General features: G+C 65.4%; 200 protein-coding genes, 2 tRNA genes and 2 pseudogenes (1 of these 204 only partly in view). 102 read left to right on the forward strand and 102 right to left on the reverse strand.

The window, feature by feature from the left end; all coding sequences use genetic code 11:
- The first annotated feature begins 130 nt into the window (after nt 1-130).
- Nucleotides 131-484, forward strand: a complete 354-nt coding sequence (locus ABFA30_RS05080; protein WP_253090663.1) for a YkgJ family cysteine cluster protein — start codon at nt 131-133, stop codon at nt 482-484.
- Nucleotides 485-487: 3 nt separating this feature from the next.
- Here ABFA30_RS05080 and dadR read toward each other — a convergent pair whose 3' ends face one another.
- Complete coding sequence (dadR, locus tag ABFA30_RS05085) at nt 488-976, reverse strand: transcriptional regulator DadR (RefSeq protein WP_003258963.1); 489 nt, start codon at nt 974-976, stop codon at nt 488-490.
- 155 nt (nt 977-1,131) lie between these two features.
- On the opposite strand from dadR, the gene dadA reads away from it, so the two are divergent.
- The 6 genes from dadA (at nt 1,132) to ABFA30_RS05115 (ending at nt 7,264) form a co-directional block, all read left to right on the forward strand.
- A complete protein-coding gene (dadA, locus tag ABFA30_RS05090) occupies nt 1,132-2,433 on the forward strand; it encodes a D-amino acid dehydrogenase (protein ID WP_225786744.1) in 1,302 nt (433 codons plus the stop codon).
- On the forward strand, nt 2,405-2,758 hold the full coding sequence (locus ABFA30_RS05095) for a RidA family protein (RefSeq protein ID WP_225786743.1): 354 nt from the start codon (nt 2,405-2,407) through the stop codon (nt 2,756-2,758). The genes dadA and ABFA30_RS05095 overlap by 29 nt, the downstream gene beginning before the upstream one ends.
- Before the next feature lie 91 nt (nt 2,759-2,849).
- Nucleotides 2,850-3,923 (forward strand): alanine racemase, encoded by a 1,074-nt coding sequence (gene alr / locus ABFA30_RS05100; RefSeq protein WP_410045198.1) that lies wholly within the window; start codon nt 2,850-2,852, stop codon nt 3,921-3,923.
- Between the two features lie 110 nt (nt 3,924-4,033).
- Nucleotides 4,034-4,582 (forward strand): cupin domain-containing protein, encoded by a 549-nt coding sequence (locus ABFA30_RS05105; RefSeq protein ID WP_225786741.1) that lies wholly within the window; start codon nt 4,034-4,036, stop codon nt 4,580-4,582.
- A gap of 158 nt (nt 4,583-4,740) precedes the next feature.
- Nucleotides 4,741-5,145, forward strand: coding sequence for a c-type cytochrome (locus ABFA30_RS05110; RefSeq protein ID WP_225786866.1), 405 nt, complete (start codon nt 4,741-4,743; stop codon nt 5,143-5,145).
- A 256-nt stretch (nt 5,146-5,401) separates the two neighbouring features.
- Complete coding sequence (locus ABFA30_RS05115) at nt 5,402-7,264, forward strand: acetyl-CoA hydrolase/transferase C-terminal domain-containing protein (RefSeq protein ID WP_253080643.1); 1,863 nt, start codon at nt 5,402-5,404, stop codon at nt 7,262-7,264.
- Nucleotides 7,265-7,342: 78 nt separating this feature from the next.
- Here the strand turns inward: ABFA30_RS05115 and xpt are convergent, their stop codons facing one another.
- The gene (xpt, locus tag ABFA30_RS05120) at nt 7,343-7,915 is read right to left on the reverse strand and encodes a xanthine phosphoribosyltransferase (RefSeq protein WP_225786739.1); all 573 of its coding nucleotides are present in this window, start codon (nt 7,913-7,915) and stop codon (nt 7,343-7,345) included.
- A gap of 71 nt (nt 7,916-7,986) precedes the next feature.
- On the reverse strand, nt 7,987-9,996 hold the full coding sequence (rep, locus tag ABFA30_RS05125) for a DNA helicase Rep (protein ID WP_225786738.1): 2,010 nt from the start codon (nt 9,994-9,996) through the stop codon (nt 7,987-7,989).
- Nucleotides 9,997-10,243: 247 nt separating this feature from the next.
- On the opposite strand from rep, the gene ABFA30_RS05130 reads away from it, so the two are divergent.
- A complete protein-coding gene (locus tag ABFA30_RS05130) occupies nt 10,244-11,911 on the forward strand; it encodes a putative bifunctional diguanylate cyclase/phosphodiesterase (protein ID WP_253080642.1) in 1,668 nt (555 codons plus the stop codon).
- A gap of 54 nt (nt 11,912-11,965) precedes the next feature.
- Here the strand turns inward: ABFA30_RS05130 and ABFA30_RS05135 are convergent, their stop codons facing one another.
- Entirely contained in the window at nt 11,966-13,354 is a 1,389-nt protein-coding gene (locus tag ABFA30_RS05135; protein WP_225786736.1) for a NorM family multidrug efflux MATE transporter, read from the reverse strand.
- A 156-nt stretch (nt 13,355-13,510) separates the two neighbouring features.
- On the opposite strand from ABFA30_RS05135, the gene ABFA30_RS05140 reads away from it, so the two are divergent.
- The gene (locus tag ABFA30_RS05140; protein WP_253101290.1) at nt 13,511-14,452 is read left to right on the forward strand and encodes a LysR substrate-binding domain-containing protein; all 942 of its coding nucleotides are present in this window, start codon (nt 13,511-13,513) and stop codon (nt 14,450-14,452) included.
- A gap of 45 nt (nt 14,453-14,497) precedes the next feature.
- Here the strand turns inward: ABFA30_RS05140 and ABFA30_RS05145 are convergent, their stop codons facing one another.
- The gene (locus tag ABFA30_RS05145; RefSeq protein WP_225786734.1) at nt 14,498-15,883 is read right to left on the reverse strand and encodes a VOC family protein; all 1,386 of its coding nucleotides are present in this window, start codon (nt 15,881-15,883) and stop codon (nt 14,498-14,500) included.
- 119 nt (nt 15,884-16,002) lie between these two features.
- Complete coding sequence (locus tag ABFA30_RS05150; protein WP_253080639.1) at nt 16,003-16,893, reverse strand: LysR family transcriptional regulator; 891 nt, start codon at nt 16,891-16,893, stop codon at nt 16,003-16,005.
- A gap of 136 nt (nt 16,894-17,029) precedes the next feature.
- On the opposite strand from ABFA30_RS05150, the gene ABFA30_RS05155 reads away from it, so the two are divergent.
- Both ABFA30_RS05155 and ABFA30_RS05160 read left to right on the forward strand, forming a co-directional pair.
- Nucleotides 17,030-18,520 (forward strand): aldehyde dehydrogenase family protein, encoded by a 1,491-nt coding sequence (locus ABFA30_RS05155; protein ID WP_317235043.1) that lies wholly within the window; start codon nt 17,030-17,032, stop codon nt 18,518-18,520.
- A 104-nt stretch (nt 18,521-18,624) separates the two neighbouring features.
- Complete coding sequence (locus ABFA30_RS05160; protein ID WP_225786732.1) at nt 18,625-19,911, forward strand: NAD(P)/FAD-dependent oxidoreductase; 1,287 nt, start codon at nt 18,625-18,627, stop codon at nt 19,909-19,911.
- Between the two features lie 27 nt (nt 19,912-19,938).
- On the opposite strand, the gene ABFA30_RS05165 is transcribed toward ABFA30_RS05160, so the two are convergent.
- From ABFA30_RS05165 to ABFA30_RS05195, 7 genes and pseudogenes are all read right to left on the reverse strand, one after another.
- A complete protein-coding gene (locus ABFA30_RS05165) occupies nt 19,939-21,366 on the reverse strand; it encodes a mechanosensitive ion channel domain-containing protein (protein WP_410045199.1) in 1,428 nt (475 codons plus the stop codon).
- A gap of 116 nt (nt 21,367-21,482) precedes the next feature.
- Nucleotides 21,483-22,394, reverse strand: coding sequence for a LysR substrate-binding domain-containing protein (locus ABFA30_RS05170; RefSeq protein WP_410045200.1), 912 nt, complete (start codon nt 22,392-22,394; stop codon nt 21,483-21,485).
- Nucleotides 22,395-22,626: 232 nt separating this feature from the next.
- Nucleotides 22,627-22,726 (reverse strand): annotated as a pseudogene (locus ABFA30_RS05175) (MarR family transcriptional regulator); the annotation flags it as partial.
- Between the two features lie 140 nt (nt 22,727-22,866).
- Nucleotides 22,867-23,889: an alpha/beta hydrolase gene (locus tag ABFA30_RS05180; protein ID WP_253080637.1), complete on the reverse strand. Its 1,023-nt coding sequence runs from the start codon at nt 23,887-23,889 to the stop codon at nt 22,867-22,869.
- Between the two features lie 136 nt (nt 23,890-24,025).
- A complete protein-coding gene (locus ABFA30_RS05185; protein WP_225786729.1) occupies nt 24,026-25,513 on the reverse strand; it encodes a YifB family Mg chelatase-like AAA ATPase in 1,488 nt (495 codons plus the stop codon).
- Between the two features lie 202 nt (nt 25,514-25,715).
- Nucleotides 25,716-26,144, reverse strand: coding sequence for a molybdopterin-binding protein (locus ABFA30_RS05190; RefSeq protein WP_225786728.1), 429 nt, complete (start codon nt 26,142-26,144; stop codon nt 25,716-25,718).
- A gap of 24 nt (nt 26,145-26,168) precedes the next feature.
- Nucleotides 26,169-26,432 carry an accessory factor UbiK family protein gene (locus ABFA30_RS05195; protein ID WP_225786727.1) on the reverse strand — a complete coding sequence of 88 codons (264 nt, stop codon included), beginning with the start codon at nt 26,430-26,432 and terminating at the stop codon, nt 26,169-26,171.
- A gap of 409 nt (nt 26,433-26,841) precedes the next feature.
- On the opposite strand from ABFA30_RS05195, the gene glnK reads away from it, so the two are divergent.
- The 3 genes from glnK (at nt 26,842) to sutA (ending at nt 29,329) form a co-directional block, all read left to right on the forward strand.
- Nucleotides 26,842-27,180 (forward strand): P-II family nitrogen regulator, encoded by a 339-nt coding sequence (gene glnK, locus ABFA30_RS05200; protein ID WP_002555808.1) that lies wholly within the window; start codon nt 26,842-26,844, stop codon nt 27,178-27,180.
- Nucleotides 27,181-27,221: 41 nt separating this feature from the next.
- Nucleotides 27,222-28,544 (forward strand): ammonium transporter, encoded by a 1,323-nt coding sequence (locus ABFA30_RS05205; RefSeq protein WP_225786726.1) that lies wholly within the window; start codon nt 27,222-27,224, stop codon nt 28,542-28,544.
- Between the two features lie 455 nt (nt 28,545-28,999).
- Nucleotides 29,000-29,329, forward strand: a complete 330-nt coding sequence (gene sutA, locus ABFA30_RS05210; protein WP_225786725.1) for a transcriptional regulator SutA — start codon at nt 29,000-29,002, stop codon at nt 29,327-29,329.
- Between the two features lie 122 nt (nt 29,330-29,451).
- Here the strand turns inward: sutA and ABFA30_RS05215 are convergent, their stop codons facing one another.
- Genes ABFA30_RS05215 through lptM form a run of 6 tightly spaced genes read right to left on the reverse strand, consistent with a single transcriptional unit; the run spans nt 29,452 to nt 34,059 of the window.
- Nucleotides 29,452-30,147, reverse strand: coding sequence for an HAD family hydrolase (locus tag ABFA30_RS05215; protein ID WP_225786724.1), 696 nt, complete (start codon nt 30,145-30,147; stop codon nt 29,452-29,454).
- Nucleotides 30,144-31,043, reverse strand: coding sequence for a tyrosine recombinase XerC (gene xerC / locus ABFA30_RS05220; protein ID WP_253080633.1), 900 nt, complete (start codon nt 31,041-31,043; stop codon nt 30,144-30,146). The genes ABFA30_RS05215 and xerC (ABFA30_RS05220) overlap by 4 nt, the downstream gene beginning before the upstream one ends.
- On the reverse strand, nt 31,043-31,753 hold the full coding sequence (locus ABFA30_RS05225; RefSeq protein ID WP_253090667.1) for a DUF484 family protein: 711 nt from the start codon (nt 31,751-31,753) through the stop codon (nt 31,043-31,045). Before ABFA30_RS05225 ends, xerC (ABFA30_RS05220) begins: the two co-directional genes overlap by 1 nt.
- A gap of 13 nt (nt 31,754-31,766) precedes the next feature.
- On the reverse strand, nt 31,767-32,597 hold the full coding sequence (gene dapF, locus ABFA30_RS05230; protein WP_225786721.1) for a diaminopimelate epimerase: 831 nt from the start codon (nt 32,595-32,597) through the stop codon (nt 31,767-31,769).
- A gap of 4 nt (nt 32,598-32,601) precedes the next feature.
- Nucleotides 32,602-33,849 carry a diaminopimelate decarboxylase gene (gene lysA, locus ABFA30_RS05235; RefSeq protein ID WP_253080632.1) on the reverse strand — a complete coding sequence of 416 codons (1,248 nt, stop codon included), beginning with the start codon at nt 33,847-33,849 and terminating at the stop codon, nt 32,602-32,604.
- A 9-nt stretch (nt 33,850-33,858) separates the two neighbouring features.
- The gene (gene lptM / locus ABFA30_RS05240; protein WP_225786719.1) at nt 33,859-34,059 is read right to left on the reverse strand and encodes an LPS translocon maturation chaperone LptM; all 201 of its coding nucleotides are present in this window, start codon (nt 34,057-34,059) and stop codon (nt 33,859-33,861) included.
- Between the two features lie 260 nt (nt 34,060-34,319).
- Here lptM and cyaY point away from each other — a divergent pair, with 260 nt between their 5' ends.
- The 3 genes from cyaY (at nt 34,320) to rnk (ending at nt 35,419) form a co-directional block, all read left to right on the forward strand.
- Nucleotides 34,320-34,652: an iron donor protein CyaY gene (gene cyaY / locus ABFA30_RS05245; RefSeq protein WP_225786718.1), complete on the forward strand. Its 333-nt coding sequence runs from the start codon at nt 34,320-34,322 to the stop codon at nt 34,650-34,652.
- 1 nt (nt 34,653) lies between these two features.
- Nucleotides 34,654-34,875 (forward strand): DUF1289 domain-containing protein, encoded by a 222-nt coding sequence (locus ABFA30_RS05250; RefSeq protein WP_253080631.1) that lies wholly within the window; start codon nt 34,654-34,656, stop codon nt 34,873-34,875.
- Between the two features lie 133 nt (nt 34,876-35,008).
- Nucleotides 35,009-35,419 (forward strand): nucleoside diphosphate kinase regulator, encoded by a 411-nt coding sequence (gene rnk / locus ABFA30_RS05255; RefSeq protein WP_253080630.1) that lies wholly within the window; start codon nt 35,009-35,011, stop codon nt 35,417-35,419.
- Between the two features lie 72 nt (nt 35,420-35,491).
- On the opposite strand, the gene ABFA30_RS05260 is transcribed toward rnk, so the two are convergent.
- From ABFA30_RS05260 to ABFA30_RS05270, 3 genes are all read right to left on the reverse strand, one after another.
- A complete protein-coding gene (locus tag ABFA30_RS05260; protein WP_410045201.1) occupies nt 35,492-38,356 on the reverse strand; it encodes a class I adenylate cyclase in 2,865 nt (954 codons plus the stop codon).
- Nucleotides 38,357-38,570: 214 nt separating this feature from the next.
- On the reverse strand, nt 38,571-38,816 hold the full coding sequence (locus ABFA30_RS05265; RefSeq protein ID WP_225786714.1) for a TIGR02647 family protein: 246 nt from the start codon (nt 38,814-38,816) through the stop codon (nt 38,571-38,573).
- A gap of 65 nt (nt 38,817-38,881) precedes the next feature.
- Nucleotides 38,882-39,190, reverse strand: a complete 309-nt coding sequence (locus tag ABFA30_RS05270; RefSeq protein WP_225786713.1) for a hypothetical protein — start codon at nt 39,188-39,190, stop codon at nt 38,882-38,884.
- 145 nt (nt 39,191-39,335) lie between these two features.
- On the opposite strand from ABFA30_RS05270, the gene ABFA30_RS05275 reads away from it, so the two are divergent.
- Nucleotides 39,336-39,995 (forward strand): glutathione S-transferase, encoded by a 660-nt coding sequence (locus ABFA30_RS05275; protein ID WP_225786712.1) that lies wholly within the window; start codon nt 39,336-39,338, stop codon nt 39,993-39,995.
- A 46-nt stretch (nt 39,996-40,041) separates the two neighbouring features.
- On the opposite strand, the gene argH is transcribed toward ABFA30_RS05275, so the two are convergent.
- Nucleotides 40,042-41,436, reverse strand: coding sequence for an argininosuccinate lyase (argH, locus tag ABFA30_RS05280; protein ID WP_253090669.1), 1,395 nt, complete (start codon nt 41,434-41,436; stop codon nt 40,042-40,044).
- Nucleotides 41,437-41,745: 309 nt separating this feature from the next.
- On the opposite strand from argH, the gene ABFA30_RS05285 reads away from it, so the two are divergent.
- From ABFA30_RS05285 to rsd, 7 genes are all read left to right on the forward strand, one after another.
- On the forward strand, nt 41,746-42,489 hold the full coding sequence (locus ABFA30_RS05285; protein ID WP_225786710.1) for a LytR/AlgR family response regulator transcription factor: 744 nt from the start codon (nt 41,746-41,748) through the stop codon (nt 42,487-42,489).
- A 228-nt stretch (nt 42,490-42,717) separates the two neighbouring features.
- Nucleotides 42,718-43,659, forward strand: coding sequence for a hydroxymethylbilane synthase (gene hemC, locus ABFA30_RS05290; RefSeq protein WP_225786709.1), 942 nt, complete (start codon nt 42,718-42,720; stop codon nt 43,657-43,659).
- The gene (locus ABFA30_RS05295; protein WP_225786708.1) at nt 43,656-44,426 is read left to right on the forward strand and encodes a uroporphyrinogen-III synthase; all 771 of its coding nucleotides are present in this window, start codon (nt 43,656-43,658) and stop codon (nt 44,424-44,426) included. The genes hemC and ABFA30_RS05295 overlap by 4 nt, the downstream gene beginning before the upstream one ends.
- Before the next feature lie 45 nt (nt 44,427-44,471).
- A complete protein-coding gene (locus tag ABFA30_RS05300) occupies nt 44,472-45,572 on the forward strand; it encodes a uroporphyrinogen-III C-methyltransferase (protein WP_225786707.1) in 1,101 nt (366 codons plus the stop codon).
- On the forward strand, nt 45,569-46,807 hold the full coding sequence (locus tag ABFA30_RS05305) for a heme biosynthesis protein HemY (protein WP_225786706.1): 1,239 nt from the start codon (nt 45,569-45,571) through the stop codon (nt 46,805-46,807). Before ABFA30_RS05300 ends, ABFA30_RS05305 begins: the two co-directional genes overlap by 4 nt.
- Nucleotides 46,808-47,027: 220 nt before the next feature.
- Nucleotides 47,028-47,534: a disulfide bond formation protein B gene (locus ABFA30_RS05310; protein ID WP_225786705.1), complete on the forward strand. Its 507-nt coding sequence runs from the start codon at nt 47,028-47,030 to the stop codon at nt 47,532-47,534.
- A 231-nt stretch (nt 47,535-47,765) separates the two neighbouring features.
- Nucleotides 47,766-48,236, forward strand: a complete 471-nt coding sequence (rsd, locus tag ABFA30_RS05315; protein WP_225786704.1) for a sigma D regulator — start codon at nt 47,766-47,768, stop codon at nt 48,234-48,236.
- A gap of 9 nt (nt 48,237-48,245) precedes the next feature.
- Here rsd and ABFA30_RS05320 read toward each other — a convergent pair whose 3' ends face one another.
- Nucleotides 48,246-48,911 carry an FKBP-type peptidyl-prolyl cis-trans isomerase gene (locus ABFA30_RS05320; protein ID WP_225786703.1) on the reverse strand — a complete coding sequence of 222 codons (666 nt, stop codon included), beginning with the start codon at nt 48,909-48,911 and terminating at the stop codon, nt 48,246-48,248.
- Nucleotides 48,912-49,135: 224 nt separating this feature from the next.
- On the opposite strand from ABFA30_RS05320, the gene ABFA30_RS05325 reads away from it, so the two are divergent.
- On the forward strand, nt 49,136-50,197 hold the full coding sequence (locus tag ABFA30_RS05325; RefSeq protein ID WP_225786702.1) for an AlgP family protein: 1,062 nt from the start codon (nt 49,136-49,138) through the stop codon (nt 50,195-50,197).
- Here the strand turns inward: ABFA30_RS05325 and ABFA30_RS05330 are convergent.
- Nucleotides 50,173-50,655 (reverse strand): TIGR02444 family protein, encoded by a 483-nt coding sequence (locus ABFA30_RS05330; RefSeq protein WP_225786701.1) that lies wholly within the window; start codon nt 50,653-50,655, stop codon nt 50,173-50,175. The genes ABFA30_RS05325 and ABFA30_RS05330 overlap by 25 nt on opposite strands.
- 69 nt (nt 50,656-50,724) lie before the next feature.
- On the opposite strand from ABFA30_RS05330, the gene ABFA30_RS05335 reads away from it, so the two are divergent.
- The 3 genes from ABFA30_RS05335 (at nt 50,725) to ABFA30_RS05345 (ending at nt 53,936) form a co-directional block, all read left to right on the forward strand.
- Complete coding sequence (locus ABFA30_RS05335; protein ID WP_225786700.1) at nt 50,725-52,635, forward strand: ATP-binding cassette domain-containing protein; 1,911 nt, start codon at nt 50,725-50,727, stop codon at nt 52,633-52,635.
- The gene (locus tag ABFA30_RS05340) at nt 52,635-53,222 is read left to right on the forward strand and encodes a mechanosensitive ion channel family protein (RefSeq protein WP_225786699.1); all 588 of its coding nucleotides are present in this window, start codon (nt 52,635-52,637) and stop codon (nt 53,220-53,222) included. Before ABFA30_RS05335 ends, ABFA30_RS05340 begins: the two co-directional genes overlap by 1 nt.
- Before the next feature lie 81 nt (nt 53,223-53,303).
- The gene (locus ABFA30_RS05345) at nt 53,304-53,936 is read left to right on the forward strand and encodes a LysE family transporter (RefSeq protein ID WP_225786698.1); all 633 of its coding nucleotides are present in this window, start codon (nt 53,304-53,306) and stop codon (nt 53,934-53,936) included.
- 21 nt (nt 53,937-53,957) lie between these two features.
- Here ABFA30_RS05345 and ABFA30_RS05350 read toward each other — a convergent pair whose 3' ends face one another.
- Together ABFA30_RS05350 and ABFA30_RS05355 are read right to left on the reverse strand one after the other, a co-directional pair.
- Nucleotides 53,958-54,710 (reverse strand): slipin family protein, encoded by a 753-nt coding sequence (locus tag ABFA30_RS05350; RefSeq protein WP_225786697.1) that lies wholly within the window; start codon nt 54,708-54,710, stop codon nt 53,958-53,960.
- A gap of 2 nt (nt 54,711-54,712) precedes the next feature.
- Complete coding sequence (locus ABFA30_RS05355; RefSeq protein WP_225786696.1) at nt 54,713-56,083, reverse strand: NfeD family protein; 1,371 nt, start codon at nt 56,081-56,083, stop codon at nt 54,713-54,715.
- A gap of 95 nt (nt 56,084-56,178) precedes the next feature.
- Here ABFA30_RS05355 and ABFA30_RS05360 point away from each other — a divergent pair, with 95 nt between their 5' ends.
- From ABFA30_RS05360 to ABFA30_RS05370, 3 genes are all read left to right on the forward strand, one after another.
- Nucleotides 56,179-56,637, forward strand: coding sequence for an aminoacyl-tRNA deacylase (locus tag ABFA30_RS05360; protein ID WP_225786695.1), 459 nt, complete (start codon nt 56,179-56,181; stop codon nt 56,635-56,637).
- 61 nt (nt 56,638-56,698) lie between these two features.
- Nucleotides 56,699-56,941, forward strand: coding sequence for a DUF2789 domain-containing protein (locus tag ABFA30_RS05365; protein WP_225786694.1), 243 nt, complete (start codon nt 56,699-56,701; stop codon nt 56,939-56,941).
- Between the two features lie 71 nt (nt 56,942-57,012).
- Nucleotides 57,013-57,651, forward strand: a complete 639-nt coding sequence (locus ABFA30_RS05370) for an NADH:ubiquinone oxidoreductase subunit N (RefSeq protein ID WP_225786693.1) — start codon at nt 57,013-57,015, stop codon at nt 57,649-57,651.
- On the opposite strand, the gene ABFA30_RS05375 is transcribed toward ABFA30_RS05370, so the two are convergent.
- The 4 genes from ABFA30_RS05375 to ABFA30_RS05390 all read right to left on the reverse strand — a co-directional run bounded on the left by ABFA30_RS05375 (nt 57,652) and on the right by ABFA30_RS05390 (nt 61,410).
- Complete coding sequence (locus tag ABFA30_RS05375; RefSeq protein WP_225786692.1) at nt 57,652-58,089, reverse strand: CBS domain-containing protein; 438 nt, start codon at nt 58,087-58,089, stop codon at nt 57,652-57,654.
- A gap of 194 nt (nt 58,090-58,283) precedes the next feature.
- Nucleotides 58,284-60,017, reverse strand: coding sequence for a dipeptidase (locus tag ABFA30_RS05380; protein ID WP_253101300.1), 1,734 nt, complete (start codon nt 60,015-60,017; stop codon nt 58,284-58,286).
- 197 nt (nt 60,018-60,214) lie between these two features.
- On the reverse strand, nt 60,215-61,246 hold the full coding sequence (locus ABFA30_RS05385) for a virulence RhuM family protein (RefSeq protein WP_410045202.1): 1,032 nt from the start codon (nt 61,244-61,246) through the stop codon (nt 60,215-60,217).
- A gap of 87 nt (nt 61,247-61,333) precedes the next feature.
- A tRNA-Arg gene (locus tag ABFA30_RS05390) sits at nt 61,334-61,410 on the reverse strand.
- A gap of 211 nt (nt 61,411-61,621) precedes the next feature.
- Between ABFA30_RS05390 and ABFA30_RS05395 the strand changes: the two genes are divergently transcribed.
- From ABFA30_RS05395 to ABFA30_RS05435, 9 genes are all read left to right on the forward strand, one after another.
- Nucleotides 61,622-62,371, forward strand: a complete 750-nt coding sequence (locus tag ABFA30_RS05395; RefSeq protein ID WP_225786688.1) for a GntR family transcriptional regulator — start codon at nt 61,622-61,624, stop codon at nt 62,369-62,371.
- Complete coding sequence (locus tag ABFA30_RS05400) at nt 62,368-64,092, forward strand: fumarate reductase/succinate dehydrogenase flavoprotein subunit (protein ID WP_253080623.1); 1,725 nt, start codon at nt 62,368-62,370, stop codon at nt 64,090-64,092. Before ABFA30_RS05395 ends, ABFA30_RS05400 begins: the two co-directional genes overlap by 4 nt.
- Before the next feature lie 195 nt (nt 64,093-64,287).
- Nucleotides 64,288-64,533: a ferredoxin family protein gene (locus tag ABFA30_RS05405; RefSeq protein ID WP_225786686.1), complete on the forward strand. Its 246-nt coding sequence runs from the start codon at nt 64,288-64,290 to the stop codon at nt 64,531-64,533.
- Nucleotides 64,534-64,664: 131 nt separating this feature from the next.
- Entirely contained in the window at nt 64,665-66,071 is a 1,407-nt protein-coding gene (locus ABFA30_RS05410) for an ABC transporter substrate-binding protein (RefSeq protein WP_225786685.1), read from the forward strand.
- A gap of 15 nt (nt 66,072-66,086) precedes the next feature.
- Nucleotides 66,087-66,869 carry an ABC transporter permease gene (locus ABFA30_RS05415; protein ID WP_225786684.1) on the forward strand — a complete coding sequence of 261 codons (783 nt, stop codon included), beginning with the start codon at nt 66,087-66,089 and terminating at the stop codon, nt 66,867-66,869.
- Complete coding sequence (locus ABFA30_RS05420) at nt 66,869-67,726, forward strand: ABC transporter ATP-binding protein (protein WP_225786865.1); 858 nt, start codon at nt 66,869-66,871, stop codon at nt 67,724-67,726. Before ABFA30_RS05415 ends, ABFA30_RS05420 begins: the two co-directional genes overlap by 1 nt.
- Complete coding sequence (locus ABFA30_RS05425) at nt 67,723-68,688, forward strand: HEAT repeat domain-containing protein (RefSeq protein ID WP_225786683.1); 966 nt, start codon at nt 67,723-67,725, stop codon at nt 68,686-68,688. Before ABFA30_RS05420 ends, ABFA30_RS05425 begins: the two co-directional genes overlap by 4 nt.
- Nucleotides 68,688-68,999 carry a DUF971 domain-containing protein gene (locus tag ABFA30_RS05430; protein ID WP_253167624.1) on the forward strand — a complete coding sequence of 104 codons (312 nt, stop codon included), beginning with the start codon at nt 68,688-68,690 and terminating at the stop codon, nt 68,997-68,999. Before ABFA30_RS05425 ends, ABFA30_RS05430 begins: the two co-directional genes overlap by 1 nt.
- A 71-nt stretch (nt 69,000-69,070) precedes the next feature.
- Nucleotides 69,071-71,593: a dermonecrotic toxin domain-containing protein gene (locus ABFA30_RS05435; RefSeq protein WP_410045203.1), complete on the forward strand. Its 2,523-nt coding sequence runs from the start codon at nt 69,071-69,073 to the stop codon at nt 71,591-71,593.
- Nucleotides 71,594-71,596: 3 nt separating this feature from the next.
- Here the strand turns inward: ABFA30_RS05435 and ABFA30_RS05440 are convergent, their stop codons facing one another.
- Nucleotides 71,597-72,460: an ABC transporter ATP-binding protein gene (locus ABFA30_RS05440; protein ID WP_225786681.1), complete on the reverse strand. Its 864-nt coding sequence runs from the start codon at nt 72,458-72,460 to the stop codon at nt 71,597-71,599.
- Entirely contained in the window at nt 72,457-74,037 is a 1,581-nt protein-coding gene (locus ABFA30_RS05445; RefSeq protein WP_225786680.1) for an ABC transporter permease, read from the reverse strand. Before ABFA30_RS05445 ends, ABFA30_RS05440 begins: the two co-directional genes overlap by 4 nt.
- 297 nt (nt 74,038-74,334) lie before the next feature.
- On the opposite strand from ABFA30_RS05445, the gene ABFA30_RS05450 reads away from it, so the two are divergent.
- Nucleotides 74,335-75,378 carry an ABC transporter substrate-binding protein gene (locus tag ABFA30_RS05450; protein ID WP_410045204.1) on the forward strand — a complete coding sequence of 348 codons (1,044 nt, stop codon included), beginning with the start codon at nt 74,335-74,337 and terminating at the stop codon, nt 75,376-75,378.
- A gap of 36 nt (nt 75,379-75,414) precedes the next feature.
- Nucleotides 75,415-76,320: a TauD/TfdA dioxygenase family protein gene (locus ABFA30_RS05455; RefSeq protein WP_225786678.1), complete on the forward strand. Its 906-nt coding sequence runs from the start codon at nt 75,415-75,417 to the stop codon at nt 76,318-76,320.
- Nucleotides 76,321-76,365: 45 nt separating this feature from the next.
- Here ABFA30_RS05455 and ABFA30_RS05460 read toward each other — a convergent pair whose 3' ends face one another.
- Nucleotides 76,366-77,280, reverse strand: a complete 915-nt coding sequence (locus tag ABFA30_RS05460) for a LysR family transcriptional regulator (RefSeq protein ID WP_225786677.1) — start codon at nt 77,278-77,280, stop codon at nt 76,366-76,368.
- A 192-nt stretch (nt 77,281-77,472) separates the two neighbouring features.
- Between ABFA30_RS05460 and ABFA30_RS05465 the strand changes: the two genes are divergently transcribed.
- From ABFA30_RS05465 to ABFA30_RS05485, 5 genes are all read left to right on the forward strand, one after another.
- Nucleotides 77,473-79,812: a TonB-dependent receptor gene (locus ABFA30_RS05465; protein WP_410045205.1), complete on the forward strand. Its 2,340-nt coding sequence runs from the start codon at nt 77,473-77,475 to the stop codon at nt 79,810-79,812.
- A gap of 17 nt (nt 79,813-79,829) precedes the next feature.
- Nucleotides 79,830-81,506: an aryl-sulfate sulfotransferase gene (locus ABFA30_RS05470; RefSeq protein ID WP_225786675.1), complete on the forward strand. Its 1,677-nt coding sequence runs from the start codon at nt 79,830-79,832 to the stop codon at nt 81,504-81,506.
- Between the two features lie 398 nt (nt 81,507-81,904).
- Complete coding sequence (gene gabD / locus ABFA30_RS05475; RefSeq protein ID WP_225786674.1) at nt 81,905-83,347, forward strand: NADP-dependent succinate-semialdehyde dehydrogenase; 1,443 nt, start codon at nt 81,905-81,907, stop codon at nt 83,345-83,347.
- Nucleotides 83,348-83,531: 184 nt separating this feature from the next.
- Nucleotides 83,532-84,809 (forward strand): 4-aminobutyrate--2-oxoglutarate transaminase, encoded by a 1,278-nt coding sequence (gene gabT / locus ABFA30_RS05480; protein WP_225786673.1) that lies wholly within the window; start codon nt 83,532-83,534, stop codon nt 84,807-84,809.
- Nucleotides 84,810-84,949: 140 nt separating this feature from the next.
- On the forward strand, nt 84,950-86,191 hold the full coding sequence (locus ABFA30_RS05485) for a response regulator (protein ID WP_253090674.1): 1,242 nt from the start codon (nt 84,950-84,952) through the stop codon (nt 86,189-86,191).
- Between the two features lie 153 nt (nt 86,192-86,344).
- Here ABFA30_RS05485 and ABFA30_RS05490 read toward each other — a convergent pair whose 3' ends face one another.
- From ABFA30_RS05490 to desA, 3 genes are all read right to left on the reverse strand, one after another.
- The gene (locus ABFA30_RS05490; RefSeq protein WP_225786671.1) at nt 86,345-86,800 is read right to left on the reverse strand and encodes a type II toxin-antitoxin system PemK/MazF family toxin; all 456 of its coding nucleotides are present in this window, start codon (nt 86,798-86,800) and stop codon (nt 86,345-86,347) included.
- Nucleotides 86,801-86,986: 186 nt separating this feature from the next.
- Nucleotides 86,987-88,018: a GGDEF domain-containing protein gene (locus ABFA30_RS05495; protein WP_410046028.1), complete on the reverse strand. Its 1,032-nt coding sequence runs from the start codon at nt 88,016-88,018 to the stop codon at nt 86,987-86,989.
- Between the two features lie 100 nt (nt 88,019-88,118).
- Complete coding sequence (desA, locus tag ABFA30_RS05500; protein ID WP_253090675.1) at nt 88,119-89,303, reverse strand: delta-9 fatty acid desaturase DesA; 1,185 nt, start codon at nt 89,301-89,303, stop codon at nt 88,119-88,121.
- Between the two features lie 268 nt (nt 89,304-89,571).
- Here desA and dibA point away from each other — a divergent pair, with 268 nt between their 5' ends.
- A complete protein-coding gene (gene dibA / locus ABFA30_RS05505; protein ID WP_410045206.1) occupies nt 89,572-91,467 on the forward strand; it encodes a phosphodiesterase DibA in 1,896 nt (631 codons plus the stop codon).
- A 61-nt stretch (nt 91,468-91,528) separates the two neighbouring features.
- On the opposite strand, the gene ABFA30_RS05510 is transcribed toward dibA, so the two are convergent.
- From ABFA30_RS05510 to tcyJ, 9 genes are all read right to left on the reverse strand, one after another.
- The gene (locus ABFA30_RS05510) at nt 91,529-92,173 is read right to left on the reverse strand and encodes a methionine ABC transporter permease (RefSeq protein WP_225786668.1); all 645 of its coding nucleotides are present in this window, start codon (nt 92,171-92,173) and stop codon (nt 91,529-91,531) included.
- Entirely contained in the window at nt 92,163-93,272 is a 1,110-nt protein-coding gene (locus ABFA30_RS05515; RefSeq protein ID WP_225786667.1) for a methionine ABC transporter ATP-binding protein, read from the reverse strand. Before ABFA30_RS05515 ends, ABFA30_RS05510 begins: the two co-directional genes overlap by 11 nt.
- A 1-nt stretch (nt 93,273) precedes the next feature.
- Nucleotides 93,274-94,074, reverse strand: a complete 801-nt coding sequence (locus tag ABFA30_RS05520) for a MetQ/NlpA family ABC transporter substrate-binding protein (RefSeq protein WP_225786666.1) — start codon at nt 94,072-94,074, stop codon at nt 93,274-93,276.
- Entirely contained in the window at nt 94,067-95,455 is a 1,389-nt protein-coding gene (locus ABFA30_RS05525; protein WP_253080302.1) for an LLM class flavin-dependent oxidoreductase, read from the reverse strand. Before ABFA30_RS05525 ends, ABFA30_RS05520 begins: the two co-directional genes overlap by 8 nt.
- Nucleotides 95,455-96,636 (reverse strand): SfnB family sulfur acquisition oxidoreductase, encoded by a 1,182-nt coding sequence (locus ABFA30_RS05530; protein ID WP_225786664.1) that lies wholly within the window; start codon nt 96,634-96,636, stop codon nt 95,455-95,457. The genes ABFA30_RS05525 and ABFA30_RS05530 overlap by 1 nt, the downstream gene beginning before the upstream one ends.
- A 132-nt stretch (nt 96,637-96,768) precedes the next feature.
- Nucleotides 96,769-98,010, reverse strand: coding sequence for an SfnB family sulfur acquisition oxidoreductase (locus tag ABFA30_RS05535; protein ID WP_225786663.1), 1,242 nt, complete (start codon nt 98,008-98,010; stop codon nt 96,769-96,771).
- Nucleotides 98,011-98,284: 274 nt separating this feature from the next.
- Entirely contained in the window at nt 98,285-99,046 is a 762-nt protein-coding gene (tcyN, locus tag ABFA30_RS05540) for an L-cystine ABC transporter ATP-binding protein TcyN (protein ID WP_225786662.1), read from the reverse strand.
- Nucleotides 99,047-99,048: 2 nt separating this feature from the next.
- A complete protein-coding gene (gene tcyL / locus ABFA30_RS05545; protein ID WP_225786661.1) occupies nt 99,049-99,717 on the reverse strand; it encodes a cystine ABC transporter permease in 669 nt (222 codons plus the stop codon).
- Nucleotides 99,714-100,508 (reverse strand): cystine ABC transporter substrate-binding protein, encoded by a 795-nt coding sequence (gene tcyJ / locus ABFA30_RS05550; RefSeq protein WP_225786660.1) that lies wholly within the window; start codon nt 100,506-100,508, stop codon nt 99,714-99,716. The genes tcyL and tcyJ overlap by 4 nt, the downstream gene beginning before the upstream one ends.
- Nucleotides 100,509-100,794: 286 nt before the next feature.
- Here tcyJ and epsC point away from each other — a divergent pair, with 286 nt between their 5' ends.
- Complete coding sequence (gene epsC, locus ABFA30_RS05555; RefSeq protein WP_225786659.1) at nt 100,795-101,727, forward strand: serine O-acetyltransferase EpsC; 933 nt, start codon at nt 100,795-100,797, stop codon at nt 101,725-101,727.
- A gap of 310 nt (nt 101,728-102,037) precedes the next feature.
- Complete coding sequence (gene betT, locus ABFA30_RS05560) at nt 102,038-103,999, forward strand: choline transporter BetT (RefSeq protein ID WP_410046029.1); 1,962 nt, start codon at nt 102,038-102,040, stop codon at nt 103,997-103,999.
- Nucleotides 104,000-104,042: 43 nt separating this feature from the next.
- Here betT and tauD read toward each other — a convergent pair whose 3' ends face one another.
- Genes tauD through tauA form a run of 4 tightly spaced genes read right to left on the reverse strand, consistent with a single transcriptional unit; the run spans nt 104,043 to nt 107,546 of the window.
- A complete protein-coding gene (gene tauD / locus ABFA30_RS05565) occupies nt 104,043-104,876 on the reverse strand; it encodes a taurine dioxygenase (protein ID WP_225786658.1) in 834 nt (277 codons plus the stop codon).
- A 54-nt stretch (nt 104,877-104,930) separates the two neighbouring features.
- Nucleotides 104,931-105,770, reverse strand: a complete 840-nt coding sequence (gene tauC / locus ABFA30_RS05570) for a taurine ABC transporter permease TauC (protein WP_253080298.1) — start codon at nt 105,768-105,770, stop codon at nt 104,931-104,933.
- Nucleotides 105,767-106,561, reverse strand: coding sequence for a taurine ABC transporter ATP-binding subunit (gene tauB / locus ABFA30_RS05575; protein WP_225786656.1), 795 nt, complete (start codon nt 106,559-106,561; stop codon nt 105,767-105,769). Before tauB ends, tauC begins: the two co-directional genes overlap by 4 nt.
- A gap of 13 nt (nt 106,562-106,574) precedes the next feature.
- A complete protein-coding gene (gene tauA / locus ABFA30_RS05580; RefSeq protein WP_253080297.1) occupies nt 106,575-107,546 on the reverse strand; it encodes a taurine ABC transporter substrate-binding protein in 972 nt (323 codons plus the stop codon).
- Nucleotides 107,547-108,056: 510 nt separating this feature from the next.
- On the opposite strand from tauA, the gene ABFA30_RS05585 reads away from it, so the two are divergent.
- From ABFA30_RS05585 to ABFA30_RS05625, 9 genes are all read left to right on the forward strand, one after another.
- Nucleotides 108,057-109,388 carry an OprD family porin gene (locus ABFA30_RS05585; protein WP_225786654.1) on the forward strand — a complete coding sequence of 444 codons (1,332 nt, stop codon included), beginning with the start codon at nt 108,057-108,059 and terminating at the stop codon, nt 109,386-109,388.
- A gap of 156 nt (nt 109,389-109,544) precedes the next feature.
- Complete coding sequence (locus ABFA30_RS05590; RefSeq protein WP_225786653.1) at nt 109,545-110,183, forward strand: peroxiredoxin; 639 nt, start codon at nt 109,545-109,547, stop codon at nt 110,181-110,183.
- 543 nt (nt 110,184-110,726) lie between these two features.
- The gene (locus ABFA30_RS05595) at nt 110,727-110,972 is read left to right on the forward strand and encodes a DUF3077 domain-containing protein (RefSeq protein WP_253080296.1); all 246 of its coding nucleotides are present in this window, start codon (nt 110,727-110,729) and stop codon (nt 110,970-110,972) included.
- A 167-nt stretch (nt 110,973-111,139) separates the two neighbouring features.
- Nucleotides 111,140-111,733 carry an NADPH-dependent FMN reductase gene (gene ssuE / locus ABFA30_RS05600; RefSeq protein ID WP_225786651.1) on the forward strand — a complete coding sequence of 198 codons (594 nt, stop codon included), beginning with the start codon at nt 111,140-111,142 and terminating at the stop codon, nt 111,731-111,733.
- Between the two features lie 92 nt (nt 111,734-111,825).
- Nucleotides 111,826-112,791, forward strand: coding sequence for a sulfonate ABC transporter substrate-binding protein (locus tag ABFA30_RS05605; protein ID WP_253080295.1), 966 nt, complete (start codon nt 111,826-111,828; stop codon nt 112,789-112,791).
- A 57-nt stretch (nt 112,792-112,848) separates the two neighbouring features.
- Complete coding sequence (ssuD, locus tag ABFA30_RS05610; protein WP_253080294.1) at nt 112,849-113,997, forward strand: FMNH2-dependent alkanesulfonate monooxygenase; 1,149 nt, start codon at nt 112,849-112,851, stop codon at nt 113,995-113,997.
- Nucleotides 113,998-114,007: 10 nt separating this feature from the next.
- The gene (gene ssuC, locus ABFA30_RS05615) at nt 114,008-114,805 is read left to right on the forward strand and encodes an aliphatic sulfonate ABC transporter permease SsuC (RefSeq protein WP_253090677.1); all 798 of its coding nucleotides are present in this window, start codon (nt 114,008-114,010) and stop codon (nt 114,803-114,805) included.
- The gene (gene ssuB, locus ABFA30_RS05620; protein WP_410045207.1) at nt 114,802-115,614 is read left to right on the forward strand and encodes an aliphatic sulfonates ABC transporter ATP-binding protein; all 813 of its coding nucleotides are present in this window, start codon (nt 114,802-114,804) and stop codon (nt 115,612-115,614) included. Before ssuC ends, ssuB begins: the two co-directional genes overlap by 4 nt.
- Nucleotides 115,615-115,646: 32 nt before the next feature.
- The gene (locus tag ABFA30_RS05625) at nt 115,647-115,862 is read left to right on the forward strand and encodes a molybdopterin-binding protein (protein ID WP_003255829.1); all 216 of its coding nucleotides are present in this window, start codon (nt 115,647-115,649) and stop codon (nt 115,860-115,862) included.
- Nucleotides 115,863-115,976: 114 nt separating this feature from the next.
- On the opposite strand, the gene ABFA30_RS05630 is transcribed toward ABFA30_RS05625, so the two are convergent.
- The 4 genes from ABFA30_RS05630 to ABFA30_RS05645 all read right to left on the reverse strand — a co-directional run bounded on the left by ABFA30_RS05630 (nt 115,977) and on the right by ABFA30_RS05645 (nt 121,041).
- Nucleotides 115,977-116,609, reverse strand: coding sequence for a TetR/AcrR family transcriptional regulator (locus ABFA30_RS05630; protein WP_368815491.1), 633 nt, complete (start codon nt 116,607-116,609; stop codon nt 115,977-115,979).
- Nucleotides 116,609-118,186 (reverse strand): glutamate--cysteine ligase, encoded by a 1,578-nt coding sequence (gene gshA, locus ABFA30_RS05635; RefSeq protein ID WP_368815490.1) that lies wholly within the window; start codon nt 118,184-118,186, stop codon nt 116,609-116,611. The genes ABFA30_RS05630 and gshA overlap by 1 nt, the downstream gene beginning before the upstream one ends.
- A 153-nt stretch (nt 118,187-118,339) precedes the next feature.
- Nucleotides 118,340-118,723, reverse strand: a complete 384-nt coding sequence (locus ABFA30_RS05640) for a PaaI family thioesterase (protein ID WP_410045208.1) — start codon at nt 118,721-118,723, stop codon at nt 118,340-118,342.
- On the reverse strand, nt 118,723-121,041 hold the full coding sequence (locus ABFA30_RS05645; protein WP_410045209.1) for a Tex family protein: 2,319 nt from the start codon (nt 121,039-121,041) through the stop codon (nt 118,723-118,725). The genes ABFA30_RS05640 and ABFA30_RS05645 overlap by 1 nt, the downstream gene beginning before the upstream one ends.
- A gap of 231 nt (nt 121,042-121,272) precedes the next feature.
- Here ABFA30_RS05645 and ompR point away from each other — a divergent pair, with 231 nt between their 5' ends.
- Together ompR and ABFA30_RS05655 are read left to right on the forward strand one after the other, a co-directional pair.
- The gene (ompR, locus tag ABFA30_RS05650; protein ID WP_225786641.1) at nt 121,273-122,013 is read left to right on the forward strand and encodes a two-component system response regulator OmpR; all 741 of its coding nucleotides are present in this window, start codon (nt 121,273-121,275) and stop codon (nt 122,011-122,013) included.
- A gap of 118 nt (nt 122,014-122,131) precedes the next feature.
- Nucleotides 122,132-123,445 (forward strand): ATP-binding protein, encoded by a 1,314-nt coding sequence (locus tag ABFA30_RS05655; protein WP_225786640.1) that lies wholly within the window; start codon nt 122,132-122,134, stop codon nt 123,443-123,445.
- Between the two features lie 28 nt (nt 123,446-123,473).
- Here the strand turns inward: ABFA30_RS05655 and rimK are convergent, their stop codons facing one another.
- Nucleotides 123,474-124,379: a 30S ribosomal protein S6--L-glutamate ligase gene (rimK, locus tag ABFA30_RS05660; protein ID WP_225786639.1), complete on the reverse strand. Its 906-nt coding sequence runs from the start codon at nt 124,377-124,379 to the stop codon at nt 123,474-123,476.
- Nucleotides 124,376-124,858 carry an ATP-dependent zinc protease gene (locus ABFA30_RS05665; RefSeq protein ID WP_225786638.1) on the reverse strand — a complete coding sequence of 161 codons (483 nt, stop codon included), beginning with the start codon at nt 124,856-124,858 and terminating at the stop codon, nt 124,376-124,378. Before ABFA30_RS05665 ends, rimK begins: the two co-directional genes overlap by 4 nt.
- 109 nt (nt 124,859-124,967) lie before the next feature.
- Here ABFA30_RS05665 and ABFA30_RS05670 point away from each other — a divergent pair, with 109 nt between their 5' ends.
- Nucleotides 124,968-125,369, forward strand: coding sequence for an RNA-binding S4 domain-containing protein (locus tag ABFA30_RS05670; protein WP_225786637.1), 402 nt, complete (start codon nt 124,968-124,970; stop codon nt 125,367-125,369).
- A gap of 44 nt (nt 125,370-125,413) precedes the next feature.
- On the opposite strand, the gene ABFA30_RS05675 is transcribed toward ABFA30_RS05670, so the two are convergent.
- Entirely contained in the window at nt 125,414-126,214 is an 801-nt protein-coding gene (locus tag ABFA30_RS05675) for a phosphatase PAP2 family protein (RefSeq protein ID WP_225786636.1), read from the reverse strand.
- Between the two features lie 108 nt (nt 126,215-126,322).
- Between ABFA30_RS05675 and hslO the strand changes: the two genes are divergently transcribed.
- From hslO to ABFA30_RS05690, 3 genes are all read left to right on the forward strand, one after another.
- Nucleotides 126,323-127,225, forward strand: coding sequence for an Hsp33 family molecular chaperone HslO (gene hslO, locus ABFA30_RS05680; RefSeq protein ID WP_225786635.1), 903 nt, complete (start codon nt 126,323-126,325; stop codon nt 127,223-127,225).
- A 179-nt stretch (nt 127,226-127,404) separates the two neighbouring features.
- Nucleotides 127,405-128,946, forward strand: a complete 1,542-nt coding sequence (locus tag ABFA30_RS05685) for a phosphoenolpyruvate carboxykinase (protein WP_225786634.1) — start codon at nt 127,405-127,407, stop codon at nt 128,944-128,946.
- Between the two features lie 676 nt (nt 128,947-129,622).
- The gene (locus tag ABFA30_RS05690) at nt 129,623-130,057 is read left to right on the forward strand and encodes an acyl-CoA thioesterase (protein WP_225786633.1); all 435 of its coding nucleotides are present in this window, start codon (nt 129,623-129,625) and stop codon (nt 130,055-130,057) included.
- A 66-nt stretch (nt 130,058-130,123) separates the two neighbouring features.
- On the opposite strand, the gene ABFA30_RS05695 is transcribed toward ABFA30_RS05690, so the two are convergent.
- Nucleotides 130,124-130,606 carry a glycine zipper domain-containing protein gene (locus ABFA30_RS05695; RefSeq protein ID WP_225786632.1) on the reverse strand — a complete coding sequence of 161 codons (483 nt, stop codon included), beginning with the start codon at nt 130,604-130,606 and terminating at the stop codon, nt 130,124-130,126.
- 212 nt (nt 130,607-130,818) lie between these two features.
- Nucleotides 130,819-131,649, reverse strand: a complete 831-nt coding sequence (gene fdhD, locus ABFA30_RS05700) for a formate dehydrogenase accessory sulfurtransferase FdhD (protein ID WP_253080286.1) — start codon at nt 131,647-131,649, stop codon at nt 130,819-130,821.
- A 176-nt stretch (nt 131,650-131,825) separates the two neighbouring features.
- On the opposite strand from fdhD, the gene lysM reads away from it, so the two are divergent.
- Nucleotides 131,826-132,266, forward strand: coding sequence for a peptidoglycan-binding protein LysM (gene lysM, locus ABFA30_RS05705; RefSeq protein ID WP_225786630.1), 441 nt, complete (start codon nt 131,826-131,828; stop codon nt 132,264-132,266).
- A gap of 134 nt (nt 132,267-132,400) precedes the next feature.
- Here the strand turns inward: lysM and yrfG are convergent, their stop codons facing one another.
- Nucleotides 132,401-133,063 (reverse strand): GMP/IMP nucleotidase, encoded by a 663-nt coding sequence (gene yrfG / locus ABFA30_RS05710; RefSeq protein WP_253080285.1) that lies wholly within the window; start codon nt 133,061-133,063, stop codon nt 132,401-132,403.
- Nucleotides 133,064-133,127: 64 nt separating this feature from the next.
- Here yrfG and nudE point away from each other — a divergent pair, with 64 nt between their 5' ends.
- Together nudE and cysQ are read left to right on the forward strand one after the other, a co-directional pair.
- Nucleotides 133,128-133,694, forward strand: coding sequence for an ADP compounds hydrolase NudE (gene nudE, locus ABFA30_RS05715; RefSeq protein ID WP_225786628.1), 567 nt, complete (start codon nt 133,128-133,130; stop codon nt 133,692-133,694).
- Nucleotides 133,691-134,518, forward strand: coding sequence for a 3'(2'),5'-bisphosphate nucleotidase CysQ (cysQ, locus tag ABFA30_RS05720; protein WP_410045210.1), 828 nt, complete (start codon nt 133,691-133,693; stop codon nt 134,516-134,518). The genes nudE and cysQ overlap by 4 nt, the downstream gene beginning before the upstream one ends.
- Here cysQ and ABFA30_RS05725 read toward each other — a convergent pair.
- Genes ABFA30_RS05725 through rfbB form a run of 7 tightly spaced genes read right to left on the reverse strand, consistent with a single transcriptional unit; the run spans nt 134,507 to nt 141,568 of the window.
- Nucleotides 134,507-134,962, reverse strand: a complete 456-nt coding sequence (locus tag ABFA30_RS05725) for a YiiD C-terminal domain-containing protein (RefSeq protein WP_225786626.1) — start codon at nt 134,960-134,962, stop codon at nt 134,507-134,509. The genes cysQ and ABFA30_RS05725 overlap by 12 nt on opposite strands.
- The gene (locus ABFA30_RS05730) at nt 134,959-136,368 is read right to left on the reverse strand and encodes a sigma-54-dependent transcriptional regulator (protein WP_253080284.1); all 1,410 of its coding nucleotides are present in this window, start codon (nt 136,366-136,368) and stop codon (nt 134,959-134,961) included. Before ABFA30_RS05730 ends, ABFA30_RS05725 begins: the two co-directional genes overlap by 4 nt.
- Entirely contained in the window at nt 136,365-138,179 is a 1,815-nt protein-coding gene (locus ABFA30_RS05735; RefSeq protein ID WP_225786624.1) for an ATP-binding protein, read from the reverse strand. Before ABFA30_RS05735 ends, ABFA30_RS05730 begins: the two co-directional genes overlap by 4 nt.
- Nucleotides 138,180-138,214: 35 nt before the next feature.
- A complete protein-coding gene (gene rfbD / locus ABFA30_RS05740) occupies nt 138,215-139,075 on the reverse strand; it encodes a dTDP-4-dehydrorhamnose reductase (RefSeq protein WP_253080283.1) in 861 nt (286 codons plus the stop codon).
- Complete coding sequence (gene rfbC / locus ABFA30_RS05745; RefSeq protein ID WP_410045211.1) at nt 139,072-139,617, reverse strand: dTDP-4-dehydrorhamnose 3,5-epimerase; 546 nt, start codon at nt 139,615-139,617, stop codon at nt 139,072-139,074. The genes rfbD and rfbC overlap by 4 nt, the downstream gene beginning before the upstream one ends.
- A complete protein-coding gene (rfbA, locus tag ABFA30_RS05750) occupies nt 139,614-140,489 on the reverse strand; it encodes a glucose-1-phosphate thymidylyltransferase RfbA (RefSeq protein WP_368815485.1) in 876 nt (291 codons plus the stop codon). Before rfbA ends, rfbC begins: the two co-directional genes overlap by 4 nt.
- Nucleotides 140,486-141,568, reverse strand: a complete 1,083-nt coding sequence (gene rfbB, locus ABFA30_RS05755; RefSeq protein ID WP_225786620.1) for a dTDP-glucose 4,6-dehydratase — start codon at nt 141,566-141,568, stop codon at nt 140,486-140,488. Before rfbB ends, rfbA begins: the two co-directional genes overlap by 4 nt.
- Before the next feature lie 190 nt (nt 141,569-141,758).
- Here rfbB and ABFA30_RS05760 point away from each other — a divergent pair, with 190 nt between their 5' ends.
- The 3 genes from ABFA30_RS05760 to ABFA30_RS05770 all read left to right on the forward strand — a co-directional run bounded on the left by ABFA30_RS05760 (nt 141,759) and on the right by ABFA30_RS05770 (nt 146,438).
- Nucleotides 141,759-144,659 (forward strand): aminotransferase, encoded by a 2,901-nt coding sequence (locus tag ABFA30_RS05760; protein WP_410045212.1) that lies wholly within the window; start codon nt 141,759-141,761, stop codon nt 144,657-144,659.
- A gap of 300 nt (nt 144,660-144,959) precedes the next feature.
- A complete protein-coding gene (aguA, locus tag ABFA30_RS05765) occupies nt 144,960-146,069 on the forward strand; it encodes an agmatine deiminase (protein WP_253080279.1) in 1,110 nt (369 codons plus the stop codon).
- Between the two features lie 171 nt (nt 146,070-146,240).
- Entirely contained in the window at nt 146,241-146,438 is a 198-nt protein-coding gene (locus ABFA30_RS05770) for a hypothetical protein (RefSeq protein WP_225786862.1), read from the forward strand.
- 77 nt (nt 146,439-146,515) lie between these two features.
- Here ABFA30_RS05770 and ABFA30_RS05775 read toward each other — a convergent pair whose 3' ends face one another.
- A complete protein-coding gene (locus ABFA30_RS05775; RefSeq protein WP_410045213.1) occupies nt 146,516-148,600 on the reverse strand; it encodes a TonB-dependent receptor in 2,085 nt (694 codons plus the stop codon).
- Nucleotides 148,601-149,152: 552 nt separating this feature from the next.
- Between ABFA30_RS05775 and ABFA30_RS05780 the strand changes: the two genes are divergently transcribed.
- Nucleotides 149,153-150,442, forward strand: a complete 1,290-nt coding sequence (locus ABFA30_RS05780; protein WP_225786616.1) for an OprD family porin — start codon at nt 149,153-149,155, stop codon at nt 150,440-150,442.
- 30 nt (nt 150,443-150,472) lie between these two features.
- Here ABFA30_RS05780 and ABFA30_RS05785 read toward each other — a convergent pair whose 3' ends face one another.
- The 16 genes from ABFA30_RS05785 to tssA form a co-directional block, all read right to left on the reverse strand.
- Nucleotides 150,473-152,143, reverse strand: a complete 1,671-nt coding sequence (locus ABFA30_RS05785) for an FMN-binding glutamate synthase family protein (RefSeq protein WP_410045214.1) — start codon at nt 152,141-152,143, stop codon at nt 150,473-150,475.
- Between the two features lie 322 nt (nt 152,144-152,465).
- Nucleotides 152,466-153,608 carry an ankyrin repeat domain-containing protein gene (locus ABFA30_RS05790; RefSeq protein ID WP_410045215.1) on the reverse strand — a complete coding sequence of 381 codons (1,143 nt, stop codon included), beginning with the start codon at nt 153,606-153,608 and terminating at the stop codon, nt 152,466-152,468.
- 67 nt (nt 153,609-153,675) lie between these two features.
- The gene (locus tag ABFA30_RS05795; protein ID WP_368815480.1) at nt 153,676-154,152 is read right to left on the reverse strand and encodes a hypothetical protein; all 477 of its coding nucleotides are present in this window, start codon (nt 154,150-154,152) and stop codon (nt 153,676-153,678) included.
- Nucleotides 154,149-158,543 (reverse strand): RHS repeat-associated core domain-containing protein, encoded by a 4,395-nt coding sequence (locus tag ABFA30_RS05800; protein WP_410045216.1) that lies wholly within the window; start codon nt 158,541-158,543, stop codon nt 154,149-154,151. The genes ABFA30_RS05795 and ABFA30_RS05800 overlap by 4 nt, the downstream gene beginning before the upstream one ends.
- An 11-nt stretch (nt 158,544-158,554) precedes the next feature.
- Nucleotides 158,555-158,989 carry a DcrB-related protein gene (locus tag ABFA30_RS05805; protein ID WP_225786611.1) on the reverse strand — a complete coding sequence of 145 codons (435 nt, stop codon included), beginning with the start codon at nt 158,987-158,989 and terminating at the stop codon, nt 158,555-158,557.
- Nucleotides 158,990-159,004: 15 nt separating this feature from the next.
- Nucleotides 159,005-160,945 carry a type VI secretion system tip protein VgrG gene (locus tag ABFA30_RS05810; RefSeq protein ID WP_410045217.1) on the reverse strand — a complete coding sequence of 647 codons (1,941 nt, stop codon included), beginning with the start codon at nt 160,943-160,945 and terminating at the stop codon, nt 159,005-159,007.
- 23 nt (nt 160,946-160,968) lie between these two features.
- The gene (tssH, locus tag ABFA30_RS05815) at nt 160,969-163,644 is read right to left on the reverse strand and encodes a type VI secretion system ATPase TssH (protein WP_225786609.1); all 2,676 of its coding nucleotides are present in this window, start codon (nt 163,642-163,644) and stop codon (nt 160,969-160,971) included.
- A complete protein-coding gene (gene tssG, locus ABFA30_RS05820) occupies nt 163,637-164,689 on the reverse strand; it encodes a type VI secretion system baseplate subunit TssG (RefSeq protein WP_225786608.1) in 1,053 nt (350 codons plus the stop codon). The genes tssH and tssG overlap by 8 nt, the downstream gene beginning before the upstream one ends.
- Nucleotides 164,653-166,515: a type VI secretion system baseplate subunit TssF gene (gene tssF, locus ABFA30_RS05825; RefSeq protein ID WP_253080275.1), complete on the reverse strand. Its 1,863-nt coding sequence runs from the start codon at nt 166,513-166,515 to the stop codon at nt 164,653-164,655. The genes tssG and tssF overlap by 37 nt, the downstream gene beginning before the upstream one ends.
- A complete protein-coding gene (gene tssE / locus ABFA30_RS05830) occupies nt 166,512-167,027 on the reverse strand; it encodes a type VI secretion system baseplate subunit TssE (protein WP_225786606.1) in 516 nt (171 codons plus the stop codon). The genes tssF and tssE overlap by 4 nt, the downstream gene beginning before the upstream one ends.
- Entirely contained in the window at nt 167,021-167,452 is a 432-nt protein-coding gene (locus ABFA30_RS05835) for a hypothetical protein (protein WP_410045218.1), read from the reverse strand. Before ABFA30_RS05835 ends, tssE begins: the two co-directional genes overlap by 7 nt.
- A gap of 20 nt (nt 167,453-167,472) precedes the next feature.
- Complete coding sequence (locus ABFA30_RS05840) at nt 167,473-167,913, reverse strand: type VI secretion system amidase effector protein Tae4 (protein WP_225786604.1); 441 nt, start codon at nt 167,911-167,913, stop codon at nt 167,473-167,475.
- A gap of 68 nt (nt 167,914-167,981) precedes the next feature.
- Nucleotides 167,982-168,470, reverse strand: a complete 489-nt coding sequence (locus ABFA30_RS05845; protein ID WP_225786603.1) for an Hcp family type VI secretion system effector — start codon at nt 168,468-168,470, stop codon at nt 167,982-167,984.
- 99 nt (nt 168,471-168,569) lie between these two features.
- On the reverse strand, nt 168,570-170,063 hold the full coding sequence (gene tssC / locus ABFA30_RS05850) for a type VI secretion system contractile sheath large subunit (protein ID WP_253080273.1): 1,494 nt from the start codon (nt 170,061-170,063) through the stop codon (nt 168,570-168,572).
- 11 nt (nt 170,064-170,074) lie between these two features.
- Entirely contained in the window at nt 170,075-170,590 is a 516-nt protein-coding gene (tssB, locus tag ABFA30_RS05855) for a type VI secretion system contractile sheath small subunit (RefSeq protein WP_225786601.1), read from the reverse strand.
- 72 nt (nt 170,591-170,662) lie between these two features.
- The gene (tssA, locus tag ABFA30_RS05860) at nt 170,663-171,700 is read right to left on the reverse strand and encodes a type VI secretion system protein TssA (protein ID WP_410045219.1); all 1,038 of its coding nucleotides are present in this window, start codon (nt 171,698-171,700) and stop codon (nt 170,663-170,665) included.
- A gap of 400 nt (nt 171,701-172,100) precedes the next feature.
- On the opposite strand from tssA, the gene tagH reads away from it, so the two are divergent.
- The 14 genes from tagH (at nt 172,101) to ABFA30_RS05930 (ending at nt 190,690) form a co-directional block, all read left to right on the forward strand.
- Nucleotides 172,101-173,534 (forward strand): type VI secretion system-associated FHA domain protein TagH, encoded by a 1,434-nt coding sequence (gene tagH, locus ABFA30_RS05865; RefSeq protein WP_410045220.1) that lies wholly within the window; start codon nt 172,101-172,103, stop codon nt 173,532-173,534.
- A gap of 46 nt (nt 173,535-173,580) precedes the next feature.
- Entirely contained in the window at nt 173,581-174,069 is a 489-nt protein-coding gene (tssJ, locus tag ABFA30_RS05870; protein ID WP_225786598.1) for a type VI secretion system lipoprotein TssJ, read from the forward strand.
- A gap of 15 nt (nt 174,070-174,084) precedes the next feature.
- Nucleotides 174,085-175,419, forward strand: coding sequence for a type VI secretion system baseplate subunit TssK (gene tssK / locus ABFA30_RS05875; RefSeq protein WP_225786597.1), 1,335 nt, complete (start codon nt 174,085-174,087; stop codon nt 175,417-175,419).
- 6 nt (nt 175,420-175,425) lie between these two features.
- The gene (locus ABFA30_RS05880) at nt 175,426-176,727 is read left to right on the forward strand and encodes a DotU family type VI secretion system protein (RefSeq protein WP_410045221.1); all 1,302 of its coding nucleotides are present in this window, start codon (nt 175,426-175,428) and stop codon (nt 176,725-176,727) included.
- A complete protein-coding gene (tssM, locus tag ABFA30_RS05885; protein WP_410045222.1) occupies nt 176,724-180,230 on the forward strand; it encodes a type VI secretion system membrane subunit TssM in 3,507 nt (1,168 codons plus the stop codon). Before ABFA30_RS05880 ends, tssM begins: the two co-directional genes overlap by 4 nt.
- A complete protein-coding gene (gene tagF, locus ABFA30_RS05890) occupies nt 180,227-180,889 on the forward strand; it encodes a type VI secretion system-associated protein TagF (RefSeq protein ID WP_253080269.1) in 663 nt (220 codons plus the stop codon). The genes tssM and tagF overlap by 4 nt, the downstream gene beginning before the upstream one ends.
- Nucleotides 180,886-181,605: a PP2C family protein-serine/threonine phosphatase gene (locus ABFA30_RS05895; protein ID WP_225786593.1), complete on the forward strand. Its 720-nt coding sequence runs from the start codon at nt 180,886-180,888 to the stop codon at nt 181,603-181,605. The genes tagF and ABFA30_RS05895 overlap by 4 nt, the downstream gene beginning before the upstream one ends.
- 11 nt (nt 181,606-181,616) lie before the next feature.
- Nucleotides 181,617-184,631: a serine/threonine-protein kinase gene (locus ABFA30_RS05900; RefSeq protein WP_410045223.1), complete on the forward strand. Its 3,015-nt coding sequence runs from the start codon at nt 181,617-181,619 to the stop codon at nt 184,629-184,631.
- A complete protein-coding gene (locus ABFA30_RS05905; RefSeq protein ID WP_225786861.1) occupies nt 184,631-185,347 on the forward strand; it encodes an ABC transporter ATP-binding protein in 717 nt (238 codons plus the stop codon). Before ABFA30_RS05900 ends, ABFA30_RS05905 begins: the two co-directional genes overlap by 1 nt.
- Complete coding sequence (locus ABFA30_RS05910; RefSeq protein WP_225786591.1) at nt 185,347-186,549, forward strand: FtsX-like permease family protein; 1,203 nt, start codon at nt 185,347-185,349, stop codon at nt 186,547-186,549. The genes ABFA30_RS05905 and ABFA30_RS05910 overlap by 1 nt, the downstream gene beginning before the upstream one ends.
- Entirely contained in the window at nt 186,542-188,332 is a 1,791-nt protein-coding gene (locus tag ABFA30_RS05915; RefSeq protein ID WP_253080266.1) for a formylglycine-generating enzyme family protein, read from the forward strand. Before ABFA30_RS05910 ends, ABFA30_RS05915 begins: the two co-directional genes overlap by 8 nt.
- A gap of 75 nt (nt 188,333-188,407) precedes the next feature.
- Nucleotides 188,408-189,307 (forward strand): type VI secretion system-associated lipoprotein TagQ, encoded by a 900-nt coding sequence (tagQ, locus tag ABFA30_RS05920; RefSeq protein WP_225786589.1) that lies wholly within the window; start codon nt 188,408-188,410, stop codon nt 189,305-189,307.
- Nucleotides 189,308-189,413: 106 nt separating this feature from the next.
- Nucleotides 189,414-190,271, forward strand: coding sequence for an NAD synthetase (locus tag ABFA30_RS05925; RefSeq protein ID WP_262923596.1), 858 nt, complete (start codon nt 189,414-189,416; stop codon nt 190,269-190,271).
- Nucleotides 190,271-190,690: a hypothetical protein gene (locus ABFA30_RS05930; RefSeq protein ID WP_253080265.1), complete on the forward strand. Its 420-nt coding sequence runs from the start codon at nt 190,271-190,273 to the stop codon at nt 190,688-190,690. Before ABFA30_RS05925 ends, ABFA30_RS05930 begins: the two co-directional genes overlap by 1 nt.
- 14 nt (nt 190,691-190,704) lie before the next feature.
- Here ABFA30_RS05930 and ABFA30_RS05935 read toward each other — a convergent pair whose 3' ends face one another.
- Nucleotides 190,705-190,923, reverse strand: coding sequence for a DUF3079 domain-containing protein (locus ABFA30_RS05935; protein WP_225786586.1), 219 nt, complete (start codon nt 190,921-190,923; stop codon nt 190,705-190,707).
- A gap of 172 nt (nt 190,924-191,095) precedes the next feature.
- On the opposite strand from ABFA30_RS05935, the gene moaB reads away from it, so the two are divergent.
- Nucleotides 191,096-191,650 (forward strand): molybdenum cofactor biosynthesis protein B, encoded by a 555-nt coding sequence (gene moaB / locus ABFA30_RS05940; protein WP_253080264.1) that lies wholly within the window; start codon nt 191,096-191,098, stop codon nt 191,648-191,650.
- A gap of 152 nt (nt 191,651-191,802) precedes the next feature.
- Here moaB and narL read toward each other — a convergent pair whose 3' ends face one another.
- Both narL and ABFA30_RS05950 read right to left on the reverse strand, forming a co-directional pair.
- Nucleotides 191,803-192,441 (reverse strand): two-component system response regulator NarL, encoded by a 639-nt coding sequence (gene narL, locus ABFA30_RS05945; RefSeq protein WP_253080263.1) that lies wholly within the window; start codon nt 192,439-192,441, stop codon nt 191,803-191,805.
- Complete coding sequence (locus ABFA30_RS05950; RefSeq protein ID WP_410045224.1) at nt 192,438-194,237, reverse strand: HAMP domain-containing protein; 1,800 nt, start codon at nt 194,235-194,237, stop codon at nt 192,438-192,440. The genes narL and ABFA30_RS05950 overlap by 4 nt, the downstream gene beginning before the upstream one ends.
- A 231-nt stretch (nt 194,238-194,468) precedes the next feature.
- Here ABFA30_RS05950 and ABFA30_RS05955 point away from each other — a divergent pair, with 231 nt between their 5' ends.
- The 11 genes from ABFA30_RS05955 (at nt 194,469) to ABFA30_RS06005 (ending at nt 209,505) form a co-directional block, all read left to right on the forward strand.
- Nucleotides 194,469-195,713 (forward strand): MFS transporter, encoded by a 1,245-nt coding sequence (locus tag ABFA30_RS05955; RefSeq protein WP_253080261.1) that lies wholly within the window; start codon nt 194,469-194,471, stop codon nt 195,711-195,713.
- A 19-nt stretch (nt 195,714-195,732) separates the two neighbouring features.
- Nucleotides 195,733-197,148: a NarK family nitrate/nitrite MFS transporter gene (locus tag ABFA30_RS05960; protein WP_225786581.1), complete on the forward strand. Its 1,416-nt coding sequence runs from the start codon at nt 195,733-195,735 to the stop codon at nt 197,146-197,148.
- 61 nt (nt 197,149-197,209) lie between these two features.
- Nucleotides 197,210-200,980, forward strand: a complete 3,771-nt coding sequence (locus ABFA30_RS05965) for a nitrate reductase subunit alpha (protein WP_410045225.1) — start codon at nt 197,210-197,212, stop codon at nt 200,978-200,980.
- Between the two features lie 10 nt (nt 200,981-200,990).
- Complete coding sequence (narH, locus tag ABFA30_RS05970) at nt 200,991-202,529, forward strand: nitrate reductase subunit beta (protein ID WP_253080259.1); 1,539 nt, start codon at nt 200,991-200,993, stop codon at nt 202,527-202,529.
- Nucleotides 202,530-202,531: 2 nt separating this feature from the next.
- Complete coding sequence (gene narJ / locus ABFA30_RS05975; RefSeq protein WP_225786578.1) at nt 202,532-203,284, forward strand: nitrate reductase molybdenum cofactor assembly chaperone; 753 nt, start codon at nt 202,532-202,534, stop codon at nt 203,282-203,284.
- Nucleotides 203,277-203,972 (forward strand): respiratory nitrate reductase subunit gamma, encoded by a 696-nt coding sequence (gene narI / locus ABFA30_RS05980; RefSeq protein WP_410045226.1) that lies wholly within the window; start codon nt 203,277-203,279, stop codon nt 203,970-203,972. The genes narJ and narI overlap by 8 nt, the downstream gene beginning before the upstream one ends.
- A gap of 47 nt (nt 203,973-204,019) precedes the next feature.
- Complete coding sequence (locus ABFA30_RS05985) at nt 204,020-204,865, forward strand: peptidylprolyl isomerase (protein WP_410045227.1); 846 nt, start codon at nt 204,020-204,022, stop codon at nt 204,863-204,865.
- Nucleotides 204,866-204,931: 66 nt separating this feature from the next.
- Nucleotides 204,932-205,921, forward strand: coding sequence for a GTP 3',8-cyclase MoaA (gene moaA / locus ABFA30_RS05990; RefSeq protein ID WP_410045228.1), 990 nt, complete (start codon nt 204,932-204,934; stop codon nt 205,919-205,921).
- 164 nt (nt 205,922-206,085) lie between these two features.
- The gene (locus tag ABFA30_RS05995; RefSeq protein WP_225786574.1) at nt 206,086-207,036 is read left to right on the forward strand and encodes a TAXI family TRAP transporter solute-binding subunit; all 951 of its coding nucleotides are present in this window, start codon (nt 206,086-206,088) and stop codon (nt 207,034-207,036) included.
- A 28-nt stretch (nt 207,037-207,064) separates the two neighbouring features.
- Nucleotides 207,065-209,092 (forward strand): TRAP transporter permease, encoded by a 2,028-nt coding sequence (locus ABFA30_RS06000; protein ID WP_410045229.1) that lies wholly within the window; start codon nt 207,065-207,067, stop codon nt 209,090-209,092.
- Nucleotides 209,089-209,505 (forward strand): DUF1850 domain-containing protein, encoded by a 417-nt coding sequence (locus tag ABFA30_RS06005; RefSeq protein WP_253090694.1) that lies wholly within the window; start codon nt 209,089-209,091, stop codon nt 209,503-209,505. Before ABFA30_RS06000 ends, ABFA30_RS06005 begins: the two co-directional genes overlap by 4 nt.
- Nucleotides 209,506-209,760: 255 nt before the next feature.
- On the opposite strand, the gene ABFA30_RS06010 is transcribed toward ABFA30_RS06005, so the two are convergent.
- The 4 genes from ABFA30_RS06010 to ABFA30_RS06025 form a co-directional block, all read right to left on the reverse strand.
- Nucleotides 209,761-210,759, reverse strand: coding sequence for an Abi family protein (locus tag ABFA30_RS06010; RefSeq protein WP_253090695.1), 999 nt, complete (start codon nt 210,757-210,759; stop codon nt 209,761-209,763).
- Nucleotides 210,760-211,947: 1,188 nt separating this feature from the next.
- The gene (locus ABFA30_RS06015; RefSeq protein ID WP_410045230.1) at nt 211,948-212,937 is read right to left on the reverse strand and encodes a hypothetical protein; all 990 of its coding nucleotides are present in this window, start codon (nt 212,935-212,937) and stop codon (nt 211,948-211,950) included.
- Between the two features lie 153 nt (nt 212,938-213,090).
- Nucleotides 213,091-214,014, reverse strand: coding sequence for a tyrosine recombinase XerC (gene xerC, locus ABFA30_RS06020; RefSeq protein WP_410046030.1), 924 nt, complete (start codon nt 214,012-214,014; stop codon nt 213,091-213,093).
- Nucleotides 213,921-214,613: a hypothetical protein gene (locus ABFA30_RS06025; protein ID WP_410045231.1), complete on the reverse strand. Its 693-nt coding sequence runs from the start codon at nt 214,611-214,613 to the stop codon at nt 213,921-213,923. Before ABFA30_RS06025 ends, xerC (ABFA30_RS06020) begins: the two co-directional genes overlap by 94 nt.
- Before the next feature lie 7 nt (nt 214,614-214,620).
- Here ABFA30_RS06025 and ABFA30_RS06030 point away from each other — a divergent pair.
- Together ABFA30_RS06030 and ABFA30_RS06035 are read left to right on the forward strand one after the other, a co-directional pair.
- Nucleotides 214,621-214,956, forward strand: a pseudogene (locus ABFA30_RS06030) (terminase); the annotation flags it as partial.
- Entirely contained in the window at nt 214,956-215,996 is a 1,041-nt protein-coding gene (locus ABFA30_RS06035; protein ID WP_410045232.1) for a phage portal protein, read from the forward strand. The pseudogene ABFA30_RS06030 and the gene ABFA30_RS06035, both read left to right, overlap by 1 nt.
- Before the next feature lie 506 nt (nt 215,997-216,502).
- Here the strand turns inward: ABFA30_RS06035 and ABFA30_RS06040 are convergent.
- The 11 genes from ABFA30_RS06040 to ABFA30_RS06090 form a co-directional block, all read right to left on the reverse strand.
- Nucleotides 216,503-216,784 carry a hypothetical protein gene (locus ABFA30_RS06040; RefSeq protein WP_410045233.1) on the reverse strand — a complete coding sequence of 94 codons (282 nt, stop codon included), beginning with the start codon at nt 216,782-216,784 and terminating at the stop codon, nt 216,503-216,505.
- On the reverse strand, nt 216,781-217,023 hold the full coding sequence (locus tag ABFA30_RS06045) for a hypothetical protein (RefSeq protein WP_410045234.1): 243 nt from the start codon (nt 217,021-217,023) through the stop codon (nt 216,781-216,783). The genes ABFA30_RS06040 and ABFA30_RS06045 overlap by 4 nt, the downstream gene beginning before the upstream one ends.
- 193 nt (nt 217,024-217,216) lie before the next feature.
- Nucleotides 217,217-217,570, reverse strand: a complete 354-nt coding sequence (locus ABFA30_RS06050; protein ID WP_410045235.1) for a hypothetical protein — start codon at nt 217,568-217,570, stop codon at nt 217,217-217,219.
- Between the two features lie 248 nt (nt 217,571-217,818).
- Nucleotides 217,819-218,361 (reverse strand): ImmA/IrrE family metallo-endopeptidase, encoded by a 543-nt coding sequence (locus ABFA30_RS06055; protein ID WP_410045236.1) that lies wholly within the window; start codon nt 218,359-218,361, stop codon nt 217,819-217,821.
- An 869-nt stretch (nt 218,362-219,230) separates the two neighbouring features.
- Nucleotides 219,231-219,306, reverse strand: a tRNA-Thr gene (locus ABFA30_RS06060).
- Between the two features lie 97 nt (nt 219,307-219,403).
- A complete protein-coding gene (locus ABFA30_RS06065; RefSeq protein ID WP_253090696.1) occupies nt 219,404-219,646 on the reverse strand; it encodes a hypothetical protein in 243 nt (80 codons plus the stop codon).
- A 357-nt stretch (nt 219,647-220,003) separates the two neighbouring features.
- Complete coding sequence (locus tag ABFA30_RS06070; RefSeq protein ID WP_410045237.1) at nt 220,004-221,224, reverse strand: methyltransferase; 1,221 nt, start codon at nt 221,222-221,224, stop codon at nt 220,004-220,006.
- Nucleotides 221,225-221,400: 176 nt separating this feature from the next.
- Nucleotides 221,401-222,090 (reverse strand): ABC transporter permease, encoded by a 690-nt coding sequence (locus ABFA30_RS06075; RefSeq protein ID WP_225786562.1) that lies wholly within the window; start codon nt 222,088-222,090, stop codon nt 221,401-221,403.
- Nucleotides 222,087-222,782: an ABC transporter permease gene (locus ABFA30_RS06080; protein ID WP_225786561.1), complete on the reverse strand. Its 696-nt coding sequence runs from the start codon at nt 222,780-222,782 to the stop codon at nt 222,087-222,089. Before ABFA30_RS06080 ends, ABFA30_RS06075 begins: the two co-directional genes overlap by 4 nt.
- A gap of 55 nt (nt 222,783-222,837) precedes the next feature.
- Nucleotides 222,838-223,590: an ABC transporter substrate-binding protein gene (locus ABFA30_RS06085; RefSeq protein ID WP_225786560.1), complete on the reverse strand. Its 753-nt coding sequence runs from the start codon at nt 223,588-223,590 to the stop codon at nt 222,838-222,840.
- Between the two features lie 11 nt (nt 223,591-223,601).
- Complete coding sequence (locus ABFA30_RS06090; protein ID WP_225786559.1) at nt 223,602-224,375, reverse strand: ABC transporter ATP-binding protein; 774 nt, start codon at nt 224,373-224,375, stop codon at nt 223,602-223,604.
- A 607-nt stretch (nt 224,376-224,982) separates the two neighbouring features.
- Between ABFA30_RS06090 and gabP the strand changes: the two genes are divergently transcribed.
- On the forward strand, nt 224,983-225,030 hold the beginning of the coding sequence (gene gabP / locus ABFA30_RS06095; RefSeq protein ID WP_225786558.1) for a GABA permease. Its footprint extends 1,353 nt past the window's final position; the window shows 48 of its 1,401 coding nt (coding positions 1-48); it begins with the start codon at nt 224,983-224,985; its stop codon lies off the right edge, out of view.

Genomic DNA, 225,030 nt, shown 5'->3' on the forward strand with positions numbered 1-225,030 from the left:
GGAGGGGCGAGGATAAGCTGGGGGTTCGCGGTGGGGCAACTAGAGCAATACCCGTCAGTTAAGCGGCCCCAAAGCCCGCCACCGCGAATGGGATATAATCCGACCCACCTCTTCGACTCGCCCGCCGACCATGTCCTGCAACCGCCACAAGATCCACTTCCTGCGCGAACTGATCCCGTCCTTCGACTGTGAGCGCGGCTGCCACGACTGCTGCGGCCCGGTCACCACCTCGGCCGAAGAGATGGCCCGGCTGCCACGCAAGTCCCGCGCCGAGCAGGAGGCCGCGCTGGAGCGCCTGGACTGCGTGCACCTGGGCCCCGAGGGATGCACGGTGTACCAGGAGCGGCCGCTGATCTGCCGCCTGTTCGGCACCACGCCACGCATGGCCTGCCCGCGGGGGCGCGGGCCTGCGCAGATGATCGAGCCCGAAGCCGAGCAGCTCGTCCACCAGTACATCGCCAGCACCCGCCAGGTGCTGGTCTGACGCTCAGTCCGGGATCGGCAGGCAGAGGCTTTCCTTCACCTCTTCCATGACGATGTAGCTCTTCGACTCCCGCACATGGGGCAGCTTGAGCAGGATGTCGCCAAGCAGCTTGCGGTACGAGGCCATTTCCGAGATGCGCGCTTTCACCAGGTAGTCGAAGTCGCCCGATACCAGGTGGCACTCCAGCACATGAGGCAGCTTGAGCACGGCACGGCGGAACTCCTCGAAGGTATCGCCGGACTTGTAGTCCAGGCTGATCTCGACGAATACCAGCAGGCTGCCCTTGAGGTGCTGCGGATTGAGCCGGGCGTTGTAGCCCATGATGATCCCCTCGCGCTCCAGCCGGCGCACACGCTCGGTGCATGGCGTGGTGGAAAGGCCGACCTTCTCGCCCAGTTCGGTGAACGAGATGCGCCCGTCGTTTTGCAGGATACGCAGGATGTTGCGGTCGATCTTGTCCAGTTCACGCTTGCTCTGGTGCTGGGTTCTCATAGGGGATGCCCCTCCACAAAAGGCGACTATGCCGAGAATTCTCGCCAAATATAGGCTTTTATATAGTGAAATGCACTGGCCTGTCCTTCTTATACTGCGCCCATCCAAGCCATTTCAACAAAAGACTGCGGCAAGCCGCGTGCGAGGGATAAACAATGCGAGTTCTGGTACTTGGTAGCGGTGTGATCGGAACCGCCAGTGCCTATTATCTGGCCCGGCAAGGTTTCGAAGTCGTGGTGGTCGATCGCCAGCCGGCGGTGGCCATGGAGACCAGCTTCGCCAACGCTGGCCAGATCTCGCCGGGCTATGCCTCGCCCTGGGCCGCGCCGGGCGTGCCGCTGAAGGCCATCAAGTGGCTGCTCGAGCGCCATGCCCCGCTGGCCATCAAGCTCACCGGCAACGTCGACCAGTACCTGTGGATGGCGCAGATGCTGCGCAACTGCACCGCCAACCGCTACGCGGTGAACAAGGAGCGGATGGTGCGCCTGTCCGAGTACAGCCGCGACTGCCTCGACGAACTGCGCGCCGAGACCGGTATCGCCTACGAAAGCCGCACCCTGGGCACCACCCAGCTGTTCCGCACCCAGGCCCAGGTGGATGCGGCGGCCAAGGACATCGCCGTGCTCGAGCAATCCGGCGTGCCATACGAGTTGCTCGATCGTGACGGTATCGCCCGCGTCGAGCCGGCCCTGGCTGGGGTGAAGGACATCCTCGCCGGCGCCCTGCGCCTGCCCAACGACCAGACCGGCGACTGCCAGCTGTTCACCACCAAGCTCGCCGAGATGGCCATCAAGCTGGGCGTCGAGTTCCGCTTCGGCCAGGACATCCAGCGCCTGGACTGCGCCGGCGACCGTATCAATGGCGTGTGGATCGACGGCAAGCTGGAAACCGCCGACCGCTACGTCCTGGCCCTGGGCAGCTACTCGCCGCAGATGCTCAAGCCGCTGGGCATCAAGGCTCCGGTGTACCCGCTCAAGGGCTACTCGCTGACCGTGCCGATCACCGATCCGGACATGGCGCCGACCTCGACCATCCTCGACGAGACCTACAAGGTCGCCATCACCCGTTTCGACAACCGCATCCGTGTCGGGGGCATGGCCGAGATCGCCGGCTTCGACCTTTCGCTGAACCCGCGTCGGCGCGAAACGCTGGAGATGATCGTCAACGATCTTTATCCTCGCGGCGGCGACCTGAGCCAGGCCAGCTTCTGGACCGGCCTGCGCCCGGCGACCCCGGACGGCACGCCGATCGTCGGCGCTACCTCCTTGCGCAACCTGTACCTCAATACCGGTCACGGCACCCTGGGGTGGACCATGGCCTGTGGTTCTGGCCGCCTGCTGGCCGACCTGATCGCGCGCAAGAAGCCGCAGATCAGCGCCGAGGGCCTCGACATTTCGCGTTATGGCAAAAATCAGGAGATCGCCAAGCATGCCAATCCAGCGCCAGCTCACCAATGAGCGCATGAGCCAGATCGTCGTTCACAACGGTACCGTCTACCTGGCGGGCCAGGTGGGTGACGACATGGATGCCGGGATCGAGCAGCAGACCCGCGAGACCCTGGCCAACATCGAACAGTTCCTCGAGCAGGCCGGCACCGACAAGACCCGCCTGCTCTCGGTGACCATCTACCTGAAGGACATCGACGCCCACTTCCAGGGCATGAACGCGGTGTGGGACCAGTGGCTGCCCCAGGGCGTCGCGCCGGCCCGCGCCACGGTCGAGGCCAAGCTGTGCGAGCCAGAGATCCTCGTCGAGATGTCGGTGATCGCCGCACTGCCGTAAACCGTTCCCTCACCCTGGTGCGGCGGGCACTACCCCTCACCCGTCGCGCCAGGGGCTTATCGATAACCAGAACTGCCAGAAGGCTGCCGCCATGCGTCCTGCCCGTGCCCTGATCGACCTCCAAGCCCTTCGCCACAACTACCGTCTGGCCCGTGAACTGTCCGGCGCCAAGGCCCTCGCCGTGATCAAGGCCGATGCCTATGGCCATGGCGCGGTGCGCTGCGCCCTTGCCCTGGAGGCCGAGGCCGACGGTTTCGCCGTCGCCTGCATCGAGGAGGCGCTGGAGCTGCGCGCCGCCGGGATCAAGGCGCCGGTGCTGCTGCTCGAAGGCTTCTTCGAGGCCAGCGAGCTGGCGCTGATCGCCGAGCACGACCTGTGGTGCGTGGTGCATTCGTTGTGGCAACTGGAGGCCATCGAAAAGGCCCAGGTGCACAAGCCGCTGAACATCTGGCTGAAGCTGGACACCGGGATGCATAGGGTCGGCCTGCACCCGAAGGACTACCACGACGCCTACCAGCGCCTGCTGGCCAGCGGCAAGGTGGCGCGCATCGTGCTGATGAGCCACTTCGCCCGTGCCGACGAGCTTCAGGCCGACGCCACCGCGCAGCAGGTGGCGGTGTTCGAGGCGGCGCGCCAGGGCCTGGCCGCCGAGTGCAGCCTGCGCAACTCGCCGGCGGTGCTGGGTTGGCCGCAGGTGCCGAGCGACTGGGTGCGCCCGGGCATCATGCTGTATGGCGCAACGCCCTTCGAGGTGCCCCAGGCCCAGGCCGAACGCCTGCAGCCCGTGATGACCCTGCAATCGCGCATCATCGCCGTACGTGAGCTGCCGGCCGGCGAGCCGGTCGGCTATGGCGCCAAGTTCGTCAGCCCACGCCCGACCCGCGTCGGTGTGGTCGCCATGGGTTATGCCGATGGTTACCCACGCCAGGCACCTACCGGCACCCCGGTGATGGTCGCCGGCAAGCGCACCCAACTGATTGGCCGGGTTTCGATGGACATGCTCTGCGTCGACCTGACCGACGTGCCGCAAGCGACCGTCGGCAGCCCGGTGGAGTTGTGGGGCAAGCAAGTGCTGGCCAGCGAAGTGGCGCTATTGGCGGGGATGATCCCCTACCAGATCTTCTGCAACCTCAAGCGCGTGCCGCTGGACTATATCGGCGAATGAGGCGCTGAAGCGGACAGGCTGCGGGGCGAAGTGTTGTAAATACTGAACGGCGTTGCCATCATATCGTTCACACTTCTCCCCCACCTCGACCGTTTCAGGAGGCTCCAGCTTTGGACGTCGGTGAACGACTGCAAGCCATCCGCAAGCTCAAGGGCCTGTCCCAGCGTGAACTCGCCAAGCGTGCGGGCGTGACCAACAGCACTATCTCGATGATCGAGAAGAACAGTGTGAGCCCGTCGATCAGCTCCCTGCGCAAGGTGCTCAGTGGCATTCCCATGTCCATGGTCGAGTTCTTCTCCGTCGAGCTGGCGCCGGAAAGCCCCACGCAGATCGTCTACAAGGCCCACGAGCTGATCGACATCTCCGACGGTGCGGTGACCATGAAGCTGGTGGGCAAGTCGCACCCCAACCGGGCCATCGCTTTTCTCAACGAGGTCTACCCGCCGGGTGCCGACACCGGCGAAGAGATGCTCACCCATGATGGCGAGGAAACCGGCATCCTGCTCGAAGGCCGCCTGGAGCTGGTGGTCGGCACCGAGACCTTCATTCTCGAGGCCGGCGACAGCTACTACTTCGAAAGCACCCGCCCGCACCGTTTTCGCAACCCCTTCGACGAGCCCGCCCGGCTGATCAGCGCGGCCACGCCTTCCAACTTCTGAATGGCTGCGCGGCATGTTGTCGCGGCTATACCCTTTCGAACATTAGGGTTGTTCCGCTCACCTCCGGGATCCCGCTATACTTTCCAACGCCCGCGTATCCCGTGGCCGCGGGCGTGATTAGCCACCATGAGGGTGTACGCGTGAACCAAATCAAGAAGATGCTGGCCCTACCAGCAGCCGTAGTAGCCCTTTGGGCAATCAATGCACACGCAGCGACCAATGACGATATCGCCAAGCGCCTGGAGCCGGTCGGCCAGGTGTGTATCCAGGGCCAGGAGTGCAAGGGCATGGAGGTGGCCGTTGCCGCTGGCGGCGGCGGAGCCAAGACCCCGGACGAAATCATCGCCAAGCATTGCAACGCCTGCCACGGCAGCGGCCTGCTCGGCGCGCCGAAGATCGGCGACACCGCCGCCTGGAAGGAGCGGGCGGATCACCAGGGCGGCCTCGACGGCATCCTGGCCAAGGCCATTACCGGCATCAACGCCATGCCGCCGAAGGGGACCTGCGCCGATTGTTCGGACGAGGACCTGATGAACGCCATCAAGAAAATGTCCGGTCTGTGAGTTGCACCTGATCACGCCACGGCCTGCCTTCATGGCGTGATGCTGTTCACTCAAGACGTGTAGCGACCCTTTTCGCGGGCAAGCCCGCTCCCCCGGATTCGGCGCCGACTTCGAAAGTGGCGCGGCCCTTGTGGGAGCGGGCTTGCCTGCGATGGGCTGCAAAGCAGCCCCAACGCTTTGCCCATGGGCCCATGCAGCAAAACCAGGCAGGCAAGGGTCCAACCCCCTGTATGCATGGATGTCACAGGAGGCACCGATGGCGCAACGCTGTTCCCTCGATGCGGCGGTCGACCAGGTGCTGGCTCGCCTGCCCGCCCATATCCACCTGGGCCTGCCGCTCGGCCTGGGCAAGCCCAACGCCTTCGTCAACGCGCTTTACGCCCGGGTGCGTGAGCTGCCCGAACGTCGCCTGACGATCTACACCGCCCTGAGCCTGGGCCGCCCACCCTTGGGCGACGGCCTGCAGCAGCGCTTCCTCGAACCTTTCGTCGAGCGTGTGTTCGCCGACTATGAGGAGCTCGATTACCTGGCCGACCTGCGGGGCGACAACCTGCCCGCGAACATCCGCATCGAACAGTTCTTCGTGCAGCCCGGCAGCCTGCTGAACAGCGACCTCGCCCAGCAAGACTATGTCAGCAGCAACTACAGCCACGCCGCCCGCGATATCAACGCCAAGGGCCTGAACCTGGTCGCCCAGCTGGTGGCGGCCACGCCCGAGTGCCCTGGCCGCTTGAGCCTGTCGTGCAATCCCGACATCACGCTCGACCTGCTGCCGATGATCGCTCGTCGCCGTGCCGCCGGCGAAACCATCCTGTTGCTGGGCCAGGAGCATGTCGAGCTGCCCTATATGCCGGGCGATGCCGAGCTTGCCGAGGACGCCTTCGACCTGCTGATCGACGAGCCCGAGCGGCGCCGCCTGTTTTCCACCCCGAACATGCCGGTCACGACCCAGGACCACTGCATCGGCCTGTTCGCCAGTGCCCTGGTGCGCGACGGCGGTACGCTGCAGGTCGGCATCGGCGCCATGGGCGATGCGCTGACCGCGGCCTTGCTGGCGCGCCACGGCGACAACGCAGGTTACCGGGCGCTGCTCGCCGAGTTCGAGCCGGGCCCATGGCAGGGGCTGATCGACAGGGAAGGGGGCCTGGAGACCTTCGCCGAGGGTCTGTACGGCTGCAGCGAGATGTTCGTCAACGGCCTGCTGGCGCTGGTCGAAGCGGGCGTGGTACGGCGCTGCGCCGATGAGCGGGGAACGCTGGTGCATGGCGGTTTCTTCCTCGGCCCTCGGGCCTTCTACCAGCAACTGCGGGAAATGCCGCTCGGGCAACGCGAGCGCTTCGCCATGAGCGCTATCAGCTTCATCAACGAGCTGTATGGCGAGGAAGACCTCAAGCGTCGCCAGCGCCGCGATGCGCGCTTCGTCAACACGGTGTTCGGCATGACCCTGCTCGGTGCCGGGGTGGCTGACCAACTGGAAGATGGGCGAGTGCTCAGCGGTGTGGGTGGGCAATACAACTTCGTCGCCCAGGGCCATGCCCTGGAAGGCGGACGCTCCATCCTGCTGCTGCGCAGCTGGCGCGAGGCGGGCGGCGAGGTGACCTCGAACCTGTTCTGGACCTACGGTCACTGCACTATTCCCCGGCATCTGCGCGACATCGTGGTGACCGAGTACGGCATCGCGGATTTGCGCGGGCAGACCGACAGCGAGGTGATCGCGCGGTTGCTGGCGATCAGCGATTCACGCTTCCAGGGTGAGTTGATGGTGCAGGCCAAGGAGGCCGGCAAGCTGGCCAAGGACTTCCAGCTCGATGCGCGTTTTACCGACAACACGCCGGAGCGCCTGGAGGCGATACGCGCACGCTATCGGCGGTTGTTCCCGGAGTATCCGCTGGGGACCGACTTCTCGGCTGAGGAACAGGAGCTGTTGCGGGCGCTGAACTGGCTCAAGGGCAAGTTCAGGTTGAGCGAGGTGCTGGAGCTGGGCAAGGCGACGCTGGATGCACCTGGGCCGCAGGGGTATGCGGCACAGTTGGCGCGCATGGGACTGGATGAGCCGCAGGGGCTCAAGGAGGAACTGTATCAGCGGCTGTTGCTGGCAGGGTTGGCGGCGACGCGGTGACTGCAAGGGGCTGCTGCGCAGCCCATCGCCGGCAAGCCGGCTCCCCTGTGGGACTTGCCGGCAATAGGGCCCGTACGGTCAATCGATGAACGTGACCACACCACCTTCCAGCGACTTCACCCGGGCCAGCGATTCGACGCGATAGCCCTGGCGATCCAGCTCGGCGCGACCGCCCTGGAACGACTTCTCGATGACGATGCCCAGGCCCGCGACAGTGGCGCCGGCCTGCTTGATGATCGAGATCAGCGCCTGGGAGGCCTTGCCGTTGGCCAGGAAGTCGTCGATCACCAGCACGCGGTCGCTGCTGTTGAGATGGCGTGGCGAGATGGCCACGGTGTTCTCGGTCTGCTTGGTGAAGGAATACACCGAGGCGGTCAGCAGGTTCTCGGTCAGGGTCAGCGACTGGTGCTTGCGGGCGAAGATGACAGGCACACCCAGCTTCAGGCCGGTCATCACGGCCGGGGCGATGCCCGACGCCTCGATGGTGACGATCTTGGTCACGCCGGAGTCGGCGAACAGGCGGGCGAATTCGTCACCGATCAGCTGCATCAGCGCTGGATCGATCTGATGGTTGAGAAACGCGTCGACTTTGAGAACCTGGTCGGAAAGCACGATGCCTTCTTCGCGAATCTTCTGCTGCAGTGCTTCCACTGTGGTATTCCTCGATGTAGCAAAGGTGGCCACGGCCGGGGCCGCGACAAAGGTTAAAGAGTAATGGTTGATCAGCGTTTGAGCATTGCCCGGATGTCGGCCAACGCATTGTTGCCTCGCGCCGCGCGAACCTCGGTCGGCGCATCTTCCAGCCCTTCCCAGGCCAGGTCGTCCGGTGGCAGTTCGTCGAGGAACCGGCTGGGCGTGCAGTCGATGATCTCGCCGTACTGCTTGCGCTTGGCGGCGAAGGTGAAGGCCAGGGTCTGGCGTGCGCGGGTGATGCCCACGTAGGCCAGGCGGCGTTCTTCCTCGATGGTGTCGGCCTCGATGCTGGAGCGGTGCGGGAGGATTTCCTCCTCCATGCCCATGATGAACACGTAGGGGAACTCCAGGCCCTTGGAGGCGTGCAGGGTCATCATCTGCACGCCCTCGGCGTTCTCTTCCTCTTCCTGCTGGCGCTCGAGCATGTCGCGCAGCACCAGCTTGCCGATGGCGTCCTCGATGGTCATGTCACCCTCTTCGTCCTTCTCGAGGGTGTTCTTCAGCGCGTCGATCAGGAACCAGACGTTGCTGATGCGAAACTCCGCGGCCTTGTCGCTGGCGGTGTTCTGGCGGATCCAGTTCTCGTAGTCGATGTCGCGGATCATCTCGTGCAGGGCGGCGATCGGGTCTTCCAGGGCGACCCGCTGGCGCACCCCATCGAGCCAGTGCTTGAAGCGCTGCAGGCGCTCGGTGTAGCGCGCATCCAGGTGCTCGCCCAGGCCCAGCTCGTCGCTGGCGGCGTACATCGACACGCCACGTTCGGTGGCGTAGTTGCCGAGTTTCTCCAGGGTGGTCGAGCCGATCTCTCGGCGAGGCACGTTGATCACTCGCAGGTAGGCGTTGTCGTCGTCCGGGTTGACCAGCAGGCGCAGGTAGGCCATGAGGTCCTTGACCTCCTGGCGGCCGAAGAAGCTGTTGCCGCCAGAGAGGCGGTAGGGCACCTGGTGGTGCTGCAGCTTGAGTTCGATCAGCTTGGCCTGGTAGTTGCCCCGGTAGAGGATGGCGAAGTCGCTGTAGGGGCGGTTGGTGCGCAGATGCAGGGTGAGGATCTCCATGGCCACCCGCTCGGCCTCGGCTTCCTCGTTCTTGCAGCGGATCACGCGGATCTCGTCGCCCACGCCCATCTCGCTCCACAGCTGTTTCTCGAAGGCGTGCGGGTTGTTGGCGATCAGTACGTTGGCGCAGCGCAGGATGCGGCTGGTGGAGCGGTAGTTCTGCTCCAGCATCACCACCTTCAGGGAGGGGTAGTCCTCCTTGAGCAGCATGAGGTTTTCCGGGCGGGCGCCACGCCAGGCGTAGATCGACTGGTCGTCGTCGCCGACCACGGTGAACTGGTTGCGCATGCCGATCAGCATCTTCACCAGCAGGTACTGGCTGGCGTTGGTGTCCTGGTATTCGTCCACCAGCAGGTAGCGCACACGGTTCTGCCAGCGTTCGAGCACGTCCTTGTGTTCCTCGAACAGTTTCACCGGCAGCAGGATCAGGTCGTCGAAGTCCACCGCGTTGAACGCCTTGAGCGTGCGCTGGTAGTGGGTGTAGACGATGGCGGCGGTCTGCTCGCGTGGGTTGCGTGCCTTTTCCAGGGCCTCGGCGGGGAGGATCAGGTCGTTCTTCCAGGCACCGATCATGTTCTTGATCTCGTCGATGCCGTCGTCGCCGGAGTATTCCTTTTGCATGATGTCCGACAGCAAGGCCTTGATGTCGGTCTCGTCGAAGATCGAGAAGCCCGGCTTGTAGCCCAGGCGCTCGTGCTCCCGGCGGATGATGTTCAGGCCCAGGTTGTGGAAGGTGCACACCGTCAGGCCACGGCCTTCGCCGGGGCGCAGCAGGGTGCCGACCCGCTCCTTCATCTCGCGCGCCGCCTTGTTGGTGAAGGTCATGGCCACGATGTACTGGGCACGGATGCCGCAGTTCTGGATGAGGTGGGCGATCTTGCGCGTGATCACGCTGGTCTTGCCGGAGCCTGCACCGGCGAGCACCAATAGAGGGCCGCCGACGTAGTCACAGGCTTCCTGTTGCCGGGGATTGAGTCGGGACATGCTAGAAACCGGGGGTCACCAGAAAATAGCCGCGCATTCTAGCAGGCATGGGGCGCTTGTGGCGCGACCGTCTGACAGTGTGAATCGGATTTGCCGACCGCGCCGGTTTCGCGCAGGATGCACGACAAAATACGTCGGGGCGCAGGCCACGCAGTGGCATGTATTAAAGTGAAAATCATTTTCACTTATACGGTAGGATACCTCGCGCCCGCTCGTCGATTCACCGTCCACGCCTTAAGGAGCCCGCTTGTCCACGCCTGTCGAACCCTTGCGTTTGCTGCTGTTGGCCGATGAGCCGGAATGGGCTGCCCTGCTGCGCGAGTGCCTGCAACCGTTGGCCGGCAGTGTGGTGTTGCTGACCGCGCCGGACTGGGCGGCGGTCGACAGCCTGTTCGCCCACGACCGCCAGGCCGTGGTGCTGGCGACCCCGGCCTTGCTGCCGGCGCCGGGCCGCTGCGACCTGCCCACCATCCTGCTGCTGGAGGACGAGCCCGAAGCGCCGCCGGCCGGCGTCAGCGACTGGCTGGTACGTACGCAGCTGACCGGCGATACCTTGCGCCGCTCCCTGCGCCACGTGCGCGAGCGCGGTGTGCTGGTGGCTACCCTGCAGCGGCTGGCCGAACAGGATCCGCTGACCGGTATCGCCAATCGCCAGGGTTTCCAGGCCTTGCTGAGCGCGCGCCTGGCGCAGAACGAGGGCCGTGGCGTAGCCCTCGGGCACCTCGACCTGGACAATTTCCGTCACGTCAACGACGCCCTCGGCCACCAGGGCGGTGACCGCCTGATTCTGCAGGTGGTGGCGCGGTTGAAGCAGCAGTTGGAAGCTGGCGACCAGCTGGCGCGCCTGGGCAGCGACGAGTTCGCCCTGCTGATCGATACCCGCCGCGACGGCAACCGTGCCGAGTGGGTGGCCGAGCGCATCGTCGAGGCCCTGGCCGAGCCCTACTGGATCGACGGCGAGAGCCTGTTGCTCGGCTGCAGCCTGGGGCTGGCCCATGCCCGTGCCCAGGGCGGCGCCGACCCGCTGATGTGGCATGCGCACATCGCCATGCGCCAGGCCAAGGGCAGCCAGGGTTGCACCTTCCATGTGTTCAACGAGCGGATCAACCGTAACGCCCGCAGCCTGGCCGACCTGGAGAGCGAACTGCGCCGGGCCCTGCGCCGCGACGAGCTGGAGCTGCACTACCAGCCGCGGCTGAACCTGGCCGATGGCTGCATCGTCGGCCTGGAGGCCCTGGTGCGCTGGCGCCATGTCGAGCGTGGCCTGCTGCCGCCCAGCGAATTCGTGCCCCTGGCCGAGCAGAGCGGGCTGATCGTGCCGCTGGGCTACTGGGTGATCTCCCGCGCCCTGCGCGACATGCAGGCCCTGCGCGAGCGTGGCGTGGCGCCGTTGCACATGGCGGTGAACCTGAGCTTCCGCCAGTTCCAGGACAGCCAGCTGCTGGCCACCCTGAGCCGGCTGATCATCGAGCACGGCGTCGATGCCCGTTGGCTGGAGTTCGAGCTGACCGAGACCGCGGTGATGCGCCGCAACGAACTGGTGCAGCAGACCATGGATGCCCTGGGCCGCCTGGGGGTGCGCTTTTCGCTCGATGATTTCGGCACCGGGTTTTCGTCGTTCGTTCACCTCAACAGCTTGCCGATCACCTTGCTCAAGGTCGATCGCAGCTTCGTCGGCGGCATGGAGCAGCGCGAGGAGAACCGCAAGCTGGTGCACGCCATGATCAACCTGGCGCACAACCTCAACCTGGAAGTGGTGGCCGAGGGGGTCGAGACCGAGGAACAGATGGCGTTGCTGCGTGGGTTCGGCTGCGACCAGGTGCAGGGGTACCTGGTGAGCAGGCCGTTGCCGGTAGGGGAGTTGATGGAGTACCTGGTATCAGGCGCTCGCCGGCAGATGGCCGAGGCCCTGTAATCGCGCGGTGTTCAGGGCTGCAAGGCAGCCCCAGGACTACAAGGTGTCTTTGGATCAGGTCGCGACGCTGGCCTCCCCAGCAACCTCCGCCTTCCCCAGCATCCGTTTCATCCGCCACTCGAAAGCGATGGTCAGCGCCACTGCCGCACAGGCCAACCCCAGTGCCAGCCCCCACCACACACCGACCGCGCCGCCACCCAGGGTAAAGGTGAACAGCCAGGCGCAGGGCGCACCCACCAGCCAGTAGCAGGCCAGCCCGATGAGGAAGGTGGTCTTGGCGTCCTTCAGCCCACGGATCGAGCCCATGGCGATGGTCTGCATGCCGTCGAACAGTTCGAACCAGGCCGCGACCATCAGCAGGCTCACCGCGAGCTGGAAGATCGCTGCGAAGGCCGGGTCGTCGCGGTCGATGAACAGTCCCACCAGCGCATCCGGCAGCAGCCAGAACAGCGCGGCGAAGGCGAACATGATCGTCGCCCCGAAGCCGATCCCCACGCGCCCGGCGCTACGTGCAGCCAGCAGGTTGCCAGCGCCGTAGTAGAGCCCCACGCGCATGGTCACCGCATAGGACAACCCGGTCGGCACCATGAACGCGGTGGAGACGATCTGCAAGGCGATCTGGTGCGCGGCGAGTTCCGTGCTGCCGAGCACGCCCATGCACAGGGCGGCGAAGGCGAACAGCCCGACCTCGACCATGTAGGTGCCGCCGATCGGCAGGCCCAGCCGCCACAGCTCGCGCAGTGCCGGCAGCGAAGGCCGCGACAGGCCCCGGCGCAGCGGGTAGGCGTCGTAGGCCTTGTGCCAGCGGATGTACAGGGCCAGGGCAATGGCCATGCCCATCGAAACCAGGGCGGTGACCATGCCGATGCCCATCAGCCCCAGCTTGGGCAGGCCGAACATGCCTTCGATCAGCGCATGGTTGAACAGGTAGTTGAACACCGTGCCCACCAGGCTGATGACCATCACCGGCGTCGAGCGGCCCAGGGCACTGGTGAAGCCACGCAAGGCCATGAACGTCAGGTAGCCGGGCAGGGCCAGGGGCAGCAGGGTGAGGAACTCCATGGCCGAGGTGACGTTCTCCGGCTTCTGCCCGAACAGCAGCAGGACCGGCTCCAGGTTCCACAAGGCCAGCGCGGCCACCAGCGCCAGGCCCCAGGCCAGCCACAGGCCGTTCTGCGCCAGCCGCGTGGCCCCGGGGATGTCGCCGGCGCCCTGGCGGATGGCGACCAGGGTGCCGACCGCGGCGATCACGCCCAGGCAGAAGATCGACACGAACGAATAGCTGGCCGCCCCCAGGCCGCCGCCGGCCAGGGCCTGGGGGCTGATGCGGGCCATCATCAGGGTATCGGTCAGCACCATCAGCATGTGCGCCAACTGCGAGGCGATCAGCGGCCCGGCCAGGCGCAGCAGAGCCTTGAGTTCGGTGGTGGGCGCGACGTGCATGGAGGTGGTCCTTCTTGTTGCAGGGGGAATGAGGCGACGATTCTGAGGCTTCGGTCAACTTTGCACAAAAGGATAAAAGCGATCGTTGGCATGAGTTAAAGTCATGTTCATATGATGCCTGGCAGGCTTGCCAGCCCCCGAAAAAGCAGGTGCGAAATGTCCCGACAGCTACCGCCGCTTTATGCGTTGCGCGCATTCGAAGCCGCCGCCCGGCTGAGCTCCTTCACCCGTGCTGGCGAGGAATTGTCCATCACCCAGAGCGCGGTCAGCCGGCACATCCGCACCCTGGAGGAGCACTTCGCCTGCCGCTTGTTCGTGCGTAGCGGCCGTAGCCTGCAACTGACCGAGGCAGCGCGGATGTTGCTGCCCGGCGTGCGCGACGGTTTCGCTGCGCTGGAGCGGGCCTGCGATACCCTGCGCGGCGAGGATGACATCCTGCGCATGAAGGCCCCCTCGACCTTGACCATGCGCTGGCTGTTGGCGCGCCTGAGCCAGTACCGTCACCTGCAACCAGGCAACGAGGTGCAACTGACCAGTGCCTGGATGGATGTGGACCATGTGGATTTCAACCAGGAACCGTTCGACTGTGCCGTGCTGCTCAGCGACGGTGCATTCCCGGCAGACTGGGAAGTGCGGCGGCTGTTCTCTGAATTGCTGATCCCGGTAGGCGCCCCGGACCTGCTCGACGAGGGCCCCTGGGACGAGCGTCGCCTGGCGGGCATCGAGCTGCTGCACCCGACCCCGGACAAGCGAGACTGGCGCGCCTGGCTGGAGCGCATGGGCCTGCTCGACAAGGTCTCGCTCAAGGGCGGGCAGGTGTTCGACACCCTGGAGCTGGGCATGATCGCGGCGGCCCGTGGCTATGGCATTTCCATGGGGGATTTGCTGATGGTGGCCGAGGACGTGGCCCAAGGGCGGCTCAGCCTGCCTTGGCCGACCGCCGTGCCCAGTGGCATGGACTATTACCTGGTGTGGCCGCGCACGCGCCCTGGGGGAGAGCGGTTGCGGCGATTGAGCCAGTACCTGCAGGAGGAGGCCGATGCCGTGAACCTGCCCGATGTGCGGATCCTGGAGGCGCCGCCGCGAACAAGGGCGTAGAGCCCTGGCATCGGCGGTTCGGCGCCGCGAATGCTCGCTATCGGCTCACAATGCTTCCAGGTTCAACGCCTGGGCACAGGCTTGCAGCGATCGCTGCTCGCTCTGGGCATACAGCGCCAGTTCATCCTGCACCTTCAGCCCCAGCGCCGCCTCGAAGGCATCCCGGTTGGCGTTGCTGCCATATTCGGCCTGGGCATCGTCGCCCAGGTTGGACTGGAAGATCCCGGCCGCGCTGACTGGCAGGAAGTCCTCGTACACCAGCGCTTCATAGTGCACATGGCCTGCGTCGATCAGCCCTTGCAGGGTGGTCGGGCGGCCGGCCTGGTCGCGTGCGGCCAGGCCCTTCTCGGTCGGGAAGTAGCGGAAGTAGGCCAGGCCTTGTTCACGCATCTGCGCCAGGTCATCCGGGAATTCGGCGAAGTGCATCTCGAGCAGGGCCTTGTAGCGTTCGGCATTGGCCTCGGCCGGCGCACCGCCCAGGGCGCTACGGGTGGCATCGAGCAGGCGGTCGTAGAGCTGGCGGCCCTTCGGCGTCAACGCCGCCCCGCGTTGTTCGATCTCGCCGAAACGCGCGGTATGGCTGCCTTGCGCGTCGCTGAAGGCGACCTTTTCCTGCAGGGCCTTGAAGCTGGTCTGGCGCAGCAGGATCGGATGACGGCGGCCAGGTGGGCCTTCGACTACGGCCTTGGGCGGGATGCCCTTGGCCGGCATGCCCAGCTGGATCGCGTCGATGTCCAGGGTGCGCGGGGTCAGGTGGTTGATGTGCGGGCCTTTGAACGCCACCACGTCGGCGATCAGGCGGTGCTGGTCGTGCAGTCGCTGGTACTGCTCGGCTGTCACCGTCGCTTCCTGGTGCCAGCGGAAGGTGTGCAGGGCTTCCTGGACGAAGACCTCGGCATCCGTGGCGTTCAGGCCGCCCTCGCGCTCGTGCTGGGCGATCAGCTCCAGGACGCGCGGCGTGAAGATCCTGCGCTTGGCCAGGATGCCCTGGGCCAGTTCGCGCAACTGCGGGCTGTCGATCAGCTCCAGGCGCAGCAGCGAGGTGAACACGCGGAACGGGCTGACATGCAGCGATCGCTCGTGCACCGCGCGGAACGCGGTGGAATGCACCGGCACGCCGGCCGAGCTGAGGTCGTAGTAGCCGACCGGCTGCATGCCCATGACCGCGAACAGCCGGGCGATGGTCGCCAGCTCCTCGGCGGTGCCGACGCGGATGGCGCCATGGCGTTCCTGGTCGAGGCGCTCGATCTCGCCGGTCCAGCGCAGGGCCTCGGCCACTTGAGGCTGCTGGGTCATGACCTGCTGGTTGATTTCGCTCACCAGCTCCAGCAGCGTGCCATACAGGGGCACTTCCTGTTTGTACATGAGCGACATGGCGGCAGAGAACTGCGCACGGATGCTGTCGGGGCTGACGAAATCGTGGGCGGGCATCGCTAGCTTCCTGAGGGTGGGGAGTACCCTTACATGAAAGCGGGGAATGCACCTTCCTCACAAGCGAAAAAAAGTGCAGCTGTCATTCCTTTTTGGATCGATCCAGCAGCTCCCCCAGCTCATGCAGGCAATTGCTCCTTCACCCACTCCACCAACGCCCGCACCTTCGGCACCTCCGCTGCATGTTCGGCGAACGCCAGGTAGTGCGCGCCCTCGCTTTTCATCGCATGGTTCCAGGCAAGCACCAGGCTGCCCTCGGCCAGCTCCTTCGCCACCAGGTAGCGTGGCACCAAGGCCACCCCGCAGCCTGCCTGCGCCGCGCTCAGCGCCATGTAGAAGGTATCGAACCGTGGCCCGTGGTAGCTGTTGTCGGTGTGCAGCCCCTGCTCCAGGAACCACTCATGCCAGGCCTCCGGTCGCGAGGTGCTCTGCAGCAACACCAACTGCGCCAGCGCACCGGCATTCGCCAGCTCATGCCCCTGCAGCAGCTCTGGCGCGCAGACCGGCACCACTTCCTCGCGGAACAGTTCCATGCAGGTTGCCCCTGGCCAGGTGCCCCGGCCATAGAAGAACACCACGTCGGCCGAGCCCTGGAGCAGGGCGAAGGGTTCCATTTCGTTGCGGATGTCCAAGTGGATGTTCGGGTGGCGTTTGCCGAAGCCCTTGAGGTGCGGAATCAGCCAGCGCACACCGAAACTCGGTTGAGTGGCTACCTTCAATACTTCGGTCTGCTCGCCGTAGGTGAGGACGTAGCGGCTGGACATGTCCACCTGGGTGAGGATCTTGTTGACCTCCGCCAGGTACAGCGAGCCCGCCGGCGTCAGTTGCAAGCGCCGGCGGATGCGCAGGAACAGGTGATGGCGAAGCATCTCTTCGAGCTGCGCCACCTGCTTGCTGACGGCACTCTGGGTCAGGTGCAGTTCCTCGGCGGCGCGGGTGAAGCTCAGGTGTCGAGCAGCAGCCTCGAAGCACTGCAGGGCGGTCATGGAAGGCACCAGGCGTTTGGACATAGCGTTCTCTGCGGCTGAAATCATTACCTGGTGGAATGATATGCGGAATAAAGGTCGTTTGTTGCACCGGTGTGATCGGATTAATACTGATCCACATCATTTTTCCACCCCATCACCCGATGTAGGAGAAGCACAAATGGTTGCTGGATTGCTCGAGCGCCTTGGCGTTGCCGCCGAGGCTTACACCCAGGGCGACTACCCTGTTCACACGCCGATCGACGGCAGCCAGATCGCCTCGGTGAAACTGCTCGGCAAGGCCGAGACCACCGCCCGCATCGACCAGGCGCAGCAGGCCTTCGAAGCCTGGCGCAGCGTACCGGCCCCGCGCCGTGGCGAGCTGGTGCGCCTGTTCGGCGACGTGCTGCGAGAGCACAAGGCCGATCTCGGCGAGCTGGTCTCGATCGAAGCCGGCAAGATCACCCAGGAAGGCCTGGGCGAAGTGCAGGAAATGATCGACATCTGCGACTTCGCCGTTGGCCTGTCTCGCCAGCTCTACGGCCTGACCATCGCCTCCGAGCGCCCTGGCCACCACATGCGTGAAACGTGGCACCCGCTGGGCGTGGTCGGCGTGATCAGCGCCTTCAACTTCCCGGTGGCAGTCTGGGCCTGGAACACCGCCCTGGCCCTGGTGGCGGGTAACTCGGTGGTCTGGAAACCTTCGGAAAAGACCCCACTGACCGCCCTGGCTTGCCAGGCGCTGTTCGAAAAAGCCCTGAAAGCTTTCGGCGATGCCCCAGTTGGCTTGGCACAACTGGTGATCGGCGGCCGTGAAGCCGGTGAAGCCATGGTCGATGACCCGCGCGTGCCGCTGGTCAGCGCCACCGGTAGCACCCGCATGGGCCGTGAAGTGGGCCCACGTGTTGCCGCCCGCTTCGGCCGCAGCATCCTCGAACTGGGCGGCAACAACGCCATGATCCTGGCCCCGAGTGCCGACCTGGACCTGGCCGTGCGCGGCATCCTGTTCTCCGCTGTCGGCACCGCCGGTCAGCGTTGCACTACCCTGCGCCGTCTGATCGTGCACCGTTCGATCAAGGATGAAGTGGTTGCCCGCGTCAAAGCCGCCTACGGCAAGGTGCGCATCGGCGACCCACGCAAGGACAACCTGGTCGGCCCGCTGATCGACAAGCAGTCGTTCGACGCCATGCAGGGCGCGCTGGCCAAGGCCCGCGACGAAGGCGGCCAGGTGTTTGGCGGCGAGCGCCAACTGGTCGACCAGTACCCGAACGCTTACTACGTTTCGCCTGCCATTGCCGAAATGCCTGCGCAGAGCGACGTGGTGCGCCATGAAACTTTCGCACCGATCCTGTACGTGCTGACCTACGACGACTTCGAAGAGGCCCTGCGCCTTAACAACGAAGTGCCACAAGGCCTGTCGTCGTGCATCTTCACCACCGACATCCGCGAAGCCGAGCGCTTCCAGAGCGCGTCGGGCAGCGACTGCGGCATTGCCAACGTCAACATCGGCACCAGCGGCGCCGAGATCGGCGGAGCGTTCGGTGGCGAGAAGGAAACCGGCGGTGGTCGTGAGTCCGGTTCGGATGCCTGGAAAGGCTACATGCGTCGTCAGACCAACACCGTGAACTACTCGCGCGAGCTGCCGCTGGCGCAGGGGATCGTGTTCGATTGATCGGTTGATGCTGCATGGCCGGGGGCACTGCCCCCGGTTCGCGGCAGTGCGGCGAATGGGCCGTACTGCGGCGCCAAACAAGAACAAATTGCTGGAGCCTGGCCATGTCCGAACTGCGTCAAGAATGCCTGTGGGAATCCGTCAGCGAACCGACCGTCGCCGCCCAGGCCCTGGCCGGTGAGCACAAGACCGATGTCTGCGTGATCGGTGGCGGCATCACCGGCCTGTCGGCGGCCATCCACCTGCTCGAACAGGGCAAGTCGGTGATCCTGCTGGAGGCCTGGAAGATCGGCCACGGTGGCTCCGGGCGCAACGTCGGCCTGGTCAACGCCGGTACCTGGATCCGCCCCGACGATGTTGAGGCGACCCTCGGGCAGAAGCAGGGCAGCCGCCTGAACAAGGTGCTCGGCGAGGCGCCGGGAGAAGTGTTCGCCATGATCGAGCGCTTTGGCATCGACTGCCAGGCCCAGCACAAGGGCACCCTGCACATGGCGCATAACGCCACCGGTATCGCCGACCTCGAAGCCCGCCACGCCCAGTGGGCTCGGCGCGGTGCCGATGTCGAGCTGCTGACCGGTGCGCAGTGCCAGGAATATTGCGGTACCGACAAGATTTCCGCCGCGCTGCTCGACCGCCGCGCCGGCACCATCAACCCCATGGGCTACACCCAGGGCCTGGCTGGCGCCGTGGTGCGCCTGGGCGGCCAGTTGTTCCAGCAATCCTCGGTCGAGGGCCTGGAACGCGACGGCGACGCCTGGCGGGTGAAGACCGCGCGTGGTTCGGTGCGCGCCGACAAGGTGGTGATCTCCACCGGGGCCTACACCGAAGGCGAGTGGAGCAACCTGCAGAAGCACTTCTTCCGTGGCTACTACTACCAAGTGGCCTCCAAGCCGCTGCAAGGCGCCGCCGCCGACAAGGTGCTGCCCCATGGCCAAGGCTCCTGGGACACCCGCACGGTGCTCAGCAGCATCCGCCGCGACGACCAGGGCCGCCTGCTGCTCGGCAGCCTGGGGCGGGTCGACAACAAGCCGACCTGGTTCGTGCGCAGTTGGGCCGACCGTATCCAGAGCCATTACTACCCGGAGCTGGGCAAGGTCGAGTGGGAGATGCACTGGACCGGCTGCATCGACTTCACCCCTGACCACCTGATGCGCCTGTTCGAGCCGGCTCCAGGCCTGGTGGCCGTGACTGGCTACAACGGTCGTGGCAATACCACCGGCACGGTGATCGGCCGGGCGTTCGCCGAGTTCCTGCTCAAGGACGACCCCGACAGCCTGCCCATCCCGTTCTCGCCGATGAAACCGGTGAGCGCGCCGTCGCTGCGTACGACCTTCTACGAGACGGGGTTCTCGCTGTATCACGCGGGCCAGTGTTTGCGGGTGGTCTTGTAACCCAAGGCGAAACCGGACCACACGCCATCACTTGTGCAGCCAACTGAGGAATCCACCTTTCTTCACCACCGGTGGCTTCTGCATCAGCAGTGACTCACGGCCCTGGCGGCGAAAGCGTTGCAGCTTGGTCAGGGCTGTCTCCACGTCGCCACGTGTTGCCAGGCAACTGCGCACCTGCTCCTTGTCGATGCGATAAAGCAGGCAACCGGTGAGGGTGCGGAACTCGACGAAAGAGTCGTCCTCGTCGATGAGGCCCTCGATGCCCAGCACCTCGCCGGGCCCCATGCGCCCAGCCTCGATCAGCCGCTCGCCATCGCGGATCGATGCAGCGACCACTCCGCTGCCAATCACCAGCAGGTGGTCGGACTGTTCGCCCACGCCGAGAATCACCTGGTCCGCCAGGTACTCCACGGCGGTCATGCGCTGGCTCAGGGCGTCGCGCTCCTCGCTGGCCAGCGAGCGGAACACCCGCACCTCGTCAAGCAGTTCGCGCTGGCGGCTGCGGGGAGGCACGGTGAGGTCGATGTTCCACACCACCCCGCTTGCTTCCAGGTGACGATGGGCCAGATCGAACAGCTGGTTGCGTACTTCGGTCTTGCGGGCCATGTCGGCAATGAAGCCGCTGGCCTCGTACTCCACCGATTCCAGGGTCGAGGCTTTTACCGTGACCTTGGGCCGGGGCGTGGCGAGCAGCGCGCTGGAGCCCTGCAGCGCCTTCTCCAAGGCATCGAATACCCACTTGGGCCTTACCCTGGCCGGCACTACCACGCTGATCGACACCCCATGCATATCGGCCGGGCGGCTGAAGTTGAGCAACCTGGCTTTGGCCGCTACCGAGTTGGGGATTACCGCCAGGCTGCCGTTGCCGGTAAGCAGGCGGGTAGTGCGCCAGTCGATATCCACCACCTTGCCCTCGGTGCCGTCGATGGAAACCGAGTCGCCGATCTGGTAGGGCCGCGTGGTGTTGAGCACGATGCCGGAGAACACATCCGCCAGGGTGCTCTGCAACGCCAGGCCGATGACGATGGCCATCACGCCGGAGGTTGCCAGCAGGCCCTTGACCGGCAGTTGCATCACATAGGCCGCGGCGGCCACCACTGCCGCGAGAAAGATCAGTGCCCCGAGCACATCCTGCAGCAGCCGCCCACCATGGCTGCCCCGCGCCACCAGCAGCAGGCCGAAGACCACCGTGACCGTGCGCGCACCGAACAACCACCAGGCGATCGCCAGCACCGTGGCCATCAGGTTGCGTGGCACATCGTCCACCCAGGGCGGAGGTTGCAGCGGGCTCATCCCGGCGGCCAGCAGCACCCAGCTGAACAACAGGAAGATCAGCAGCCGCGTGGCGATGCGCCAGGCCCGGCGTTCGAGCGGAATCAGCTGCCACAGCAGCAGGTCGAGCAGGAGCAGGCAAGCGCCGAGCGACAGCGGGGAGGACTGGATGAAGGCCGGCATGGCGGTCTCGGTACGGAGGGGCTCAGAGCTAGTAAAGAGCAGGGTGTTTGCACAATCAACCGAGGACCGAAGCCAACGCAAGGTAATTGTGCGTTTGGAGCGCTGGAGGTGATTCGTTACGCCATATCGCTGATGGCGAACTCTTGCGCCAGGTGATCGAGCAGCGAACGTACAGAAGGCAGCAAGCCCCGTCGCGACGGGAAGATCGCATGGACGATGCCGCAACGCGGATGCCAGCCCGGCAGCATTTCCACCAGCCTCCCGGCCGCCAGGTCCTCGCGCACCGACACCCGTGGCAGATGGACAATGCCCACGCCAGCCAGGACGAAGTGGCGCAGCGTGACCAGGTCGTCTGTGACCACCCGTGGCGTATGCATGATCACCTGCTTGTGCGCCATGTCCTCTCCCTGGTACAGCTCCCAGTGGTACTCCCGCTGCGAGCCGCCCCAGTGCAGGCTGGGCAGTTGTCCCAGCAGCTGAGGGTCGAAGCCCTGCGGCAGTTGTTCCAGGAACGAGGGTCGGCCGACCAGGCACTGGGTGCTGTTGCCCAGTACCTTCATCACCATGTCGGTGTTCTCCAGCGGCGGGAAGCGCACCCGCAGGGCCAGGTCGAAGCCCTCGTGCAGCAGGTCGACCCGGCGGTTGGTGCTTTCGATGAACAGCTCGACGCGGGGGTACTTGAGCATGTAGCGGGTCAGCATCGGCCCGACCCAGGCGTTGAGCAGGGTGGTGGGGCAACTGAGGCGCACCAGCCCTCGTGGCTCGCTGCGGTTGCGTTCGATGATTTCCGCAGCGCCTTCGGCCTCCACCCGCATGGCCAGGCAGCGCTGGTAATAGGCCTGGCCGATCTCGGTCAGCGAGCAGTGCCGACTGGTGCGATGCAGCAGCCGCACGCCGAGGCGTTCCTCGAGCTCGGCGATACGCCGGCTGAGCTTGGACTTGGGCATGTCCAGGGCCCGGCCGGCCGGCGCGAAGCCACCGTGCTCGACTACCTGGGTGAAGTAGTAGAGGGAGTTGAGGTCTTCCATGGAGCGTTCTCGGGACGGGCGCTGGGAGTATTTGCGCAGTCTACCGCAGCGGTGGCGAGGGGGGCGTGCCGGGCTGGCCTCGTGCTGCCGGTGGCGAAGGCGCCTGCTCTGGCGCCGAGGGGGCATTCAAAATCTACGTCTTCTGGCGCTGCGCTTTCGACCAGTGCCCTGCACACTGGGTTGCTCGCAATCATGTGCTGGGTGCGCCAGGATGCTGATAGTTCATTGGAAAACTCGGACATGGACTCGGTCTCCATGCGACCGAACAGGTTCTCCTCCTGAGCATGAAGGTGGGTCATTTTAAAAAGCAGCAAAATATCTTGACTCTTCATGGGCATTTGTCGGATGGCATATTTTTAAAAGTCAAGAAATTTCGAAAAATCATCGATTCCGCATTTGATCCTCAAGTAAATCAAGAGATTAAAATTCGTGCGGTGTTTCGCCTTGCCCGCGAAACACCGCGATCAGCCGATTACTCGAGGTGCTCTTTGAGCGCCTGGGCAGCCTGGGTCATGGCACTGCGTGTCCCCGGCACCTGCCCCAGCACATTGAGCAGGCCGAAGTCATGGATCATGCCGTTGTAGCGCACGGCGGTCACCGGCACCCCGGCGGCATCGAGCTTGCGGGCGTAGGCTTCGCCTTCGTCACGTAGTACGTCCATCTCGGCAGTCTGCACCAGGGCCGGTGGCAGGCCCTCGAGCTGTTCCAGGCTGGCGCGCAGTGGTGACGCATGGATATCGTCGCGCTGCTTCGGATCGGTGGTGTAGTTGTCCCAGAACCACTGCATCATGTTGCGAGTCAGGAAATGGCCTTCGGCGAACTGGTTGTAGGAGCCGTTGTTGAAGTTGGCATCGGTCACCGGCCACAGCAGGGCCTGGAAGCGCAGCTTCGGCGTGCCGGCTTCCTTGGCCTTGAGCGCCACGACTGCGGCCATGTTGCCGCCCACACTGTTGCCCGCCACGGCCAGGCGGCTGCCATCGACACCGATCTGCCGGCCATGTTCGGCAACCCAGCGGGTCGCGGCATAGGCTTGGTTGATCGCCGTGGGGTACTTGGCTTCGGGCGATGGTGTGTAGTCGACGTAGACCGCCGCTGCGCCGGAGCCCACCACCAGGTCATGGATCAGGCGTTCATGGGTGGGGTAGTCGCCCAACACCCAGCCACCGCCGTGGAAGAACATGAACACCGGCAGGTCGCCTTGCGTCCCTTCTGGCCGCACCACGCGGATTTCCAGCGCCTGGCCGTCGGCCTGGATGGTCCGGCGTTCGACGCTGATGCCCGACAGGTCGACCTTGACGCCTGCCTGGGCGTTGCTCAATACGCTGCGCGCGGCTTGTGGGGAAAGGGTTTCGAGCGGTTTGCCGCCACCTGCGGCCAGGGCATCGAGGAAGCCCTGGGTGGTACGTTCCACTCCAGGGCTGCCGGCGGCGAAGGCGCCTGCGCTGGTGCCGAGGGTGAGGGTGGCGATGGCGACTGCTTTGCGAAGGGTGGTCATGATCGTGCTCCGAGTTCGGTGAGGGGGCAGCGGCTGCTTGCTGCTTGAGCGCTATATTGCGCAATAATATTTAGTGCGCAAAATATATTTCAGCTATGGAGACGATTGAACCGGTGCATTGGCCCGCAAGGGCCGCTCAGGAGCCGGGACGATATTGCAGGGCTTCGGCCAGATGCTGGCGGGCGATAGCCTCGGCCTGTTCCAGGTCGGCGAGGGTACGTGCCACCTTGAGCAGACGGTGGGCGGCGCGCAGGGACAGGTTCAGGCGCTCGCAGGCGTTTTCCAGCCAGGCCTGGTCGGCGCTCTCCAGGCGGCAATGGCGGTGCAGCCCATTGAGCGTGAGGAAGGCATTGGCACAGCCCTGGCGACGCTGTTGCCGTTCACGGGCCTCGGCCACCTGCCGGGCGACCGTGGCGCTGGATTCGCCACTGGGCTGGTTGGTCAGCACGGTGCTTTCCCGGGCCACGGTCAGGTGCAGGTCGATGCGGTCGAGCAGCGGGCCGGACAGCTTGTTGCGGTAGCGCTGGATCTGTTCGGTGCTGCAGCGGCAGCGACCGCTGGGGTCGCCCAGGTAGCCGCAGGGGCAGGGGTTCATGGCGGCCACCAACTGGAAGCGCGCGGGGAAGCGTACCTTGTCCTTGGCCCGCGCCACCACGATTTCGCCAGACTCCAAAGGCTCGCGAAGCACTTCCAGCACACGTCGTTCGAACTCCGGGAGCTCGTCCAGAAACAGCACGCCATGATGCGCCAGGGTGATCTCCCCGGGCTGCGGCCGGCTGCCGCCACCCACCAGGGCCGGCCCGGAGGCGGAATGATGGGGATGGCGAAAGGGCCGCTGTGGCCAGCTGTCCAGGGGCGTATGCCCAGTGACCGACTGGATGGCCGCGACCTCCAGCGCCTCGCGCTCGTCCAGCGGTGGCAACAACCCTGGCAGGCGGCTGGCGAGCAAGGTCTTGCCGGTGCCGGGAGGCCCGGTGAACAGCAGGTTGTGGGCACCGGCCGCTGCCACCAGCAGGGCGCGCTTGGCCGCCACCTGCCCCTGCACCTCGCTGAGGTCAGGGTAGGGCCGGCTGTGCAGCAGCAGGCCATTGGCGGCGTAGGGTGGCAGTGGCACCTGCCCATTGAGATGGGCCACCAGCTCCAGCAGATGGCCCACCGCGTAGACCACCAGCCCGCTCGCCAGGCTCGCCTCCTCGGCGTTCTCCCGTGGCACCACCAGCGCCCGCCCGGCCTCCCTGGCCGCCAAGGCTGCAGGCAACACGCCCTGCACCGGGCGCAGGCTACCGGAGAGTGCCAGTTCGCCGAGGCATTCGATCTCGCTCAAGGTCGCCGCCGGCACCTGGCCGTTGGCGGCGAGGATGCCCAGAGCGATGGCCAGGTCGTAGCGGCCGCCGTCCTTGGGCAGGTCGGCGGGGGCGAGGTTCTGGGTGATGCGCCGGGCTGGGTAGTCCAGGCCGGAATTGACGATGGCGCTGCGTACCCGGTCCTTGCTTTCCTTGACGGTGGTTTCGGGCAGGCCGACCAGGGTCAGTGTGGGCAGGCCGTTGGCCAGGTGGGTTTCGACGCTGACAGCCGGCGCCAGCACTCCGACCTGGGCGCGGCTGTGGACGAGGGCGAGGGACATGGACACTCCGTGGTCGCTTGTGGAAAAGCCGCTTCCTGCGGTCACGGAAGAATAGTGAGCGATGGTGAGGGGCACTGGGAAAGAGTGCATCCGGATTTTACTGCGGATGCCTGGGGACTGGGTCTTGGGATTGCCCCAATGCTGGTCAGCCAGGGCTTTCAGCTGTCATTTGGGGCTGCAGAGCAGCCCCATGCTCAAGGTGTCAGGGCTTGGCGCCCAGGATGATGTGCGAGGCCTTGATCAACGCCGTGGCCGCCACGCCCGGCGTCAGGCCCAGCTCCTGCACCGCTTCGCGGGTGACGATGGCAGACACCTCGGTACCGCCTGCCAACTGCAGCACCACCTCGGCGTTCACCGCACCGTCGCCGACCCGCACCACCTTGCCTTGCAGGGCGTTGCGCGCCGACAGCCTGTAGCCGTCGGCATCGGTCATCAGCACCACCCAGGGCGCCTTGACCAGGGCCACGGCCTGCTTGCCGACGTTGATGTTCAGGTTGTGCAGGCTGGCCATGGTGACCACCGCCACCAGTTTCTCGCCGCCGCCCAGGGTCAGTTCGACCTCGGCGTTGACCGCGCCAGGCTGGACGTTGCTGACGGTACCTTCGAAGACATTGCGGGCACTGACTTTCATGGGAGCCGCTCCGTGTGTCGGTTGTTATTCCTGGATTGTCGGCGCCATCCGGGCTTCCAGCTCAGCGACTTGTCGTTCCAGGGCTTCCAGGCGCGCGCGGGTGCGGGCCAGGACGACCATCTGGCTGTCGAATTCTTCCCGGCTGACCAGGTCGAGCTTGCTGAAGGCACTCTGCATCAGGATCTTGAACTGGCTCTCCAGTTCGGCCCGTGGCGGCGTGTTGTCGCCGTTGAACAGGCGCGAGGCCTGGTCGCTCAGGGCATCGAGAAAGGCTTTGGGCGCGAGCATGTTCGGCGTTCCGCTAATCATGGAAAAGGAGGGCAGTGTAGCACGCTGCCTGGCGGGCCTTGCGCTGCACACTTTTTGCGCAGGGCGGCCGAGGTATGCGCACCGAAGTTGTGCATCTTTTCTCTGCTGGCGACTGGCCAATGCCGGGCTTTTTCCGCAACTGATTGTTTTCACTGGCTTTCCATGACCTGGCAAGGTTTCTGCAAAGACCTTGGCAAGCCATGCACTGATGCAGTTCCTTGTGACCAGGCAGTGCGCAGGTGGAGCTGAAAGGCCCTTCGTCATTGCCGCGACATGCGTCGGCGGGGGAGGAGGGAGTCGACGACGGGTTACAAAGCCAGGCGCTGCGCTTAGACTTGAGACGGGTTTGTTTTCCTGGGGCAAGTCCACCAAATCGGGAGAGAGTTTCATGAAGCTAGTCACTGCCATCATCAAGCCGTTCAAGCTGGACGACGTGCGCGAGTCGCTGTCGGAAATCGGCGTGCAGGGCATCACCGTGACCGAAGTCAAGGGCTTCGGTCGGCAGAAAGGCCATACCGAGCTGTATCGCGGTGCCGAGTACGTGGTCGATTTCCTGCCCAAGGTGAAGATCGATGTCGCCATCGACGACAAAGACCTTGACCGGGTGATCGAAGCCATCACCAAGGCCGCCAACACCGGAAAGATCGGTGACGGCAAGATCTTCGTGGTCAATCTGGAGCAGGCGATCCGCATCCGTACCGGCGAAACCGATACCGACGCGATCTAAGAAAAAGCCTCACCAAACCCAACGCCCCAGGAGAAAACAACATGACTCTGCGCAAGATCGCAGGGCTAGGAGCCCTATTGTCCCTCGTAATGCCTGGCCTGGCCCTGGCAGAGGAAGCCACCCCGGCGCTCAACGCCGGTGACACCGCCTGGATGCTCACCGCCACCGCGCTGGTGCTGTTCATGACCATTCCGGGCCTGGCCCTGTTCTACGGCGGCATGGTGCGTTCGAAGAACGTGTTGTCGGTGATGATGCAATGCTTCGCCATCACCGGCCTGATGAGCATCCTGTGGATGGTCTATGGCTACAGCCTGGCGTTCGATACCACCGGTATGGAACAGGGCGTGGTCAACTTCAATTCCTTCGTGGGCGGTTTCTCCAAGGCATTCCTCAGCGGCGTGACCCCTGACAGCCTGACCGCGGCGTTCCCCGAGGCGGTGTTCATCACCTTCCAGATGACCTTCGCCATCATCACCCCGGCGCTGATCGTCGGTGCCTTCGCCGAGCGCATGAAGTTCTCCGCCATGCTGATCTTCATGGGCGTGTGGTTCACCCTGGTCTACGCTCCGATCGCGCACATGGTCTGGAGCGGTGACGGCGCGCTGATGTGGGACTGGGGCGTGCTGGACTTCGCCGGTGGCACCGTGGTGCACATCAACGCCGGTATCGCCGGCCTGGTCTGCTGCCTGGTGCTGGGCAAGCGCAAGGGCTACCCCACCACGCCAATGGCGCCGCACAACCTGGGCTACACCCTGATGGGCGCGGCCATGCTGTGGATCGGCTGGTTCGGCTTCAACGCCGGCTCCGCCGCAGCTGCCAACGGCACCGCCGGCATGGCCATGCTGGTGACCCAGATCGCCACGGCTGCCGCGGCCTTGGGCTGGATGTTCGCCGAATGGATCGGTCACGGTAAGCCAAGCGCCCTGGGCATCGCCTCCGGCGTGGTCGCCGGCCTGGTGGCCATCACCCCGGCCGCCGGCACCGTCGGCCCGATGGGCGCCCTGGTGATCGGCCTCTGCTCGGGCGTGATCTGCTACTTCTGCGCCACCAGCCTCAAGCGCAAGCTCGGCTATGACGACTCCCTCGACGCCTTCGGCGTGCACGGGATCGGCGGTATCGTCGGCGCGATCCTCACGGGGGTCTTCGCCGCCCCGGCCCTGGGCGGGTTCGGCGAGGTCGTGGATATCGGCGCGCAGGTCTGGGTGCAGGCCAAGGGCGTGATTTTCACCGTGGTCTACACCGCCATCGTCACCTTCGTGATCCTCAAGGTGCTGGATGTGGTGATGGGCCTGCGGGTCAACGAAGAAGAAGAGTCGGTCGGCCTCGACCTGGCTCAGCACAACGAACGCGGCTACAACCTGTAACTGCGACGCGGTAAAAAATCTGCCCGGTTCGCCGGGCATTTTTTTGCCTGGAATTCGCTGTTCGGCGAAGAGCAAACGGTTTACCCGACACGTTCGTGACACGGCCCGAAAACTTACAGCTCACAGGGCATTCAGGGAGCTTTGCTTTTTCTCCGGGCGCGCTAGAATGCGCGCCGGAAGGGTGCTTGACGAGCTGTCCGCACACTTCGCCACCCTTTGCTAGGCTTGCCAATAGCACGGAGCCAGCAGGTGGCGCCGGGCTGTTCCGGCCAATGGCTCAAGGATTTCGTCAGGCCCTGCCAGGAGCAGGGTCTGCAGGGTGCCGGCCTCCCATCAGGAGGTGAACGCCCAGGGCAGTGGCCAACCCACGGCCAGTTGAATTTTCACCGATGGCTGCCGGTCTACGGCTGCACGGTCTATAACTAATCTGCTTTTCGCAAGTCATGAGGTAGAACATGAGCGACGACGATCTGGAAAACGATGACCTCGAAGTAGGCGATGAAGACGAGGGTGATGAGGGCCTCGACGCAGCAGCGGCAGATGATGTAGCCGAAGACGCTGGCGAAGACGACAGCCCCGCCCCCGCTGCGAAGGGCAAGGCCAAGGCCGCTGTCTCGGTTGACGACATGCCGAGCTTGGAAGCCAAGCAGAAGGAGCGCGATGCCTTGGCCAAGGCCATGGAAGAGTTCCTGGCGCGTGGCGGCAAGATCCAGGAGGTCGAGCCCAACGTGGTCGCCGATCCGCCCAAGAAGCCGGACAACAAGTACGGCAGCCGCCCTATCTGAGTGGTTGAATGCAAGAAAGCCCGCCGTCGCTGCGGGCTTTTTTGTGGGCGCTGTCGGCCCAAATGACGGCTGGAAAGTCTTAACTGACCGGCCTCGAGCTTGCTCTGCAGGGTGCCGAGCCCCTAGCGCCAGCGTGCCAGAACGTCGGGCAACTGCGACAACCGCTGGATCTGCGCATCCGGCGCCTGTTCGCCTTCCCAGTCCTTGCCCTGGGGGTTGAACCACACCGCTCGCAGCCCGGCGCGCTGGGCGCCGGCGATATCGTCCCCAGGGTGGTCGCCGATATGCACGGCGGCCTGCGCCTCTACTTCACCCCGGCGCAGGGCCTCCAGGAACGGGGCTGGGTCCGGCTTGCCGATCCCCAGGTCCTCGGCGCACAGGGCGAACCTGAAGTAGTCCGCCAGCCCCAGGCGGTGCACGTCGGCATTGCCGTTGGTGACCACGCCGAGGGTGTAGTGATGGCGCAGGATCTCCAGCACCGGCTGCACCTCGGGGAACACCTCGACCTGGTGTCGTGCGTGGAGGAACACTTCGAAACCTTCGTTGGCCAGCTCCTGGGCGTGCTTCTCGCTGTAGCCGACCTCTTCCAGGGCATGGAACAGCACGCGCCGACGCAGGGCGCTGATGCGGTGCTTGAGGCCCGGTTCGGCCTGCACCAGGCGTTCGCGGATGGCATACAGGTGCTCGACCGGTACGCTGCCCAGGCTTGGCGCGTTGGCTTCGAGCCAGTCGCGCAGGACGATCTCGGCGCTGGCGATCACCGGTGCGGTGTCCCACAGAGTGTCGTCCAGGTCGAAGGTGATCAGCTTGATGCTCATGAGTCTGTGCCTTTGCTGCGTTTGGCCCGGGGGTGGGCGCTGTCGTACACCGCGGCCAGGTGCTGGAAGTCCAGGTGGGTGTAGATCTGCGTGGTGCTGATGTCGGCATGGCCGAGCATCTCCTGTACCGCGCGCAGGTCCTGGGACGACTCCAGCAAGTGGCTGGCGAAGGAATGGCGAAGCATGTGCGGATGCAGGTGCTGGCCCAGCTCGCGCTCGCCGGCGGCCTTGACCCGCAGTTGGATGGCGCGTGGGCCCAGGCGCCGGCCCTGGCGGGAGAGAAACACCGCGTTATCCTGTGGGGCGCTGATACCGCGCAGCCGGAGCCACGCCTGCAACGCTTCGCGGGCCTTGCGGCCGACCGGCAACACGCGGGTCTTGCCGCCCTTGCCCAGCACCTGCACCAGCCCGCCTGCCAGGTCCAGATGCTCCAGGTCGAGGTTGGTCAGCTCCGACAGGCGCAGGCCGGACGAATAGAACAGTTCGAGGATGGCCTGGTCGCGGCGGGCGATGAAGTCGTCGTCGACGCCACCGTCGAGCAGTTGCAGGGCGCGATCGGTATCCAGCGCCTTGGGCAGCCGGCGCTCCCCTTTGGGTGGCGCCAGGCCGTTGGCCGGGTCGTGCTGGCACAGGCCCTCGCGGTTGAGGTAGCGGTACAGGCCGCGCACCGCCGAGAGCAGGCGTGCCAGGCTGCGGGCGGACTGGCCATGATGGTGCTGGCGCGCCACCAGTTGGCGCAGTTGCTGGACCTGCAGCGCTTCCCAGCCAGCGATACCCTGGCTGTTGCAGAAGTCGATGACCTTTTCCAGGTCGCGGCGATAGGCCAGCTGGGTGTGTTCGGACACCTGGCGCTCGTTGCGCAGGTGTGCGCAATAAGCCTCCAGTTGGCGTTCCATCAGCGCACCGATCGCAGGGTCTGGGTGAAGCGCGGGAGGACGCGGCCGAGCACCTCGGCGATATAGCTCAGGAACAGGGTGCCAACGGAGCTCTTGTAGTGCTGCGGATCGCGGCTGCCGATCGCCAGCACGCCGTGCAGGCCCTGGTGCTCGAGGGTGGCGACGGCGCTGGAGCCGACCTCCTTGTGCTGCTCCTCGCCGAACAGGAAGGCCAGTTCGTGCTCGCGCAGGTTGCCACTGACCGTCTTGCCACTGCCCAGCAGCCCGCCAATGGCTTGCTGGGCCTCGGCGCTGCTGACCCAGCGGCCGACCGGAGCGGCATTCTCGCCGAACAGGATCAGGCTGACGAAGGGCACCTGGAACGCCTGGCGCAGGCTGTCCTCGACCGCCATCACCACTTCCTCCAGGCTGCTGGCATCCAGCAGGTCGAGGATCAGCCGGCGGGTCTTGTCGAACAGCCGGTCGTTGTCCCGGGCCACATCCATCAACTGCGACAGGCGATGGCGCATCTCGATGTTGCGGTCGCGCAGCAGCGTGAGCTGGCGTTCGACCAGCGACACGCTGTCGCCGCGCTGGTGCGGGATGCGCTGCTCGATGAGCAGCTCGTCGTGCTCGGCGAAGAACGTCGGGCGGGCACGCAGGTAGGCGACCACGGCCTCGTCATCGAGGTCGCTGGCCTGTTCGGGTAGAACCTGGGGCTGATCGGTCATGGAAGTCACTCGCTTAGAGACGAACCTGTCCCTCAAAGACACGTACGGCCGGGCCGGTCATCAGCACCGGTTTGCCGGGGCCGGCCCACTCGATGCTCAGGCGACCGCCTGGCAGGTCGATGGATACCGGCGAGTCCATCCAGCCCTGGCTGATGGCCGCCACCGCGGCCGCGCAGGCACCGGTGCCGCAAGCCTGGGTCTCGCCAGCACCACGCTCCCAGACGCGCAGGTTGGCGCGGTGGCGGTCGATGACCTGGATGAACCCGGCGTTGACCCGCTGCGGGAAGCGCGGATGGTGCTCGATCTTCGGGCCCAGTTCATGGACCGGGGCCGTGCGCACGTCGTCGACGCGCAGCACGCAATGGGGGTTGCCCATGGACACCGCGGCGATCGGGTAGATCTGGCCGTCGACCTCCAACGGATAGCTCAGCGCCTGGGCCTGGGCAACGAACGGGATGTCGGCCGGGGCGAGGCGTGGTGGGCCCATGTCGACACAGACCTGGCCATCGTTGCGCACGTCCAGCTCGATGATGCCGCCCTTGGTTTCCACACGGATGCGCTTTTTCGCGGTCAGGCGCTTGTCCTGCACGAAACGGGCGAAGCATCGCGCACCGTTGCCGCACTGTTCGACTTCGGAGCCATCGGCGTTGAAGATCCGGTAGCGGAAGTCCACGTCCGGGTTGTTCGGTGCCTCGACGATCAGCAGCTGGTCGAAGCCGACGCCGGTGTGGCGGTCGCCCCATTGCTTGGCATGCTTGGGCTGGATGTGCGCGTGCTGGCTGACCAGGTCGAGGACCATGAAGTCGTTGCCCAGCCCATGCATCTTGGTGAAACGCAGCAGCATGGGGTCACTCCGGCAGCAGGCTTTCGCCGGCGAACAGTTCGGCGATGGTTTCCCGGCGACGTACTTCATGGGCCTGGTCGCCGTCGACCAGTACCTCGGCGCAACGGCCACGGGTGTTGTAGTTCGAGCTCATGACGAAACCATAGGCGCCCGCGGAGCGCACGGCCAGCAGATCGCCCTCGGCGAGGTTCAGCACGCGGTCCTTGGCCAGGAAGTCGCCGGTCTCGCAGATCGGGCCGACCAGGTCGTAGGTGCGGCCTTCGCCCTCGCGCGGGGTGACGGCGTCGACCCCCATCCAGGCCTGGTACAGGGCCGGGCGGATCAGGTCGTTCATCGCCGCGTCGATGATGGCGAAGTCCTTGTGCTCGGTGTGCTTGAGGTATTCCACCCGGGTCAGCAGGACACCGGCGTTGGCCACGATGTAGCGGCCCGGCTCGAACACCAGGGCCAGGTCGCGCTCGCCCACGCGCTCGCGGATCGCCTTGATGTAGTCGGCCACCAGGGGCGGCTCTTCGTCACGGTAGCGCACGCCGACACCGCCGCCCAGGTCCAGGTGGCGCAGGTGAATGCCGCATTCGGCGAGGCGATCGACCAGCACCAGCAGGCGGTCGAGGGCATCGAGGAAGGGGGCGACGCTGGTCAGCTGCGAGCCGATGTGGCAGTCGACGCCGACCACGTCCAGGTTCGGCAGTTGCGCCGCGCGTACGTACAGGGCCTCGGCGTCGGTGATGGCGATGCCGAACTTGTTTTCCTTCAGGCCGGTGGAGATGTAGGGATGGGTACCGGCATCGACGTCCGGGTTGACCCGCAGCGAGACCGGTGCCTGCACGCCCATCTCGGCAGCGACTGCCTGCAGGCGTTCGAGCTCGTCGGCGGATTCGACGTTGAAGCAGTGCACGCCCACTTCCAGGGCGCGACGCATGTCCTGGCGGGTCTTGCCGACGCCGGAGAACACCACGCGATCGGCACGGCCACCGGCGGCCAGCACGCGCTCCAGCTCACCGCCGGAGACGATGTCGAAGCCTGCGCCCAGGCGGGCGAGCAGGTTCAGCACGCCGAGGTTGGAGTTGGCCTTGACGGCGAAGCAGACCAGGTGCGAGGTGCCCTCTAGGGCATCGGCGTAGCTGCGGTACTGGGCCTCGATGTGGGCTCGCGAGTACACGTAGGTGGGGGTGCCGAAACGTTCGGCGATGGCCGACAGGGCCACGCCTTCCGCGAACAGTTCGCCGTCGCGGTAGTTGAAAGCGTCCATTGGATTTCCTTACTGCGCTGGCGTCTGCTCGGGCTGCAGCTCAGGCTGCTGTTCCTGCGGCTGCGATGGCTGGGCGTGTTGGTGCTGGTGGGACTTTTGCTCTTTCCCATTGCCCTCTTCAGGCAGGTACAGGGGGCCCTTCTGACCGCAGGCCGAAACCAGGCAAGCAACCGCGACCAGCGCCGCAAGGGAGGAAATCAGGCGCTTCATTGGCGAAATCCTTTGAAATAAGCAGTATTGCGCCCGAGTATACCGAGCGACCGCCGGATTGCCTATGCAAGGGCTGGTCCGCCCGGCGGGCCAGCCTCGAGCGGCAAGCGGCAAGAAAAAGCAGCCTGGCGCATGCTTGGCTTTTTCTTGCCGCTCGGCGCTTGCAGCTTGCAGCTGATTGGCGTGAAGCTTTGCATTCCCGCCAAGTCGCCCGTATCTTGCCCGGCTTGCCGTAAGTAGCCAATTTCGAGGTTCCTGCAATGAGTTTGAGCGAAGCACGTTTCCATGATCTGGTCGACGCGACCCAACAGGCCCTGGAAGACCTGTTCGATGAGAGCGGCCTGGATGTGGACATGGAGAATTCCGCCGGGGTGCTGACCGTCAAGTTCGACAACGGCAGCCAGTTGATCTTCAGCCGCCAGGAGCCGCTGCGCCAGCTGTGGCTGGCCGATCGCTCCGGCGGCTTCCACTTCGACTACGACGAGCAGAGCGGCAAGTGGGTCTGCGAGAAGAGCGAGGAGCTGCTGGGCGAGATGCTCGAGCGTATCGTCTGGGAGCGGGCCGGCGAGAAGCTGGACTTCGACGAGATCTGAGATGAGCGACCCGGCACGGCCCCCGAAGCCGCTCTACAGCAACGTCAGCCCGGCGGTACCTTCGCCGTGCGTGAACGTCTGCCGGCTCGATGAGCACAAGGTCTGTCGTGGCTGTTTCCGGCCGGTGGAGCACATCCGCGAATGGCGCTCGGCCGATGACGAGCGACGCCGGCAGATCTGCCGAGAGGCCCAGGCCCGACGGGGGCAGTACGCCGCGCAGTGACGGCCGGGCTTGAGTATTTGCCCGGCTGTGGTAGTGTCGAACCCAGCGTCGGTGATGCCGAAAGTATTCACAAACCCCGCCCTTGGGCGGGGTTTTGCTTTATTTGCCTGTTAAAAAGGAGTCTGACTGGATCATGAGCACCAAGCCTTCCCTCATCCTCACCCGATTGGACGTACAGCGTCTCGAGCGTCTGATCGACAGCCTCGATGAAAGTACGCCGGGTGTGCTCGCCCTGCAGGACGAGCTGGACCGCGCCGACCAGGTTGTCGGTCACGAGGAGGTCCCGGCCGGTGTAGTGACCATGAATTCGCGCGTGCACTGCCGCGAAGAAGCCAGTGGCAAGGACTACCACCTGACCCTGGTCTATCCCAAGGACGCAGGGCCTGAAGGGAGCGTCTCCATTCTCGCGCCGATCGGCTGTGCGTTGCTGGGGCTGTCGGTGGGCGACCAGATCGACTGGCCGGCCCCTGGTGGCAAGACCCTCAAGCTCACCCTGCTGGATGTCGAATACCAGCCGGAGGCGGCGGGCGACTACGACCTGTAGGCGGTTTTCGCGGTAGCGGTGCCGGCCATCTGGGGACGCGAAGCGGCCCCAATGAAGGCCTGCAGGGCCCCACTAGGGCTCCAGGGCCGCCTGCAACTGCTCCAGCCCATCGTTGAGCGCCTGCTCCAGCTCGCGCTTGTAGCGCAGGTAGAGCACCGTCGAGCCTTGGTCGTCCTCCAGTAGCTCGGACAGGTCCAGGTCGGTGATGTAGCAGCGGTAGTTGCCGGCGCTGCGACGCCGGCCGATGATCTGGCGGGCAACCACGGCGTAGAGCTGGTCGCCATGCTCCAGTTCGGAGAACTCCTGCTGGTCGCAGTAGAGCGTGACGTGCACATCGTCGCCCGTGCCAGCCTGCAGGATCGCCTGTACCTCATAGTAGGGCTGGTCGCTGCCATCGCTCGGCGCCGGACGCGGCTCCAGACTGCGGGCCTTGCCGGCACCGGAGGGCTGCAACTGGTAGTAGAGGATGTCCAGCGATGCCTGTTGCAGGCTGTCGAGCGGCAGCAGGGCGTCGCGGCGTATCACTACCGAACGCAAGAAGCGCTGCAGGGGCAGCAGCAGGTGGGTTTCGTCCTGCAAGGGCAGGCGCTGCTGCCAGAGGGCGTTGTACTCGTCCAGCACGTAGAGGTCGGCCCAGCCGTCGAGCAGGCGATAGAACACCTGGATGCAGCCCGGTTGCCCTTGCCCCAGGATCAGCGGCAGGTCGTGATCCTGCAGGGCATTGGCGTCCAGGTGCAGGGGGCTGTACTCACCGCGCTCCTCGCCCAGGCAATCGAGCACGGCCTCGTGGTCGGCGAGGGTGGCCAGGCTGACCTGCCCAGGCTGCAGCTCCAGCACATGGGTGTATTGCGCCACCTGCAGCAGGTAGCGATGGTTCATCCCTTGGTCGAGCAGCGACTGCACGGTATCGAAGATATCCTCGACCCGCTGGCGGATGGCCTGGGCGCGGTTGTGGCAGAAGCAGCGTACCCGCAGCCGTGGCCGGTGCTTGCGCTGGCCGAGGCTGTTGAGGAAGTCGCGCAGGCAGCGCACCAGCGCGTGCTCGCCGTCGTAGCGCTGCACCAGCACTTCGTTCCAGCTGTTGAGGGTGACCTGGTCGAGGGTCAGCACCAGGTTCTCGCGCACACCGGCGTAGCTCAGCGAGTCGGTGCGCTCGGTGGTCATCAGGATGTTCAGGTCGCGATGATGGCGCAGCGGGTCGATGCCGACGTTGACCAGCAGCAGGATCTCGTCGGCCACGCTCGGCTGCAGCAGGCGGATCTCGCTGACGGTTTCCAGCGGCAGCGCAATGGTCTGTTGCAGGCTGCCCAGCAGGTTGAACAGCTCGAATTCGCTCAGGTCGCTGACCCCGGGGTGCAGGGCCAAGCGTGTGCTGCTGTCGATCACCCCGTTGCGATGGGCCCAGGTGAGCAGTTCGAGCAGTTCGCGGCAGCGCTTGATCGGGCTGAAGTGCTCCCATTCGTGCACGCCGAGGTTGCCATTGTACAGCCCCCAGTGGTGGGTCCCGGGCTCCTTGCGGTTGGGCGATTGGACCAGGGTCAGGGTATCTTCGGCCAGGTCCGGGGCGATGCCTGGGTTGATCACCTCGATCTTGCCAGCGCGGCGCTCGAAGGCAGCGTACAGGCGGCGGCCGAGGACGTTGAGGTCGCGCTGGTCGGCGCGGCTGCTGGCGTTCTGGCTGCGGGCGAACTGGCCGAGGAAGCGGTAGCTGTGGTTCAACTCGGCCACCAGCTCACGGCGCTCGGCAGCTACCTGGCGTACCTTCCACTGGCTGCGGCTGTCGAGCATGGCCAGTTGGCGCAGGTTCCAGCCCCATTCCTCGGCCAGGCGCCCGAGCAACCGGCGTTGCCAACCGCCGACACGTGAGCGGCCGGGTTCGCTGAGCTTCTTGTTGACCTTCAGGTACAGGGCGCGCCGCACCAACTCCAGGCGTGCGGTTTCGCCCCGGCGTTGCAGGTAGCGCTCGATGCGCCGGTAGACCATCACGTAGGGGTCGAGCTCGTCGAGGTCCAGGCGATTGGCGAACACTGCCTGCTTGTAGTCCAGGCTCAGGCAGCGTACCTCGGGGTGCTCGCTGGCATAGGCTTCGGTCAGCAGCAGCTTGAGCACCGACTTGTAGGGCGAGTCGATGCCCTTGAACAGTTGCCACAGCCCGGCACCGACGAATTCGCCCGGCGGGATGTGCGCCAGGTGGCCGAGGTCGAGGTCGTCCTCGGCACGGATGAAACGCTTGGACAGCAGCACCTGGGTGTATTCCCGGTAGTTGTGCTCCTGGTAGACCGGGACCAGCCACCACAGCGGCGTGCGGCCGGCCAGCCAGATCGCCGTGCGGTAGAACTCGTCGAGTAGCAAGTAATGCTGGGTGGTGCCGCAGTCATCGGAGCCGAGCTGGCCATCGCGTTCACCCTGGACGAACCCCTGGGGCTCGATGAGGAAGAAGTGCGCCTCGGCGCCTTGGCTGGCGGCCCAGGCCTCGAGCAACTGGCACTTGCGCCGCAGCTCGGCCATCTCGGCCTCGCCGAGGTTCGCGGCATGGCAGACCCACAGGTCCATGTCGCTCTGCTCGGCCTGGGCAAGGGTACCCAGGCTGCCCATCAGGAACAGGCCATGGATCGGTCGCGGTGGGTTGCCATGGCGGGCCTTGTGGGTGAACGAGCGGGCCAGGCGCTGGGCCTCGGCCAGCAGCTGGACGTCGGGCTCGAACCCCGAGACACCGGCCGGTGTGTTGCCCGAGACATAGCCGGGCAGCAACGGGTGGTTGACGTGGAACAGCAGCGGCAGCAGGGTCAACACCTGCTGCTGGCGCGTGGACAACCCCTCCATGGCCCGCTCCAGTCGCCCCTGGTTGAGCTGCAGGAAGCGCGCACGCAGCTTCGCCAGCTCCTTGCGGTCGATGCCTTGTTCCAGGTCGGGGCGGATTTCGTGGGGGTGGTTCATTGCGCACTCAGGCAGGCCAGGGGAGCACTGGCGAGTTTAGCCTGAGTGCGGCGCTCGGATAAGCGTTGGCTGGGTTATTGACGTCATTTTCCTCGCGGGCGTGGGGCTTTTTCGCGGCAGTTCGGCGCCCCGGCAGGCCCCCACAGGAACAACGCCGTCCTTGAGGGCGCCGGCGAACCTGTGGGAGCTTGCCCGCGCAAAGGGCGCTGCGAACTCAAGCCGGCTGCACGGCCTTGAGGATGGTCAGCAACTGCTGGACGTTCTCGGCGGCATCCAGCCCCAGGCTGGTCAGGTAGCCGCCATCGGGCTGGGTGGTCAGTTGCTTGTCGTGCAGGCGCCGGGCCGCGGCGACCAAAGTGGGGGAGGCGTTGCTGTGGACCTTGATGCCTTCCTGGCTGCTGTCCAGGTTGAACAGGGCGAGGACTTCCAGTTCGGCGATCAGTTCGGGGGTGAAGGACATGGATGACTCCTGACTTCCAGACAAGGATGGCGGCACCGTTGCCGGCGCCTGATCCAGGAGTGTAGTCAGGCTTCGTCGTTGTCGCCTTGATCTGCTTCAGGTGGCAGCTCGGGCAAGGCGCGCAGGGCGTTCTCGTACCATTGGCCATTGAACGGCCGGTCCTCGTCGAGCATGGCGTCGATCTCGATGGCCAGCACATGGGCCATGAGGTTGAGGATGTCCTCGCGTTCGTAGCCGACCAGGGTCAGCTTATTGAAGGTGGCCTTGGCCGCTGCTGGCTCGCCGCTTTCGATCTGGTTCTCGATGGCCTGAATCAGGGTCGCTTCGACGAAGGCTTCCTCGTCATTGTTGTCGATGTCGCTGGGTTCGCTCATGGCGCTGCTCCTGTGGTGGAGCACACAGTGTGCCATGCCCGCACTGCGGATGCCCTGTCATCGACAGCTCGCATGATGCTGGCCAGGCCGGGGCGATCGGTCTATAACAGCCGGGCCATCCCCACACGGCCTGGAGGCTGTATCAATGCTCAAGCTTCACGGATTCGCGGTCAGCAACTACTACAACATGGTCAAGCTGGCCCTGATGGAAAAAGGCTTGCCCTTCGAAGAGGTGCCGTTCTTCGCCGGCCAGAGCCCGCAGGCCCTGGCCATCAGCCCACGCGGCAAGGTGCCGGTGCTGGAGACCGAGCAGGGGTTTATCAGCGAGACCTGCGTGATCCTCGACTATATCGAGCAGACCCAGGCCGGCAAGCCACTGCTGCCGGCGGATGCCTTCGCCCAGGCCAAGGTGCGCGAGTTGCTCAAGGAGATCGAGCTGTACATCGAGTTGCCGGCGCGTACCTGCTACCCCGAGGCGTTCTTCGGCATGGCGGTGGAGCCGGTGATCAAGGAACGCGCCCGCAGCGAGCTGCTGGCCGGTTTCGCCACGCTCAAGCGCAACGGCCGCTTCGCCCCCTACGTGGCGGGCGAGCAGTTGACGCTGGCCGACCTGATGTTCTGTTTCTCGGTGGACCTGGCCTGCCTGGTGGGCAAGAAGGTGCTGAACATCGATTTCCTGGCGGACTTCCCGCAGGCAGGGGCATTGCTGGAGAAGCTGGGAGAGAACCCGCACATGGCGCGGATCGTGGCGGACAAGGACGCGGCGATGCCGGCGTTCCTGGAGATGATGCGCAGCAAGCGCTGAGGGGGATGCCGCGAGCGAGGGCGTAGCCCTCGCACTGGGGGAAGCCTTAGCGCGAAGCCAGCAGCGCCTTGCCCCGGGCCACGGCTGCACGCACCTGCGCCGGCGCGGTGCCGCCGATATGGTCACGGGCGTTGACCGAGCCTTCCAGGGTGAGCACGGCGAACACGTCCTGCTCGATCTGGTCGCTGAACTGGCGCAGCTCGTCCAGGCTCATCTCGGCCAGGTCCTTGCCGGTGTCGACGCCGTACTTCACCGCGTGGCCGACGATCTCGTGGCAGTCGCGGAAGGGCAGGCCACGGCGCACCAGGTAGTCCGCCAGGTCGGTGGCGGTGGAGAAGCCGCGCAGGGCCGCCTCGCGCATCACCGCGTGGCGCGGCTTGATCGCCGGGATCATGTCGGCGAAGGCGCGCAGGGAGTCGCGCAGGGTGTCGGCGGCGTCGAACAGCGGTTCCTTGTCTTCCTGGTTGTCCTTGTTGTAGGCCAGCGGCTGGCCTTTCATCAGGGTCAGCAGGCCGGTCAGGGCGCCGAACACGCGGCCGCTCTTGCCGCGAACCAGCTCGGGAACGTCCGGGTTCTTCTTCTGCGGCATGATCGAGCTGCCGGTGCAGAAGCGATCAGGCAGGTCGATGAACTGGAACTGGGCGCTGGTCCACAGCACCAGTTCCTCGGAGAAGCGCGACAGGTGCATCATCGCCACGCTTGCAGCCGCGCAGAATTCGATGGCGAAGTCACGGTCCGACACGCCGTCGAGCGAGTTGCCGGCCACGGCCTCGAAGCCCAGCAGCTTGCAGGTCAGCGCGCGGTCGATCGGGTAGGTGGTACCGGCCAGCGCGGCGCTGCCCAGGGGCATGCGGTTGGTGCGCTTGCGGCAGTCGACCAGGCGCTCGTAGTCGCGGCTGAGCATCTCGAACCAGGCCAGCAGGTGGTGGCCGAAGGTGACCGGCTGGGCGGTCTGCAGGTGGGTGAAGCCGGGCATGATGGTCTCGGCCTCACGCTCGGCCTGCTCCAGCAGGCCCTGCTGCAGGCGGGTGATCTCGGCCAGGATCAGGTCGATCTCGTCGCGCAGCCACAGGCGGATGTCGGTGGCCACCTGGTCGTTGCGGCTGCGGCCGGTGTGCAGCTTCTTGCCGGTGATGCCGATGCGGTCGGTCAGGCGGGCCTCGATGTTCATGTGCACGTCTTCCAGGTCGACGTGCCAGTCGAAGGCGCCGGCCTCGATCTCGCCCTGGATGGTCTTCAGGCCGTCGATGATGGCGTCGCGCTCGGCGTCGGTGAGTACGCCGACCTGCGCCAGCATGGTGGCGTGGGCGATCGAACCCATGATGTCGTGGCGGTACAGGCGCTTGTCGAAATCGACCGAGGCGGTGAAGCGGGCGACGAAGGCGTCGACGGGCTCACTGAAGCGGCCGCCCCAGGACTGATTGGTCTTGTCGGTGCTCATGGATTCACTCGTTGAAGGCGTGAACGAAAAAAGTGGCGTCGATCATAACAGGGTTGAGGCCTGCGCCGCAGGGGCGTCGGTCGAGAGAAACCCCGGCGAGGCGGAGGCGGGCGGGTCCTGGGGATATTCAATGATTGAACGGCAGTGTTCCACGGACCGTCTACAGTTGGACAAAGGGCTGGCGGCGAAACTGCCAGGCCAGTGAATCTTTGGCCATCGCGTCGGTCTAGAGCGTGACCGCGGTGTCGGTCGCCCTACACCTGTCTACGCTATACCGATGCGAGACTCACTCAGGAATCCAGCGCAATTATGAATGTCCTGATCGTTGATGACGAACCCCAAGCCCGCGAACGCCTGAGCCGGCTGCTCGGCGAGCTTGAGGGCTACACCGTGCTGGAGCCCAGCGCCACCAACGGCGAGGAGGCCCTGGCCCTGATCGACAGCCACAAACCCGATGTGGTCCTGCTGGACATCGGCATGCCTGGCCTGGACGGCCTGCAGGTGGCCGCCCGGCTGTGCGAGCGCGAGGCGCCGCCGGCCGTGGTGTTCTGCACCGGCGACGACGAATACGGCAGCCAGGCCTTCAAGGACAGCACCCTCAGCCACGTGACCAAGCCGATCCAACCCCAGGCCCTGCGCGAAGCCCTGCGCAAGGCCGACAAGCCCAATCGCGCCCAGCTCGCGGCCCTGACCCGGCCGGCCAACGAGGGCGGCGGCCCGCGCAGCCACATCAGCGCACGAACGCGCAAGGGCATCGAGCTGATCCCCTTGCCACAGGTCATCTATTTCATCGCCGACCACAAGTACGTGACCCTGCGCCATGAGGCCGGGGAAGTGTTGCTGGACGAGCCATTGAAGGCCTTGGAGGACGAGTTCGGTGAACGTTTCGTGCGCATCCACCGCAACGCGCTGGTGGCCCGGGAGCGCATCGAGCGTCTGCAGCGCACGCCGCTTGGGCATTTCCAGCTGTTCCTCAAAGGCCTGGATGGCGATGCCCTGACCGTCAGCCGGCGTCATGTGGCGGGTGTGCGCAAGATGATGCAGACGCTCTGACACGGGCTTCACGGTATGGCAAGGGCCTAGCCCTTGTTCGTGGCCAGGCGATAGCCGCTCAGTCAATACTTTCAGCTGCCAGCTGGGGCTGCTTCGCGCCCCATCGTCGGCAAGGCAGCCTCGGATGATAAAACACCGCGCCTACAGGGTAGCCTGATGACCTGGATCTGCTGGCAAGGCCGGCGGAGCTGTTATGATCGGCGGTATTTCTCTGGATCGGGGCGTTTCATGTCCACTCGCGAAATCCGTATTGCCACCCGTAAAAGTGCCCTGGCCCTGTGGCAGGCCGAATATGTCAAGGCCCGCCTGGAGCAGGCCCACCCGGGCCTCGTGGTGACCCTGGTGCCCATGGTCAGCCGCGGCGACAAGTTGCTCGATGCGCCCCTGGCGAAGATCGGTGGCAAGGGGTTGTTCGTCAAGGAGCTGGAAACCGCGCTGCTGGACAACGAGGCCGATATCGCCGTGCACTCGATGAAGGACGTGCCCATGGACTTCCCCGAAGGCCTGGGCCTGTACTGCATCTGCGAGCGCGAGGACCCACGCGACGCCTTCGTTTCCAATCGCTTCGCCAGCCTCGACGCGCTGCCGGCCGGCAGTGTCGTCGGCACCTCCAGCCTGCGTCGCCAGGCCCAGTTGCTGGCGCGCCGTCCGGACCTGGAAATCCGCTTCCTGCGTGGCAACGTCAATACCCGCCTGGCCAAGCTCGATGCCGGCGAGTACGACGCCATCATCCTCGCTGCGGCCGGCCTGATCCGCCTCGGCTTCGAGGCACGCATCACCTCGACCATCGGTGTCGATGACAGCCTGCCGGCCGGTGGCCAGGGGGCCGTGGGCATCGAATGCCGCAGTGCCGATCATGAAATCCATGCCCTGCTGGCACCCCTGCATCATGCCGACACCGCCGACCGCGTGGTGGCCGAGCGAGCCCTGAACAAGCGCCTCAACGGCGGTTGCCAGGTGCCGATCGCCTGCTATGCCGTGCTCGAAGGCGAGCAGTTGTGGCTGCGCGGCCTGGTCGGCCAGCCCAGCGGCGGTACCTTGCTGCGCGCCGAGGCACGCGCTCCGCGCAGCGCCGCCGAGGCGTTGGGCGTGCAGGTCGCCGAAGACCTGCTCAGCCAGGGCGCCGAGGCCATTCTCAAGGATGTCTATGGCGAGGCCGGACACCCGTGAGCCCCTGGCGCCTGCTGCTGACCCGGCCCGAGGAAGACTGCCAGGCACTGGCGCAGAGCCTCGCTGCCGCCGGCATTGCCAGCAGTTGCCTGCCATTGCTGGCCATCGAGCCGGTGGTGCTGGACGCCCGGCAAGGCCAGCGCCTGGCCAACCTGCGCGACTACCAGGCGATCATCGTGGTCAGCAAGCCGGCCGCGCGCCTGCTGCTCGAGCAACTGGCCGGGGCGGGCCTGCCGCCGCCTCGCCGGGGCTGGTTCACGGTGGGCGCAGCCACGGCGCGGATTCTCCAGGACCAGGGCCTGCTGGTCGACTTCCCCGCTGACGGCGATGACAGTGAAGCCTTGCTCGCACTGCCGGTCCTGGGCGAGGCTATCGCCGCCGTCGCCACGCCGCGCGTGCTGGTCGTGCGGGGTGTGGGAGGTCGCGAACTGCTGGCCGAGCGTCTTGGGGAGCAAGGTGCTAGTGTCGATTATCTGGAACTGTATCGCCGCCAGTTGCCGGATTACCCGGAGGGGACCCTGGTGCGTCGAATCGAGGCGGAACGCCTCAACGGCCTGGTGGTCAGCAGTGGGCAAGGTCTTGAACACCTGCTGCGCCTGGCGGGTGCCGACTGGCCGCGCCTGGCGCGTGTGCCGTTGTTCGTGCCGAGCCCCCGGGTCGCCGAACAGGCCCGGGCGGCGGGCGCCCAACAGATCGTGGATTGCCGTGGCGCCAGTGCCGCGGCCTTGCTGGCAGCCGTGCAGCGTAGCGCTGCACCTGCCTCCTAAGGCGCTAAGCTCAATGCGACGCGCCCCCATGCAAAGGATGGATACGTGAGCGAAACTGTCTTGTCCAACAACGAACAGCCATCGGCGCCCGAGACGCCGGAAACCCCCGCCGCCAAACCTGCCAAGCGCTCTGGCAATGGCTTGGCATTGCTGGCCCTGCTGCTGGGCGCGGCCGGGATCGCGGTCGGGGGCTGGGGAGCCTGGCAGGTCCGCCAGCTGCAAGGCAGCGAGCAGGGCCAGGGCCAGCACCTGCAGGCCCTGAGTGAACGCACCAGCGCGCTGCAGCAGCGAGAGCAGCAGATCAGCGCGCAACTGGCCAGCCTGCCGGCGGCCAGCGAGCTGGAAGACCGACGCCGCCTGGTGGCGCAGTTGCAGGGCGACCAGCAGCGCCTGAGCCAGCGCCTGGAAACCGTGCTCGGCGAGAGCCGCAAGGAATGGCGACTGGCCGAAGCCGAGCACCTGCTGCGTCTGGCCACCCTGCGCCTGTCGGCCCTGCAGGACATCGCCAGCGCCAAGGCCCTGGTCGAAGGCGCCGACGAGATCCTGCGCGAGCAGAGCGACCCGGGCGCCTTCGCCGCCCGCGAGCAACTGGCCCGCAGCCTGGCGATGCTCGACAGCACCCAGCAGCCTGACCGTACCGGCCTGTTCCTCAAGCTCGCGGCCCAGCGCGAGCTGGTGCAGCAGCTCAGCGCCCAGTCCCCCGAGTTCGACAGCAATGCCGACGCCCTCGGTGCCCTGACCGCCGACGGCGATGGAGCCAGCCGCTGGTCCCAGTGGTGGGCAGAAATCTCCAAGTACTTCCAGATCGAGTTCAACGCCGACGAGAACGTGCGTCCGTTGCTGGCCGGGCAATCGCTCAACCAGTTGCGCCTGGCCCTGAGCCTGACCATCGAGCAGGCGCAGTGGGCGGCGCTCAACGGCGAGGCCAAGGTCTACACCCAGGCCCTGGACGATGCGCGCAGCGTGCTGCTGGCCAACTTCAACGCCGACAACCCGCAGAGCAAGGCCATGCTCGACAGCCTCAACGCGCTGGCCGAGCAGCCGGTCTCGGTGGTCACGCCCGACCTGAGCGAGAGCCTGGCTGCGGTGCAGGCCTACATCCAGCGTCGCCACCTGCCGGCCGAAGCCGAAGGGGGCAAGCCATGAAGCGTGTCTACCTGCTGGCGGTGCTGGCGATCGTGGTGGCCGCGGCGCTGGGGATCGCCGTTGCCAAGCACAGTGGCTACGTGCTGATCGCCTATGGCGGGTTCCGTTACCAGTCGGGGCTGTGGGCGGCATTGGCGGCGCTGGTGGCCATCGTCGGGGCGCTCTGGCTGTTGCGCTACCTGGTCGGCCTGGTGTTGACCTCGAGCGGTGTGGTCAACCCCTGGTCGCGGCGCAACCGTAGCCGGCGTACTCGCATCGCCATCGAGCAAGGCCAATTGGACCTGGCCGAGGGCCGCTGGGCAAGTGCCCAGCGCCACTTGCACCGGGCTGCCGAAGCCGAGCGCCAACCACTGCTCTATTACCTTGGCGCCGCACGTGCGGCCAACGAGCTGGGCCGTACCGAGGACAGCGACAACCTGCTCGAGCGCGCTCTCGAACGCCAGCCACAGGCGGAACTCGCCATCGCCCTGACCCATGCCCAGTTGCAGATGGACCGTGGCGATGCCGAGGGGGCGCTCGACACCCTGCTGGCCATGCAAGAGCGTCACCCGCACAACGCCCAGGTGCTGCGCCTGCTGCAGCGCCTGCACCTGGAGCGGGGCGATTGGCCGGCGCTGATCCGCCTGCTGCCCGATTTGCGCAAGGGCAAGGTACTGCCGGCCAAGGAGCTGGCAGAGCTGGAACAGCGCGCCTGGGGCCAGAACCTGTGCCTGGCGGCGACCCGTGGCGAGGATGCCCAGGCCGCCCGCCAGGGCCTGGAGCGTGCCTGGCAGCAACTTACCGCTGCCCAGCGTCAGGAGCCGCAGTTGGTGCTGGCCTACGCCGAGCAACTGCGCCAGGTCGGTGCCCAGGGCGAGGCCGAGCAGGTGCTGCGCACCGCGCTCAAGCGCCAGTACGAAAGCCACCTGGCTCGCTTGTACGGCCTGGTACGGGGCGATGATCCGGCGCGCCAGCTGCAGGCTGCCGAGGGCTGGCTCAAGGAGCACCCCGAGGATGCGAGCCTGCTGCTGACCCTGGGCCGCCTGAGCCTGCAGAACCGTCTGTGGGGCAAGGCGCGCGACTACCTGGAAAGCAGCCTGCGCCTGGAGCGTAACCCAGAGACCTGCGCCGAGCTGGCCCGCCTGCTCGCCGGCCTGGGCGAAACCGAGCGCAGCAACCAGCTGTTCCAGGAAGGCCTGGGCCTGTTGGACGAGCGCCTGCTGGCCCTGCCATTGCCCGAGGGGATGCGAGCCTGAGTACCCCCAAGCGCCCGCGCCAGTGCGCGGGCGCTTGGGTTTGTGGATTTTCCAGCCGCAAAGGCTGGGTTTGCGCTTTCCTTCTTCGGAAATTTCCTACTGATTGTTGAAAACTTTCCTTGTCAATCAGCGACTTGTCCCCACTGTAGCGCCTTGAAACAAAGCGCGCCTTTCCTCTACCGTTCCAAGCCATATCTTCAACCCGGGACCTACATCGCTCATGCTGCTGGCCCGTTTGCATACGTTCTTTCTTCCTGCCTGGCTCGCCTCGCTGGCGGTGCTGGCTGCCTCTTTCCACCTCGAAAGCGTTCTGGGCCTGGTGCCGTGCCCCTTGTGCTTCAGCCAACGCTTTCTGCTGGGGCTCTACTCGCTGGTCTGTCTGTGCGCGGTCATCCACCACCCCGGCTCGTCGGGCCGGCGCGCCTACTGCGCGCTGGCCTTGGCCTGTTCGCTGGGTGGCGCGCTGCTGGCGGCGCGGCATGTCTGGTTGCAGGGGGGGAGCATGCCGCTGGAAGCCTGCCATGTCCCGTTCCAGCAGGTCCTGGAGCAGTCCTGGGGCCAGGCCTTGAAGATGCTGTTGCTGGGCGGCCCGGACTGCGACTCGCTGACCTGGAGCTTTCTCGACCTGACCCTGCCCGAGTGGAGCCTGCTGGCGTTCCTGCTGTTGTCGGCGCTGCCGTTGTCCTGGCTGCTGAGGTTTTGTTTGCGCCGCCTGGGCAACGCTTGATCCAGGGCAAGCCCGCCACGATCGCTCGACCAGTGGTGAGCCGCAACGAGATTAAACGCTTGTACGAACTTTGTCCGATGCGTACCTTGATGGTCAGCACGCGCGGGAATAATCTCCCTGCACGCATACCGAAAACACAACTGCTCGATGCCGTCCTGCTGATGTCACCTTTGTGCTGTGGTGTTGTGGTGCGAGGTGCAGCGGCATCTACCCAGAAGGGAAGAGATAGCCATGCTCGATAGTTGTCAGAACGCTCAGGAACGCTGGGGTGGGGTTCACAAGCTGATCGACCGCTGGCTGGAGGAGCGCCAGGAACTGGTGCACGCCTTCCGCGCCCTGCGCGACGCCAAGCCGGCCTTTGCCGACAAGGAGCAGAACGGCCGTTTCTGCGAGATCCTGGTCGATTATGTCTCGGCATGGCACTTCGAAGTCTGCGAACAACTGGTCAGCGAGGCCAAGGCCTTCGGCGACGACGGCGCGCTGGAGCTGGCCGAGCAGATCAACCCGCGGATCAACGACATCACCCAGATCGCTTTGGCCTTCAACGACCATTGCGAAAAAGGCCAGTGCAAGGACCCCGAGCGTTTCTCCAAGAAACTCGGCGAGCTGGGCAGCCTGCTGCACGAGCGCTTCGAGCTGGAGGATTGCCTGATCGAGGTGCTGCACAACGCCCACAAGGAAGAAGGGGCGGTCCAGGCCTGACGCCTGGCCTCAGTCGGCCACCGCCAGCAATTCGATCTCGAATACCAGGGGGGTGTAGGGCGCGATCAGGTCGCCCGCACCTTCGGCGCCGTAGGCTTGCGCCGAGGGGATCACCAGCCGCCATTTCGCCCCTGCCTTCATGTGTGGCAACGCCACCTGCCAACCTTCGATCACCGAGCCCAGGCTGAACCACTGGGGTTGCAGGTTCTGGTCGAACACCGAGCCGTCGGGCAATTTCCCCACGTAACGTACCTGCACCTTGCCGCCCGCCTTGGGTTGGGCGCCGTTGCCAGGCACCTGTTCGCTGTAGAGAACGCCACCGGCCAGCTCATGCATGCCGGCGCGGGCGCGTTCGTTGGCCAGAAAACGCTGCTCCGCGACCTGGAGCTGCTCCGCCTGGGCTTGTTCGGCTGCGGCAGCGGCCTGCGCCTCATGCTGCTGGAGAATGGCCTGCATGCGTGGCGCGTCGAGCTTGAGCGGTTGGCCCTGGTAGGCCTGGCGCAGGCCTTGCACCAGGGCATCGAGCTGCAGGCCGGGTACTTCCTCGCGCAGCCGCTCGCCGAGGCTGGCGCCCAGGCTGTAGGCGAGGTCGTGGTCGTTGGCGGGGGCGGTGTCTGGGCCTGCGAAGGCGAAGGGGGCGGCCAGGCACAGCCCGAGAACAAGATAGCGAGGCACGGTTGGCTCCTGCGGCAATGAGCCGGAAGTATGCCAGCCTTGTTGGCGGGAAATGTGTAAATATCAGCAATTGCTTATTGGGCAACTACACTTGCACCGAGCTGCAAGATAACAACTTTGCCCAGGCATGCAACGCGGCGGCACCAATACTGTCAACATGCCCTAGCGGCGTTAGCAGCAGAAGCATAGTATGAGCCGCAATCTCGTCAGCCAGGAGGTAAACCATGTCGGCCAAGAAGAAGCCAGTCAGTACGCCGTTGCACCTGCTCCAGCAACTTTCGGGTAGTCTGCTCGAACATTTGGAAGATGCCTGCTCGCAAGCGCTGGCGGATGCGGAAAAACTGCTGGCCAAGTTGGAAAAACAACGTGGCAAGGCCCAGGAGAAACTGCACAACGCACGCCTGAAGTTGCAGGATGCCGCCAAGGCCGGTAAAGCCAAGGCGCAGAACAAGGCGAAGAAAGCCACCGGCGAACTTGAAGCGTTGCTCGACTCGCTCAAAGAGCGCCAGACCCAGACCCGTACTTATATCCAGCAACTCAAGCGTGATGCCCAGGAAAGCCTGAAACTGGCCCAGGGCGTTGGCAAGGTACGCGAGGCTGCCGGCAAGGCCCTCGACCAGCGTGCCGCGGCCACCAAGGCAGCCGCCAAGCCCGTTGCCAAGGTTGCGGCCAAACCCGCCACCGCGAAACCCGCCGCCAAGCCGACCGCCACCCGCACACCGGCCAAGGCCGCTGCAGCCAAACCAGTTGCCAAGAGCACCGTTAAACCGGCTGCCAAGAGTGCCGCCAAACCGGCTGCCAGCAAGGCGCCGGCTAGGGCTGCTGCCGCGACTGCGGCCAAGGGCACCGCCGCCACCCGCGCACCTGCCAAGGCTGCTGCGACCAAACCGGCGGCCAAGGCCGCCAGCAAGCCTGCTGCCAAGGCGCCGGCCAAGGCCAGCGCTGCGAAACCAGCGGCCAAGCCTGCGGCGAAAGCGTCCAGCGCCAAGCCCGTAGCGGCCAAGCCAGCGGCGAAACCGGCTGCGGCCAGGGCCAATGCTGCGAAACCTGCTGCCAAACCCGCTGCAACCCGTTCCACAGCCGCCAAGCCGGCAGCCAAGCCCGGCGCTACCCGCTCGGCGGTTGCCAAGGCAGCGGCCAAGCCTGCCGCGAGCAAACCTGTCGAAAGCAAGCCGGCCGCACCCGCCACCAGCGCCCCGGCGCCAGTGACCAACTCGGCCGCGCCAGCCAGCGCCTCGCCGGCACCGGCCAGCAACCCGGTTCAGTCGCCGTCCACGGCGTCCTGAAGCGCCTCGGCCGCGACGCGCAAGCGATGCAGCGCGTCGTGGCCGCGGGCCTGGTCCGGCGCCAGCCAGGCCAGCCAATCGTCCGTGGGCCCGTCTGGGCCTGCGGGCCATGCCCTTGCCTGCTCCTGCAGGCGCGCCAGCAAGGTGCGCTCCGCCTCCAGTTCCAGTCCCTTGACCTGCTCACGCAGCACCGCCAGGTGCGCATCGTCCTGGGCATCGGCACGCCATTGCTGGCGTAGGACGCGCAGCGGGGCGACCACTTGCCGCTGCCAGGGTTCGGCAAGGCTCCGGAGTGCGTGTACGCGCTCGGCATCGGGTTGGACGTTACCGGCCTGCAGCCAGGTACCGCACAGCAGCAGGCAGACATCGCCGCCCAGCGCCTGCAGCTCCAGGCAGGCGGCTTCGACGCCGGGTTGCCCATAAAGCGCCAAGGCATGGCGCCACAAATCGGTATGCATGTTCGCCTCGCGCCGACGATCAAGTGGCCTGTGTGGTTGCAGGGGAAGCTGATAGACTCCGCGACCATCATGATCAGACTATCGAACCTCACTTTACAGCGTGGTCCGCAGCGCTTGCTAGAAGGCGCCGAGATGACCCTGCACCCCGGTCACAAGGCCGGCCTGATCGGCGCCAACGGTGCCGGTAAATCCAGCCTGTTCGCCCTGCTGCGCGGCGAGCTCTCGCCCGATGCCGGCGACTGCCAGCTCCCCAGCGATTGGCGCATCGCCCACATGCGTCAGGAGGTCGACACCCTCGATCGCCTGGCGGTGGACTATGTGCTCGACGGCGACGTGCGCCTGCGCCAGGTCCAGGCCGAGCTGGCAGCCGCCGAGTCGGCCCACGACGGCACCGCCCTGGCGCGCCTGCACAGCGAGCTGGAGAGCGCCGACGGCTATACCGCCGACGCCCGTGCGCGCAAGCTGCTGGCCGGCCTGGGGTTCACCGCCGAGCAGATGAACCGCCGTGTCGGCGATTTCTCCGGTGGCTGGCGCATGCGCCTGAACCTGGCGCAGGCGCTGATGTGCCCATCTGACCTGCTGCTGCTCGACGAGCCGACCAACCACCTGGACCTGGATGCCATCCTCTGGCTGGAAGACTGGCTCAAGGGCTACCCAGGCACACTGTTGCTGATCTCCCACGACCGCGACTTCCTCGATGCTGTGGTCGACCATGTGCTGCACGTCGAGCAACGCAAGCTCAACCTCTACCGCGGCGGCTACACCGCTTTCGAGCGCACCCGTGCCGAGCGCCTGGCGCAGCAGCAACAGGCCTACGAGAAGCAGCAGGCCCGCCGTGCGCACATGGAGAAATACATCGCCCGCTTCCGCGCCCAGGCCACCAAGGCCCGTCAGGCACAGAGCCGGATCAAGGCGCTGGAACGCATGGAGGAGCTGTCGGCGGCCCATGTGGATTCGCCGTTCGACTTCGTCTTCCGCGAGTCGCAGAAAATCTCCAATCCGTTGCTCGACCTGTCCGAGGGCCGCCTCGGTTATGGCGACAAGGTGATCCTGGAGAAGGTCAAGCTGCAGCTGGCGCCGGGTGCACGCATCGGCCTGCTCGGCCCCAACGGCGCCGGCAAGTCGACCCTGATCAAGAACCTCGCCGGTGAGCTGGAGCCGCTGGGCGGGCGTCTGGTACGTGGCGAGAACCTGGCCGTGGGCTACTTCGCCCAGCACCAGCTCGACGCCCTCGACGACAAGGCCAGCCCGCTGCTGCACCTGCAGCGCATCGCCCCGACCGAGCGCGAGCAGACCCTGCGCGACTTCCTCGGTGGCTTCGACTTCCATGGCGACCGGGTCGACGAGCCGGTGGTCAATTTCTCCGGTGGCGAGAAGGCGCGCCTGGCCCTGGCGCTGATCGCCTGGGAGCGGCCGAACCTGCTGCTGCTCGACGAACCGACCAACCACCTGGATCTGGAGATGCGCCTGGCCCTGACCATGGCCTTGCAGGAGTTCAGTGGAGCGGTGGTGGTAGTGTCCCACGACCGTCACCTGCTCAAGAGCACCACCAACGACTTCCTGCTGGTGGCCGACGGCAAGGTCCAGGCCTTCGATGGCGACCTGGACGACTACAGCCGCTGGCTGATCGATTACCGTCAGCGCAGTGCGCCCGCCAGCAATGCCCCGGCCAACCCGGACAAGACCGACAAGAAAGCCCAGCGCCAGGCTGCTGCAGCCCTGCGCCAGCAACTGGCGCCGCACAAGCGTGCCGCCGAGAAGCTGGAGGCCGAACTGGGCCAGGTTCACGCCCAACTGGCCGGGATCGAGGCCGCCCTGGGCGACGCGGGCCTCTACGAGGCTGCGCGCAAGGACGAGTTGCGCGACCTGCTGGCGCGCCAGAGCACGCTCAAGCAGCGTGAGGGCGAGCTGGAGGAGGCCTGGATGGAGGCGTTGGAGACGCTCGAAAGCATGCAGGCCGAGCTGGAGGCGCTGTCCTGATGGAGGCGCTGCGCACGCTACTGCCGGGCCAATGGATGGAGCCGTTCTGGCTGGGGCTGCAGATCCTGCTGATCCTGGTGGCTGCGTTCGTCCTGCAACGCATCGTCGCCCGCGGCCTGAGCCGCCTGGGCGATCGCTACCCGTTGCCACCGGAGCTGCTGGTGCCGGTGCGCGGCAGCCTGCGCTGGTTGATCATGGGCAGCGCACTGTTGTTCGTGTTGGAGCGCCTGGGTGTCTCGGCCACGGTGCTGTGGACCGCCCTGTCGGGCTTCGTCGCGGTGGCGGCGGTGGCCTTCTTCGCCATCTGGAGCGTATTGTCCAACCTGCTCTGCGCGGTGTTGATCTTCACCGTGGGGCCGTTTCGCATCGGCGATGTGGTCGAGCTGGTCGACACCCTCGACAAGCCCGGTGTGAAGGGGCGGGTGATCGCCATCAACCTGCTCTATACCACCTTGCTGGAAGTGCCGGAGGCGGGTGGGGCGCTGGTGCAGGTGCCCAACAGCCAGTTCTTCCAGAAGGCCGTGCGGCGTTGGCGCGGTACCGAAGTGCCGGTGCTGGCCCAGGATACGACAGGCGAGGCCGATTGAGCGGCAGCTGAAAAATCGCTGGTGAAAATTTCACCAACACCGTAGCTTAACGTTTTGCAACATGTTCGAACGAGGTGTGCGATGTCGATGGAAACCTGGTTGGCCTTCTTTGCCGCGTGCTGGGTGATCAGCCTGTCGCCGGGTGCCGGGGCCATCGCCTCGATGTCCAGTGGGCTGCAGTACGGTTTCTGGCGTGGTTACTGGAACGCCCTGGGCCTGCAACTGGGCCTGATCGTGCAGATCGCCATCATCGCCGCCGGTGTCGGCGCGATCCTCGCCGCCTCGGCCACCGCGTTCCAGATCATCAAATGGTTCGGTGTCGCCTACCTGGTGTACCTGGCGTACCGGCAATGGCGCGCGTTGCCCATGGACATGGACGATTCGTCGGGCGTGCGCCCGATCGGCAAGCCGTTGAGCCTGGTGTTCCGCGGTTTCCTGGTCAATGTCAGCAATCCCAAGGCGCTGGTGTTCATGCTCGCGGTGCTGCCGCAGTTCATCAATCCGCATGCCCCGCTGCTGCCCCAGTACCTGGCGATCACCCTCACCATGATCAGCGTCGACATGCTGGTGATGGCCGGCTACACCGGGCTGGCGGCCCGGGTGCTGCGGATGCTGCGCACGCCCAGGCAGCAGAAGCGTTTGAACCGGACCTTTGCCGGACTGTTCATCGGCGCGGCGACCTTCCTGGCCACCCTGCGTCGCGCGCCGGTCTAGGCCAGCAGTTGAGTGGCCCCGCTAGCGCTGCTTGTCGATCAATCCCTTGAGCAGGTCCACCGGTAACGGAAAGACGATGGTCGAGCTCTTGTCTCCGGCGATCGAGCCCAGGGTCTGCATGTAGCGCAGTTGCATGGCCCCCGGCTCCTTGCCGAGCATCTGTGCGGCCTGCATAAGTTTCTCCGACGCCTGCAACTCACCCTCGGCGTGGATCACCTTGGCCCGCCGCTCGCGTTCGGCCTCGGCCTGGCGGGCGATGGCGCGGACCATCGACTCGTTGAGGTCGACATGCTTGATCTCGACGTTGGCCACCTTGATGCCCCAGGCATCGGTCTGGGCGTCCAGCACCTGGCGAACGTCCGAGTTGAGCTGCTCGCGCTCGGCCAGCAGCTCGTCCAGCTCATGCTTGCCGAGCACGGCGCGCAGGGTGGTCTGGGCCAGCTGGCTGGTGGCGGTGAGGAAATCCTCGACCTGGATGATCGCCTTCTGCGGGTCGAGCACGCGAAAGTACACCACGGCGTTGACCTTGACCGAGACGTTGTCACGGGTGATCACGTCCTGGGGCGGTACGTCGAGCACCACGGTGCGCAAGTCGACCCGGACCATCTGCTGGATCCCCGGGATCAGGATGATCAACCCTGGCCCCTTGACCTGCCAGAAGCGCCCCAGCTGGAATACTACGCCACGCTCGTACTCGCGCAGGATGCGCAGTGCCGACACCAACAGCACGCCAAGCAATGCCAGCAAGGCGCCGAAACCGAACTGAACGAACATCTTCACTCTCCTTGCGCCGCGGGCGCGGTGGCACTGACCTCCAACATCACGCCATGGCGGGCGATTACCCGCACATGCTGCCCAGGCTGCAATGGGGTCGCGCATTGAACTTGCCATTGTTCGCCCTGGGCCTGCACCGAGCCGCAGAACGGGTTGTCCGCCATCACTTGGGTCACCGTGACCAGGCTGCCGACCAGGCCGGCATCGCCGCTGACCAGGGCCCGCTGTCGCGCCTTGAGGGCCATGCCCAGCACACCGCCCAGGAGCACCGCCGAGAGCACTGCCAGGCTGACGATCAAGCCCAGAGGGATACCGAAGCCGGGCGCTTCGGTATCCATCAGGATCACCGCGCCGACCACGAAGGCGACGATGCCACCGAAGCCGACCACGCCGAAGCTGGGCAGGAACGCTTCGGCGATCATGAACGCCAAGCCGAGCAGGATCAGCGCCACGCCGGCATAGCTGACCGGTAGCAACTGCAGGGCGTACAAGGCCAGCAACAGGCAGATACCGCCGACCACGCCGCCAACCCCGGAGCCGGGGTTCATGAACTCGAACAGCAGGCCATAGACGCCGATCATGATCAGGATCAGTGCCACGCTAGGGTTGGTGATCACCGCCAGCAGGCGGGTGCGCCAGTCTGGCGGATGCTCGAGCACCAGGGCGCCGGCGGTCTGCAACTGACGGGGTTGGCCGGCGACCTCCAGGGTCTTGCCGTCCAGCTGGCGTAGCAGGTCGGGCAGGTCGTTGGCCACCAAGTCGACGACCTTGAGGCGCAGGGCCTCGTTGGCCGGCAGGCTGACCGCCTCGCGCACGGCCTTCTCGGCCCAGTCGGCGTTGCGTCCGCGCAACTGCGCCAGGCCGCGGATGTAGGCGGCGGCATCGTTGACCTGCTTGCGTGTGAGGGCGTCCTGGCCCTCGGGGGCGGAGGCCTTCTCGTCCTTGTCCTTGGAGGCGGGCGAGGAGGGTGGGCCGGGGGCGCCGACCTGCACCGGCGTGGCCGCGCCCAGGTTGGTCCCCGGCGCCATGGCTGCCACGTGACTGGCATACAGGATATAGGTCCCGGCGCTGGCGGCCCGGGCGCCGCTGGGGGCGACGAAGCTGGCCACCGGTACGGGGCTGGCGATGATCGCCTTGATGATCTGGCGCATGGAGCTGTCCAGCCCACCGGGGGTGTCCAGGCGGATCACCACCAACTGCGCGCCTTGCTCCTGTGCCTGCTCCAGACCGCGTACCAGGTAGTCCGCACTGGCCGGGCCGATGGCATCGTCGATGCCCAGCACCCACACGCTACCGCCTGGTGCGGCCTGGCCTCCCGGGGCCGCGCCGAGCATCAGTAACAGCAGCAGGCAGTACCAGCAGCGAGCGATCACCTGTCGTCACCTCGTCGGACCTGTCCCCGAAGTTTAGTCGTGCTCGCCGGACCAGGGCCTAAACTTCAGGTTGGGGGCTAAACCGGAGGTGCATCATGCGTATGGCCAAGACCCTGCAGCAGCGCCTGGACCAGGCCAACTGCGACTACGACATCATTTCCCATCCACACTCGGCCACGAGCCTGGAGTCGGCACGCACTGCCGGCGTACCCGCCGAACGGGTCGCCAAGTCGGTGATGCTCGACGACCGTCATGGCAACTACCTCATGGCCGTGCTGCCGGCCAACCGGCACCTGGACATGAGCAAGGTGCGCATGACCGGCGCCTGGCAACTGACCCGCGAGAGTGGCCTGCCGACGCTGTTCGGCGACTGCGAGCGCGGCGCCATCCCGGCGCTCGGCGATGCCTATGACGTGAAGATGTTGCTCGACCCGAGCCTTACCCGCCAGGGCGATGTCTACCTGGAGGCAGGTGATCACGATCACTTGATCCACATGAGCATGGAGCAATACCTGAAGCTGGTTCCGCACGCCGAAGTGCGCGAACTGTGCTGATGACGTTCAAGCCAATGCCGGGCCGGCGTCGTGGACGACCCGCCCGGCCCGAGGAGGAATCATGGAAGCACCGATCCATCCATTTTCCGAGCTGTTCAAGCAATTGGGCCTGGCGGACGATGCCGAGAGCATCGACAAGTTCATCACCACGCACTCGCCGTTGAAGAACGAGATCAAGCTGGTGGATGCGCCGTTCTGGAGCGACGCCCAGCGTGCCTTTCTCAAGGAGAGCGTGATAGACGATGCCGATTGGGCGGTGCCCTTCGATCAACTCAACGAAGCGTTGCGCCGCCCCCGCAAATAAAGCGCCGAGCGGCACCTGTTGAGTGATTTGGCCGTTGCTATGCTCAGGAAAAACAAAAAGGGGATAGCGCGATGAAAGATCCCTACGCACCAGGATTCTGGTGCACCGTGACGATCCTGGGCACCCTGACGGCGGGTTACTTCTACGGTATCCGGCACGTCCACCACATGGACCAGGCCGTGCAGTTCCTGTATGCCGCCGCCGCGGTCACCGCGGCGGTGGCGCTCTGCGCCCTGGCCTGGATCGCCTGGCAGCAACTGCACCTGAACAAGCGCGAAGTGAGCCAGGGGCGAACGTTGCTGAGCATCTGGAACACCAAGGTGGCCCTGCGCCGGGTCGAGACCGTATTCGATCGTTATTTCTGGGGCAGCTACTGGCATTCGGGGAGGACCTTCGAGGAGGTCATGGGCGAGCTCAAGGGCACGCCGCTGGAGCAGAGCCTGGATGCCCTCAAGCGTCAGTGTCGGGAGCTGGACCGGGAGGTCCACGATCCTCATCACCGCTGGCTGGCCAATGCCCGTGACCTTTCCAGCGTGGCCACGGCCATGGCCCGCGAGCGCTATCAGCTCGACCTGTGCGACCCACGGGGCAGCGATGGGGGCAATACCGCAGTGCTCAACCGCGACCTGGAAGTGCTGGTGTACACCTGGTCGGCGCGCCTGCGCAGCTTCGACCATCAGCTGGACGAACTGGAGCGCGCCTACCACTGATCACTCGCCGCGGATGTACTGCTCCAGCTGCAGGATGAGGTTGGCCTGTTCGGCGATGGTTTCCTTGACCAGGTCGCCGATCGACAGCAGGCCGAGCAGTTCGCCGTTGCTCACCACCGGCAGGTGGCGCAGGTGGCGGTTGGTCATCAGGTTCATGCAGTACTCCAGGTTCTGCTTGGGTTCGACCGTGACCACCGGCGCGCTCATGATCTCGCGCACGGGCGTCGCCGCCGACGAGCGGCCCTTGAGCACCAGTTTGCGGGCGTAGTCGCGTTCGCTGACGATACCCATCACCTGGCCGTTCTCCACCACCGGCAGTGCACCGACGTTCTTTTCCGCCAGCAACTTCAGGGCGTCGAGCACCGAGTCGTCAGGCCCTATGGTGTAGACGGTCTGATGCTGAGACTTGGTCTTGAGGATTTCTTCGACGTTCTTCATACGGGCCTCTGCGGGTGGAAAAGCGATGTGTCGGCAGTAAATAAAGCATCCTGCACGGCGTCCTGCACGGCAATGCGGAAAACGGCATGGACTTGATTGAAAAACGTCATTGGCGGGGGCTGGGGGCTTCGTGGGCAGTTGGGCGGTATTGGGCTGCCTTGCAGCCCATCGCCCAAATGGCGCGTACCGAAGGCTCAGAGCTCTGGCATCTGCCCGATCCGCGCCACCATCTCGCTGACGATCTGCAGGTCCAGCATGAACTGCTCCACGGTCTTGAACTCGTTGTCGTTGTGCCCGGTGTACTTCACGTTGGGCATGGCCAGGCCGAACTGCACGCCATTGGGCAGGTCATGCACCGAGGTGGCGCCGGCGGAGGCGCCGAACTCATGGGGCAGGCCGAGGTTCTCGCTGGCCACGGCGAGCAAGGCCTTGACCCATTCGCCTTCGGGGTTGCGGTACATCGGCTCGTCGAGGCTGTACTCGAACGCTACCGAGGTGTGGCTGCCGCGGGCCCAGGTCCCGAGCTTGTCGGCCAGCTCGTCCTTGATCGTGGCAATCGCCTTGCCTTTTGGAATGCGCAGGTTCACCGCCAGCTTGAGGGCCTTCTGATCGAGCCCGACGTAGGTTAGCGAAGCGGTCAGTGGGCCCATGAACTTGTCCTCGAAGTCCACGCCAAGCTTCTTGCCGAAGTAGTCCAGCCCCCAGTTATCGGCCGCATAGCGCGCGGCATCGGTGATGTGGTTGTGCTTGAGCGGTACCTGGTCGCCCAGGCCGTTGAGGAAGTCGAGCATCCGGGCCACGGGGTTGATCCCCGATTCGGGCTCCGAAGAGTGGGCCGAGACCCCGGTCACCGTCAGCACCACTTCCTTGCCGGCTACCTTGGCATCGAGGGTGAAATCGCCGCCGTTGCGCTTGACGTAGTCGGCACCGGCCTTCTGCAGGTCTGCGGCCAGGGCGGTGGGATTGTCGCCACGCAGGGTCGCCACCGAGGTGGTGGGGATCTGGTTGGTGGCCAGCCCGCCCGTCAGGTGGATGATTTCCGCCCCCTTGCCGGTGGCGGGGCGCCGGCGGAAGCTGGCCATCACGGTGCCGTAGCCTTTCTCGGCGATCACCACCGGGTAGCCGCCATCCAGCGCCAGGTTGTAGGTGGGCGTGGGGTTGCGGGCGAAGTAGTAGGGGATCGCATCGCCGCTGGTTTCCTCGGTGGTGTCCACCAACAGCTTGAATTGACGGGCCAGGGGCAGTTTTTCGTCCTTGGCCACCTTCAGCGCATACAGCGCCACGACGATGCCGTTCTTGTCGTCCTCGGTGCCGCGGCCATACATGCGATCGCCCACCAGGGTGACCTTGAACGGGTCCAGGCGGGTGCCGTCCTCGAGCTTCCAGTTGTCCGGGTTCACCGGTACTACATCGGCATGGGCGTGGATGCCGACCACTTCCTTGGCGTCGTCACCCAGGGTGATCTCGTAGACCCGGTTGTCGATGTTGCGAAAGTGCAGGCCGAAACCCTCGGCCAGCGCCTTGATCTTGTCGGCGATCTTCAGGAACTCGGGGTTCTCGTGCTGCGGCACGCCCTCGACCTGGAAGGTCGGGATGGCCACCAGCTCACGCAGGGTCTCGGTCGCGGCCTTGCCGTACTTGATGCGGGTGTAGAGGCCGAGCAAGCGGTGGATCTCGTTCTGTTGCTCGGCACCCAGCGGCTTGTTGGCCAGGTACGCCTTGAGGGTTTCAGCCAGGTTGTCGGCCTTGGCCAGTTCGCTGCTGGCAAGCTGGCCGAGGAACCGGCGGAAATCCGCCGGGTCGCTGTTATCGTAGGCCTTGAGGATCGCGGCGGACTGCTGCGGGGTGAGGTTGGCCTGGGCCTGGTTGGCGAACAAGCCCAGGCTGGCCAGCAGCAGGGTCGCGGCGGTGAGTTTTTTCAGGTACATGGGCGAGCGCATTCCTTTGCTGAGCGTTGGAAGGGAGGTACCCGTTTGTAGGAAACGGGAAGACGCTCACGCTAACACCAATGGCCTGCGGTACGGGAGTGCCAAGCGTGCGATGTCGCACAAACGAAAAAGCCCCGGGAAGGTTCCCAGGGCTTTTCAGGTATGGCGCACTCGGCGGGATTCGAACCCAACGCTATCTAAAATCGAACGTGCTTCGTGCCGTCACTTAGATTTTTTTTTTTGGCGCTCAGGCGCTTTTCCAGCTGTTCCAGTTCTGCAAGTTCCTGAGCGTCGGCTGCTGCGGCCTCAGCGTGTCGGCGATGTTGATCAAACTGCTCATAACGTTCATGTACCACCTGCTTCATCTGCTCATGACTGATACTGCCGGCTGTACGTAGTAAAGGCTGCTCGTTGAAAGCCATGAAGCTATCGATGTATCGCCGCCAATCGGCGAGCTGTAGATGCTGGCGTTGCTCGGCACGAAGCTCAGCGAAATCCAGGAACATGCCAACCAGGCGATTGAGCTGGTCCAGTTCATCGGCATTCAGGTAGTTCTTGGCGACGACTACATCAGCCTTGCGTACGCGGTCACCCTTGAAGCTGAGCAGGTTCATGTTTGGTGCGGTGGCATTGGCCCTGTGCACGATCAGCTCGGCTGCTGTGTGGCCCGTTACGGCAAAGAACAGCTTGTTCTGAACCTCGGCAAACAGACGGGCAGTATCCTGCTCATTGGCTCGATAATCTTCGGCCAAGGTGAACAGGTCACGCACCTTTTGGTAGAAGCGCATTTCTGAAGCGCGGATGTCGCGGATGCGCTTGAGCAGCTCATCGAAGTAGTCCCAGCGGGGTTCCTTCAAGCGGGCGTCGTCCATGACGAAACCCTTGGCCAGGTACTCACTCAAGGTGCGGGTCGCCCACTGACGAAATTGAATGCCGCGGCTCGAGCGTACACGGTAGCCAACAGCGATGATCATCGGCAGGGCATAGAGGTGGGTCAGGTAATCCTTGCCGTCGGCGGCAGTAGTAAACTTTTGGTTTACAACTGCCTCTGCAGCCAGCTCTCCATCAGCAATGATGGTCTGAATATGTTTGCCGATATTCTGCTTGCTGGTCTGGTACAGCTCGGCCATTTCCAGCTGCGTCAGCCAGACTTGGCCACCCATTTCGCGCAAGGTGAATTGTGCCAGGCCATCGTCCGTGCTGTAGAGAATCAGGTCGTTACTTGCCATAGGTCAGCCGCTTCCTCAGCTTTGTCAGGGGCTGGACAACATTCAAATAAAAAGGGCCCAGGTTTGCACCTGAGCCCTTGAATCATATGGCGCACTCGGCGGGATTCGAACCCACGACCCCTGCCTTCGGAGGGCAGTACTCTATCCAGCTGAGCTACGAGTGCAACGGGGCGCAATGATACCCATCTGCGTCGATGACGTCCATCGCCTTGATTCAGGGTGATTTTCCAGGGTCTCGGGCAGCGATGGGCGTGCCTTGGGGCCCGTGCTTGTGAATAACCATATTCAATATCGGTATTTCCCCGGGGGCTCTTATGCTCGCTACTCTCTGGTCACAACTTGTTATAACAAGTCAGTCCATAGCGAAGAGATCCCATGGCCGAACTGCTCCCCCTCTCCCCGGTACCGCTCTACACCCAGCTCAAGGAACTGCTGCGCGGGCGAATCCTCGACGGCACCTACCCGCCGCACAGCCGCATGCCTTCGGAAAACGAGCTGGGCAAGGCCTTCGACGTCAGCCGCATCACCGTGCGCCAGGCGCTGGGCGACCTGCAGAAGGAGGGGCTGATCTTCAAGATCCACGGCAAGGGCACCTTCGTCGCCAAGCCCAAGGCGTTCCAGAACGTCACCACCCTGCAAGGCCTGGCCGAGTCCATGACCCAGATGGGCTACGAGGTGCTCAACCGTCTGCGCAGCCTGCGCCATGTGCCAGCCAACGCGCTGGTGGCGGCGCGCTTGCAGGTGGAGGAGGGCAGCCTGGTCACCGAGATCCGCCGGGTACGCCTGATCAACCGCGAGCCGGTGTCGCTGGAGCTGACCTGGCTGCCCAAGGCCATCGGCGAAAAACTGGAAAAGACCGACCTGGCCACCCGTGACATCTTCCTGGTGCTGGAGAACGACTGCGGCATCGCCCTGGGCCACGCCGACCTGGCCATCGATGCGGTGCTGGCCGACAGCGACCTGACCCAGGCGCTGGAGGTGGAGGAGGGCTCGCCGATCATGCGCATCGAGCGCCTGACCCACGCCGCCGACGGCACGCCGCTGGACTTCGAGCACCTCTACTACCGCGGCGATGCCTTCCAGTATCGCCTGCGCATCGACCGTCAGAAGGGACCCAAGCCATGAGCATCGACACCCAGGACTACGACATCGTCGTGATCGGCGGCGGCACCGCCGGCCCCATGGCCGCCATCAAGGCCAAGGAGCAGGACAAGACCCTGCGCGTGCTGTTGCTGGACAAGGCCAACGTCAAGCGCAGTGGCGCCATCAGCATGGGCATGGACGGCCTGAACAACGCCATCATTCCCGGCCACGCCACCGCCGAGCAGTACACCAAGGAAATCACCGTGGCCAACGACGGCATCGTCAACCAGGCCACGGTGCATGCCTATGCCACCCATAGCTTCGAGACCCTCTCGCAGCTCGACCGCTGGGGCGTGAAGTTCGAGAAGGACGAGACGGGCGACTACGCGGTGAAAAAGGTCCACCACATGGGCGCCTACGTGCTGCCCATGCCCGAAGGGCACGACATCAAGAAGGTGCTGTACCGCCAGCTCAAGCGTGCCCGGGTAGACATCAGCAACCGCATGGTCTGCACCCGCCTGCTGCTGGACGCCGAAGGCGCTGCTGCCGGGGTCATGGGCTTCGACTGCCGCAGCGGCGAGTTCCGGGTGATCCGTGCCAAGGCGGTGATCCTCGCCTGCGGCGCCGCCGGCCGCCTGGGCCTGCCGTCCTCCGGGTACCTGATGGGCACCTACGAGAACCCGACCAACGCCGGTGATGGCTATGCCATGGCCTACCACGCCGGAGCCGAGCTGGCCAACCTGGAGTGCTTCCAGATCAACCCACTGATCAAGGACTACAACGGCCCGGCCTGCGCCTACGTCACCGGCCCCCTCGGTGGCTACACCGCCAACAGCAAGGGCGAGCGCTTCATCGAGTGCGACTACTGGAGCGGGCAGATGATGTGGGAGTTCCACCAGGAACTCGAAGGCGGCAACGGCCCGGTGTTCCTCAAGCTCGACCACTTGGCCGAGGAGACCATCCAGACCATCGAGCAGATCCTGCATGGCAACGAGCGCCCCAGCCGTGGCCAGTTCCACGCCGGCCGTGGCACTGACTATCGCCAGCAAATGGTCGAGATGCACATCTCCGAGATCGGCTTCTGCTCCGGGCATTCGGCCTCGGGGGTGTGGGTCAACGAGAAGGCCGAGACCAGCGTCAGCGGGCTCTACGCCGCCGGCGACATGGCCGCCGTGCCGCACAACTACATGCTCGGCGCCTTCACCTATGGCTGGTTCGCCGGCGTCAACGCGGCGCAGTACGTGGCCGGTCGTGCATTGGCCGCAGTGGACCAGGCCCAGGTCGAACGCGAGCAGGCGCGGGTGTTCGCCCCGCTGCATCGCGAGCATGGCCTGCCGCCGGCACAGGTCGAGTACAAACTGCGGCGCATGGTCAATGACTACCTGCAACCGCCGAAGGTGACGAAGAAGATGGAAATCGGCCTGGCGCGCTTCGCCGAGATCGAGCAGGACCTGGCGCAGATGAAAGCGAGCAACCCGCACGAGCTGATGCGTGCCATGGAGGTCACGGTGATCCGTGACTGCGCCGAGATGGCGGCCCGGGCATCGCTGTTCCGCGAGGAAAGCCGCTGGGGGTTGTACCACCACCGGGTCGATTTCCCCGAGCGCAATGACCGTGAGTGGTTCTGCCATTGCCATCTGAAGAAGGACGAACAGGGGCGGATGACCAGCTTCAAGAAAGCGGTCGAGCCGTACCTGGTGGCCCTGGATGCCGAAGAGCAGACCGCGTACGAGCGATTGAGGGTCAAGGCTGACGCTGCCTAGAAACTGCCCTTTGGGGCCGCTTCGCGCCCCATCGCCGGCAAGCCGGCTCCCACAGGGGGCCAGTGGAGCTCACAAATCTGTGCCATGCAGCGGACTCTGTGGGAGCCGGCTTGCCGGCGATGGGCTGCAAGGCAGCCCCACTGGATCACCGAAGAACTCAGAAACGAGAGCCAAAGGCTCCAAGGACTCCGTGACATGCCCCATCGTCCCCAGGACATCTTTTTCCGCAGCAGCGCCCCGGTGACCATCGACGAAGACAAGTGCATCGCCGAGAAGGGCTGCACCGTCTGCGTCGATGTCTGCCCCATGGACCTGCTGGCCATCGACCCGGCCACGCAGAAGGCCTACATGGCCTTCGACGAATGCTGGTACTGCATGCCTTGCGAGAAAGACTGCCCGACTGGCGCGGTGAAGGTCGACATTCCCTACCTGCTGCGCTGAAACGAACCCTTAGCCTCACGCCATCCGGCCAAACCACCGGACGCCCATCTGCAAAGCCCCCTCGTTTCCCACCACCCCGCCTGGTGGCGGAGACGACTCCAATGACTCAAACGATTCGAGGGGAAACACCCATGCGCCTTGTTGCAACCGTGGCCGGCCTCGCGCTGGCGATCGTTGGCCTGAACGCCAATGCCCAGACCATCCGTGTGGCCATCGGCACACAGGACACCACCATCAACTGCGCCACCGGCGGCCTGCTGATCCGCGAGCTGGGCCTGCTGGAGAAGTACCTGCCCCATGACGGCAAGTACAAGGATGCGAAGTACCAGATCGAATGGAAGAACTTCACCAGCGGCGCGCCGCTGACCAACGAGATGGTCGCCGGCAAGCTCGACTTCGGCGCCATGGCCGACTTCCCAGGCTCGTTCAACGGTGTCGCCCACCTCGATGCCGGCAAGCGCAGCCTGTTCATCAGCGTGCTGTCCGGCAGCGTGCAGGGCAGCGGCAACGGCATCGTGGTGCCGGCCGCGTCCGCCGTGCAGTCGTTGGCCGAGCTCAAGGGCAAGACCATCTCCGTGCCCTTCGCCTCCACCGCCCACGGCATGCTGCTGCGGGCCATCGCCGCCCAGGGCTGGGACCCGCAGAAGGACGTGCGGATCATTGCCCAGGCGCCGGAAATCGCCGGCTCCGCCCTGCGCAGCAACCGCATCGAGGCCCACGCCGACTTCGTACCGTTCGCCGAGCTGTTCCCCAACCGTGGCTTCGCCCGCAAGATCTACGATGGTTCCCAGGCCAACGCGCCGACGCTGCATGGTGCCCTGGTGGATGCCGACTATGCGCAGAAGTACCCCGAAGTGGTCACCGCCTACCTGCGAGCGAGCCTCGAAGCCGACCGCCTGATCGCCGCCGAGCCGGAAAAGTACAGCGAGCTGATCGAGAAAGTCACCGGCATCGAGGCTGAGGTCAACTACCTGTTCCACGGCCCGCTCGGCCTGCAAACCCGCGACCTGACCTGGAAACCGGAATACCGCCAGGCCGTGGCGACCTCCATCGATACCCTCAAGTTGCTGAAGAAGACCGACCGTGGTCTGGACACCGACAGGTTCATCGACGACAGGTATATCCGTGCCGCCTTCGCGCAAGCCGGACTCGACTATGACAAGGCCCTGCACAACTACGACCCGCTGCCGTTGCAGGCCACGGATGCGCTGACCGGCAAGCCGATCACCGACTTCAGCCGCCTGGCGCAGATTTGGGTGCGCGGCGAGGATAAGGTCCGCCACTATGCCTCGCCCGAAGCCGCGCTCAGCGCCCTGGCGCAGCTGGAGCAAGCGGGCAAGGACATCCGCGCTATCTACGCCCAGGCCGCCGACAGCGGCATCAAGTTGCTCGCCAACCAAGCTTGGTTCGTACGCAACGCCAAGGGTGAGCTGGCCGCCTTCCTGCTGAAGGAGCAGGCGCAGCGCTATGCCCAGGCGCACGGTGGCGAGGCACTGGACTTCGTCAGCGCCAACCAGAAGCTGCTTGCCCAGCGCTGACCGGGAGACACCCTCATGAGCCGCGATCTCAAGCGCTGGCCCCTGCGCCTGGCTTCCCTGCTGGCCTGCCTGCTGTTCTGGCACCTGGCCGCCAGGCTGAAGCTGGACCTGGGGCTGTTCACCTTCACCTACGTGCCCACGCCACGGGCCGTGCTCGACGCCGCTTGGCAGTTGCTGGCCTCCAGTGCCTTGCTGGCACACCTGGGCAGCAGCCTGTCGCGGGTCTTCGCCGGGTACCTGGTCGCCGCCGTGCTGGGGGTGACGTTGGGCCTGCTGATCGGCCGCTCGAAATGGGCCGAGGACACCTTGCTGCCGCCTCTGGAAGTGCTGCGGCCGATCCCGGCGGTGGCCTGGATCCCGCTGGCGATCCTGATGTTCCCGTCCTCGGAACTGTCGATGGTGTTCATCACCTTCACCGGGGCGCTGTTTCCGGTATTGCTCAACACCGTGCATGGTGTCGAGGCGATCGACCCGCGCCTGGTGGCCTCGGCGCGCAGCCTGGGCGCCAGCCGCTACGCGATACTGCGCGAGGTGGTCCTGCCAGGGGCGCTGCCGAGCATCGTCACTGGGTTGGCCATCGGCATGGGCACCTCGTGGTTTTGCCTGGTGACCGCCGAGATGATCTCCGGGCAGTTCGGCATCGGCTACTACACCTGGGAGTCCTACACCCTGCAGAACTACCCGGACATCATCGTCGGCATGTTGCTGATCGGCCTGCTGGGCATGGGCAGCAGCGCGCTGGTCAAGCGCCTGGGCGCGCTGGCCACGCCTTGGTGCCGGGCACGGAGGGGCGCATGATGGGCAGCTATCGACAGGCGCCGGAGCCCGGGCGCATCGAGGCACGTGGGCTGTCCATCCGCCTGGGGCAGGGCAGTGAGGCATTCGAAGCGGTACAGGCGCTGGACCTGGCCATCGCCCCCGGCGAGTTCGTCTGCATCCTCGGGCCATCCGGCTGCGGCAAATCGACCTTGCTGGGCGCCCTGGCCGGGCACCTGGCGCCCAGCTCCGGCCAGTTGCGGGTGGATGGCCAGGCCATCGACGGGCCTTCGCCCCAGCGCGGCATGGTGTTCCAGCACCATACCCTGCTGCCCTGGCGCAGCGTGCTCGACAACGTCGCCTTCGGCCTGAAGATGCAAGGTTTGGGCAAGGCCGAACGGCACCGCCAGGCGGGTGAAATGCTGCGCCTGGTGGGCCTGGCCGACTTCGCCGGGCGCTGGCCCAACCAGCTTTCCGGCGGCATGCAGCAGCGTGCCGAGATCGCCCGGGTGCTCATCAACCGGCCGCGCCTGCTGCTGATGGACGAGCCCTTCGGCGCCCTCGATGCCCAGACCCGCTCGCGCATGCAGGCGTTGCTCCTGGACATCTGGGCGCGCATCCGTACCACCGTGGTGTTCGTTACCCATGACATCGACGAGGCGCTGTTCCTAGCCGACCGTCTGCTGGTCATGAGCCCGCGCCCCGGGCGCATCATCGAGGACCTGCGCCTGGACTTCGCCCGTCCGCGCCAGGCTGGCTTGCTGACCAGCCCGGCCTTCACCCACCTCAAGCGCCATTGCCTGGCCCTGCTGCGACATGAAGAAGGCCGCGAACTGCCGCGTCTGACGCCGCTGGGCCTGCCCGATGCCGACCACCCACCGCTGCGGATAGCCCTATGACCGAACGTACCACCGACAACCCCGACATCCTCGAACTGCTGCCACGCCTGGCCGATGCCGACGCAGGCGTGCGGCGCATCGCCCTGATCGCCCTGGCCGACCTGGAAGACCCGGACGGCCTGCCCTGGTTGACCGACGCCGTGCTGGTCGACGCCGATGCCACGGTGCGGGCCGAGGCCGCGCGCTTGCTGGAGGCCTGGGAAGAGCCCGAGGTGGTCCAGGCGTTGTGCGCCGCCCTGGCTGATGCTGACGAAGCGGTGCGCCTGGCGGCGGCCCAGAGCCTGAGCGAACTCAAGTCGCTGGAAGCCGGGCCGCTCATCCTGCCGTGGGTGGGCCATGCCGATGCCTTCGTCCGCGCCAGTGCCTTGCGTGCCCTGCGCGAGCTGCGCCTGGAGGATGCCGCCGGGCCAGCGCTGCTGGCGCTCGCCGACGCCGACGCCTCGGTGCGCCGTGAGGCGGTGGGTATCCTCGGTTGGCTCAAGCACGTGCCCGCCTTGCCGGCATTGGCCCGTTTGGCGGAGGAAGAAGCGGACACCGAGGTCCGCCGTGCAGCGATCGGCGCCTTGGGGCTGGCCCGTGATGCCAGTGTTCTGCCGGCCCTGGTCGCAGCCCTGCGCGACGACGCCTGGCAGGTACGCGAAGAGGCCGCCACGACCTTGGGCAAGGTGGGCGTGGGCGATGCGGGGGCGGCGTTGGTCGCGGCGCTGGACGACAGCTACTGGCAGGTGCGCCTGCGGGCGGCCCGCTCGCTGGGGCGCCTGCGCCATGGCCAGGCCTTGGATGCGCTGGCCACCTTGCTCGGCCATAGGATCGCCAACCTGCGCAAGGAAGCGGCGCTGGCCCTGGGCGAGCTGGGCAGGGCCCAGGCCCTGCCGGCATTGCAGGCAGCCGAGGCAGACAGCGACCCGGAAGTGCGCAAGGCTGTGCGCATCGCCCTGGCGCAGTTGCAAGGGGCGGCCTGATGGACACTCCCAGCGCCCTGCGCAACCAGCGTGGTGCGAGGCAGTTGAGCGTGCAATGGCGCGATGCTGAGCAGGTGATCAGCCATGTCCGACTGCGCGGTGCCTGCCCCTGCTCGTGGTGCCGGGCGACGAAGCTGCGCGGGGGGATCGCCCTGGTGCGCGACGATGTGCGCCTGGAGCGCATCGCGCCACATGGCTATGGCGTCCAATTGGTGTTCAGCGACGGGCACGACAAGGGCATCTATCCCTGGGCGTACCTGCGCGAACTGGGAGGCGCAGCCCTCTCGGCACAGGACGCGCCGAGCGGGTAGGAAAGTGTTAACGCCTTGCAGGGAGAGCGTGTGCGCCTAATCGAGGATCCTTCTTGACCAAGGATCTTCACATGGCAATCGATAGTGAACACTACGCACGCAGCCTGGCCTCCCTGGGCGATGCGCGAGCGGTGATGGACAAGGCCCGTCGATACCTTGCGGCCTGGCCCGACCCCTACCGCTTGGCCCATGAAGCGGCGGGCGTCTATCTGCGTGAGCATACCGGCCAGGCGCTGGACCCCGACAACGTCTGGTGGCACGTATTCGACAGCGGTGTCAGTGCCCCGACGTTCACCGGCTGGCGCCATGCCGGCCCGCCGCGCTGCTCGATGCGTTTCACTGAACTGTTGATCCACCGCTTCGCCGGTGGCTTTCAGGCAGCGCCCGACGTGCTGCCCGTGTTCGGCGGGTTCTACACGCGGGCGGCCGGTGCGGGCGAATATGGCGTTGACGATCAAGTGGCGCTGCTGCCGCAGGCGGTGATGGATGATTTGTGGCGGCTGGATTTCGCCTCCGTGATGCGTGCCCGTGTCGAGCGCTTCTGGGGCGAGGAGGGCGAAGACTTCGCGCTACTGGCCAAGGCGCGTTTCATCGCCGCGATCGACGAAGGCGTGCGGGCCGGGCTGCTGGAAAGGCGTGATCGCAGGCACTTGCTGGCCTGGCTCGGCTTCGAGGCCGGGCAACCGCTGACGCTGGCGCGGCTGGCGCGCTCCGGGCATGGGCCCGGCACGAGCGTGCGACACTACACACCGGGCGCAGGGCACCTGTTCACGTTGAGCCACGAGTCAGGCCGCGTCGTGCTCTACGCGCCGACCCTGGCCATGCCCTTGCGGGCATTCGCCAACCACGCCGCGATGCTGACCTGGATCGCCCAGCGCCTGGCCGGGAGCGACGGGCAGGCTTGGGTAGACGCCCTGTACAGGGTGGACCAACGGGCGCCGGTGGCCGAGCGGCGGGGCCGGTTGCAGATGCTGCGCCAGCGTGTTGGCTCGTTCACCACGCCGACGTGGCCCTTTGGCGAAGGCCGCGAGTTGATGCTGCCGGACCTTTTCGACACCCTGCAGCTGTGGGCGAAGGCCGACCTCAACACCGTCCTGCACAACCTGGTCGGCAATGCCGAACTGCGCAAGCAGCTCTGGCGCGGCTACCTGGGCGCGTTCATCCAGGTGTTCGGCATTTTCGCGGCTGCAGCCTGGCCGATCGGCCTGGCCATGCTGGGGGCCGGTACCGCGCGCATGGTGCTGGACATCGACATGGCGGTGCGTGCTCGATCCAGCGGGGCACGCGACCGGGCTATCCTCGAGGCGTTCGGTGATGCGCTGGTCGTGGTGTTCTCGATCATCGACGCAGGCCTTGGACTCAAGGCCCTGGTCCACCCGTATCCGCCACATTGGTTGCGGCTCACACCGCAAGCCTGGGAGCCGGTCGAGGATGCCTGGCAGGTAGCAGAGCGCCTTGGGCTGCTCGACAACAACCGCGTGCCCACGGAGCCACCGAGTAGGGGCGGCCCACTCGAAGGTGTGATGCTCGACGACGATGGCGCTACCTGGATCGAAATGCAGGCGATGTCCTTGCCGGTGCGCTATCACGCCTCGCTGTCCTGCTGGATGGTCGTGCAAGACCTGGATGCCCTGGAGCCGAGCCTGCTGGTGCGTCGGGGCCGGGACGGCCGGTGGCGGTTGTATGCACCGGGCGGCGACATGGATGGGCTGGTGAGGCAGTTCTGGGACACCTACATGCAAGCCGACAGGCGATCGAGCGATAGCCTGTCGCGTGCGCTCCTGGCCCGACAGGCCGCACACCTGGAAGAGGCAGGCCTGCCCGTTTTCGAAGGGCACATGGCGCAGGCGGACCGCTTCGGCCACCACTTCGTCGAGCGCGATGGGGTGCGCTTCTATACGTTCAGGCAGGAGGGCGAGTTCCATAACGACCTGGTCATGGAGTACAGCGGCCACATGGCCAAGGTCAACGACCTGTTCAGGGGCGAAAGGTCGCGGTTGCAAGGGATCGCGCAAGACGAGCTGCGCGATTTCGTCGAGCGTTTGGCCGACTCGCTGGAGCAGTTGCCCAAGAGCAAGGCTTCGCTGCTCTGGCGAGAAGGGCGCAGCCCGCGCGTCAGCCTGGGGGCCCGTTACCGCGCCGGTGAGATCAAGGCCGGCGACCTGTTGGTCAGCACCGACATCACGTCCTTCACCAGCAATCCCTTCATCCCGCGCCGGTTCATGTTGCCGCCGGACGTTGCCGACAGCCCGCTTGCGCAGGCGTCAGCCTGGTTCGACGACGATACGGTGCTGTACGAACTGGTCGGTAGCGAAGAAACCAGCGGCGCACCGGTGGCGCCGATGTCGCTGCACTGGCAGGAGGCGGAGGTCCTGTTCCTCCCTGGGCGGTGCTTCCGTATCGACGGGGTCGGCGAAGTGCGGGGCGAGCACTACCGCTTCGTCACGTTCAGGCTTCGCGAAGTGGACAGGCCCTTTGGCGAGCCTGTCCATGAGCTGCGCACCGGCCAGGTGTTCGACCGTCAGGCCTATGCCGGGCGCGTGGCCGACGAGGGGCTGGTAGAGCGCTTCTTCCCCGCTGCGCGATGGCGTTGAACGCTACAGGGCGATCAACTCGGGGCGCAGGCTCTCGATCCTGTGCACGGGCGCCGGCAAGTAGCCCTCGCCGCCGGTGATCTGGTGCAGCACCTTCTCGCGTAAACCGTGCAGGGCCACGCCGGTGCGCTGGCGCGGGTGCGGCAGGTCGATTTCCACCACCGCCTTGATCCGCCCCGGACGTGGCTCCAGCACCACCACACGGTCGGCCAGGTAGGTCGCTTCCTCGGCATCGTGGGTGACCAGCAGGGTGGTGATGCCGGCGCGTTCGCGGATCGCCAGCAGCTCGTCCTGCAATTGCTGTCGGGTCAGGGCATCGAGGGCGCCGAACGGCTCGTCGAGCAACAGGATGCGCGGGCTGGCCACCAGGCCACGGGCGATCGCCACGCGCTGGGCCATGCCCCCGGAGAGCTGGTGTGGGTAGGCCGACTCGAAGCCCACCAGGCCCACCAACTGGACGAACGCGTGCACCTTGCGGGCACGCTCGCCCTGGGTGAGCTTCTCGTTGACCAGCCCCAGGCCGATGTTCTGCTCCACGGTCAGCCAGGGGAACAGCCGATGTTCCTGGAACACGATGCCGCGTTCGCCGCCGATGCCGCTGACGGGCTGGCCATCGACGCGGATGCTGCCGCTGTAGTCGGTGTCCAGCCCCACCAGCAGGCGCAGCAGGGTGGACTTGCCACAACCGGAGGCACCGACGATGGCGATGAACTCGCCCTCGTCTATCGTCAGGTCGAAGTCGCGGATGGCTTCGAAGGGCTGGCCGTCCACCGAGAAGACCTTGCCGACCCGCTCGAAGCTGACCAGTGGCGGAGTGACGTCGGGTTGGTTGGCCGCGTGCAGGGCCGAGGTGTTGAAAGCGTTCATGCGGTTCTCCAGCGCGTGGCGCGTGATTCGAGGCGTTGTCCGAGGCTGCCCAGCAGGGCGCCGACCAGGCCGATCAAGACCATGGCGGCCATCACCTGGTCCATGCGAAACAGCTGTTGGGCGCCGAGCATGAGGCTGGCGATGCCACCATCGGAGGGCATGAAGTATTCCGCGCCGAGGGTGCCCAGCCAGGCATAGATGAGCGACAGGCGCAGGCCGGCGAAGATCGACGGGGCCGCACCCGGCAGCACCAGCAGGCGCAGGCGTTGCGGCAAGCCCAGGCGCAGCGCGCGGGCCGCCTCGCCCAGTTGCGGCGAGAGGCTGGCGATACCGCGCTGGGTGGCGATGAACAAGGGGAAGAACGCCGCCAGGGCGACGAACACCACCTTGGCCCCTTCGCCCAGGCCGAACCAGGCGGTGAGCAGCGGCACCCAGGCGAACAGCGCTACTTGGCGCAGCGCCGACAGGCTTGGCCCGAGCAGGCGCTCGGCCACCGGCGCCAGGCCCAGCAGCAAGCCCAGGGCGAAGCCTGCACCACCACCCAGCAGCAGGCCGACGAGGCTGCGCTGCAGGCTCAGGTACAGGGCCTCGGGCAGCGTGCCGTCCGCCAGCCCTGCCAGCAGGCTGCGCAGGACCTCCAGCGGCGAGGTGAGGATGTTGCCGTCGACCCAGCCGAAGCTATTGGCGGCCTGCCACAGTGCCAGTAGCGCCACCGGCAGCAGTAGGCCCTGCCAGCCCCGTGGGGCGGCGCTGTGCGGTTGCTCGCCCGTGGCCGGTTGCGGCCAGTACAGCAGGCGGCGCTCCAGTGTCGAGAAGCCACGGTCCATGCAGGCGCCGACCAGGCCGATCAGCAGGATGCAGAGCAACACCAGGTCGAGCATGAACAGCTGCCGCCCCCAGACCATCAGGTAGCCGATGCCTTCGCTGGAGGCCAGCAACTCCACGGCCAGCAGCGATGTCCAGCCGGTGGCCAGGGCCAGGCGCACGCCAGCGAGGAAGGCGGGCAGGGCGGCTGGCAGCAGCAGGCGCAGGAACAGCAGGTGCGGCGGCAGGCGCAGCACGGCAGCGGCTTCGCGCAGCTTGGGCTGGGCATCGCGCACCCCGACCAGCGTGTGCAGCGTCACCGGCACGATCACCGCCTTGACCAGCACCACCAGTTTGAGCAACTCACCGATGCCGAAAAACAGCATGAACAGCGGAATCCAGGCCAGCGTGGGGATTTGCGCGAGGGCCACGAACGTCGGCAGCACCAGCGCCTGTGCCCGACGCGACGCGCCAAGCCAGGCCCCCAGCAACAAGCCACTGGCGATACCCAGCAAAAGGCCCCAGAACAGCCGTTGCAGGCTGATCCACAGGTGGCTCCACAGTTCGCCCGCACCGAATTCCAGCGCGCTCTGCCAGACCAGCGCCGGCGCCGGCAGGATCTGTTCGCTCATCCAGTGCAGGCGGCTGGCCGTGACCCACAAGGCGGCCAGGGCCAAGGGCAGCACCCACGGCAGGAGGTGAGCGCCTGGAGTGGCGAAAGCGCCAAGCGCCCCCCGCAGACGCCATGGACTCGTGCTCAGGATTTCGCTCATCAGGCATCCCTCGAAGCGTTTTTGATTTATGCGTTTATGGAATTAAAAATTCACTGGATCGCTGCTCAAGGGATAAGAGCATGGGCCGGTGGTACGTGGAAGCCCTGTGCCGTTGCGTTTTCCTCATATTTTCCATGCGCGTTGCGCAAGCCCGTCGCGAAGGCGCATGTCGCCTGATTTATGTCTTTTGGTTACTAAAAAATGAAGTTTTGATCTTTGTCGGTTCTAATCCGGACAGCCTAGCTTCTGGGCAAAGCGCCGGCCATCGCCGGTGGCAGCTTGCCAAGGAGCCTTGTCATGAACACGCCCTTTCGCCACTTGCTCAGTGCCTTCGGACTGCTGAGTGCATTCGCCCTGAGCGCCCAGGCCGCCGATACGGCCAGGCCGGACAGCATCCGTATCGCCGTGCCTGACCTCAGCGCCGGCAGCAAGCCCAGCGCTGGAGGCGTGGTGGATGTGCTGCGTGACCAGCAGTTGCTGGAAAAGGAATTCGCCAAGGACGGTATCCGTATCGAGTGGCGCTTCTTCAAGGGCGCCGGGCCGGTGGTCAACGAAGCCCTGGCCAACGGCCAGGCGGACTTCGCCTACCTGGGCGATCTGGCGGCGATCATCGGCAAGGCCAATGGCCTGGATACCCGCGTGCTGTCCGCCGGGGTACGTGGGGTCAAGAGCTACCTGGGCGTGGTGCCCGGCTCGGGTATCCACAGCCTGCACGACCTCAAGGGCAAGCGCGTGGCGGTGTTCCGTGGCACCGCCAACCAGCTGTCGTTCGCCAGCGCACTGGCCAGCCAGGGCCTGTCCGAGCGCGAGCTGAAGGTCATCAACCTCGACTTCAACGCGGCCAACGCCGCCTTGGCAGCCAAGCAGATCGACGCCACCTGGGGCCTGTCCAGCCTGCTGTCGCTGCGCGAGCGTGGCCTGGTCGAGTTGCCGGTGAACTCGCGCGACCTGGAGGGGGCCGGCAGTATCCAGTCGGTGTTGCTGGGCACCGGCGAGTTCATCCGCCAGCACCCTGACCTGGTGCAGCGGCTGGTCAATGCCCAGCAGCAGGCGGTGCAGTGGCTGCGAAACGAGCACAACCGCGACGCCTACATCGAGCTGGTGGCGAGCACCGCCAACTGGCCGCGCTCCATCCTGAGCGACGACCTGGCCCAGGAGGACCTCGCCCACTACTTCGATCCGCGCCTGGATGCCGAATTCGTCGGCCTGCTGCAGCAGGGCGTGGACCTTGCCGCCAAGGAACGCCTGATCCGCCGTGGCTTCCAGGTGTCCGAATGGATCGAGCCACGCTTTCTCGATGCCGCCCTGCAACAGGCCCGGGCCGTGCAGGCCGTCCGCTGAACCCGCAACCCCATCATCGACCGTGAGGAGCACGACATGAGCAACGCTGCATTGGCCGCCGCGCCACAGATCCCCGAACTCGACATCCAGCCGGTCGCCGGCCGTATCGGTGCCCAGATCCGGGGCGTGAAACTGTCCGCCGACCTGGACGCCGCCACCCTCGACGCCATCCAGGCCGCCCTGGTGCAATACAAGGTGATCTTCTTCCGGGGCCAGGACCACCTGGACGACCAGGGCCAGGAAGCTTTCGCCAAGCTGCTCGGCGAGCCGGTCGCCCACCCCACCGTGCCGGTGGTCGATGGCACCAGCTACCTGCTGCAGCTCGATGGCGCCGAGGGCCAGCGGGCCAATTCCTGGCACACCGACGTGACCTTCGTCGACGCCTACCCCAAGGCCTCGATCCTGCGCAGCGTGGTGGCACCGGCCTCGGGGGGCGACACGGTGTGGGCCAACACCGCCGCAGCCTATCAAAGCCTGCCTGAGCCGCTGCGCGAGCTGGCTGACAAGCTCTGGGCGGTGCACAGCAACGAATACGACTATGCCGGTGCCAAGCCGGATGTCGAGCCCGAGAAGCTCGAGCGCTACCGCAAGATATTCACCTCGACGGTGTACGAGACCGAGCACCCGGTGGTCCGTGTGCATCCGGTCAGTGGCGAGCGGGTGCTGCAGCTGGGGCACTTCGTCAAGCGCATCAAGGGGTACTCGCAGGCCGATTCGGCCTACCTGTTCTCCTTGCTGCAGGGGCACGTGACGCGCTTGGATAACACCGTGCGCTGGCGTTGGCAGGCCGGTGACGTGGCGATCTGGGACAACCGCGCGACCCAGCATTATGCGGTGGATGACTATGGCACCCAGCCACGGGTGGTGCGCCGGGTGACCTTGGCGGGCGAGGTGCCGGTGGGGGTGGATGGGCAACTGAGCCGGACCATCCGCAAGGGGTGAGCCGGTCAATGGATCCTGGGGCCGCTGCGAAGCGGCCCCTGCCAGCTACACCTCTTTGTCACAGGCAATCAATTGCCTGACCAACCCCTGTGCCAGCGCCGACAACCCATACCCCACCCGGCTCACCACCCCATAACGGGTGTAGAACGCTTCCTCCTGCTCCGGCGCAAGGTCGGCAAGCTCCAGTGCCACCAACCCCCCTTCCCGCTGGTAAGGCCGCAGGTTCGCGCTGCAGGCGATGCCCAGGGTGTCCGAATGCAGCACCACGTTGAGTAGCGCATAGCCATGCTCGCATTCCACGCTGGGCAGGAAGTCCTGGCGGCCGCTGAGGTCGCCGAGGACCTTGCGGATGTTCGGCGGGCGGAAGGTGGTGGCCAGGGGGTAGTCGAACAGGTCGCGGGCGTGCACTTCGGCACGCTCGGTCAAGGGATGCCCGGCCCGGCAGCAGAAATGCCAGCGCTGCGGGGTCAGCTTGTGCACCTGGTAGTCCGGGTCGGCCTCGAACTGGCGGGTGTCGGCGACGAAGAACTCGATCTCCTCGGCGACCAGCCTGCGGTTCAGCGCCTGCCAGTTATCCACCTGGAAACAGGTACGCGCTGCCGGGTACTCGGCGACGAAGCGCGCCACCGCCCGAGGGACCAGGCCCCCAGCCGGCGCCGGGCCGGAACCGAAGCGCACCACCCCGGTGGTGGCGCCGTTGAACTGGTTGATCTCGTTGACCAGGTTGTGCGCCCCGTGCACCAGGCGCCGCGAGTGTTCCAGCACCAGCAGGCCCTGGCGGGTCGGCGCCAGTTCCTTGCTGGCGCGGTCGACCAGGCGGCAGCCGACGTTGTGTTCCAGCGTCTGGATGCTGCGGCTGAAGGCCGATTGCGACAGGTTCACCGCCGCCGCCGCCGCGACGAAACTGCGGTGCTCGACAAGGGCGATGAAGTGGCGGAGCTGGCGGAGATCGATATGCATTTTCTACATGGAAACTTTCGGTCGAATGCAATTGCTGATGAGGGTCTCGATCCTTATAAAGGGAGTTACTTATTCCACAAAATATGAATTACAAATATTTATATCTCTTAAAAGAATATAAGCCTGCCTGACCGCGATTCGGTTCCGCCAACGGAAATGCTCGCCAGGGCCCATGCCTCAAGGAGCATTTGCATGTCCCGACTTCACCGTTGGCCAGCCCGCGTGTCGCTGTTCTCCCTGCAACCCTTGGCCGCCGGCGTGCTGCTGGCCACGGCCGGCGGCAGCTTCGCCGAGCAAGCGCCGGTCGACGTGGCCCCGGCGGCCCAGCAGGACGCCAGGCTCGGCACCGTCACGGTCAATGCCCGCCGCCGTGAGGAGACCGCCCAGAGCGTACCCACGCCGATCAGCGTGCTCGGCAGCGAAACCTTGGAAACCCAGCGGATCTACCGGGTCCAGGACCTGCAGCAACTGGTGCCGAGCACCAATGTCGCCTACGTCCACGCCCGTCAGTCGAGCATTTCCATTCGCGGCCTGGGCAACAATCCGGCCAGCGACGGCCTGGAAGGCAGCGTCGGTGTCTACCTGGACAACGTCTACCTGGGCCGCCCGGGCATGGCGGTGTTCGACCTGCTCGACGTCGAGCAACTGGAAGTGCTGCGTGGCCCGCAGGGTACGCTGTTCGGCAAGAACACCACCGCCGGGGTGCTCAACATCACCACCCGCAAGCCGACCTTCCACCGCGAGGGCAGCATCCAGTCGTCCCTGGGCGAAGACGGCTACTGGCAGACCCAGGGCAGCTTCTCCGGGCCGCTCAGCGAAACCCTCGCCGGGCGCATCAGCGCCTACCACACCGAGGACGACGGTTATGTGAAGAACGTCTACAACGGCGACGACCTCAACGGCGGCAAGCGCCAGGGCTTTCGTACCCAGTTGCTGTTCGCGCCGAGCGAGACCTTCAACCTGCGCTGGATCGGCGAATACAACGAGGAAGACTCCAACAACGGCATCCTCAGCCTCTACAGCACCGGGCCGACCATCAACGGCGTCAACCGCTACGAGAGCCTGGCGGCCCAGGCCGGCGCCACGCTGGTGTCGGGCAAGGACCGCAAGGTCAATTTCGACGCCGACCAGATGGTCAAGGTATTCCAGGGCGGCACCTCGGTGGAGGCCAACTGGACCCTACCCAACGATTTCACCCTGACCTCGATCACCGCCTACCGTTGGTGGGACTTCACCCCGCGCAACGACGACGGGCTCAACGTGGCAGCCACCCACAATGCCGGCGTCTCGGTCCGCGACAAGCAATACTCCCAGGAGCTGCGCCTGGCCTCGCCCACCGGTGGGTTCTTCGACTATGTGCTGGGCGCTTACTACTTCAAGCAAGACCTGGACAACAAGTCCTTCACCTACTTCGGCCCCCAGGCGGACATCTGGAACCTCACCCCGGCCGGTGCCCTGGCCAATGTCACGACCCTCGGCGACGGCCACATCGACACCGACAGCTACGCGCTGTTCGCCCAGGGCACCTGGCACCTGACCGAGCGCCTGGACTTCACCGCCGGTGTACGCGGCACCTACGAGGAAAAGAGCGCCTGGGTCACCCGCGACGCGCCGATCGGTGGTGCGGCGGTGACGGGTGGGGCGGCTGCCGCGCGCCAGGGCCGGGTCGGCGCCTACGACTCGGGCGACCTCAACCAGTACAGCTTCAGCCCTTCCGGCCTGCTCAGCCTGAGCTACCGCTTCAGCGACGAGGTGCTCGGCTACGCCAGCCTGTCCCACGGCGAGAAGTCCGGTGGCATCAACCTCACCGTAGGTGCCGCGCCGCGCCTGGGCACCGACTCGCTGCTGGTCGGTACCGAGCGGGTCAACAACGCCGAGCTGGGGATCAAGAGCACCCTGCTGGACAACCGCCTGCAACTCAACGCCAACCTGTTCTGGGCCGAGGTCCATGGCTACCAGGCCAACGTCTATGACCAGGTCAACCGCGTGCAGTACCTGGCCAACGCCGGCAGCGTGCGTTCCCGGGGCCTGGAGTTCGAGGCCACGGCGCTGCCGCTGCGCGGCCTGACGCTCAACGTCAACGGCTCGTGGAACGACGTGCGCTACACCGAGTACGACGACGCCCCATGCCCGCCGGAGGTGAGCCTGGCCGACGCCACCGCCACCTGCGACCTGACCGGGCACCAGGTGGTCGGCGCCTCCAAGTACATCGCCAACTTCAATGGCCAGTACAGCTGGCGACTGGCCGAGCGCATCGAGCCCTACCTCACCGCCAGTTACGCCTTCCGCTCCAGGGCGGTGGGCACCATCGACGACTCCGACTACGGGCAGATTCCCAGCTACGCCATCGTCAACCTCTCCGCCGGCGTGCGCCTGGACCAGGGCGACGGTGTCCTCGACCTGTCGCTGTGGGTGAAGAACGCCGGCGACAAGACCTACTTCACCAGCCTGTGGAACTCCGCCAACGGCGGTTATGCCGGCGTGCTCGGCACGCCGCGCACCGTCGGTGCCACAGCCCGCTACGACTTCTGAGCACAAGGAGCTTTGCCATGAATGCCAAGACCGAAACCCCACGCCTGCCCGAAGGCGCCTGCATCACCGCCAAGGTCCCCGACCACGATGAGGCGTTGCTCGGTGACGTGGTGGTCAATCCCTATCGCCTGGCGCCGCTGACCGCCATCATCCGTGACGGTGGCCGCATCCTCGGCGCGGCCCACGTACGGGTGCTGGGCCGTGGCGAGCGCGGCGTGGACATCGCCTACGCGGTGTCCGACCGCTCGCTGTGGACCTACGGCGGCATCCCGGTGTTCGGCCTGTACCCGGATCACGTCAACCAGGTGGAGGTCACCTACAAGCTCGATGGCGAGCGCATTCGCGAACGCTACGAAATCTACGCGCCTGCCGTGCGCCTGCCGGTGGTGGCCAGGCAGACGGCCGCCTTGCCCGAGGTGGAGCCGGTCAAGGTCGCGCCAGGCTTCGAGCAGCGCCTGTACCTGTTCAACCACCTGCTCGGCGACATCCCGGGCGGGCGCGCCTTCAAGTGGAACGGCCTGGGTGGCGCTGCCGAGTGGGACCAGGTCGGCAACAATTGGATCGCCGACAGCAATGGCGACGTGCGCTGGTACCTGGACATCGAGCAGATCCACGACTCCAACCGCCGCGACGGCCTGGGCGGCACCATGGGCTTCCAGCAGACCCGCGATGGCAAGCTGATCTGGGGCCAGGGCCAGACCTACTCCAAGTACGACCTGCTCGGCCGGCGTATCTGGCAGCGCAGCCTGCCGGACAAGTTCGCCGACTTCTCCCACGAGATCCGCGAGACCGCGCACGGCACCTACCTGCTGCGGGTCGGCACCAGCGACTACCGCCGTCCGGACGGCAAGCGCGTGCGTTCGATCCGTGACCACATCATCGAAGTGAACGAGGCCGGCGACGTGCTGGACTTCTGGGACCTCAACCAGATCCTCGACCCGTACCGCGGCGACTTGCTGGAAACCCTGGGCAAGGCGGCGATCCAGCTACCGGATGGCGTGCAGAAGCAGGACAGCCGGCTGGCCAACGAGCTGGCCGAGGGCGAGCTGCCGTTCGGCGACACGCCGGGCGTCGGCACCGGGCGCAACTGGGCCCACGTCAATGCCATCGACTACGACGCCGATGACGACAGCATCATCGTTTCAGCCCGTCACCAGGGCGTGGTGAAGATCGGCCGCGACAAGGCGGTGAAGTGGATTCTCGCCTCGCCCCAGGGCTGGCCGGCGCACCTGAAGGCCAAGGTGCTGACCCCGGTCGGCAGCGACGACTTCGACTGGTCCTGGACCCAACACACCGCCTGGTTGACCGGGCAGGGCACGCTGACGGTGTTCGACAATGGCTGGGGACGTGGCTTTGCCCCGACGAAACTGAGCGGCAACTACAGCCGGGCGGTCGAGTACAGGATCGACGAGACCAAGGGAACGGTCGAGCAAATCTGGCAGTACGGCAAGGAGCGGGGCGAGGCGTGGTACAGCCCGATCACCTCGGTGGTGGCGTATCGGCCGGATACCGACACCCAGTTCATCTATTCGGCGTCGGTGGGCTACCTGACGCCACAGAAGCTGACCACCACCGTGCTCAATGAGGTGCGCCGAGGTACCCAGGAGGTGCTGGTGGAGCTCAAGGTGCACAGCCGCCAGCCAGGGAGCGTCGGCTACCGGGCACTGGTGATCGACCTCGCCAAGGCGTTCTGACCCTGCCGGGAGGGCCGTCGGTCCTCCCATCACGATGTCTCCTGGCCCATGGTCTAACCTTCACTGGCCCTTTCGCGGGCACGCCCGCTCCCACAAGCTTCGAGCCGATCACACATCAATTGTGGTTTGCAGGGCCCTGCGGGGGCCACGAAGGGGGCTCATGCCTCACCGCCGATCTGGAAATTTCAGCCCGGTGTTCAACCATTCGTTCTTTTTTTCGAACAGCCTATTGTCCAACACCCCAGCAGCCGCTTAGCATTCGTTTGAGATTTCAAACGCTCACTGCCCAGGCGTTGAACACCCTTGGTGCAAGAATTCCTGACGGCAGCCCCTTGGGGCGCCTTTTCAACAATCAATAATTCGCCCCGTGCGTGCACGGTGCTTTAAGGGAAGCCGACATGCAGCTCAAAGACGCTCAGTTGTTCCGCCAGCAAGCCTTCATCAACGGTGAATGGCTGGATGCGGACAGCGGTCAGACCATCAAGGTGACCAACCCGGCCACCGGCGAAGTCATCGGTACCGTGCCGAAGATGGGCGCCGCCGAAACCCGCCGCGCCATCGAAGCGGCCGACAAGGCCCTGCCGGCCTGGCGCGCACTGACCGCCAAGGAGCGTTCGAACAAGCTGCGCCGCTGGTTCGAGCTGATGATCGAGAACCAGGACGACCTGGCCCGCCTGATGACCACCGAGCAGGGCAAGCCGCTGGCCGAAGCCAAGGGCGAGATCGCCTATGCCGCCTCGTTCATCGAGTGGTTCGCCGAGGAGGCCAAGCGCGTCTACGGCGACACCATCCCGGGTCACCAGCCGGACAAGCGCCTGATCGTCATCAAGCAGCCGATCGGTGTCACCGCCGCGATCACCCCGTGGAACTTCCCGGCCGCGATGATCACCCGCAAGGCCGGCCCGGCCCTGGCCGCCGGTTGCACCATGGTCCTCAAGCCTGCTTCGCAGACCCCGTACTCCGCCCTGGCCCTGGTCGAGCTGGCCAACCGTGCCGGCATCCCGGCCGGTGTGCTGAGCGTGGTCACCGGCAGCGCGGGCGAAGTCGGCGGCGAGCTGACCGGCAACTCGCTGGTGCGCAAGCTGTCCTTCACCGGCTCGACCGAGATCGGCCGCCAGCTGATGGAAGAGTGCGCCAAGGACATCAAGAAAGTGTCCCTGGAGCTGGGTGGCAACGCCCCGTTCATCGTGTTCGACGACGCCGACCTGGACAAGGCCGTCGAGGGCGCGATCGTCTCCAAGTACCGCAACAACGGCCAGACCTGCGTCTGCGCCAACCGCATCTACGTACAGGACGGCGTCTATGACGCGTTCGCCGAGAAGCTCAAGGCCGCCGTGGCCAAGCTGAAGATCGGCAACGGCCTGGAAGAAGGCACCACCACCGGCCCGCTGATCGACGGCAAGGCCGTGGCGAAGGTCCAGGAGCACATCGAGGACGCCGTTGGCAAAGGCGCCAAGGTGCTGTCCGGCGGCAAGCTGATCGAAGGCAACTTCTTCGAGCCGACCATCCTGGTCGACGTACCGAAGACCGCCGCCGTGGCCAAGGAAGAAACCTTCGGCCCGCTGGCCCCGCTGTTCCGCTTCAAGGACGAGGCCGAGGTCATCGCCATGTCCAACGACACCGAGTTCGGCCTGGCCTCGTACTTCTACGCCCGTGACATGAGCCGTGTGTTCCGTGTCGCCGAGGCCCTGGAATATGGCATGGTCGGCATCAACACCGGCCTGATCTCCAACGAAGTCGCGCCGTTCGGCGGCATCAAGGCCTCGGGCCTGGGTCGCGAAGGTTCCAAGTACGGCATCGAGGACTACCTGGAGATCAAGTACCTGTGCATCAGCGTCTGATCACGGGCTGACAGTTTTTACCTCTGCCAGCGGGGCGCGAGAGCGACGTCTCGCTGGTCTTTTTTACACCGCGGTACCTGGTGGCCAGGGCGTTCATGACAGTCGATCAACGCATGCTGCTCATGCACGGATCCAGCCACCCCCGAATAACAGCGCCGTCAGCGTCGGCGCGAATGAGGGCACTATGAGCAAGACCAACGAATCCTTGATGCAACGCCGTGTCAACGCCGTCCCACGTGGCGTTGGCCAGATCCACCCGATCTTCGTCGACACCGCGAAGAACGCGACCGTGATCGACGTTGAAGGCCGCGAACTGATCGACTTCGCCGGCGGCATCGCAGTACTGAACACCGGCCACCTGCACCCGAAAGTCGTGGCTGCCGTGCAAGAGCAGCTGACCAAGGTCAGCCACACCTGCTTCCAGGTTCTGGCCTACGAGCCCTACGTAGAGCTGTGCGAGAAGATCAACGCCCTGGTTCCAGGCGACTTCGCCAAGAAGACCCTGCTGGTCACCACCGGTTCCGAAGCCGTTGAAAACGCCGTCAAGATCGCCCGTGCCGCCACTGGCCGTGCCGGTGTCATCGCCTTCACCGGCGGTTACCACGGCCGTACCATGATGACCCTGGGCCTGACCGGCAAGGTCGTGCCGTACTCCGCTGGCATGGGCCTGATGCCAGGTGGCATCTTCCGCGCCCTGTACCCGAGCGAGCTGCACGGCGTCAGCGTCGACGAGTCGATCGCTTCGATCGAGCGTATCTTCAAGAACGATGCCGAGCCTAAGGACATCGCCGCGATCATCCTCGAGCCGGTCCAGGGCGAGGGTGGTTTCATCCCGGCACCGAAAGAGCTGATGCAGCGCCTGCGCGCCCTGTGCGACCAGCACGGCATCCTGCTGATCGCCGACGAAGTGCAGACCGGCGCTGGCCGTACCGGCACCTTCTTCGCCATGGAGCAGATGGGCGTCGCGCCTGACCTGACCACCTTCGCCAAGTCCATCGCTGGCGGCTTCCCGCTGGCCGGTGTGTGCGGCAAGGCCGAGTACATGGACGCCATCGCCCCGGGTGGCCTGGGCGGTACCTACGCCGGTTCCCCGATCGCCTGCGCCGCGGCCCTGGCCGTGATCGAAGTGTTCGAGGAAGAGAAGCTGCTCGAGCGCAGCCAGGCGGTGGGCGAGCGCCTGACCGCTGGCCTGCGCAAGATCCAGGAAAAGCACCCGATCATCGGTGATGTCCGTGGCCTGGGCTCGATGGTCGCTGTCGAAGTGTTCGAGAAGGGGACCCACACCCCGAACGCTGCCGCGGTCGCCCAGGTCGTGGCCAAGGCACGCGACAAGGGCCTGATCCTGCTGTCCTGCGGCACCTACGGCAACGTCCTGCGTATCCTGGTGCCGGTCACCGCGCCGGACGAGCAGCTGGACAAAGGCCTGGCGATCATCGAAGAGTGCTTCGCCGAGCTGGCCTGAATGTGACAGGCGTTAGAAAAAAACCCGCTTCGGCGGGTTTTTTTTTGCACCCTCGATGCGGCTGGGCGCTATCGTAGGCGGATGGATTTGCCTTGGAAGCTGCGAAGGATCGTGTGTCAAGGATTACCCAGGAGCCACTCATGAGCGCTGCCGACCCCATCCCGCCTTGTATCCTGATTGCCGAAGGCGATCCGTGGGTGCGCGACATGCTTCGCGACATGTTGCTCAGCGTGCGCTGCGACGCCCGCCTGCAGGTCTGCGCCAACGGCTCCGAGGCCTTGGCCGCGCTGTCGAGCAAGCCTGACCTGATCATTGCCGCCCGTGAGCTGGCCGGGGTCGATGGCCTCGACCTGTTGCGCAACGTGCGTGCCAAGGGGTACAAGCCGTCCCTGCCGTTCATATTGATGAGCGAGCGCACCGACAGCGCCAGTGTGCATGAGGTGCTACCGTTCCACCCCACCGCCTACCTGGGCAAACCCCTCGACCTGGCCAACCTGCGCAAGCGGTTGGAGAGCCTGTTGCTGGCGGTTGGCGAGCAGATTGCCTGCCCGACGCCGTCCTTGCAGCCGGGCATCCGCCTGTCGGCGTTCCTCGAGCAACGCCGTGTCACTGCCGATGGCGGGCCGCTGTTCGCCGATGTGCAGGTGGCGATCAAGCGCGCCCTCAACCCCCATGGGCTGAACCTCAAGGTGCTCGAGGAAGAGGTACGCAACGATCCGCAGATCACCGGCGTGCTGATCGCGGCGGCCAACAGCGCCGCACTGCATCGCGAGGCGCCGGTGCAGACCCTGCTGCAGGCGCTGAACAAGCTCGGCAGCACCCAGAGCATGAACCTGATCCTGGGCCTGGCGCTCAAGCGCAGCGCTCGCCTGAGCGACCTGTTGCTGGCCCGGCATGCCGCTCACTACTGGGACCTGTCCCTGCACACCGCCGAGTACGCCCGCAGCCTGGCGCGCATGCTCGAGCTGGATGAAGGCCGCTGCTACTGCGCCGGACTGCTGCACTGCCTGGGCGACCTGGCCGTGCTGCGTTGCCTGCAGGAATGGCGCCTGGCCGGTGGCGAGCTGGACGAGGACCAGGTGCAGTTGTCGCTGAACGCGTTCGGCGCCGCCTTCGGCTCGGCGCTGCGCACCCGCTGGCGGCTGCCGCTGAGCCTGCACGAGCTGATCGCCGCCATCTACCAGTTGGGTGGCGGGGTGTATTCGCGGGAGATCCTGGCAATGAACCTGGCCGGGCAACTGGCGCGGCTGCCGGCGGAGCAGGGGATGGAGAAAATCGCCGACAGCAAGACGGCACGGTTGCTCAAGCTGGGCTTGCCGGAGCTGGGGCGGTTGCGCAGGGTGGAGAAACAGGAGATCGTCCAGCCGGAGGCCAACCGGTAGATCCCGTGTGACAGCCCAGGATCTTGAGAAAACAGGGGGTTCTGAATGGCGAAACCCAGCCTAGGCTGGGTTTCGCAGGTCCCTCTAAGGGGAATAAAGCGCTGAGTGCCTCTAAGGGCTACGGGGCCACGATAGGGAAAAGCTTGGATCCTGTCAATTTTTGAGCAGGGAGCTCGCATTCATCACCTTCACCACGGCGCGTTGGACTCGCTCGACAACCTCGCGTGCCACGACTTGCTCAAGAAAACCGCGGCCGATGGTCCTGGGCTTGAACAAGCGCTCCCGGCTCACCTGGGCGACCAAGTCAGCCTTGGCCCAACGTACCTGTTGCTTGAAATACGGGAGATCCTCGATCAGGTCGGCAGAGAACTGCACATGCCATCCTCGGCTCAGCTTGCCGGGATCCTTGGTGGTCGAGAGTGGAACGACAATACAGGCATTCGAATCGATTTTTCCATTGAGCACCATGACAAGCCGATTTTTCACCATTTCCGGTTTAAGGCGGAAGTCGTACCGACTCGATGCTGAAACAACATCGCCTTGATCTCGATACTCGCCGTAATTGCATTCCAGCACCTGCCCTACTTTTGGCTCGAACCTAATTGCCATGTTCCACCCTGAGCAGTTGTTAAGCGGCTCATGGTGTCATAACGGGAACAGCTTCCGATTGCTCTAGGAATGCCTCACGGCAATTAAAGAATATTCCCCTTTGGAAGGTAACCAAAGGGAGTAAGACATTTCTGAGCTTGCTAGATAATGGATCCAAATGGGCAAGTATGGCCATTCGGGGCTGGCTCACCCCAGCACGATCTGGTTCTTGCCCTGCCGCTTGGCCTGGTACATGGCTGCATCGGCCCGGGCGAACAGGGCTTCGAGGGTTTCGTCGGTGTCGTTCAGGCCAGTCAGGCCCTGGCTCACGGTGACGCCATACACCTGCTGCCCATGGCTGAAGCTCAGGCGCTGGATCTCGCGTTGCAAGCGTTCGGCGATGTGCTTGGCGACTTGGGCGGTGCAGCCGGGGAAGACCGCCGCGAACTCCTCGCCACCGATACGCCCGAACAGGTCGCCCCGGCGCAGCACGGCCCTGCCGCTGTCGGCGATACGTTGCAGCACCTGGTCGCCTTCCTGGTGGCCGTAGCTGTCGTTGATCTGCTTGAAGTCGTCGATGTCGAGCAACAGGAAGGCCAGGGGCGAACCCTCCTCGCGCGCGGCCTCGAAGGCTTGGCGGGCGCATTCGAAGAAGTGCCGGCGGTTGCTGCTCTGGGTCAGCACATCGGTGGTGGCCAGGCGTTGCAACTCGCCTTCGAGCTGCTTCTTCTCGGTGATGTCCTCGGCGATACCGACGATGATCACCCGCTGTTCGTTTTCACGTTGCTGGTTGATGAAGCATTTGTCGCTCAGCCAGCGCACTTGGCCCGCGGCATTGATGATGCGGTACTCGCGGTCTTCCACCGCGCCCTTGAGCAGCACCTGGGCCAGGCTGCGCTCGGCGTAGTCCAGGTCGTCGGGGTAGATGCTGTCGCGCCACTCGTTGTAGTCGGCCAGCACCAGGCTGGCCGGGCGCCCGAAGATACGTTCGTAGGCTGGGCTGACATACAGCACCTGGCGGGTCTCCCAGTCGAAGGCCCAGAGCACGGCATTGAGGCTGTCGAGCAGCGAGCTGTAGAGCTGCTCGCGTTCGCTCAGGCGAGCCACTTCGCCCTGAGCGTGCAGCAGGGCGAGCAGGGTCTGGGCGGCTTCGGGCGGCGGGTTGCCGCAGAGGGGCGGGGTGAAGTCTTTGGCCATGAGCACGGAACGGTTCTCGGCATGAAAGCGTGCGGCCACGATCCGGCCCGCCACGCGGGCGATGTGCCGGATTTGAGTGGAAGGCAGGGGACGAAGTTCCGGGGTGGCCCGCCCCGTCGCGGGGCGGGCCGATCAACGGTGCTCAGGCCCCGGCAGGGCGCAGGGAGTAGGTCTTGAGCTGGCCGGCGAAGTCGCGCAGGGCCTGGATACCACTGGCCTCGGCCTCATGCACCCAATCCTTCATGGCGGCGAGCATGTCGTGGCCGTTGGCGCTGGTACGGGCCCAGATCTGCTGCAGGGCCAGGCGTTTTTCATAGATGGTCTTGAGCGCCTGGCTGTGGGCCAGCATGGACTCGATACGTACGTGATGGCGGTCCTGCAGCAGGCTGGTTTCCCGCGACAACAGGCGCTTGGCGCGGCGGAAGCGGTAGCGCATCGAGGCATCGACCCGGGCCAGTTCCTGCTTGACCAATGGCGCGATCACCAGCTTGCGGTACTGGGCCATGATCTGGAAACGGTTGTTGAGGATCGCCATGGCCGTGTCCATGTCCAGGTGCGCCTTGCCCTCGACGCGGTGGGCGATGGGCGCCACACGCTGCACCTTGGCCAGGCGCAGCAGGCACAGCAGGCGGATCCACATCCAGCCGATGTCGAACTCCCAGCGCTTGACCGACAGCTTGGCCGAGTTGGGGTAGGTGTGGTGATTGTTGTGCAGCTCCTCGCCGCCAATGACGATGCCCCAGGGCACCAGGTTGGTGGCCGCGTCGCGGCATTCGAAGTTGCGGTAGCCCAGCGCATGGCCCAGGCCGTTGACCACGCCAGCGGCCCAGAACGGAATCCACATCATCTGCACTGCCCAGATGGTGATGCCGATGGTGCCGAACAGCAGCAGGTCGATCAGTGCCATCAGCGCCACGCCGCCGAGCCTGTAGCGCGAATAGAGGTTGCGTTCGATCCAGTCGTCCGGGCAGTTCTTGCCGTAGATGCGCAGGGTCTCGGGGTTGCGCGCTTCCTCACGGTAGAGCTCGGCGCCCTTGCGCAGCACGGTGCCCAGGCCCTTGTGCAGCGGGCTGTGCGGGTCGTCGGGGGTTTCGCACTTGGCGTGGTGCTTGCGGTGCACCGCGGTCCACTCGCGGGTGTTCTGCGCGGTGGTCAGCCACAGCCAGAAGCGGAAGAAGTGCTTGAGCCCGGCATTGAGCTCCAGGGCGCGGTGGGCCGAGTAGCGATGCAGGTAGAGGGTGACGCTGACGATGGTCACATGGGTCATCAGCAGGGTGACGCCGACCAGTTGCCAGGCCGACAAGTCGAGCAAACCGTTGTACCACATAGGTGTAGAAGCCCTCGGAAACACAGGGGAACAGCGTCGGCAATTATCCCCTGGCGGGGAAATAAAGCCAGTCGTCCGTTGCGAGGGTGCCAGCCCTGTCGCGGGTGCGCGCGCTCCCGCACGAGGTCGTGCAGCCCCCGTGGCAGCGGGCTTGCCCGCGAGCAGGGCAGATGAAATCTGCAACCTATTTCTAATGCCGGGAATTAAGTCACGGCATGTTTCCGCCTTTATAATGCCCCATCCTTTTTCATGGGCTTACCCACCCGACATGTCTGTTTCCGTTCGCGACGCCCTGCGCATGGCGGCGTTGTACCTGGTGCTCTCGATTCTCTGGCTGGTGCTGTCCGAACAGGTGCTGCGCGGCCTTTCCGATGACCCGACGGTGCTGGCCGTGGGCCGCCAGGCCAATGTGCTCGTCTGGGTGCTGGTCAGTGCCTTGCTGATCTTCGTCTCGCGTGCCCGCCTGCTCAATTTCATCGGCATCGGTGCGCGCCTGCGCCGCGAGGACCGTGAGCGCCTGCGCATGGCCGCGGCGGTGTTCGACAGCACCCTGGAGGGCGTGTTGGTGACCGACCGCGGCGGCCTGATCGTGCACGTCAACCGGGCCTTCATGCGCATCACCGGCTACCAGCAGGACGAGGTGATCGGCCAGCGCCCTAGCAAGTTCAAGTCGGGCCACCACGGTGCGCCGTTCTACCAGCAGATCTACGCCGCGCTGGCGCAGAAGGGCGAGTGGAGCGGCGAGATCTGGAACCGGCGCAAGAGCGGCGAGATCTACCCGCAGTGGCAGACGATCTGCGCCATCCGCGACGACAGCGGCGCGGTCAGCCACTATGTGGCGGTGTTCAGTGACATCAGCGCGATCAAGCACTCCGAACGGGAGCTGGCCTACCTGGCGCACCACGATCCGCTGACCGGCCTGCCCAACCGATTGCTGTTCAACGACCGGGCCGAGCAGGCCCTGGCCGCCGCCCAGGCCAACAAGCGCGGCTGTGCCCTGTTGCTGCTGGACCTCGATCATTTCCAGAGCATCAACGATGGCCTTGGCCACACCATCGGCGACCAGTTGCTCAAGCTGGTCGGCGAGCGCCTGCGCGACATCCTCGGCCATGGCGTGACCCTGGCGCGCCTGGGCGGCGACGAGTTCGGCGTGCTGGCTGAGAACTGCCCACAGGTCGGCCAAGCCGCGACCCTGGCGCAGACGATCATCGAGCGCATGCGCGAGCCGTTCGTCTTCGACGACAATCGCCTGTTCATCAGCGTCAGTGTCGGTATCAGCCTGTTCCCCAGCGATGCGCTCGGCGCCGAGCAACTGCTGCGCAATGCCGATTCGGCGCTGTTCAAGGCCAAGAGCAATGGCCGCGCCTGCTACGCCCTGTACACCGAGGAACTGACCGCCCACGCTCAGCACCGGGTCGAGACTGCCGGCGAGTTGCGCCGTGCCCTGGAGCACGAAGAGCTGCGTGTGTACTTCCAGCCGGTGCACGACCTGTGCAGCGACAGGATGGTCGGGGTCGAGGCGTTGGTGCGCTGGCAGCATCCGCTACGGGGGCTGGTGTCGCCGGGCGAGTTCATCCCCATCGCCGAGCGTACCGGGTTGATCGCCGAGATCGATGCCTGGGTGCTGCGCCAGGCATGCCGGCAGATGGTGCGCTGGCAGGGCGAGGGGCGGCAGCTGGCGTTCGTCGCGGTGAACATTTCCAGCCGCCTGTTCGGCCAGCGCGATCTGTACCGGCAGGTGGCCGAGGTGCTGCACGACACCGGCATGGACCCGGCGCTGCTGGAGCTGGAGGTCACCGAAAGCGCGGTGATGGAAGATCCGGAGGTGGCTCTGGAACAGTTGCACCGGCTGCGCGAGCTGGGCCTGAGCCTGGCCATCGACGACTTCGGTACCGGTTATTCGTCGTTGCTGCGGCTCAAGCGATTGCCGGTGCAGAAGCTCAAGATCGACCAGGGCTTCGTCGCCGGTCTGCCCCATGACGAGGATGACATCGCCATCGTCCGGGTGATCATCGCCCTGGCCCGCAGCATGGGCATGCAGGTGCACGCCGAGGGGATCGAGCAGGCCGAGCAGGCTCGCTTCCTGCTGGAACAGCAATGTCACCTGGGGCAGGGGTACTGGTTCGGGCGGCCGGTACCGGCACAGGCGTTGCGCTGGGACTGAGGTCGCTCTGGGGCTGCAAAGCGGCCCCGAATGGCAGCCTGACCACCAGCATTGGAAGGCTTCAGCGCTTGTTCAAGCCCTTCGCCAACCGATCCCCACCCAGCTGGATCAACGCCACCAACGCCACCAGCATGGCGATCACGGTCAGCATGACCTGGCTGTCGAAGCGCTGGTACCCATAGCGATAGGCAATGTCCCCCAGCCCGCCCGCGCCGATGGCACCGGCCATGGCCGAGGAGTTGATCAAGGTCACCAGGGTGATGGTGAAGCCGCCGACGATCCCCGGCAGTGCCTCGGGCAGCAGCACGTGCCAGACGATGTGCCAGCGCCGGCACCCCATGGCCTGGGCCGCCTCGATCAGGCCATGGTCGACCTCGCGCAGGCTGACCTCGGCGATCCTGGCGAAGAAGGGCGTGGCGGCGATGGTCAGCGGGACCACGGCGGCCCACACGCCATAGGTGGTACCCACCACCAGGCGGGTGAAGGGGATCAGGGCGACCATCAGGATCAGGAACGGGATCGAGCGGAACAGGTTGACGAACGCACTCAACACACGGTTCAGCAACGGCGCCTCGAAGATCCCGCCCTTGTCGCTGGTGACCAGCAGCACCGCCATCGGCACCCCGACCAGCAGGGCGATCAGCGACGACACGCCGACCATCAGCAAGGTATCCAGCAAGCCCTGGAACAGACGCTCAAACCACATAGCCCAGTACCTCCACCTCATCGGCCCAGCGACGGGCGCGCTCCAGCAATAGCGGCAGTGCATGGGGCGAACCCTGTACCGACAGGATCAGTTGCCCCACGGCCCGCTCGCCGATGGTCTCGATGCCGCCCTGGAGCAGGCGCACGCGCCCGCCCAGGGCACTGAACAGCTCGGACAGTTCCGGCGCGCCCAGCAGGCTCAGCCTGAGTACCAGCGCCGCATCGCTTGCGCCGGGGCTGGTGCGCAGGTTGGCCTGCAAGGCGGCGGGCAGCTTGGCTTGCAACGGCGCGAGCAAGCTGCGGGTGACCTCGTGCCGCGGTGCGCCGAACACCTGCCAGACGTCGCCCTGCTCGACGATCTGCCCACGTTCGAGCACCAGCACCCGGTGGCAGATGTCGCGGATCACCGCCATCTCGTGGGTGATCAGCACGATGGTCAGGCCCAGGCGCTGGTTGATGTCGCGCAGCAGCTCGAGGATCGAGGCGGTGGTTTCCGGGTCGAGCGCCGAGGTGGCCTCGTCGCACAGCAGGATTTCAGGGTCATGGACCAGCGCCCGGGCGATGCCCACCCGCTGCTTCTGCCCGCCCGACAACTGCGCCGGGTAGACGTGGTGCTTGTGCGCAAGCCCCACCAGCTCCAGCAGTTCGCGAACCTTGCGTTGGCGCTCGGCCTTGGCCACGCCCGCCACCTTCAGCGGCAACTCGACGTTCTGCCAGACAGTCTTGGCCGACATCAGGTTGAAGTGCTGGAAGATCATGCCGATGCGCCGGCGCAGCGCGACCAAGTGGTCCTCGTCGAACGGCGCGATGTCCACCTGGTCGATCAGCACCCGGCCCTGGGAGGGCTGTTCCAGGCGGTTGATGGTGCGTAGCAGCGATGACTTGCCGGCGCCGCTGCGGCCGATGATGCCGAAGATCTCGCCGCGGCGGATGTTCAGGTCGATGCCCTGCAAGGCGGGCTGGGCCTGGCCCGGGTAGGTCTTGCCCAGGCCGACGAAGCGCACGTGGGCATCGTTTACCTCTGGGCGCAGGGCCTGCTCGCGGGCAGGGGCCGGCGAGGCTTGCGCGGTGGGCGCCCTGAGGGCGCTGGCGCTGCTCATCTCAACCCTCCCAGCCGGCCTGGTAGAGGCTGCCGTGGGCTTTGTCCAGGGCCGCGCGCACGGCGGGCGAATGCTGGTAGATGCCGACGAACCTGGCCAGGCGCGGGTCGTCCTTGCTCTGTGGGCGGATGACGAACTGGATCACGTATTCCTTGTTCTCCAGGCCATCGAACAGCAGTGCCGAGGTGGCGTCGAAGCTGTTGGCCAGGCGGATGTACGCGGGGTAGCCCTGGACCAGGTCGGCGTCATCGTAGGCACGTACCAGTTGTACAGCTTCCACCTGGAGGATCTTCAACTGCTTCGGGTTGGCGACGATGTCGTCCTCGGTGGCCTTGTAGCCAACCCCCGGCTTGAGGTCGATCAACCCGGCCTTGGCCAGCAACTGCAGGCCGCGGCCGCTGTTGATCGGGTCGTTGGCGATGGCCACGCTGGCCCCGTTGGGCAGATCGGCAAAGCGCTTGTAGCGCTTGGAGTACAGGCCGACGTTGTTGATGATGCCCGGGGCGTAGGGCTCCAGCTCGAAGCCGGCGGCGGCCTTGGCGTTCTCCAGGAAGGGGATGTGCTGGAAGTAGTTCACGTCGATGTCGCCGCTGGCCAGGCTCACGTTCGGCGCGATCCAGTCGCTGAACTCGATCAGCTTGACCTCCAGGCCCTGCTTGCGGGCCTCGTCCACCGCCGCTTCGAGCGGGATGGCAAAGGCTGCGGTGGTGCCGACCTTCAGCGGTTCGCCGGCCAGCGCAGTGGCGGCCAGGCCCAGGGACAGCACGGCGGCCGCGACGGGCCGGAACAGTTTCTCAAGCATGGTGCAAGGCTCCAGTCGGGGCAGGGGGGGTGGCGCGGTAGGCGGCACCGGGGTGGTCGGCGGGCAGGTGCGGGTGGCCGCTGGCGAAGAGCTTCTCGCGCAGGCTGCCGGGTGCGTAGGCGGTCTTGTAGCGGCCACGGCGTTGCAGCTCGGGGACCACCAGGTCGATGAACGCCTCATGGCTTTCCGGGGTGACGGTGCGGGTCAGGTTGAAGCCGTCCAGGCCGGTCTCGTCGATCCAGGCGATCAACTGCCCGGCGACCTGTTCGGGCGAGCCGACCAGGGTCACGTAGCGCCCGCCCAGGGCGTGCTGCTCCAGCAGGCGGCGGCGGGTCCAGGCGTTGTCCTGCAACTGGCGGGTCGCGGACTGGATGGCGTTGCCCTTGGCGAAGCCGATCGGCTCGTCCAGGCCGTAGGCGGCGAAGTCGATGCCGGTGGAGCTGGCGAAGTGCGCCACGCCCGCTTCCGGGCTGGCATAGCGCAGGTATTCGGCGTGCAGGGCCTGGGCCTGCTGTTCGCTCGGCGCGACGATCACCGTGATGCCCATGAAGACCTTGATCGCCTGCGGGGCGCGGCCGCTGGCCTGGGCCGCGGCACGTACCTTGTCGACCTGTGCACGGGTGGTCGCCTTGTCCTGGCCGCTGATGAACACGCACTCGGCATGCTGGCCGGCGAAGGCCAGGCCGCGTGGCGAGCTGCCGGCCTGGAACAGCACCGGGGTACGCTGGGGCGAGGGCTCGCACAGGTGGTAGCCCTCGACATGGTAGAACTCGCCCTGGTGGCGAACCTTGCGCACCTTGTCTGGGCGGGCATAGACGCGCCGAGCGCGGTCGGCGACCACGGCGTCGTCGTCCCAGCTGCCTTCGAGCAGTTTGTACAGCACCTGCAGGTATTCGTCGGCCTGGTCGTAACGGCGGTCGTGCTCGGGTTGCCGTGCCAGGCCCATGGCGCGGGCGGCGCTGTCCAGGTAGCCGGTGACGATGTTCCAGCCGACCCGGCCATTGCTCAAATGGTCGAGGGTGGAGAGGCGCCGAGCGAACAGGTAGGGCGCGTCATAGGTGAGGTTGGCGGTCAGGCCGAAGCCCAGGTGCCGGGTCACGGCGGCCATGGCCGAGACCAGCAGCAGCGGGTCGTTGACCGGCAACTGGATGGACTCTTTGAGCGTCACGTCCACCGACTGCCCGTAGACGTCGTAGGTGCCGACGATATCGGCGATGAACAGCCCGTCGAACAGCCCGCGCTCGAGCAACTGGGCCAGCCGGGTCCAGTATTCCAGGGTCCGGTACTGGGTCGCTTGGTCCCGAGGGTGGGTCCACAGGCCGTGGTTGATGTGCCCGACGCAGTTCATGTCGAAGGCGTTGAGGAGGATCTGCTTGCCCATCAGATCGTCCCCCGGCGTGGCGGGTTCTCGCCGTTGAGGTAGTAGTTGCCGATGGCGTGGTACTTCCAGCGCACCGGGTCGTGCAGGGTGTGGACCCGGGCGTTGCGCCAGTGGCGGTCGAGGTTGTGCTCGGCCAGGGTGGCCTGGCTGCCGGCCAGTTCGAACAGGGTGCTGCCAGCTGCCAGGGAAATCTCGGTGCTGATCGCCCGGGCCTCGGCCACGGCGATGGACGCGGCGGCGACGGTGTCGGCGTTGCTGGCGTCGCGGGCGCGGTCGAGGTATTCACCGGCGCGCACCAGCAGGGCCTCGGCGGCATGCAGGCGGATGGCCAGGTGACCGAAGCTCTTGAGACTCAGTGGGTCGTCGCTGGCCTTGTCGACGCCGGAATCGACCCAGGGGCGGCTACGGCTGCGCACGAAGCGCAGGGCGTCGTCGAAGGCGGCGCGGGCGATGCCGGTATCGATGGCGGCATGGAGGATCTGCGCCAGCGGGCCGACCGGGGTCGGGCGCTCGAAGGCGCTGTCGAAGGGCACCACGTCCTGGTTCGCGACGAACACGTTGTCGAACGTCACCGAGCCGCTGCCGGTGGTACGCTGGCCGAAGCCGCTCCAGTCGTCGATCACCTGCAGGCCAGCAGCATCGGCAGGCACGAAGGCCAGGTGCTGTACACCCTGTTCATCGATCACCGAGGTGGGGATGCGCTGGGCGTACAGGGCGCCGGTGGCGTAGAACTTGCGGCCGTTGATCCGCCAGCCATCGCCATCGCGGGTCAGGCGGGTGGTGCGGTCGTGGGCGGTCTTGGTGCCCAGCTCGGCCAGGGCGTTGCCCAAGCGTCGCCCGGCCAGGACCTCGGCATAGAGGCGCCGTTGCTGCTCGGGGGCGCCGTTCACCCGTAGCACTTCCAGGGCATAGAAGTGGTTCTGCGGAATCTGCCCGAGGGAGGCGTCGGCCTGGGCGATGCGGGCGATGACCTTGGCCAGGGTGACGTTGGATACCCCTGCGCCGCCGAAGGCCTTGGGCACGCTGATGGCCCACAGGCCGGAGCGGGTGAACAGGTCGAGCTCGGCGTGGGGCAGGCGGCGCTCGCGGTCGCGCAGGGCGCTGTCGCGTTGCAGCTGCTGGGCGATTTCCTCGGCGACGGCCAGGGCCTGGGCGTCGGAGGTGATCAGGGATTGGGTCATGTCGTTCTCCAAGGGGCGCTGCTTCGCTGCTCTCGCAGGGACACCCACATGAGTCGCGCTGTTCGTGAGAACAGCGTCAAACCTATGGGTGCGGGCTTGTCCGCGAAGGGCTGCGAAGCAGCCCCGGCTCACTCAAATCCAGGAATGACGGGCAGGGCGGGTGCCGTTGAGGTGCCAGGCGCCGACCGCGTGGTATTTCCAGCGCACCGGGTCGTGCAGGGTGTGCACCCGGGCGTTGCGCCAGTGACGGTCGAGGTTGAACTCGGCGAGGGTGGCGCGGCTGCCGGCCAGTTCGAACAGCTTCTCGCTGGCTTGCAGGGCGATCTCGGTGGTCAGCACCTTGGCCTCGGCCACGGCGATCGAGGCACGTGCCGCGGCGTCTTCGTCCACGGCGCCGGCGTTGACCTCGTCGAGCACCCTGGCGGCCTTGCGCAGCAGGGCCTCGGCGGCATGCAGCTCGAGCTTGAGACGGCCGATGTCGGCGATCACGTAGAGATCATCGCCGGCCCGCTCGACCTTGGCGTCGACCCATGGCCGGGACTTGTCGCGCACGAAGGCGATGGCATCCTCGATCGCCGCTTCGGCGATGCCGGCATCGATGGCCGCCTGGATCAGTTGCGAGGCGGCACCCTGGGTGTTGGGGACTTCGCGCTGGCGGCGGGTGTCGATCACCAGGTCCGCCTCCACCGGCACCTGGTCGAGCAGCACGGTGCCGCTGGCGGTGGTGCGCTGGCCGAAGCCGGACCAGTCGTCGACGATGCGCAGCCCCGGGCTGCCACGGCGGACGAAGGCCAGGCGCTGGTGGCCCTCGTCATCCAGGGCCTTGACCGCTACCCAGTGGGCGAACAGGGCGCCGGTGGAGTAGAACTTCTCGCCACTGATGCGATAGCCGGCGCCGTCGCGGGTGATCCGCGCCTTGAGCGTCAGGGTGTCCTTGGTGCCGCGTTCGGGGCCGGCATTGCCGATGCGCCAGCCGTCGAGCACGGAACGAAACAGCACGGCCTGCTGCGCCTCGCTGGCGGTCAGGCGCAGCAGTTGGAGCATGCCGAACTGGTTCTGCGGGATCTGCCCGAGCGCCGGATCGGCGGCGCTGATGAGGCGAAAGACCTCGGCGATGGTGGCGAAGGAAACCTCGGGGCCGCCATGGGCCTTGGGAATGCTGATGCTGCCCAGGCCGCTGCGGGTGAATTGTTCGATCTCGGCCCATGGCAGCCTGCGCTGCTGGTCACGGCGTGCGGCTTGCTGGCGAGCGGTCTCGGCCAGTTCGCGGGCGGCTTGCAGGGCCTCGGCATCGGTGCGCAGCACCTTGGCCGGCAGCAGCAGGGGCGAGCTGTCGAGATCGCTGGAGGGAAGCGTGTTCGGCTGGCTGGACATCAGTGCCGCTCCCTGGCTGCACTCAATGCCCTGGCGTTGCGCACTGGGGTGATTGTGATCCTGACCATTCCTTACCTCACAAAAGTTGAAAGCGTCGCCTCAGCTGACGGCGACAGACGTTTGCTGGTCCGGTGGTCCGGTCTATATACCCTATGCGCTTATAAAAACTTTATGAACTAACTTTTTGGACTATAGATAGAAGAGCCGCTCGGGCGGGGAAGGATGGCGCTTGATTGATAGGGGCGCAAAGCGCCCCCAGGTGCTCGAAAGCGCTCTAGCCTTGCGAGGCTGCCGTGCCAAGGAACTTGCGCAGGAACTGCCGCGTACGCTCCTCCTGCGGATGGGCGAACAACGCCTTGGCCTCGCCCTGCTCGACGATCACCCCCTTGTCGAAGAAGATCACCCGGTTGGCCACGTCCCGGGCAAAGCTCATCTCGTGGGTGACGATGATCATGGTGCGCTTTTCCTCGGCCAGGCCGCGGATGGTCGCCAGGACCTCGCCGACCAACTCTGGATCGAGCGCCGAGGTCGGTTCGTCGAAGAGGATCACCTCCGGTTCCATCGCCAGGGCCCGGGCGATGGCCACCCGCTGCTGCTGGCCGCCGGACAGGCGCCGCGGATACGCGTCTTCCTTGCCGCCCAGGCCGACCTTGGCCAACAGCGTGCGGCCCAGTTCCACGGCCCTGTCGCGGGGCATCTTCTTGACGATCACCGGCCCCTCGATGACGTTCTCCAGGGCGGTGCGGTGGGGGAACAGGTTGAAGTTCTGGAACACGAAGCCGGCCTGCTGGCGCAGACGGCGGATCGCCGCTTGCTGGCCGCCGAGCGGGCGGTTGGCGTCGATGCTGATGTCACCGACCTGGATGCGTCCGGCGTCGGGTGTCTCGAGCAGGTTGAGGCAGCGCAGGAAGGTGGTCTTGCCGGAGCCACTGGGGCCGATGATGGCCACCACCTCGCCGGGCTGGACGGTCAGGTCGATGCCGTTGAGCACGGTGTGGCCCTTGAACTGCTTGCTCAGGCCTTCTACGACGATCATCTTCAGTGCTCCCGGTCATGCTGGTTGACCCGCGCTTCCATGCGGTTCTGGAAGTGCGCGAGGATGCTGCACAGTATCCAGTAGATAACGGCCACGGCCAGGTACATGGTGAAGACCTCGAAGGTCCGCGCGGTGATCAGTTGGGCCTGGCGGAACAGCTCCGGTACCTGGATGGTCGCCGCCAGGGCGGTGTCCTTGACCAGGGAGATGAAGCTGTTGCCCAGCGGCGGCAGGGCGGTGCGCATGGCCTGTGGCAGGATCGCCCGGCGCATGGCCTGGGTGCGGGTCATGCCGATACTGGCGGCGGCCTCCCACTGGCCACGGTCGATCGAGGAAATCGCCGCGCGCAGGATCTCGCAGATGTACGCCGCCATGTTCAGCGACAGGCCGATCAGCGACGCCGGTATCGGGTCGAGTTCGATACCGATCTGCGGCATGCCGAAGTAGATCACGAACAGTTGCACCAGCAACGGCGTGCCGCGGAAGAACGACACGTACACCCGGGCCAGCCAGTCCAGCGGCAGGATCTTCGACAGGCGCATCAGCGCCAGGGCAAAGCCCAGGATCAGGCCGAAGAACATGCCGCCGACGCTGAGGACGACCGTGTAGCCAGCGCCCTTGAGCAGGAAGGGCGTGGAGTCGAGGACGAGTTGCAGGCTTTCGGCGATCATTGAGTGACGTCGGCACCGAAGTATTTCTCGGACAACTTGGCCAGGGTGCCGTCAGCCTTGAGCTTGTCTAGTGCCTTGTTGATCGCCTCGAGCAGCTCCGGCTCGCCCTTGCGCAGGGCCACGCCCGATTCCAGGCGCGAGAACGCCTCGCCGGCGAGCTGGGTGTCCTTGGCCTTCTGGGCGTATTCCAGGGCGGCCAGGCGGTCGATCAGGATGGCGTCGATGCGGCCGTTGCGCAGGTCGGCGAACTTGCTCGGGTCGTCCTCGTAGGTGCGCACGTCGGCCTGTGGCACGTCCTGCTTCACCCATTGCTCGTAGTTGGTGCCCAGGCCCACGCCAACCTTCTTGCCGGCTAGGTCGGCGGCCTTGTGGATGTTCAATTGCTCGGCCTTCTTCTTCAGCACCAGGGCCTGGATGCCGGAGATGGTGTAGGGCTCGGAGAAGTCGTATTTCTTCTTGCGCTCCTCGGAGATGGTCACCTGGTTGACCACCACGTCCAGGCGCTTGGATTCCAACGCCGCGAGGATACCGTCCCACTTGGTCGGCTGGATCCTGGCCTTGACCCCCAGCTCCTTGGCCAGCAGCTCGGACAACTCCACCTCGAAACCGGCCAGCTTGCCGTTCTCGTCGACGAAGCTGAACGGCGGGTAGGTGCCCTCCAGGCCGATGCTGATGCTGCCTTTTTCCTGGATGGTCTTGAGTTGCTCGCCGGCGAAGGCCTGGTTGAACAGGCCGGTGCCCAGCAGGATGGCCAGGCTGGCGGTGAGAAGCGGTTTGGCGAATGTCGACATGTGTGGGCCCCGCGCTTGTTGTGGAAGTAGTGGGTGGCGACTATAGGGGTGGGCTATATAGGTCTTGAAATAATAAAAACTTATTTTGTTATTTCTTTTATTTCTTTATCGAGAGGTTCGACAGCATTGAGGGTAGGTCAGGAATGCCTGGTCTGTCAGCGCTGCTTATGCCCGACTTAGCGCAGGATGGAATAAAGCGTTGTTTTTTCCAAGGGACGGATTTGCCGTAGAGTGGATCGTACCGGCGCAGCCATTACCAAGAAAACCGCCGGGTCAGGAGAATACCGTGAGCGAACATCCATCGACTGGGCATTGGCAACTGCAGGGTATCGTCAGCGGCTTGCGCAGCGCCCGTGAGCAATGGCGTAGCCGCAACGGCCGCAGCAGCGGCGAGCAAGGCGGGCGGGAATTGCCTTCGCGCGAGGCCATGCGGCAGATCCTCGAGCAGTTGTGCGGGGCGCTGTTTCCCATGCGTCTGGGGCCGGTGGACCTGCGTGAGGAAAGCGAGGACTTCTATGTCGGCCATACCCTGGATGCCGCCCTCACGGCGTTGCTGGCCCAGGCCCGTCTGGAGCTGCGCTACGCGGCGCGCCACGGCAAGGCCGAGATCGTCGACGTGGATGCCCATGCCCTGCGCCTGATCCAGGACTTCGCCGCCGCCCTGCCGGGCCTGCGCGTGCTGCTCGACACCGATGTACTGGCCGCCTACCAGGGCGACCCGGCGGCGCGCAGCGTCGACGAGGTCTTGCTGTGCTACCCGGGCATCCTGGCGGTCATCCACCACCGCCTGGCCCACCACCTGTACCAGGCCGGCTTGCCGCTGCTGGCGCGGATCAGTTCGGAGCTGGCCCACTCGGCCACCGGTATCGACATCCACCCCGGTGCGCAGATCGGCTCGAGCTTCTTCATCGACCATGGCACGGGCGTGGTGATCGGCGAGACCGCGATCATCGGTGAACGGGTACGCATCTACCAGGCGGTGACCCTGGGCGCCAAGCGCTTCCCGGCCGACGAGACCGGCATGCTGCACAAGGGCGAGCCGCGCCACCCGATCGTCGAGGACGATGTGGTGATCTATGCCGGGGCGACCATCCTTGGGCGGATCACCATCGGCAAGGGCTCGACCATCGGCGGCAACGTCTGGCTGACCCGCAGCGTTCCGCCGGAGAGCAACATCACCCAGGCGAACCTGCAGCTGGAATGCGAGGGGCAGAAGTAGGCCTGGCGCTTGGGATGACGGGGGCAGTCCATTCTGTGGGAGCCGGCTTGCCGGCGATGGGGCGCGAAGCGGCCCCAACTACCCGCGCCGTGAAAGGTTCGATGGTCGGCCGAACCGCGACCCCGGGTCGCATTGAACGCCGATCCATGTTTAACTTGAACGCTTGTTCAAATTAAACGCTGGTCCATTGCCGGTGTTCAACAGGAGGATTCCCTTTGCTGAACCCGTTCAATCCGAACCTTACGTCCTTCGACGAGGTGCACGTTCAATGACTGCACCGACGCCATCCCTTGCCAACGGCAAGATCCGCATGAACCCGCCGGTGTTCTATTTCGCGGCAAGCTTCATCCTCATCTTCGGCCTGGTGGTCATCGCCAACCCGCAGGCGGCGGGCGAGTGGTTGCTGGCGGCACAGAACTGGGCGGCCAACACGGTCGGCTGGTACTACATGCTGGCCATGACCCTGTACCTGGTCTTCGTGGTGGTCACCGCCTTGTCTGGCTACGGCAAGATCAAGCTCGGTGCCGACCACGACGAACCCGAGTTCAGCTACCTGTCCTGGGCCGGCATGCTGTTCGCCGCCGGCATCAGCATCACCCTGTTCTTCTTCTGCGTCTCCGAACCCCTGACCCACATGCTCCAGCCCCCCCAGGGCGAGGCAGGTACGGTGGAGGCCGGGCGCCAGGCGATGCAGTTGCTGTTCCTGCACTGGGGCCTGCATGGTTGGGGTGTGTTCGCCTTCGTCGGCATGGCCCTGGCCTATTTCGCCTACCGCCACAACCTGCCGCTGGCGCTGCGCTCGGCGCTGTACCCGTTGATCGGCAAGCGCATCAACGGGCCGATCGGCTACGCGGTGGACGGCTTCGGCATCATCGCCACGGTGTTCGGCCTGGGCGCCGACATGGGCTTTGGCGTGCTGCACCTGAACGCAGGCCTGGACTACCTGTTCGGCATCGACCACAGCCAGTGGGTGCAGGTGATCCTCATCGTGCTGATGATGGGCGCGGCCGTCGCCGTGGCGGTCGCCGGGGTGGAGAAGGGCGTGCGGGTGATGAGCGACATCAACTTGTTCCTGGCCTGCGCTCTGCTGTTGTTCGTGCTGTTCGCCGGACCTACCCAGCACCTGTTCAACACCCTGATCCAGAACCTGGGCGACTACCTTGGCGCCTTGCCGCGCAAGAGCTTCGATGTCTATGCCTACGGCGAGAACCGAGACTGGCTGGGCGGCTGGACGGTGTTCTACTGGGCCTGGTGGATCGCCTGGGCGCCCTTCGTCGGGCTGTTCATCGCACGGATTTCCCGGGGCCGCACGATCCGTGAGTTCGTCTTCGGCGTGCTGCTGATCCCGCTGGGGTTCACCCTGGCGTGGATGTCGATCTTCGGCAACAGCGCCATCAATCAGGTGCTCGAACACGGCATGACCGCGCTGGCCCAGTCGGCCTTGGACAACCCGCCCATGAGCCTGTACCTGCTGCTGGAAACCTACCCGTGGAGCAAGACGGTGATCGCGGTGACGGTGTTCATCAGCTTCGTGTTCTTCGTCACCTCGGCCGACTCCGGCACCGTGGTGCTCTCGACCCTGTCGGCCAAGGGCGGCAACGCCGACGAAGACGGGCCGAACTGGCTGCGCATCTTCTGGGGGGCGATGACCGCATTGGTCACCAGTGGGCTGCTGTTCGCCGGCAGCATCGACTCGCTCAAGTCCGCGGTGGTGCTGACCTCGCTGCCGTTCTCGCTGATCCTGCTGTGCATGATGTGGGGGTTGCACAAGGCGTTCTACCTGGAGTCCCAGCGGCAGATCGCGCAGATGCATTCGCTGGCACCGTTCGCCCAGTCACGCCGTGGTCGCGGCGGCTGGCGCCAGCGCCTGAGCCAGGCGGTGCACTTCCCATCGCGGGACGAGGTGTATCGCTTCATGGATGACGTGGTGCGCCCGGCCATCGCCGAGGTGACCGAGGTGTTCGAGCAGAAGGGGCTGGCGTTGATCACCCAGGACGATCCGAGCCATGACAACGTCAGCCTGAAGATCGGCCATGGCGAGGAACAGCCGTTCATCTACCAGGTGCAGATGCGCGGGTACTTCACCCCATCGTTCGCCCTCGGTGGGCTGGGGACCCAGGAGTTGAGGAATCGCCGTTACTACCGCGCCGAGGTGCATCTGTCCGAGGGCAGCCAGAACTACGACCTGGTGGGCTACAGCAAGGAGCAGATCATCAACGACATCCTCGACCAGTACGAGCGGCACATGCAGTTCCTGCACCTGGTCCGGTAGATCGCTGGGGCCGCTTTGCGGCCCCTTCGCGACACGAGGCCCTTCAGAACGGCACATCCCCAAGAATGGTCGCCCGGTGCATCACCCGCCGCTGCGGCCGGTAGTCGTCCACCGCGTAATGCTGGGTCACACGGTTGTCCCAGAACGCCACGTCATGCTCCTGCCATCTCCAGCGAATGCTGAACTCCGGCCGTGTGGCATGGGCGAACAGCAGCTTGAGCAGCGCCTCGCTCTCATGCTCGTTCAATTCGTTGATCCGTGTAGTGAACCCTTCGTTGACGAACAGCGCCTTGCGCCCGCTCACCGGGTGGGTGCGCACCACCGGGTGCGACAACGGCGGGTTGTTGCGCCGGGTCGCCTCCCAGCGTGCCAGGTCTTCGGGGGTGGTGCCGAAGCGCTCCAGGGGGAACGACTTGGTGAAGTCATGCGTGGCGGTCAGGCCGTCGAGCAGCGCCTGCAATGGCGCCGACAGCGCTTCGAAGGCGGCGATGCCGCTGGCCCACAGGGTGTCTCCGCCAAAGGCTGGCAACTGCTTGGCGCTGAGCACCGCGCCCAGCGCCGGCGTCGGCAGGAAGGTGACGTCGGTGTGCCACACGGCATTGTCGCGTACATCGGTGACCGCCGTGTCGAGGACCAGCACCTGTGGGGTGTCCGGCACGTTGGGGTAGATCGGGTGGATGTGCAGGTCGCCGAAGCGCGCGGCGAAGTTCGCCTGCTGTACCGGCTCGATCGGCTGGTCGCGGAAGAACAGTACCTGGTGTTCGAGCAACGCCTGCTCGATGGCATCGCGCTGTTCGGCGCTGATGTCGCGGGTGAGGTCCACGCCGCTGATCTGGGCGCCGAGCGCCGGGCTGAGGGGGGTGACGATCAGGCTCATGTCGGTTGCTTTCCTAGGTGCCGGGGTGCCGGGGTGCCGGCGTGGTCAGTGTCATCAGTGGCTCTGCCCGTGCCAGGGCACCAGCTTGCGTTGCAGGGCGCGCAGGCCCATCTCCAGGGCGAAGGCGATCAGGGCGATCAGCAGGATCCCCAGCACCACCACGTCGGTGACCAGGAACTGCGCCGCCGACTGCACCATGAAGCCCAGGCCGCTGGTGGCGGCGATGAGCTCGGCGGCCACCAGGGTCGACCAGCCGACACCCAGGCCGATGCGGATGCCGGTGAGGATGTCGGGCAGGGCGCTGGGCAGGATCACGTGGCGGATCAGCTGGGCCTTGCTGGCGCCCAGGGACTGCGCCGCGCGCAGCCTGGCCGGATCGACGGTGCGCACGCCGGTGGCCGTGGCGATGGCGATTGGGGCGAAGATCGCCAGGTAGATCAGCAGCACCTTCGACAGCTCGCCGATGCCGCACCAGATCACGATCAGCGGCAGGTAGGCCAGCGGAGGGATCGGCCGGTAGAACTCGATCAGCGGGTCGAGGATGCCGCGGGCCACACGGTTATGGCCGATGGCGAGGCCGACCGGGATGGCGCTGAGCACCGCGGCGCCCAGGGCCAGGCCGATGCGCCCGAGGCTGGCGCCCAGGTGTTGCCAGAGGCTGGCGTCCATGTAGCCCTGGCTCAGCAGTGTCCAGGCCTTGGCCAGGATGTCGGCGGGCGAGGGCAGGAACAGCGGCTCGATCCAGCCGGCCGCGGTCACCAGCCACCAGGCCAGCAGCAAGGTGGCCAGGGTCAGGGCGCTGATCCAGCGGGTCGGCAGCGCGCGGCGTGCCTTGGCGGAGGGGTGTGGCCGGGCGTTGCGCTTGGCGGCGACCGGCAGGTCCAGGCTGCTCATGCGGACTCCTGCCGACGGGCGGCTTCGCGTTGGGAGAACACCCGCGCCAGTACGTGCTCGCGGGTCTCGATGAAGCGAGGGTGGGACTTGATCGCCCGCGCCGGCTCACCGGCGGCGTAGCGCTGGCCGAAGTCCAGCTGCAGGCGCTCGACCACGCGCCCCGGGTTGGGCGCCAGCAACACCAGTTCGCTGGCGAGGAACACGGCTTCCTCGATGTCGTGGGTGATCAGGAACACCGGCTTGGCGGTGCGTTGCCAGACTTGCAGCAACAGCTCCTGCATCTGTTCGCGGGTGAAGGCGTCGAGGGCGCCGAAGGGTTCGTCCATCAACAGCACCCGAGGGTCGGCCGCCAGCGCCCGGGCCAGGCCCACGCGCTGTTTCTGGCCGCCGGAGAGTTGCCAGATGCGCCGCTCGCCGAAGCCGGCGAGGTCGACCAGGGCGAGCATTTCGCGGGCCTTGGCCTCGCGCTCGGCGCGGGGCACTCCAGCGAGTTCCAGGCCAAAGGCGACGTTGCTCAGCACGTCCTGCCAGGGCAGCAAGGCGTCGTCCTGGAACACCACGCCGCGCTCGGCGCCCGGGCCCTGCACCGGCGCGCCATCGAGGGTGATGCGCCCACCGCTGGGGGCGACGAACCCGGCGATCAGGTTGAGCAGCGAGGTCTTGCCGCTGCCGGAGGGGCCCAGGGCTACCAGCAGTTGGCGGGGGCCGAGGTTCAGGTTGATATCGGCCAGCACCGGGGTGGTGGCGCCGGGGTACTGTGCGCTGATGCGCTCCAGTTCGAGCAAGGCCATGGCAGGCTCCGGATCAGTTGGGGAGGTATTGCGCGCTGACGTAGGGCGAGTAGTCCGGCAGTACCGCCTCGACCTTGCCTTGCTGCTTGAGGAAGGTGGCGGTGTCGGTCAGCGCCTGGGTGGTCGGTGCACCGAGCGCGCTGGCCTGGTCGGCGGCCAGGGGGTAGACGTTGCCCTGCAGCAGCACCGGGATATCGGCGGGCTTGGCGCCGGAAAGCTTGGCCAGCTTGGCGACGTTGTCCGGGTTGGCCAGCCAGGCCTGTGGGTCCTTGCCGTAGTCGGCGTAGGCGTCGAGGGTCACCTTGGCGAACGACTTGACGATGTCCGGGTGCTTGGCGGCGAAGTCTTTGCGCACGATCCAGGCGTCGAAGGTCGGTGCGCCTTTCTCGGCCAGCTCGCCAGAGGTGATCAGCACCTTGCCGTTCTCCTTGGCCACGCCCAGGGCAGGGTCCCAGACGTAGGTGGCGTCGATGTCGCCACGTTTCCAGGCGGCGATGATCGCCGGTGGCGCCAGGTTGAGGATCTGCACCTTGGCCGGGTCGATGTTCCAGTTCTTCAGGGCGGCCAGCAGGCTGTAGTGGCCGGTGGAGACGAAGGGCACGGCGACTTTCTTGCCGACCAGGTCCTGCGGCGTCTTGATGCCATCGCGGGCGACCAGGGCTTCGCCGGCGCCGATCTGCGTGGCGATCAGGAACGTTTCCACCGGCAGCTTGCGGGTGGCCGCGGCGGCCAGCGGGCTGGAGCCCAGGTAGCCGATCTGCACGTCGCCGGAGGCCACGGCGGTGATCACGTCGGCGCCGTTGTCGAACTTGCGCCAGTCGATGCTGGCCTGGCTGGCCTTTTCATAGGTGCCATCGACCTGGGCGACCTTGGCGGGGTCGACGGTGGTCTGGTAGGCCACCGTCAGGTCGGCTGCCTGGGCGAACCAGCTGGCGCCGGCCAGGGTCAGGGCGGCGAACAGGCGCAGCGGAGCGTGCGGGATCATGGGAGGACTCCTCGTCAGGCAATCAGGGTGATGGATGGCGAGAGGCTAAATGATCTAAGAAATTAAAAATAAATAACTTTTTAGCATTAGCTTAGGAGCCAATCGCTTTAAGCCTGGGGCGGCAGGCTGACGGGACGTGATCTTGCGCAATGGCGAAACAAGAGAGGCCTGCTAGGCTTTCCGGGCTTTGCGGCAGGGTGATGACGGTTATAGGCAAACGTTTGCAAATAACCTAAAGGAATGGTAGCTGGGTGCCGATACAACTTTTGGTAGTAAAGGTTCCTAGATTATTCCTTAAAAATCTTAGTAATTCATAAAACAGTCATTTTGGATTTATAGGATTGTCATTATCCTGTAGCGCAGGCGGCGTCTTAGACCAAAGTCGTGAAATGATTGGTAACGATTGACTTCACGGCCACTCTTTGGTGCTAAATCGCCCATCCCGGGTGAGCGGGGCAGAAGATCCCGCCGCCAGAGACGCACAAGAATTAGAACGTAGAGGAGCAAAACATGTACAAGTCCAGCCTGGCCCTGGCCGTGGCACTGGGGGTTCTCGCCCAACAAGCAAGCGCAGCCGGTTTCATCGAGGACAGCAAGTTGTCCCTGAGCTCGCGCACCATGTACTTCAACGACGACAACCGCGAAGGCGGTGCCGACCAGAAAGAAAGTGGCCAGGGCTTCAAGCTCGACTACCTGTCTGGCTTTACCGAAGGCACCGTAGGTTTTGGCGTTGATGTTCAAGCGCTGTGGGGCATTCACCTGGATGGTGGCCGTGGTAGCCGTCCAGATGCCAACAACACGTTCTTCCCAAGTGACTCCGACGGTTCGGCCGTCCACAATTGGGCCCGCATCGGTGGTAACGCCAAGGCGCGCTTCTCGAAGACCGAGGCCCACTTCGGTAGCGCCCTGGCGCCGAACCTGCCGATCCTGGTCTCCAACGACGGTCGTCTGCTGCCGCAGACCTTCGAAGGTGGCACCATCACCTCGAAGGAAATCGACAACCTGACCATCAATGCCGGTCAGCTGACCCACGCCATGGGTCGTGCTTCGAGCAACCGTACCGGCCTGTCGGTGGCTGGCGCCTCGGCTGACAGCAACAAGTTCCGCTTCGGTGGCGTGGACTGGAAAGTCACTCCAGACCTGACCCTGCAGTACTACTACTCGAACCTCGAAGACTTCTACAAACAGCACTTCCTGGGTGCGACCCACGTCTTCAAGATCTCCGACGACTCGTCGTTCAAGACCGACCTGCGCTACTTTGACAGCAGCAGCGACGGCAAGAACGGCGACGGCGGCGGCTACAACTTCAACAACAACGGTGGTTACGCCAAGAACACCGGCGAGGTCGACAACAAGACCTGGTCTGCCATGTTCACCTATACCCTGGGTGGCCATGCGTTGATGGTCGGCCATCAGCAAGTCAGCGATGACGGCGGTTTCGTCTGGCTGAACCAAGGCAACGTCGAAGATGGCAACGGCAACCTGGAAGGCGCTGGCGGTGCCAGCTTCTACCTGTTCACCGATAGCATGATCAACCAGTTCGCACGTGCGGGTACCAACACCACCTTCGGTCAGTACAGCTATGACTTCGCCCGTGTCGGCGTACCTGGCCTGAAAGCGTCGGTCGCTTACCTGCGTGGTACCGACATCCGTAACGCTTCCGGCAACGGTACCTACCATGAGTGGGAACGCGATGCGCGGATCGACTACGTGATCCAGGAAGGTACCCTCAAGGGCCTGGGCGCCAGCCTGCGTCACGGCGTCTACCGTGGCGAGGGCGAAGCACCGGTCGACAAGGACCAGACCCGCTTCATCGTCAACTACACTTACAGCTTCATGTAAGTCGTAGCTGCATACAAAAGCCTCGCCTAGTGCGAGGCTTTTTTGTGATCGCGATTTTGTATGACATTTGGTTATAAAAAAATCGATATTTATTCTTTTTGTTTTGCATCGGATGCAGGCACATTGAACCCATAACGCAGACACAGGAGCCCCACCATGAGCCTCAAACTCGGCGACATCGCCCCCGACTTCGAACAGGATTCCAGCGCAGGCAAGATCCGTTTCCACGAATGGCTGGGCGACAGCTGGGGCGTACTGTTCTCCCACCCGGCCGACTTCACCCCGGTGTGCACCACCGAACTGGGCCTGACCGCCAAGCTCAAGGAAGACTTCGCCCAGCGCGGCGTCAAGGCCATCGCCCTGTCGGTGGACCCGGTCGAGTCGCATACCCGCTGGATCGATGACATCAACGAGACCCAGAACACCGTGGTCAACTTCCCGATCATCGCCGACGCCGACCGCAAGGTTTCCGACCTGTACGACCTGATCCACCCCAATGCCAGCGACACCCTGACCGTACGTTCGCTGTTCGTCATCGACCCGAACAAGAAGGTGCGCCTGACGATCACCTACCCGGCCAGCACCGGGCGCAACTTCAACGAGATCCTGCGGGTGATCGACTCGTTGCAACTGACCGACAACCACAAGGTCGCCACGCCGGCCAACTGGCAGGATGGCGACGAGGTGGTGATCGTGCCGTCGTTGAAGGACGAGGACGAGATCAAGCAGCGCTTCCCGAAAGGCTACCGGGCGGTGAAACCCTATCTGCGGCTGACTCCGCAACCCAATCGTTGAGAATCCTTCGTTGCATTGCTCTTAGCCATAGCAGGGATCTTCGGGCCGTTTCGACGGCCCTTTTTTATGGGCGCAATCTTGTGGGTGAATCGGAGCGATGGTTCTTGGGGCCGCTCTGCGGCCCCACATGCATTGCCCCAATTTGTCGGACATTTCCGATCCTGAAACGAATTGCTTCAGTTCATCGTAATTAGCGAACTATCCTACGTGCCTGCCGGAAACCGCCGCATTGTTGGTGCAATGCCCCGGGGATAATTTCACCGGGTCGTCATATTTGGCGACCGGGGGTGAGATCCCGGAGCTACAAGCGGCCTTTCCTGTTATGGCAGCCGTGTTCGGGCAGACTTCGGTCTGACCGGGTTTCTTGTGCCCCGGATCTCACCCCGTACACGGCTGCCACCCTTCGTCTTGTGAGATTGACGATGGTGGTGACTTCCTGAAATCGCACAAGAGTCTCTGCCATGAAGAAGATCGTCCCCGATCCACCGCACTCTCCTGATTTTCCCGCCGACAACCACCTCCGCCCATATCAGGAGCAAGGCGATGACCGATAGCCCCTGGAAGACGGCAGGTGTCCAGACCTGCCTGGATACGTATCGCATCCAGCCCGGCATTCCATTCCAAACGGCCTTCAGCGAACTCTCCGTATTGCTCGGCTGCATCCGTCATCTGGCCTGTGAAGCGGAAATGGAGGGCGACCTGATCGCTGGCAGCGCCACCCGGATCCTCAGCGCCATGGCCAAGGCGTTGATCGATGACATGGAGATCGGGATGAACCGGGAACGGTGATTCGACTCAGGGGGCGCTCTGCGGCCCCAAATGGCAAAACAAAAAATGGAATAAACAAATGAAAAAATATGATTTCTAGATATATATGGCGAGCTGTTAATGTCACCTCATCCAGCGGGGCCCACAAACCCCGCGGCCATGTAACAGAATTCAAGGACGCGTCTTCCATGCTGGTCGTTTCTCTCGGCGGTAGCCCCAGTACCCGTTCACGCTCCGGCGTGCTTCTCGATCGTTCACGCCAATGGCTGCAGGACCGTGGTGTCGAGGTGGTGACCTTCCAGGTGCGTGAGTTCGCCGCCGAGGACCTGCTGCATGCGCGCTTCGACAGCCCGCAGGTACGGCACTTCAACGCGCTGGTCGCCCAGGCCGACGGCCTGGTGGTCGCCACCCCGGTGTACAAGGCCTCCTTCGCCGGAGCCTTGAAAACCCTGCTCGACCTGCTGCCCGAGCGCGCCCTGGAGCACAAGGTGGTACTGCCGATCGCCACCGGTGGCAGCATCGCCCACATGCTGGCGGTGGATTACGCGCTCAAGCCGGTGCTGTCGGCGCTCAAGGCCCAGGAGACGCTGCAGGGCATCTTCGCCGACGACAGCCAGGTCGCCTACGGCGAGCACGGCCAGCCGGCGCGGCTGAGCGAAGCCCTGGAAGAGCGCCTGCAGGATTCGCTGGAACTGTTTCACAGCGCCTTGGCCCGACGGCCCAAGCCCGTGGCTCCTGGCGTGCTCAACGAACGCCTGCTCAGTGCCCGCTGGAGCATCTGAGCTGGTAATACCGCTTCACCGTTTTCCCCACCTTACTCGCCCGCCAACGGGCAAGCAGGTGCAACCCGAACCCCATCGCACAGGAGAGCGCCATGCGCACAGTCTTCTTGCGTCGAGGTCTGGTCGCCCTGTTTGCGGCGGCTGTGTCCTTCGGCGCCATCACCCAGGCACAGGCCGAGAGCTTGCGCATCGGCTACCAGAAATACGGCACCCTGGTGCTGCTCAAGGCCAAGGGCACGCTGGAGAAGCGCCTGGCAGAGCAGGGCGTGCAGGTGCAATGGACCGAGTTCCCCGGCGGCCCGCAGTTGCTCGAAGGGCTGAACGTCGGCTCCATCGACTTCGGCGTCACCGGCGAGACGCCGCCGGTGTTCGCCCAGGCCGCCGGGGCCGACCTGCTCTATGTCGCCTATGAGCCGCCTGCGCCGCACAGCGAGGCGATCCTCGTGCCCAAGGGCTCGCCGATCCAGTCGGTGGCGCAGCTCAAGGGCAAGAAGGTCGCCCTCAACAAAGGCTCCAACGTCCACTACCTGCTGGTGCGCGCCCTGGAAGAGGCGGGCCTGAAGTACAGCGATATCCAACCGGTCTACCTGCCACCGGCCGATGCCCGCGCCGCCTTCGAGCGCGGCAGCGTCGACGCCTGGGTGATCTGGGACCCGTACCAGGCCGCCGCCGAGCAGCAACTGCAGGCGCGCACCCTGCGTGACGGCAAAGACCTGGTCGACAACCACCAGTTCTACTTGGCCACCCGCCAGTACGCGACCACCCATCCGGGCGTGATCGCCACCCTGGTCGACGAGGTGCGTGCCGTGGGCGAGTGGTCCCAGGCCAACCCGCAGCAGGTCACCGACCAGGTGGCGCCGCTGCTCGGCCTGCCCGCCGACATCACCCTCACATCGGTCAAGCGCCAGGGCTACGGTGCGGCGCCACTTACCCCAGAGGTGGTGGCGGCCCAGCAGAAGATCGCCGACACCTTCCAGGCCCTGAAGCTGATTCCCAAGCCCTTGAGCATCAAGGACGTGATCTGGACACCGCCAGCCAAGGTCGCCACCGCGCCTTGACGATTCGCCTGTACCGGGGCACCGCCCCGGTTCGCACCCTTCGAGGAGACAACTCCAATGAGCCTTAACATTTTCTGGTTCCTTCCCACCCATGGCGACGGCAAGTACCTGGGAACCAACGAGGGCGCCCGCGCCGTCGACCACGGCTACCTGCAGCAGATCGCCCAGGCCGCCGATCGCCTGGGCTTCGGCGGGGTGCTGATCCCCACCGGCCGTTCCTGCGAGGACTCCTGGCTGGTGGCGGCATCGCTGATCCCGGTGACCCAGCGCCTGAAGTTCCTGGTGGCCCTGCGCCCAGGCATCATTTCGCCGACCGTGGCGGCGCGCCAGGCGGCGACCCTCGATCGCCTGTCCAATGGCCGCGCGCTGTTCAACCTGGTGACCGGTGGCGACCCGGACGAGTTGGCCGGCGACGGCCTGCACCTGAACCACCAGGAGCGCTACGAGGCGTCGGTGGAGTTCACCCGCATCTGGCGCAAGGTGCTCGAAGGCGAAGTGGTCGACTACGACGGCAAGCACATCCAGGTCAAGGGCGCCAAGCTGCTCTACCCGCCGATCCAGCAACCGCGTCCGCCGCTGTACTTCGGTGGCTCGTCGGACGCCGCGCAGGACCTGGCTGCCGAGCAGGTCGAGCTGTACCTGACCTGGGGCGAGCCACCGGCCGCGGTGGCCGAGAAGATCGCCCAGGTGCGGGAGAAGGCCGCCGCGCAAGGCCGCCAGGTGCGCTTTGGCATCCGCCTGCACGTGATCGTGCGCGAAACCAACGAAGAAGCCTGGGCTGCCGCCGAAAAACTCATCTCGCACCTGGACGACGATACCATCGCCCGTGCCCAGGCCTCGCTGGCGCGCTTCGACTCCGTGGGCCAGCAGCGCATGGCTGCCCTGCACAACGGCAAGCGTGACCAGCTGGAAGTGAGCCCCAACCTGTGGGCCGGTGTCGGCCTGGTGCGCGGCGGTGCCGGCACGGCCCTGGTCGGCGATGGCCCGACCGTGGCGGCGCGGGTCAAGGAGTATGCCGAGCTTGGCATCGACACCTTCATCTTCTCGGGGTATCCACACCTGGAGGAGTCGTACCGGGTCGCCGAGTTGCTGTTCCCGCACCTGGACGTCCAGCGCCCGGAAATCGCCAAGAGCGGCGGCTACGTGAGCCCGTTCGGCGAGATGGTGGCCAACGACATCCTGCCCAAGTCCGTGGCACAGAGCTGAGGGCCGGGCCATGAGTCGTACAACCTCCACCACCTGGCCGCAGCGCCTGGCGCCCTGGGCCTTGCCGCTGGCGCTGCTGGCGGTGTGGCAACTGGCGGTCGCCAGTGGCTGGCTGTCGACCCGCATCCTGCCGGCACCGAGCGCGGTGTTCGGCGCCGGCGTCGAGCTGGTACGCAGCGGGGAGATCTGGAGCCACCTGGCCATCAGCGGCTGGCGGGCGGCCCTGGGCTTCCTGATCGGCGGCAGCATCGGCCTGGTGCTGGGCTTCATCACTGGGCTCTCGAAGTGGGGCGAACGCCTGCTCGACAGCTCGGTGCAGATGATCCGCAACGTGCCGCACCTGGCGCTGATTCCGCTGGTGATCCTGTGGTTCGGCATCGACGAGTCGGCGAAGATCTTCCTGGTGGCGCTGGGGACGCTATTCCCCATCTACCTCAACACCTACCACGGCATCCGCAACGTCGACCCGGCGCTGGTGGAGATGGCGCGCAGCTATGGCCTGTCGGGCTTCGCCCTGTTCCGCCAGGTGATCCTGCCGGGCGCGCTGCCGTCGATCCTGGTGGGCGTGCGCTTCGCCCTGGGCTTCATGTGGTTGACCCTGATCGTCGCCGAAACGATCTCGGCCAACGCCGGCATCGGCTACCTGGCGATGAATGCCCGTGAATTCCTGCAAACCGACGTGGTGGTGCTGGCCATCGTCCTGTACGCCGTGCTCGGCAAGCTCGCCGACCTGGCCGCCCGCGGCCTGGAGCGTGTCTGGCTGCGCTGGCACCCCGCCTACCAGGCGGTGAAGAAGGAGGGCGCATGACCGTGCTCAACGAACAACCGCCGAGCCTGTTGCGCGGTATCCCCCTGGCGGCCAAGGACCTGCGCAAGACCTTTGGCCAGCGCGAAGTGCTGCGGGGCATCGACCTGCACATTCCGGCCGGCCAGTTCGTCGCCATCGTCGGCCGCAGTGGCTGTGGCAAGAGCACCTTGCTGCGCCTGCTGGCCGGGCTCGACCAGCCCAGCGGCGGTGAGTTGCTGGCCGGGGCCGCGCCCTTGGCCGAGGCCCGCGACGACACCCGCCTGATGTTCCAGGACGCACGCCTGCTGCCCTGGAAGAAGGTGATCGACAACGTTGGCCTGGGGTTGTCCGGCAACTGGCGCCCCCAGGCCCTGGAAGCCCTGGAGGCGGTCGGCCTGGCCGAGCGCGCCAACGAGTGGCCGGCGGCGCTGTCCGGTGGCCAGAAACAACGTGTCGCCCTGGCCCGGGCGCTGATCCACCAGCCGCGCCTGCTGCTGCTGGACGAGCCGCTCGGCGCCCTGGATGCCCTGACCCGTATCGAGATGCAGCAACTGATCGAGCGCCTCTGGCGCCAGCACGGCTTCACCGTGCTGCTGGTCACCCACGACGTCAACGAAGCCGTCGCTGTGGCCGACCGGGTGATCCTGATCGAGGACGGCGCCGTCGGCCTGGACCTGGTCGTCGACCTGCCAAGGCCCAGGGCGCGTGGCTCGCACCGCCTGGCAGCGCTGGAGAGCGAAGTCCTCAACCGAGTCCTGTCCGTCCCGGGTACGCCGCCCGAGCCGGAACCTGTAGCCCCTCTGCCCACGCAACTGCGTTGGGCGCACTGAACCCCAGAAGCCATAGAGAAGGAATCAAAGCCATGACCATCAAAGCGATCAACGTGCGTAACCAGTTCAAAGGCACCGTGAAGGAAATCCTCGAAGGCCCGGTGCTGTCGGAAATCGACGTGCAGACTGCATCCGGTATCGTCACCTCGGTGATCACCACCCGCTCCGTGCGTGAGCTGGAGCTGCAGGTGGGCAGCGAGGTGATCGCCTTCGTCAAATCGACCGAGGTGTCCATCGCCAAGTTGTGATGAGTGGGGCTGCTTCGCAGCCCTTTCCAAGCGGTCCGGCGCCCCGGCAAGGCCGTTCCTGCAGGCACAGCGCTGTCTGCAATCCAGCGCCATATCTGTGGGAGTGGCCTTGTGTCAGGAGGAACGCTTGGCCAGGAACGGCGGCAGATACAGCCCCAGGTATGCCTCGAACACCCGCTTGCCTTCCTCGGCCATGCGCGGCGTGATCTGTTCATGCAATTGCACCGACCGGGCATAGACCCGGTCGCTCAACTCCATGGCCAGCGCGAACACATCCACATCCTTCGGCATCGCCGGCAACTGGAAGTGCTGGTCGAACAGCTTGTGCATCAGCTCGCCCAGCTCCATGTCGTGCTGGCGGTCGGCCTGGACCACTTCGCTCAGGCCATGCTGGGCGAGAATCAATTGGCGCGCCGCGGTGTCCTGGTTGTAGATCTCCAGCATGCGCTGCTCGATCAGCCGCGACAGGTCGTGCCAGGTGTCCAGCGTGGCCGGGTCGATCGGCGCGCGCAGGGCTTCGCGGAAGGCCCGGTGCACATCGGCGGTCAGGGCCTCCAGCAGGGCCGGGACGCTGGCGAAGAAGTGGTACACCGACGACGGCGGGATCTGCGCCCGCTCGGCCACGCTGTAGATCGACAGGCCTGCCACGCCCTCGTGGGCCAGCAGCTCGCGCGCTGCGGCGAGGATCGCGTCGATCCTCGCCTGGCTGCTGGCGCGTGGCTTGCGCGGGCCGGTGCTGCGGCTCATCAGTTGCTGATCGCCAGGATGCTGGCCTGGTAGGCACCGACGAATAGGTCGAAGTCGCCGACCTCCTGCTGCTCCAGGCGTGCCTGCTCGGCCAGGGACTGCCGGGCGAGGGTGTCGAACGCCTGCTGGCGTTCGGCTGGCAGCGGCTGCTCGCGGAACGTCTCGGCGTGGGCCTGGCTCTGGCGCAGGGCGAAGCGTACGAAGCTTTCTTCGCGCTCGGTCATGCGTGCCAGCACCTGGGCCGAGGGCGTGAGGGCCGGGTCGTCGATCTTGGCCCGCTGGGCGGCCAGGGCCTTGGCATGCCCGTCGCCGCCCTGGGCGCGGTCGAGCAGCTCGGCCAGCGGCGCGATGCGGGTGATCAGCTCGCCGGCCCAATCCTTCAGGCTGATCGGCTGGCCGTCACGGCGTAGCTCCAGCCCCGGGCGTCGGCCTTCCTTGACCACGGTGAGGAAGTTGCTGGTGCACTGGCCACATTCGCCGTTGTCCAGCAACGGGCTTTCATCCAGGGCACAGAACAGCAGGAACGCATCGAGGAAGCGTGCCTGGGACAGGTCGATGCCCACCGGCAGGAACGGGTTTATGTCCAGGCAGCGCACCTCGACGTACTGCACGCCGCGGGCCATCAGGGCCTGGATAGGCCGCTCGCCGGTGTAGGTGACGCGCTTGGGACGGATGTTCGAGTAGTACTCGTTCTCGATCTGCAGGATGTTGGTGTTCAACTGCACCCACTCGCCATCCTTGTGCGTGCCGATCGCCACATAAGGCGGATAGGGCGTGCCCACGGCCTTGCGCAGGCTGTCGGTGTAGCTGGCCAGGTTGTTGTAGCAGGGCGTCAGGCCCGCCTGGGCGTTGCTCTGGTAGCCCAGGTCGCTCATACGCAGGCTGGTGGCGTAGGGCAGGTACAGGGTCTCGGCATCGAACTGCTCGAGCTGGTGCGGGCGGCCGCGCAGGAAGCCGGCATCCAGCGCCGGCGAGGCGCCGAACAGGTACATCAGCAGCCAGCTGTAGCGGCGGAAATTGCGGATCAGCGCGATGTAGGCCGCCGACTGGAAGTCGCGGTCGTTTTCATCGCTGCCTTCGGCCTGGCGCAGCAGCGGCCACAGGGCTTCGGGCAGGGAAAAGTTGTAGTGGATGCCGGCGATGCACTGCATGGTGCGGCCGTAGCGCAGGGCCAGGCCCTTGCGGTACACGTGCTTGAGCTTGCCGATGTTGGAGGTGCCGTACTCGGCGATCGGGATGTCATCCTCGGCCGGCAGCGCACAGGGCATCGACGGGCTCCACAGGTACTCGTCGCCGAGCCTGGAGTAGACGAAGCGGTGGATTTCCTCGAGGTTCTCGAGGACCTGGGCCGGGTCGGCCAGGGCTGGGGTGATGAACTCCAGCAACGACTCGGAGTAGTCCGTGGTGATCTGCTCGTTGGTCAGAGCCGAACCCAGGGCCTCCGGGTGCGGGGTCTGGGCCAGGCGACCTTCGTCGGTCACGCGCAGGCATTCGCGCTCAATACCGTGCAGGCACTGCTTGAGCAGGGGGAGATTGGCGCCGAGCAGGCTCAGGCGGCGGTTGAGGAGTTCGCTCAAGATGGATTCCTTCACGCGTCAGTCGCCCCAATATGGGGGTAGCATTGACGGTCTACAAGGGTAGGGACAAAGGAACTGGCGTTGTCGCCTGGTTTACGCGGATCCGGCAGTGCCAGCGCACTGCCGAAAATACCGCAGATGCCCCGTCGGGAGCTAGAGAACCGCGAAGGTTCCTTGGGCCTTGGCGACGAGTTTGTCGCCCTGGCGTACGTCGGCGTCGACCACCAGGGTGCGGCGCCCGGCATGCAGCACGTGGGCGACGCACAGTACCTCGCCGTCGCTGACGGCGCGCAGGTAGTTGATCTTGCATTCGATCGTCACGCTCTGCTGGTCGAAGCCATGGCTGGCCGAGCAGGCCAGGCCCATGGCGATGTCCACCAGGCTGAAGATCGCCCCGCCATGCAGCTTGTGGGCGCGGTTGCGCAGCTGTGGCGTGAGCGCCAGGGCGACCTCGGCGACGCCTTCGTCCAGGCGTTGCAGGCGGCAGCCCAGGAGCTGGCTGAAGGCGCTTTCGACGTATTCGGCAGGAACGTCCATCACTTCTTCTTCAACTGCTTGGCGTTGGCGAACAGGGCGGCCATGGCATTGTTGACCGGCGCCGCGGTTTCACGCTGGCGGGGTGCCTGCTGTTGGCGGCTGCCCGCATTGCCGCGTCCACCGCCACGGTTGCCTTCGACCTTCTCGCCCGGGGTGTCGCTCATGCGCATGGACAGGCCGATGCGCTTGCGCGGGATGTCCACTTCCATGACCTTGACCTTGACCACGTCGCCGGCCTTGACCGCTTCGCGCGGGTCCTTGACGAACTTCTCCGACAGCGCCGAGATGTGCACCAGGCCGTCCTGGTGCACGCCGATGTCGACGAAGGCACCGAAGTTGGTGACGTTGGTCACCACGCCTTCGAGGATCATGCCCGGCTCCAGGTCCTTGAGGTCCTCGACACCGTCCTGGAAGGCGGCGGTCTTGAACTCGGGGCGCGGGTCGCGGCCGGGCTTGTCCAGTTCCTGGAGGATGTCGGTCACGGTCGGCAGGCCGAAGGTCTCGTCGGTGAAGGTCTTCGGGTCGAGGCGCTTGAGGAAGCTGCTGTCGCCGATCAGCGAGCGGATGTCGCGGCCGGTGTCGGCGGCGATGCGCTGTACCAGCGGGTAGGCCTCCGGGTGCACCGCCGAGGCGTCGAGCGGGTTGTCGCCATTCATCACGCGCAGGAAGCCTGCGGCCTGCTCGAAGGTCTTCTCGCCGAGGCGGCTGACCTTTTTCAGCGCCGCGCGGGTGGCGAACGGGCCATTGGCGTCGCGGTGGGCGACGATGTTCTGGGCCAGGGTGGCGTTGAGGCCGGAGATGCGCGTCAGCAACGCCACCGAGGCGGTGTTGACGTCCACGCCGACGGCGTTCACGCAGTCCTCGACCACCGCATCCAGGCCACGGGCCAGTTTCACTTGGGAAACGTCGTGCTGGTACTGGCCGACGCCGATGGATTTCGGGTCGATTTTCACCAATTCGGCCAGCGGGTCCTGCAGGCGTCGGGCGATCGACACGGCGCCGCGCAGGGACACGTCCAGCCCAGGGAATTCGCGGGCGGCCAGTTCCGAGGCCGAGTACACCGAGGCGCCGGCCTCGGAGACCATGATCTTGGTCAGCTTCATGGCCGGGTACTTCTTGATCAGCTCGCCGGCCAGCTTGTCGGTCTCGCGGCTGGCGGTGCCGTTGCCGATGGCGATCAGTTCCACCGAGTGCTTGGCGCACAGGGCGGCGAGCACGGCAAGGGTGCGGTCCCAGTCGTTCTTCGGAGCGTGCGGGTAGACGGTGGCGGTTTCCAGCAGCTTGCCGGTGCCGTCGACCACGGCCACCTTGCAGCCGGTACGCAGGCCCGGATCCAGGCCCAGGGTGGCACGCGGGCCGGCCGGCGCGGCCAGCAGCAGGTCGTGCAGGTTGTGGGCGAAGACGTTGATCGCCTCGCCTTCGGCGTTGTCGCGCAGCTCGCCGAACAGGTCGGTTTCCAAGTGGGTGTAGAGCTTGACCTTCCAGGTCCAGCGCACCACCTCGGCCAGCCATTTGTCGGCAGGGCGGTTGCGGTTGGCCAGGCCGAAGTGCTCGGCGATCATCACCTCGCACGGGTGCAGGGTGCCCGGCAGTTCCTCGCCGACCTTCAGCGACGCGCTCAGCACGCCCTCGTTGCGGCCACGGAAGATCGCCAGGGCACGGTGCGAAGGCACGCTACGCAGCAGTTCGTCATGGGCGAAGTAGTCGCGGAACTTGGCGCCTTCCTCTTCCTTGCCGGCCACCACGCGGGCGCTGAGCACCGCCTCCTGCTTGAGGAAACCGCGCAGCTTGTCGAGCAGCGCGGCGTCTTCGGCGAAGCGCTCCATGAGGATGTACTTGGCGCCTTCCAGGGCGGCCTTGATGTCGGCCACGCCTTTTTCGGCATCGATGAAACGCCCCGCTTCGGTTTCCGGGGTCAGCTGCGGGTCGCCGCACAGCCCGTCGGCCAGGTCGCCGAGGCCCGCCTCCAGGGCGATCTGGCCCTTGGTGCGGCGCTTTTGCTTGTAGGGCAGGTAGAGGTCTTCGAGGCGGGTCTTGGTGTCGGCCAGCTTGATCTCGCGGGCCAGCTCCGGGGTCAGCTTGCCCTGTTCCTCGATGCTGGCCAGGATGCTCGCACGGCGCTCGTCCAGCTCGCGCAGGTAGCGCAGGCGCTCCTCGAGGTGACGCAGTTGGGTATCGTCCAGGCTGCCGGTCACTTCCTTACGGTAACGGGCGATGAAGGGCACCGTCGAGCCTTCGTCCAACAGGGCCACGGCCGCCTCGACCTGCTGTGGGCGAACGCCCAGTTCCTCGGCGATACGGCTGTTGATGCTGTCCATGAGAACCACCTGACAAATTGTGAATGCTGGAGGCCGCAAGGGGGCATTCGGGCCCGGCGGCGCTGGGTGAAAGCGGCGCATTATACCCATCGTGCCGGGCTTGCGGTGATAGCGCCGGGCCAGCGCAGGCCCGGCGGGAACTGGCGCCAGGGGAAAAATCTGCTAACAATGCACACGGCACGCGTTGCAATGGCTACGCCATAATGCGCGGCGACATCAAAGGAGTTATTCATGACCAGCACCGCAAACACCGCTGAAGGCGACAAGATTCTCATCGTCGACGACGATCCGGGGCTGAGCAGCCTGCTGGAGCGTTTCTTCACCAGCAAGGGCTATCGCGCCCGTGCGGTGCCCAATACCGAACAGATGGACCGCCTGCTGGCCCGCGAGGTCTTCAACCTGGTGGTGCTCGACCTCATGCTGCCGGGCGAGGATGGCCTGGCGGCGTGCAAGCGCCTGCGTGCGGCGAACAACCAGATCCCGATCATCATGCTCACCGCCAAGGGCGACGAGCTCAGCCGCATCAAGGGCCTGGAGCTGGGCGCCGACGACTACCTGGGCAAGCCGTTCAACCCCGACGAGCTGATGGCGCGGGTCAAGGCCGTATTGCGCCGCCAGGCGCCCAGCGTACCGGGTGCGCCCGGCAGCGAGGACGAGACCGTCACCTTCGGCGACTACGAGCTCTCGCTGGCCACCCGCGAGCTCAAGCGCGGCAACGAGGTGCACATGCTGACCACCGGTGAGTTCGCCGTGCTCAAGGCCCTGGTGATGCATGCCCGCGAGCCGCTGACCCGCGACAAACTGATGAACCTGGCCCGGGGCCGCGAATGGGATGCCCTGGAGCGTTCCATCGACGTGCAGATCTCGCGCCTGCGCCGCATGATCGAGCCCGACCCGTCCAAGCCGCGCTACATCCAGACCGTCTGGGGCGTGGGCTATGTCTTCGTGCCGGACGGAAACGCCGGAAAATGAGCCTGCTGGCATGCCTCGACGCGGCAGGGCGATCCAAACGGGTCGCCCTGTTTTCGTCTGTGGCGTGCCGGCAACCCCCGCGAGCCCTGCTCGTGCCGCATTGCAGTAGTTGTCCTCGATGAAAACGCCCCTGTGGTTCCCGCAAAGCTTCTTCGCCCGCACCCTGTGGCTGGTGCTGATCGTCGTCCTGTTCTCCAAGGCGCTGACGCTGGTGTACCTGCTGATGAACGAGGACGTGCTGGTCGACCGCCAGTACAGCCATGGCGTGGCCCTCACGCTACGTGCCTACTGGGCGGCCGACGAGGAGAACCGCGACAAGATCGCCGAGGCCGCAGGCCTGATCCGGGTGACCGGTGCCGGTGTGCCCGAGGGTGAACAGCACTGGCCCTACAGCGAGATCTACCAGCGCCAGATGCAGGCCGAGCTGGGCGAAGACACCGAGGTGCGCCTGCGTATCCATGCACCGCCAGCCCTGTGGGTCAATGCGCCGAGCCTGGGGCCGGGCTGGCTGAAGGTACCGCTGTACCCGCACCCCTTGCGTGGGCAGAAGATCTGGAACGTGCTGGGCTGGTTCCTGGCCATCGGCCTGTTGTCCACGGCGTCGGCCTGGATCTTCGTGCGCCAGCTCAACCAGCCGCTCAAGCGCCTGGTGTTCGCCGCGCGCCAGCTGGGCCAGGGGCGCAGCGTGCGCTTACCGATCAGCGATACGCCGAGCGAAATGACCGAGGTGTACCGCGCTTTCAACCAGATGGCCGAGGACGTCGAGCAGGCCGGGCGCGAGCGCGAGCTGATGCTGGCGGGGGTGTCCCATGACCTGCGCACGCCGCTGACCCGCCTGCGCCTGTCACTGTCGCTGATGGCCAACGACAGCGAGCTGACCGACGACATGGTGCGTGACATCGAGGACATGGACGCCATCCTCGACCAGTTCCTTGCGTTCATCCGCGACGGGCGCGACGAGCCGCTGGAGGAAGTCGACCTGGACGAGCTGGTGCGCGAGGTGGTGGCGCCGTACAACCAGCCGGAGGAGCGTGTGCGCCTGTGCCTGGAACCGATCCCGCCGTTTCCGCTGCGCCGGGTCTCGCTCAAGCGCATGCTCGGCAACCTGATCGGCAATGCCCTGCATCACGGTGGCAAGGGCGTCGAGGTGGCCGCCTATGTGTCTGGCGACCAGAGTGCGCCCTACGTGGTGCTCAGCGTGCTGGACCGGGGCACTGGTATCGATGAGTCGGAGCTGGAGACCATCTTCAACCCCTTCATCCGTGGCGACCGGGCCCGGGGAGGCAAGGGCACCGGGCTGGGGCTGGCGATCGTCAAGCGCATCGCTGCCCAGCATGGCGGCAATGTCGAGCTGCGCAACCGCTCCGGTGGCGGCGTCGAGGCCCGGGTACGCCTGCCGCTGGGGTTGATGCTGCCGCGTAACGCGGTCTGATTCGCGGGGCTCCCTTCGCGCGGTGATTTCAACCCTTGCCCTTGGTCCGCGTCTGGTTCGGCCCGCCGTTCTTCTCCAGGTGCGCGATGATCATGCCGGCCACGTCCTTGCCGGTGGTCACCTCGATCCCCTCCAGCCCTGGCGATGAGTTCACTTCCATCACCAGCGGCCCGTGGTTGGAGCGCAGGATGTCCACGCCGGCCACGCTCAGCCCCATGACCTTGGCTGCGCGGATGGCGGTCATGCGCTCTTCCGGGGTGATCTTGATCAGGCTGGCGACGCCACCCCGATGCAGGTTGGAGCGGAACTCGCCAGGCTTGGCCTGGCGTTTCATCGAGGCGATGACCTTGTCACCGACCACGAAGCAGCGGATATCGGCCCCGCCGGCCTCGCGGATGTATTCCTGGACCATGATGTTCTGCTTCAGGCCCATGAATGCCTCGATCACCGACTCGGCGGCCTTGGTGGTCTCGCACAGGACCACGCCGATGCCCTGGGTGCCTTCGAGCACCTTGATCACCAGCGGGGCGCCGTTGACCATCTGGATCAGGTCGGGAATGTCGTCCGGCGAGTGGGCGAAGCCCGTGACCGGCAGGCCGATGCCGCGCCGTGACAGCAGTTGCAGGGAACGCAGCTTGTCGCGCGAACGGGCGATGGCCACCGACTCGTTGAGCGGGTAGACGCCCATCATCTCGAACTGGCGCAGCACGGCGCAGCCATAGAAGGTGACCGAGGCGCCGATGCGCGGGATCACCGCGTCGAAGCCCTCCAGCGGCTTGCCGCGGTAATGGATCTGCGGCTTGTGGCTGGCGATGTTCATGTACGCACGCAGGGTATCGATCACCACCATCTCATGGCCGCGCTGGGTACCGGCTTCGACCAGGCGACGGGTGGAATACAGACGCGGGTTGCGCGACAGCACAGCGATCTTCATGCAGCACCTGTGACAGGGGAAAGGGTGGTCGGAAAGGCCGGTTTGTCCTGAACGTACTTGAGGCCGGGGTTGACGACCAGTTGGCCATGGATCAGCGCCTTGGAGCCGAGCAGCAGGCGATAGCGCATGTTCTTGCGGCAGGCCAGGGTGAACTCCACTTCCCAGACCCGGTCGCCCAGGGCCAGAGGGGTACGGATCACATAGCGGACCTGGGCCTGGCCGTTGGAGCTCTTGATGGTCTTGCGGGTGACCAGTGGCGCCTCGCAGCGGCGGTGACGCAACTGCACCACCGAGCCCAGGTGGGCGGTGAAGCGCACCCAGGGCTGGCCATCGCGCTCGAAGGGTTCCACATCGGTGGCGTGCAGGCTGGAGGTGCTGGCACCGGTGTCGATCTTGGCGCGCAGGCCCGCGACGCCGAGGTCGGGCAGGGCGACCCACTCGCGCAGGCCGATCACAGTCAGATGGTCAAATGTCTTCACGAAGCACACCCTGCGAATGAGGTGGTGAACTGTAAGCACGCCGGCGACTTTTTGCATCCGCAAGTTACGGTAGTACAGTTCGGTGACAGACAGCATTCGAGGTATCGGGATGGCACACAAGTCGGAAGAAGACGACAAGGTTCGCCTGGACAAATGGTTGTGGGCGGCGCGTTTCTACAAGACCCGGGCCCTGGCCAAGGCAGCCATCGAGAGTGGCAAGGTGCATTGCCGGGGCGAGCGCTGCAAGCCGGGCAAGGAGCCGCGGGTGGGCGACGAGTTCGTCCTGCGTACCGGGTTCGACGAGCGCACCGTGGTGGTCAAGGCGCTGTCGGTGGTGCGACGGGGCGCGCCGCAGGCGCAGGCCTTGTACGAGGAGACCGAGGAGAGCGTTCGGCGTCGCGAACAGGCGGCGCAGATGCGCAAGGCCGGGGCGCTGGGCGTGACCACCGACGGGCGCCCGACCAAGAAGCAGCGGCGGCAGATCCACCAACTGCAGGGCAGTTACGACTGAGCCGACAGGGCTGCCTTGCAGCCCCAAAGGGCAGCCAAGCGCGATCAGCCCGCGCGTACCACGCTCAGCCGCCTCACCCACGGCAACCGGGCCAACAGCGCGAACAGCGGTGCCGTCCAGCGCAGCAGCGCCGCGCTGGCCTTGGCCGCCAGTGGCGTATGGCAGCTCCAGCCTAGCGCCAGGACCGCCATCAGCAGCCCGCCGATATAGTCGTCCTGCCCCCAATGGGCACCGGCCACCAGGCGCGGCAGCATGAACAGCACGGCCAGGCTCCAGGTCAGCAGGTGCTGCAGCAGGCGGCGGCTGAACAGGCTCATGAACAGCGCCCAGACCAGCAACACCGAGGCATGGTCGCCCGGGAAGCTCTTGCTGGAGCGGTCCTTCAGTTCCCAGCTGGCCTCGAGGTCGGGGTAGAAGTCGCTCAGGTGGATGGCATCGCCGAATACCATCGACGGGCTGTCATGTTGCCAGCCGGAGGCATCCACCCACTTGGAAAACAGCGCGCGAATCACCACTAAGAGGATTAGCGTGACCAGGAAGCCGAAAAAGGCCTCGCGTACCTGGCAGGCCTTGAACACCCAGTCGCCACGGATCAGCAGCGCCAGCAGGATCAGGCCGACGACGATATCGAAGGGGCGCAGGCTGCCGAGGGTCCAGATGTAGCGCCAGATGGCGTTGTCGGCCAACGGCGCGTTGAGGCTGTGGAACAGCCACTCGTCGAAAGTCAGGCACAGGATCTGGCCAAAGGGCCATAACCAGAAACACAGTAGAGCGATGGGCAGCAGGGTACAGGCTGCCAAGGGGCCCCAGGACCACCTTGCTTGGAACAGTGGTCGATTGTCCATAAGATACCTCTATTGCCAGCGGGATATGGAGCGCCTCGTGAGCGCTCTGCAACGGGACTTTCAAGTCCGTTTACACATTTTGTCATCATTTTCAGATAGCCAGAACCTATGCACGATTTGCCGGATACCGATTTCACCCAACGTTTCATCTTCGACGACCGCGATGTGCGCGGTGAGTGGGTGGCGCTCGAACGCAGCTATGCCGAGGTGCTGGCCCGTCATCCGTACCCGCAGCCTGTGGCGCTGCTGCTCGGCGAACTGATGGCCGCCGCCGCGCTGCTGGTCGGTGCGCTGAAGTTCGATGGCCTGCTGGTATTGCAGGCGCGCTCGGAAGGCCCGGTGCCGCTGCTGATGGTCGAATGCTCCAGCGACCGCGAGATCCGTGGCATGGCCCGGTACGACAGTGCGCGCATCGATGCCGACGCCGGGCTCGAGCAACTGATGCCCGAGGGCGCCCTGACCCTGACCATCGATCCGCTGCAAGGCCAGCGCTACCAGGGCATCGTCGACCTGCACGGGGCCAGCCTGTCGGAGTGTTTCACCAACTACTTCGTCCGTTCCCAGCAGCTCAACACGCGCTTCTGGCTGCATGCCGACGGTCAGCGCGCCCGGGGCCTGCTGCTGCAGCAACTGCCGGTGGACCGTGAGCGCGACGAAGAAGACCGCGAGGCCAGTTGGCAGCATGTGACCACCCTGGCGGGCACCCTCAGCGCCGAGGAAGCCCTGACCCTGGACAACGAGACCCTGTTGCACCGCCTCTACCATGAGGATGCCGTGCGCCTGTTCGACATCCAGCCGCTGCACTTTCGCTGCAGCTGCTCGCGCGAGCGTTCCGGCAATGCCCTGGTGAGCCTGGGCGAGCACGATGCACGGCAACTGGTCGAGGAATGTGGCGGCCAGGTCGAGATCGATTGCCAGTTCTGCAACCAGCGCTACTTCTTCGATGCCAGCGATGTCGCGCAATTGTTTGCCGGGGGCGGCACGGACGCACCGTCAGAAACTCGGCACTAAAACGATTCACTACAGGAAATTCTCCTGTCTAACTGCGAAAAAGCGCAGTTCTGACAGGAGGGGCCTACTTTTTTTGGGCTTTTCTGGCATAATCCGGCCACTTTTTTCGCTGTAGTAGTTTGGAAAAGACCACTACAAAACGTTTGGAGCACTCGGCCTCGGGCCGGATGGGGTACCTCATGACGCAAGCCAACAACACCGTGTACACCGACCTGAGCGTCGATGAGCTGGTAAAAGAAGCGCTGTCCCGCGGTGAAGGCGAACTGGCCGATACCGGCGCGTTGGTCGTGAAAACCGGTCATCGCACCGGCCGTTCGCCAGCTGACCGTTTCATCGTCGACGAGCCCAGCACCTCCGGTGCCATCGCCTGGGGCCCGATCAACCGCAAGTTCCCTGCCGACAAGTTCGATGCCCTGTGGGCGCGCGTCGAGGCGTTCAACAACGCCCAGGAGCACTTCGTCTCCCACGTTCACGTAGGCGCTGCCGCCGAGCACTACCTGCCGGTCAAGATGGTCACCCAGACCGCCTGGCAGAACCTGTTCGGCCGTTGCCTGTTCATCAACCCGGCCCAGTACAACCCGGCCGGCCGCGAAGAGTGGCAGGTCCTCAACGTCGCCAACTTCGAGTGCGTCCCCGAGCGCGACGGCACCAACTCCGATGGCTGCGTCATCATCAACTTCGCCCAGAAGAAGGTGCTGATCGCCGGTATGCGTTACGCCGGTGAAATGAAGAAAGCCATGTTCTCGGTGCAGAACTTCCTGCTGCCGGCCGCCGACGTGCTGCCGATGCACTGCGCCGCCAACATCGGCGAAGCCGGCGACGTGACCCTGTTCTTCGGCTTGTCCGGCACCGGCAAGACCACCCTGTCGGCCGACGAGAGCCGTTACCTGATCGGTGACGACGAGCACGGCTGGGGCGAGGGCGTCGTGTTCAACATCGAAGGCGGCTGCTACGCCAAGTGCATCGACCTGTCCGAGAAGAACGAGCCGGTCATCTGGAAAGCCATCAAGCACGGTGCGGTGCTGGAAAATGTCGTCCTCGACGATGCCAAGCACGCTGACTACGCCGACGGCAGCCTGACCCAGAACAGCCGCGCGGCCTACCCGCTGGAGCACGTCGAGAAGCGTTCCGAGAAGAACCTGGGCGGCGAGCCGAACGCGGTCATCTTCCTGACCTGCGACCTGACTGGCGTTCTGCCTCCGGTGTCGATCCTCAACAACGAGCAGGCGGCCTACCACTTCCTGTCCGGCTACACCGCGCTGGTCGGCTCCACCGAAATGGGTTCGGGCGGCGGCATCAAGTCGACCTTCTCCACCTGCTTCGGCGCGCCGTTCTTCCCACGTCCGGCCGGCGAATACGCCGAACTGCTGATCAAGCGCATCAAGGGCTTCGGCTCCAAGGTCTACCTGGTCAACACCGGCTGGACCGGCGGTGGCTACGGCGTCGGCAAGCGCTTCAGCATCCCGACTACCCGTGCCGTGATCGCTGCGATCCAGAGCGGCGCCCTGGTCGGTGCCGAGACCGAGCACCTGGACATCATCAACCTGGACGTGCCGAAGGCCGTTCCGGGCGTCGAGACCGTCCTGCTCAACCCGCGCAACACCTGGGCCGACCCGGCTGCCTACGACGAGGCTGCCAAGAGCCTGGCCAAGCTGTTCATCGAGAACTTCAAGAAGTTCGAGGTTTCCGAGGCCATCCAGGCCGCCGGTCCACAGCTCTAAGCCAAGACCCACGGGTGGCCGCTTTCGCGGCCCATCGCGACACAAGGCCGCTCCCACGTTGATCTCAAGATCAGTCGTGAACCTGGAGCGGCCTTGTGGTGTTTGGGGTTACGGTTATTGCTTTATGCTTCATGGCCACTTCTGCCTAGCATGCATCATACGGATGATTTCGATACGGTCCTGAAGGGCTCGATAGACCATCACGTCATTTGGCCGAACGACAATTTCCCGTGTGCCGCCGTATCTACTCAGCTTGTAGAGCGATGGGATATGGGCGCCCGCCTCGCTTTTTCCCTGAAAGCTTCATCCAGCGCAATGGCAGCGTCGGGATTGTCTGCCGCGATGTGCTCCATTATGCGGTAGCGGTCCTTGCACGCCATACCAGGAGTGTCACTGCCGCCTGGCTCTGAGGGCTGCGCGACGTGCAGCAAACAGTCGCTCTACTTCCTCGTCATCCCTCAGTAGTGACGGGTCGTTGAGGCTGGCCTCCATGTGTTCGGCAAACCACATTGCCGCCGCGTTGGGCTGTCAGGACGTGTCCTGTTCATTGATACTGACCTGTATGGCCCAGCCGCCTGGTTGCCGAGTTCCTGTGGGAAGCGTCCCTTCCATGGAGCAAAATTGATCTATGTGATTTTCAGAAAATTTATCTCCGTGCCACTGGCCAGGACAAATCATGACCGAATCTCCCCAACACGCCGACTTCACCCACTTCCACCCCATCCTCACCCGCCCGCAAGACAACGACCTCAACGGCCACCTCGCCGGCGCCACGGTGCACGGCTGCTTCGAAACCGCCATCCAGGCGTTTCTCGTCGAGCAGGCCGAGCTGGACCTGCGGGATGGCGAGCTGGCGGCGTTCGTGGTCAGTTCGGCGGCGGATTTCTATGCGCTGCCGGGCTTCCCGGATGTACTGGAGGTGGGCTTGGGGGTGACGCGCCTGGCGGGTAGCACGGTGGAGTATCGCCTGGCGCTGTTTCGCCCAGGCGAGCCGCAGGCCTGTGCGGCGGGCACGGTGGTGCAGGTCTTCGTCGAGCGTGCCAGCGGCCGGCCGGTAGCGCTGCCCGAGGCCTTGCAGGCCACCCTGGCGGGGCTGCAGCTCAAGCGTTGAGGCCGATACGAAAAGGCCCTGCCGGTCAGGGCAGGGCCTTTAGGCAAGGCGCAGGCCTTGCGTATCTCAATGGCGCCAGTGGCGCTTGTTCTTGTGCTTGCGATGGCCGTAGTGATGGCCGCGGTCCCAGTGACGACGGCCGTCGTAGTCACGACGATAACGGCGGTCGTGACGCTCGTCGGCGTCGGCCTTGTTGCCCATGTAGTTACCCAGGGCACCGCCGGCGCCACCGCCAGCTGCGGCGCCGATCAGGCTGCCGGTATTGCCGCCGACCTGGCGGCCGATCACGTTGCCGCCCGCAGCGCCCAGCGCGCCACCGATGGCCGCTTCGCCGCGTTGGCGCTTGTCGGCCCCCACCGCACTACCGGCGGCACCGCCCAGGCCCGCGCCGATGGCCGAGCCCGTGCTGCCACCGATGGACTGGCCGACCACGGAGCCGAGTACCCCACCCAGTGCGCCGCCAATGCCAGCCTCGGTGTTGCCGCCTGCCATGGCAACGCCGCTGAGCAGGCCGAAGGACAACAACAGAATCGAGGAGTACTTCTTCATCAAGAGAGCCTCATAGGGATGACGAGGCGAATTTGAGGCTCTCCGATGCGCCTGGCAACGAAAATCCGACGAGTTGCACGAGTTGTACACAATTTTCTAACTAATTGATTTTAATATGAAACTTTCTTGTTTTTCGGTTGTCTTAAGTTACTTGAGACAAAGCCCTGGCCCTTGCGGACAGGGCTTTTTTCGTTGTGCCTGCCAGGCAGTCGTCACGCGTGCGCCGCCGGGCTGAACACCCGTGGTGCGCTGTGCTTGGGTACGTGGATGAGGTTGAGGTTGTGCTGGCGGGCCCATTGCAAGGCCAGGCCGGTGGGGGCTGAAAGGCTGACCAGGGTCTGGATGCCGGCGCGCAGGACTTTCTGGATCAGCTCCAGGCTGCAGCGGCTGGTGACGACGGCCAGGCCGCCCCGGGTATCGATGCCCTGGCGCAGCAGGGCGCCGATCAGCTTGTCCAGGGCGTTGTGCCGGCCGATGTCTTCGCGGCCGAGCAGCAATTCGCCGTGGCGGTCCATGAACAGCGCTGCATGCACGGCGCCGCAGTGCTGGCCCAAGGGCTGGAAGGCGTCGATGCGCTCGCGCAGCCCGGCCAACCATTGGGCAGGTGGCAGTGGCGCGCCAGGCAGTTCGGCAAGCTCAGGCAGCGCCTGCTCCAGGGCCTCGACCCCGCACAGGCCGCAGCCGCTGGTGCCGGCCAACTGGCGGCGCTGGTTCTTCAGGTTCCAGAAGGCCCGGCTGGAGATCTCCAGGTCGGCGTACAGCGCCGAGCCACTGCCGGAGAGCTTCACGTCGTAGATTTCCTCGGTGCCAGCAACGATGCCGCTGCCGACGCTGAAGCCAACGGCGAAGTCTTCCAGGTCGGTGGGGCTGACCAGCATCACTGCCTGGTTCAGGCCGTTGTAGGCGATGGCCAGGGCGACTTCCTCGGCGAGCGGGGTGCTGTCGCGCGCCTCGTCGGTGAGCTGTCGGTAGTCGTAGGTATTGCTGGCGGCAGGCAGCGACAGCGATGTGGACGCCGCACAGACCGGAGGTTTGCTGTTCATCGGGGCGGGTTACCGGCGGCTTTGTTTACCCGCCCAAGCCTAAGCCGGTGGGCGGGTGGCGTCCAGTCGCTAGGGTCTATGTGGTGATAAAGCGCGTCGATGGGGCGCCGGGCAGCGGGGTGGACGATCCTGGCCTAGACTCCTGCTTCCGAGTATTCATCATCAAGGAGAGCGACATGAGCCTGTTCAGTTTCGTGAAGGAAGCCGGAGAGAAGTTGATCGACCTGCTGACCCCCGGCAACGCCAATGCCGAGGAGCAGCTCAAGAAGCACGTCGAGAGCGTTGGCTTGGGCAACCCGAATATCTCTGCCACGGTGGAGGGCGACAAGGTCATCCTCAAGGGCGAGGTCGCCAGCCAGGAGGAAAAGGAGAAGCTCATCCTCGCCGCCGGCAATATCGATGGCGTGGCCACGGTCGAAGACCAGATCACCGTCACCGGGCCGGTGGCTCAGGCGGCGCGTTTCGTCACGGTGAAGAAGGGGGATACCCTCAGTGCCATCGCCAAGGCCGAGTACGGCGATGCCAACCAGTACAACAAGATCTTCGAGGCCAACAAGCCGATGCTCAAGCATCCGGACAAGATCTATCCGGGGCAGGTGTTGCGCATTCCTGAGTGATACGGCGTTGGGGACCGTGCCGGCCTGTTCGCGGCGGTTCGGTGCCCCGACAAGCCTGCCTCCCCAGGTTCTGGGTCAAGTGGCATTGGGGCTGCGTTGCAGCCCATCGCCCCCAGAAAGCCTTGGGGCAGTTTTCAAAGGCCTACCAGCAACGCCCGATAATCCTCGACCGCCGCGAACTCCTGGGTATCCCTCGGCTCGCCGCGACTGTCCGGCTGGCGCACCGCCAGCAGATGCCCGACCCCGAACCGCCGCGCACTGCGCAGGATCGCCAGGGTGTCGTCGATGAACAGGCTGCGCCCCGGCTCGAAGCCGATGTCCGCCCGCAGCGCATCCCAGAACTGGGCGTTCTCCTTGGGGTAGCCGTAGTCATGCGAGCTGATCAGCCGCTCGAAGTACGGTGCCAGTTCCACCCGCTCCAGCTTCAGCGACAGCGAGTCGCGATGGGCATTGGTGATCAGCACCACGCGCTTGCCGGCCCGGCGCAGGGCGGCGAGGAAAGTGTCGGCGTCCGGGCGCAGGGCGATCAGGTCGGCGATCTCCTGCTTGAGCTCACGGATCGGCAAGCGCAGCTCGCGGCTCCAGAAATCCAGGCAGTACCAGTTCAGGGTGCCGGCGTTGCGCTCGAACAGCGGCTGCAGCTCCATTTCCGCCATGGCCCGGCTCACGCCATGTAGCTCGGCGTAGCGCTGGGGCAGGTGTTCCAGCCAGAAGCGGTTGTCGTAATGCAGGTCGAGCAGGGTGCCATCCATGTCCAGCAGGACGGTATCGATGGCGGACCAGGGAAGAACGGGCATGGGAAATTCTCGATCAGTCGGCAAGCCACGGTATAGTAACCCGTTCACGCCAAGGAGCCGCCCCATGCGCCAGAAACCCACCGTCCTCAGCCGCGAGATCGTCGCCAGCAGTCGCCTGTTCCGGGTCGAAGCCGTACAGTTGCGCTTCGCCAACGGCACCGAGCGGACCTACGAGCGCCTGGTCGGGCGCGGCAATGGCTACGGTGCGGTGATGGTGGTGGCCATGCTCGACGCCGAGCATGCAGTGTTGGTGGAGGAATACTGCGGCGGCACCGACGAATACGAGTTGTCCCTGCCCAAGGGCCTGATCGAGCCGGGCGAGGACGTGCTGGCAGCGGCCAACCGCGAACTCAAGGAAGAAGCCGGCTTCGGTGCGCGCCAGTTGGAGCACCTGACCGAACTCTCCCTGTCGCCTGGCTACATGAGCCAGAAGATCCAGGTGGTGCTGGCCACCGACCTCTACGAGGAGCGCCTGGAAGGCGACGAGCCCGAGCCGATGCGGGTCGACAAGGTCAGCCTGCGTGAACTGTCGGCCCTGGCCATGCACCCGCAGTTCTCCGAAGGCCGTGCCCTGGCGGCGCTGTACCTGGCTCGCGACCTGCTGGCCCAGCGGGGGCTGCTCGAGGTATGAACGACCAACAGCTGATGCACGAGGTGGCCAGGCTGGCAGGCCTGGCCGGCAAGGCCATCTTGCCGTTCTGGCGTGCTGGCGTCGCGGTGACCACCAAGGCCGACGACTCGCCGGTGACCGCCGCCGACCTGGCCGCCCACCGGGTCATCGTCGAGGGCTTGCAAGCCCTGGCGCCGCAGATCCCGGTGCTGTCCGAGGAGGACTGCGACATCCCCCTGGCCGAGCGCCAGGCCTGGCAGCGTTGGTGGCTGGTGGACCCGCTGGACGGCACCAAGGAGTTCATCGCCGGCAGCGAGGAATTCACCGTCAACATCGCCTTGATCGAGGCCGGCGAGGTGGTGTTCGGCGTGGTCGCCATGCCGACCAACGGGCGCTGTTATTTCGGCGGTCGCCGCTTGGGTGCCTGGCGCGCCGAAGCGGGGGTGCAGGCCGAGCCGATCCAGGTGCGCAGCGCCCCACCTGCCGGGGGGCGCTTCACCGTGGTCGCCAGCCGGCGCCACTCCAGCCCGCAGCAGGAAGCCCTGCTGGCCGGCCTGGGCAGCGCCGTGGGTGAACTGGCGCTGGCCAATATCGGCAGTTCGCTGAAGTTCTGCCTGTTGGCCGAAGGCGCCGCCGATTGCTACCCGCGCCTGGCGCCGACCTCCCAGTGGGACACCGCCGCTGCCCAGGGCGTGCTCGAAGGCGCCGGCGGCGAGGTGATCGGCCTGGATGGCCAACCGTTCCTCTATCCGCCGCGCGAATCGCTGCTCAACCCATTCTTCCTGGCCTTGCCCGGCGCCGCCGACTGGCGCCAGGCGCTGCTGCAACTCGCCTCAGCGATGTAGCACGTACTGCCCGCTGAAGGTCACGGCGGGCGCGTCGCTGCCGGTATTGCTGACCACGGTGTCCAAGGTCAGGCGTGCCCGGCCGCGGCGCTGGTACAGCGCCACGAAGCGTTCCCAGGTCTTGTCGTCCGGCGCCTCGCAGCGCGCCACGGCGGTGCCTGTGACCGGTAGCGGGTAGTTGATCCGGCCCTCCTGGATGACGATATGACCATCGTCGATGCCCAGTTCGCGCAGGCGCAGGTGCAGCCAGCCCCAGCCCACCAGCACCGCGGCGCAGTACAGGCTGCCGCCGAACATGGTGCTCTTGTGGTTGACGTTGGCGGCCAGGGGCAGTTGCAGGCGCAGGCATTGCTGTTGCCAGTCGATGACCTCCAGGCCCATCTGCCGGGTCAGGGGAATGTCGCTGTGCAGTACGGATTGCAGATACTGGCTGTCGGTGGTCATGGGCGGTTGTCCTCCTGGTCGTCGTGCCCGCTGCTGCTGCCTTCGAAACTCAGGCCGTGCTTGCGCAGCTTGTCGTGCAGGGTCTTGCGTGGGATGCCGAGGGCCTCGGCGAGGCTGCGCATGGAGCTGTGTGGCTGGGCCAGCTCGGCGGCGATCAACGAACGCTCGAACTGCTCGACCTGTTCGCTGAGGTTGCCGCCGGGCACCGGCGCCGGTGCACTGGGGCTGGCCGGCGCCTGGCCGTCGAGGGCCAGCTCCAGGCCCAGGGCGAAGCGCTCGGCAGCGTTCTGCAGCTCGCGCACGTTACCCGGCCAGTCATGGCGCAGGAGCATGACCCGCTGGGCCGGTTGCAGGCTATTGGGCGAAAGGCCATGGCGCTGGCTGGCCGCGTCGGCGAAGTGCTGGAACAGCACCAGGATGTCGTCGCCGCGCTCGCGCAGCGGCGGGATGCGCAGCGGCGCCACGTTCAGGCGGTAGTACAGGTCGGCGCGGAAGCGCCCCTGGTCGGCGGCCTGGCGCAGGTCTTCCTTGGTCGCGGCGATGACGCGGATGTCCAGAGGGATCTGCTGGTTGCCGCCCAGGCGTTCCACCACCCGCTCTTGCAGCAGGCGCAACAGCTTGACCTGCACGTCCAGGCTCATGCTCTCGATCTCGTCGAGGAACAGGGTCCCGCCATTGGCGAACTCGAACTTGCCGATGCGCCGTTTCTGGGCACCGGTGAAGGCCCCCGGCTCATGGCCGAACAGCTCGCTCTCGACCACCGACTCGGCCAGGGCCCCGGCGTTGATCGCCACGAACGGGCCGTCGCGGCGGCTGGACAGGTCGTGCAGGGCGCGCGCCACCACCTCCTTGCCGGCGCCGGTCTCGCCGAGGATCAGCACATCGGCGCGGGTGCCGGCCAGGGCGCCGATCTGTTCGCGCAGGCGTTGCATGGCCGGCGACTGGCCGACCAGACGCGCGGCCAGTTGCTGACGGTCGCTCAGGGCCAGGCGCAGGCTGCGGTTGTCCAGCACCAGGCGGCGCAGGGCCAGGGCACGGCGCACGCTGTCGAGCAGGGCATCGCTGGCGAAGGGTTTTTCCAGGAAATCGTAGGCCCCGGCGCGCATGGCCTGCACCGCCAGGGGCACGTCGCCGTGGCCGGTGATCAGCAGCACCGGCAGCTCGTTGTCGCGGCCCTGTACCTGCTCCAGCAGTTGCAGGCCGTCGATGCCCGGCATGCGGATATCGCTGACCACCACGCCAGGCCAGTCGGCCTCGATGCGCTCGGCCAGGCCATGGGCGTCGGGCAGGGAGACGACCTTGAGCCCGGCCAGGTCCAGGGTCTGGCTCAGAGCCTGGCGCAGGTGCGGGTCGTCGTCCACCAGGATGACCTGGGCGCGGCTGTCGATCAGTGTCTCGGGGCTCATGCCGAGGGGTCCTCCGAAGGTTGCAGGTTGGCGCCGGGCTTGGCCACGCGCAGTTGCAGGGTCAGCAGGGCACCCCCTTCGGGGTGGTTGCCCAGCAGCAGCTCACCGCCGAGGGCGTGCATCAGGCTTTCGCAGATGGCCAGGCCCAGCCCCAGGCCCTGGGTCCGGGTCTTGGTGGTGAAGAACGGCTCCTTGGCATGTTCCAGGGCCTGGCGGCTGAAGCCAGGGCCATTGTCGCGGATGTACAGGTAGACGTAGCCGTCGCGCTTTTCGGCACTGAGCCACAGCTTGCGCGGGTTGGCCTTCTCGGTCAGCGCGTCGAGGGCGTTGGCCAGCAGGTTGCCGAGTACCTGGCGCAGGCGCGTCTCGCCTGCCTGGACCCACAGCGTGGCATCCGGCAGGTCGCGGACCAGCTCCACGGCCATGGCACGGCGGCGCTTGGCCAGCAGCGCCAGGGCGTCGTCCAGCGCCGGCTGCAGGGCCACGCTCTCCGGGGCATGCTGGTCGCGGCGGGCGAAAGCGCGCAGGTGGGCGATGATCGAAGCCATGCGCCCGGTCAGTTCGCCGATCAGCTTGAGGTTGCCGCGGGCGTCCTCGGTGCGCTCGTGGTCGAGGAGGATCTCGGCGTTCTCGGCGTAGCTGCGGATCGCCGCCAGCGGTTGATTGAGCTCATGGCTGATGCTCGCCGACATGGTGCCGAGCACCGACAGCTTGCCGGCCTGGACCAGCTCGTCCTGGGCGCGCACCAGCTCCTGCTGGGCCTGCTCGCGTTCCAGCACTTCCGTTTTCAGGCGGGCGTTCAGCCCTTCGAGGTCGGCGGTGCGCTCCATCACGCGCTTTTCCAGCTCCTGGCGCCCGCGCGCCTCGAAGCCGATGCGGTCGATGTAGTGGCGCCGCCGCTGCATCACCAGGCCGGCCAGCAGCATCAGTACCAGCAGGGTGCCAGCGCCGATGGCCATGACCGTCTGCACCGAGCGATCCACCAGCATGCGGGGGGCGAGGATACTGACCTTCCAGCCGGTCTCCTGGATGTCGCGGCTCTGCACCAGCCAGGCCGAGGGGTTGAGGTTGAGCGGCTGCGGGGCCTGGGTCGGGTAGGGCTGGATGGCGATCATCGCCTCGCGCTCGGCCTCGGTCAGCTCGCGGGTGGCACGGAAACGCCAGTCGGGGCGAGAGGTCAGCACCACCACGCCGTTCTGGTCGGTGAGCAGCAATTGTTCAGGGGTACGCCCCCACAAGGTCTCGGTGTGGTCCAGGTCGACCTTGACCACCAGCACGCCGACCACCCGCTCGCGCTCGTGCACGGCCGCGGCGAAGAAATACCCCCGCTTGCCCGAGGTGGTGCCTTGGCCGAAGAAACGCCCCAGGCGCCCCTCCATGGCTTCGATGAAGTAGGGACGGAAGGCGAAGTTGCGACCGACGAAGCTGTCGTGCTTGTCCCAGTTGGAGGCGGCCAGGGTATTGCCGCTGATATCCATCAGGTACATCACCTCGGCGCCGGTCTGCTCGACGATGCTCTTGAGCAGGCGGTTGGCGTTGGTCACCGCCTCGGTCTTGAACGGGTCGGCCAGCACCCCGCGCAGGGCCGGCAGGTCGCCGAGAATCTGCGGCAGGGTCTCGTAGCGGTGCAGGGTGCCGAGCAGGTTGGCGACGTAGAGGTCGAGGGTCTGGCGGTTCTGCGAGGCCAGTTCGTCCTGGTAGTAGCGTTCGGCAAGATGGTGCAGTGGCCAGAGCAGCGGGGCCAGGCACAGGGCCAGCAGGGCAAGGCTGCGCCAGCGTGGGCGGCGGGGAGGCGTGGAAATCGAAGTCATGGTGATGCGCCAGAAGGATCTGGCGCAATTATGCGCTACTTGAGGCAGTCGATCAGCGCCTGGCGCCAGTGCGGCTGGCTGACCTGCCATTCACGGGCAAGGTGCGAGCAGTCCAGGCGCGAATTGCGTGGGCGGCGTGCCGGGGTCGGGTATTCGCTCGAAGGGATCGGCAGCAGCTCGGCGCAGGGTAGCCCCTGGGCGCGCAGGTGTTCGCCGATGGCCTGGGCGAAGCCGAACCAGGAGGTCTCGCCCTGGGCGGTCAGGTGGTAGGTGCCCCAGGCGCCGGGCTGGCCGGCCTGCCAGCGCTCGATGAGGGCGCGGGTGCTGGCGGCGATGGTGGCGGTCCAGGTCGGTGCGCCGATCTGGTCGTCCACCACGCGCAATTGCGGCCGCTCCTGCAGCAGGCGCTGCATGGTCAGCAGGAAGTTGCGCCCGTGCAGCGAGTAGACCCAACTGGTGCGCAGGATCAGGTGCTCGCCCACGACCGCGGCGATGGCCTGCTCACCGGCCAGCTTGCTGCACCCATAGACACTCAATGGATGGGGCGTGTCCTGTTCGGTGTAGGGGCTGGGCTTGCTGCCATCGAAGACGTAGTCGGTGGAGTAGTGGATCAACGGCACGCCCAGGCGCGCGGCTTCCTCGGCCAGTACCCGTGGGCCTTCGGCGTTGATGGCGAAAGCCCGTTGCGCGTCCTGTTCGGCCTGGTCCACTGCCGTATAGGCCGCGGCGTTGACGATCAGGTCGGGGGCGAGCTGGCGTAGCGGTTCGCGCAGCGCCTCGGGGTGGGCCAGATCGAGTTGCTCGCGGCCGAGCAGGTGCAGTTCGCCCAAGCCCGCCAGTGCGCCTTGCAGCGCCTGGGCGAGCTGGCCGTTGCGGCCGCACACGAGGATCTTCATGGAAACAGCTGCGCCTCGGCCAGCGATACGCCGGCCTGGTCCTTGGCCGACAGCTGCGGCGGGCCTGGCAGGGCCCAGTCGATGGCCAGGTCCGGGTCGTCCCAGCGGATGCAACGCTCGGCGGCGGGGTTGTAGTAGTCGGTGGTCTTGTACAGGAACTCGGCCGATTCGCTCAGGACCACGAAGCCATGGGCGAACCCCGGCGGGATCCACAGTTGGCGATGGTTGTCGGCCGACAGGCGCACCGCCACCCAGCGGCCAAAGGTCGGCGAGCTGCGGCGGATGTCCACTGCCACGTCCAGCACCTCGCCCTGGACCACGCGGACCAGCTTGCCCTGGGGGTTCTGTACCTGGTAGTGCAGGCCGCGCAGTACGCCGTGCTGGGAGCGGGAGTGATTGTCCTGGACGAAGTCGACGGTGACGCCGGTCTGCGCCGCGAATGCACGGGCATGGAAGCTTTCGAAGAAGAACCCCCGGCTGTCGCCGAACACCTTGGGCTCGATGATCAGCACGTCGGGGATCTGCGTGGCGATGACGTTCATGGGTACTCTTCCGCCAGCTTGCCCAGGTACTGGCCATAGCCGGTCTTCTTCAGTTCATGGGCCTTGGCCAGCAGTTGCTCGCGGCTGATCCAGCCCTTCTGGAAGGCGATTTCCTCGAGGCAGGCCACCTTCAGGCCCTGGCGATGCTCGATGGTCTGCACGTACTGCGAGGCCTCCAGCAGGCTGTCGTGGGTACCGGTGTCGAGCCAGGCGAAGCCACGACCGAACCGCTCCACGCGCAGGTCGCCACGCTTGAGGTAGGCGTTGGTGACATCGGTGATCTCCAGTTCGCCTCGGGCTGACGGGCGGATGCCCTTGGCGATCTCGATCACATCGTTGTCGTAGAAGTACAGGCCGGTCACGGCATAGCTGGAGCGGGGCGCGATGGGTTTTTCCTCGATGGACAGGGCGCGGCCCTGGTCGTCGAACTCGACCACGCCGAAACGCTCCGGGTCCTTGACCCAGTAGCCGAACACCGTGGCGCCGGAAGGTTGGTTCACCGCGCGCAGCAACTGCTCGCTGAAGCCCTGGCCGTGGAAGATGTTGTCGCCGAGGATCAGGCACACCGGGTCGTTGCCGATGAACTGCTCGCCGATCAGGAAGGCCTGGGCCAGGCCGTCGGGCGAGGGCTGCTCGGCGTAGCTCAGGGCGATGCCGAACTGGCTGCCGTCGCCGAACAGCTGGCGGTACTGCGGCAGGTCCTGGGGCGTGGAGATCAGCAGGATGTCGCGGATGCCCGCGAGCATCAGCACCGAGATCGGGTAGTAGATCATCGGTTTGTCGTAGATCGGCAGCAGCTGCTTGGAGACGCCGAGGGTGATGGGGTGCAGGCGGGTGCCGGAGCCGCCTGCCAGGACGATGCCCTTGGTCATGCGATCAGGTCCTTGAAGTCGGTATTGCCCAGGCGCTCGCCCTGGTAGCTGCCATCTTGGACGTGCTGGCACCATTGGCGGTTGTCCAGGTACCACTGCACGGTCTTGCGCAGGCCGCTGTCGAAGGTTTCTTGCGGCACCCAGCCCAGCTCCCGCTCGATCTTGCCGGCGTCGATGGCGTAGCGCAGGTCATGGCCGGGGCGGTCCTGGACGAAGGTGATCAGGTCGGCGTAGTGGGTGACGCCGGCTGGGCGCTGGGGCGCCAGCTCTTCGAGCAGGGCGCAGATGGCGCGTACCACGTCGATGTTCTTCTGCTCGTTGTGGCCGCCGATGTTGTAGGTCTCGCCGACCTGTCCTTCGCTCACGACCTTGAGCAGGGCGCGGGCATGGTCCTCGACGAACAGCCAGTCACGCACCTGCTGGCCATCGCCATACACCGGCAACGGCTTACCGGCCAGGGCATTGAGGATCATCAGCGGGATTAGCTTCTCGGGGAAGTGGAACGGGCCGTAGTTGTTCGAGCAGTTGCTGATCAGCACCGGCAGGCCGTAGGTGCGATGCCAGGCACGGACCAGGTGGTCGGAGGCTGCCTTGCTGGCCGAGTAGGGCGAGCTGGGCGCGTAGGGCGTGGACTCGGTGAAGAGGTCGTCGGCGCCATGCAGGTCGCCATAGACCTCGTCGGTGGAAATGTGGTGGAAGCGCAGCGCGCTGCGCTGTTCGGCCGGCAGCCGGCTCCACCAGGCGCGCGTGGCCTCCAGCAGGGCATAGGTGCCGACGATGTTGGTCTGGATGAACGCCGCCGGGCCGTCGATGGAGCGATCCACGTGGGACTCGGCCGCCAGGTGCATGATCGCCTGGGGTTCGAAGCGCGCCAGCAAGGCGCTGACGGTGGCCTGGTCGGCGATATCGGCCTGGACGAACTCGTAGCGGGTATTCGTGGCGATGCTGCGCAGGGACTCGAGGTTGCCGGCGTAGGTGAGCTTGTCGAGGTTCAGCACCTCATGCTCGGTGTGGTCGATCAAGTGGCGGATCAGGGCCGAGCCGATGAAGCCGGCGCCACCCGTGACGAGAATGCGCATCTCAAACTGCCTCTGGAAAAGCGGGTTCAGGTCCCCTGGAAACACTAGCTTGGCGGCTCGGGGGACGGGTTACAAGCGATGCCGTCGAGCCTTTGCCGGCCTTGACCGATCGACATAGTCATCGCCTGCCTCTTGTATATCGGCAGCAGCGGTGGCGATATAAGCGACAAAAAAACGAGGTACCTTTTCCATGCCCCTCAGCACCCTGATCCAGCGTTCCAGCCAGCCCAGCCCCTCGCTCGGCGAAGCCCAGGCCCACGCCCTGCTGCGGGCGCACTACGACCTGGAAGGGGCCTTGCACCCCCTGGGCAGCCAGCAGGACCTGAACCTGTGCCTGGACAGCGCCGAGGGCCGCTTCGTGCTCAAGGCCTGCCACGGCAGCTATGCCGAGGTGGAGCTGCAGGCCCAGCATGCAGCGCTGGCCTACCTGCGCGCGCAGGGGCTGCCGGTGCCGGCGGTACGCCAGGCCCGCGACGGCCAGGACCTGCTGACGCTGGACATCGACGGCCAGCCGCTGCGGGTGCGCCTGCTCGACTACCTCGACGGCCAGCCACTGACCCGCCTCAAGCACATGGCGCCGCGCCTGATGGCCGAGCTGGGCGGCTTGTGCGCTCGAGTCGACAAGGCCTTGGCAGGCTTCGATCACCCAGGCTTGGAGCGCACCCTGCAGTGGGATCCACGCCATGCACAGGCGCTGATCGGGCACCTGCTGCCAGCCTTGCAGGACGACAGGCGGCGTGCGCAAGTCGAGCAGGTCACCCGTCTTGCCGTCGAGCGCCTGCAGCCCCTGGCAGGGGCGCTGCCGAGCCAGGCCGTGCACCTGGACATCACCGACGACAACACCGTCTGGGCCCGCGACGCCGAACGCCAATGGCAGTTGCAGGGCGTGATCGACTTCGGCGACCTGTTGCGCACCTGGCGCATCGCTGACCTGTCCGTCACCTGCGCGGCCCTGCTGCACCACGCCGAAGGCGATCCGCTGCGCATCCTGCCGGCGGTCAGTGCCTACCAGGCCATCAACCCCTTGCAGGAAGCCGAGCTGCGTGCGCTGTGGCCGCTGGTGCTGATGCGTGCCGCAGTCCTGGTGCTCAGCAGCGAAGAGCAATTGCGTGTGGAGCCCGGCAACCAGTACATCCGCGACAACATCCCCCACGAATGGGAGATCTTCGATACCGCCTGCAGCCTGCCCTTCGCCTTGATGGAGGCGGCGATCCTGCAGGCTGGCGGGCACGCCCTGGCACCACTGGCACTGGATGGGTGCGTGCCGTTGCTGCCGGCCCTGGCCGGGCAGGCCGTGGCACGGCTCGACCTGGGCGTGCTCAGTCCGCACTGCGAGGCGGGCAACTGGGAGCAACCCGGCTTCGACCAGCGCCTGCTGGCTGCGCAAGCCACCCCGGCCTGCACCCTGCACGGCCAGTACCGGCTGTCGCAGACCCATGTCGATCGCCCCCAGGAGCCGGCCACCTGCGCCCTGGGCGTGGAGCTGAACGTGCCGCCTGGCAGCGTGCTGCAGGCGCCAGCAGCGGGCACCTGGCAACGTGATGGCGATGGCCGGGGCTGCCTGCGCACCTCGCACTGGAGCCTGTGGCTGAAGGGGTTGGAAGAGGCGCCGGTGGATGGCCAGGCCCTGGCCAAAGGGCAAGTGCTGGGAACCACCTGCGGCTTCCTGGGCGTCCAACTGTGCCGCGACGACGGCCAGCAGCCCCCGTTCTTCGCCATGCCCTCGCAGGCCCAGGCGTGGCTGGCCCTGTGCCCCTCGCCACGGCCCCTGCTCGGCTTCGATTGCGACGCCGAACCGCTGGTCGACCCGCAAGCCCTGCTGGCCCGCCGCGAGGCCAGCTTCGCCCGTTCGCAGAAGCACTACTATGCGCAGCCACCGCATATCGAGCGGGGTTGGCGCAACTACCTGGTCGACATGCAGGGCCGCTCCTATCTGGACATGCTCAACAACGTCGCCGTGCTCGGCCATGGCCACCCGCGCATGGCGGCCGAGTCGGCCCGGCAGTGGTCGCGGGTCAACACCAACTCGCGCTTTCACTACGCGGCCATCGCCGAGTTTTCCGAGCGCCTGCTGGCGCTGGCGCCAGAGGGCTTCGACCGGGTGTTCCTGGTCAACAGCGGCACCGAAGCCAACGACCTGGCCATCCGCCTGGCCTGGGCCTACAGCGGCGGGCGCGACCTGCTCAGCGTGCTGGAGGCCTACCACGGCTGGTCGGTGGCCACCGATGCCATCTCCACGTCCATCGCCGATAACCCCCAGGCCCTGGAGACCCGGCCAGACTGGGTGCACCCGGTGGAAGCGCCCAATACCTTCCGGGGCCGTTACCGTGGCCCGGACAGCGCCGCCGGCTACCTGCGCGATGTCGAGGTCAAGCTCGCCGACCTCGACGCGCGCGGCCGGCAGTTGGCCGGCTTCATCTGCGAGCCGGTGTACGGCAATGCCGGCGGCATCGCGCTGCCTCAGGGCTACCTGCGCCAGGTCTATGCCAAGGTGCGCGCGCGTGGCGGGGTGTGCATCGCCGACGAGGTGCAGGTGGGCTACGGCCGCCTGGGCGAATACTTCTGGGGCTTCGAGGAGCAGGGTGTGGTGCCGGACATCATCACCATGGCCAAGGGCATGGGCAACGGGCAGCCGCTGGGGGCGGTGATCACCCGGCGGGAGATCGCCGAGGCGCTGGAGGCCGAGGGCTACTTCTTCTCCTCGGCCGGCGGCAGCCCGGTCAGTTGCCGCATCGGCCTGGCGGTGCTGGACGTGATGCGCGACGAGGGCCTGTGGGACAACGCCCGCGAGGTGGGGCGGTATTTCAAGGCGCGGTTGCAAGCGCTTGTCGATAAACATCCACTTGCCGGCGCCGCCCATGGCTCGGGCTTCTACCTGGGGCTGGAGCTGGTGCGCGATCGCCAGACCCTGGAACCGGCCAGCGAGGAAACCAAAGTGCTGTGCGACCGGCTGCGCGACCTGGGGATCTTCATGCAGCCGACCGGCGACTACCTGAACATCCTCAAGATCAAGCCGCCGATGTGCACCACGCGGGAGAGCGTGGATTACTTCGTCGACAGCGTCGACCGGGTGCTGGGGGAGGATCTCTAGCGGCGGTAGGGCGCAGACGTTCAACTGCTGCCGGGGGCCGCGAAGCGGCCCCCAAATACCACCTGAGACGTCTCAGCCAGATTTTTATCGTTCTAGGTGGCAGCCTTATGTCGGTCAAGTCTGTCTTTTGGCTTTTAAAGTCGATATTTATCGGTTATAAATTTCGCCACGTCACCAACAGGAACCCGCCACGACCGCGGAAGGTGTGCTGGTGCATACTTTCGACCTGGATGGCCCGCTGGAATCCTGATCGATCAACGACCCGGCGCAACCGGCGCCGGGCCTTCGCAGAGGTTACCCATGAAAACCCTCAACACCACCCCGCGTGCCGACGGCTTCCACATGCCTGCCGAGTGGGCTGCGCAAACCCAGGTCTGGATGGTCTGGCCGGAGCGCCCGGACAACTGGCGCCTGGGCGGCAAGCCGGCGCAGGCCGCACACGTGACCCTGGCCAAGGCCATCGCCCGCTTCGAGCCGGTCACCGTGGCCGTCTCCGCCGGCCAGTACGAGAATGCCCGCCGTCAACTGGACCTGCCCAACATCCGCGTGGTGGAAATCAGCAGCGACGACGCCTGGGTGCGCGACACCGGCCCGACCTTCGTCATCAACGACCAGGGCGAAGTGCGTGGCGTGGACTGGGGCTTCAACGCCTGGGGTGGCTTCGAGGGCGGCCTGTACGCACCCTGGAACCGCGATGAGGCGCTGGCGGCCAAGGTCCTGGAGATGGAGCGCTGCCAGCGCTACCACACCGAAGGTTTCGTGCTCGAAGGTGGCTCGATCCATGTGGATGGCGAAGGTACCCTGATCACCACCGAGGAATGCCTGCTCAACCGCAACCGCAACCCACACCTGAACCGCGAGCAGATCGAAGCGATCCTCCGTGAACACCTGGCGGTGGAAACCATCGTCTGGCTGCCGGAAGGCCTGTACAACGACGAGACCGACGGCCACGTCGACAACTTCTGCTGTTACGTCAGCCCCGGCGAAGTGTTACTGGCCTGGACCGACGATTCCAACGACCCCAACTACGCGCGCTGCCACGCTGCCTACGACGTGCTGAAGAACAGCCGCGACGCCAAGGGCCGCGAGTTCGTGGTGCACAAGATGCCGATCCCGGGCCCACTGTATGCCACCGAAGAAGAGTGCGCCGGTGTCGACCAGGTGCTCGGCAGCCAGGAGCGCAGCCCGTCGGTGCGCCTGGCCGGTTCGTACGTCAACTTCCTGATCGTCAACGGCGGGATCATCGCGCCGAGCTTCGACGACCCGGCCGATGCCCAGGCCCGGGCGATCCTGGCCAAGGTTTTCCCGGATCATGAAGTGGTGATGATCCCGGGCCGCGAACTGCTGCTCGGCGGTGGCAACATCCACTGCCTGACCCAGCAGCAACCAGCGCCGGTCAAGCGCGGTTGATGTCCAGGGGCCGTGAAGCGGCCCCTTTCTTTTCCTGGCGATGGCCGGTGGGGGGCATGGCACAGGATTTGTATTGTTTTTTCATTGTGTTTCATACAGTTAGGCCTACGCCGTTCTGTAACAAAACCAACGTAAGTTAACCGCTCACGGCCCCAGGGAGTACGTGTGGAGATGAATGCAGCAAGTGAGTCGGTTTTGCCCCCCTCGGCAGTGAACCACCAATCGCTCAGGATCTTGACGCAGTGGTTGAAACAGCATGGAAGCCATCCGGTCAGGACGACCGACCCACGACGTCTGCTGGATGGGCGATACCCTCAAGGCCTGATCAGCGAAGCGGAGCTCGAGGCGCTGTTGGCTGACTGGCATTGACCCGGGCAGGAGTCCTGCAACGAAAAACGCCACCGCATGTCGCGGTGGCGTTTTTCGTTGCAGGGACTGTCACAGGGTCAGAAGCTGTAGGTCCCGGTGACCACCAGGCTGCGCGGCTCGCCCGGCTGGATCTGCGCCGCACTGGTCGCCGAGCTGTAGTAGGTCTTGTCGGTGATGTTGCTCAGCGCCGCACGCACATCCCAGTCATGGGTGCGGTAGCCGGCCAGGGCGTCCCAGCGTCCATAACCCGGCATCAGCGTGGTGTTCTGGTTGTCGGCATAGCGCTCGCCCACCAGGGTCAGGCCGGTCTCGGCGTACCAGCCCAGCTCCGGCTTCCAGGTGATGAACAGGCTGCCGTTACGCTTGGCCACGTTGTTGATGCGGTTGCCTTCCTGGCCGTTGTTGTCCTTGACGAGGGTCGCGTCCTGGATACCGATGCCGCTGCGTACATACCAGTTGCCAACGATGTTGCCGGTGGCGGTCAGCTCGATGCCGCGCGAGCGCTGCAGGCCGCTGAGCAGGGTGATGGTGGGGTCGTTCGGGTCGCGGGTGCGGCGGTTGTACAGCTCCAGTTCATAGAGGGCCAGGGTGGTGCTCAGGCGCTTGTCGAGCCAGTCGCTCTTGACGCCGATCTCTTTCTGCCGGGTGTGTTCCGGGCTGGTCTGGTTGGCATTGCCTGTCGCGCCCGGGGTGATGCCGATCAGCCCGCCACCGACCGGCGAGAAGGTCTTGCTCCAGGAGGCATAGAAGGAGTGCTCGCGCCAGGGCGAATAGACCACGCCCAGGCGTGGGCTGGTGCTGGTGCTGTCCTGTTTCTCGGACAGGCCGTTCAGCCTGTTGGTGGTTTCCACCTCGAAGCGGTCGAAGCGCACGCCGGCGAGGATCTGCCACTGATCGTTCAGGCGGATCTGGTCCTGCAGGTACAGGCCACGGCTGTCGACCACGGTGTGGTTGTCGCTGGTCACCGTCATCGGCCCGTTGTGCTGCTGGCTGCGGTCGGGGTTGTCCAGGTCCACCCCTGGTACCGACGGGCCGGCGGAGCGCAGCAGCGGATCGCGGCGCTGGTTGCCGATCTCAACGCCGACCAGCAGCTTGTGTTCCAGGCCCCAGGTGGCGATGTCGCCTTCGGCTTCCAGGTTGTTGAACAGGTTGCGGGTGTTCAGGTCCTGCTGCCAGCGCTGGCGGGAGACCAGGTTGGTGCTGGGGGCGTAGCCGGTCAGGTAGGTATTGTCGAACTCACTGTCGAGCTTGAACAGGCCCAGGGTGTGGCGCAGTTGCCAGTTGTCGCTGAGCTGGTAGTTCAGCCGCGAACGCAGCGACTGGGCCTTGTCGTCGATGAAGTCGCGCTGGGTATCGCCGTAGGTGGTGTCGCGCCCGACATCCGCCGGGCGGCCGTCGACGCCAGGGATACCACGGTCCGGGGTACGGTTGTAGCGGCTGTACTCGTACTGCACCAGCCAGTTCAGCTCCGGGGTGAGTTGCCAGCTCATGGATGGGGCGAACAGCTGGCGGTTGCCGTCCACGCCGTCGCGGAAGCTGTTGCTGTCTTCGTTGCCCATGTTCAGGCGCAGGCTGAGGGTGTCGCTGGGGTCGGCGCTGAGGTCGGCATACAGGCTGCGCAGGTCTTCGCTGCCGCCACGGGCCTCGATGCTCGAGCGGCGGCCGTGCTCGGGTGCCTTGCTCACCCGGTTGACGATGCCGCCCTGGCTGCCACGGCCGTAGAGCACCGCTGCCGGGCCCTTGAGCACTTCGATCCGCTCGATGTTGTGCAGGTCGCGCACGTACTGGCTATCGTCGCGGATGCCGTCCAGGTAGAAGTCGTTGCTGGCATCGAAGCCGCGGATACGCACGCTGTCGAAGCGGGTGTCGGCCCCGCTGCTGACGTTGGGGATGCCTTCGAGGGCCTTGCCCAGGGTATTGCTGCCGTAGTCCAGGAGGTTGTCGGTCTTCACCGTGTCGATGGCCTGGGGTACGTAGCGCACCGGCGTGGAGGTACGGGTCGCGGTGCTGACTTCCTTGACCCTGGGGGTGTCGCGCTCACGGTCGCTGTCGGCGGTGACCGACAGCTCCGGCAGGGTAGTGGTGGCGGCATTGGCCAGCCCGGCGCTGAACAGCAGCGACAGGCCCAGCGTCAGGGGTGACAGGCGGCAGGGAACAAGCATGGACACATCCGAAAGGGCGGTAGGTGAAAAATGGATGCGGATGATAATGCTTGTTATTTGCTCTTGCTCGGGTATTTGTAAGCTCTTGTCTTTACATATGTATCACTTTGTTTCTACGACTTTAGTCGTAGATGTTTCGTACTTATGGCGACTCGAATACCGGCCCGTCAAACGGGCGTCTTGGGGCCGCTTCGCGCCCCCGGGTCCCGAGCCATGCGGGTAACCCGGGAGTCTCCTTCCACCCACTGGCCGGGGCGGTTGCCGACAAGAGGCAAATTGTCCAGAAGCTGGAGGGATATGGCCACGAACACACCTGCCAAACGCATGATCTTGGTTATAACCACCTGCATTTCACGATTTTTTGACATGCCGAAGCACAGGCGGCTAGGATTCGGCCAACGCCTGCTGGCCATGACTTGGCCATGCTGCTGCGAGGCCCGCTGCTGGCGGGCCTTTTCAGTTCGGATCCGCATAGCGTCGAACCTACGAAGGGGCGTTGGTTCCTGGCGTCATATTGCAGAGCGTTTTTGATTAAGAAATAAGGAAAACAACATGTTGAAAACCAGGATCAGCCTGGTCGCACTGGCGATGATCGCCGCGACTCAGGCCCAGGCCAACGAACAGGCCGAAAGCAAGGGCTTCATCGAAGACAGCAGCGCCAGCGTCCTGCTGCGCAACGCCTACATCAACCGCGACAAGAAGCACGGCACCAACGACCAGATCGAGTGGGGCCAAGGCTTCATCGGCACCTTCTCGTCGGGCTTCACCCAGGGCACCGTGGGCGTGGGCGTCGATGCCTTCGGCCTCTACGCCATCCGCCTGGACGGTGGCAAGGGCCACAACGGTGGCGCGGGCGTCGACTTCTTCAAGCCGAGCGACACCGAGCCATCCAACTCGCCGCACAACCTGGCCCGTGCTGGCGCCGCCATCAAGTTCCGTGTCTCCAACACCGTGCTCAAGTACGGTGACCAGATGCCAGCGCTGCCCGTGCTGCAGTACGACGACGCGCGCCTGCTGCCGGAAAGCTTCACCGGCACCATGATCACCTCCAAGGAGATCAAGGGCCTGGAGCTCAACGCCGGTCGCTTCACCCAGGAAGCGCGCAAGAGCGCCGAAGGTCGCGACAGTGGCGGCCTGAAGTCGATCAACGTGTTCGGCGGCAGCTATCAGTTCACCGACAACTTCACCGGCTCCCTGTACACCTCCGATGTCGAGGACGTGCTGAAGAAGCACTACCTGGGCCTGAACTACGTCCACGCGATCGCCGACGACCAGTCCCTGACCCTGGACTTCAACGGCTACAAGACCAGCATCGACAGCAAGTACGAGCGTGAAGCTGGCCTGACCGGCGACTCCAACACCATCTGGAGCCTGGCAGCCACCTACGCCTTCGGCCCTCACTCGGTGACCATCGCCCACCAGCGCAGCACCGGCGACACCGGCTACAACTACGGCTGGTACCAGAACCGTGGCGGCGTGGGTGACGGTGGTTCGACCATCTACCTGGCCAACTCCTACTGGTCCGACTTCAACGCCGAGGACGAGCGCTCCTGGCAGATCGGCTACGGCCTGGACTTCGGCGCCTTCGGCGTACCTGGCCTGACCTACAAGCTCGCCTACGTGCGTGGCGACAACATCAACACCCACGGTTTCGGCGAGGGCAAGGAGCGCGAACTGTTCAACCAGATCCGCTACGTCGTCCAGGAAGGCCCGGCCAAGGACCTGTCGGTCAAGGTGCGTAGCTCCATCGTGCGTACCAACACCGCAGTCCGCCAGAACGGCTACAACGACGACGGCAACGAAGTCCGCGTATTCGTCGAGTACCCAATCAGCATCTTCTGATCCTGATTCGGCGTTACCAGCAGCCCCGGCCTATGCCGGGGCTGTTTCTTTCCGGCGCACCGTGGCCATCGGTACGACCGCCTCGGTGTCACTGACCTGGGGTGCGAAGCTGTCGCTGCGGGCCATTCGCCACATCCGTGCATAGAACTCGCTGTCGATCGAGCCGTTGAGCAATTCGCCCGGTTTGAGGAAGTGGTGCAACTGGGAGAACAGGCTGATCTCGCTGGGGCTGATGCGCCGCGCCAGGTGCTTGGGCTTGAGCGCCGAGGGGTGTTCCAGGCCGGCGGCGGCGAGCATTTCTGCCAGGGCATGCAGCGTGTTGCGATGGAAGCTGGCAACCCGTTCGGCTTTTTCCGGCACCACCAGCGCGCGTTGGCGCAGCGGGTCCTGGGTGGCCACGCCGGTCGGGCACTTGTTGGTATGGCAGCTCTGGGACTGGATACAGCCAATGGCGAACATGAAGCCACGGGCCGAGTTGACCCAGTCGGCGCCGAGGGCCAGCACGCTGGCGATATCGAAGGCGCTGACGAGCTTGCCCGCCGCCCCGATACGCACGCGATCCCGCAGGTTCAGCCCCACCAGGGTGTTGTGCACGAACATCAACCCCTCGCGCATGGGCACGCCCATGTTGTCGCTGAATTCGCGAGGCGCCGCGCCGGTACCGCCTTCCTTGCCGTCGACGACGATGAAGTCCGGGGTGATGCCCGTGGCCAGCATGGCCTTGGCGATCCCCATGAACTCCCACGGATGGCCCAGGCAGAACTTGAAACCGACCGGTTTGCCGCCCGACAGCTCGCGCAGGCGGGCGATGAACTGCAACAGCTCCACCGGCGTGCGGAAGGCGCTGTGGGCTGCCGGCGAGATGCAGTCTTCACCGACCCGCACGCCACGGGTGGCGGCGATCTCCGGGCTGACCTTGTGCCCAGGCAGGATACCGCCATGGCCGGGCTTGGCGCCTTGGCTGAGCTTGATCTCGATCATCTTCACCTGCGCATCGCCAGCCTGTTCGGCGAAGCGCACCGGGTCGAAACGGCCATCTGCCGTCCGGCAGCCGAAGTAGCCGCTGCCGATCTCCCAGATCAGGTCACCGCCATGCGCACGGTGGTAGGGGCTGATGCTGCCTTCGCCAGTGTCGTGGGCGAAACGGCCCAGGCGTGCGCCCTTGTTCAGTGCGGCGATGGCATTGGCGCTGAGGGCACCGAAGCTCATGGCCGAGATGTTGAAGATCGAAGCGCAGTAGGGCTGTCGGCACTGCGGCCCGCCGATGTCGATGCGAAACGACGCCGGGTCGGGGGGCGCGACTGGCAGCATCGAATGGCTGATGAACTCGAAGCCCGGCTTGTAGGCATCGTTGAGCGTACCGAAGGCTTTCTCGGCACTCTCGTTCTTGGCCCGGGCATACACCAGCGAACGCTGCGAACGGGAGAACGGCAGCTTGTCGTCGTCGCCCTCGATCAGGTACTGGCGGATCTCCGGGCGGATGGTCTCGATCAGGTAGCGGATGTTGCCCAGGATCGGATAGTTGCGCCGTACCGCATGATGGCGTTGTCGCAGGTCGTTGAGGCCGACCAGGCTGAGCAGGGCGGTGACCAGGGTGACGGGCCAGAGCCAGGCGTGCTGGGCAAGGAAGGGAAGGCTGGCGAAGGTGAACAGCAGGCAGGTGGCCAGGCAGGCGTAGCGGGTGGGAAGCGTGTGTTTCATGGGTCCATCGCAGGCAGGATGACCCGCACTAGGATAGGCAAAGGGCGCCTGCGGAAAACCAGGGGTTTTGGTAAAAGACTCTTACCCGAGGTGTGGATTGTGCCGATGTGCAGCGCTGCGCTGTGCCGAAGCCAACCCGGCGTGCTCCTGGCTGCCCAGCGGCTGCCCCTCGAACCAGGACCGGGCTTGGCCCATGAGGGTTCCGGGTAAGCCGCCTCATATTCGATGGCAATCGCTTCTTTAGTTTCCGAGCAGTTGGGTCACCGTGCACACCCTGTCATTTCCGAGGCGCCTGACCGCCGCCACCATCTTGCCAACGGGGTCAGGCAGGGATGGCCAGTGCCAGTGTCTTCCAGCTCGTCGTTCGCTTGCGTTCGACCAGCGTTGCCAGGGCCTTGGCGACGGGAGCGCCCTTGTTGGTGAACTTCACCGGCGCCAGCATCAACAGGGTGACACGCTCCTCCTTCGGTATGGCTTGCGCGGCAGGCTCCTTGTTCCAGGGCTTGTCCACCACCAGCATGGCATCCACGGCTTCTGGCCAGGGCAGGTCCGCATATCCCGGGTCGCTGCGCTGAATCAACATGCCCTCGCAGAGCGGCCCGTGCTCCAAGGTCTGTCGGGCGAGACGTGCCAGCAACTGCACCGGGAAGTTCCAGGCACCGTGCTGCGGCAGTCGGGCCTGGGGCAGGGCCCAGTCGCCCGGTAGGCAGATGAAGAGTTCGGTCATCGGTACGGCCTGGTACAGGCCGACAGTGAACAGCAGCTTGAAGTCGCTTTTGCCATCCAGCAGGCTGACATGCAGTGTGGTGCGAGGATCCTCGCTGGGCGGGCTGAAGACGTTCGGCAAGACCCACCCAGCGGTGTTGTGCACGAAGGTGACAATGGCCTGCCCCGCACCTTCGGCATCATCCGCTTCCACCTCAAGGGTGCTGCGTGCCCCATGGGATAGCAGCAAGTCGGCGGTGTGTGGATGATCCCATGCCCGGGCGGCATCGAGCGCGCTGTCGTTGAAGCGCAGATGCAGGCGATTGACCTCGGCACCACGCGCCAGGAGCAGTGCGACCACCTCTCGGTGGCCTGACTGGGCGGCCGCATACAGGGGAGGGCAGACACTCAGTGGCAGACCATCGACCCTGGCACCGGCATCGAGCAGGCATGCGCAGGTCTCCAGGTGCCCTTCGCTTGCGGCCTGTGCGAGAGCAGTGCCATGCCCTTCGTCAACGAACGGCTGGTTCGGATCCAGGCCCAGCTCGAGCAGCAGGCCGCAGATCTTGGTTTGCCCAGCCCTGGCAGCCATATGCAGCAGGCCTTCTTCACCGGCCTCGCCATAGCGTGGCAGGGCCAGCAGGTCTGGGTACTTCTGGGCAAATGTGCGCACTCGCTCCAGCTTGCCCTCTTCGATGTCGTCGTAAAGGCGGTCCAGCTTGGTTTCGTGCTTTTCGTAGAGTCGTTGCCGGTCGGTCATCGGATGAAAGTACTTGGTTTGAAGGCCAGGTCCATCGCTGCCGTTATCTTTGTGGTGTGGTGCCGAATCACGGAATCGGCCGATCAGGAAAGTAATGCTCGATAGGCAGGCTGCTGTTTTCGAACTCGTACATCACTCGCCAGGTGAATGTGCTCATCCAGGCATTGATGATGCGCTGGGCGTGATGACGGTCCTCCGTCGATTGGGTCCGGGACAGCAGGGCCGTTCGTTTCTTGCCTTTGAGTATCGAGATGGAAACCTGATATTCGATGGGCGAGATCTCCTCGTCACCCAAGGGGCTGCACCAGACATCGAGGGTGGCAGTGACAGGCAAGCCGCTGTCGAATGTTCGCTCGCTGGAGGCCATGAAGATGTCGTCGGCGAAAAAGTTCTTTGCGGCGAGAAAGCGGGCATGCTCGTCGGTGATGCCGGTGAGCAGGACGGGTGAGGCATCGATGAAATTATTCTTCGATACCTGCCAGCCGGTAGGTACCAGCAGTTCTGCGAGAGGATGGGCCAAGGCGATTTCTTGAATGATGTTCATTTTTGCGACTTCAGGTAGGTCATATAGTCAGCCTGGGAAATGGGGTGTCCATGGAATTCAGGCATTGGTGTATCGGTTACTTCTACCCGGACATACTGGGTCGGTTTGCCGTTATTGAATCCGATGGGTTTCCCTGCATCGTGAATGTAGTAGGAGGAGCCCTTGTTGCCCAGGTCGATTTCGGTACCGTGCCGCAGCGCGTCTTTCTCCACTTGGTTACGGAACGCTGTGACTTGTTTGGCTGTAGCGTTTTCCGGCAAATCCTTGCCCCAGTATTGAGCCGCTCCTCCACGCGACGACAAGCTTTGAGCCTGTGATTGCGTCTTGGCCTGGGTATGTTTCGTATAGGTGGCCGAACGTGAGTGATGGCGATTCCTGCGTGCCAGCTTCGGACAGCCGGCGGTGAGCCCGAGCGGGTCTATCCAGCCGAGCGGGTTTGGACTGTAGAGATAGAGATTCCAGCCCCCAGCCAGTCCGAGGGGGTCTGGTTGGGTGAAGCGTCCAATATCCGGGTCATAAAACCGGAATGTGTTGTAGTGCAGGCCCGTCTCGCGATCCAGGTACTGCCCCTGGAACCTGAGATTCTGTTCCTCATCATGACCTGGGGCACGCCATTCTCCGATACTGGTGCCCCATACCTCGTAACGGGTTTCCCACCTGGTATCGCCATCCTCTGACGTCAGTCGTAGTGGCAGCCCATTGAGGTGATTGTGGAAATGCAGCACTTGTTGATGGGCGCCTGCGCTGTCGATGCGTGCCAGTGGTTCATGACCGGCATCGGTATAAACGTACAGGCTGCTTCGTCCGTTGCGACGCTCCTCCAGCAAACGCAGGCCGTCCCAGGTGAACTCGGTCCTGCCGACAAGCAACCCTTGCGGGGTACGCTCCTCCTTGGCGATGCGTCGTCCCAAGGGGTCGTAGTGCATGGACACTACAGTTTCGCGCCCGGCGCACAGGTTACGGACCTCAATCAGCCGATGTTCGGCATCGTAGCGAAACCGTTGAATGCCTCGCCTGTTGCTGCGCTTTTCGACCAGTCGGCCGAAACCGTCGTAGCGGTAGTGCTTGTCCTGATAGCACAGCAGGCGGTTATGACGGATAGGTGGCTTCCCAGACCTGTCGAGCAGGTTGGCTGCTGCATCGTAGTGGAAGTGTTCGTACTGGCCTGCGAGTGGGTCGTGGCGCACGAGTATTCGGCCTGTCGCGTCATAGCCTAAAGACTCTAGGGTGTTGCCCTGGGCTTTCAGGGCCTGGACTTCGACCAGGTTGTTGCCGCCATCGTAGGCGAAGTGCTGTCGCGCCACCGACAAGGGGTTAATTGCCTGGTCGGCTGCATGGCTACCACGGCTGCGCAAACGCCCCACCGGATCGTACTCGCTGCGGCACAGCAGCCGCCCTTGAGTGCGCGTGACCTCACGGTGCAAGCGGTCGCGTTCGAAATCCGCAATGACATGTCCATTGAGGTTCAACTGATGCAGATGCCCAGAGCCATACATCAATCTATTCAACTGGCGACCGTCACCAAGACGTATCCCAGTCAGGTTACCCAGCTCGTCGTAGCTGTATGACAGGCTCCCCCGTGCTGTCCGTTCCTGCAGCAATTGACCGAGCCTGTCATAAGTGAAATCCAATGTTTGCCGAATACCGTCAGGGCTTGTGGATTCCACTGAGGTCAACTGGTCCAGTGCGTCGTAGTGATAGTCGGTGCGACCATCGGACGTGATCTTGGCAACCAGCCTGCCTGCGGCATCGCGTTCGAGTGTATGGACGATGGGCACCTCGGGGCTGCCAGGTTCGGGGTGAAAGACCAATCGGACCAGATTACCCAGGCTGTCATAGGTGTATTGCTTGCAGGTGTCGTCGAGGTCTCGTTGCTCTACGAGGCGATCATCGGCATCCCAAGAGAATCGATAGCTTTCCCCATTCTCGTTTCTCAACCGCACAAGTCGGCCTTGGGCGTCATACTCGAAACCAACCTGGCGACCAGCGGCATCCACTTGGCGACTGACCTGTCCACGTCGGTTGTACTCGTAGCGGGTGACATGCCCGGCCGCATTGGCATGAGCGAGCAGCAATCCTTCCGTCGAGCGTTGGTATTGCTCGCGATTGCCATCTGGACGTTCCAGGCACAGTAGCCAGCCCCGCGCATCATGGGTGTATCGAGTAGTGCGACTCTCAGCATCGATCACCTGGCTCAGGTGGCCCCGATGGTCATAGGCGTAGCGGGTTGGAAAGCCCGAGCAATCAACCTCTTCGACGAGCAACCCCAGGCGGTTCCAGCGGCGGGTCGTCGATTGGCCGGCGGCGTTGGTAACCGCCACGACCTGCCCATGTACATCATAGCGATAGCGGGTAACGTTACCCTGCGGGTCACATTCCCGAACGCAGTTGCCGCGTTGGTCGTAGTGGTAGTGCCAGCGATTGCCCATTGGGTCCAGATGGGTCCGGGGCAATGCCCAGTGTTCGAGCCACTGTGTCGATTCGCTTCGCCCCAAGGGGTCGATGGTTTGTGAAAGATTGCCTGACTCGTCGTAGAAATATTGCCAGCGCCCACCTTGCGGGTCGGTGGCAGCCAGCAGTTGACGCTCATCGTTCCACTCGAAGCACCAGGCCTGCGCCATTGCGTCGATATACTCAGTGATCTGGTACTGAGCGTTCCACCGACGAATGCTGACACGCTGCAAATTATCGGTGATGCGGGTCAGGCCAGCGCTAATGTCGTAGTTGAAGCAATACTCGTCACCTGCGCAGGTCCAGTGTCGGGAAACCCGGCGTTCGCCTTCGATGTCCTGCCATTCGTAGTAACACCGAAGCCCGGACGCTGTCTGGTGCTCGATCATGTGCCGATGGTCGTCATAGGCGAAGCGGCGCCGTAGGCGACCTTTCTCGTCAAGCACCTCGCAGAGGTCGCCCTGTTCGTCGTAGCGATAACTGGCCAGTGTCTCCAGGCTCCCATCGTCATGAACGCGCTCGATGGTACTGACCCGAGAGGGCCGCTGTGGGCTGTAGTGCAGCTGTATGCGTACCAGGTCGAACGTGTCGCGCAGGCCCGACAGACGTCCACGCTCGTCATAGTGCAGGTAGAGCCGATTGTCGTTGCGGTCTCCCAGTTGGCTCAAACGCAGGTGTGCGGGTTTTTCGGGGCTGGGCTCGAAGAGGCGGTAAAGGCCTTCGATGTCCTCGATGAGCAGTTCGCCATTCAAGGCCCGGCGCACGCTCAGGCCTTCGCCGGGGCTGAACACAGCATCGCCGGGCGGGATGTGACCCATGTCTATCACCCGTGCCTGCTCGTCCGTGTACAACAGGCGCTCACCGCCTTCTGGGTCGGCCTCGATGCGTACGAAGACTTCGTAGGACACGCTCCAGCCGGCACCAAACAAGCCGTCGCGCCGCTCGTCCCTACTACTGTAGAAGCGTTGCCACTCCAGTGGTATCAGGGCCGCGAGCCTGAAATCCTGCTCGTCCTCGCCACCCAGGACTTTCGCACCCGTGGCAGCGTGCACGGGGTTCGGTGAGCCAGTGATCGCACGAGTCAGCGCACCGGTCACCTGTCCGCTGACGAAACTGGTGGCGCCACCGACTAGCATGCAGCCGAGCTTGCTGTAGAACTTGCCCCCGCGTCCTCGCAACATCATCAGAGCCGTGACTGCCAGACCGACGCCGGGAGTCTTGCCGCTGCGGATTTCACGCACCACGATCGGTTCGCCACCAATGCGTACATCGCTGGAAATCAGCCCGGAATCGACGATTACACCCTCGCAGGTACTGCGGTCGCCGCTGCGAGCGGCGGGTTGGCCGTTGATGCTGACCTTACTCGAACCCTCGGCAATGTACTGTGGCGGCATAGCCGGGTGCTTGCTGCAGATGACCTTGTCGTCATCGGCCGGTGCAGTGTTGGGGGCCGGTGACGCGACCGTGGGACGCCACAGTTGCGAGAAGAAGCCCTGGGCCATGTCGAGGAAGGTTTCCTCCTCGGGTTCCTCCTCTGCAAGCGAGGCGTCCGCAGGAGGAGGCGGCAGGACCACGCCAGCGGCACGTGCGGCTGGCTTGCCGTTGGTATGGGTGTCGTGCGAGCCGGTGGCGATGTTGGCCTGGATGGACGGCGGGAACAGCGCATTGCCGATCCCTTCGCAGAATCGGCTGAGTGCCGTATCGGCGCCGGTACTGGCCATGGCCACGCCCACCACGACACCGACCACCGCGCCGAGCACGAAGCAGCCCAGGCCTCCGGTGGCGGCAGTGATGCCAAGCGCGGCGCCAACGGCAGCGGTGGCCAACGCACCGATGGCAACGGTCGCCGCCACTTCCAGCACGCCGCCGACGATGTCTGCCAGCATCGAGGTGTGCATCAGTGCGTCGCCTTCGCGCGCGGCCCAGAGTGCGTCGGACATCGCAGGTACCGTCAGGCCAGGCTATCGAAAGCGAGCGATTGCTTGATCGCGGCCCAGTGGCCTGCCTCGGCCTCGCCCATGGGCTGCGCCTTCACGTAGCTGAGGGCGAACATCTTGCGGGTGCCAGGCAAGACCAGGGCGAGCTGGTACTGGAAGACCTTCTCTTGGCCTTTGCTGAACTGACTGCTCAACTCGATACCGTCGATATCCTGCGCCGCGCCAAGGCGCACGCTCTGCGGAGCCTGGAAGCGCAGGTCCTGGACCTGTTGCTGCAAGCGTTGCAGCTGGCTGTCGAAATTGCTCTGCAACGTTTCGCCATCGGCCAGCAGGCTGCGGCTGATCACCAATGAGGTACCCAATGCCTCGAATCGCAGGATGTTGATGCTGTTGTCACGCACGTCGGCGTCAGGCAGCGCGAGGTGGAACTCGTTGACGCGGTAGATCATGTATTCGTTGTCCTGTTACTGGCCGGCCTTGGGGAATTTCGCCTGGACCCTGCCATCGATGCTGCCCTTGCTGCCGTCCTGGCCGGAGGAGGTGCCTGGCGCCCCGCCGATGTTCAGGTCGAGCGTGCCTTCGGGGGTATTGATCTGGGCATGGTCCTTGGCGTTGATGTTCAGGCGCACACCGGTGAGGTTGATTTCACCGTTGGCGTTGAGTTCGAGCACGCTATCGCCACAGACCAGGCGCAGTTTCTCGCCAGCCTCCATGAGGTAGGTCGTGCTGATGCTGTCGGTCTTGCTGGCGCCTACCAGCAGGGTGTCGTGGTGGCGCACCGCGCGGATGCGATCCTGGCCGATGGTCACCATTTCGATCATGCCGACACTCTTGGTACGGCTGATACCCACCGACAACGTCTCGTTCTGCTCCACCACCGTGTCCATGTTGCGTTCGGCATGGATGTACAACTGTTCGGCACCCTTCTTGTCCTCCATACGGATCTCGTTGAAGTTCGCCGGGCTGCCGCCTTTGCTGGAGCGGCTCTTCATGCCGCTCTGGGTGGCGCCTGCGGGCAGGTCGTAGGGCACCGTCTGCTCGGCGTTGTAGACCCGTCCGGTGATGATCGGGCGGTCGGGGTCGCCCTCGAGGAAGCTGACGATCACTTCCTGGCCGATCCGCGGGACCTGCATCGAGCCCCAGTTCTTGCCGGCCCAGGCCTGGGATACGCGGATCCAGCAGGAGCTGTTCTCGTTGGACTGGTCGTGGCGGTCCCAGTGGAAGTGCACCTTGACGCGGCCGTACTGGTCGGTCCAGATCTCCTCGCCGGCCGGGCCGACCACCACCGCGGTCTGCGGGCCCTTGACGATCGGCCGCAGGGTGCTGGCCACCGGGCGGTAGCTCTGCTGGGCGTCGATGCAACTGAGGTTGCTCTCGAACTGGGCCGATGCGCTGCCGCCACCGGTTTCCAGGCGCTCCTGGGCTACGTAGTAGCGGGCGGCGACGATCAGGTACTCGCGGTTCTGGTCCTGGCGGGTGAAGCCGGTGAGGTTGAACAGGTGGCCGCTGCCCAGGCCCCGGGCATTGCCGCGCAGTTCGACCCGCTCGTGCAGGCTTTGCAGCGCTTCCAGGCGGGTGCGGGCGTAGTGCTCGCCATCCTGGGTCTGCGCATAGGCGCCGGGGTAGTCGTACAGCGGATAGTCGCCGGCCTGGTGCGGGCGCGGCATGGCCGAGCGCACGTCGATGCGCGCGCTGGGGCGCTGGAAGTCGTAGTCGTTGAGCTCCAGCGAGCCGGGCTGGACTTCCTGGGCCAGGTACCAGTCGTTGATGTGGTCGCGCTCGCGATGCTGGCCATCCGGCGGGTAGAAGGGCACCGACTCGTAGCCGGGGGCCTGCTGGTGGGCGCCGTAGGCATCGGCCAGCACCAGCACATGGCGGTCCTGCTCATGGCGGAAGAAGTAGTAGATGCCTTCTTCCTCCATCAGCCGGCTGACGAAGTCGAAGCTGGTCTCGCGGTACTGCACGCAGTATTCGCGTTCCCGGTAGCTGCGGCTCAGGGCGTCCTCGAAGTCGGAGAAGCCCAGGTCGCGAAACACCTGCTTGATGATCTGCGGCGCGCTCTGGTGCTGGAAGATCCGGCAGTCGCTGGTGCGGGTCAGCAGCCACAGCCAAGGCCGCAGGGTCACCCGGTAGCTGGCGAACTGGCCCTTGTCGACCGCCTGGCTGCAGCGCGCGACGATGCCGTGGAAGTAGCGCCAACTGCCCAGGTTCAGTTGCAGCGACAGGCTCATGGGCTTGCCCAGCAGCTGGTTGAGGTCGATGGCCGGATCGTCGCTGGTCAGCTGCAGCTCGTAGTCGAACAGGCGGCCGAGCTCTTCGCTGCCGCCCATCTCGCTGAGGATCAGCACGTCCGGCCCCAGGGGGCTGTTGATCTGCGCCAGGCGCGTGAATTGCTTGAACAGCATGGGTCGTCCCGTACGGCGCGCCGTCAGCCGGCAGCGCCGAAGTCATAGTGCAGGTCGTTGTCGCGGCGGCTGATGGCGACGCTGGCCAACGGCTTGCCTTCGAGCAAGCGGGTGAGGAACTCGCGGCTCATGTCCGGCAGCAGGCCGTTGGTCAGGATGGCGTCGATCATGCGGCCGCCGCTCTCGGTCTCGGTGCAGCGCGAGACGATCAGGTCGAGCACCCCGTCGTCATAGGCGAAGCCCACCTTGTGCGTGCTCTCCACGCGCTTGCGGATGCGCTCCAGCTGCAGGCGGGCGATGGCCTTGAGCATGGCATCGCTGAGCGGGTAGTAGGGGATGGTCACCAGGCGGCCGAGCAGCGCTGGCGGGAAGATCTCCAGCAGCGGCTGGCGCAGCATCGTCGCCACCGACTCGGGCTCGGGCAGGGCCTGTGGATCCTTGCAGATGTCGGCGATCAGCTCGGTACCGGCATTGGTGGTGAGCAGGATCAAGGTGTTGCGAAAGTCGATCTGGCGGCCTTCGCCGTCTTCCATCACGCCCTTGTCGAACACCTGAAAAAAGATCTCGTGCACGTCCGGGTGGGCCTTTTCCACCTCGTCGAGCAGCACCACGCTGTATGGCCGGCGCCGCACCGCCTCGGTGAGCACGCCGCCTTCGCCATAGCCGACGTAGCCGGGCGGGGCGCCCTTGAGGGTGGAGACGGTGTGGGCCTCCTGGAACTCGCTCATGTTGATGGTGATCAGGTTCTGCTCGCCACCGTACATGGCCTCGGCCAGGGCCAGGGCGGTCTCGGTCTTGCCCACGCCGGAGGTGCCGGCGAGCATGAACACGCCGATCGGCTTGTTGGGGTTGTCGAGGCCGGCGCGGGAGGTCTGGATGCGCTTGGCGATCATCTTCAGGGCATGGTCCTGGCCGATGATGCGCTTGGCCAGGTGCGTGTCGAGGTTGAGTACGGTCTCGATCTCGTTGCGCGCCATGCGCCCGACCGGGATGCCGGTCCAGTCGGCGACCACCGAGGCGACCGCCTGGTAGTCCACGGTCGGCAGGATCAGCGGGCTCTCGCCTTGCAGGGCGGTGAGGCGTTGTTGCAGGTCGACCAGCTTCTCGCGCAGCTCATGGCTGCCCTGGGCATCGACCTCGTGGTCGACCACGCCCACCTGCTCGCGCAGTTGCGCGCGGGTGGCCAGCAGTTCGTCGACCAGGGCCTTTTCCTCCGCCCAGCGCTCCTCCAACCCGGCCAGGCGTTGGTGCTCGGCCTCCAGCAATGCCTCGGCCTGGGCCTGGCGCTGGTCGGTGACGACGCCGATGGCCTGTTCGCGGGCGATGATCTGCAGCTCGACGTCCAGCGCCTCGATGCGTCGGCGGCTGTCGTCCACCTCGGCCGGTACCGCGTGCAGGCTGATGGCCACGCGGGCGCAGGCGGTGTCGAGCAGGCTCACCGACTTGTCCGGCAACTGGCGCGCCGGGATGTAGCGGTGCGACAGCTTGACCGCCGCCTCCAGGGCCTCGTCGAGGATCTGCACCTGGTGGTGCTGCTCCATGGTCGAGGCCACGCCGCGCATCATCAGCAGCGCCTTGTCCTCGCTCGGCTCGGCCACCTGCACCACCTGGAAGCGGCGGGTCAGGGCCGGGTCCTTCTCGATGTGCTTCTTGTACTCGGCCCAGGTGGTCGCCGCCACGGTGCGCAGGCTGCCCCGGGCCAGCGCCGGCTTGAGCAGGTTGGCGGCATCGCCGGTACCGGCCGCGCCACCCGCGCCGACCAGGGTATGGGCCTCGTCGATGAACAGGATGATCGGCTTGGGCGAGGCCTGTACGTCTTCGATCACCTGGCGCAGCCGCTGCTCGAACTCGCCCTTCATGCTGGCGCCGGCCTGCAGCAGGCCGACGTCCAGGCTGCGCAGCTCGACGTCCTTGAGCGCCGGTGGTACGTCGCCGGCGACGATACGCAGGGCGAAGCCCTCGACCACCGCGGTCTTGCCCACCCCGGCCTCGCCGGTGAGGATCGGGTTGTTCTGCCGACGGCGCATGAGGATGTCGACCAACTGGCGGATCTCCTCGTCGCGGCCGACGATCGGGTCGAGCTTGCCGTTGCGCGCCTGCTCTGTGAGGTCGACGGTAAAGCGCTTGAGCGCCTCCTGCTTGCCCATCGCCGCCGGCGCCACGGCACCGCTGGCCTCGCCTGGCACGGCGGCGCTGAAGCCGTCGCTGGCGCCCAGGTTGTTCTCCGGCGAGTCGCCCACGTATTCGTCGAAGCGCTCGCTCAAGGCCTCGACCTTGAGCTTGGCGAACTCGCCCGAGAGGTTCAGCAGGGCATTGCGCAGGCTCGCTGTCTTGAGGATGCCCACCAGCAGGTAGCCGGTACGCACCTGGTTTTCGCCGAACATCAGGCTGCCGTAGACCCAGCCGCGCTCCACCGCTTCTTCGACCTGGGACGACAGGTCGGTGATCGAGGTCGAGCCGCGCGGCAGGCGGTCCAGGGCATCGGTCAGGTCGCGGGCCAGGCGGGCCGGCTCGACGTTGAACTGGCGCACGATGCGGTGCAGGTCGCTGTCCTGCAGTTGCAGCAACTGGTGCAGCCAATGCGCCAGCTCCACATAGGGGTTGCCACGCAGCTTGCAGAACACCGTGGCGGCCTCGATGGCCTTGTAGGCGATGCTGTTGAGTTTGCCGAACAGCGCGGCGCGGCTGATTTCACCCATGGTCCTGACTCCTTGTGGCAGGTGGTTCGACCGGCTGCTCGGCGTAGTACCGGGCCAGCGCAAGGTCGTTGGCATCGTGTGGCGGACGGCCGAGCCAGGTGTCGAAACCCAGGCGTCGGCCAGCGTCGAGTTGCAGGGCGGGTACTTCGTCCCGCCGCAGGATCAGGTTGAGGTCCCAGTCCAGCTCGTGGCCCAGGTACTCGGCGACCCAGGCTGCCAGCTCGACGAAGGCGCTGCCGCCGGGGAGCAGGGCGTGGTACTGCGCCAGGCTCAGCGGCCCGAGGCACAGGCGGAACTTGTGCTGGCGGTCCCAGGCATAGCGCCCCAGGCACAGGTCGACGCCCAGGCGGTTGGCACGGGCGCCCAGGCGGCTGCGCTCGGGCAACTCCAGCCACTGGCCGACGTATTCCTCGAGGGTCACCGGTACGCCGAAGTAGCCCGACAGGATGCTGCACAGGCCGTCCGGGTAGCGGGTCTGCGCCGCCAGGTGGCCCGACCAGTGCAGCTTGGCGGTATCCGCCAGCGGCCCCTGGCCACGCAGGGCCGGCAGGCCACGGCCGCTCAGGGCGGCCAGGCGTGCGGCCCAGTAGTCGTCGTCCGGGCGGTCGTGGCTGACGGTGGGCCGGGCCTCGGCCCAGGCACGGTAGAACAGGCTCAGCAGGCGGTGGTGGAAGATGTCGAGGAAGCGCTTGCTAGTAGGGTCGGCGTGGTTGCGCTGGCGCTCGCGCATGTACTCGGTCAAGTGCAACGGCAGCGGGCCGTTGGGGCCGCCGAGGCCGAAGAAGAACTGCTCCAGGCGCGCCGGGCCGCCGTCCTCGGCGGGCGTCACCGAGGCCAGGGTGGCTGGGGCGAAGGCGCAGTCCAGGCGCTGGCCGAGGCGCACCGGCTCGTCGGCCAGGCGCAGGGAATGGCCGAAGCGGGGCAGCTCGGGATGTTCCGCCTCGAGGCGACGCAGGGCCTGGAAGAAGTCGTACTCCCAGGGCTCGGCCTGCATGGCCTGGAGCGTGTTCACAGGGTCGGTCGGCATCCGGGCTTGGCTTTCCATCGCATGATCTCGCCGCGTTCGCTGGTGCGCAGCACGGTTTCGGTGAAGCTGTTGATGGACACGTAGCGGGTCAGGAAGCGTTCGAACACCGCACCGAGGAGAAACACCCCGGTGCCACGGAAGGCGTTCTCGTCGAACGCCAGGGTGATTTCCAGGCCCCGGCCGAAGACGATCGGCCCGGGCATCGGCAGGCGCCGGGTGCAAGGCTTGGCGCTGACCTCGCGCAGGCCGTCGATCTGCAACTGCAGGGCACCGTCCTGGCTGTCGCCGTACAGGCGCAGCAGCTCGCGCAGGGCGGCGGCGCCCTGGCCTTGTTCGGTCAGCGACAGGTAGTTCAGCGACAGCTGGCTGATCAGGCGCCAGGCGCGGTTGTCGTGAGCATGGCTGGCCCTGGGGCGGCTGGGGCCGGCCAGGCAGCGCACGGCGGACACCGGCGCGCTGTCGGCCAGGTTGAAATCGCTGCGGCCGTCGCCGATGTTCATGAACAGCGGCAGGTCGCGGTTGCTGCACAGGGCGCTGATGCCCAACTGGCGCAGGTCGTGGCGGTAGGGGGCGTGCTGGCCGTCGACCAGGCTGACGAAGGTCTCGCTGCCCATGTAGCTCGAGCGTGTACCGTTGCGCCGCTGTTCGCTGGACAGCACCCGTGGCTCGCGACGCACGATGTAGTAGGCCTGGTCGCGGCCATAGCGCGACGGGTCGCGCACGGCGTAGAACGGCAAGAACGCTTGGTCCGCCCCGGTGCCGTGGCCGGTGACTTGTTGCAGCGAGTGGATCTCGAAGTCGGTCGGCCGGGTGCGGTCGGCGATCACATGGTGCTCGTTGACCTTGTCGGTGAGGTGGATGCGGTCCACCCGGCGCGGGAACAGGTTGATCGCCGGGGTGCAGAAGGGCACGAACTGGGCCTCGCCGACGCTGCTTTCCAGGCTCTGGTCGAAGCGCTCGAAGAGGATCACCAGCTCCAGCTCCTCGCCGGTGCAGCGCTGCACCGCCCGCTCCAGCCCGGCGAAGTCGACGAACAGAAAGCGCTGGGGCAGGGCGAAGTACTCCTGCAGCAGGCGATAGCCCTGGAAGGCCTGGGGCACCACTGGCAGCGCCGCCTCGCAGTCGTCGAAGCCACGGGGGCGCAGGGCCTGCTCCAGGGGAATGCGCTCGACCCACTCGCCGCCCGGCTGGCGGGCGAACACCGCGCAGGCGCTGCCGAGCAGCTGCTCGTACAGGCGGAACGGGGTTTCGTCGGCGCCGTTGAGGTACAGCGGCAGGTGGCTCAGCGGCAGGCTGGCGAAGGGGATCCCGGCGCCGCTGCGCAAGGTCAGGCGCAGCCCGGCGCGGGCCTGTGGCTCGCTGGCGGCGAGGCGGCCGAGCACGGCGCCGGGGTTGCCGAAGTATTCGGCGCGCGCCACCCGCAGCGGCCACAGGGTGACGTCCTGGGTGCTGCGAAATTCGCACGGCGTCTGCGAGTCGCGGCCCAGGTTGGCGCGCAGCACGCTGCCCCGGGGCAGTTGGAAGCCGGCGGCGAGCGAGCCTTCGTCGGGGTCGGTCTGCAACTGCACCACGGTCATCGAGGGAGTCGGCGCCAGGTAGTGCGGGTAGGCGATCTCCAGCAGGTTGTGGGTGAAGGTCGGGTACTCGGCGTCGAGCTTGAGCTGGACTCGCGCGGTGAGGTAGGCAAAACCTTCGAGCAGGCGCTCGACGTAGGGGTCAGCGCAATCGATGCCGGCCAGGGTCAGGCGGCCGGCGATCTTCGGGTACTCCCTGGCGAACTCCGCCGCGCTTTCGCGGATGTGTTGCAGCTCCTGGTTGTACAGCTCGAGCAGGCGCGGGTTCATGCACGTCTCCGGCGGTCGGCGGGGGCCACGCGCACATGCCCGGACTCCAGGTCCAGGTCGGTCTGCAGCAGCAGCGGCAGGGCCGCCGGCTGGGCCCAGAGGTCGCCCTCGATCTCGAAGCTCAAGGCGTTGGCGTTCATTTCGGCGGGCGCGACCTGGGCGCGCACGCGCAAGGTGTGGGCGAGGATGCGCGGTTCATAGGTGACGATGGCCTGGTGGATGATGCGCTCCAGGGCGAGGGCGTCGATGTTCGAGGCGCTGTTGCCGGCCAGGGCCGGCAGGCCGTAGTTGATCACCGAGGCACCGGCCGGGGTGTCCAGGGTCGCGGCGCTGTCGAGCAGCGAGGTGGTGTTGAGCAACCAGGTGAGGTCACGCAACACCGACGCCTTGAGCTGCTGCAGGGACAGCACGCGCTTGTCCGGCGCCTCCTGCGGGTTGCCGGGATCGTCGTCGGTCAGGCGATCCAGCAGCGAGGGCTGCAAGCGGTCGCGGGCGGCGATTTCGGCTACCACTTGAACAGGCCCACGAAGTTCTTCTGGTCCACAGCCCCGGTCGCGCAACTGGCACTGTGGGCGACGACCGAGGGTTCCAGCTGGTTATTGAACTGGCGGATGGCCTGGTATTGGCTTCGGCAACTGCCTGGTGTCGGGGTGTCGAAATCAATGTGCCTGACAATAATGATCTGCGCGCCGTTGAAGTGTTCCACGCGCGGCTCCCCGGAACGCCTGTCGGGGCTGAACTGGCACGGCCAGGGTATTTCCAGTTGCAGGAGTGTCTGGTCTGTCTTGCTGCGCAGGGCGCAACGCCCCTGATGGTTTTCCAAGGTCAAGCGCCGCTCGGACAGTGTGACATGCGGTCCCTCGGGAAGCGGCTCGGTGGTGGCGGGACGCTCTTGCGCGCAGGCACTCATTGAGGTCGCCAACGAAAGAACGATCATCGGTAGTGTATGGCACCGTTTCATTTCAGCTCCCAGAACCAGACGGCCTTGGAGCGGTGGGCCTGGTCGGCGAACTCGCCGGTCACCAACCCACGGTCCCAGAGATCTATATGATCGCCACTGCGGTCCTCGAACGACTGTCCGGCGCGGGCGAAGCAATCCTTGAAGAAGATGATGCCACGCTTGGTCTTCAGCTTCTGGCGGTCCTCGGCGCTGCCGCTAAGTTGCACAGGGGCGCCCAGATGGTGTTTCCACAGCCAGTTGGCCAAGGACTCCGCGCCCCGGGCATGGCCATGGGCACAGCGCGGTTCGCTGTAGCTGGAGGCGTTGACCTTGACGCTGCGTTCCCCATTGAGGGCGATGCTCATGCGAATGGCGCACTGGTTGTCCCACGGTCCGTCGCAGGGAAACTGGTCGGACGGGTAGGCATTCCACAGATTGATAAACGAGGGCTTGGCCATGGTGTTCACCGGGTGCGGCTGACGCTTCGGGGAGAACGCCTGCGGGCATGAGCCGCAGGCGTACTCGGTCAGATCTTGACGTTGGAGCGCACGTTCCAGCCGTACTTGATCGGGCCGCCATCCTTGCTGCCGTCGGCTTTCTGCGGCTGGTAGTCGACGGTGACCTTGGCGAAGTTCAGGGTGATGTTCTCGGTCAGGCGGTCGTCGCTGCCCGAGCCACCGGTGCTCAGGGAGCTGATGAGGACCTCTTCGAGGTTGATGATCAGGTACTCGACCTGGTTCTCGCCCCCGGCCTTGCGCACGGTCAGCTTGACCTTGTCGATGTGCTTGCCGCTGGAGCAGTGAGCCATCAGGTTGGGGCTGGACTTGTCGACGTACTTGGTCACCGACAGGTCCTGGATATTGACCTTGCCGGCGCCACCGCCACCGCCCATGTGCATGTTGCCGGACTGGGACATGCCCCAGCTCCAGTTCAGCACGTCGATCTCGTCCTTGTGGGCCTTGTCCATGGACTCGCCCTTGATGTCGCCGATCTTGATGAAAATATCTACAGCCATGGTCTCTCCGGAAACGCTCGTCGTTTGGCAGTTTTGTCGGGGCGGCCTTGCCGCTCTTCGCGGGCAAGGCCGCCCCGACAGGGTTCAGCGCCGTGTCGGTCAGGCACCCTTGGCCGAAGGCAGCTTCGTCACCAGGCGCAGCGACACGGTCAGCCCTTCGAGCTGGTAGTGCGGGCGCAGGTAGAAGCGCGAGTTGTAGTACCCAGGGTTACCTTCGACCTCCTCGACCACCACTTCGGCGGCCGCCAGCGGGTGTTGGGCCTTGGTGGTCTCGGTGGAGTGCGCCGGGTCGCCGTCGACGTAGTTGAGGATCCAGTCCTGCAGCCAGCGCTGCATCTCGTCCTTCTCCTTGAACGAGCCGATCTTGTCGCGGACGATGCACTTGAGGTAGTGGGCGAAACGGCAGGTGGCGAACAGGTACGGCAGGCGCGCGGCCAGGTTGGCGTTGGCGCTGGCGTCCGGGTCGTCGTACTCGGCCGGTTTCTGCAGCGACTGGGCGCCGATGAACGCGGCGAAGTCGGTGTTCTTCTTGTGCAGCAGCGGCATGAAGCCGTTCTTGGCCAGTTCCGCCTCGCGACGGTCGGAAATGGCGATCTCGGTCGGGCACTTCATGTCCACGCCACCGTCGTCGGTGGGGAAGGTGTGCGCCGGCAGGCCCTGCACCTCGCCGCCCGACTCCACGCCTCGGATGCGCGAGCACCAGCCGTAGTGCTTGAACGAACGGTTGATGTTCACCGCCATGGCGTAGGCGGCGTTGGCCCAGGTGTACTTGCTGCTGTCGGCGCCGTCGGTGTCTTCCTCGAAGGCGAAGGCCTCCACCGGGTCGGTCTTGGCGCCATAGGGCAGGCGGGCGAGGAAGCGCGGCATGGTCAGGCCGATGTAGCGCGCGTCTTCCGATTCGCGCAGCGAACGCCAGCCGGCGTATTCCGGGGTGGTGAAGATCTTGGTCAGGTCGCGCGGGTTGGACAGCTCCTGCCACGAGCCCATGCCCATCACGGTCGGCGAGGCGGCGGAGATGAACGGCGCGTGCATGGCCGCGCAGATCTTCGACATCTCGCCGAGCAGCTCGACGTCGGGCGGCGACTGGTCGAAGTAGTAGTCGCCGACCAGGCAGCCGTACGGCTCGCCGCCGAACTGGCCGTACTCCTCTTCGTAGAGCTTCTTGAACACCGGGCTCTGGTCCCAGGCGGTGCCCTTGAACTTCTTCAGGGTCTTGTGCAGGTCGGTCTTGGACACGTTGAGCACGCGGATCTTCAGCTGCTCGTCGCTCTCGGTGTTGTTGACCAGGTAGTGCAGGCCGCGCCAGGCGCTTTCCAACTGCTGGAAGTCCGGGTGATGGATGATCTGGTTGACCTGTGCAGTGAGCTTGGCGTCGATCGCCGCGATGATCGACTCGATCGAGCCGATGGCGTCATCGGACACCAGGTTGGTCTGCGCCAGGGCCTGCTCGGCGAGGGTGCGCACGGCGCTTTCGACCGCCTCTTTGGCGCGCTCGGTCTTGGGCTTGAATTCCTGCATGAGCAGGGCGGCGAACTCGCTGGTCTGCTCGGTGGCCGCCGGCTGGGCTTGGGTTTCGCGCAATGGATCGTTCATGGTCGGTCTCCTCAGGCGCTCGGCTCGTTGTCGGCCGGCTTCGGCGCGCTGGCCAAGGCCTGGAGCAGGGCGGGATCCTTGATGGCTTTCAGGATGATGTCTTCGGCGCCAGTCTTGCCGTCCATGTAGGTCAGCAGGTTGGCCAATTGGGTGCGCGCCTCGAGCAACTGGTTGAGCGCATCGACCTTGCGCGCCACGGCGGCGGGGCTGAAGTCGTCCATGCTCTCGAAGGTGAGGTCCAGGCTCAGGTTGCCGTCGCCGGTCAGTTCGTTGGGTACGTTGAACGCCACCCGGGGCTGCATGGCCTTCAGGCGCGAGTCGAAGTTGTCGACGTCGATCTCCAGGAACTTGCGCTCGGCCACCGCCGGCAGCGGCTCGGCCGGCTTGCCGGCAAGGTCGGCCAGCACGCCCATGACGAAGGGCAACTGGACCTTCTTCTCGGCGCCATACAGCTCGACGTCGTACTCGATTTGCACCCGCGGCGCACGGTTGCGCGCGATGAATTTCTGGGAGCTGTCTTTCGCCACGTTGTTCCTCCTGGTCGCCGGTGCGGCGGCTTCGTTCGTTGCGGGCGTCGGTGATAAGCGGTCCGCGCGGCGTCAGTCGCCTTCGGGGCCGCGCAGGTTCTCGAATTGCGACAGGCCATCGGGGATCAGGTCGCGCACGATGGTCGCGAAATCGGCGTTGACCAGGTTCTTGGCCCGTCGCAGCAGCACCGGCAGCGGGCTCGAGGGCTCGTGGCGGGCGTAGTACTGGAGCAGGCGCTCGAGGCTCTGCACGACGTCCTCGCGGCTGTTCACTTCGCCGGGGCGGGCCGCAGGGCGTGTGGCCTGGGCCGTGGGCAGCGGCGATTCGCCCGGGCTGCCGACCGGCAGTCGTTCGGCGGCGTCGGTCGAGGTGTCGTCGGCCGAGGACGCCGGGCCGTAGTCGGCCAGCACCTGCTGGGCCTGGCGCAGCGGCTGCTTGAGCGCGTCGAGGTCGACGCCGCTGGCCGAGCCGACCTGGTCGCTCACCCGGCGTTCGATGGCCTCGCAGGCCGCGCGAGCCAGGGTCAGGGCCTGGCGGGCCTGTTCCAGCTGTTCGGCGTCGGCATCGCGCAGGGCGGCGGCCAGTTCCTCGACGCTCAACTGCTCGCTGGCGAAGTGCTGCAGGCCTGCGGCATGCAGGGCGGCGCGCAGCGCCACCGGGCCGAAGGCGCGGGAGCGCACCAGCATGCTGTCACGCAGCAGGGCGAGGTTGGTGTCGCAGGTGAGCCCGGCTAGGGCATTGATGCGCACGGTCGGGTCGTTGTCGTCGGCGGCGTCGAGCTGCGGATGCAGGTGCAGCCAGTACTCGTCGAGCAGGTCGCGGATCAGTTCGAGGCTGGCCGCCAGGCCAGGCAGACCATGCAGGGCCAAGTTGGCCTGGACCAGGAAGTGGGTGATGCGCAGGTCCTTGCTGCGTTGCAACAGGGCGGTGCAGGACTGTTCGATGTCGCGCCACTGGGGAGGTTCGGCAGGCTGCACGGCATCGCCCATGACCCGCTCCGGACGGCCCTGTGCATCGCGTTCCAGCTGCAGGAAGTCCGGGTCGTATTCCAGGTCGTCGCCGCAGGGAAAGTCTGCGGAAACAGCGGCAAGCAGCAGCGAGGAGTTCACCAGAAATCGATCTCCATATCGGCCCGTGGCATGGGCTTGTATCGGCGCTGGCAACTTTTGTGAACCAGCGCACAAACTTGTCAAAGAGCATTAAATTGATATCGGAGTGATATCATCTTGGCTCTATTAAAGTTGCGCATTTATGGTTTATTTCCAAAATGCTGTCAAGGTAAGCTACACCTCGGCAAAGAGGGCGGTGATCCGTTTGTCAGGCAGGTTTATCCATTTGTCAGGTGCCATCAATGTGCCTGTTCATTATGATTGAATATATCGACCCTGATTCTATTTAAGGCCTGAAAGCCACGTGATTCAAGGGTTGTGCGCATGATGTGGGGCGAGCTGGGCGGCCCATTCATTTGAGGGTGCGCGCGTTTCATATATATGCATGCAAGGAGGCGTGATGGCACTTTGCCTGACAATAACCAGTTATCACAAGATAACACCGGGACAATGCCCGGAAATGTTGCTTGAAACGGGTGCCATCACCATTGGTCGCGGCGCGGACAATGATTGGGTATTGCCCGATCCGGAGCGACTGGTGTCTTCGTTTCATTGTGTGATCCAGTTCAAAGATGGGCGTTATTATCTGACCGATAACAGCACCAATGGCGTGGAGTTGGTGCATGCCGGTGTACGCCTGCGTCGTGGCAACAGCGAACCGCTGATGGACGGTGAAGTCATCCGCATTGGTGACTATGAAATCCAGGCGCGGATCGATTCGGGGTTTTCCGTCCCCGCCGCCGACCAGCCGAGTGCGCACGGGTTCGAGGCGTTGATGGCCAACCAGGTGGCCGCCTCCGCTCCCCCTGTCGTCCCAGCGCCGGTCGTGGTGCCGCCGGGTGCCTCCAGCCATGACACCCTGCCGGACCTGTTCGACTTCCTCGGCCCCTCCAGCGTGCCGCCCGCCAGCCAGCCGGACCATGTGCCGGCCCAGCAGCATGCCTTCCATCCACCGGAGCCGCTCGCCCCGGCGCCCGCCCCGGCAGCGCCTGCCAGCCCGGGCCTGATCCCTGAAGACTGGGACCTGTTCGGCGGCAGCACGCCGCCTGCGCCCCAGGTCGAGATTGCCCCGGCAACACCTACCGAGCCGCTCGCGCCGCCACCACAATCGCAGCCGCAGCCGCAGCCGCAGCCGCAGCCGCAGCCGCAGCCGCAGCCGCAGCCGCAGCCGCAGCCGCAGCCGCAGCCGCAGCCGCCAGCGCCAGCGCCAGTGCCAGTGCCTACCGCCACGGCGCCCATGGCCGATGGAGCGCTGCTCCAGGCGTTCCTGCGCGGTGCGGGGGTCGAGCACTTGTGCATCGATGGCGGTGATGCCGCAGCGCAGATGGAGGCGATCGGCCGCAGCTACCGGCTGATGGTCGAGGGGCTGATCGACGTGCTGCGCGCGCGCAGCAGCCTCAAGGGTGAGTTCCGCATGCAGCAGACCACCATCGCCCCCGTGCAGAACAACCCACTGAAGTTCGCCCCCAACGCCGACGAAGCCCTGCTGTTGCTGCTGCGCCATGGCAGCCAGGCGTTCATGGCCCCCGACCAGGCGGTGCGTGACAGCTTCGATGACCTGCGTGCCCACCAGCTTGCGGTGATGGCTGGGGTCGAGGCGGCCATCAAGCACCTGCTGACGCGCTTCGAACCGGGCCAGCTGGAGGCTCGCCTGGCACCGCCCGCAGGCCTTGGCAAGTTGTTCGGCGGCTCGCGCCAGGCCCATTGCTGGCAGCAGTTCACCGCGTTGTACAAGCAGATTTCCCAGGAAGCCGAAGACGACTTCCAGGACCTGTTCGGCCGTGAGTTCAGCCGTGCCTACGAGGCCCATAGCGCTCGATTGCAACGCTCCTGAGCCAAGCGCCGGGAAGGAAGAAGACCGATACGTCATGAGGACGAGGATGAATGCAAGAAGACTGATCGCCGCCCTGGTTGCCCTGCTGCTCAGTGGCTGTGGCGGGCAGGGCGGGGTCGAACCCTCGGCCGGCCAAGCGCCAGGCGTCACCCTGTATTTCAGTGCCGCTGCCGGGCTCAACCCTGGCGCCAGCGGCAGCCCGGCACCCGTGCGGGTGCGCATCTACGAACTGAAGAACAGCGCCACCTTCGCCCGGGCCGACTACTTCGCCCTGGCCGAGCGCGCCCAGGCCACCCTTGGCGCCGACCTGCTCGACCAGGACGAAGTGCTGCTGCACCCCGGTGAGCAACTGCGCATCGAGCGCCCATTGGACCCGGCCACGCGCCAGGTCGGCCTGGTGGTCGGCTACCGCGAAATCGACCAGGCCCAATGGCGCAGCGTGCTGCCGGTGCCGCCACGCGACTACCAGATCAGCCTCGATGTGCGCGCCGTGCGCAGCGCCGTGGCCACCCCGCAACCTGAACCTGTGCGCTAGGCAATCGGAGAACCCATGTCCTGGAACAATCGAGTGGTCTGGTCGGAAGGCATGTTCATCACGACCCAGCACTTCCAGCAGCACGACCGTTACCTGGAGAACCTCATCGATGCCCGCAGCCGGCCGTTGTCTGCCGCTGCCTGGGGTTTCTCCGAGCTGCTGATCGACCAGGGCCTGCTGGCCCAGGGCAAGCTGGCGATCCTCAGCGCCCGCGGTCTGCTGCCCGATGGCACGCCGTTCGACATCCCTCGCGACGACCTGCCGCCACCGCCGCTGGAGATCCCCGACGACCTGCGCGACGGCGTGATCCACCTCGGCCTGCCGCTCAAGCGCGCCGGCGCGCGTGACACGGTCGACGACGGCCAGGCCCTGGACGGGGCGCGTTATGTCAGCCGGGTGAGCGAAGTGCGCGACGACAACGCGCCGTTCGAGAACCGTGCGCCGCTGGCCCTGGGCAGCCGCGCCCTGCGCCTGTTGCACAGCGAGGATGGCCTGGGCGAGTACGCCGCGCTGGGCGTGGTGCGCATCCGCGAGAAACGCGCCGACCGCGCCCTGGTGCTCGACGACAGCTACATCCCGCCGCTGCTCGACGTGAGCGCCAACGACCTGCTGTCGGGCTTTCGCAGCGAGCTGCTGGGCCTGCTGCACCAGCGCGGCGAGGCGCTGGCCGGGCGGGTGGTGGCCTCGGCCAACGGCGGAGCCTCGGAAATCGCCGACTTCATGCTGCTGCAACTGGTCAACCGCGCCCAGCCGCTGTTCGAGCACCTCAACCAGCTCAGCCCGTTGCACCCCGAGCGGCTGTACAGCGAACTGCTCGCCCTGGCCGGCGAGTTCTCCACGTTCTGCAGCGAAGGCCGCCGCCCGGCCAGCTACCCGGTATACCAGCACGACGACCTGGCGGCGACCTTCGCCCCGGTGATGGCGGCGCTGCGCGAAGCCCTGTCGATGCTGATCGACAGCAAGGCGGTGGCGATCCCGATCGTCGAGAAGGCCTATGGCATCCACGTGGCCATGCTCGCCGACCGCAGCCTGCTGGACAGCGCCAGCTTCGTCCTCGTGGTGCGCGCCGACGTGCCCAGCGAAACCCTGCGCAGCCGTTTCGGCCAGCAGAGCAAGATCGGCTCGGTGGAGCACATCCGCGACCTGGTCAACCTGCAGTTGCCGGGCATCGGCCTGTTGCCGCTGCCGGTGGCGCCACGGCAGATCCCGTTCCATGCCGGCTCGACCTACTTCGAGCTCGACCGTGGCAGCGAACACTGGAAGCAGTTGCAGCACTCCGGGGGCTTCGCCTTCTACGTCGCCGGCGAGTTCCCTGGCCTGAACCTGGCCTTCTGGGCCATTCGAGGATAAACCGCGATGCAGCCCGACGATCCGCAGGCCAACGACCGTACCCAGTTCATGCCGCGCCCTGGCGGGCGCGGCCCGCAGCCGGCCGCACCGGCCGCGGCGGCGCCGCTGAACGTGCCCGCCGAGCCACTGGCGCCGGGCCAGGCCGAGGGCCTCAATCCCCTGGAGCAGGCCGCTGGCCCGCTGCTGGCGCTGCTCACCCGTCTGCGCAACACCATCGCCCACCCCGCGCCGGCCAGCCTGCGCGCGCAACTGCTGGCCTACCTGCGCCAGTTCGAAGAGCGTGCCGAGGCCGCCGGGGTGCCGCGCAACGAGGTGCTGCTGGCGCGCTACGCCCTGTGCACGGCGCTCGACGAGGCGGTGCTCAGCACGCCCTGGGGCAGCGGTAGCGACTGGGGCAAGCAGAGCCTGCTGATCACCGTGCACAACGAGGCCTGGGGTGGCGAGAAGGTGTTCCAACTGCTCGAACACTGCCTGCAAAGCCCGCGCGAGCGGCTCAACCTGCTGGAGCTGCTGTACCTGTGCACGAGCCTGGGCTTCGAAGGCCGCTACCGGGTCATGAACGGTGGTCGCGCCCAGCTCGAGGCCCTGCGCGAGCGCACCGCGGCGGCCATTCGGGGGGCCCGTGGCGAGATCGAGCGCGAGCTGGCGCCGCACTGGCGTGGGGTCAGCGTGGCGCGTGACCGGTTGGCCCAGTTCGTGCCGCCCTGGGTCGGCCTGGCGGTGGCCCTGGCGCTGTTGCTGCTGGTGCTGTTCGGCCTGCGCCTGAAGCTGGCCGCTGACGCCGAACCGGTGTTCCGGGGTATCCACGCCCTGGGCGAGATCCCGGTGCAGGCCATGGACCGCCCGGTGGTGCAGCCCAAGCCGGTGGAACGCCCGCGTCTGGCCGGCCTGCTGGTCGAGGATATCCGGGCCGGACGGGTCGCGGTGGAAGATGCGGTGGACCGTTCGGTGGTGACCATCCGGGGGGATGAATTGTTCGCCTCCGCCAGCGCCAGCATCAAGGGCGACTTCCAGCCGTTGATGCTGCGCATCGCCGAGGCCATCGCCAAGGTCAAGGGCAACGTGCGCGTGACCGGCCACAGCGACAACCGGCCGATCGCCACGATCCGCTTCCCATCCAACTGGGCGTTGTCCCAGGCCCGTGCCGAGGAGGTGCGCCAGCTCCTCGCCGCGCGCACCGGCCAACCCGGGCGCTTCAGCGCCCAGGGCCTGAGCGACACCGAGCCGCTGGCCTCCAACGACACCGCGCAGGGCCGGGCGAAGAATCGCCGGGTAGAGATCACCGTTCTGGCGGAGGGCGTCGAGTGAAGGCGTTTTTCAGTTTTGTCATTCGCTGGGTGATCCCGGTACTGGGCCTGCTGGCCCTGAGCCTGATCATCTGGTTCGTCGGCCCGCTGCTCGACTGGCTGGTGCCGGCCGCACCGCGCTGGGCGCTGATCGTCCTGCTGTTCGCGGCGTGGATCGCCTACCGTGTCTGGCGCATCGTCCAGGCCCGTCGCCAGGCAGCCAAGGTGATGGAAAGCCTGGCCGCCGAGACCGCCCCAGACCCGGCCAGCGTAGCCACCGCCGAGGAGCTGGCGACCCTGCGCCAGCGCATGGACGAGGCCCTGGCCCTGCTGAAGAAAGCGCGCCTGGGCGGCGACGAGCGGCGCAACCTGTACGAGCTGCCGTGGTACGTGATCATCGGCCCGCCCGGCTCGGGCAAGACCACCGCGCTGGTCAACTCCGGCCTGCACTTCCCCCTGGCGGCGCAGATGGGCGCCGGGGCGATCCGGGGCGTAGGCGGCACGCGCAACTGCGACTGGTGGTTCACCGACCAGGCTGTGCTGCTCGACACCGCCGGGCGCTACACCACCCAGGACAGCCATGCCCAGGTGGACAAGGCGGCCTGGCTGGGCTTTCTCGACCTGCTCAAGAGCCAGCGCTCGCGTCGGCCGATCGATGGCGCGTTCATCGCCATCAGCCTGTCCGACCTGCTGCTGTGCAGCGATGCCGAGCGCGCCGCCCACGCCGTGGCGATCCGCACGCGTATCCAGGAGCTGTACACCCAGTTGGGCGTGCGCTTCCCGATCTACCTGATGCTGACCAAGCTCGACCTGCTGCCGGGCTTCATGGAGTTCTTCGACAACCTGGGCAAGGAAGAACGTGCTCAGGTCTGGGGCATGACCTTCCCCCTGGACGACGGCCAGCAAGGCGATGGCCCGCTGGCCCAGTTCAGCGGCGAGTTCGCCTTGCTCGAGCAGCGTCTCAACCAGCGCCTGGTCGAGCGCCTGCAACAGGAGCGCGATCCAGCCCGGCGTGACCTGGTGTACGGTTTCGTCCAGCAGTTCGCCGCCCTGCGCGGCAACCTGCAGGTGTTCCTCGACGGCGTCTTCAAGCCCAATGCCTTCGAAGAGCGCGCGCTGCTGCGCGGGGTGTACTTCACCAGCGGAACCCAGGAAGGCAGCCCGATCGACCGGCTGATCGGCAGCATGGCCCAGAGCATGGGCCTGGACCGTGCGCAGTTGGCGCGCCAGAGCGGCACCGGGCGCAGCTATTTCATCGAGCGGCTGTTCACCGCCGTGGCGTTCGCCGAGCGCGGCCTGGTCGGCTGCGACCCCAAGGTCGAGCGGCGGCGCAAGTGGATCGCCCGTGGCGCCCTGGCCCTGAGCGTGGCCCTGGTACTGGTGGTCGGCACCCTGTGGACCCTGAGCTACCGGGCCAACCAGGCCTACATCGCCGAGGTGGACAACCGCCTCAAGCCCCTGGGCCGCAGCGTCCAGGAACTGAGCCCGGCCCAGCGCGAGGTCATCGAGGTGCTGCCGCTGCTCAACGCCGTGCGCCGCCTGGCCGACGACCCGCCGGCCTGGGCCGAGGGCCTGGGGCTGTACCAGGGCGACATGCTCGAAGGCGAGTCGGCCAGCGTCTACCGCAAGCTGCTGATCGCCATTTTCGCCCCGCGCCTGGTCACCCGCATCGAGGAGCAGCTGTATGCCGGCGGCCCCTCCGACTACCTCTACGAGGGCCTGAAGGCCTACCTGATGCTGGCCGACGGCGAACACTACGACGCCGAGTTCATCAAGGCCTGGATCAGCCTCGACTGGGAGCGCAACCTGCCCCGCGACTTGGCGCCCGACCAGCGCCAGGCCCTCGACCAGCACCTGCAGGCGCTGTTCGAGCGGCGCCCGCCCAATGCCCGGCTGGACCAGCGCCTGATCGACGACACGCGCCGCCAGTTGCAACAGCTGCCGGTAGCCCAGCGCGTCTACGACCGGGTCAAGCGCCAGAAGCTACCGTCCGGGGTCGTCGATTTTCGCATCAGCGAGGCCGCCGGGCGCGACGCTGCTCTGGTGTTCCGGCGCAAGAGCGGCAAGCCGCTGGACGAACCGCTCCCAGGGCTGTTCACCGTCGAGGGTTACCGCAAGGCCTTCCTCGCCGCCAGCCTGGCCCACAGCACGACCCTGGCCGAGGAACGCTGGGTGCTTGGCCGCGAAGTGGGTGAGGCGGGCGATGCCAAGCGCCTGGCCGATGACGTGCGCCAGCTGTTCTACCAGGACTACATCCGCCACTGGGATGCCCTGCTGGCGGACCTGGACTTCGTGCCCATCACCAGCGTCGGCCAGGCTGCCGACGTGCTGCGCGTGCTGTCTGGCCCCACTTCGCCCTTGAAGAAACTGCTCCAGGCGGTGGCCAGGGAAACCGACCTGCAACAACCGGCCACCCTCGACCAGGCCCAGGCCAAGGTCGAGCAGGCCGGGGTCGACCAGCTACGCCAGCGCCTCGGCGGCCTGCTCGGCGATACGCCGGTGCCCGGCGAGCGCCAGGCAACGCGCGAGGTCGACCCGGTGACCGCGCACTTCGCCGAACTGGCGGCCCTGGCCGACGGCGGCGAGGGCGAGCCCGCCGCGCTCGACGGCCTGCTCAGCGACCTCAACGCCTTGTACGTGCAGGTCAGCGCCATGGTCGGCGCCAGCGGCGAGGCCCTGCTGGGCGAGGCCAAGAACCAGGTCCAGGCTGCCTCCCAGCGTGTGTCCCTGGGCGCGGCGCGCCAGCCGAAGGTGGTCCAGGAACTGGTCGGCTCGGTGGTCGGCTCGACCAACGCGATCGTCATGGGCGGGGTGCGCAACCAGCTCAACGCGGCCTGGACCAGCGAGGTGGTGAGCGTCTATCGCCAGTCGTTGAGTGGCCGCTACCCGCTGTCAGCCGGCAGCCCACGCGACGCGACCCTGGAAGACTTCGGCCAGTTCTTCGGCGTCGGCGGGGTGATGGACAACTACTTCCAGAAGTACCTGCAACCCTACGTCAACACCGCCACCTCGCCGTGGAGCTGGCAGCCGGGCGCGGCGCAGAAGCTTGGCATCAGCTCGAACGTGCTGCACACCTTCCAGCGTGCCGCGGCGATCCGCGACGCCTTCTTCCGCAGCGGCGGCGGGCTGCGCCCTGGGGTGCGCTTCGAACTCAAACCGGTAGCCATGGATGCCTCGATCACCCAGTTCTTGCTCGACCTCGACGGCCAGCAGGTCAGCTACGACCACGGCCCGAGCCGCCCGGTGGCGCTGCAGTGGCCCAACCCCAACAGCATCGGCGTGGTGCGCCTGTCGATCTCGCCGCCATTGGCCAATGGCCGCTCCGGGATGACCCTGGAAGGGCCTTGGGCCTGGTTCCGCCTGCTCGACCAGTCCGACCTGGTGGCGGGCGGCTCGCCGGAGCGCTTCAACCTGCGCCTGCGCGTGGATGGGGCCAGCGTGTCCTACGAGCTGCGTGCCAGCAGTGCCTTCAACCCGTTCCGCAGCCGTGTGCTCAGCGGTTTCAGCCTGCCGGAGCGCCTGTGAACGACGTGGGGTTCTACGGAAAGCTGGCCTGCCGTGGCGACTTCGTCAGCCGTGGCCTGCCGACGAGTTTCATCCAGCCTTGGGACCAGTGGCTGGCCGCCGGGATCCAGGCCAGCCAGCGCCAGCTCGGCGAGCAGTGGTTGCAGGCCTACCTGGTCAGCCCCCTGTGGCGCTTTGCGCTGGCGCCGGGGGTGTGCGGGCCCCAGGCCGTGGTCGGCGTGCTGATGCCGAGCATCGACCGGGTGGGCCGGTACTTCCCGCTGACCGTGGCGCAGGTGCTGGAGCCAGGGCAACGGCTCGCCGCGGCCGTGGGCGGGGGCGAGGCGTGGTTCGAGGAGGTCGAGGCCACGTTGCTGGCCACGCTCGAGCCCGATGCCGCTTTCGACGCCTTCGCGGCGGCCTTGCAGCCTTTTCGCGACACCCGGCCGCTGCCCCAGGCGATGCCTGCGCGGCTGACGGTGGGGGGCCTGCAACGGCTGGACGCGACCACGCCCGAAGGCCGCGCCCTGGCCCTGGCCGAGTGCGCCTGCGAGGGCATGAGCCTGTGGTGGGGCAGGGGCTCGGAGCGTATCGCTCCTGGCTTGATGCGCTGTGCCGGCTTGCCGCGCAGCGAGGATTTCGCCGGGTTTCTCCTGGGTAGCGAGGCAGATTTCGGATGACCGCCATGCATTACACCGCGGCCAGTTACAGCCATACCGGCATGGTGCGCCGGATCAACGAAGACGCCTGCCTGGAGCTCACCGCCGATGGCCTGTGGGCGGTGGCCGACGGCATGGGCGGTCATGCCGCTGGCGACTACGTCAGCAGCCTGACCGTCGACAGCCTGCGCCGCCTGCCGCCGTGCCAGGGCCTGGAAGAGTGCGCCCAGGCGGTGCGTGACAGCCTCGCCCGGGTCAACCGTGCGGTGCGCGACGAAACCGTTCGCCGTGGGGTGGCGATGATGGGCAGCACCGTGGTGGTGCTGGCCGTGCGCGGCGACCAGGGCATCGGCCTGTGGGCCGGCGACAGCCGCCTGTACCGCCTGCGCGATGGCCGCATCGAGCGCCTGTCCCACGATCACAGTTACGTCCAGGAACTGCAGGACAGCGGCCTGCTCAACGAGGCCGAGGCCCGTGTGCACCCGCGCGGCAACATCGTCACCCGTGCCATCGGTGTCGAGGACCGGCTGGAGTTGCAGGCGGTCGCGCTGCAGGTGCTGCCCGGCGACACCTACCTGTTGTGCAGCGATGGCCTGACCAAGACCGCCGAGGACCACGAGATCGGCGACGTGCTCGGCCACGCCGACCCCTACCAGGTGGTGCGCGGCCTGGTGCACCTGGGGTTGACCCGTGGCGCTCCCGACAACATCACCGCCGTGGTCGTCAAGGCCGGCTGAAGAACCTCACCATGGACATGCAGATTCCCGGATTCGACATCGACAGCGAGATTGGCCAGGGCGCCATGGCCAGCGTGTACCTGGCCACCCAGCGCTCGCTGGAGCGCAAGGTGGCGCTCAAGATCATGGCGGCGAGCCTGGCCGCCGACCCGACCTTCTGCGAGCGCTTCCTGCGCGAAGGGCGGACCCTGGCGCGGCTGTCGCACCCACACATCGCCACCATCCATGACATCGGCAATGTCGGCGAGCTGTACTACATGGCCATGGAGTACCTGCCCAATGGCACGCTCAAGGAGCGCATCGCCGCTGGGCTGGAGCCTCGCCAGGGGCTGCTGTACGTGCGCCAGATCGCCCAGGTGCTGGGCTATGCCCACGCCCAGGGGCTGGTGCACCGCGACGTCAAGCCCGCCAACATCCTGTTCCGCGCCGACGGTACCGCGGTGCTGTCGGACTTCGGCATCGCCAAGTCGCTGGACGACCGCACCCAGTTCACCCAGGCGGGCTTCGCCGTGGGTACGCCCAGCTACATGAGCCCGGAGCAGGCCCGTGGGCTGGAGATCGACGGCCGTGCCGACCTCTATGCCCTGGGCGTGGTGCTCTACGAGATCCTCGTCGGCAAGCTGCCGTACAGCGGCAACGATGCCCTGTCCACGGCCCTGGCCCACCTCACCGAGCCGTTGCCGGAGTTGCCCATCGAGCATGGCCGCTACCAGGACATCCTGCGCGGGCTGCTGGCCAAGGACCCCAACGAACGCTTCGCCGATGCCGCCGCGTTTCTCGCGGCCCTCGACCGCCTGCCGGCCGAGGACAGCGAAGCCACGCAGGTCCGGCCGCTGCCGGTGAGCACGCCGGTGGCCCCGACGCCATCGGACCTGGGCGGCCTGACGCCGGTTTCCATCGAGATCCCCCAGGTGCCACCGATCGCCGAACCGGCCAAGCGCCCGGCGGCCGAGGCACCGCCCGCGCCCGTACCTGCCAGGAAGAAACCCGCCATGGCGTTGCTGGCCGTGGCGGTCGCCGCCGCGCTCGGCCTTGCAGGTGTCGGCTACTGGTGGCTGGGCAGCGGCGATACGCCGGCACCCGACGCGCCGCTGGCACAGGCCACCACACCGCCCTCGCCGCAGGCGCCCGAGCAGGGTAGCGCCACGCCCGTCGCGGCTGTGGATGACCAGCGTCCGCTGCTGATGCCAGGCAAGAAGACGCTGTTCCAGCGGGTGCTGAGCCAGCCCGGCGCGCGCTTGGCCAGCGAGCCTGGGGCCGAGCCCGGCGACAGCCTGCCGGCGTTCAGCGTGCTCTACGTCTACCAGCGCAAGGACGTCGACGGCAAACCCTGGGTGCAGGTCGGCGCCTCCAGTGATGGCCAGCGCGACGGCTGGCTGCCCGCCGGGCAGACCAGCGACTGGAAGCAGAGCCTGGTGCTCAAGTTCACCGAACGCTCCGGCCGTTCGCCGGTGATGTTCCTGCGCCAGGCCGATGACGTGCAGCGCCTGCTCGACGATACCGGCATGGCCCGCGATACCCTGCTCAAGGCGCAGGGCCAGCCGGACCAGGTGCCCCAGGTGATGGCCCTGGAACCAACCGCCAGCGCGGTGCCCCAGGAGCAGTTCTACCTGATGCCGATCTTCGACTTCCGTGAAAGCTTCGATGCCGAAGGCCAGCCGGTGCAACTGCTCAACATCGCCTCCATCGACCCAGGAGCCAGTGCCCGCGACAGCGCGGCCACGGCCGCAGGCGTCGCGGCGGGCGACGACAAGGCGTTTCGCACGGCCATCGTCCTGGTGGTGGACACCTCGGTCTCCATGCAGCCCTACATCGACCGGGTCCGCCAGGTCGTCAGCGAACTGCAGCAGCAACTGGCGGCACGCGGCGAGCTGGACAACGTCAGCTTCGGCCTGGTGGGCTTTCGCAACAGCACCCAGCGCACGCCCGGCCTGGAGTACCTGAGCAAGACCCTGGTGAACCTCGACGAGGGCCGCGACCCGGCGCGCTTCCTGCGGGCGGCGTCGCAGGTCAAGGCCACCCAGGTTTCCAGCCATTCGTTCAACGAAGATGCCTTCGCCGGCATCCTGCAGGCGGTCGAGGGCCTGGACTGGTCCGGTTACGGCGGGCGCATCATCCTGCTGGTCAGCGACGCGGGCGCCTTGCGCAAGAACGACCCGTTCAGCAGCACCCAGATGAACGAGGCCGAGGTGCGCCAGGCCGCCCTGAGCAAGCAGATCAAGATCTACGCCCTGCACCTGCGCACCCCGGCCGGGCAAAAGAACCATGCCTCGGCCGAACAGCAGTACCGTGTGCTCAGCGCCGACAGCAACCCGCAGATCGGCGACCTCTACGTCTCGGTGCCGGGCGGCGAGGTGTCGGTGTTCGGCGAGCGGGTGCGGGAGATCGGCTCGACCTTCGCCGAGCTGGTCCACCAGGTGCGCAACAAGCAGCCACAACCGGTGCCGCTGCTGACCTCGGCATCGAGCCTGGCGGCCAAGTCCCAGGCCATCGGCTACGCCATGCACATGGACTTCCTCGGCCGCCAGGGCGCCAGCCAGGCGCCGCGTCTGGTCAGCGCCTGGACCGCCGACCGCGACCTGACCAACCCGGCGCTGCCGACCCTGCAGGTGTGCGTGATGCTGACCAAGCTGCAGCTCAACGACCTGCAGCAGTCGCTCAAGCTGATCGTCGATGCCGCGCGCAAGACCCGCTCGTCCCCCGGCGACTTCTTCAACGAGATCGCCAGCGCCAGCGCCTACATGAGCCGCGACCCGGGCGAGCTGCGCAAGGGCGCCAACCTGGCCCAGAGCGGTGTGCTCGGCGAGTACCTGGAGGGCCTGCCGTACCGCAGCAAGTCGCTGAGCATGACCCAGGACCTGTGGTTGTCGCTCTCGGTGGCCGAGCAGGAGGACTTCATCGACGAGCTGGAGTCGAAGATCCGCCTGTACGAAACCTTCCACAACGACATGGCCAACTGGGTGCGCTTCGGCAATGCCGAGCCGGGTGATGCCTTGTACCGTGTCCCGCTGTCGACCCTGCCGTGATGATCCGCTTGCAGGGGGTGCGCAAGACGCGCGGGCAGGGCGCCCAGCGCTACAGCCTGGAGATCGACCGGCTGCGGTTGGCCGCGGGCGAGCGCGTGGCCCTGGTCGGCCCCAGCGGCTGCGGCAAGAGCACCTTGCTGGACCTGCTGGCATTGGTGCTGGCGCCCGATGCCGCCGAGGGCTTCAGCCTGGGGCTCGACGGCATCGAGCAGGACATCGCCGGGCTCTGGCGCCAGCGCCGGCTCGATCGCCTGGCCGCGCTGCGCAGCCGTCACCTGGGCTATGTGTTGCAGGCCGGTGGGCTGCTGGGCTTTCTCGACGTGCGCGGCAATATTCGCCTGCCGCGCCAGTTGCTCGGGTTGAGCGACGACGGCAGCGTCGAGCGCCTGGCCGAGGCGCTCGACGTGCACGACCAACTGGACAAGCGCCCGGCCGCGCTGTCCCTGGGCCAGCGCCAGCGGGTCAGTTGTGCCCGCGCCCTGGCGCACGGCCCGGCGCTGCTGTTGGCCGACGAGCCCACCGCGGCCCTCGACCCGGTCAATGCCGGGCGGGTCATGGACCTGCTGTTGCAGCAGGCCCAGGCACATCGGGTGACCTGCGTGGTCGCCACCCACGACGAGGCCCTGGCGCGCAGCGCGGGCCTGTCGGTGCTGCGCATGGCGTGCCGGCGCGATGCCGACGGCGGCGTCACCGCGACCCTGGAGAGGGCAGCCTGATGCGCCCGCTGCTGATCGCCGGCCTGGCCTGGCAGGACTACCGCAACGACGGGCGCTTGTCGGCCTGCAGCGTGCTGGCGCTGGTGGCGGTGATCGCGCCGTTGCTGGTGCTGTTCGGCCTCAAGTTCGGCCTGGTCGGCAGCCTCACCGAGCGCTTGCAGCGCGACCCGGGCGTGCGCGAAATCATCCCCCTGGGCGGCGGGCGCTTCGATGCCGCCTTCGTCGCTGCGCTGGGCGCCCGTCCGGACGTGGCCTTCGCTATCCCGCGTACCCGGCAGATCGCCGCCACCGCCGAGCTGCTGCTGCCGGCCAGTGGGCGCGGAGTGACGGTGGAGATGCTGCCCACCGCCGCTGGCGATCCGTTGCTGCACGGTGTGCCGCTGCCGGGCGACTTGCAGGAGGTGGTGCTCAGTTTCACCGCGGCGGAAAAGCTCGGCGCCAAGGCCGGCGATGAGCTGCAGGCCAGCATCGGCCGCCAGCAGGCTGGCCAGGTGCAATGGCGCCAGGCGCGCCTGCGGGTGCTCGCGGTGTTGCCGCTGGCGGCATTCGAGCGCGATGCCCTGTTCGCCCCCCTGGCGCTGCTGGAGGCCGCCGAAGACTATCGCGACGGGCGTGCCGTGCCGGCCCTCGGCTGGCCGGGCGAGGCCCAGGCCGACCCCACGCAGCGGGTCTACCCGGCGTTTCGCCTGTATGCCCGTGGGCTCGCCGACGTGGAGCCGCTGCGCCGTTATTTCGCCGAGCGCAAGGTGCTGGTCTCGACCCAGGCGGCGCGGATCGCCCAGGTGCAGTCGTTGAGCCGCAACCTCGACCTGGTGTTCTGGATCATCGCCGCCCTGGCCGTGAGCGGCGCGGCTGCCGCCATCGCCGCGGGCGCGGTGGCGGCGGTGGAGCGCAAGCAGCGCGAGCTGGCCGTGCTGCGCCTGCTGGGCTTGGGCACCGCCGCGTTGCTGTTGTTCGTGGTGCTCCAGGCACTCTACAGCGGCGTGCTGGCCGCGGCCCTGGCCGCCGTGCTGTACCTGTTGGCCGAACACGGCCTGAACCGGCTTTTCATGCAGGTGCCCGGCGAGTACGCCAGCCACCTGTTGCCCCTGCACTATCTCGTCGCGCTGCTCGCCGTCCTGCTGGCCAGTGCTGCCGCGGCCGCCCTGGGCGGCTGGCGGGTGGCGCGGATCGACACCTGCGAAGGAATCCGTGATGTCTGAACGTCGCCTGAAGGCCGCCGCCTTGGTCATCGCCGCCCTGAGCCTGGTCGCCTGCGTCCAGGCCGACGACGATGACAAGCCCAAGGCCCAACCTGGGAACGAGGCCCAGCCTGGAAACAAGGTCGAAGCCACTGCCAGCGCCAAGCTGGACAACCCCAAGCCGCTGGCCGATGACGTCAGCCTGCCCTTGCCCTGTGGCGGCGAGATGGTGTTCCGCCACGTCTATGTGCTGGCCCAGGGCAGCCTGGACGACCGTGAGGTGAGCCTCGGCTACCCCTTCAGCGAGGGCGAGGCGGGCTACAAGCAGTCGTTCATCTCCGGCTACCGCCGCGACTTCATCAACGGCCAGTTCAGCCTGCAGGACCTGGCGCCGCAGTGGCGCGAGCAGGTCGGCCCGAGCCTGCCCAAGGTCGAGGCCGGCAGCCCGCTCAAGCCCATGATGTACTTCATCGGCAAGTACGAAGTCACCGCCCGGCAGTATGCCCAGGTCATGTCCCAGGCCCAGTCCCTGGCCAGCGGCGAGGCGCCGCCGGCCTGCGAACCGGTCACCGAGGCGGCCGGGCGCTTGCCCAAGGTCAAGCTGTCGCGCTTCGAGGCCGAGCGCTTCGCGGCGGTGTACAGTGCCTGGCTGATGAAGCATCACCGCGACCTGCTGCCGATCAGCGGCCGTGGCAGCAAGCCCGAGGATGGCGGTATCGGCTTCGTGCGCCTGCCCACCGAAGTGGAGTGGGAGTTCGCCGCCCGTGGCGGTTCGGTGGTCAGCCGCCAGGCGCTGGAAGGTCGGCTGTTCCCGCGCAAGGTCGAGGGCAGCGACAGCGAAGGGCCGCTGGCCGACTGGGCGGTGTTCAACCAGGTGGCCGGTGGCACCGGCCAGGCTGCGCGGTTGATGCCGATCGGCACCCGGCAGCCGAACCCGCTGGGGCTGTTCGATGTGATCGGCAACGCCGCGGAGATGGTCCAGGAGTCGTTCCAGTTGGTGCATGCCGGCCGGCGCCAGGGGGCCTATGGCGGCTTCGTGGTCAAGGGCGGCAACTACCTGGAAGGCGAGGGCACGCTGTTCACCGGCATGCGCCGCGAATACCCGCTGTTCGGCGCCGACGGCACCGAGCAGCGTAACGAGACCACCGGTTTTCGGGTGGCCATCGGTGCCCTGTCGGCGCCGCGCTCACGCTACCAGGAGCTGTTCGAGCAATGGCAGAAGGAGGGCCGCCTGGCCAGCCTGACCGACGCCATCGACGATGCCCAGGACCCGACCAAGCGCCTGGACGGCATCATCGCCAGCACCGCCGACCCACGCCTGCAGGCCGAGCTTGGGCTGGTCAACGAGGAGCTCAAGCGCAACGTCTCGCTGATCGCCCAGCAACGCGAGGAAGCCGCCGGCAACCTGATCCAGTCCGCCGCCCTGGTGGCCGAGACCATCAACAACTACAACATCCGCCTGACCAACCTGCAGAACAGCCAGCGGCAGGCCGAGGCCTCGGGCGACCCGACCAGCGCCCGCATGTTCGCCGCCGCCATCGCCAATGGCCGCAACGCGCTGGACGGCGCCGTAGCGATCTACATCGACAACCTGGCCAGCGGCACGCGCTACACCGATGCGGTGATCCAGGCGCAGTTCCAGCGGGTCAAGGAAGAACTCAACCGCAAGCCGGTCCTGGGCAGGAGCCTGGTGACCCGTGCGACCCTGTTCGTCCGCCATGTCGGGGAGTACCGCCAGAACCGGCGGGCCGACCCGGCGACGATCCTCAAGGAGCTGCTCGCCTCGGCCACCCCGAGGCCCTGAACGACTCGACCGAGAAAGGAATCCCGGCCGGCATGACGCTGGTCGGCCCCGTACAACCCAAGAGAGAACCTGACCATGCTTTTCACACGCAAGCCCCTGATCAACGCTTCCCAGGCCCGTACCGCACTGCTGCTGGCGGCGGGTTTCAGCAGCGTACTGCTGACCGGTTGCGCCGGCTCGCCGGTGTCCAGGATCGGTGCGACCACCAAGGTCGAGTACTACCCCAACTGCTACGAGCCGGTGCAGCACCTGCGCTCCACCGACTCCGACATGACCCGTTCGGTGGCCACCGGTGCGCTGCTCGGCGCCGTGGGCGGTGCCCTGACCGGCGCTTTGGTGGACAACGACAACCGTGGCCGCAATGCTGCCATCGGCGCGGCCGGCGGTGCCCTGGTCGGCGGTGCGGCGGGCTACTACACCGAACGCCAGAAGCAGATCAGCGATGACAAGCAGCGCATCGCCTCCTATGCCACCGACATCGACAAGAGCGCGGCGGACATGGACCGCACCACCGCCTATGCCAAGGCTTCGCAGAGCTGCTACCAGCGCGAGTTCGCCAACCTGATGGACGGGCGCAAGGCCAAGCGCATCGACGACACCGAGGGCCGCAAGCGCCTGGCCGAGATCGTCTCTGGCCTGCAGGAGTCGAACAACCTGATCACGGCGGTCAGCGGCCGTCTCGGCGAGAACCTGGACAACTACACCCAGGCCTACGAGCAAGACCTCAAGCAGGTCGGCGTGCAGCGTTCGGACGTCACCGTGGTGGCCCAGGCCGAGACCGCGAAGAAGACCACGCCCAAGAAGCTGCCGGCGGTGCCGAAGGAGGCCGTGGCCACCGAGAAGACCTTGCAGAACGCCACCAGCAAGAAGACCGAGGCCCAGCAGGTGGCCAAGGCCGGCCAGGACCAGGTCAACCGTATGTGCAACAGCCCGGACATGGGCGACTGGGCACCGGTGCCTTGCCCGAACGTGTGAGCCTGAAACCAGGGGCGCGCTGCGCCCCTATCGCGGCACCGAGAGTTGAGGGAATCGACCTGTGACAGATCTTCTGGTCAACCAATTGGGCAACACCTCGCAGTTCATGGCGCGCCAGCGCATCCAGAGCCGCATCAACCTGCCGCAGATGTTCGCCGCCATCGATGCCGACCCGCGCATCGTTGGCGCCGGGGTGGTGTACATCGACGCCAACTACAACGTCATCACCCTGCGCGAATTCCAGCCGATCTGCAGCATCAAGCCCAAGCGCGTGATCCTGCGCGAGATCAACAAGTACCAGACACCGGCCCAGTACACCGAGCAGTTGCAGAACAATCCCCGCGAATCGCGGGTGATCAAGGAGGCGGTCAATACCACCTTGTCCTGCGCCGGTGCGGTGCTGGGGTGGTTCGTGGTGTTCAGCGGCACCATCGCCGCGCCGTTTTCCGGCGGTACCAGCCTGGTACTGACCTACATCGGCGGGGCTGCAGCCACCGCCAGCAGTATCCAGTGCGGCATCGGCGTGATGCGCACGGTGCGTGAAACCACCAATCCGGCGGCCAACGACGCCCTGGACGAGAACGAGTGGTACCAGGCCGCGTCCAGGGTGCTCGACGGTGTCTCGCTGCTGGGCGTTGGCGCCTCGGGCCTGACCACGCTCAAGTACCTGCAGGTGCACAAGGCCGCCACCGGGCGCAGTTGGCTGGAGCTGAGCAAGACCCTTTCCCGCCAGCAGCGCAAGGCACTGACCACCGAGCTCTTGTCGATCAAGCACCCGGCGTTGACCGCCAAGCAGCTCAAGCTCGAGCAGGCGGCCGGGACCCTGGCCAAGCGCTACACGCCGACCCAGATCAGCCATGCCACCCAGACGTTGCTGCGCGACTCCCTGGGCGCCACCTTTGGCCTGGCGGGCAGTGCCACGGTGCAGAGCATTGCCGTTGGGCTTTATGAGGAAATCGAGTGATGGCCGCTGGCAGTGATTTCGGTGCCTTCATGGCGCGCTACTTCCCCACGTTCCTGCTGGGGTTCTTCGCATCGCTGCTGTCGGTGGCGTTGGCGGTGACCTTGTGGGTGGACAGCCACTGGCGCGACCATCCGGACAATGCGTCGTACAGCGTATTGCTCAGCGGTGGCCTGGTGCTGGTGCTGTGCCTGGGGCACTTTCTGATGATCCGTGGGCAGGGTTGGGCGGTCAGGGTCGTGGTCGGCGTGCTGGTCATCAGCCTGCTGATGGCCCTGAGCCTGTTCGGCGGCGCGGTGCCCGCCTTGTTGCTGGCGATCAGTGCCGCGTTGCCGCTGCTGGCCTTGCTGGTGCTCAACGGCAAGCGGCATCGGGAGATGCGCGCGAAGCTGGTGGCGCTGCGCCAGGAGCGCCGACGCTGAGGCGGCTGGCTCGTCTATGGCGCCTGTGTGCCCCTTGTGTCGGGCACCGTCTCTTCGCTGGCCTGCTCGGCCCATTGCTCCTGCTGGTACCAGTCCTCGCCGAACAACTCCGCCGGATGCATGGTCCGGTCCGCGCCGTTGCCGCAGGCCAATGCCTTCGCCGGGCAGTACAGGTCGCAACCCCAGCAGATGCGCTCGGGATGGCTGGGGTTGTGGGGAAATTTCTTGGCCATGGTTTCCCTCCGACAGCGGTCGTCTGCCTCCAGACTATGCCTGGTACACCCGCCAGCGTTGATCGACATCAAGGTTTTTAGTCGCATACCCCGGTGGTACCTCCTTCGAGGGATGGGCGCAGGCTTCGGCCTGGCCCAGGCTGCGGGCTGTCATCCAGAGGAGGGCGCCAGCATGGCTCACCTTGCATCCCGCGAATTCCAGGCACTGCGCATCGCCGTGCTGACCATCAGCGACACCCGTACCCTGGCCAACGACGGCTCGGGCCAGGCACTGGTCGATGGCCTTGAGGAGGCCGGGCACATCCTTCACGAGCGGGCGTTGGTGCCCGACGATACCTGGCAGATCCGCGCCCGCCTGTGCGCCTGGATCGCCGACCCGCAGGTGCAGGTGGTGCTGCTCACCGGTGGCACGGGCTTCACGGCCCGCGACAACACGCCCCAGGCTGTCGAGCCCTTGCTGGAGAAGGTCGTGGAAGGTTTCGGCGAGTTGTTCCGGCAGGTCTCGCTGGAAGAGATCGGCACCTCGACGATCCAGTCGCGTGCCCTGGCGGGCCTGAGCAACGGCACCTTGGTGTGTTGCCTGCCGGGTTCTCCGGGCGCTTGCCGCACCGGTTGGGACGCGATCTTGCGCAAGCAGCTGGACTGGCGCACCGGACCATGCAATTTCGTCCCGCACCTTAAGTGCCTGCCCGAGCAGGCCGTGGAGGTGTGCGGGGGCCGTGGGTGAGCGGGGTACTGGGGCTGCTTTGCAGCCCATCGCCCGCCGGCAAGCCGGCTCCCACATTGTCCGTGCAAACCGCATCATATGTGGTCGCCGCGGTCCCTGTGGGAGCCGGCTTGCCGGCGATGGGGCGCGAAGCGGCCCTGGGAATGCAGGCCCTAGCGCAGGTTCTCCAGCGCCCAGACCGCCGCCTCCACCCGCGAGCGCAGCCCCAGCTTGTGCAGCAGGTTCTTCACATGCACCTTCACCGTCCCTTCGGTGATCCCCAGCTTGTTGCCGATCATCTTGTTGCTCAACCCGCCGGCGATCATCTTCAACACCTGCCGCTCCCGGTCCGTCAGATCCTGCGAGCTGGCGCCGTGGGATGCCCGCAGCGCCTGGGCCAGCACCGTGGTCAGCGATGGGCTGACCACCAGGCCCCCCGCCAGCACCTCGTGCAACCTGTCGATCAGCAGCTCCGGCTCCATGTCCTTGAGCAGGTAGCCATTGGCACCGAAGCGCATGGCATCGCTCACATCCTGTTCGGCATCGGACACCGTGAACAGCAGGATCCGCCCCGCATAGCCCTGCTCGCGCAGGCGCTTGAGCGCTTCGACGCCGTTGAGTTCAGGCATGTTGTGGTCGAGCACCACCAGGTCCGGCTGCAGCCGCTCCACCAGGGCGCAGGCTTCCAGGCCGTTGTTGGCCTCGCCGACCACCACCAGGTCGTGCTCCAGCTCGATCAACTGGCGCAGCGCGCGGCGCATCATCGGGTGGTCGTCGGCCAGCAGCAGGGTGTGAGGGGCGGTAGCGTTCATGCGAGTACCTCGGGTTGACGCAAAAAGCTCGGCGCGAAACGTAGTCGCACCTGGGTGCCATGGGGTTCACGGGGGGCCAGGCTGAGCTGGCCGCCCAGGCTGCGGGCGCGCTCTTGCATGATGTTCAGGCCATGGTGCAGGCGGCCGTCGTAGCCGGGCTGGATGCCGATGCCATCGTCCTCCACCAGCAACTCGACCTCGCCGCCCAGCTGGCGCACGTGCACCCAGGCCTCGCTGGCCTGCGCGTGGCGGGCGCAGTTGGACAGCGCTTCGCGGGCGATCTGCAGCACGTGGATCTGTTCGTTGGCGCCGAGGCTGAAGGCCAGCGGCTGCTGTTGCAGGTGTACGCGCATCGCGCCCCGTTCGGCGAACTCGCGGGCGGTGTCCTCCAGCGCCTGCTCCAGGCCACCGTCCTGGATCTGCAGGCGGAAGGTGGTCAGCAGCTCGCGCAACTGGCGATAGCCATTGTTCAGCCCTTCGCGCAGTTCATCGCTCACCACCAGCAGGTGCTCGGCGTTCTCGCCACGGCGGATCAGGGTTTGCAGGCGGCTGACCTGCAGCTTCATGTACGACAGGGCCTGGGCCAGGGAGTCATGCAGCTCGCGGGCGATGGTGGTGCGCTCGTCGAGCAGCAGCAAGCGGTTGTCCTTCTCGCGCTGGCCTTCCAGCGACAGGCTGGTGCCGATCAGGTCGGCCAGGGCCTGGATCAGTTCGCGCTCCCATGGGTGGGCGGCATGGCCGTCGATGAAGTGGGCACGCAGGTCGCCGAGCACGGTGCCCTGGGAGCTGACCTGCAGGCTGAAGCGGTTGGCCAGGCGCTGGCGTTCGCAACCGGCGCAGTCCTGGGGGGCGCACACTTCACGGGTGTCGTTGTCGCCATGCAGGGCGATCAGTTGCCCCTGGCCGGCCTCGGCTCCGCCGCGCAGGCACAGCGACAGGCGCAGGCCGGGCAGGCGTTGCTGGAAGCTGACGATCAGTGCGTCCAGGTGCTCGGCGCTGGTCGGCTGGGTGGCGATGCTGCGGCTGGCATGGCAGAGCAGGTCGAGGGCGGCGTTGCTCTGGGCCAGTTCCTGGGTTTTCTCCGCGACCCGCGAAGCCAGCGTGCGGTGGGACTGTTCGATGGCCTCGGCCATGGCGTTGAAGCTATCGGCCATCTGCCCCAGTTCGTCGCGCGAGCGATAGCGGATGCGCGCATCGAGCTTGCCGGCGCGAAAGCGCTCGGTGGCGCGGACCAGCTCCTGCAGCGGTGCGATCACACCGCTGTGCAGCTCGAACAGGCCGACCAGCAGGATGACCACGGTGATCAGCAGCGCCGCGCCCTGGATGTTCTGTTGCCAGCCCTGGCGCCGCTCGCTCTGTTTCTGCAGTTGCAGGACGAAGTCTTCGATATGGTCGACGAACACCTGTGCCTCGCGCTGGAACAATTGCCGGTCATTGGCCTCCAGCGCCGGCAGCAAGTGACCTTGCCATTGTCCGAGGACCTTCGAGAAGGCCTTGCCGACCGGGCTGTCGTCGCCGTCTTGCAGCGTGTGCGCCAACGTTGGGCTCGCCAGGCGCTGCTGCATGTCCTGGCGCAGTTGCTCGAGGGTAGCGGCCGAGGCATCGGACGCCAGTTGCCAATTGAGGCGGAAGGTGGCCATGCGCAGGGAGCCGGCGGTGTTCATGGCCGCGGCGTCGTTCTCGCTGACCCGGGCGATCAGCACGGCACTGAAGGTGCTGGCCAGGCTGAGGGTGGCCAGCAGGACCACGGCCAGCCCTGCCCGCGCGGGCAGCGAGCTCTTCAGCCAGTTCAGCATCGCGCTACCTCCAAAGAATCCCAGGCCGTCCAGTGGCGTCGCGAAGCGTCCTGCAATATTGACTAACTATTTGATTTAAAAGGATTAAACCGCCAAGTAAGGCTCTACCACTTTGGTGGTAGATGCCGCCATAGTAAGCCCGCCCCGGCCCCTGCCGCCTTGATGCAGGTCAATCGTGGCCTGCCGGCATGCTCCTAGCCTGCGCTGGACAAGTCGCCCTGGAGAGCGTTCATGCAACGCAAGGTACAACAGGGGCTGGTGCTCGGGATGAGCACGACCGCGTTCACCGTCTGTTTCATGGTGTGGATGATGTTCGCGGTGCTGGGGGTGCCTATCAAGGATCTGCTCGACCTCAACGAAACCCAATTCGGCCTGCTGGCCGCCACGCCGGTGCTCAGTGGCTCGCTGGTGCGCCTGCCGCTGGGCATGCTGGGCGACCGCTTCGGCGGGCGCATCGTGTTCTTCGTGCTGATGCTGGCCTGCGTGTTGCCGATCTACCTGATCGGCCATGCGACCGCGTACTGGCAGTTCCTCGTCCTGGGCCTGTTCGTCGGCCTTGCCGGTGGTTCGTTCTCGGTAGGCATCGCCTACGTCGCCAAGTGGTTCGGCGCGTCCAGGCAGGGGCTGGCCATGGGCATCTTCGGCGCCGGCAACGCCGGCTCGGCGCTGACCAAGTTCCTCGCCCCGGCGATCATCGTCGCTGCCGGCTGGCAGATGGTGCCGAAGGCATTCGCGGCGATCCTGCTGGTCACCGCGCTGCTGTTCTGGTGCTTCACCTTCGACGACAAGTCGCACCGGGTGGCGGCCAGCGTGTCCCTGCGCGAGCAACTCGCCACCCTCAAGGACCCCCGCGTCTGGCGTTACTGCCAGTACTACTCGATCGTCTTCGGCGGCTACGTTGCCCTGGCCCTGTGGATGACCCAGTACTACGTCGCCGAATACGGCTTCAGCCTGCAGGGCGCCGCGCTGCTGGCCGCCTGTTTCTCGCTGCCGGGCGGCGTGCTGCGTGCGCTGGGCGGCTGGATGTCGGACCGCTGGGGCGCGCACAGCGTGACCTGGTGGGTGCTGTGGGTGAGCTGGGTGTGCCTGTTCTTGCTGTCGTACCCGCAGACCGACCTCACCCTGCACACCGTCGACGGCCCGCGCACCTTCCACATCGGCCTCAACGCCTGGGTGTTCACCCTGTTGATGTTCGTCGTCGGTGTCGCCTGGGCCTTCGGCAAGGCCTCGGTGTTCAAGTACATCGCCGACGAGTTCCCGGAGCGCATGGGTGCGGTGTCCGGCATCGTCGGCCTGGCCGGCGGCCTGGGCGGTTTCGTCCTGCCGATCCTGTTCGGTGCGCTGGTCGACCTGACCGGCGTGCGCAGCTCCAACTTCATGCTGCTGTACGGCGTGGTCTGGGTCTCGCTGATCTGGATGTACCTCAGCGAAGTCCGTCGGACACCCGTCCTCGGCACCCCCCGTTCCGATTCCTGATACCTCGAGGAGACTGATCATGTCGGCATCCAACAACCCCGCTGTGGGCGGTGCGCTCCAGCCGGGGCCAGTGATCGAAGACTGGCGTCCGGAAGACCCGCAGTTCTGGGGCGCCACCGGCAAGGCCATCGCCAGCCGCAACCTGTGGATCTCCATCGCCGCGCTGTTCCTGGCCTTCGCCATGTGGATGGTATGGAGCACGGTGATCGTGCGCATGAACGCCGCAGGCTTTGCCTTCACCACCGACCAGCTGTTCTGGCTGGCGGCGCTGCCGGGCCTGTCCGGTGCGGCCTTGCGGGTGTTCTATGCGTTCATCGTGCCGGTGTTCGGCGGCCGCCGCTGGACCGCGCTGAGCACCGCTTCGCTGCTGCTGCCGGCCGTGTGGATGGGCGTGGCGCTGCAGGACACCGCCACGCCCTACAGCGTGTTCGTGATCATCGCGCTGCTGTGCGGCTTCGGCGGCGGCAACTTCGCCTCGTCGATGTCCAACATCAGCTTCTTCTTCCCCAAGGCGCAGCAGGGTACGGCCCTGGGCCTGAATGCCGGGTTGGGCAATTTGGGGGTGTCCGGGATGCAGTTCCTGGTGCCGCTGGTCATCGGCGTGGGCCTGTTCGGCGCCGCCGGTGGCGAGCCGAGCGAACTGGCCGATGGCGGGGCGATGTGGCTGCAGAACGCCGGCCTGGTCTGGGTGCCGTTGATCATCCTGGTGACCCTCGCCGCCTGGTTCGGCATGAATGACCTCAAATGCGCCAGCGCCTCGTTCTCTGAGCAGGCGGTGATCTTCAAGCGCAAGCACAATTGGCTGATGTGCTGGCTGTACTTGGCCACCTTCGGCTCGTTCATCGGTTTTGCCGCCGCCTTCCCGCTGCTGATCAAGACCGCCTTCCCTGAGGTTAATGCGCTTCAGTTCGCTTTCCTCGGCCCCTTGGTCGGGGCCCTGGCGCGGCCACTGGGTGGCTGGATCTCGGACAAGCTTGGCGGGGCGCGGGTGACCCTGTGGAACTTCGTGCTGATGATCGCCGCCGTGCTTGGGGTCATCGCCTTCCTGCCCGGCGAAGGTGAGGCGGGGCACTTCTTCGGCTTTCTCAGCATGTTCATGGTGCTGTTCGTCACCACCGGCATCGGCAACGGCTCCACCTTCCGCATGATCCCGGTGATCTTCCGCACCCTGCACGAACGCGCCAGCGCCAAGGCCCAGCCGGCCGAACGCGAGCGGGCCCTGCGCGAGGCGGGCAAGGAGTCGGCCGCGGTGCTGGGCTTTAGCTCCGCCGTCGGCGCCTTCGGCGGCTTCTTCATCCCCAAGAGCTTCGGCAGCTCCCTGGCCCTGACCGGGGGGCCGGAAGCGGCCCTGTACGCGTTCATCGCCTACTACGTCAGCTGCATCCTGGTGACCTGGTGGTGGTACTCGCGCAAAGGCGCCGAGACCCCTTGCTGACCGAGCCCGACGACTTGACCACGAGCGCGGGCCACCGCGCTCAGCCTGAGAGGAACAGAACATGAGCCACCTACTCGACCAGATGCGCTTCTTCAAGCGCAAGCAGGGTGAGTTCGCCGATGGCCACGGCGAGACCCGCCAGGAGTCCCGCGACTGGGAGAACGTCTACCGTTCGCGTTGGCAGTACGACAAGATCGTGCGTTCCACCCATGGGGTGAACTGCACCGGGTCGTGCTCCTGGAAGATCTACGTGAAGAACGGCCTGATCACCTGGGAAACCCAGCAGACCGACTACCCGCGTACCCGCAGCGACCTGCCCAACCACGAGCCACGCGGCTGCCCGCGCGGTGCCAGCTACAGCTGGTACATCTACAGCGCCAACCGCCTGAAATACCCCAAGGTGCGCAAGCCGCTGCTCAAGCTGTGGCGTGAGGCGCGCCGCACGCTGGCGCCCGTGGACGCCTGGGCCAGCATCGTCGACGATCCGGCCAAGGCCGAGTCGTACAAGTGCCAGCGCGGCATGGGTGGCTTCGTGCGTTCGAGCTGGGACGAAGTCAACGAGATCATCGCCGCGGCCAACGTGCATACCGTCAAGCAGCATGGCCCGGACCGGGTGGTGGGTTTCTCGCCGATCCCGGCCATGTCGATGGTCAGCTACGCCGCCGGTGCCCGCTACCTGTCGCTGATCGGTGGCGTGTGCCTGTCGTTCTACGACTGGTACTGCGACCTGCCGCCGGCCTCGCCGCAGGTGTGGGGCGAGCAGACCGACGTGCCGGAGTCGGCCGACTGGTACAACGCCAACTACATCATCGCCTGGGGCTCCAACGTCCCGCAGACCCGCACCCCCGACGCGCACTTCTTCACCGAGGTGCGCTACAAGGGCACCAAGACCGTGGCCATCACCCCGGACTACGCCGAGGTGGCCAAGCTCACCGACCTTTGGCTCAACCCCAAGCAGGGTACCGACGCGGCGCTGGCCCAGGCCTTCGCCCACGTGATCTTCAAGGAGTTCCACCTCGACACGCCCAGCGACTACTTCCGCAGCTACGCCAAGCGCTACACCGACTTGCCCATGCTGGTGCTGCTCCAGGCGCGGGACGATGGCTACAGCGCCGACCGTTTCCTGCGGGCCTCGGACCTGGCTGGCAACCTGGGCCAGGACAACAACCCCGAGTGGAAGACCATTGCCATCGACGACAACAGCGCCGGGCTGGTCTCGCCACAGGGCGCCATCGGTTACCGCTGGGGCGAGAAAGGCAAATGGAACATCGAGGCCCGCGAGGGCGGTGAGGGGCGCAGCACCGACTTGCGCCTGAGCCTGATCGGCGACGGCGATGTCGCCGAAGTGGCCTTCCCTTACTTCGGTGGCCAGTACCACGAACACTTCGCCGCCGCCCCGGGCGACGAGGTCCAGCTGCGCCGTGTGCCGGTGCGCACCCTGACCCTGGCCGACGGCCGCCAGGCCAAGGTCGCCACGGTGTTCGACCTGATGGCCGCCAACCTCGGCATCGACCGTGGCCTGGGTGGCGCCAACGTGGCCAGCAGCTACGACGACGCCAGCGTGCCGGGCACCCCGGCCTGGCAGGAGCGCATCACCGGCGTGTCGCGCGAAAAGGCCATCCAGGTTGCCCGCGAGTTCGCCGACAACGCCGACAAGACCCATGGCCGCAGCATGATCATCGTCGGAGCGGCGATGAACCACTGGTACCACATGGACATGAACTACCGCGGGCTGATCAACATGCTCATGCTCTGCGGTTGCGTCGGCCAGACCGGTGGCGGCTGGGCCCACTATGTCGGCCAGGAGAAGCTGCGCCCGCAGTGCGGCTGGCTGCCGCTGGCCTTCGGCCTGGACTGGAGCCGTCCGCCCCGGCAGATGAACGGCACCAGCTTCTTCTACAACCACAGCTCGCAGTGGCGCCACGAGAAGATGAGCATCCACGAAGTGCTCTCGCCGTTGGCCGACAAGTCGCAGTTCCCCGAGCACATGCTCGACTACAACATCCGAGCCGAGCGTGCCGGCTGGCTGCCCAGCGCGCCGCAGCTCAACCGCAACCCGCTGCAGATCACCCGCGATGCCGCCGCGGCCGGCATGACGCCGCAGGACTACGTGCTCACGTCGCTGCAGGACGGCTCCCTGCGCTTTGCCTGCGAGCAGCCGGACAACCCGGCCAACTTCCCGCGCAATCTGTTCATCTGGCGCTCGAACCTGCTGGGCAGCTCCGGCAAGGGCCATGAGTACATGCTCAAGTACCTGCTCGGCACCCGCAACGGCGTGATGAACGAAGACCTGGGCAAGCGCGGTGGCGTCAAGCCGAGCGAAGCCGAGTGGGTGGAGGAAGGTGCCATCGGCAAGCTCGACCTGGTCACCACCCTGGACTTTCGCATGTCCTCGACCTGCATGTACTCCGACATCGTCCTGCCGACCGCGACCTGGTACGAGAAGGACGACATGAACACCTCGGACATGCACCCGTTCATCCACCCGCTGTCCGCCGCCATCGACCCGGCCTGGGAAGCGCGTTCGGACTGGGAGATCTACAAGGGCATCGCCAAGGCGTTCTCGGCCATGAGCGAAGGCCAGCTGGGTGTCGAGCAGGACCTGGTCACCGTGCCGCTGCTGCACGACACCCCCGGCGAGCTGGCCCAGCCGTTCGGCGGCAGCGACTGGAAGACCGAAGGCGTGGCGCCGGTGCCGGGCCTGAACTGCCCGAACATGACCGTGGTCGAGCGCGACTACCCGGCCACCTACAAGAAGTTCACCTCCCTCGGCCCGCTGCTCGACACGCTTGGCAACGGCGGCAAGGGCATCAACTGGAACACCGAGCACGAGGTGGAGTTCCTCGCCGAGCTCAACCACACCGTGCGTGACGAAGGCGTGAGCCAGGGCCGGCCGAAGATCGAGTCGGCCATCGACGCCGCCGAAGTGATCCTCAGCCTGGCGCCGGAAACCAACGGCCATGTGGCGGTGAAGGCCTGGGCCGCGCTGTCGGCGTTCACCGGCCGCGACCACAGCCACCTGGCCGTGCCCAAGGCGCATGAGGCGATCCGCTTCCGCGATATCCAGGCGCAGCCGCGCAAGATCATCTCCAGCCCCACCTGGTCGGGCCTGGAGGACGAGCACGTGAGCTACAACGCCGGCTACACCAACGTCCACGAGCTGATCCCCTGGCGCACCCTCACCGGCCGCCAGCAGTTCTACCAGGACCACCCGTGGATGCAGGCCTTCGGCGAGCAGTTGCAAAGCTATCGCCCACCGATCGACACCCGCACCGTGGACTACGTGAAGGGCAAGAAGCCCAACGGCAACCCGGAGATCGCGCTCAACTGGATCACCCCGCACCAGAAGTGGGGCATCCACAGCACCTACAGCGACAACCTGATCATGCTCACCTTGAGCCGTGGCGGGACGATCGTGTGGCTCTCGGAGATCGACGCGAAGAAGGTCGGCATCGAGGACAACGACTGGATCGAGTGCTTCAACGCCAACGGTGCGCTCACTGCCCGTGCGGTGGTCAGCCAGCGGGTCAAGGAGGGCATGGCGATGATGTACCACGCCCAGGAACGCATCGTGAACGTGCCTGGTGCCGAGAGCACCAAGACCCGCGGCGGCCACCACAACTCGGTGACCCGCGTGGTGCTCAAGCCCACCCACATGATCGGTGGCTATGCCCAGCAGGCCTACGGTTTCAACTACTACGGCACGGTCGGCTGCAACCGCGACGAGTTCGTCGTGGTGCGCAAGATGAGCAAGGTCGACTGGCTCGATGGCACCGATGTCGGTGGCTTGGGCGGCGATGCCCTGCCACAGCCACTGCCCAACGACCTCTGAGGAGATAGCCATGAAGATTCGATCGCAAGTCGGCATGGTCCTGAACCTGGACAAGTGCATCGGCTGCCACACCTGCTCGATCACCTGCAAGAACGTCTGGACCAGCCGCGAAGGCATGGAATACGCCTGGTTCAACAACGTCGAGAGCAAGCCCGGTATCGGCTACCCCAAGGAATGGGAGAACCAGGACAAGTGGAAAGGCGGTTGGGTGCGTAACCGCGATGGCTCGATCAGCCCGCGCATCGGCGGCAAGTTCCGGGTGCTGGCGAATATCTTCGCCAACCCTGACCTGCCGGCCATCGACGACTACTACGAGCCGTTCGACTTCGACTACCAGCACCTGCACAGCGCGCCGCAGGCCAAGCACCAGCCGGTGGCGCGGCCGCGTTCGCTGGTGTCTGGCCAGCGCATGGAGAAGATCGAGTGGGGGCCGAACTGGGAGGAGATCCTCGGCACCGAGTTCGCCAAGCGGCGCAAGGACAAGAACTTCGATCAGGTCCAGGCCGACATCTACGGCCAGTACGAGAACACCTTCATGATGTACCTGCCGCGCCTGTGCGAGCACTGCCTGAACCCGGCGTGCGCGGCGTCTTGCCCCAGCGGGGCGATCTACAAGCGCGAGGAAGACGGCATCGTCCTGATCGACCAGGAGAAATGCCGTGGCTGGCGCATGTGCATCAGCGGCTGCCCGTACAAGAAGATCTATTTCAACTGGAAGAGCGGCAAGTCCGAGAAGTGCATCTTCTGCTACCCGCGCATCGAGGCGGGCATGCCCACGGTGTGTTCGGAAACCTGCGTCGGGCGTATTCGCTACCTCGGCGTGCTGCTGTACGACGCCGACCGCATCCACGAGGTGGCCAGCACCCCGGGCGAGCAGGACCTGTACCGCAAGCAACTGGAGATGTTCCTCGACCCTAACGATCCGCAGGTCATCGAGCAGGCCCTGAAGGATGGCGTGCCGATGTCGGTGATCGAGGCGGCGCAGCAGTCGCCGGTGTACAAGCTGGCGGTGGACTGGCAACTGGCCCTGCCGCTGCACCCGGAGTACCGCACCCTGCCGATGGTCTGGTACGTGCCGCCGCTGTCGCCGATCCAGAACGCCGCCGCTGCCGGCAGCGTGAGCCTGGATGGCGTGCTGCCCGATGTCGACAGCCTGCGCATCCCGGTGCGCTACCTGGCCAACCTGCTCACCGCCGGCGACGAAGCGCCGGTGCGCCTGGCCCTCAAGCGCCTGCTGGCGATGCGCGCCTACAAACGCGCCGAGCAGGTGGACGGCGTGCGCGACCTGGACGTGCTGGCCTCGGTCGGCCTGACCCAGGCCCAGTGCGAGGACATGTACCGCTACCTGGCCATCGCCAACTACGAAGACCGCTACGTCGTGCCCTCGGCGCACCGCGAGGAGGCCATGAGCGACGCCTTCGCCGAGCGTTCCGGCTGCGGCTTCAGCTTTGGCAGCGGGTGTGGCGGCAGCTCCGACATCAACCTGTTCGGGGCGAAGAAGGCCAACCGCCGCGATGTGCTCAAGACCGTCCAGCTGTGGGAGAAATGAACATGCGCATTCTCAAGGTGATTTCCCTGCTGCTCGACTACCCCGAGGCGCCGCTGTGGCAGGCCCGTGCCGAGCTGGCCCAGGCGATCGACGCCGCCCGCCAGATCAGCCCCGCCCAGCGCGCGGCGTTGCGCTGCCTGCTCGACGAACTGACCGGCGCCGAGCCAATGGATGTCCAGGAGCGCTACGACGCGCTGTTCGAACGGGGCCGGGCGTTGTCCCTGCTGCTGTTCGAGCACGTGCATGGCGAGTCCCGCGACCGTGGCCAGGCCATGGTCGACCTGATGGCCCAGTACGAAGCCGCCGGCTTTGCCATCGGCGTGCGCGAGCTGCCGGACTACATCCCGCTGTACCTGGAGTACCTCGCGACCTGCGACGACCTGGGCGCCCGCGAGGGCCTGGCCGATGTAGCGCACCTGCTGGCACTGCTGGCTGCGCGCCTGGAGGAGCGGGGCAGCCGCTACGCGGCGTGTTTCCGGGCCCTGTTGCAGATCGCCGGGGTGCAACCGGGCCAGGTCATGGAGGCTGCCCGCGAACGGGTGGCCGACGAGCCACGCGACGACTCGTTGGAAGCGATGGACAAGGTCTGGGAGGAAGAGGCCGTGGACTTTCTCAAGGCCGAGCAGCAGGAGCGCTGCGCCAGCCAGCCACGTGCGCCTGGCAAGGCGCGCGAGGAGGTGCCGGTGCCGTTGCACTGGGTGGATTTCAAGCATGAGGGGGCGGATGCCCAGGCTCGGGAGGTGCGCAATGTCTAACGTCGATCTGCTGGTGTTCGGGGTCTACCCGTACATCGCCCTGGCCATCTGCCTGGTCGGCAGCTGGGCGCGCTTCGACCTGTCGCAGTACAGCTGGAAGGCCGGCTCCAGCCAGATCTTCAGCCAGACCCCGGCCGACCGGCGCTACATGCGCGTCGCCAGCAACCTGTTCCACGTCGGCGTACTGTTCATCCTCGCCGGCCACTTCGTCGGCCTGCTGACGCCCGAAGCGGTGTACCACCATGTCATCGGCACTGCCGAGAAGCAGTTGCTGGCCATGGTGTCGGGTGGTTTCTTCGGCGTGCTGTGCTTCATCGGCCTGGTGATGTTGCTGCATCGGCGCCTGTTCAACCCACGGGTACGCGCCAGCTCGAGCGTCTCCGACATCCTGATCCTGGTGGTGTTGCTGACCCAGCTGTCGCTCGGCCTGCTGACCATCGTCGCGTCCACCCAGCACCTGGACGGCTCGGTGATGGTGATGCTGGCCGACTGGGCGCAGTACACCGTGACCTTGCAACCGCAACGGGCGGCCGCGGCGATCACCCAGGTGGGCCTGGTGTACAAGCTGCACGTGTTCCTCGGCCTGACCCTGTTCGTGCTGTTCCCCTTTACCCGCCTGGTGCATTTCGTCAGCGCGCCGGTGTGGTACCTGGGCCGGCGCTACCAGATCGTGCGCCAGAAAGGTTGATGACCGTGGGGGCGCGAGCCCCCGCACTGGATGAAGGAGGCCCGAACATGGGCATTGCAAATACCCACGAGCAGCTGCCGGATGCCGCGACGCTGATCGCGACCAGCGAGCTGCAGTGGCCGCGTATCACGGTCAATGGCGTGGCCCTCGAAGGAGCGGCGATCGCCCGCGAGCTGCAGTACCACCCGGCGCCGAGCCGCGAGGAGGCGATCTTCCTGGCCAGCCAGGCGTTGGTGGTGCGTGAACTGCTGCGCCAGCGCATCGCGCAACTGGGCTTGCAGGCGCAGTGCGTGCAGGGCGAAAGCGAGGAAGAGGCGCTGACCCGGATGCTGATCGAGCAGGAGCTGCAACTGCCGGGTGCCGACGAAGCCATTTGCCGGCACTACTACGACAACAACCGCGAACGCTACACCAGCGCGCCGCTGCTGGCCGTGCGGCATATCCTGCTGGCCTGCGCCCCGGACGATGCCGAGGCGCGCAGCCACGCCAGGGCCTTGGGCGAATGCCTGATCGCCCAGCTGGCCGAGGATGGCGCGCGCTTCGCCGAGCTGGCGCTGGCCCATTCGGGGTGCCCGTCGAAAGAGCAGGGCGGGGCGCTGGGGCAGATCAGCCTGGGGCAGACCGTGCCTGAGTTCGAGCGGCAACTGCTGCGCCTGCCGCCAGGGCTGGCGCAGCAGCCGCTGGAAAGCCGCTATGGCGTGCACCTGGTGTGGGTCGACCAGCGTGTCGAAGGCCGTGCGTTGCCGTTCGCGGTGGTGCACGAGGCGATTCGTGCCGAGCTCGATCAGCGCGTGTGGCAGGTGGCGGTGGCGCAGTACCTCAAGAACCTGGTCGGCCAGGCTGATATCCGCGGCATCTTGCTCGATGGCGCGGATTCGCCGTTGGTTCAATAGCGTTTTGCGCGCCTCTTCGTGGGTTTGCCGGCGATGGGCTGCCAGGCAGCCCCAAGGACTCTCCGAATGAACACCCCGCTGCTCGACGGCCACGGCCGGAAAATCGACTACCTGCGCATCTCGGTCACCGACCGCTGCGATTTGCGCTGCGTCTACTGCATGGCCGAACACATGCATTTCCTTCCCCGCCAGCAGGTGCTGAGCCTGGAAGAAATCGAGCGTGTGGCGCGGCTGTTCGTCAGCCAGGGCGTGCGCAAGATCCGCCTCACCGGCGGCGAGCCGCTGGTGCGCCCTGGCATCGTCGGCCTGTGCGAGCGTATCGCGACGCTGCCGGGCCTGCACGAACTGGTGATGACCAGCAACGGCTCGCAACTGGCCAAACTGGCCCATCCGTTGGCCCAGGCTGGCGTCAAGCGCCTCAACATCAGCCTCGACACCCTCGACCCCAAACGCTTCCGTGCCATCACCCGCACCGGTGAGCTCGACCGTGTGCTGCACGGCATCGAGGCGGCATGCTCGGCAGGTTTTGCCGCCATCAAGCTCAACACCGTGGTGATGCATGGCCGCAATAGCGACGAAGTGCCCGCCTTGGTCGAGTTCGCCATCGCCCACGGCCTGGATATCAGCTTCATCGAGGAAATGCCGCTGGGGGACGTGGGCCGCTCACGCCACGAAAGCTATTGCGCCAGCACCTGGGTGCGCGAGCGCATCGCCGAACGCCATGCACTGATCGACAGCGCCGAGCAGAGCGGCGGCCCTGCCCGTTACGTGCGGGTGAGCGGGCATCCTGGTACGCGCATCGGTTTCATCTCGCCGATCAGCCAGCACTTCTGCGACACCTGCAACCGCGTGCGCATGACCGCCGAGGGGCGCCTGCTGCTGTGCCTGGGCCATGAGCACGCGCTGGACCTGCGCGGGCTGCTGCGGCGCCATCCTGGTGATGACGCGCCCGTGCTCGAGGCGATACGCCAGGCCGTGCTGCGCAAGCCTGCCCGGCACCGGTTCGACAGCGATGAGGTGCAGGTGCTGCGGTTCATGAATGCCAGCGGGGGATAGGGTTTGTACGAACTGGCCAGATGCTGGCGGTCTGCAAGACAGCCCAATTAGAGAGGCCTTTCGTGTAGGGCCGGCGAGTGTCGATCGCAAAAGCTGGGCAGGACCTGCCGATTCGTTCTAGGTTTATTGGCGCAGGAAAAAGAACAATAAGTGGAGACTTCGCCATGAACCGAGCCCTTCGACTGGCATTGGCCAGCACCGTTTTTGCCGTCTGCGCCACGGCCCAGGCCGCGCCCACCTTCATCAACATCCTCACGGGCGGCACCAGCGGTGTCTATTACCCCATCGGTGTGGGGATATCGCAGATCTACAGCCATGGCATCGAGGGCAGCAAGACCTCGGTCCAGGCCACCAAGGCCTCGGTGGAGAACCTCAATCTCCTGCAAGCCGGGCGGGGGGAGCTGGCTTTCGCGCTCGGTGACTCGGTGGCCGATGCCTGGAAAGGCGACGCCGAGGCGGGTTTCAAGACGCCGTTGAAGAAGCTGCGGGCCATCGCCGGTACCTACCCCAACTACATCCAGATCGTCGCCAGCAAGGAGTCGGGGATCGAATCCCTGGATGACCTCAAGGGCAAGCGCATCTCGGTGGGCGCGCCCAAGTCCGGCACCGAGCTCAACGCCCGCGCCATCTTCAAGGCCGCAGGGCTCAGCTACCAGGACATGGGTAAGGTCGAATACCTGCCCTATGCCGAGTCCGTCGAACTGATCAAGAACCGCCAGCTCGACGCCACGCTGCAGTCCTCCGGGCTCGGCCAGGCAGCTATCCGCGACCTGGCTGCCACCTTGCCGGTGGTGTTCGTGCCCATTCCCGCCGATGTGGTGGCCAAGATCGGCAACAACGCCTACCAACAGGCCGCTATCCCCGCCGGGACCTATGATGGGCAGGACGCCGAGGTACCTACCGCAGCCATCAACAACATCCTGGTCACCCATGAAGGCATCAGCGACGACCTGGCCTACCAGATGACCAAGCTGATCTTCGAAAACCTCCCGCGACTGGTCACGGCCCATGCCGCGGCGAAGGACATCCGCGTGGAAAATGCCGCGACGAACCTGCCGATCCCCCTGCATCCTGGCGCGGAGCGTTACTACAAGGAAAAGAACCTGCTCCCCTGAAACCATCGTCGAACCGTGGGAGCAGCGCATGAGCGATACCACCCAAGGCCTGCAGGCCAGCACCGATCGATGGCCTGCCACTCTCTTCGCCGTCGCCCTGGCGTTTTCGATCTTCCAGGTCGCCACCGCGGCCTTCCCGTTGATCTCCACCCAGGTACTGCGGGCGGTCCATGTGGGGTTCCTGCTTCTGGTCGTATACCTGAGCTACCCGCTCGCCGGCCATCGCCGGCCCTGGCAGCCCATGGCCTGGCTGCTGGGGCTCGCGGGCATGGGCACCGCGTTTTACCAGTGGTATTTCGAAGGTGAGCTGATCCAGCGCTCTGGCGAGCTGACCACAGGCGACCTGGTGATCGGGCTGGTGCTGATCGGCCTGGTGTTCGAGGCGGCGCGACGTGTCATGGGCATTGCCCTGCCGATCATCTGTGCGTTGTTCCTGGCCTATGGCGTGCTCGGCCAGTACCTGCCGGGCGAGCTGGCTCACCGGGGCTACGGGCTGGACCAGATGGTCAACCAACTGGCCTTCGGTACCGAGGGGCTCTACGGTACGCCGACCTATGTGTCGGCCACCTACATCTACCTGTTCATCCTGTTCGGTGCCTTCCTCGAGCAGGCGGGGATGATCCGTCTGTTCACCGATTTCGCGATGGGGCTGTTCGGCCACCGCAGCGGTGGCCCGGCCAAGGTCTCGGTGTTTTCCTCGGCGCTGATGGGCACCATTACCGGCTCCGGAGTCGCCAATGTGGTCACCACCGGTCAGTTCACCATCCCCCTGATGAAGCGCTTTGGGTACGCGCCAGCCTTTGCCGGTGGCGTCGAGGCGACGGCCAGCATGGGGAGCCAGCTGATGCCGCCGGTCATGGGGGCAGTGGCTTTCATCATGGCCGAGACGATCAACGTGCCTTACGCCGAGGTGGCCAAGGCGGCGCTGATCCCGGCCTTGCTGTATTTCGGCTCGGTCTACTGGATGGTCCATCTGGAGGCCCGGCGCAGCCAGTTGCACGGCCTGCCACGCGAGCAGTGCCCAAGCGCCTGGGGGGCGTTGCGTGAGCGCTGGTTCCTGCTGGTGCCGCTCATCATCCTGGTGGCCTTGCTGTTCTCCGGGCGCACGCCGCTGTATTCGGGAATGGTCGGGCTGGCCCTGACAGCCATCGTCATCCTGGGTTCGGCGATCATCCTGCGCGCTGGCAAGACCTGGCTGCGGGTGGCCTTCTGGATCGCCCTGGGTGTGCTTTGCTCGGGTTTCTTCCGCATGGGCATCGGCGTCATCCTGCTGGTGATCGCCGCACTCGCTTTGGCGTGCTGCTTCGTCCAGGGCGGCCGGGCGACGCTTCGCGCTTGTGTCATGGCACTGGTCGAGGGCGCGCGCCATGCGGTACCGGTGGGCATCGCCTGCACACTGGTCGGGGTGATCATTGGCGTCATCTCGCTGACTGGCCTGGCCACTACCTTTGCCGGCTACATTCTGGACTTGGGGCGCGACAACCTGCTCTTGTCGTTGGTGCTGACCATGTTCACCTGCCTGGTGCTGGGCATGGGCATCCCGACCATTCCCAACTACATCATCACCAGCTCCATTGCCGCCCCGGCCTTGCTGGAGCTTGGGGTGCCGCTGATCGTCTCGCACATGTTCGTGTTCTACTTCGGCATCCTCGCCGACCTTACCCCGCCGGTGGCGCTGGCATGTTTCGCCGCCGCGCCCATCGCCAAGGAAAGGGGGCTGCTGATCAGCATCTGGGCAGTGCGCATCGCACTGGCCGGGTTCGTCGTGCCGTTCATGGCGGTATACGATCCGGCGCTGATGATGCAGGGCGATAGCTGGAGCGCCACCCTGTACATGCTGGTCAAGGCCATGTTCGCGGTGACGCTCTGGGGCTGTGCCTCGATCGGCCACCTGCGAGGGCCCATGCCCTGGTGGGAGCGCCTGTTGGCATTTGCCGCTGGTGTGTCGTTGATCCTTGCGCTGCCTATCAGCGACGAAGCGGGCTTCGCCCTGGGGGCGATCGTGCTGGGCTGGCATTGCTGGCGACAGCGTCCGCCTACCCAGCAGCCGGCATGACCAGCTTGTGCATTGGGCTCGCGGGGGTGGTCTGGGTCAGCCTGCCGCTGCACGACTTCACCCTGGCCTGGCAGCACAGCATCGAGAAGATCCGCTGGGAGGAGGATTACCAGGTGACGCCTGCAGGCTTGGTCCTGGGCGAGGCGCGCGTGCGCGGTAATGGCGCAGGCATGGACATCCCGGACGATGCCCGCCTGCGTGATGGTGCTTGGCATTACCATCGGCAACTGCCACCCTTGCAACCCCTGCGCGCCGGACGCACGCCCGAGGCTGGCGATTACCAGGTGTGTGCCGCTGGCCGATGCCAGTGGTTGTCGGACTGGTTGGGACCACCGAAACAGGACGTCGCCGCCGTGGACTTCTGGGCTTGCGAGCGACCTCAGTCGGACCCTCTGCGAGTTGCACAGCCCTGATGCCGGCCAGGCTGTGCAGCAGAACCGGCTTGCCATGTGTTCGCGTTCGATCGGGGGCGTTAGCGGCTCTCCTATGATCGCGACGTTCTGCCTCAGGGGGATGGGGCAGAAGGTGCCGCGCAGGGTCAGCATGTAGTTGCGCGGCTCGCCATACCAGTTGTTGCGGTCGATGGCGCCGATGGTCTGGTAGTACTTCTTGTCGAACAGGTTGTTGCCGTTCAGCGCCGCTCAGGTAGGGCCCAGCCGATATGAGCTTCAGTTGGACAATTGCCAGAATGGGTCTTGCTGCCAGTTGGGGGGAAAGCCCATCGCTCGCAGGTTGGTTTCTGGAAAGTCCGCCAGTAAATCATGCAATCGCCTATCCCAGCTGGTGTGTGGGCTGACCCGGCGCATCAACAGGTTGAGCATGCACAACACGGGAAACACCCGTGTGTGTTGCCCAGGCTCTTGCAGATGCTGCGGCCAGGGGAAGGTGACTGTCTTTGGCAGCTCAGGTCGAATGCCCAGCTCGCGGTTCCACAGCCGCGCATGGTGCGCGCAGATGTTGCGGATGGTGGTCAGGGTATGGAGCCAGGACTGCAGCAACGGGCCAGGTAGTTCCAGGCGGCGGGCAATGGCTTTCCTGTCTGCGTCTCGCGCCAGGCCTTTGAATAAGTGCGAGAGGTCCCCTAGGGTGATTTCTTCCATGGCGGCCCAAGCGGGCATCAGGCCTGGCGCGTCATAGGTCAGCGCATAGTGGCGGGCATAGCTTTCCTTGGCGCGTAGGTTTTTCAGCTGCTCTTTGCGTCCTGTGGATGCCTTAGAGGCATCGATGCGCCGACATTCGCGCTGATGATCCTGGCATGCCTTGTCCTGCTTGCTGCGAATGCTGTCCAGCAGCTCCGGATGTCGATAGCTGCTTTGAAACAATTGGCGCTGGAGATACCAGTGAGCACCGTGGGTCGGTCCCATGTGGTTGCTGATTGCGGCGCGTGCGGCGACTTCGATGCGCTCGATGGCATCGATGACGAGCAGGCGCAAGCGTCGATCGAAGTCGTACAAACGGGTGAGGTCGCGTAGTCGGGTGCCGGCTTTGAAAGCGTGGTCAGCATCTTCCGGAATCTGGAAGGGGCGCATGTAGGGCGTCAGGCGAAAGAAGCTGACTGCTTCGAGAAAGCAATGCGCCTTGGCTTCATCCTGAATGCTCAAGCCCCGTTGTTTGAGCAGAGCCAGCTGCGCAGGAATGTCGATGGCAGGTTTTTGGAAGGGCTTCATGCAAAACGGCCAGGTAAAAAAAACCCGCTCAATTTGTGCATAGCTGCCGAGGCAACCATAGGCATGGCGGGTGTGTTGTGCGCAAGGGTATGCAGTGCTGCGCAGTTTTGCAAGGTAGTTTGGCACCGTGCTGATGAGAGGGGGAGGTGAAATCGGGGCAGCAAATCACTTACTCCCTCCCGTCAAGGCCCGCTGCGGGCTCTAGCCGCTGAGGGTGCATTGCACGGTGTGTAAGGATTTGCAAAAGAAATGTCACGCGATTGTACGGCGTGACTGAGGGCACGGCGGGGTGGTTTGCGCAAGCCGCACGAGCTGCCGGATTCGAATCGTACTTGGGCTGAACCACCGCGGTTGCGGCGTGGCTTTTCAGGTTCTGGGCTACATTTTGCTGCATCGCGCCCGTGCGTTATGTGCCAAGGCCCTATAGTCGTCGATGATGTCTTGCCTGCAATCATCCCCATAGTCTTCGTGAAAATCCCTTTGGAATGGCGCCGCGTGAATCACTGCGTATCTCTCATGCCACCCCCCGGGTTGGGTGATGAGCGTGTGAGGAAGAGCTGCATCGAATTGGTCGGCGGTGATATCCAGATTGTACCCTTCGAGCCTCAGCCAGATGTGCCGTTGCTCCCTATCTTCCTTCAACTCACCCGTTACCACGTCGATGGTAATGCCCTCGTGTCCCTCGCATAGAAACCACGCCAGCAGCAAACTCGCGAATTCACAGCAGTTCGTGGGGAACATGGAGAATAGGCCGAACGCAAACCATCGCGGAGGGGTTTGCCGGAACGCCTTTGAGAACGCCATAGCTGAATGCACAACGCCTTGCGCAAGGTTGGGGGAATTCGCCATCTGAGTCACATCTCGCAGCCAAAACAAAAAAGGCCCACCTTTCGGTGAGCCTCTTGAGTACTACGTATGGTGCCGGCACCAGGAGTCGAACCCGGGACCTACTGATTACAAGGCACCTGCACACAACAATGAAATCAAAGACTTAGGTCGCTTCCTTGTTACGTGCAGGTGCCCGAAAAGCCAGTGTTTTCAAGGGGATGTGAGGGCTTGTTACGCGAGTGAACGAGGTGGCTTGGAGGCGGCAGAATGGAGTTCTTGGATGTCTGTCGTGGTCCCCCACCTCCAGCGGAGGCGGAGGTGGGAATTCCAGCAAATGGCAAGCAGTAATCTAAAGTTAGTCTATTCGACCGAGCGCGGGAGAAACTTGAAATATTCGCAGTACTCATCGACTTGAGATAGCTTATGAAGCTTGTTTAGTTGATCTTCTGCATATTTCATTTTGATGTTTGTTCGCGTGAACATATAAAACACATACGTGAAAGCAATGACCAGTAGAGAAAGTAACGCTCCCTTTACTGACAGAAAGGCGGCCCAAAGGTTTGTGATGGAAAATTCCGGAGCGCTAGTGGCCGGCATGAATGTCAGTGGATAAATAACTCCGAAAATAAAAATAAGCCCTACTAACAAAAGCGACCAGGTGATCTGAGGCGGTGATTCCGGGTTACCTCTAGCCGACTCTAGGAACTCCGCAACTATACGTGCGTGATGCTTGGCTTCCAGGTGACATTGAGTAATGCGATCACGCTCCTCATGGAGTGCAGGCCATGGAGTGCTAAAGTCCGGGATATTGAGAACGGTCCGAGGAGCTGACAGGGAAGAGAAATCGGGCATGCTTCCTATTAACGCATTTATGGCAGCATGACCAACTAGCTTGCCGCTTTCCGCTTCTTTTCGGGCTCTTTCCCGCGCCTCCTTTTGCAGACGTTTATCAATGTTCGTTTGACAAACGAATTCAACCTCTTTCCTCAAATTCTCCAGAATAGTTTTCTTTTCTGTGAATATTGAAAATTTGGCCTCCGTGAATATGGAAAGCAGATTCTCATCTGTAATAATCGCGGGGTCTTCTTCAACAACGGCGCGTATTTTTCTGGAACAATCTGCGTAAGCCGCAGCATTTATATGCTTGTTGTACCAGTCAAAATTAATTGTACCTATCTTGTCGAGAATTTTTTCCGCCTCGACTGTCAGGCTTTTCATTCTGTTATTTTTTTCAGTAAAAGTTGCCTGGTTTGCAAATATTTTAGCAATAATGAAGGCGCCGATTATACCGACTATTGCTGCTGTCGATTGCGACAATGTGCTAAAAAACCAGTTCCAATCAGCCGTCATGATTACGATCCTTACGAGCGAGAGTAGAGCTGCCTGATGGCAAGTCGCTACTCTAGCTCTGCCGCCAATTAAAAACGAGCCGCTGCCAGGTATATTCCTACGCGACGCTTGCCTGGCATTTTTAGGGAATGGTGGTGAGCCGAAAGCCGTAATCTATGGCTTAGGCGAATTGGCGGGGTCCACAACTGGAAGGCTGTGATCATAGATATCGAGCATGGCTTCGTCGCGATGTCCGCTGGCCTCCTGCTTCTGCGCTCGAGTACCTGGTGTGTCAGTGATGCCGCGGCGCTTGAGGTCGTGCAGGCCGTAACGCTCCTCCTCAAGGAGCACCCCGGCCTCGATCGCCTTTGTCATGAAGCGCTGCCAGGCGGTGTCCAGACCTGACTTGCTCAAGGCCATTCCATGGCTGCCGACGATCAGCGGCCGGCGCTCTGGACGCAGGGGAGTAGGGAAGCTGCGGGCAGTCCAAATTCTATGGCGGTACGCCTTCGCCTCGTCCCACACGGCACGCAAGCGAGGGGTCCAACGGACAATGTTGTCCCTGCTGCCTTTGCGGCGATTGGTCTGGACGCCTTCCTCCAGCTCGTTGGCGTCAGTCAGGGTGACGACCTCGATGCCGCGGAGCCGGCACAGGTAGGCCAGCTCCATCGCAATGCTCAGGTAGGCCGGACAACTGCCCGGCTCGTTGCGATGAAGGCGGCCGAGCGCCTTGGCCCGGTCGATCATCTCTTCCATAACTGCCACAGACGGCAGGCGGCGCTGCCTGCGCTCCTTTGGGGCTTCGACTCCTAGAGCGGGGTTACTGTCCAAGTAGCCGCGGTTCCGTCCCCACTGGAGCACGCGGCGCAAGTACCGCAGCACGTGGGCGGATTTCGACGGGGTGCCCTCGCTCGCGATCTTGTCCACCAGTCGCTGTACCAGGGCTGGGGAGAATCGGCGTACGGCCAGCTCGCCCAATGGCTTGCCCATCCTGGTGTCCTGGTTCACCAGGACATTTCGGCAGTACTCGTAATCTTCTCGCGTGCGGGGTGACAGCTCATCTTTGAACTTGGGGCTTTCGTGGAATTGTTGGCACAGATATTCGGGTCATTAATACTCTGCATCCGAGGGTAGAGAGTATCGATCTCCGTTTTGGTGTACACGTCCGTCAGTCCGTAGCCTGCGGCCGTGGTCGGGTTCGACGCAGCAACCACACGACCATAGGCATCGACCTGTACGCTGCGGTAGGTGCCAGCATTCACGCCCGTACGACCGTAGGCCATACCGAAACTCAAGGCCGTCGCGCCCAGGGATATGGTCGCATCGGTCAGTAACTGCCAGGCGCTATCGCCGTTGATCGTACCGCGCTCCACCTGCACGAACAGGCCAGGCGTCACCTTGGCGCTGGTATTGGCGTCCGTCGCACGCGCCCAAGGCCCGCCGGCGACAGCTAGGTAAATGCCGTTGTCCTGCGCGGCGTCTTGGTTCTTTACCAGCACCCGTGATCCTGCCACCAGCACCACCCCGTCGACCGTCTGCAGGCCACTCAGCGTGATGTTCCCTGTGGTGGCCGCGACTACTGAGTGCTTGAAGTCCTGTTTCGCCAGTTCCTCAGTCACCCACTCGCGGGTCGCCAGGACCACGCTCGGGTCGATTTTGAGCTGCACGTTGCTGGAACTGCTCACGATCAGGTTCATGCGCACCATGGGCAGCGCCGTCGCGCAGCTGGTGCGCCAGTTCTTCCCGGCGCTGCGCACCTTCAGCTACAACCCCGAGGTCAAGACCCGCCTGGTCATGAAGGCCTGGGACGTGATCAGCAAGGGGCGCCTGCAGTTCGATGCAGGCGCAACCGACATCGCGCAATCGCTCATGGCCATCCGCAAGACCGTCACCCCAGGCGGACGCCAATTTACATACACCGCGGGCCGCAATGAAGCGACCGGCCATGCTGACCTGGCCTGGGCGCTTTTCCACGCGTTGCACAACGAGCCGCTCGAAGGGCAGACCGCAACCAACACACGCATCATGGAGATCTTCTGATGGGCAACATCGATCAAGCCGGCGCTGTACCGGCGCCCGCTGGGGAGCTGCTGGCCAACCCTGGCGCCCGCGCCGAGGCGTTCACTTTTGGCGACCCAACACCCGTCCTGGACGGCCGGGAGATACTGGATTACCTGGAGTGCTACAACAATGGCCGTTGGTATGAGCCCCCGGTTTCCCTGGACGGCCTGGCCCGTTCTTCGAAGGCCAGCGTCTACCTGCAGTCTGGGCTGATCTTCAAGCGAAATGCTCTGGCCCGGACATTCAAACCCCACAAGCTACTGAGTCGTCAGGCCTTCGAGCAGATTGTCATGGACCTGGGCTGGTCGGGGAACCTGTACCTTGAAAAACGCGACAACATGTTACGCGATACCCTCGGGCTCCGGCCGTGCCTGGCTAAGTACATGCGGCGGGGCTCCGATCTGGAGACCTACTACCAGGTGCGCGGCTGGCGGGACGACTACGAGTTCCGCGCTGGCAGCATCTGCCACTTGCGCGTGGCCGACATCAACCAGGAGGTATATGGCCTGCCAGAGTGGTTGCCGGCTCTCCAGGCCGCGCTGCTCAACGAGTCGGCCACACTGTTCCGGCGCAAGTATTACCAGAATGGCAGCCACGCTGGGTTCATCCTCTACATGACGGATGCTGCCCAGAATGAGGACTTCGTCGACGACCTGCGCAAGGCGATGAAAAGTAGCAAGGGGCCGGGCAACTTCCGCAACCTGTTCATGTACGCGCCCAACGGTAAGAAGGACGGCATCCAGCTCATCCCGATCAGCGAAGTGGCGGCGAAGGATGACTTCGGGGCGATCAAGAACATCAGCCGCGACGACCAACTGGCCATGCTGCGGATACCGCCGCAGCTGATGGGGGTGGTGCCGCAGAACGCAGGCGGGTTCGGTTCGGTCCGAGATGCCGCAGGTGTGTGGGCGGTAAACGAGCTTGAACCAGAACAGGCCAGACTGCTGCAAATTAACGACTGGTTGGGCGAGGAGGTGGTTCGGTTCAATCCCTATGAACTGCCATCAAGCGCAACCTAGACCGTTAATCCTGCAAAGGATCTCCACCATTACTTCGACGGAGTCGCTCTACCTGGCTGCGCAGCCACCACCATCTGCGGCGTAGCCGACCGGGGTTACTGAAAGCTCGTCCCCCGGCGATGCGGATAAAACACCCGCCTCGTCCGTGGTACTTCTGATGCGATGCACTGTAAGGCGCGAGCTCTGCATGCAAGGTGATCGTGCATTCCGATCGGGAATCCAAGCGCTTTGGAAGTCCGGGCCAGGGGTCAGGCCCATCTGACCAGTCAGTGATACCCCCATCGGCACCCACTACACCTACGGAGGTGATCTCAATGGCATGAGGACTGAGGTTCGACACTGAGACGATATCGTCGCGGCCAATGAAACCTAGATGAAGCTTGATACTTGTTCTCCCCTTCCAGAGGGCGAGTAGGGAGAAGCCAAGACCAGCGAAAGCGGGTACACGGGCCCACCAATCCCCATCTTTATCAACTAATGCGATCAGCCAATCCCATCCCATCTCTTCACCCTAATGAGGGGTCGTCATACTGCAACTGCCGGAGCCGCCCATCGGCGGCGTTGGCGGTAAGCAGATAAAGTCGTTCGATCGTCGCCATGTCCAGTGCCCGAGCCAACTCCAGCCCCTGGATTACTCCCTCGACTCGCTCTTGAGCCATAAGGCAATTCATGGGCGTGGAGGCATCCTCGATACGCATCAACAGCTTCGTCAACTCAGCCGCCCAACCCGCCGGCAGGAGTAAACGAGCGAGCTGCTGACGTACGACTTGATCGAGCTCTTTGCTCACTGAGACTCACCGCCTGCGGGGATGGCCTTGGCTCCCGTGAAAGCACCTTTGTCGATCAGCTCTTGCAGCTTCTGGTTCGCGGGGGCGGCTTTCGCTCTCCCCAGGTGATACTCAGCATATTGGCTGCTGCCGTCTTGCATCACACAAACCGCTAGGATCCTCCACCCCTCGTCGAGTAGGCGCTGCGCTTGGGTTTGGCCGTTTACCGTTCGCAGTTCAGTTACGTTTTCAATCGACATCAGCTAACTCCTCATGGTTTTGACGAAGCAGTTTAGACGGCCTGACACGTTTCTGCGGTAGCTGAACCGAGCCCGGCGCACGCCTTTGTCCCTCAGGTTCAATTCCGATGAGGTGCCGGCCGGTAACGTAAGCTGAGTCGTTTAAACTGAAAAGCCGCCCTCGAAGGCGGCTTTTTTGCGTCGGGTGAGGCGGTCACTTGCCGCGCATCGTCTTTATAAGCTTACCGATTTCCTGAACTAGCACAGCGATGGCTCCGTAATCCTCAGGAGTCTCCTTCTCAGTGCTTTCCTTCCCGATCCGTACGAAGTTCGTCACAAAACGCGCAATTGTGATGAACAGGATGATGGCTAGGGCTGAAGAGAACGAGGCCGGAATAAGCGGCGCTAGCATGGTGAAGTAAAGCTTTTCGTTATTAGGCGTTTCAGATTTGACTGGAGTCTCAACCGGGGAGCTCGGAGCCGCTTTGGACGGCTTTGCATTATTGACAGGAGCGTTCGATACAGGCTGCTTTGCTATGGCGACAACCTGCTCAGGGTGCTTCGCCATGAATTCCTGATGTTTGTCGTACGCCCCGAGAAAATGGCACCCGACGTACATAGCGAATCCCAAGCACCCTATAGCAGAAGCGGACATCACGAAAAGCGCACCAAAGGCGAACCAACGGCTCCATGCCATTCGCTTGATAGATTCGTTTGTAAGTCCCGCATCAGGAGTGGACGCCTGACTTGGAGACGCGTGTCTTGGCCCCCCCAAGTCGCTCGCACCGAATCCTACGCTTTCGTCAGTGCCATCGCTCATCGAACAAGGCCAAGATTCTGCAACCTGTAAGACATTGCGGCGTTGGACACACCGAAAGCTTCCGCCAACTGCTGAACAGTGGGCGAACCGATGAACATCTCACGCACCTTTTGCTCAGGCATGATCAGCTCAGCTGCAAAAGTATTGGCCGCTCGCTCTACCGGATCGGAGTTGCCAAACGTGGTGTCACGTAAGCGGTTCTTGTCTTCGTGCACATGGCGAAGCAACACGTGCCCCAGTTCATGCGCGACCGTGAAACGGTTCCGGTAACTGATTTCGTCGCCGTTGTAGTCGCAAAAATACGCCCAGCCCTCGCCGGTGTTCTCAAGCGATGCCTGACCGCTCGCGGTTCCGAGCGAAAAAGAGTTCTGCCGGCGAACCCGAATAGGCACGTTCTCTACCGCGCCAGTTGCGTCGTTCTTTTTATAGACTACGAGTGCCTGGGCAATCACCTCAGGCTTGACAGGGAGATTGCCATCCCAGGCGAGCTGCAGTGCCTGCTTCGCAAATTCAACCGCTTTCTGCGTAGAAACAATCATTTAGCCCTCCTGTATCTGCTATCTCGTCTGAGCCGTGGCCATGATGGACGGCGCGAGATTATAGCGGTTATGACAACTATTACTACACCGTTATCACAACGTTTTACATCATTCAACCAAATTGGTTGCTGTACGTTCATACAGTATAAACGATTTTGAGCCTGTGGACACCAGGTGAGCGCAGTGTAGTCGCTGACCGCCAATACGCGAGGCTCGCCCGCCTGTCGCTGAGCCCGGCGCGCGCCCTCGTCCCCCCGCCACGCCTGCGGGCTAAACGTGTGGGAAATTCCGCGCCCCTGCAGCCAGGGCCAAGCCGCCCCGTCTTTGGGGTTTGGCAGGTTATGGGGTGGGCGCCAGTTCTGCGAATCCCTGCGCCGTGAGTGTTTTTGGTGGCGAAGGGGGAGCCGTGCCGCTTCGTTCTGGGGGGAGCCGTGGGAAAAAGGTAAGTTTTCGTCGGGAGCGCTTGGTGGGGGTTGGGATGCCCGGATTTACTGGGCTTGGTCGCTAACTTTTGATGGTTAGGAATGGTTAGGACTGAGGTTAGGGATTCTCAAGTGCCTGATTTTAAAGGGATTTATTTTTGAGAAACTGACTATAGGTAAAGGTAAGGAAATTACTATTACTTAACCAAAACCTAACTTTTAGAGGTCTTCTGGAAGCCAGAAACGGAGAGGGATGCAGCCTGTTCGCAAGAAACCTAACCGACCTAACCTTTTTCCGATGGGTCAACATCAAACGGCGGTCGCCCCTAGGGGAGGCTGGTCGAGGGTGACGCGCAGATCAGCGCTTACACACACCTCTTGTTACGTCGGTTGTTACGCGCACTGCCGAAACGACATGAAGAAACGCACGTAACACCTTGATAAATATGGTGCCGGCACCAGGAATCGAACCCGGGACCTACTGATTACAAGTCAGTTGCTCTACCAGCTGAGCTATACCGGCATAGGGGCGTCATTATAGCGATGGATCGGCAACTGTAAACCACTTCTTGCGATCATCGAGCAACACCCTAAGTTACCGGCTAGAAAGAAGAATTTTCCTACCAGCCACGGTGGATGGTGTTGACGCCCGGCTCGGGCTTGCCAGGGTTGAAGAACAGTTTGTCGTTGTCACAGCCGCGCTTGCGGCACGGGGTGTCGACCTGCAGGGGCAGGCCGTGATCTCCACCGAGTTGCATGCCGGGCATGCTCCAGCCCAGGGAAGGGGTATTGGAGGCGTCATTGGCACAACCGGCCAGGGTCAGGGCGAGGGCGAACAGGGCGAAGGACTTGGCTTGGTTCATGGTGGTTCGTTCGTGGGTCGGTCTTCGTCGGGAGGCGCTGGAGGGGTGTCGCAGGCCATGCAATTGATGCCATACGCGCTGGGCGATGGCGAGTATCCATAGGTATGGCTCGGGCCCGGAAAACGGCATCCAGCGCGCCTGCCTGGCACGCTTATGCACAAGCGGCATGCCGGGCTTGCGCGAAAAGCATGCCGATCGACACTGCCGTCGGTCTTTGCGCAAAGGCCTGTTTTCCTTGGTTTTCGAGCGGTGGGTGGAATAAGCCGAGCGGCTGAAATAGCGTTTGGATCCAAGATTTCGTGATTTTCATCACAAGCTTGTTCACAGAGTTATCCACAGGCTGTCAAGCATGTGCGGCTATCCGCCGCGTTCGGCCAGCAACAGCAGGTTGCGTGGTGTCAGGTGGTAGTCGCAGAACACGCCCAGGCGCACGGCGTAGCCTTGTTCCTGGAGGAACAGGGCGCGATCCAGTACCAGCCAGAGCTCCAGCGGACGACGGAACAGGTTGCGCACCAGCTCCAGGTTGCGCACTTCGGCCAGGCGTCGTTGGCCTGCCGCTTCCAAAGCCGCCCAGTCCGGCTCGCCGGTGATCTCTAGCGCCTTGAGCGCGGCCAGGTCGCGGCAGTACTGGGCGAAGGGCTTCGCCAGCCAGGCGACCGGTAGCGAGGGTGTGGGCAGGTATTCGTCGCGCTGGCGCTGCTGGCGTTGCAGCAGGTCGAAACCCAGGCGTCGGGCCATGGACTCATCGCGCTGGCGGCGTACCCGGGTGCCGGCGGTGACGGTTTCGCTCAAGGGCAGGCCCAGGTCGTCCAGCGAGAGCTGCAGGTTCGAAGCCTGCGCAGCTGCGGATAACGCCTGGTAGTGCGTGCCTTGGATGCGGTTGTAGCAACAGGGGGCTACCGCCATCTGGTGGCAGCCCTGCTGGCTGGCCAGTTGCAGCAGGCGTACGTGCAGGTCTCCGCAGGCGTGCAGGGCGACCACGCTCCTGTCGCCGCCCAGGTGGCGGGCGCTGTCTTCGGCGAGCACATCCTGTCGTACGTGGGTCGCGGGTAGCCGGTGGCGATCGCTCAACGCCTGGCCGGCAGCGACCAGCTCGGCATCGTGTTCCAGGCAGGTCAGGCGCTGCCCTGCTTGCAATACACGCCGACCCAGGTGGCCTTTGCCCGAGCACCAGTCCAGCCAATGGTGCGTGTGCTCGCGAAAGCTCAGGCGGCGGCTGAAGGCTTCGATCTGTTGCCATTTGCGGCCGGGGACGTTGGCATCGAGGCGATGGCCGGCCGGGGGGAGGCCGGCGTCTGGCAGTTCGCCGACCGTGGACAGTTGCCTGGCCTGCTGGGCGAGCTGTGGATAAGGGGCGGGGGCAGGGAGCTGATCGAGGTGCTGCTGGGCTGCCTCGGCTTCCTCCAGGGAGCGCTGGCGCAGCCAGGTCGAGAGCTCGGGGTGGTCCGTTTCCCAGGCCATGCGTAGCTGGGTGAACGGGCGGGGGCGCCAGAGCTGCTGGTGCTGGGCGAGAAAGCGGTCGAGTGCGTGGAAGCGCTCGGCGAGCTGGTCGCCATGGAGGAAGGGGATCTTGCTCATGGTTGCATTATGGATGGCGGTGTTGCGGCGTGTTCGGGGGCGAGGGTCGAGGGCGGTCAGTTAGCGGGCAGCGCCTTTCGGGGGCGCTGTGCGCCCCTTTCCGACCGGTCCGGCGCGCTCCCACAGCGATCTCAAGGGCAGCGTGGCCTGTGGGAGCGGGCTTGCCCGCGAAGCGTTCATCGCCCTTGGCAGGCGTCGACGCGCAACCAGCGCTCGAGCAGCTTGAAGCACTGCACCAGGACGAAGGAGATCAACAGGTAGAACACCCCGGCCGCGAAGAAGATCTCCACCGGCAGGTAGGTACGGGCGATGATGGTCCGGGCCATGCCGGTCAGTTCCAGCAGGGTCACGGTACTGGCCAGGGCACTGGCCTTGAGCATCAGGATCACTTCGTTGCTGTAGGCCGGCAGGCCGATGCGCGCGGCCCGTGGCAGCATGATGTAGAACAGTGTCTTGCTCCGCGACATGCCCAGGGCGCGCGCCGCCTCGATCTCGCCCTTGGGGATGGCCTGCAGCGCGCCGCGCAGGATCTCGGCGATGTAGGCGGCGGTGTGCAGGGTCATGGTCAGCACGGTGCACCAGAACGGGTCGCGCAGGTAGGGCCACAGGGCGCTGCTGCGCACCGCATCGAACTGGGCCAGGCCGTAGTACACCAGGAACAGCTGCACCAGCAGCGGGGTGCCGCGGAAGAAGAAGATGTAGCCGTAGGGCAGGGCGCGCACGTACCAGTGGCGCGAGGCACGGGCAACGCCCAGCGGGATGGCCAGGATCAGCCCGGCGATGACCGCGATGGCCACCAGCTCCAGGGTCAGGGTCGCGCCCTGGGCCAGGCGTGGCAGCCACTTGATGATGACTTCCCAGTTCATTGCTCGGCCCTCACGAAGCCGCGAGCGGCGCGTTTTTCCATGAAGTGCATGCCAACCATGGCGACGATGGTCAGGCTCAGGTAGATGCAGGCAGCGACCATATAGAAGGTGAACGGCTCCTTGCTCACGGTCACGGCGATCTGCGAATGACGCATGATTTCTTCCAGGCCGATCACCGAAACCAGTGCGGTGTCCTTCATCAGGATCATGAACAGGTTGCCCAGGCCAGGCAGGGCGATGCGCCACATCTGCGGCAGGATGATCCGCGACAGGATGCGCCCCTTGGACAGGCCCAAGGCCAGGCCGGCCTCACGGTGGCCCTTGGGGATCGCCAGGATGGCGCCACGGAATACCTCCGTGGCATAGGCGCCGAAGCACAGGCCGAGGGCGATCACGCCGGCGGCGAAGGCATTGAGTTCCAGCCCCGGTATGTTGAGGGCTTCGCCGATGCGGTTCATCAGGCTGACGGTGCCGAAGTAGATCAGCAGGACCCAGAGCAGTTCGGGCACGCCGCGCACCAGGGTCGAGTAGGTGCTGCCGAGCCATTGCAGCGGTTTGATCGAGGAGGTCTTGGCCAAGGCGCCGAGCAGGCCCAGGACCAGCCCCAGCAGCAGGGCGCAAAGCGCCAGTTTTACGGTCATCAGGGTGCCGGCCGCCAGGGCCGGACCGAATCCGTGCAGGTCGATATTCATGGGCAGGTGCGTTCAAGGGACCGACACCGCGCGAGGCGGTGCCGGTCGGGGCGTATCATTCGATGCTGAACGGGAAGTACTTGTCGTTGATCTTCTTGTACGTACCGTCGGCTTTGATTTCTTGCAGTGCGGCATTGAGCTTCTCGCGCAGGGGGTCACCCTTGCGCACGGCGATGCCGATCTTGTCGCTGTCTACCACAGGCTCGCCCTTGAACTCGAAGTTCTGGCCGTCCTTGCTCTTGAGCCACTCGTACTGCACGTACTTGTCGGCCAGGATGCCGTCGATGCGCCCGGAAACCAGGTCCAGGTAGGCGTTTTCCTGGGTGTCGTAGAGCTTGATGTCGACGTCGTCGCCGTAGTTGTCCTCGAGCCAGGTACCGGCCAGGGTGGCGCGCTGGGTGCCGATCACCTTGCCCTTGAGCGAGGCCTTGTCGGTCTTGAAGTCGACGTTCTTCGGCGCGATGAACTGCAGTTTGTTGGAGTAGTACGGGTCGGTGAAGTCGACGGCCTGCTTGCGCTCCTCGGTGATCGACAGCGAGGACACCAGGAAGTCGAACTTCTTGGCGTTCAAGGCCGGGATGATGCCGTCCCAGTCGGAGGTGACGACCGAGCACTCGACCTTCATCTTGGCGCACAGGGCGTCGCCGATGTCCTTGTCGAAGCCGACCACGTTGCCGCTGGCGTCCTTGTTGTTGAACGGCGGGTAGGCCGCTTCGATACCCATGCGCAGTTTTTCCGCGGCCATGGCGTTGGCCGAGAAGACCAGGGTGGCGGCGGCGGCCAGGAGGAATTTCTTATAGGTTTGCATGTGTTGCTCCGTTAGCGGTGGCTGGACATGAATTGCTTGCAACGCGCCGAGTTCGGGTTTTCGAAGACCTGCTGCGGCGTTCCTTGCTCTTCGACCAGGCCCTGGTGCAGGAAGACCACTTCGCTGGACACCTGGCGGGCAAAGTTCATCTCGTGCGTCACCAGCAGCATGGTACGGCCTTCTTCGGCGAGCGCACGGATAACGTTAAGCACTTCCTGGACCATTTCCGGATCGAGGGCCGAGGTCGGCTCGTCGAACAGGATGACCTTGGGCTTCATGGCCAGGGTACGGGCAATGGCGGCGCGCTGCTGCTGGCCACCGGAAAGCTGGGCGGGGTAGGCATGACGCTTGTCGTAGATGCCGACCTTGTTGAGCAGCGCCTCGGCGTGCTCGATGGCCTCGGCCTTGCTCTGGCCGAGGACGCGGCGCGGCGCCTCGATGATGTTGTCGAGGATCGACATGTGCGGCCAGAGGTTGAAGTTCTGGAAGACGAAGCCGATCTCGCTGCGCAGGCGGTTGATCTGGCGATTGTCGGCAGCGATCAGGTCGCCGTTCCTCGTCGCCTTGAGCTTGAGCGCCTCGCCGGCGACGAAGATCTCGCCCTGGTGCGGGTTCTCCAGCAGGTTGATGCAGCGCAGCAGGGTGGACTTGCCGGAACCGGACGAGCCGAGGATCGAGATCACGTCACCGTCGCGGGCGGTCAGCGAAATGCCCTTGAGAATTTCCTGGTCGCCGTAGCGTTTGTGCAGGTTGCGGATTTCCAGCGCGGGCGTGGCCTGGGCCATGTGCGGTCCTCATGTGTTCGGGTGCGTTCCCAGCTGTTGGCGGCCTTCCTGGCGAGCGCCAAGCTAGCATAGCGGCGGAATGACAGCCAACCAGGTCGCAAGGGGCTCGGGTCGCTGGCGGGACAGTTTGTCGCATCGTTGCAGCGGACTGTCGCGAGGATGTCCGCGGGCGCCTTCGCCCAGCACCGGAGCCTTGATGAAAAAAGGCGCGATGGTGCCAGCTTTGGACGTGCCTGGGAAGCCGTTTTTGGCCGGGTGGCGCTTTCCCGCGCGTTATGTCTTGGTCAGGTTGCGCTGCTGGGTTGTACTTTTTCATGCAGCATTTTCGTGCGCTGGTGTTACCGAGGAGCACCTTTGGTGCGTTTGTAAGTGAGTATTTCAGTAATCCAGGCTTGGCATGGGGCAATGATGGCCTTTCGGTCAAGGGCTGGCTGAATGCCCCGCAAGGCGGTGCTACTCGGGGGTTGGGGAGTTTCCGGACGAGTGTCCTGGCCGGGTGGCTCGCTTATTGCCAGCAGGAGAGGGCCGAATGCAGCGGTGCCTGGATCGACCCCAGGGCGCGCTTGCTATCACGTTCGGACGGTCCACTCCTTACAAAGGTAGTTTTATGAGCGGTAAGCACAATTCCAATGACCTCGCTCAGGGGCTCAAGCAA

Origin of the sequence: Pseudomonas sp. HLMP (genome assembly GCF_046365545.1) — a bacterium.
Taxonomy (GTDB): Bacteria; Pseudomonadota; Gammaproteobacteria; order Pseudomonadales; family Pseudomonadaceae; genus Aquipseudomonas; species Aquipseudomonas guariconensis_B.

Bases quoted from the DNA above. Each gene is read 5' to 3' on its own strand.
- rfbC (WP_410045211.1), bottom strand. From the start codon at position 139,617: ATGAACGTCATCGCCACGCAGATCCCCGACGTGCTGATCATCGAGCCC.
- ABFA30_RS06015 (WP_410045230.1), bottom strand. From the start codon at position 212,937: ATGACGGCTGATTGGAACTGGTTTTTTAGCACATTGTCGCAATCGACA.
- dibA (WP_410045206.1), top strand. From the start codon at position 89,572: ATGTCTGTTTCCGTTCGCGACGCCCTGCGCATGGCGGCGTTGTACCTG.
- cyaY (WP_225786718.1), top strand. From the start codon at position 34,320: ATGAGTTTGAGCGAAGCACGTTTCCATGATCTGGTCGACGCGACCCAA.
- ABFA30_RS05460 (WP_225786677.1), bottom strand. From the start codon at position 77,280: ATGCATATCGATCTCCGCCAGCTCCGCCACTTCATCGCCCTTGTCGAG.
- gabD (WP_225786674.1), top strand. From the start codon at position 81,905: ATGCAGCTCAAAGACGCTCAGTTGTTCCGCCAGCAAGCCTTCATCAAC.
- narI (WP_410045226.1), top strand. From the start codon at position 203,277: ATGTCTAACGTCGATCTGCTGGTGTTCGGGGTCTACCCGTACATCGCC.
- ABFA30_RS05845 (WP_225786603.1), bottom strand. From the start codon at position 168,470: ATGGCTGTAGATATTTTCATCAAGATCGGCGACATCAAGGGCGAGTCC.
- ABFA30_RS05150 (WP_253080639.1), bottom strand. From the start codon at position 16,893: ATGTCCAAACGCCTGGTGCCTTCCATGACCGCCCTGCAGTGCTTCGAG.
- tauB (WP_225786656.1), bottom strand. From the start codon at position 106,561: ATGGCCTTGCTCGAACTGGAGCGCATCAGCGCACAGTACCCCGGCGCC.
- ABFA30_RS05770 (WP_225786862.1), top strand. From the start codon at position 146,241: ATGAATGCAGCAAGTGAGTCGGTTTTGCCCCCCTCGGCAGTGAACCAC.
- ABFA30_RS05695 (WP_225786632.1), bottom strand. From the start codon at position 130,606: ATGAAGAAGTACTCCTCGATTCTGTTGTTGTCCTTCGGCCTGCTCAGC.
- ABFA30_RS05935 (WP_225786586.1), bottom strand. From the start codon at position 190,923: ATGGCCAAGAAATTTCCCCACAACCCCAGCCATCCCGAGCGCATCTGC.
- ABFA30_RS05630 (WP_368815491.1), bottom strand. From the start codon at position 116,609: ATGAGCCGCAGCACCGGCCCGCGCAAGCCACGCGCCAGCAGCCAGGCG.
- ABFA30_RS05440 (WP_225786681.1), bottom strand. From the start codon at position 72,460: ATGAACGCTTTCAACACCTCGGCCCTGCACGCGGCCAACCAACCCGAC.
- aguA (WP_253080279.1), top strand. From the start codon at position 144,960: ATGAAAACCCTCAACACCACCCCGCGTGCCGACGGCTTCCACATGCCT.
- ABFA30_RS05960 (WP_225786581.1), top strand. From the start codon at position 195,733: ATGTCGGCATCCAACAACCCCGCTGTGGGCGGTGCGCTCCAGCCGGGG.
- lysM (WP_225786630.1), top strand. From the start codon at position 131,826: ATGAGCCTGTTCAGTTTCGTGAAGGAAGCCGGAGAGAAGTTGATCGAC.
- ompR (WP_225786641.1), top strand. From the start codon at position 121,273: ATGACCAGCACCGCAAACACCGCTGAAGGCGACAAGATTCTCATCGTC.
- dapF (WP_225786721.1), bottom strand. From the start codon at position 32,597: ATGCTGCTGCGTTTCACCAAGATGCATGGGCTGGGCAACGACTTCATG.
- ABFA30_RS05640 (WP_410045208.1), bottom strand. From the start codon at position 118,723: ATGGACGTTCCTGCCGAATACGTCGAAAGCGCCTTCAGCCAGCTCCTG.
- ABFA30_RS05165 (WP_410045199.1), bottom strand. From the start codon at position 21,366: ATGCCGGCCTTCATCCAGTCCTCCCCGCTGTCGCTCGGCGCTTGCCTG.
- ABFA30_RS05485 (WP_253090674.1), top strand. From the start codon at position 84,950: ATGAGCGCTGCCGACCCCATCCCGCCTTGTATCCTGATTGCCGAAGGC.
- ABFA30_RS05780 (WP_225786616.1), top strand. From the start codon at position 149,153: ATGTTGAAAACCAGGATCAGCCTGGTCGCACTGGCGATGATCGCCGCG.
- lysA (WP_253080632.1), bottom strand. From the start codon at position 33,849: ATGGACGCTTTCAACTACCGCGACGGCGAACTGTTCGCGGAAGGCGTG.
- betT (WP_410046029.1), top strand. From the start codon at position 102,038: ATGAACCCGCCGGTGTTCTATTTCGCGGCAAGCTTCATCCTCATCTTC.
- ABFA30_RS05145 (WP_225786734.1), bottom strand. From the start codon at position 15,883: ATGCCCGCCCACGATTTCGTCAGCCCCGACAGCATCCGTGCGCAGTTC.
- ABFA30_RS06035 (WP_410045232.1), top strand. From the start codon at position 214,956: ATGGGCAACATCGATCAAGCCGGCGCTGTACCGGCGCCCGCTGGGGAG.
- ABFA30_RS05930 (WP_253080265.1), top strand. From the start codon at position 190,271: ATGGCCGCTGGCAGTGATTTCGGTGCCTTCATGGCGCGCTACTTCCCC.
- ABFA30_RS05595 (WP_253080296.1), top strand. From the start codon at position 110,727: ATGACCGATAGCCCCTGGAAGACGGCAGGTGTCCAGACCTGCCTGGAT.
- ABFA30_RS05670 (WP_225786637.1), top strand. From the start codon at position 124,968: ATGGCACACAAGTCGGAAGAAGACGACAAGGTTCGCCTGGACAAATGG.
- alr (WP_410045198.1), top strand. From the start codon at position 2,850: ATGCGTCCTGCCCGTGCCCTGATCGACCTCCAAGCCCTTCGCCACAAC.
- ABFA30_RS05725 (WP_225786626.1), bottom strand. From the start codon at position 134,962: ATGACCACCGACAGCCAGTATCTGCAATCCGTACTGCACAGCGACATT.
- ABFA30_RS05605 (WP_253080295.1), top strand. From the start codon at position 111,826: ATGCGCACAGTCTTCTTGCGTCGAGGTCTGGTCGCCCTGTTTGCGGCG.
- nudE (WP_225786628.1), top strand. From the start codon at position 133,128: ATGCGCCAGAAACCCACCGTCCTCAGCCGCGAGATCGTCGCCAGCAGT.
- ABFA30_RS05310 (WP_225786705.1), top strand. From the start codon at position 47,028: ATGCTGCTGGCCCGTTTGCATACGTTCTTTCTTCCTGCCTGGCTCGCC.
- ABFA30_RS05365 (WP_225786694.1), top strand. From the start codon at position 56,699: ATGGAAGCACCGATCCATCCATTTTCCGAGCTGTTCAAGCAATTGGGC.
- narL (WP_253080263.1), bottom strand. From the start codon at position 192,441: ATGAACGCTACCGCCCCTCACACCCTGCTGCTGGCCGACGACCACCCG.
- rsd (WP_225786704.1), top strand. From the start codon at position 47,766: ATGCTCGATAGTTGTCAGAACGCTCAGGAACGCTGGGGTGGGGTTCAC.
- ABFA30_RS05425 (WP_225786683.1), top strand. From the start codon at position 67,723: ATGACCGAACGTACCACCGACAACCCCGACATCCTCGAACTGCTGCCA.
- ABFA30_RS05435 (WP_410045203.1), top strand. From the start codon at position 69,071: ATGGCAATCGATAGTGAACACTACGCACGCAGCCTGGCCTCCCTGGGC.
- rnk (WP_253080630.1), top strand. From the start codon at position 35,009: ATGAGCACCAAGCCTTCCCTCATCCTCACCCGATTGGACGTACAGCGT.
- ABFA30_RS05160 (WP_225786732.1), top strand. From the start codon at position 18,625: ATGTCCGAACTGCGTCAAGAATGCCTGTGGGAATCCGTCAGCGAACCG.
- ABFA30_RS05405 (WP_225786686.1), top strand. From the start codon at position 64,288: ATGCCCCATCGTCCCCAGGACATCTTTTTCCGCAGCAGCGCCCCGGTG.
- hemC (WP_225786709.1), top strand. From the start codon at position 42,718: ATGTCCACTCGCGAAATCCGTATTGCCACCCGTAAAAGTGCCCTGGCC.
- ABFA30_RS05840 (WP_225786604.1), bottom strand. From the start codon at position 167,913: ATGGCCAAGCCCTCGTTTATCAATCTGTGGAATGCCTACCCGTCCGAC.
- ABFA30_RS05880 (WP_410045221.1), top strand. From the start codon at position 175,426: ATGCAGCCCGACGATCCGCAGGCCAACGACCGTACCCAGTTCATGCCG.
- ABFA30_RS05155 (WP_317235043.1), top strand. From the start codon at position 17,030: ATGGTTGCTGGATTGCTCGAGCGCCTTGGCGTTGCCGCCGAGGCTTAC.
- ssuC (WP_253090677.1), top strand. From the start codon at position 114,008: ATGAGTCGTACAACCTCCACCACCTGGCCGCAGCGCCTGGCGCCCTGG.
- rimK (WP_225786639.1), bottom strand. From the start codon at position 124,379: ATGAAGATCGCTGTGCTGTCGCGCAACCCGCGTCTGTATTCCACCCGT.
- ABFA30_RS06055 (WP_410045236.1), bottom strand. From the start codon at position 218,361: ATGATTGTTTCTACGCAGAAAGCGGTTGAATTTGCGAAGCAGGCACTG.
- ABFA30_RS06080 (WP_225786561.1), bottom strand. From the start codon at position 222,782: ATGAATATCGACCTGCACGGATTCGGTCCGGCCCTGGCGGCCGGCACC.
- ABFA30_RS05455 (WP_225786678.1), top strand. From the start codon at position 75,415: ATGAGCAACGCTGCATTGGCCGCCGCGCCACAGATCCCCGAACTCGAC.
- rep (WP_225786738.1), bottom strand. From the start codon at position 9,996: ATGTCCCGACTCAATCCCCGGCAACAGGAAGCCTGTGACTACGTCGGC.
- dadR (WP_003258963.1), bottom strand. From the start codon at position 976: ATGAGAACCCAGCACCAGAGCAAGCGTGAACTGGACAAGATCGACCGC.
- ABFA30_RS05785 (WP_410045214.1), bottom strand. From the start codon at position 152,143: ATGAAACACACGCTTCCCACCCGCTACGCCTGCCTGGCCACCTGCCTG.
- tcyJ (WP_225786660.1), bottom strand. From the start codon at position 100,508: ATGTCGACATTCGCCAAACCGCTTCTCACCGCCAGCCTGGCCATCCTG.
- ABFA30_RS05350 (WP_225786697.1), bottom strand. From the start codon at position 54,710: ATGTTCGTTCAGTTCGGTTTCGGCGCCTTGCTGGCATTGCTTGGCGTG.
- cysQ (WP_410045210.1), top strand. From the start codon at position 133,691: ATGAACGACCAACAGCTGATGCACGAGGTGGCCAGGCTGGCAGGCCTG.
- ABFA30_RS05115 (WP_253080643.1), top strand. From the start codon at position 5,402: ATGGCGCAACGCTGTTCCCTCGATGCGGCGGTCGACCAGGTGCTGGCT.
- moaA (WP_410045228.1), top strand. From the start codon at position 204,932: ATGAACACCCCGCTGCTCGACGGCCACGGCCGGAAAATCGACTACCTG.
- tssC (WP_253080273.1), bottom strand. From the start codon at position 170,063: ATGAACGATCCATTGCGCGAAACCCAAGCCCAGCCGGCGGCCACCGAG.
- ABFA30_RS05905 (WP_225786861.1), top strand. From the start codon at position 184,631: ATGATCCGCTTGCAGGGGGTGCGCAAGACGCGCGGGCAGGGCGCCCAG.
- tssK (WP_225786597.1), top strand. From the start codon at position 174,085: ATGTCCTGGAACAATCGAGTGGTCTGGTCGGAAGGCATGTTCATCACG.
- ABFA30_RS05470 (WP_225786675.1), top strand. From the start codon at position 79,830: ATGAATGCCAAGACCGAAACCCCACGCCTGCCCGAAGGCGCCTGCATC.
- yrfG (WP_253080285.1), bottom strand. From the start codon at position 133,063: ATGCCCGTTCTTCCCTGGTCCGCCATCGATACCGTCCTGCTGGACATG.
- ABFA30_RS05685 (WP_225786634.1), top strand. From the start codon at position 127,405: ATGACGCAAGCCAACAACACCGTGTACACCGACCTGAGCGTCGATGAG.
- gabT (WP_225786673.1), top strand. From the start codon at position 83,532: ATGAGCAAGACCAACGAATCCTTGATGCAACGCCGTGTCAACGCCGTC.
- ABFA30_RS05515 (WP_225786667.1), bottom strand. From the start codon at position 93,272: ATGAGCAGCGCCAGCGCCCTCAGGGCGCCCACCGCGCAAGCCTCGCCG.
- ABFA30_RS05510 (WP_225786668.1), bottom strand. From the start codon at position 92,173: ATGTGGTTTGAGCGTCTGTTCCAGGGCTTGCTGGATACCTTGCTGATG.
- ABFA30_RS05730 (WP_253080284.1), bottom strand. From the start codon at position 136,368: ATGAGCCCCGAGACACTGATCGACAGCCGCGCCCAGGTCATCCTGGTG.
- ABFA30_RS06005 (WP_253090694.1), top strand. From the start codon at position 209,089: ATGACCAGCTTGTGCATTGGGCTCGCGGGGGTGGTCTGGGTCAGCCTG.
- ABFA30_RS05385 (WP_410045202.1), bottom strand. From the start codon at position 61,246: ATGGCAAGTAACGACCTGATTCTCTACAGCACGGACGATGGCCTGGCA.
- tauC (WP_253080298.1), bottom strand. From the start codon at position 105,770: ATGAGCAGCCTGGACCTGCCGGTCGCCGCCAAGCGCAACGCCCGGCCA.
- ABFA30_RS05445 (WP_225786680.1), bottom strand. From the start codon at position 74,037: ATGAGCGAAATCCTGAGCACGAGTCCATGGCGTCTGCGGGGGGCGCTT.
- ABFA30_RS05275 (WP_225786712.1), top strand. From the start codon at position 39,336: ATGCTCAAGCTTCACGGATTCGCGGTCAGCAACTACTACAACATGGTC.
- ABFA30_RS05095 (WP_225786743.1), top strand. From the start codon at position 2,405: ATGCCAATCCAGCGCCAGCTCACCAATGAGCGCATGAGCCAGATCGTC.
- ABFA30_RS06000 (WP_410045229.1), top strand. From the start codon at position 207,065: ATGAGCGATACCACCCAAGGCCTGCAGGCCAGCACCGATCGATGGCCT.
- ABFA30_RS05330 (WP_225786701.1), bottom strand. From the start codon at position 50,655: ATGCATACCGATTTGTGGCGCCATGCCTTGGCGCTTTATGGGCAACCC.
- tcyN (WP_225786662.1), bottom strand. From the start codon at position 99,046: ATGATCGTCGTAGAAGGCCTGAGCAAGCAGTTCAAGGGCCACACCGTG.
- dadA (WP_225786744.1), top strand. From the start codon at position 1,132: ATGCGAGTTCTGGTACTTGGTAGCGGTGTGATCGGAACCGCCAGTGCC.
- ABFA30_RS05950 (WP_410045224.1), bottom strand. From the start codon at position 194,237: ATGCTGAACTGGCTGAAGAGCTCGCTGCCCGCGCGGGCAGGGCTGGCC.
- ABFA30_RS05360 (WP_225786695.1), top strand. From the start codon at position 56,179: ATGCGTATGGCCAAGACCCTGCAGCAGCGCCTGGACCAGGCCAACTGC.
- ABFA30_RS05450 (WP_410045204.1), top strand. From the start codon at position 74,335: ATGAACACGCCCTTTCGCCACTTGCTCAGTGCCTTCGGACTGCTGAGT.
- tssH (WP_225786609.1), bottom strand. From the start codon at position 163,644: ATGGGTGAAATCAGCCGCGCCGCGCTGTTCGGCAAACTCAACAGCATC.
- ABFA30_RS06010 (WP_253090695.1), bottom strand. From the start codon at position 210,759: ATGAAGCCCTTCCAAAAACCTGCCATCGACATTCCTGCGCAGCTGGCT.
- ssuE (WP_225786651.1), top strand. From the start codon at position 111,140: ATGCTGGTCGTTTCTCTCGGCGGTAGCCCCAGTACCCGTTCACGCTCC.
- ABFA30_RS05645 (WP_410045209.1), bottom strand. From the start codon at position 121,041: ATGGACAGCATCAACAGCCGTATCGCCGAGGAACTGGGCGTTCGCCCA.
- rfbB (WP_225786620.1), bottom strand. From the start codon at position 141,568: ATGCGCATTCTCGTCACGGGTGGCGCCGGCTTCATCGGCTCGGCCCTG.
- ABFA30_RS05265 (WP_225786714.1), bottom strand. From the start codon at position 38,816: ATGTCCTTCACCCCCGAACTGATCGCCGAACTGGAAGTCCTCGCCCTG.
- ABFA30_RS05690 (WP_225786633.1), top strand. From the start codon at position 129,623: ATGACCGAATCTCCCCAACACGCCGACTTCACCCACTTCCACCCCATC.
- ABFA30_RS05335 (WP_225786700.1), top strand. From the start codon at position 50,725: ATGATCAGACTATCGAACCTCACTTTACAGCGTGGTCCGCAGCGCTTG.
- ABFA30_RS05250 (WP_253080631.1), top strand. From the start codon at position 34,654: ATGAGCGACCCGGCACGGCCCCCGAAGCCGCTCTACAGCAACGTCAGC.
- ABFA30_RS05370 (WP_225786693.1), top strand. From the start codon at position 57,013: ATGAAAGATCCCTACGCACCAGGATTCTGGTGCACCGTGACGATCCTG.
- ABFA30_RS05520 (WP_225786666.1), bottom strand. From the start codon at position 94,074: ATGCTTGAGAAACTGTTCCGGCCCGTCGCGGCCGCCGTGCTGTCCCTG.
- ABFA30_RS05285 (WP_225786710.1), top strand. From the start codon at position 41,746: ATGAATGTCCTGATCGTTGATGACGAACCCCAAGCCCGCGAACGCCTG.
- ABFA30_RS05080 (WP_253090663.1), top strand. From the start codon at position 131: ATGTCCTGCAACCGCCACAAGATCCACTTCCTGCGCGAACTGATCCCG.
- tssJ (WP_225786598.1), top strand. From the start codon at position 173,581: ATGAATGCAAGAAGACTGATCGCCGCCCTGGTTGCCCTGCTGCTCAGT.
- ABFA30_RS06050 (WP_410045235.1), bottom strand. From the start codon at position 217,570: ATGGCGAAGCACCCTGAGCAGGTTGTCGCCATAGCAAAGCAGCCTGTA.
- ssuB (WP_410045207.1), top strand. From the start codon at position 114,802: ATGACCGTGCTCAACGAACAACCGCCGAGCCTGTTGCGCGGTATCCCC.
- tauD (WP_225786658.1), bottom strand. From the start codon at position 104,876: ATGAGCCTGATCGTCACCCCCCTCAGCCCGGCGCTCGGCGCCCAGATC.
- ssuD (WP_253080294.1), top strand. From the start codon at position 112,849: ATGAGCCTTAACATTTTCTGGTTCCTTCCCACCCATGGCGACGGCAAG.
- ABFA30_RS05925 (WP_262923596.1), top strand. From the start codon at position 189,414: ATGGCGCGCCAGCGCATCCAGAGCCGCATCAACCTGCCGCAGATGTTC.
- ABFA30_RS05465 (WP_410045205.1), top strand. From the start codon at position 77,473: ATGTCCCGACTTCACCGTTGGCCAGCCCGCGTGTCGCTGTTCTCCCTG.
- ABFA30_RS06090 (WP_225786559.1), bottom strand. From the start codon at position 224,375: ATGGCCCAGGCCACGCCCGCGCTGGAAATCCGCAACCTGCACAAACGC.
- ABFA30_RS05410 (WP_225786685.1), top strand. From the start codon at position 64,665: ATGCGCCTTGTTGCAACCGTGGCCGGCCTCGCGCTGGCGATCGTTGGC.
- ABFA30_RS05625 (WP_003255829.1), top strand. From the start codon at position 115,647: ATGACCATCAAAGCGATCAACGTGCGTAACCAGTTCAAAGGCACCGTG.
- ABFA30_RS05995 (WP_225786574.1), top strand. From the start codon at position 206,086: ATGAACCGAGCCCTTCGACTGGCATTGGCCAGCACCGTTTTTGCCGTC.
- tcyL (WP_225786661.1), bottom strand. From the start codon at position 99,717: ATGATCGCCGAAAGCCTGCAACTCGTCCTCGACTCCACGCCCTTCCTG.
- ABFA30_RS05805 (WP_225786611.1), bottom strand. From the start codon at position 158,989: ATGATCTACCGCGTCAACGAGTTCCACCTCGCGCTGCCTGACGCCGAC.
- tagQ (WP_225786589.1), top strand. From the start codon at position 188,408: ATGCTTTTCACACGCAAGCCCCTGATCAACGCTTCCCAGGCCCGTACC.
- ABFA30_RS05525 (WP_253080302.1), bottom strand. From the start codon at position 95,455: ATGGGCAAGCAGATCCTCCTCAACGCCTTCGACATGAACTGCGTCGGG.
- ABFA30_RS05215 (WP_225786724.1), bottom strand. From the start codon at position 30,147: ATGAGCATCAAGCTGATCACCTTCGACCTGGACGACACTCTGTGGGAC.
- ABFA30_RS05135 (WP_225786736.1), bottom strand. From the start codon at position 13,354: ATGCACGTCGCGCCCACCACCGAACTCAAGGCTCTGCTGCGCCTGGCC.
- glnK (WP_002555808.1), top strand. From the start codon at position 26,842: ATGAAGCTAGTCACTGCCATCATCAAGCCGTTCAAGCTGGACGACGTG.
- ABFA30_RS06085 (WP_225786560.1), bottom strand. From the start codon at position 223,590: ATGCAAACCTATAAGAAATTCCTCCTGGCCGCCGCCGCCACCCTGGTC.
- ABFA30_RS05775 (WP_410045213.1), bottom strand. From the start codon at position 148,600: ATGCTTGTTCCCTGCCGCCTGTCACCCCTGACGCTGGGCCTGTCGCTG.
- narH (WP_253080259.1), top strand. From the start codon at position 200,991: ATGAAGATTCGATCGCAAGTCGGCATGGTCCTGAACCTGGACAAGTGC.
- ABFA30_RS05535 (WP_225786663.1), bottom strand. From the start codon at position 98,010: ATGTCCAGCCAGCCGAACACGCTTCCCTCCAGCGATCTCGACAGCTCG.
- ABFA30_RS06075 (WP_225786562.1), bottom strand. From the start codon at position 222,090: ATGAACTGGGAAGTCATCATCAAGTGGCTGCCACGCCTGGCCCAGGGC.
- lptM (WP_225786719.1), bottom strand. From the start codon at position 34,059: ATGAAGCGCCTGATTTCCTCCCTTGCGGCGCTGGTCGCGGTTGCTTGC.
- ABFA30_RS05900 (WP_410045223.1), top strand. From the start codon at position 181,617: ATGGACATGCAGATTCCCGGATTCGACATCGACAGCGAGATTGGCCAG.
- moaB (WP_253080264.1), top strand. From the start codon at position 191,096: ATGGCTCACCTTGCATCCCGCGAATTCCAGGCACTGCGCATCGCCGTG.
- ABFA30_RS05170 (WP_410045200.1), bottom strand. From the start codon at position 22,394: ATGGAAGACCTCAACTCCCTCTACTACTTCACCCAGGTAGTCGAGCAC.
- rfbD (WP_253080283.1), bottom strand. From the start codon at position 139,075: ATGAAGATCCTCGTGTGCGGCCGCAACGGCCAGCTCGCCCAGGCGCTG.
- ABFA30_RS05760 (WP_410045212.1), top strand. From the start codon at position 141,759: ATGCCCCTCAGCACCCTGATCCAGCGTTCCAGCCAGCCCAGCCCCTCG.
- ABFA30_RS05675 (WP_225786636.1), bottom strand. From the start codon at position 126,214: ATGGACAATCGACCACTGTTCCAAGCAAGGTGGTCCTGGGGCCCCTTG.
- ABFA30_RS05655 (WP_225786640.1), top strand. From the start codon at position 122,132: ATGAAAACGCCCCTGTGGTTCCCGCAAAGCTTCTTCGCCCGCACCCTG.
- ABFA30_RS05915 (WP_253080266.1), top strand. From the start codon at position 186,542: ATGTCTGAACGTCGCCTGAAGGCCGCCGCCTTGGTCATCGCCGCCCTG.
- ABFA30_RS05400 (WP_253080623.1), top strand. From the start codon at position 62,368: ATGAGCATCGACACCCAGGACTACGACATCGTCGTGATCGGCGGCGGC.
- ABFA30_RS06065 (WP_253090696.1), bottom strand. From the start codon at position 219,646: ATGAACCAAGCCAAGTCCTTCGCCCTGTTCGCCCTCGCCCTGACCCTG.
- ABFA30_RS05305 (WP_225786706.1), top strand. From the start codon at position 45,569: ATGAAGCGTGTCTACCTGCTGGCGGTGCTGGCGATCGTGGTGGCCGCG.
- ABFA30_RS05735 (WP_225786624.1), bottom strand. From the start codon at position 138,179: ATGACTTCGATTTCCACGCCTCCCCGCCGCCCACGCTGGCGCAGCCTT.
- ABFA30_RS05225 (WP_253090667.1), bottom strand. From the start codon at position 31,753: ATGACCGATCAGCCCCAGGTTCTACCCGAACAGGCCAGCGACCTCGAT.
- ABFA30_RS05800 (WP_410045216.1), bottom strand. From the start codon at position 158,543: ATGTCCGACGCACTCTGGGCCGCGCGCGAAGGCGACGCACTGATGCAC.
- ABFA30_RS05380 (WP_253101300.1), bottom strand. From the start codon at position 60,017: ATGTACCTGAAAAAACTCACCGCCGCGACCCTGCTGCTGGCCAGCCTG.
- tssG (WP_225786608.1), bottom strand. From the start codon at position 164,689: ATGGAAAGCCAAGCCCGGATGCCGACCGACCCTGTGAACACGCTCCAG.
- ABFA30_RS05180 (WP_253080637.1), bottom strand. From the start codon at position 23,889: ATGACCACCCTTCGCAAAGCAGTCGCCATCGCCACCCTCACCCTCGGC.
- ABFA30_RS06045 (WP_410045234.1), bottom strand. From the start codon at position 217,023: ATGTCGATTGAAAACGTAACTGAACTGCGAACGGTAAACGGCCAAACC.
- ABFA30_RS06070 (WP_410045237.1), bottom strand. From the start codon at position 221,224: ATGAGCAAGATCCCCTTCCTCCATGGCGACCAGCTCGCCGAGCGCTTC.
- ABFA30_RS05810 (WP_410045217.1), bottom strand. From the start codon at position 160,945: ATGCTGTTCAAGCAATTCACGCGCCTGGCGCAGATCAACAGCCCCCTG.
- ABFA30_RS05185 (WP_225786729.1), bottom strand. From the start codon at position 25,513: ATGTCCCTCGCCCTCGTCCACAGCCGCGCCCAGGTCGGAGTGCTGGCG.
- ABFA30_RS05375 (WP_225786692.1), bottom strand. From the start codon at position 58,089: ATGAAGAACGTCGAAGAAATCCTCAAGACCAAGTCTCAGCATCAGACC.
- ABFA30_RS05965 (WP_410045225.1), top strand. From the start codon at position 197,210: ATGAGCCACCTACTCGACCAGATGCGCTTCTTCAAGCGCAAGCAGGGT.
- ABFA30_RS05835 (WP_410045218.1), bottom strand. From the start codon at position 167,452: ATGATCGTTCTTTCGTTGGCGACCTCAATGAGTGCCTGCGCGCAAGAG.
- sutA (WP_225786725.1), top strand. From the start codon at position 29,000: ATGAGCGACGACGATCTGGAAAACGATGACCTCGAAGTAGGCGATGAA.
- ABFA30_RS05325 (WP_225786702.1), top strand. From the start codon at position 49,136: ATGTCGGCCAAGAAGAAGCCAGTCAGTACGCCGTTGCACCTGCTCCAG.
- ABFA30_RS06025 (WP_410045231.1), bottom strand. From the start codon at position 214,613: ATGAACCTGATCGTGAGCAGTTCCAGCAACGTGCAGCTCAAAATCGAC.
- fdhD (WP_253080286.1), bottom strand. From the start codon at position 131,649: ATGAACAGCAAACCTCCGGTCTGTGCGGCGTCCACATCGCTGTCGCTG.
- ABFA30_RS05795 (WP_368815480.1), bottom strand. From the start codon at position 154,152: ATGAACATCATTCAAGAAATCGCCTTGGCCCATCCTCTCGCAGAACTG.
- ABFA30_RS05955 (WP_253080261.1), top strand. From the start codon at position 194,469: ATGCAACGCAAGGTACAACAGGGGCTGGTGCTCGGGATGAGCACGACC.
- ABFA30_RS05585 (WP_225786654.1), top strand. From the start codon at position 108,057: ATGTACAAGTCCAGCCTGGCCCTGGCCGTGGCACTGGGGGTTCTCGCC.
- ABFA30_RS05420 (WP_225786865.1), top strand. From the start codon at position 66,869: ATGGGCAGCTATCGACAGGCGCCGGAGCCCGGGCGCATCGAGGCACGT.
- ABFA30_RS05395 (WP_225786688.1), top strand. From the start codon at position 61,622: ATGGCCGAACTGCTCCCCCTCTCCCCGGTACCGCTCTACACCCAGCTC.
- ABFA30_RS05590 (WP_225786653.1), top strand. From the start codon at position 109,545: ATGAGCCTCAAACTCGGCGACATCGCCCCCGACTTCGAACAGGATTCC.
- ABFA30_RS05490 (WP_225786671.1), bottom strand. From the start codon at position 86,800: ATGGCAATTAGGTTCGAGCCAAAAGTAGGGCAGGTGCTGGAATGCAAT.
- ABFA30_RS05430 (WP_253167624.1), top strand. From the start codon at position 68,688: ATGGACACTCCCAGCGCCCTGCGCAACCAGCGTGGTGCGAGGCAGTTG.
- ABFA30_RS05110 (WP_225786866.1), top strand. From the start codon at position 4,741: ATGCTGGCCCTACCAGCAGCCGTAGTAGCCCTTTGGGCAATCAATGCA.
- ABFA30_RS05415 (WP_225786684.1), top strand. From the start codon at position 66,087: ATGAGCCGCGATCTCAAGCGCTGGCCCCTGCGCCTGGCTTCCCTGCTG.
- ABFA30_RS05340 (WP_225786699.1), top strand. From the start codon at position 52,635: ATGGAGGCGCTGCGCACGCTACTGCCGGGCCAATGGATGGAGCCGTTC.
- ABFA30_RS05270 (WP_225786713.1), bottom strand. From the start codon at position 39,190: ATGAGCGAACCCAGCGACATCGACAACAATGACGAGGAAGCCTTCGTC.
- ABFA30_RS05140 (WP_253101290.1), top strand. From the start codon at position 13,511: ATGTCCCGACAGCTACCGCCGCTTTATGCGTTGCGCGCATTCGAAGCC.
- ABFA30_RS05910 (WP_225786591.1), top strand. From the start codon at position 185,347: ATGCGCCCGCTGCTGATCGCCGGCCTGGCCTGGCAGGACTACCGCAAC.
- ABFA30_RS05530 (WP_225786664.1), bottom strand. From the start codon at position 96,636: ATGACCCAATCCCTGATCACCTCCGACGCCCAGGCCCTGGCCGTCGCC.
- ABFA30_RS05985 (WP_410045227.1), top strand. From the start codon at position 204,020: ATGGGCATTGCAAATACCCACGAGCAGCTGCCGGATGCCGCGACGCTG.
- argH (WP_253090669.1), bottom strand. From the start codon at position 41,436: ATGAGCACCGACAAGACCAATCAGTCCTGGGGCGGCCGCTTCAGTGAG.
- tagH (WP_410045220.1), top strand. From the start codon at position 172,101: ATGGCACTTTGCCTGACAATAACCAGTTATCACAAGATAACACCGGGA.
- ABFA30_RS05260 (WP_410045201.1), bottom strand. From the start codon at position 38,356: ATGAACCACCCCCACGAAATCCGCCCCGACCTGGAACAAGGCATCGAC.
- ABFA30_RS05790 (WP_410045215.1), bottom strand. From the start codon at position 153,608: ATGACCGACCGGCAACGACTCTACGAAAAGCACGAAACCAAGCTGGAC.
- ABFA30_RS05895 (WP_225786593.1), top strand. From the start codon at position 180,886: ATGACCGCCATGCATTACACCGCGGCCAGTTACAGCCATACCGGCATG.
- desA (WP_253090675.1), bottom strand. From the start codon at position 89,303: ATGTGGTACAACGGTTTGCTCGACTTGTCGGCCTGGCAACTGGTCGGC.
- ABFA30_RS05190 (WP_225786728.1), bottom strand. From the start codon at position 26,144: ATGAAAGTCAGTGCCCGCAATGTCTTCGAAGGTACCGTCAGCAACGTC.
- narJ (WP_225786578.1), top strand. From the start codon at position 202,532: ATGCGCATTCTCAAGGTGATTTCCCTGCTGCTCGACTACCCCGAGGCG.
- ABFA30_RS05205 (WP_225786726.1), top strand. From the start codon at position 27,222: ATGACTCTGCGCAAGATCGCAGGGCTAGGAGCCCTATTGTCCCTCGTA.
- xerC (WP_253080633.1), bottom strand. From the start codon at position 31,043: ATGGAACGCCAACTGGAGGCTTATTGCGCACACCTGCGCAACGAGCGC.
- tauA (WP_253080297.1), bottom strand. From the start codon at position 107,546: ATGATCCCGCACGCTCCGCTGCGCCTGTTCGCCGCCCTGACCCTGGCC.
- tssF (WP_253080275.1), bottom strand. From the start codon at position 166,515: ATGAACCCGCGCCTGCTCGAGCTGTACAACCAGGAGCTGCAACACATC.
- ABFA30_RS05195 (WP_225786727.1), bottom strand. From the start codon at position 26,432: ATGCTCGCGCCCAAAGCCTTTCTCGATGCCCTGAGCGACCAGGCCTCG.
- rfbA (WP_368815485.1), bottom strand. From the start codon at position 140,489: ATGACCAAGGGCATCGTCCTGGCAGGCGGCTCCGGCACCCGCCTGCAC.
- ABFA30_RS05345 (WP_225786698.1), top strand. From the start codon at position 53,304: ATGTCGATGGAAACCTGGTTGGCCTTCTTTGCCGCGTGCTGGGTGATC.
- hslO (WP_225786635.1), top strand. From the start codon at position 126,323: ATGCACGATTTGCCGGATACCGATTTCACCCAACGTTTCATCTTCGAC.